A 193,271-nucleotide genomic window follows, 5' to 3' on the forward strand; every position below is an offset into this window, starting at 1 on the left:
GCAAAAAAACGTACAATGCGATTAATTTTTGATAGGCCAATAATTTTACCACGTGGAATATAAGCGACCGCAGCTTTACCATCGATGGTCACTAAATGATGCTCACAGGTACTGGTCACGGTAATATCCTTGACGCGTACCATTTCACTGACTTTCATTTTATTTTCAATGACGGTAATTTTTGGGAAGTTTTTATAATCAAGCCCAGAGAAAATTTCATCGACATACATTTTGGCAATCCGATGCGGTGTCTCTTGTAGACTGTCATCTGCTAAATCTAAACCCAGAAGAGTTAAAACTTCACGCATATGAAATTCAATTTGCGCTTTTTTCTCTTCACGGCTAATTGCATTGGGTTGCATTGGCGTTTCCTGACCGCGGCTCTCTAGTGCTGCTTTCACTAACTGGGCGGATTCGCTCAAAATTGACATTTCCCCTACCTCTTCATTACCCCTCTCGAATGGCAGACAAGAATACTCGGATTTTTGAATAATTACATCCCTATTTTATGGGCGGACATTATTGTCATGCCCTTTCTGTGTTAAAGTACCGACAAAAATAACCACCATAGGATCAACAATATGGGCTGTTGTGATGCGCCGGGCTTAATGCCGATTGAAGATGCGCTGCATTCCATGCTTTCTCGTATTACCCCAGTGAATCAAACACAGCAACTTCCGCTTGCTGAAGCTCTGGGGTTTGTCTTAGCCGAAGATATTCTCTCTCCGATTCCTGTGCCTCCTTTTGATAACTCAGCAATGGATGGCTATGCCGTCAGACGCGCTGATATCGTCCATAATCAACCCTTGCCCGTAGCAGGAAAATCGTTTGCAGGTCAACCATTTACTGGAGAGTGGCCACCACTGACCTGTATTCGGATTATGACTGGCGCACAAATTCCAATCGGTTGCGATGCGGTGATCATGCAAGAGCAAGCGCAAGTCACCGAGCACGGTATTCAATTTTCTGTGAACCATGTTCAACCCAATGCCAACATTCGTCCGATGGGCGATGATATCGGACACAATGATCTGGTCTTGCGCAAAGGTGCACGCTTAACCGTTCGTGATATCCCAATGATCGCGACTTTGGGTATCAGTCATGTGAACGTATTACGTAAACCTAAAGTCGCCTTTTTCTCTACCGGAGATGAACTAAAACCACTCGGTGAGACGCTCTCTGAAGGACAGATTTACGATAGCAATCGCTATGGTATTAAACCGTTGATTGAAAATTTTGGCTGCGAGGCTATCGATCTGGGGATCATCCCTGATTGCCCAGCGACATTAAAAGCAACCTTTAATCAAGCGCAACAGCTTGCGGATGTCGTCGTCACGTCTGGTGGAGTTAGTGTCGGCGAGGCTGATTACACCAAAGATATCCTTGCCGAACTTGGCGAAATCGGTTTTTGGAAGCTCGCGATAAAACCAGGTAAACCTTTTGCTTTTGGTCGATTAGAAAACGCTTGGTTTTGTGGTTTACCGGGCAACCCGGTTTCGGCGATGCTGACTTTGTATGTTCTGGTACAGCCTATGCTGGCCAAACTGGCCGGACACAGCGAATGGCAAGCGCCTCAGTCTATTCCTGCACGAACCAAAAGTCCCTTCAAAAAATCGCCAGGCCGCACCGACTATCAGCGTGGCATTTATCACCTTGAAAATGGACAGTTTGTCGTAGAGAGCACCGGCAATCAAAGTTCTGGCGCTTTTCGTTCAATGAGCCTTGCTAATTGTTTTGTGGTATTAGAGCAGGATCGTGGGCGAGTAGAGGCTGGTGAGATCGTGAATATTCAGTTGTTTAATGCCTGTTTATCTTAAGGAACACTATGGATATTTTATCTGACCAAGAGATGCTGCGTTATAACCGGCAAATCATCCTTAACCAGTTTGATTTTGAAGGGCAAGAGGCGCTTAAACAAAGCTCTGTATTAATTTTAGGTGCAGGAGGCTTGGGCTGTGCCTCCAGTCAATATCTGGCTACGGCAGGTGTCGGTACGATAACCTTGATCGATGATGACTGCGTCGAACTATCGAATTTACAGCGCCAAGTGTTACATAGTGATGCCGATGTCGGTCGTAAAAAGGTCGACTCTGCAGCAGAATCATTGCGCCAACTCAATCCCTATCTAATCGTCAATACGGTGGATCAACGTTTGGCTGACGAGCCGCTAAAACGCTTAATCGAACAACATACTGTAGTAGTCGATGCTTCGGATAATGTCGAGGCGCGTAATCAATTGAATCGACTCTGCTTTGCAACGAAAACGCCGTTAATATCTGGCGCGGCGATTCGTATGGAAGGCCAAGTCTGTGTATTTCGATACCAGCATCCTGATGAACCTTGCTACCAATGCTTAAGTGCTCTTTTTGGCCACCACGTACTCACTTGCGTTGAAGCGGGAGTAATGGCACCTGTCGTCGGTATTATTGGCGCAGTCCAAGCCATGGAAGCGATAAAAATCATCGCCGATTATGGACACACCAAACTGGGTAAGCTTTTAATCTTGGATGCCTTATCAATGACCTGGCGTGAGATGACTTTACCTAAACAGGCCAGTTGCCCAATTTGCCACACCTGAAGGATAACGACGTGAAAAACGCGGTATTGTTATTTAGCCGCATGCTCACTACTCCCCCTTATTATAAGGAATAAGCCGCATGTCCCCACTGATTACTCCAACTTGGCTCTATGAACATTTAAGCTTACCTCAGTTAGTCATTTTGGATTGCAGCATTGAATTTCAGATTCCGAGCGAAGGTGAAAAAGATTGGCAAAACAAAATCCCCGGCTCACGTCGATTTGATTACGACCATGAATTTTGTGATATTGATAGTGCTTTGCCACACATGATGCCTGCCCAAACGCGTTTTAATCATCTCGCGCAACAATTGGGCATCAACCAAGATTCAGTGATTGTCGTCTACGATAATAGTGGGACGTTTGCTTCTCCCCGCGCTTGGTGGATGTTCCATGCTTTCGGTCATCAGCAAGTCTATATTCTCAATGGTGGATTACCAGCATGGAAAAAGGCAGGCTATCCTTTGACTCAAGCGTACTTAACGACCGTAGAGAACGGTGATTTTACTGGTGAACTTGAGCCGCGTTACTTTGTTGATGCTAACTACGTATTGAGCAAACTCAACGATCCGGCCAGCCTTACCATCGATGCACGCTCAGCAGAGCGTTTTCTAGCTCTGATTTCTGAACCTCGCCCAGGCATACGAAGTGGTCATATCCCGCATTCATGCAATCTGCCCTTTACTCACTTGATGAATGGTGGCGAGCTAAAACCAATCGACGAATTAACCCCTATTCTCGCCGATAGTCTATCGGCTGCTGATGAGTATCTGTTTAGCTGCGGATCTGGCGTGACGGCGTGTATTGTTCTTCTCGCCGCTTATCTTTGTGGTTATCAAAACCTCGCCATTTACGACGGTTCATGGACAGAGTGGGGACAACGTAATGAGCTACCTATCGAGCCATCCTGATCGCGTCATTATCATTGACGGATGGTACTGCGTTAATCATCTACTGCACGTTGCGCATCTGCTCATCGAGGTTTAATACTGTCAGAGCATTACTGACACTCGTGGCAATAACATCTATCGCTCCAGTGCGTAATGCTCCCAGCAACGCCAGCGGCTTGCTATTTTCAGCCGCAATAGCGATCACTTCAGAGATGGGTCGAAACTCTTCAATCCCTAATCCAATCACTCGATCACTCATCACGGTATTGGCGATTTGCCCATGAATATTAAAGAAATCGTAACCAGCAAAATCGCCAACCACACCTTGCTGTAAACGAGACTGAACGACTTCATCGGGGGTAAACCAACCGAGATCAACCATATAACTGTTTTCACTCATATCGCCAATCCCTACTAAGGCAATATCGGCTTTACGAGCTAAATCTAAGGTTTGCTTAACCGTCGCATTTTGCATAAAAGCCAATTTTTGCGCGCGATTTTCCGCATAAGCCGGAGCGTATAGCGTTTCAGACGTACCACCGTATTTTTTCGCCATTTGGCGACAAATATGATCGGCATTAAACATCCCCCCACGAGGATGAATACCACCAATACTGCATACAAACTTACAATCTCGTGGCGTAATGACGCCGATATGATGGGCAACTGCCGAGACATTTCGTCCTTGTCCGATAGTCACGACCATGCCATTTTTTAACGTGCCGGATAGATAATTTGAAACTAAGCCCGCAACTTGTTGCCTTTGTTGTTCTTCATTCGGTTGATCCAAGGCGACTAGGGCACGTTTTATACCAAAACGTTCAATCAACCGCAGCTCAATTTTCGCGCTAAAAACAGGGTGGTATTTAACGGTGATTTCGACAATACCTTCATCACGCGCCTGCTTGAGCATACGTCCAACTTTCGCTCGTGAGATAGCAAATTTTTTAGATATCTCTTCTTGGGTCGCTCCATCTTGATAATAAGCGACAGAAACTTCCGTTAGTAAATCGGTACTTTCAACAGATATATCTTGATGCAAAGTCGTCATGATGATCTCTTTATTCTGCCAACCCATTGAAGTTGAGAGCCGCAGCGAATAGGTGGATGACAAAAAACATGTGCACGCTGACAATTAACGCTTCAAACAGTAAGGATCGGGCGCGCAAAAAAACGAATATTGAGCATATGCTCATCGTGCTAGGATAAGTGAAGTCCGCCTCCATTTGCAACATTTGTTCATGACAATGACATTTTCTCAGCGTAACAGGTTTCTCTCAATCAACCCTTGTCGTAACTAGCTTCGATTAGGCAAACGTTTCTTTTTCTACCTGCGAAATAAATAACATAAAATTGTTGATTCACATCACCATAAGCCACTAACTATGATTGACTTTCTAAGTGGATAAGATAAAGATGGTCACATCATTTACTCAACGAACGAGCAAATGTTCATAACATAAGTTCGGTCGCTGATCATAATTGCGTTAGCTTTTCTGCCATACATTGGCTTGGCCAAAAGAAATAGGATGAACGATATGAGCAACAAATTAGAGCAACTTCGTAAACTGACTACTGTGGTTGCGGATACTGGTGAAATCGATGCCATTAAAAAATACCAACCTGAAGACGCTACCACCAACCCTTCGCTGATCCTAAAAGCTGCCCAAATCGCAGAATACGCGCCACTGATTGATGCTGCTATCGAATACGCAAAATCGCAAAGTTCAGACAAAGCACAACAAATTCAAGATACCTGCGATATGTTAGCGGTAAATATTGGTAAAGAGATCCTGAAAACTATCCCAGGACGCATCTCAACTGAAGTCGATGCTCGTCTCTCTTACGACACCGAAGGCAGTGTCGCCAAAGCTCGCCAACTGATCAAAATGTATAACGATGCTGGGATCAAAAATGATCGCATCCTAATTAAACTGGCTTCAACGTGGGAAGGTATCCGCGCGGCGGAGATTCTTGAGAAAGAAGGCATCAACTGTAACCTAACCCTATTGTTCTCTTTCGCACAAGCTCGTGCTTGTGCTGAAGCTGGTGTATTCCTCATCTCACCATTTGTTGGCCGTATCATGGACTGGTACAAAGCAAAAGAAGGTCGTGATTTTGCACCGCAAGAAGATCCAGGCGTAGTCTCAGTATCCACAATCTACAACTATTACAAAGAGCACGGCTACAACACAGTAGTGATGGGCGCAAGCTTCCGTAATATCGGTGAAATTTTAGAGCTCGCTGGTTGTGACCGTTTAACGATTGCTCCATCACTACTGGCTGAGCTTGAAGCAGCAGAAGGTGAAGTGGTTGCAAAATTAGTCGATTCAAAAGGCAGCAAAGCTCGCCCAGCACCAATGACTCACGCTGAATTCCTATGGGAACATAATCAAGATCCAATGGCAGTTGAAAAACTGGCTGAAGGTATCCGTAACTTCGCCGTTGACCAAGGTAAACTGGAAGTCATGATTGCAGCAAAACTGTAATTCGCTCAAGAATTAAAATTTGGGGAACGATTGACGTTCCCCTTTCCTTTCTAAATCTATTATTTGTCGGTAATTATTATGGAACGTAAACAACTCGCTAACGCAATTCGTGCATTGAGCATGGATGGTGTACAACAAGCCAATTCTGGTCACCCAGGTGCACCAATGGGTATGGCGGATATCGCTGAAGTACTTTGGCGTTCACACCTCAATCACAACCCACAAAACCCACAATGGGCTGACCGTGACCGCTTTGTGCTGTCGAACGGCCATGGTTCAATGCTGATTTACTCACTGTTGCATCTAACTGGTTATGAGCTGTCGATTGACGATTTGAAAAACTTCCGTCAATTGCATTCTAAAACTCCAGGCCATCCAGAATACGGTTACGCGCCAGGTATTGAAACCACCACTGGTCCGCTAGGCCAAGGTATCACCAATGCAGTGGGCATGGCGATGGCTGAAAAAGCGCTCGCGGCTCAGTTTAACAAGCCAGGGCATGACATCGTTGACCACTTTACTTACGTATTTATGGGCGACGGCTGTTTGATGGAAGGTATCTCCCATGAAGCCTGTTCATTAGCTGGTACACTTGGCCTTGGCAAACTGATTGCGTTTTGGGATGACAACGGCATCTCGATTGACGGTCATGTTGAAGGTTGGTTCTCCGATGACACGCCAAAACGTTTTGAAGCTTACGGCTGGCATGTGATCCCAGCGGTTGACGGCCATGATGCACAAGCGATCAACGCAGCGATTGAAGCCGCCAAAGCCGATCCGCGTCCAACACTCATCTGTACTAAAACCATCATCGGTTTTGGTTCACCAAACAAATCTGGCTCTCATGATTGCCATGGTGCGCCACTAGGCCATGATGAAATCAAAGCGACGCGTGAATTCCTTGGTTGGCAACACGCTCCATTTGAAATCCCTGCTGATATTTACGCTGAGTGGGATGCTAAAGATGCAGGCCAAGCCAAAGAAGCAGCTTGGGATGAGAAGTTTGCGGCTTACGCTGCTGAGTACCCAGCAGAAGCGGCTGAGTTTAAACGCCGCGTTAATGGCGACCTTCCAGCGCAGTGGGAAGAGCAAGCCAATGCTATCATTGCTGAGTTACAAGCTAACCCTGCCAACATTGCGTCACGTAAAGCATCGCAAAATGCCCTTGAAGCGTTCGGTAAATTATTACCAGAATTTATGGGCGGCTCTGCAGACTTAGCGCCATCAAACCTGACCATGTGGTCTGGCTCAAAATCGCTCACCGCTGAAGATTTCTCTGGCAACTACATTCATTACGGTGTGCGTGAATTTGGTATGACAGCGATCATGAACGGTATCGCATTGCACGGTGGCTTTGTCCCTTACGGCGCGACCTTCTTAATGTTTATGGAATACGCCCGTAACGCACTGCGTATGGCGGCGCTGATGAAGATCCAGAACATTCAGGTTTATACTCATGATTCGATTGGTCTCGGTGAAGATGGTCCGACTCACCAACCGGTTGAGCAAGTTGCTTCTCTACGCTTAACACCAAACATGAGCACATGGCGTCCCTGTGACCAAGTGGAATCTGCAGTCGCATGGAAACTGGCCATTGAACGTAAAGATGCTCCATCAGCACTGATCTTCTCACGTCAAAACCTCGCTCAGCAGCCTCGTACGGCAGCGCAAGTGACTGATATTGCTAAAGGTGGTTATATCCTGAAAGATTGCGCTGGCAAACCAGAGCTTATCTTGATTGCAACCGGTTCTGAAGTGGAGCTCGCGGTGAATGCGGCGGCTGAACTTGAAGCGCAAGGTAAGCACGTTCGCGTGGTTTCAATGCCATCGACCGATGCCTTTGATAAGCAAGATGCCGCTTACCGTGAAGCAGTATTACCTGCAGACGTGACCAAGCGTATCGCGATTGAAGCAGGCATTGCTGATTTCTGGTACAAGTACGTTGGTTTTGGTGGCAAGATCATCGGTATGACGACCTTTGGTGAATCGGCACCAGCGGATCAGTTATTCAAGATGTTTGGCTTTACAACTGAAAATGTGGTGAAAACGGCTAACGAACTATTGGCTTAATCGTTAACCGAACTGACTTTATAAAAAATCCCGCCTTGGCGGGATTTTTATTTCAAACTGTGTGGTTAGACTCAACCGAGGATTATAAACAACCGTTTTTATTCCAACGACATACCGGAGGCTCCGCATTGGCTAAACAATCATTACTGCGACAGATCGCCGCTCCGAGTGGCCAATCGGCGTCTTTTTTTACTGGTGCATCATTGGGTACGCCTAATGCTTGCAGGTATTTGGGTAGATAAGCGACACGAAAACACGAGGTTTCCGGTTTATGGCAAGCACCGCTATTGATACAACACTGCTGCTCATCATTCGTTTGACGATGCTTAAACGCTCCCGTCAAATACCACTCAACTTGCCTACCTTGTTCGGTGGGGATTTTTCGATACTGGGCTTGTTGCTGATACTGATAGTTATAAGGATCTAAAATACCGCCTGACTGAGTCAATTTCAGCGTCTCTTGACACGCTGATAACTGCCAATTTTTTTGACGACTGCCTATACCATGTTGGCAACTTTCAGCAACGCCCAATACTTTCGCCGCCTCATCTTGCCCCAAGCCTAAAAATGAGTAGCTGTACATGGGTAACTCTTGATTCCCTACTTTGACACGACGTAATGCATCATTAGGTTCGCAATCGGGGCATGGGAAAGTAATCTGGCTGGAAGCTCCGCCCATTTCTACAATACCAAATTGCGTATTTTGCACTTCATCGTGTACCGCTAACCAAGCGTATAATCCCTCTTCATAGCCGGAAAGGGTTTTCGTCACCACGTCAACCGAATCAGGCAATTGCTGGCGTAAAGCTTGATTCAGCGCTTGCCACATTTGTTGACTTTGTTGTGGATTATTTTGCTCAGCAATACGCATGCCTGCCGTGGCATACACCATCACCGACTGCAGTTCACAGGCCGTTTGCCAGTTAAAGACTCGCCATGCTGGCTTGCCCTTATTATTGCGCGGCCCCTCTGTCTTTATCTGTTGTAATGTATCAGCCAACTGAGTGACCACTAGTGGAATATCCTGCGCGGTTTTCCCTCTATTCTGGCGAATAGGATCGGCTAAAGCCTCTATCTTAGGACCTTTATGAACTTTCCATTGGTCTGAACGCTGCTCATAGACATACATTCGCGTACCGCTACTGCCCGCATCATAAATAATATGACATGGGTTCTTGTCACTGGCGAAGGCACTCGTTGCTGACAACAACGAAATAAGTAAACTGCTGCCGACTATCATGCGCTTAGACAGTAACGTCATACCTTGTTTTCTACTTTGATACATCGTTTATTTCTCTTCAAACCTTTTCGCAAGTTGATGAAAATCATCAACTTTATGATTCATTTCAATGCTATATTCTTCAACTTTATGGGTTGCAACAAGATTTTGAGTGGCGGCAGAGGCAATCGAGTGAATATGTTGATTGACTTGATGAGTGATATCACGTTGCGACTGCGCCGCTTTCGCCATATCCGCCACCGTATCGTGCATTTCTAGTAATAAACTTTCAACTTGTTGTAAACGAGAAGCACTTTGCTCAGCAACCTCGCCACAAGCTTGGGTTTGCTGCTGACTTTGATGAATTTCTTTTTGCCATCCATCAATCGCTTGCAACATCGCATTGATACTCGCTTGGATCTGCTCGGTGGCTTTTTGCGTACGTCCCGATAATGCACGGACTTCATCAGCAACCACAGCAAAACCACGTCCTTGCTCACCGGCTCGCGCCGCTTCAATCGCCGCATTCAACGCTAACAGATTGGTTTGATCAGCAATTCCGCCGATTTCTCCCATCAATTGACTCACTCGCTGAGCTTGATCGCTCAAAGCATAAGTGGTTTGAGTCGCTCTTTCTGCTTGCTCGTTGAGCTGTAATAAATTTTTCTGAGTCAGATCAATGCTCTGTCTGCTTTGAGTACACTCCACACGAGCCTGATCAATTAACGCATAGGAGACTTGGGTATTGTCAGATACAGCATTGGCAGCGGCTTCGACCTCATCGGTAGCTTGCATTACCCGACGAATATCTTTTTCTTGCTGGGTTAAGGCTTGTGCTACTTCCGTACTGGTTTTATGTAAGGTATTGGCCATAACTTGTAATGGTTTCGCCGAATCCATCATCCGGCCTAATACCGTTCGAATCCGTGCAGACGCCATTTTTAAATGATAATCAGCAATTGAAAACTGACTATTACCTGAGTAAATCAATCGACTAACGCTGTCGTATTGTTGGCGTAGTTGAGCGAGCTGACGCGGCGTATCAATCAGTTCTTGACGAAAAAACAAGCCCAGTGAAAGAGCAGGGAAAATACTTGCCAAAAGCTGAGTGCTCTGATCACCCCACAAATAAGCTGCAATCGGAGCACTCAATGAACCAAGTAATATCGCATAACGAACGGAATCCGCGATTGTCAGTGAAAATTTACGACCAGAGCGTTCAGCTTGACGCAGCCCTTGGTAGGCTTTGTTAGCAATATCAACCCAACGGCGTTCAGGCTTGACTCGTACTGATTGATAACCAGCTATTTTTCCGTTTTCATAAATAGGCGTCACATAGGCATCCACCCAGTAATAGCCATTATCTTTGGTTTTATTTTTGACGATTCCACGCCAAGCATGGCCTTGTTTGAGGCGCTTCCACATATCAGCAAACGCCGCTTTAGGCATATCATCATGGCGTACAATGTTATGATTTTGTCCTAATAGCTCTTGTTCGGTAAATCCGGCAATACGACAAAAGGTTTCATTACAATAGGTGATCACACCTTTTAAATCGGTGGTTGAAACCAGTTGATCGTGTTGGCTAACGGGAACTTCTTTTGTTGAGGAAAACTGACGGCCTGACATAATTTCGTAACCTATGATTGGTTTTGTGGCGACTGTATACACAAAATAGAGAAATGTTTCAAAGTATTGTCTCATTTTAGTTGCACAAGCGTGAAAACTATCAATCTACGCTTAAATGAACCGTAAAAACTATTCAGTCAGTCACATTTAACCGTATTCATCATCACTTACTGACTATCCATAATCATCAGCAATTCAACACGACGATTACAAGCTCGGCCTTGAGGCGTTTGATTGGTACAAGCAGGAGTATGCTCGCCATAACCACGGGTATAAATGGCGGCTAGTGATACTTGTTGTTCAAGTAAAATATTTTTCACCATATCCGCTCGGCGCATTGAAAGACCGTCGTTAAATCGCTCGGTGCCGGTATTATCGGTGTGCCCTTCAATCACAATATCAATCTGTGGCGTATTCGCTAAATAGCGTCCGAGTTGGGCGAGCCATTGTACTGATGCACTTGGCACCACCGCCGATCCAGTTTGAAACTGCACTGCACGTTTGAGTTTGACCATCGTATGATCGCCAGGGATAAGTTCATAATCTAAGCCATTGGCGGACAGGAAGCTTTCTAAACTACTATCGGAGAGGGTTTTCATCGGTTGATGCGTAGCAGGCATAGACTCGGGTTTTGCGACCATAAGTGAAGCAGGAGCCAAACGCCAGTCAGGATAACGAACCTCGGCATCATTTTTCGGTGCGGTGTCTAATAAATTGCTTTTGAACATTTTATCAGTCGCCAGAGAGCCACACCCCGATAAAAACAGTAGCAGTGATAGTATGAAGACTTTCATCCGTTGGGTTCCCATTTTTTAGTATCACCTTGGTTATCGGCCGCCAGCGCAAAACTTTATGATGTATTGCTAACAATTTGCTCTTCTGCTGTTTGCCTCACAAACAGAACTGGTTAGACTGAGCCCTCTTTATGATTTTAATTTGGTTGATTATGAAAAAAAATTTTATTCGCTTTTGTGGGCTTATCATTAGCGTAGTGTTGATTCTTGGTTGTAGTGAGCCAACAGGCCCTAAGCAAGGTGTTCATTACCAGAAATTATCTAACCCTCTGAGCTCCCCTTCTCTTGCGCCGATCACCGAAGTGTTTGCACTCACTTGTACTCACTGCCGAACCATGGAAACATTTTTGCCTGAACTCGAACAGCTCACTGGGCAACGTTTCGGCAAACTGCATGTTACTTTTAATCAAGGCGCTCAACTGGGCGCAATGATTTATTACAGTGCAGTGATGCAGTTGGATGACATCCCTGATCACGATATGATGGATGACCTATTTGCTGCCGTACAAATGCCTGAAGGCACCACGCCAGCAGAGCGTAAAGCCGCCATTGATCATGCCTTTCATAGCCGACATATCATTAGTCCCTATGATTTTAATGAGATGCAGCAACAACAGCTAATGACAATGCTCGCTTCTGCAGAGCAAATGTCGACACAATCGCAAATTAATGCGGTCCCCACTTTTATTGTTAACGGTAAATACCTGCTGTTAACTAGCGGTCATAGTGACCTAGCCAATATGGCAGAAACGCTGACTTATTTACTTAAACAACCTTAATAAAGTATCTGTATTATGAATAAAATATTGATTGTTCTCGTTCTCTTATTAGCCGTGTTTTTTATCTATCGAAGCTGGAATAACAGTAAGATAGCGGAACAAAATCATGCGGTAGGAGAACGCTTTTTACAAGAAAACCGCCAACAAAATGACGTCATTGAAACTGAAAGTGGCTTACAGTACCAACTCTTACAAGCGGGTACTGGCGAAACTCATCCTAGCCCAACGAGTCGGGTAAAAGTGCATTATGAAGGTCGTTTTCTTGATGGCAGCGTCTTTGATAGCTCCATTAAACGTAATGAGCCCATTGTGTTTGGCTTAAATCAAGTCATTAAAGGTTGGCAAGAGGGTGTGCAATTGATGGTGGAAGGACAAAAAATGCGCTTTTTTATTCCTAGCCATTTAGCTTATGGAAAAAATGGGGCGGGTCCCATTCCTCCTGCAGCAACGTTGATTTTTGATGTTGAACTGATTGAAATCCAATAACTCAGCTTAGCCTTGGTATAACCGTCGACAAGAGTCATTGTGAATAAAACTCATCATAATGACTCTTATCTGACCGTATCTAACCGACTGATTACCCCTTTCCCATCTTAAGCGGTTACCGTTAACACTCGATTCACTGGATAAAAAACTAACCCCGCAGCGGTCACTAATACACAATCCATTCCGCCTGCATGCGCCGCTTGCATACCAAGTTCAGTATCTTCAAATACCACGCACTGTTTAGGTGTTAACTCAAGCAGCTGGCAAGCACGTAAAAATGTTTCAGGATGAGGTTTATGATGTTCCACATCCGTTGCCGTGACTAAAGCATCAAGTTTATCAAGTACCTCAACCTGAGCTAATAAGTTTTCCGCTGATCCTCTCTGACTGCCTGTGCCTATCGCGATTTTCTTTTTACCTAGCTGAGCACAAAAAATGTCATACGTCGCAGAAATCAAACCTCCCTTATCGGCCAATTGTGCAAAGGTATGCATTTTATGGTCAGCGACCTGCTGAGCATTCAGATCCAAGTCGAATCGTCGATTGATCTCACTGACAATCTTAAAACTCGGCATGCCTCCCATGCTATGTAGCCATTTTCCATCAAAGGGAAAATTAAAATGATCTGCGGTCGCTTGCCACGCTTGAAGATGCGCTGGCATCGTATCGATCAAAGTACCATCCATATCAAAAATCAGCCCATCATATTGGCTTAAGTTAAGTGTCATCTATACCTCCAAAGGATCAAGCCGTCACTGTTTACGCTACTTGATATAACCGAAGACAGCAAGTGAATGGTTAATCATCGATTGAGTCCGTCGGTGATGTTCGGATCACACTTTGTAGCAAAACCTTTTTGACTTACAACTGTACGCTGATATTCTGGTGCACAGTTGTAAGCTAAAGGGCACTTTTATATGGTTAATAAACCACCATTGATCTGGCTTAATGTCATGATTTTTTCACTCAGCTTTGGTCTGGCGGCATTCGTTGCCCCTTGGTATGGCTGGCAATTTGGCTATAGCTGGGAACATCTTTTCTGGCTAGTGGTTTGCTTTTCATTTTGTAATTTATCCATTACCGTCGGCTACCATCGTCTATGGTCACATAAAGCTTTCGAAGCCCATTGGTTAGTGCGCTTACTGTGTGCGTTAGGCGGTGCATTTGCTCTACAAAATAGTGCTCTACACTGGGCATCAGATCACCGAGTCCACCACAAGTTTGTCGACCAAAATGATAAAGATCCCTATTCCGCCAAGCGTGGATTTTGGTATTCACACATCGGCTGGATGCTTCGCCACTATAATCAAGCCACTTACGCTGATTACACGAATTGTCGTGATCTACAAAAAGATAAAATTGTCATGTGGCAACATAAATATTATGTTCCACTGGCAGTTGTCATGAATATAGGCGTGCCTTTACTGCTCGGTTGGTGGTATCAAGATATCATCGGTATGTTACTGATTATTGGCGCGGTCAGATTAGTCCTTAACCATCACACGACCTTTTTTATCAATTCACTGGCCCACATTTGGGGTAAGCAGCCCTATACCGATAAAAATACCGCACGTGATAACGGAATTTTGGCTTTCTTTACCTTTGGTGAGGGCTACCATAATTATCACCATATTTTTGAAAACGATTACCGTAATGGAATTCAGTGGTGGCACTATGACCCAACCAAATGGGTAATCAAAATATGTTCCTGGTTGGGATTAGCCAAAAAATTACGCGTCGCGCCGGCACTGAAAATTGAAACTGCACGGGCAGAAATGCGTTTAAAGTATGCGAAAAAAATCCTCAGTCAACAGTTGCAACATCAGAGGATCTTTACTCATATTCAACAAGAATTTGATGGCTTTGTTGAAACACTTCACGATTATTACGATCTGAAAAAACAGGTGTTAGAAAGCAAAGCCAATTCAGCGATACAGAGTTATGAACGCTCGATCCTCACAACACGCTATCGACAAGTAAAGATGCGTCTACAAGAGAAAAAGCAACGTTGGCAGCTATTAACCAAGCCGTATGCTTATTAAGCTATACCCAAACGACTTGGCGTTGCAGGTAGGCGGCAAGTGAGTGAATCCCCATGAGCATAGGCAAACGATGTGATTGGGGTGAACGAACGTAGCCAACACCGCTGCAGATTCAAGTAGGAAGGGTATATTCATGACCTCTTCAAACGGGTGATACTAACTGCCGAATGAACATAATGATTGAATGTTCATTCGGCGAAAACTCCCCGCATGGTCATATCACTCACCACCAAAATACGCATCAGAACAATCAGCAAACATTATTAATTTAACACGCCAATAACCAATAAAAATCAATACAATAACGTATTTATACGGATTTTTATTCTGCCAATATTTTCATTTGTTTTAGATCATACTAGTAGCAAGTTAAGCTCGTGCTATTGCCAAGTTTTCAGTAAATTCTCCAGTTACAAAAAGCCATAATTTGTTACATGGGTGAAGCCCATTTTACTGGAGAAGACTATGCTTGAACTGCTGATTGGCGCAATCGTCACCATTGCGGTCGGTTATTTTATCGTTAAGGGCTATAAACCAGCGGGGGTACTATTAACCGCCGGAATAGCCTTATTATTAATGACTGGGATATTAGGCTACGCGATTTTACCCGCATCAATTACACCAACCGGTAACTTGATTACCGATTCAATGGAATATGTGAAGTTTACCCTACAAAACCGTGGTGGCGGTTTAGGTATGCAAATCATGTTATTGTGCGGTTTTGCCGCTTATATGACCCACATCGGGGCAAATAACGTAGTGGTTAAACAGTTTTCTAAGCCACTTTCTGTTATTCGATCGCCTTATGTCTTACTGGTTGCGGCTTACATTGTCGCTTGCTTAATGTCCCTTGCGGTAAGCTCTGCAACAGGCCTAGGCGTGCTACTGATGGCAACTCTCTTCCCTATGATGACGGCGATGGGTATTTCTCGCCCTGCTGCAGTAGCGGTGTGCGCTTCTCCAGCCGCCATTATTTTATCCCCTACTTCTGGCGATGTGGTGATCGCGGCAGAAAAGTCTGGGCTAGCTTTGCATGTCTTTGCGGTAGAAACCGTTCTTCCTGTTTCCATTTGTGCGATCATCGTGATGGCAATCGCTACCTTCTTCTGGAATAAATACCTTGATAAGCGCGATAACACCCCAATGGAACGCGTAGACGTTTCTGCGATTGAAGTGAAAGCGCCAGCCTATTACGCGATTCTGCCTTTCTTACCAATTATTGGCGTTTTCCTATTTAATGGAGAAACCATCCCCGGCTTATCGTTGGATATTTACACCATTGTTGTCGTATCGATTTTTGCTGGTGCGGTGATTGATTTCATCACTAAACGCTTTGATGGTAAGAAAACACTCGAAGATCTGGAATCTTGCTATGAAGGTATGGCAGAGGCATTTAAAGGCGTGGTGATGCTGTTGGTTGCGGCAGGGGTTTTTGCTCAAGGACTGATGTCGATTGGTGCGATTGATAACCTACTTGGATTAGCCGAAACCGCTGGCGCTGGTGGTTTAGCATTGATGCTAATTTTAACCATTTTAACCATGGCTGCGGCTATCGCCACAGGCTCGGGTAATGCTCCGTTTTATGCATTTGTGGAACTTGCCCCAGCACTAGCCGCGAAAATGGGCGTTAACCCAGCGTTTTTAATTATTCCGATGTTACAAGCTTCAAATCTAGGCCGTACCGTTTCTCCGGTATCAGGGGTCGTAGTTGCCACCGCAGGTATGGCGCATATCAGTCCTTTTGAAGTCGTTAAACGTACTTCTGTTCCTGTTTTGGCAGGTCTTATCACCGTGATTATCGGTACCATGGTATTGGTACCAATGATGGCTTAGCACAGTAGCGGCATTCTGTTTACAGATTTAAAAATAAGGCGCATTACTGCGCCTTGTTTTTGAATTATGGTTTTTGAGTTATGGGTTAAAAGCTGAATCTTATTGACGCAAGACTCTTGCTTGAGCGCCAAACACCATTACTGCCGCGCACAATATCATCGCAAACACCACAGCAGGGCCAATCGGCCAATCCCAATAAAGAGAAGCTGCAAATCCAGCCATCATCGCGATATAACCTATTGCTAAGCCAGCAGCGGTTTTACGTTGCCAAGGTAAATAGCATACCGCCAACGCTGGTATAATTAACGAGGCAAACTCTAAGTACACCCCTAAGTTAATCACGAGCGGTGGGATGGCAACAGCGAATAGAAAATAAAACGCCTTACCTTGTAACCAACAGGAGCGATAACGCACAACGATTAACGTAGCGAGAGCAATAACCAATACGGGAATCACGTCTTGCCATTGAGCCCACAATAAGCGACCGTTTAGTAAACTCTCTATGCTTTCTTTACCATGCGGCTGCTGAGCAACCAATAACATCGCTGCACAAGCGGCTAACACATAGAAGAGGCCAATGAAGGCTTCCAAGTGGGTTTTGATTCGCCCCTCAAAAAAGCACAACAACCCCGCCATACTAAAAGTAACGACACTAGCAGCTAGCATTTTCCACCATAAGGAACTGCTGTATTGCGGCCACCATAACTCCATCGCTAACATACCGACCGCCGCCATTTGCGCCATCGCTAGGTCAATAAATATCACCCCTCGCTCTAGCACCTGCCTACCCAGAATCCAGTTGATCCATAAAGAGATAAAGCCAATCAACAATGGGGCTAACATCCATCCGTAAGCACTCATTATTGCTCCTTAACTAGGCTCAATAAGCGCTCAATAGAATCATCGACCAGTGCAACTAATGATGAGGTATTCGGCTGTCCACCAACACTTTGCGCCAGTTCCACCACCGGCACATTGGTACGCGATGCTAACCAATAAGCCGCATCTTTAGGCTGGTGAGAGGCATAAACAATACCGGATAAACTCGACCAATCTTGCTGCGCTAAGCGATTTAAATGACCAGCCGTTGGCGGAATACCAGGTTTTGGTTCTAAATCCGCGACTTGTTCCATGCTGAGCCAATCAAATAAATAGGCGAATGTGCTGTGATACCCCGCCACTTCCATCCCATGTAGAGGCACAGCTCGCGCTTGCCACTCTTGCATTTTTTTATGCCATTGCCAGCGAAAGCGTGCGCCATTGGCTTTAAACTTCGGAGCATCATCGGGGGCTAGTAATGCCAGACGATCACTCAATGCGCGTGACACAGCAATCATATCACCAATCGCAAACTGAACGTGGGGATTACCATGGGCATGAACATCGCCCATTGAACGATCAACGTGATCATGCTCATCCAGTAAACGCACATAATCACTGACCCAAAACAAACCAGGCTGACCATTTTGTACTTGACGATTACGGCTCTGCCGCTGCAACTCAGGCAGCCAACCAATTTCCAGTTCAGCGCCGGAGCAAACCACCAAATCGGCATTGCGCATGCGCGCAATCAGTGAAGGGCGAGCTTGTACATAATGAGGATCTTGCAATGCCGTAGTGGCTGAAAAAACTTGTGCCTGCGGCGCATGAGCATGGACTAAGTCAGCCCAATCGGGCTGACAAACAAACACATTTAAGCTCGCCATCGCCGGCATACTGACACAAGCGAATAGACTCAATAATTTAAAACGCATGAGCATGGTGCGCTCCAAAAGACATGACATATTGTAAACTGAATAAGGTTTGATCGCCCTGAGTATGATTTTCACGGGTAATTTGTCCACGTACCCGACCAAAATGAGACGCGTGCCAATCTAATGCCAGATCCCACTCTTTCAAATCATCACGACTGAATTCACCATGGAAATGATCATCATGCGCATGGACATCGCCACTCACGGTGCGCATTTCTCCATAACGTGTACTCACTGTCCAAGTCGGATTAAATTGATAAGCCACCTCCGCGTACCAACCATTGGCACTTTGTTTGGCGCCCGGAGCCGTCGCCATTTGTGTATCAAAGCGATTGTCCAAATACCAAAACTCTGTTGTCGCTCTAACGTTACGTTGACGATAATTACCTTCCGGTGCCCATTTCCAGGTGAAATCGGTACCGTACAAATTACGGCCCGTTAATGATGGTCCATGAGAATGACCCGCATGATCGTGGTCATGATCATGATCATGGTCGTGGCTGTGATCATGTGCGCCTGAAAACTGACGGCCATTACCGTTGTACAGCGAACTTATTCCCCAACGCCAGCTGTGCTCAACACCAAGATCAGCACCCAATTGAAGATTGGCCGTGTACACACCGATAGTCGCGGGTTTATCATAACCAGCATCTAATGGCTTACCAGCGAGAGCTTCAATACTGGCTTGCAGATAAAAATCGGTTGGTAGTAACCATGTCATTTGCACACCATCATCAAAATAATGGCCGCCGAGTAAGGCGCGATATACTGCCGGACGTTCAACAAACGCATCTTCATGCATGTGTTTACTATTTAAATAACCAATATTGGATAATAGGCGTCCCGCTTTAAGCTTTAAGCCAAGCGGTAAACCCATGGTTTCTATCCACGCTTCTTCTAGCTCTAACTCGGTATTAGAACCATGGCTATCTAATACCGCCACCAACTGACCTTTAAAGTTATGGTCGATGTTACTGCTTAGCATCAGTTCAGAATGACCAAGGCCAAATCCCTTGTCACGACTTCCCCAATGGCGATTTTCGCTCTGATAAGCACCATCCAAAACAACACCAATATCAACCTGTGGGGATGCTAAGCTGTGTCCGCTCAAGCCCATTACACCAAACCCAAGCATCGCTATGACTGATTTATTCACCGAGTTTCTCCTATAAATATACACAATGATTATTGATTACCTATTGATGGCAACGAATGTTATGTTATAACATATCAACAATCAACTACTACTATGGTACTTAAGGAAAAATCCATGTTATCTCTATCTCATCGTCAAGCCCCTCGGCTGGCGGCACTGTCACTCAGCGTATTATTGCTATTAGGTTGTCAAGAAGGTGAAAATAACGCTACCAGTAACGAAGACTCCGATCATCACTCAATGATTACTTCTCGGCTGCTGATTTCAGAACACAATAGCCAAACACTACACCTGTTTGATAGCCAAGCTTGGCGTCAGCGCACTCAATTTACTTTGCAACAAACACCCTCAGGGCTGAAAACCAGTCCAAAGGGGCGATATGCCCTAGCTCTGCAACGAAATTTTGATCAAGTCGAAGTGATTGATAGTGGTATTGTCGCCGAACAACATGGCGATCATTATCATTTGCACAATCATAGTCCGAGATTGTTGTCTGAACGCTATCAGGGAGTAAAGCCAACTCACTATGACGTTACACAAGATCAAGTCGCGCTGTTCTTTGATGGTGATAACGCGACTAGCGCAAACGCGCAATTTCGCGTATTAGATGAGCAATCGATAGGTCAAGTTTCTAGTGTCGCTATCCATTCCTTTGACCATGCTCAGCATGGTACTGCTCAGTTACTGAGAGATTTCGCTTTTACTGGCATTAAAGATCAAAGCACCACTAGCTTGCCGGATAAAGTGATTGCACTGAAAAGACACGGTGACCATTTTCATCGCGTCCAGAGCTTCACGGCTCAAGACTGCCCTGCTTTACATGGCAGTGCGCAAACGGCAAACTTGGTCGCTTTTGCGTGTTTAGAGCACGTGCTTGTCGTCAATGTACAGGGGGAAACGATAACTTCACAATCCATCAATAATCCAACGTTTAACAACGGTACTCGCTTTGGAACGTTATTTGGCTATCCTGCTAATGACACGCTACTTGCGGTGGCGAATAACCAGCAATTCTTTAGTTTGAAAAATGGTCATTTTCAGGAAATCGACTGGAAAACCGAGCAAACTCAACGCACCCTCGCCTATTTAACCACCGAGGAGTACTTATTCATCGTTACGCCACAAGCACGGTTGATCGCTTATCATGCGGCGGATAATTTTGCTCAGCAATTCAGTTTATCGCTCTGGGACAATGTACCAACATTAGCAGAAGGCCAACGGATCCAAATGGCCTTCGATCCGAGAAATCAACAGTTATTCATCACCAATCCGGCTGACCAAACGGTGCTGCAACTCAGTGTGACTGAGCCACGGATTGTACAGCGTCACCAATTAGGCTTTATCCCTCAGTTTATTACTTGGTTAGGCACTACTGAACACGAACATCATCACTAAACCTGTCTTTGCAGCCCATCGTTTCGCTGGGCTGCAATATAGTCATTTAGCCCACCAATCGTTCAATATTTAATCACATTCAGCGTTTTAATGTGATTAGTATCATATTTTTTTGGCTAAACCCTACGCTTCGTGCTAGAATCCGCGCCAATTAGATAGTCAGATAATTCTTACACACTGGCTATTACTAGGGATAACTTACCCACAGTACTTGAAGTGGCTCGCTATATAGCAAGTAAATGTATGCTTGATACACAAAGAGAAGCTTTGTGGTGAAAACCATGCAATACCGCTATCTTCCAGCAGCAAGGGTATATCATCATACGGATGTGACCGATTAGTTTTTACCGCGAGGTCACCCACTACCATGTCGTTTTTAAAAAATTTAGCTATCCGCAAAAAAATTGCGCTGGCGTTTAGTATTATTGCTGCCGTCAATATTATCTTTGGCGCATACCTTTACCGCTCTCTTAACTCTATTCAACACGATGTACTTAACCTGACCGACGATACCTTACCATCCATGATGATGGTCAATACCATTAAGTACAATATGTCATCGGTACGTCGAGCACAAATTGGTTTACTTTCTTCAACGGATAGCCACGAGATCGCTGAGGATATGCGCTGGATGGACGACCACTATCGGACTATTCAAGCAGATTTAACCCGCTATGAAAATAGTATTTGGAGCGATCATGAACGCTCAATTTTTATGCCAGTCAAAAACTTATGGCAAGAGTACTTGCGTGCTTTAAGTTCTTTTAATAACGATATTTTAAATAATAATATTACTGAAGCTCAGCGTGACTTACAAAATGCCTATCCAACGTTTGAGCGTCTAGAACTGGCGGTGGATGAGTTACTAAAACTGAACCTTTCCTATGTCGATAATAACCGCACTGAATTAACAGATTTAATTGATACTATTAGTCAATTCTCTATTTCCAGTATTGTTGCCCTGCTTGGCTTTATGGTCTTTATGACTTGGCTACTGGCGAATTTAATCTGCCGTCCTTTACAACAAGTGGTTACTCAAGCCAACGCGATTGCTGATGGTAACTTAGGCCATCAAATGGATCGCCAACAAATTGGCCAAGATGAGCTCGGTGAACTCGCTGACGCTTGCACCACCATGCAAAATAACTTGCGTGTGATGGTCGAAGAAATTGTCGCCGGTGCAACACAATTAACTCAAGCGGTTGATGAAGTCAGCGCCGTCTCAGAACAAACTTCACAAGGTATGCGCGAGCAGCAAGAAGAAGTGATGCAAATTGCGACCGCAATGACAGAGATGAAATCCACAGTAGCAGAAGTCGCACGTAATACCGAAGTGGCTTCAGATTCTGCGCGTGATAGCAATCAACAAGCCATCACTGGCGCACAACAAATGAATGCAGTCGCTAACTCTATTATCCAAGTGACACAAGAGATTTCTCAAGCCGAGCAACGCGTACTAGAACTGGAAGATCAAGCGCAACAAATTAATATGGTGGTGGATGTGATCAGCAATATTGCTGACCAAACCAATTTGCTTGCTCTCAATGCCGCAATTGAAGCCGCGCGAGCTGGCGAACAAGGTCGTGGCTTTGCCGTAGTTGCCGATGAAGTGCGAGCCCTTGCAGGGAAAACTCAGCAATCAACAGGTGACATTGTGGCTATTATCCAGAACTTGCAAAGTTGCGCAGCAAAAGCACGCCAAGCAACGGCACAAAGTAGCGAATTAATGGGCCAATGTGTCAACCAAAGTCATCAGACTCAAGAAGCCATCGAACAAATCAGCACCCAAAGTGCGCAAATTGCTGATATGACGATTCAAATTGCCAGCGCTTGTGGTGAGCAAGATTCCGTCAGTGAAGAGTTGAGCCGCAACATTGAACGCATCAATGAGTCAGCGAAACAAGTCGCGCAAGGTTCATCAAGTGCCGCTCAAGCCTGCGTTGAACTCAGTCAACTCGCCGCTCAATTACAAAGCACGGTCAATCGCTTTCGGGTATAAAGCGATGGTTTGATAACCTGTTTTTAATATTGAATACAGAAAATGGCGAGCTTTTATGCTCGCCATTTTTATTATAAAACAGACACAAATGCCCCCTTAACTTTATCATGAGCCAACGCTATCGCTTGGCTTAGATCAGCAATGAGATCATCAGGATGCTCAACACCGATACTTAAACGAATCAGTTTATCGGTTATCCCATACTTCTCCCTCTGCTCTTTATCTAAGCCAGAATGAGTTGTCGTCGCAGGATGACAAGCTAAACTTTCCAAATCACCCAAACTTACCGATTGTTTGAATAGCACCAGACTATCTAGGCATTTTCTTACCGCATTAAGATCGGATCTTAATTCAAAACTGACCATCGCTCCCCATACTGGCGGATTTTTATCATCACGACTTTCGGTTTCTAATCCAGGGAAATAGACTCTTGCTATCAGAGGATGCTTTGCTAAAAACTCAGCGACTTTAAATGCTCCATTTTGGTGCTGTTCCATTCTCAAAGATAGAGTCCTTAAACCTCGATGTAATAAGTAGGCTTCTTGAGGACCAAGGCATGATCCAAGCTGCTTATTGGATATTCCACGGATGAGATTTAAATAATGGTCGCTCCCTGAAATCACGCCAGCAATAATATCTCCATGACCACTTAAATACTTGGTGGCACTGTGTACAACAATATCAATACCCAATTCTATCGGCTTGAGTACAGCAGGAGATAAAAAAGTATTATCACAGACTGTAATCGCACCTATATTTCTAGCTGTACTAACAACTGAATGAATATCATTAACTCTGACGGTTGGGTTAGAGATAGATTCAAAAAATATGACTCGAGTATTGGGATTTGCTCGCAGAGTTAAATCCGATACATCAGCGTAATGAACAACTTTTATGCCCATTCGAACCAGTAAGTTATCGCATAAACTTTGTGTTCCTCCATAAATAGGATCGACAATCGCTAATTCATCGCCGGTATCTAATAAAGAGAGTAATACACTACTGATTGCTGACATACCACTCGAAACAGCTAAAGATTGTTCAGCCCCCTCCATATTCGCTAATTGAGTTTCTAACATACTAATGGTTGGATTACGCATTCGGCTATAAACATAACCATTTTCTTCGCCTGAAAAAATCTTTTTACCATTTTCAAAATTATGGTATTCAAATGCACTACTTTGATAAATGGGTATAGTTAATGAGCCAAATTGATCTTCTATTACACTACTGTGTAGTAATTGTGTTTTATTATTCATATTTATCTACTTTTTTAGTTTTTAACGATTGTTTTATAATATTTATTAGCCACTTCAGGATGAGATCTTAAACGCCCTTTTAATACATTATCTCCCACTTGATAGAATAGTGGGTTATTAGGATCTGAAGTTGGACCTAAAGCTTGATTTTTTAACCTTTCTGGTAAAAATAATTTAGGCACTCGACTCTCTAATCTAGGCCCCATGAAATACGCAATAGAGAACCGCTCCTGTCCATGATTAGGACTAACTACACGATGTTCAGTCGCCTTTAAGTAACCATCTGAAGCAAGCTCAAGTAATTCACCAATATTCACAATTAAGGTGTCTTTTTTCGGCGGAACCGCGAGCCATTTATCATTAATTAATACTTCGAGACCACTAACCTTATCTTGGAGAAGTAAAGTTAAATAACCTGGGTCTTTGTGTGCTCCTACGCCTTGACGTGAAGAGCTCTGTGCCGAATCAACATAAGGATAACGGATCAACTTTAGATGTTGATATGGATTACCCATTATCGAGTGACTAAATACATCGGGATCTTGTTCTAACGCCAAAGCAAAGGCTGATAACAACTCTTGAGCAATAAAAGACAGATCATTCATAAAGTCTAAAATAAGCTCACGCATATGAGGAATACTTTCTGGCCATTGATTAGGACCATAAATATTCATCCATAACGGTGAGTCTTCTAATTGCCTTACTGGTTCTTCATTCATGACATCAAACTGTTCACGTATATCTATGCTCCCTTTGGTTTTTTCCTCTCCAATACCAGAAAAACCTCTGAAATGTGGGGAGTTAATCATGGAAACTTTATTTTTCTCTTCTGAAGATAAAGTGAAAAAATCAGTGGCTATATGATGAATATGATTGATTTTTTCATTATTAACACCAAAATCTGATAGATAAAAAAAACCAACTTCTCTTGCAACTCGGCTAAGTGAATAAATAAATTGGTCTCTATTGGAGTAAAGTTCGGCTAAAGATAGCGTTGGTAATTCATGCATTATTATTTCCTCCGTAGTTTATATTTTATTTTAATAAAACCATTATCACGAAAACGTTATGACTAGTGAGTAAAAACGTAGGTGTTTAATAAATCATAAAATTAAGATTTAATAGGCCCTCACCATAAAAACAGTGATATTTAAATTTAGGTAAAGTTAAATATTCTATTAATAGCTAATCTAGTAGTTTTTAAGCATGGATATTGATATCTATTACTCCTCCCTAAATTTAAATCTAATTACTAATTTTAAATAAATATTATTTAAATGAATTAACATCTCGTTGGACTTGTAATTGAATATCATCAATAAGTGCTTTTACTTCCGGCCATGGTCCATGTCCTGACTCAATATTAATATGACCAACATAACCCGCATCGTAAGTCAGTAAGCCCAAATCAGAAGCTAAACAGCAAGCATGGTCATAGTTCATCCAAGGATCATTTCTACTCACGACCATGGTCCCCAAAACACCAAGGGCGCGAATTGTTAACGTTTCAACAATCGAACGTTCGTTCGGAAAATCAGCCTTATGACCATAAGAAGTGAATCGATACGGGGAAGCCGGTGCAACAAATAAGACACCACTCACTTTCGATTGTAACTGTTTTCGAGCGATAGCATCTAAAGCGGCTAAGCAACCGAAGCTATGAGCAACGATGATAATGGGTAGCGTTTGCTGGTCTAGATACTGCTGGATCTGTGCTGACCATTGACTAAGAATCGGTTTATGGTGATCAATCGCCTTTATCCTCTCCGTGTTAGGGTATTGAGTCTGAAGCCATGTTTGCCAATGCCCATTAGGGCTGCCTTTATAACCTGGAATCACCAAAATTTTATCTATCATACTCAATCCCTAATCAATATAGATGAATGTAACCTATTGATTGCACAAGTCATGCCAAATCAGTGAATTTTATAAATTAGTTAAACATCAATGTAATCAACTGAAAATTAATGGTTTTTACATCTCTATTTCGCTAAAAAATTCCATATAACTTTTTATTACTATATGGAATAAAAACTCATTTCTAAATAACAATAAACCATTTACATTTACCAGGTATTCCTCGAAAAATGAGTATGACGAAAATGATTATTGGCGAAAATAACGGTCTAAAACAAACAATGCAGCAAGTACAATTGGTTTCACTGACTGATTCTACAGCTCTTATCCTTGGGGAGACCGGATCTGGAAAAGAAGTGATTGCCCGTTATATCCATAATCACTCTCAGCGATTTCAAAACGATTTTATTCGAGTAAACTGTGGTGCGATCCCTTCGGAACTGATTGATTCAGAATTATTTGGGCATGAGAAAGGCAGCTTTACTGGTGCAATCTCTCAAAAAAAAGGATGGTTTGAACGCGCTGATGGCGGTACGTTATTTTTAGATGAAATAGGTGAATTAAGTTTAGCGGCTCAAGTGCGTTTGTTACGAGTATTACAAGAAGGCTCATTTACTCGGGTTGGAGGGGAGAGAGAAATCAGCGTTAACGTTCGTATTATTGCTGCTACACATCGAAATTTAGAACTCTCTGTCCAGCAAGGATTATTTAGAGAGGACTTGTGGTTTCGTATTAATATTTTTCCAATTCATCTGCCAGCATTGCGCCAACGTTTTGGTGATATGCAACAACTTACTGAACATTTTGCTCACAAAGCGTCCAATCGTCTAGGTTTACCTCTTTGTTTACCAAGTGATGAACAGATAGATTACTTAAAACGCTACCATTGGCCAGGTAATGTCAGGGAATTACAAGCCATCATCGAAAGAGCGGCGATTTTAGGACAGGGAAAATATCTTGCCATTGAACAATCGTTGATCTTACAACCTGACTCTTTGCAAGAGCCGACCACATCTCGACTAAGCAGTGAAAGTCATTCGGAAGTCTCATCATTCCTTAGTTTAGAGAAGGTGATATATGACCATATTTGTAATGCTTTACGTCATTGCCACGGAAGAATAGAAGGTCCTTTTGGAGCAGCGAAACTACTCGCCATTAATCCAAATACGCTACGTTCAAAAATGCGTAAATTAAATATATCTCGTCATGCTTGCCATCATTACCGTTCCTAAAATCTATACCCAAACCACTTGACCGACAAGTGAGCGCCGATGAGCATAGACAGACTATGTGATTGAGGTGAACGAACGTAGCCAACACTCCTGCTGCTTCACGTAGCAAGGGGATAAACGGTATAAAAAACCCCCTTGAGATTATCAAGGGGGTTCCGATGTTTAAGGCGCCATATCAACTTCAACTGGCAGATAATGCTTGGACTCTAAATGTAGCCATTCAGGGAGCACGGTACCGATGGAAATGGATGACCACGTGCCAGAAATAATCCCGATAAACATGGCAATAGCAAAGCCTTGTAATGGTTCGCCGCCCATTAACCAAAGAGCAGATACTGTCATTAATGAAGTCCCTGAAGTCACCATCGTGCGAGAGAAGGTTGCGATCACCGCTTGATCATTGATCTCTGCCAGCGGTGCTTTGGGTTTGGCAACCAGTAGTTCACGAATCCGATCGGAAATAATGATCGAGTCATTCAGTGAATACCCTAAGATTGCTAAGGTGGCGGCAAAAACGGTTAAGTTGAACTCCATTTGCGTCACCGCAAAAAAACCGAGCACTAAGATCACATCATGCAATAGCGCCAGTAAGGCACCACTCGCCAACCGCCACTCAAAACGAAACGAAAGGTAGCCTAATATACATAAGATACAGATCAATAATGCTAAGCCACCTTGATCGATCAATTCCTCACCAACTTGTGAGCCGACCATGCTATTACTCACCACTTCAATCTGAGATGAAATGGTGTTCAGTAACGTCTCTATTTCTGGAGCACTTTGCTGCTCTTCTACTAACGGGTAACGAATGACCCAGCGCCCTTCTTCACCAGACTGAATCACACTGGTAGAATCGCCCAGCTCCGGCTTGAGAACGTTCAACACTTGATCGTGAGTTAATGATTTATCCACTCTGACTTCAGTTACCATTCCGCCAGTGAAATCCAGTCCCATATTAAGACCACGAATCGCAAAAGCCGCTAATGCCAACAGGGTTAAAGCAATCGAAACGATATTGGTAATGTGTCGAATCTGTCGAATATGTTGTTTTAGATAAGTCACCATCGTTATATCCTCACATCTCGGCGACTATCACGTCCCCAGATCAAATTAATTAATGCCCGCGATGCAAATACACCGGTAAACATACTGGTGATCAAACCTAATCCCAGCGTTAATGCAAAGCCTTGAATCGGTCCATTACCAATCGAATACAACACAATCGCAGTAATCATCGTGGTAACGTTGGCATCCAAGATGGTGCTAAACGCACTGCTAAAGCCTTTATCAATCGCTTGGGCAAAACTACGCCCTTCATTTAACTTATCGCGAATTCGTTCAAAGATAAGTACGTTGGTATCCACCGCCATACCGACCGTCAACACCAAGCCAGCGATCCCCGGTAAGGTTAATACTGCCCCCGGTAACAGAGCAATTAAACCAAATAAACAGACCATATTGATCAGTAGAGCCGCGTTCGCCACCCAGCCTAAACGGCGATACCATAACGCCATAAAGGTTAACGTTAATGCCATGCCCAATGCCAAGGCAGCAAAACCGTTTTCAATATTTTCTGCCCCGAGTGATGCACCGATGGTTCTTTCTTCGACAATCGTCACTGGAGCCGTGAGTGAGCCGGCTCTCAATAATAGCGCTAATTGTTGAGCATCTTGATTCGAGCCTGCGCCGGTAATTCTAAACTGACTACCCAATTGCGATTGAATAGTCGCCACACTGATCACGCGTTCGCTGCGCTCCGTCTCTCCATTAGCATTGGTTTTGTACTCTCGATACACGGTCGCCATGGGTTTGCCAATATGCTTGGCCGAGAAGTCACTCATTAACTTGCCACCCGCATGGTCAAGCGAGATATTGACTTCAGAAAGACCCATTTTATCCATACCCGCACGAGCATTAACGATATGATCCCCTGTGAGTACTGGACGTTTATGTAAAATGACTAACTGACCATTATTGTCTTTCAGTTGTAAATCATCACGGCCAGCTATACCGCTGGTATTGACTTCATAAAACGCTAAGCTAGCCGTCGCACCAATGACGTTTTTCGCTTGCGCAGGGTCTTGTACCCCAGGTAGCTCAATACGAATACTATGTTCACCCTGACGCTGAACTAAAGCTTCGGTAATGCCAAGTTCTTCAATACGATCTCGCATGATTTTCAAGTTTTGCTGGATAGTCGCTGATTGAAAATCCAACTTATTTTGCTTACTGGGTTGCACTGTCAGTTGATCAGAAGACGACTTCACCTCCCAACCTTGATAATTTTCTTTAACAAACTGACTAATTTTATTGAGTGAGGCTCGTGAGTTGACGGTGACTAAAAAGCCATCATTACCTTCATGCTCAATTCTCACACCGCGAATGTGTTGATTAACGAGCATCTCTTTTATTTCATCAGTAATGCCATCTCGTTGCTCTTGAAACGCCTTATCGACATCGACATTAAGCAAAAACTGTACGCCACCGCGTAAATCCAAACCGAACTTAATTGGAGTAAATCCCATTTGTGTGAACCAAGGTGGAGCGACTGAAACGTAAGAAAAAGTTAAACTTTCTCCTTCTTGCACGAGATTATCTAAAAGTTTACGCGCTTGAGTTTGCTCTGTTTCGGTTTTAAAAACCAACGTGGTGTGGTTATTTTCCTGACGGATTTCTTGTGCATTAATTCCCTGCTTTTGCAGCAGTTGATTAACGGTTACCACATTATTTAAAGGGCTGTCTTTTTGATTAGACTCAATTTGAATTGATGGTTGTTCACCATACCAAGTGGGAATGGCACTTAAACCAAGTAAGACAACGGTTATAACCAATACCACGTATTTCCATGTCGCATAGCGATTCATAATACGCGCTGGCGTTTTAGCGGTTTTTCTCTGCATAACTCTCTCCTCGGGCATAGCCGAGTTAAAAAACTAAAATTGTGACATTGTCACGTAAAAGGGAGATTAAGCAGAAAGGAAATGGCTATTTAATGCCACGTACATCGCGTTGGTCTCTTTCCAGCCAGAAAGACGATGTGAGGCATGAAAATGCTGATAGGGAATGGAAATCCAAGTTTGGGCAGCATAGCTCTCTGCATCGATAGAACGAGGCAGAGCGTCATTTCCTTCAAGATGAGGAAAATCAAAGCCATTATCGAGAGGTAAGTTGATCTCGGTAAGCTGCAAGCGAGGCGGATTAAGAATGGCTTGGACAATACTTTTCGCCAACGTGTCGCTGGTTGGCACCGAATCGACATCGATCGGACTCTCTTGCGAATCAAACTCAAATGGATGTTGTACGCTGTGTGAAGCTGTATCTAAAACAGAATGGTTGAGAGTAATACTTGAGGTAGGGTAATTTTCCGCGCACGCCAATGCTTGCGAAGGCAATAACAACGCAAGAAAAGCTAGCCAGAAAAAATACATTATACGTTCAAGCATGATCAGTTCATTCTTAATAGGACAGCTCAGTGTAGAACTGAGTGAAGTGTGACTCAAGTAAAATTTTCGTCAAATATAACTAATGCCTCTATCGCTAATCCTAAACCGTAGATCGCGTCCTCATGATTATTGATAAAAAATCGCTCCAGTTTGTGCATTAAGATAAATTTTATTCGCTTGGTTTAAACCACCACAATAGACAAAATAAACGTCCTCAGACCGATAACGAACGGATCGCACCCATCCCCCAAGCTCTTTAAAATCACCGGGCACACAGGTTTTGTCACTCAAGAGTCGATCGGTGGTTTGAATAAACATGGTTTGAAAAATATCTAAATCATCCGAGTTCATAATATAACTCAGCACAGTTTCTCGGCGCTCTTCAGGTGTGATCACGGGTGGATCAACCACCAATCCATCCAACGGAATCCACTCTGCTACCTCAGGGCCCCCTTCTTCATAGACGTAAAAAGGCGTTAACCTCCCCCAACCCTGTTGTTTTTCATACAAAAACACCGGTTCGCCACGATAAAGTAACCGATGGACAAATCCATCTCTATCAGGTTGCTCGCGCACACCAAGCGTAGGTTCATTGACGTAATAGTCCATGATCTCTGGCATAACAAAAGCAGGATCACTTGGCTCATACTCTTCAGATATTGGTATTTCAGGCGTCAAACGTTGATTTAAAGCCTCTAATCGTTCTTGCTCTGGCTTGTAATAAAATAGGTAATAGCCAGCACCCGCACAGGCTAAACCAAAAATGAGAAGCAGCAGCATAAGTACTTTCTTCATAATCGTTAACTCCTCATTCTCTCTTTTACTAAAGGTTTTCTTGTTAGCCAATACTCAGTTTACATTGTAAATTTTCATTTTTCCTAATTACCGCATATGCACCAATGTTGAGCGAGCGCACGAACTCAACATATTGGAAGTAATCTCTCGCTTTAAAGGTCTATAATCATGGCTTAATAATCATTATAAGTTACTCATGTCATCGTCACAGGTTAAATATCTCACTCAATTTTTGATTGTATTGTGCATACTCGGGTGTGTACCTTTTCTCTATTTCGCTCACGAGCTTGCAAAGCTCGATCATCACACTGCACAACTCCCTAACGCAGAATCAACCATCGCGGTCGATACTTCGCAATTTACGGTTTTAAATCATCATGGCGATGCCGTTCTTCATTTATCATCGGCATCCACACACGACGCCAATGATCCTATTGCCGATTTACCGCAACAATCGCCAGCCCTCTGGCAATCGATTCAACAGCAAGCTCAGGGCTTATTGCTTTATCAAGGCCGTCACTATCATTTTATGCAACTACCACTGCCAGAGACGGAGATAACAGAGACAAGCTTATTGATTTTTAACAGCCATGCTATACAAACCGTCGAGCAACAACGCACCGCGAAACGTCACGATCTACTCGTGCAAGCCATCAGCGTCTTCTTGCTGCTTAGTCTGGTGGCTGGAAGCGGTGTGGTTTGGAATATCACTCACCAGAAAAATAGCCTTGAAAGTAAATTAGCTTTAGCGGCGATGAACGGTATGTCTGCGATTGTGATTACTGACAGACAAAACCGGATCATTAAAGTCAATCAAGAGTTTACCCGTTTAAGTGGCTACCGTTTAGAAGAAGTGCAAGGCAAGCAGCCGTCGATATTTGCTTCAGGCAAACACAATCAACAATTTTATGTTGATATGTGGAAATCGCTACAAGAAGACGGCTTTTGGGAGGGTGAAGTGATCAATAAGCGCAAAGATGGTTCACAGCTAACAGAAATCCTCCGAATTCAAACCATTTTGGATGATCAAGAGGTCATTCAATACTACGTTGCTTCATTTGTCGATATCACTCAACACAAAGCGTTAGAAAATAAGCTGCGTGAACAAAGTGAGAAAGATGCTTTAACGGGGATTTGGAATCGTCGTAAATTTGACCAACAAATTCGCCTTGAATGTCATCGTGTTAAACGTTATCCAGAGCACGAGCACTCTTGTCTCGCCATTTTAGATATTGATCACTTTAAACGAATTAATGATCAGTTTGGCCATAGTCATGGCGATTATGTTATTCAATCTGTCGCTGAAACGCTACGTGATGGTCTGCGTGAATCGGATTTTTTAGCACGTATTGGTGGCGAGGAATTTGCGATAATTTTACCCCATACCCCTATCGAGGAAGCGCAAGCGGTGATTGAGCGATTACGGATCAAAGTGTATCAACTTCACGCCCAAAATGTTTCGATTAGCGCTGGGATCAGTGACATCATGGGGTCGGAGCAAGAGACTTATCAACGAGCAGATAAAGCCCTGTATGAATCGAAAGCCACGGGGCGCAATCAAGTTTCCATATTACTCAGCCAAGAAATGGCAAACTAAGTATATGATCACTCAGCCTCTCACCCATTTAGTGCACATGCACGATACTGGTGCAAAAACAAGCAGCATGAACCGACGTCTTGTCGTGCTGGGGCGTTAATAATGACGTTTTTTACTCTGTGAACCGGCTCGAAAGCCATACGACGAGGACGGTAATCAACCAATTAGTGACTGTTTTTTGTCTACGAGCCATTTGCATGATCGTTGCACAACTATAGCCTAGCCTGAATAGAGCCAACGATGGTGAATGCATAGTAACGTTACTTGATGTGAACAAGAATGCCGTCACGTCAAGCGGCCAAGAGAATATGACTAGCGTTTCACTATTTTGGCCCAATATTTGTACTATTCTGTATACAATCGTCGATTGCACAATAATAGGGAGACAAAAGATGCAAGATACCTTAACCGTCGTTTTAGCTGGAGGAATGGGTTCACGCTTATCTCCCCTGACCGATGACAGAGCAAAACCCGCCGTTCCGTTTGGCGGTAAATATCGCATTATTGATTTTACTCTCACCAATTGCTTACATTCGGGTCTACGGCGTATTTTGGTACTCACGCAATATAAATCCCACTCCTTACAAAAACATTTACGCGATGGTTGGTCGATTTTTAATCCAGAATTGGGGGAATTTATTACCGTCGTCCCTCCTCAGATGCGTAAAGGTGGCAAATGGTACGAAGGCACGGCCGATGCACTGTTCCATAATATGTGGTTGTTATCGCGCAGTGATGCAAAGTATGTTGTCGTGCTTTCTGGCGATCATATTTATCGTATGGACTACGCCGCGATGCTGGAAGAACATATTGAAAATCAAGCAGAACTGACGATTGCCTGCATGGAAGTGGCTCGTCAAGATGCTTCAGCATTTGGTGTTATGGCGATTGATGAAGCGCAACGAATTTGTTCCTTTGTTGAAAAGCCGAATGACCCACCTACTCTGCTTAATAATCCCGATCGCAGTTTGGCATCAATGGGCATCTATATTTTTACTATGGAAACATTAAGACAAGCACTGTTTGAAGACGCAGAGCTTGAGCACTCAAGCCACGATTTTGGTAAAGATATTATCCCCAAACTGATTCCCTCGGGTCGCGTGTTTGCTTATCAATTTGCCAATGAAAAAGGGCGAGTTGCCAAAGACTGTTACTGGCGGGATGTCGGTACCATTGATTCGTTTTATGAAGCCAATATGGATCTGCTTGAGCCTGTCCCGCCAATGAATCTTTATCAGAAAAACTGGGCGATCCGCACTTATGAGCCTCAACTGCCTCCTGCGCGTACTGTCTCGTCAGCCACGGGTAATGAAGGTATTTTTATTAACTCGATCATTGCCAATGGTGTCATCAATTCCGGCGGTTCGGTACAACACTCTATTGTCTCATCCAGCGTCAGAATCAATGATGGGGCAACGATTGTCGATAGTATTCTCTTTGATGATGTGGAAGTCGGCGAAGGCTGCCAGTTAGTCGGATGTATTATCGATAAACACGTCAAAATTCCGCCTTATACCAAAATTGGTGTCGATCGCGCTGCTGATTTACAACGCTTTACGTTATCGGAAAAAGGCATCGTTGTCGTGCCGGAAAGTTACCAGTTTTAAAGCCTCGACTGTGAATCGTTAAGCATAGAAAAGACCGCCATGTATCGGCGGTCTTGTTACCGTTAAGGAGTCATGCTAATCCTTATGGGCAAGCCACTTCATCCCAAAACCAATTAGTTTGAGTCGGTGATTCCCAAGGTCCTGGGTTATTTTTAGCAATAAAACACTTTCCGTTATACGTCACTGTCGTGCCATTAGCGACTTGGCTAACACCGGGTTGCCATTGCACAACGTCTCCAGGGGTGCCACCACCATTGCCCGGATCTTCACCATTACCACCGCCATTACCATCAGAAAGGTCGGCCAACGGTAAGTCTGGTTGCTCAGCTTTAAAAGCGTACTCTCTGCCATTAATGTTAACGCTGTAGTTCGCTGGCCCAGAAATCGGTAAGTAATACACCATATCCAGTTCATAGCTCTCTCCCGCCGGTAATGCTTTCCATGCTGGTAATGAGAAGGCGACACGATGCATCGTCCCATCGAACCCTCCAATATTATTACTTCGCGTATGGCCTGAAGCAATAACGGCTAAGCCAGCACCAGATTGATCTTTCGCGTTATCCGGTGTAGAAACAGGGATATCAAACTGGAACTGCGTTCCTCCAGGAAGGTCAACCCCAGTATGGTTAGTAAAGGTCAAACGAGGGTTAATCGGATAGTTTTGATCGCCGACTTTGAAGCCATCGATGGTGACTCGAATATCCACCACTTGGTCAGGGATTGCGCCAGTTGCCAATCGATTACCATAAGGGGAAGCGGATTTGAACTTTTCATACATGGCTTTGGTCATGGTATTACCCATGTGGTACTCACCATTACCGCTAGCACAAGCTTGCTCTGTCCAATCAATTTGTCCACGCTGACCATTGGCATCGAGTACGTAGCAGTTATAGTCTCCGGCTAATTCCCAGAACATAATACCGCCGATTTCTTTATCAATAACGTAGTCCGCTTTAATATCAATCGATTGTTTATCTTCGGTAGAAAGGAAGACTCGTTTTTCCGCGTTCCATAACCAAGGGGCAATCGCAACACTATCAAAATGACGCTGGTATTGGCCTACCCACGGTGTACTTTCAGGATGCAATCCATAAGCGGCCAAATAGGATCCCCAAATGCCTTTTTCGAGGTTTTTGGCATGCCACATTGGGTTAGAACCTGCGCCCATTTCATTACCATTGGCATCCAAATCATGCCACATGTTATCCAAGCCGAGAGCGCCGTAGCCACAGTTATTCTTTTCTCCTTCTCCAGTACCCGCTGGACACTCATTTTGATTCGGTAACGGTGCTCGTCCCCAAAGGCCATTTTCACCTCCCGTCACCCCTTGCCATCCTCGCGTATAGTAAGGCACACCAATATTAATCCGTCCCGCTGGCATTGAGCCACGGAAATAATGGAAAGCCCAATCGGTGTTCAGATAGCCGATGCCACCATATTGTGCTGTCGTATAAACGCCCCATTGAGCAAGTTCAGAGTCTTTACCCGTGTCGTAAAGAGCCGCATTATGTCCAACATGATCATTCCAAGCACCATGTAAGTCATAAGTCATGATGTTGACATAATCGAGATACTTCGCCACTTCCATGGTTTCCATACCACGTAGTAAGTAGGCAGATGAAGGGGCGGCGATAGTCAACATATAGTGAATACCATCTTGCTCACTAGCGATATCTAATCGCTCACGCAGCACCCGCATTAATTCATGGTAAGAGCGCATGAGATAAGGACGACGTGATTCAGCGAAGGCTTTATCATCGGGATTACCGGCACCAGACATCGAGGTTGGGTATTCATAATCAATGTCTAAACCATCAAAACGGTATTGACGCATCATCTCTATTGCGGAATCAACAAAAGTAGAAATCGCCTGATGATTAATAGAACCATCAGCATTGGTCGTCATAGTGTAGAAACCACCATCGGCGATTCGCTCACCATTATCGGCAAAATGACCACCCGTTTCCGCCCATCCGCCAATCGAGATCAAGGTTTTGACATCATAACGTTCTTTATAGGTTGCTAACGCGCCAAAGTGACCTTTAAAGCCCAGTGTCGGATCAATATCAACCCCATCCCATTCTTTTCCAACCGCAGGGTTGTTGGGGTCATCAACATTACCGATGTTGACCTTGCCATCAGAGCCAATACTGACAAACGCGTAATTAATGTGGGTCAGGTTTTGCCAAGGAATATCTTTCACTAAATAGGAGGTTTGAGGATCATCTCCCGCTCGCCAACTGGTGAAATAACCAATCACACGTCTTGGTTGACCACCTGCCATAATTTCACGTCCTTGCTCGTCGTAGACAGTACAATAAGGAACATTAACGCCTTCAGTTTGATACAAACCATCAGGACGACACGTATTGGCAATAGGCGAATGGGCGACGGTTAATGTTAATATCGAAGAGCTGGATAGCGCACCTTTATCATCCGTCACTTTAGCTTGGATGGCTAAATTTCCAGAACGGATGACTTCGTAATCAAAAATATATGGCGCTTGTGATACCGTTGCAACGCGTTGGCCGGAGATAAAAAATTCTACCTTAGCCACTTGACCATCGCTATCGTCGGCGTCCGCAGAAACTCTTACTGTATCACCCAACTCAGCCGTGTTAGTTGACAGCGTTATTTCAACCGTTGGCGGCTGATTATCATCGCTACCCGTATCACCATCTTCACCTGCGTTGCCAGTATCACAGCTACCAAGTAATTGCCACGGCGCATAATCACCGGAGAATTGGGCTGGGTTATTATTTTGTGTCCAATATTTCGCTTGATAGGCCACATGATCATGTTGAACTTGAGCACCACTAGTGTATACCGCACCAGACTGCCAATCTTCCAATCCATCACAGTTCACGGCGGCATAGCTGTTTAACGCCAGTAAACAGGAGACAGAAAGTGTGCTGAGTGTAAATACCCCTTTGGGTACTTTTACTTGCTTTAAGTGCATGTCTTTTTCCTTAAGTTATTGTTTCCAAATATTAAAGCAAACAGTCCTTACTCTGCATGCTTTAAATCTTTCGTGAAATAACTGTAGAACAGCCCACTTATTTAGCACCTAATAAAGTGTCAAAGTTAAGAATCACTCGCAAATGACCGCTTAAAGCAAGCAAGGTTTACATACTTATTTTGCATCAAGAGCTAACTTATTGAAGAAAGGCTATCTTTCAAGGTTGGTGCATGATAGGCAATGACGACGATTCAATACTGCGTAGCAAATCGATAAACAATAAGCTCACAATGGCGATGATTAAATTTTCGCTAGAGCACCTCGAGGAGTGTGATTAAAATGGCGTTTATACTCTCGGCTAAATTGTGAAGGACTGCTATAGCCAACCAGCCGCGCAGCATCATTAACCCGCTTACCCTCGATTTGAATTAACTCTTTGGCTTTATTTAAACGGACTTTTTTAAGATACTGCAAGGGTGATTCCATGGTGACGCCACGAAAGGCTTGATGAAAAGCCGAGACACTCATGTTCGCTTCTTCGGCTAACGTATTAACTGTTAAAGATGTAGCATAATCACGATGCACTTTACTCAGCGCTTTCGCTATTCGGGCATAGTGTCCTTCGTGATGAGCCAGTTCAAACAGCACGTGTCCCTCTGAGCTAGTCAGAGCTCGAAAAGCCATCTCTTCAAGCAAAGATCCGCCTAATAACTCAGCCTCTAATCCATCAATTAAAGCATTCATCAGCCTTTTACAGCTATTAAGCATGGTATGATTCATCTGTACCGATTTCAGGCCACAAGGATTATTCGCATCAACTGGCGGTTTAAAACCGTTTTCCTCTAAGGCGGCAACCTGCTTGAGCAATAGTGAATGATCAATATCAATGGTTAACCCTAATAATGGTTGATTCTGTTTAGCTACCGCTTCACATTCAAGTGGCATCGGCACACCGACCACCAGATAATCATTCGGTCCGTAATCAACGGCGTTAGCGCCTAAATGAATGCGTTTCTGCCCTTGACCCAAAATGACAATCCCAGACTGATAGATAAACGGCTGACGCGAGTTACCTTGACTGCTGCGATAAAACCACACTCCAGGGATCGCAGTATCAGTGCAGCCCTCAAGGTGATGTAGCGCATATTTATCAACATAGTTTTGCATCAATTGCGCCAGATCTGGCTTTTCTTCCGTTTGATTGACCATTCTGTTCACACCATCGTTTATTGTAGAAATAGGCAATAAATTTACAGGAATCACTCTATTGCTACCACAATTATTCTACTATTATGCATCTTGCAATGTATCAACCCAACTCTTGACTCCGCCAAAAACGAAGCCCATAGCAGCGAATACTGTGTCTTTAATAAAGGCCAAACGGTGGTCATATTCCTAATAAGAGGTACGAGTAATGCAATTTACCTATGTCAATCCGACTCAGATTTATTTCGGTCAGCAGCAGATCGCAGCGATCAGCCAAGCGATCCCACGTCAGCATAAGGTTCTGGTCATCTACGGTGGTGGCTCAATTAAACACAATGGCGTTTATCAGCAAGTGGTCGATGCCCTGCAAGAACATACTTGGCTGGAATTTTCCGGTGTCGAGCCAAACCCAACCAAAGAAACCCTTGATAAAGCCGTTGCTATCGTTAAACAGCAAGCGATTGATTTTATTCTTGCCGTTGGTGGTGGTTCAGTGATTGACGGTTCAAAATACGTCGCAGCCGCCGCTAAATACTCAGGCGATGGTTGGGATATCATGTTAGGTAAACATCATGTCACCGATGCAACACCAATTGGTGCGATTCTCACCTTGCCAGCCACTGGCTCTGAATCAAATTCTGGTGCGGTGATCACCAAAGCAGCAACTCAAGATAAACTCTCGTTCTTATCACCATACGTGCAACCTAAATTTGCCGTGATGGACCCCGACGTCATGAAAACACTACCGGAGCGTCAACTCGTTAATGGTTTAGTCGATGCTTGGGTACATATTTGCGAACAGTATCTCACCTATCCAACCCAAGCGATGGTCCAAGATGGCTACGCTGAAGCCCTATTGAAAAATCTCTTGGTGTTGGGCAAAGGTTTTGCGCAAAGAGATAATGACGCTTGGCGTGCGAATTTGATGTGGACGGCAAACCAAGCACTGAATGGATTAATTGGCAGTGGTGTTCCCCAAGATTGGGCAACACACATGATTGGCCATGAACTGACTGCATTATGGCAGGTTGATCATGCTCGCTCACTGGCCATTGTCCAACCAGCACTATTGCGCAACCAATTAGCGGCTAAGAAAGCGAAGTTGGAACAAATGGGGCAACGCGTATTTAACTTAGCGCCGAGTGAAGATTTAGCCTTACGGACTATTGATGCGATTGAAGCGTTTTATCATCAGTTGAATGTCGATACTCAATTCTCTGCGCCCGATATGACCGCAGAGCAAGCTGTCGATAAGGTGATTGAACAACTGGAAGCGCATGGAATGGTGGCTTTGGGTGAACATCAAGCGATCACCCTTGAGCAATCGCGCGATATTCTTACGCAAGCCTTTATTTAATCAATTTGAGCAGCACTGCGGTGCTGCTCTTTCCCACCTTATTTTTAAGCCTAAATAATAAGATTTTTAAATTTGTGACCGCCATCATTTTTTATTGACGGTAAATTGAATCTCTTCTACTATTTGCACAGCTTTTCATCTGAATAGTAGACCATCGTGACCATTCATCGCCTTAACATACTGATATTAGTATTGTTGATGAGCTTGTTTTTTGCTCAGGCGGCAGTGTACTCACAAAATCATCCGACACTTTCATTGAGTAACGCTCATCCTACTGTTGTTCAAGATGATACAAGCGCTGCAACTCAGACGTCGAGTAACGTCAACGACAATAAAGAAGCCGTGCAACCTCATCACGCTATCCCCCATTTAAACTATTACCGATTAAATAGCGAAGATGAATACGCCTCATTGGGGCTGATCCCTATCTACTACTTACTCGCTGAAATTGTCTTATTGCCTATTGCTATTCTATCGATTGGCTATCGCCCATTGTTCAACCACAATATTGATTGGTCTTATTATACACACCGTTCATCAACCTGTATTTATGGCTGTAACAATAACAACTTACAATACAAGTTTACCCATTCTCGTCATTACTAATTTAAGACTGGTTTAGTCTTTCATAAACACCATATTGCTAAAAACTGATCTTCTTTGATAGACGGTATGTATTTCTATACCTAATCAACTAACTATCAGTAAGATAATGGTTTATCTTTCTAACCACTTAAATATTTTTAACTAATAACGAGCTATATACGATGAAACTTAAACATAAACTTATTCTTTCTTTATTAATACTCATTTTTATTATGAGTAGTTTTACTGCTTGGTCTGCACCTCATATACCTGTTATAAATAATATCATCTCAACTTATAACCCTACATGAGGAGTGTACAATGAAATTCATCCGTAATGAATGGGTATTATTTATAGGATTATTGACCGTCCTGTTTTTCAAAACGATCGGTAATGATCTTTTATTAGGTTCTAGCAGTAGCGTTTTGTATTGGTCTGCCGCTGGTTTTCTATTTATTATTGTTATGTTGTCTATCTTTGGTGTTGTAAAACACTCTGATGCATTAGCAATTAATCTTGGCGACCCGTTAGGCACTTTGATATTAACGTTATCGGTGATTTCCTTAGAAGTGATCATGATTTCATCGGTGATGCTTACTGGAGACTCGAACCCCGTATTAGCCAGAGACACCATGTTTGCTGTCATCATGTCGATACTAAACGGCTTAGTCGGTATAGCATTACTGATTGGGGGCCATAAATATCATATACAGAAATATAATATTCAAGGCATTAATTCTTATTTAGTGGCTATTGTTCCCTTAACTATTTTATGTTTAATACTACCCAATTTTACCAGTAAGAATGAGTTTGGTGAAATGTCCTTCATCCTTGCTTCGGCTTTGGTGGTTATCTCTATTATTCTTTATGGCATATTTTTGTATGTTCAAACAAAAAGCCATAGTTACTTCTTTATCGATGAAGATAACGATCATACCGATGAACATCATAGTATTCTAGGCAGCAATACTTATCACTTTTTATTATTATTTGGCTATTTGATTGTGGTTATTTTTCTTGCCAAGAGTATTGCTATACCTATTGATGCAAGTATTGGACACTTAGGAGCACCGGCTGCATTAGGTGGGCTAGTCGTGGCATTGTTAGTACTCGCTCCTGAAGGTGTGGGGGCGATAAAAGCTTCTTTGAATAATCAGTTACAAAGAGCCATGAATTTATTCTTTGGATCGATATTGGCAACAATATCACTTACCGTACCAGCGGTCATTGTTATCTCTAATATGATTGGGGAACCGATTATATTAGGTTTAGAGCCCGCACAAATGATTCTGTTGATCGCAAGTTTAATGGTCGCAAGTATTAGCTTCAGACATGGAAAAACAAATATCCTTAATGGAGTCACTCACTTATTTTTGTTCTTTATCTATATTGTACTGATTTTCGACTAACGCTTTCCTCCTCCATCATTGGCCTACGGCCGTATTGCTGGAGGAGTTGAGATCAAAGCTGAATAAAACCGGTTAAAGAGTACACATAGTAAGCGTCAGTTCGAGTTTTTATCGTAAAGTCATTGAATAAGCGTATAGTTTTGGTTATTTAACTCTGACCCTCTACCGATTAGGAAAGAAGCATAATGAAAAAAACAACGCGGATCATGGCGGCGAAAAAGCACGTCGCTTTAGTCGCTCATGATAACTACAAAGGTGAGCTACTACGTTGGGTGGTTGAAAACCAGTCTAAGCTTGAAAAACATGAACTGTACGCAACGGGCACGACTGGGCATATGCTCAATAAAGAAACCGGATTAGCGATTACCAGCATGATTAGCGGGCCAATGGGCGGCGATCAGCAATTAGGCGCTAAAATTGCCGAGGGGAAAATTGATGCCTTGATTTTCTTTTGGGATCCGCTTAACTCTGTACCGCATGATCCAGACGTTAAAGCTTTATTGCGCATTGCGAGTGTGTGGAATATTCCTGTAGCCACTAACCGCGCCACAGCAAAATTTCTTTTTAATTCCATACTCATGGAGCAAGAAGTCGAGATTGAAATCCCTGATTATCAGGCCTATCTTGCTGATAGAACGTAATGCACTTCACTCCATATCGATAAGCGACGATGGATCTTTAAATACTTTCGTGTGATCGATGAATGATGGCCGTAAGAGAAGAGGCGTGTTATCACGCCTCAATACCGACTCAGACCATCGCCTGCTGCGATAAAATCACTCTGCAACCGGCCTCTTCCATCGCTTGCCAAGCGTTATCAATATCACCTTGTGATAGATTAACGCCTCGACAAGCATCTTTAATGACCCAAGTTTTAAATCCTAATGACACAGCATCCAACGCAGTAAATTTCACGCAGTAATCTGTAGCCAGTCCGGCAATGTACACATCGCTGATCGCATGTTGCTGTAAATACTCGGCTAATCCTGTTGCATGGCGACGTTGGTTATCAAAAAAACCACTGTAGCTATCGATATCAAGATGAGTCCCTTTGTAGATAATATGTTCGATAGCATCGAGATTAAGGCCTGCGATAAACTCCGATCCGGCGGTATTTTGTACACAATGATCCGGCCATAATATCTGTTCAATGCCAGAGAGCATGATAACTTCTCCGGGTGTTTTACCTTGAGTAGAAGCAAAGCTCGCATGCCCTGCAGGATGCCAATCTTTAGTGGCAATCACATGATCAAAATGAGGCATTAATAAGTTAATCACTGGGACGACACTCTGCCCTTCAGGGACAGGCAAAGCACCATCGGACGCAAAATCATTTTGCACATCTACTAAAATCAAAGCCTTATACATACTATTCCTTTATTCATATCGATTTACTGACTGGATATCCCTCAGTGAGCAACTCTTGGATAAAACAAGAGCCATTACCGCTGTAAGTTATCCAGACTTTCTCTTTGGCTCGGGTCATGGCGACATAAAATAGACGGCGCTCTTCTGCAAATGGAAAATCCACTTTAGATTGGGTCAAGGCGCTATCTAAATGACGGGCTTTCACTCGCGCGGGAAACTGCCCTTCATTAACCGCTAAGATAATAACAAAATCGGCCTCTTTGCCTTTACTCGCATGACAGGTCATAAACTCAATTTGCAGTGAGGCATATCGCCGTTGCCATTCTGCCAGATGCTCTGGTTGATGATAATGGTTACGACCTAATAACAACACCTGTTTCGGCACTTTAGCCTGACGATTAAGTTTATCGAGTATTTTTTCAATTTGATTACTGGCACACAGGACAACCGCTCGCTGCTTCTGTGACTTAAAACTATTTAGCGTCTTGGGTAACTGATGAGGATTTTTCTGCACAAACTGATTGGCAACCAAACCAATTTGATCGTTAAAACGATAAGTCGTATCAAGATGATGAATGGTCGATTGCGGAAAACGCGCTGCAAATTCCGTGGTTAAGTGAACATCCGACCCCGCAAATTGATAAATCGACTGCCAATCATCCCCGACGGCAAATAAATTAGGATGATTAGGCCCCTGTTCACACAACGCTTGTATCAACGCCAAACGAGCAGGTGAAATGTCTTGATATTCATCAATCATGATGAATTTCCAAGGCACAGAAAATTTGCCTTTGCGTACATAATCCGTTGCTTGGCTGATCATGATATTAAAATCGATCTGCTGCTCATCTTTCAGCATTTGCTGCCATGCTTGGTAGCAAGGCCAACATAAAGCAAGCTCACTGTTCAAGCGAGGATAATCAACATGATCAATGATGTATTGCTGAATCGCTTTTTTCGTCGTGCCCAATTGGGCAAGTTGATCGAGTTGCTTTTCCAACCATGCGATCAATTTAGGGTTTTCAACGTGGCTGCCTAGCTCATCATCACCGACTAGATAAGCAATCGGCCACTGCGCCAAATGTTTCTGCCAACGCTTAAAGTTGGTAGGTGTCATCCAGTGGCGCTTTAACCAGTCCGTACACCATGCTTTTTTCAGCTTATCATCCAATGCTAACGGCGAAATCACGACGGATTGATTTTCCACTTGGTTAATGATCGACAACCCTAGTTGATGAAAGGTGTTAACACGAATCTTATCGGCGGCAAGACCAATCTTACTTTTTAAACGCTGATCCATTTCATTCGCGGCGTCTTTGCCAAAAGCCACCAACAATAGTTCATCCGCTTGCGCTAAGTGGCTCTGTAACAAATAAGCCACTCGAGCCGTGAGCACACTGGTTTTACCTGAACCCGCACCAGCAAGCACCAAGTTATGATCATCATTGATCAACACCGCTTGCTGCTGAGATACATTAAGCGGAGAGGATTCAAGTTGTGAAAAAAGAACCGTCCAATTTTGACGCTCAATGTCTAACCAAGCTTGATTGCGGGCTTGTAAGGCTTGATCGGGAGTCAGTAACCAAGGTACTAATGGCTCCATCGCATGAGGTAAATGTTTGATGGCTTCTTCTAAACTCATGTTCATCGCGGTTAGATCAGCAAAAACGTGATTGATCCATTCCTCTAGCGGCGAATGCGGTAAAAAAGCTGGCAAATGTTGTAAATGGTGCAGTTTTTGCTGCCATTGAGGTAAATGTAATCTCAATTGCTGACATTGCTGATCAAGCCATTGTTGATAGACGTTGACAATATGATGCGCAAACTGTCGAGCTTGTGGCCAAGGCAAACCTTGTACAACCCAAACGCGTTGCGTATCTTGCTCTGGATGAGCAAAAAATCGTAACTCCGCCCACAAAATCCCGCGTCGCACCTTCACTTGTCCGTTCCAAACGGTAAAAGGAATCCGCTCTTCACTGTGCAACGAAGAAAGCACCAAACGCTGATTTTCTAAGCCAACATGGTGATATTCATTAGCAATAAAAAATTGTGCAGTTTGGGTTGCACTTAGCTGCATTTTCGGCGATTCCTCTCGATTTTATCGACCTACATCATAACTCAATCATCAATAGCAATGAAAAATTAATGTCAATAATCAACAACTCACTAAGACAGAATGATACTTTTATTATTCTTGATCAGAATGTTAGCGTAAAGTTCTGCTAAACTGTGTGTTTTAAGGTTTGACATCGAATCTCACTGTGCAGCGACTTCATTTACTTCGCCTTTATTGGGCAAACAAAACCATTAATTACTGCCTACTGATCCTGATCACGCTCTTAGGTGTTGTCATTCCCGCTTGGCACTATCAAGTTAACACTTGGATAACCCCCCTGATCCTTGGGGTCATTGCCGCCGCCTTAGCAGAGCAAGACGATAAATTTACTGGCCGCTTAAAATCGATCGTCCTGACCTTTATTTGTTTTGCGATAGCCGCCTTCTCTATCGAAATTTTATTTGATACACCGTGGCTATTTGCGATTGGACTCTTTATTTCAACCTTCACTTTTATCATGCTGGGTGCCATCGGTACTCGTTACGCCAGTATTGCCTTCGGCTCTTTATTGATCGCCATTTACGCCATGCTCGGTGCCGACCAAAGTACGAACCTTTGGTTCCAACCGTTACTATTACTGACGGGCAGCGCATGGTATTACCTTCTGTCAATGCTGTGGCACGCATTTTGGCCAATGCAACCTGTCCAACAAAGTTTAGCCAACGTATTTGTTCAACTCGGCCACTATTTTGAGGCTAAAGCCGAGTTATTTTATCCTGTCTCCAATTTAGCCCCCCAGCCACATCGAATTAATGAAGCCAATTTAAATGGAGCAACCGTTAACGCGCTGAACCAATGCAAAGCGACCTTGCTTGCCCGCTCAAAACGAGGGCATGTGGATGGTGCCAGTGACCGTTTCCTTGGTCTGTACTTTGTGGCGCAAGATATCCACGAGAGAGCCAGTTCGACCCATTATCGCTACCAAGAGCTCGCAGAGTCTTTCGCACGTAGTGATGTGCTGTTTCGTTTTAAGCATTTGTTGCAAGCTCAAGCGCAAGCCTGCCACGATATCGCTCTCTCTATTCAGCTCGGCCAACGCTATCAGCACCGTAGTGATTCGATCATCGCCTTAGACGAATTACAGCTCTCTTTGACATACTTACAAGAGCAACAACAGTTAGAGTGGAAGCAATTATTAGCTCAGCTCAGCTATTTGTTTAATAATCTTGCTACGGTTGAAAAACAGCTCAGTAACGTCAGTAATCCCGATGTGCAAAAGACCGAAGATGATGTCTTACATGATACGGAAGCACACTCTATAAAGGCCATGTGGCAACGAATTCAAGCCAACTTTCATCGCGACTCATTACTGTTTCGTCATGCCGTTCGTATGTCTATCGCTCTCACCGCTGGCTATGGGATTTTACAAGGATTGGATTTAGACCGTGGATACTGGATATTATTAACCACCTTATTTGTTTGTCAGCCTAACTACGCGGCAACACGGCAAAAGCTGGTTTCCCGTATTATTGGCACCCTCGCGGGGTTATTGATTGGCGTTCCTCTCCTAACACTTTTTCCCTCACAAGAGAGCCAGTTAGCATTTATTGTGATTTCCGGCGTGATGTTTTTCGCTTTTCGTCTCAATAACTACGGTTACGCGACCGGATTTATTACCTTATTAGTGCTGTTTTGTTTCAACCAGCTCGGTGCCGGTTACGCAGTGGTACTACCACGTTTAGCTGACACCCTGATTGGCTGTGCTCTTGCTGTTGCCGCGGTGGTGTTTATTTTTCCAGACTGGCAGTCAAAACGGCTACATAAGGTCATGGCCGAAGCCGTCCAAGCCAATAAACAATATTTAGCGCAAATCATTGGTCAATATCGTATCGGTAAAAAGGACAGTCTGAGTTATCGGATTGCACGACGTGATGCCCATAATCAGGATGCTGCGCTTGCTGCCGCGGTCAGTAATATGCTCGCAGAACCGGGAAAGTATCGATCTGCAACCGATGAAAGCTTTCGTTTTTTAACCCTTAATCATGCATTACTGAGTTATATATCAGCGCTCGGCGCACACCGCACTCGAATCGATGATGAAAGCATCCATCAATTAGTGCTCGATGCCCATCGAGTTATTCATCAACATCTTGAAGTGTTGTATCAGCAATTATTTACCCATTGTGAACAGTGTGATACCAGCGATATCGACAATATTGGCTTGGAGAAACGGCTTTCTGAATGGCGAGAAGAGGATGATAGCTCTGCACGTATGGTGCTACAGCAGCTATATCTTATTTATCGAATGTTTCCAGAACTGCATTCTCTGGCGAGTAAATTTGCCGTCCGAGTGCATTGATAGTGAATAGCAACCACGACTCACCCGCGATGGGATAAAGTTGCACTCCAAGACGGACCAGAGTATGCTTAAAAAAACAGCGAGGAAGTATTATGTCTGTCTCTGCCGTCTCTTCTGGTTATCCTATTCTTCAGCAGTCATCAAAAATGGCTGGCGAAGCGGCGCATGAAATTCAACAGGCTCAAATCCACACTTCTCGCGCATCGCAAGACCCTGCTTTGCAGCGCAATTCTCTTGAAGAGAAACCCACTCCCCCAAGCAAAAAGCCTGATACGGTTAACGCATTAATGAATCTCAACCAAGCTCAACAATACAATCGTGTTGGAGCAAGCGTCATTCAACGTGAACAAGAGATGATCGGTAGCTTACTGGATGTTCGTGTATAATCCCTCGCTCAGCGATAATCAGTCATCATCAACTGATGCCATTGACTACCATAAATTGTCAGCACCGATGACTAGTTATTGAGTTTGCTGATTCGCTCAGTACAATGCTCGAAAAATTTTAATTGTGATCTCTATGCCCAAATTTACTCTGCCATCGTGCGGAGAAAGTCACGCTTTCTCTGCGCTTTCATCTGCTGATTCATTACAAGATGCCTTAGCACCGCATTTTGAGCCAGCGAGCAAGACGCTGATCGCAAGCTCAAAAATGACCCCACACCATGTAGAAAAACGTTGGCAAGCCCTTAACCAACCTGAAGCACAGGCACAATTATGGGACGACCAGACTCAGCGTGATCTCACTCATTACAGTAAAAATATTGAATATTTTATCGGCACCGTAAAAGTCCCTGTTGGTATGGCCGGTCCGCTACGAGTCAATGGACTGCATGCGAACGACGACTTTTTGATCCCTTTAGCGACGACTGAAGCTGCGTTAGTTGCTTCTTATCATCGAGGATGTAAATTGATCACCGCCGCTGGCGGAACCAGCGTGATGCTATTAAATGAAGGCGTTACGCGTACTCCAGTCTTTGCTTTTGATCATCTTGCGCAAGCCGGGCAATTTATCGCTTGGGTAACCACACAGTATGAGCATTTTAAACAGCTTGCTCAGGCAACGACCGCCCACGGTCAACTGCATGATATTAACGTCACCATGGAAGGTAACCACGTTTATCTGGTGTTTGATTACCTAACCGGCGATGCCTGCGGGCAAAATATGGTGACCATCGCCACTAACGCTGTCTTTGAATTTATCGTCCATCATTCTCCTATTAAGCCGCGACATGCTTTTTTGGATGGCAATTTATCGGGTGATAAAAAAGCCAATAGCCATGTTTTACGTCATGTACGCGGTAAAAAAGTCACCGCGGAAGTGCATCTCTCCGCGGAACTGATCAAAAAATACCTGCATACCACTCCTGAAACGATGGTGAAATTTGCCGAAATGACTACGATTGGAGGAGTACTGAGCGGTAGCGTTGGCATCAATGCACATTATGCAAATGCTCTCACCGCTTTCTCTATTGCTTGTGGTCAAGACCCGGCTTGTGTGGCGGAATCTGCCGTGGGAATAACGCGGATGGAGCTCAACTCACAAGGCGGATTGTACGCTTGTGTTACGTTACCGAACTTGATGGTCGGCACCGTCGGTGGTGGCACCTCACTGCCTAGCCAAAAAGCGTGCTTAGCACTACTTGGGCTAACGGGAAGCGGTAACGCACGAGCCTTAGCCGAAGTGGTGGCAGGTTTATGTTTAGCAGGAGAGCTATCGATTGCTGGGGCTTTCAGCGCAGGGCATTTTTCAAGAGCCCACCATAAACTTGCGCGCTGATCCATCCATAAAGGGAAGGTTACCCTTCCCTTTCCTAACGCAGCTTGAACTCAGTGTCACCTAGGGATGAGTTACCACAATATCTCGCTGGGTAACACTCACCCCTTTAATCTGGGCATAAACCTGCATACCAACGTGTAAACCTAGCTCTTGTAACGCCCATTCGGTGATGGTTGACCATAGCCAACAGTCATCGCCGATCGTTAATTGCAAAGCAACACTTTTGCGTCCTTCTCCTTGCTGGAGATGCTCGATACGTGTGATTCTGACTGGTAAAATATTGCGAATTGAGGTCGCTTGAGGAAACTGTCGCGTCACTGACACATCAGTAGCACGGATTTGCAAACGAACTCTCTGCCCCTCTACCGCATCTTCAATTTGCTGTACCCATAAACCAACATCCTGACTCAAAGAGACATAGCTCAGCCCATAATCGAGACGATGATGAGTAACCTTGCCCAATAACAAAGTACTTTGTTCACTAAACGATTGCCATGGACGCATCAACGAGGAGGACCATACCTGCTCAATCGGTCCCGATATCAGTTCTCGTCCTTGATCTAATAACACTAGGTGATCCGCTAAACGCAAAATCTCACTCATGCTGTGAGTCACATACAAGATGGGAATGTTGATCTGCTGACCAAGGCGCTCTAAAAAAGGCATGACTTCTCTCTTGCGAGGTAAATCTAACGAAGCCAGAGGCTCATCCATCAACAATAAGTCTGGTTTGGATAATAAAGCCCGCCCCATCGCGACTCGCTGTTTTTCCCCCCCCGATAAATCATGCGGATAACGTTCCAATAACGCATTTAAACCTAACAAACTCACTATCGACGTAAAATAGTCATCGTCAGCCACCGATACACCATAAGTCAGGTTACCACGCACCCGATAATGAGGAAAAAGTCTCGCCTCTTGAAAAACATAGCCAATTCGACGCCGCTCAATAGGAATATTAATCCCTTGCTCAGAATCAAATAACACTCGATTCGCTGTTTTTATATAACCGGAATCTGGTTGTTCTAACCCACTAAACAAGTTAATTAACGTCGTTTTTCCAGCACCTGAACGCCCAAAGATGGCACTGACACCACGGCTGGGTAAGTGCAAATCGACATCAACCTGCATACAACCAAGCTGCTTTTTTACTTTTAGATGGATGTCAGTCATTACTTCATCCCCAACCGACGACGCATACGCCGATTCAACCATTCAGAAAAAAACAGCGACACCAAGGCAATCACAATCGAAATAATACACAAACGCGCCGCTTCCATTTCTGAGCCAGGAGTCTCAAGAAAATTGAACATCGCTAATGGTAGGGTTTGTGTTTCTCCCGGAATGTTCGAGACAAAACTGATCGTCGCACCAAACTCACCGAGACTGCGCGCAAAAGAGAGCATAGTGCCGGTAATAATCCCAGGTAAAGTCAGCGGTAAGGTGATAGTAAAAAAAACTTTCAGCGGCGACGCCCCTAATGTGCGCGCGGCTTGCTCAAGCCGAGGATCAACCATTTCAATACTCAAACGAATCGCTCTGACCATTAAAGGTAAAGAAATCACAAAACAAGCGAGTACGGCTCCACGCCAGCTAAAGCTAAAAGACACACCGAGCCATGTCTCTAACCAGCGACCAATGACGCCTTGTTTGCCCATAGTAATTAACAATAGATAGCCCACCACAATCGGGGGTAGTACCAACGGGAGGTGAATAAGACTGTCGAGGAGACCTTTACCAATGAAAGTTTTTCTCGCCAATACCCAAGCAAGGATAATACCAATCGGTAACAACCAAATAATGGTATAAGTAGCGACTTTCAGACTGAGTTGCAGAGCAAGCCATTCATAATCACTGAGCAAACTGTTCATGCTCCATGTCTGTCGTAAAACCGTAACGAGCCAATATCGATTTTCCAACCGGTGACGTGACGTAATCAATAAAAGTTTGATTACTGGATTTATCACTCAGTCTTAGCAAAGGATAATGAATCATATCGTGTAAGCTGTCATCAAACACGGTTAAGGTCGTGACTTTATCCGTCGATTGAGCATCCGTTTGATAAACCATACCTAATGCGACCTCACCACGCTCCACGAGAGCCAGTGCTGAACGGGCATTATTGGTCGGAGCCAAATGAGGTCGAACGTCATCCCAAACATCCAGTGCGTCCAGTACCTGCTGAGCATAAATACCAATAGGTACGGCCTCCGTATTACCAACCGCCAAACGACTTTTAGCTAATCGCTGTAGCCATTGCTGCGAGTCAGCGACATCAAATGGTGCAGAGGAAGCCGTAGCAGGCTGGATCAACACCACACGGTTACCTGCAATTAAAGTTACATGCTCAGGACCGATATCTTGCTTATCGATCAGATACCGTGCCCAGTCATCGCTCGCTGCCAAAAACAGATCCGCAGGCGCACCGCGCTCAATTTGTCGGGCCAAAGAAGAAGATCCACCAAAGACCGGCACGACCCTTGTGGTATGGCTCGCCTGATAGTGCTTAATCAATTCGTTGACGGCGTTGGTCATCGATGAAGCAGCATACAAATGAAGCGTCTCTTGAGCAAACAATGATGGACTGAATGACAGTAGCAATAATGAAAACGCACGTTTTAAACCTTTGAACATAGTGATATCGCTTCCCTAAATGGCGACCAAAACGGGTTAAGCAAAGTTCGAACTTTGGTTAACCGCTCATTTTGCGCCTATTTTACCAGCAAAGTCTGAATAGAAGATTGATTAATTTACTGAAATGGCCTGTAATTCGCATACGATTATTGTATCTTTACGCTTTCTTCTTCTTAGGATGAATATTTCATGCTCACAAGACTCTCTAGCAGCCTTCTTTTATTGTTGGCAACACTGACCTCTCATGCTGCTTTCGCCAACAATTTTAACTACAACTTTTTTGAAATCAGAACGGCATTAAACCCCGAGTCATTCGGGGGAGAGTTTAATACCTATTTTACCGAAAATTCGCACCTCATTGGCCGAGTCGATTCGCGTTTTGAGGGCGATTGGGATGCCGCCGTCGGAATGGGGTTCAATGGTCCAATTAATCCTTTTGCCGATATCTATGGACAAATGCTCGTCCACAGCACACGAGGCAGTCGTGAAGAAGGCAATAAAAACGATATGATGATCGAGCTCAACGTCGGTACCCGTGTTTGGTTAACTGAAACCTTAGAAGGGCATCTGCGTATTGGCCGTAATGAAGATAACTCGATATTTATCGCGGGCATCCGCTTCCACTCAACCCAACAAATGGCATTAACGGCTGAAGTCCGCAATGCTGGTATTTGGGGACCGCAAATTGGTATGGGGGTTCGCTTCCATTTTTAATGGGTTAGCACAACAAATCTCCCCTGCATAAGATCGACTTGAGCGCTGATCGTTCCAAAACTATCAGCGCTCTGAATTAGCACGTTGTTGTTTAAAAAAGCACAGCGCTTGATAAAACATCTCTTCTTTGAGCGGCTTCACTAATACGTATTCGGCTCCGGCCTCAATGAAGGCTTGTTGTGTCTCTAGCAAGCCATCGGCCGTACAGGCATAGATCGGTAATGACAGTTTCATCTCATGCCGAATGATTCGTGCGGTATCAATGCCCCCCAAATACGGTAACTGATTGTCCATAAAAATCAGATCGTAATCTTGTTCCTTTACCCGCTCGATGGCTTGTAAACCATCACTCACCCAATCGACCTGTATTGAATATTTCTGACAAAATGCTTGTAAAATAAAAGCATTCGTACGGTTATCCTCTACCAATAATGCGCGTATAGGCTGAGTAAATAATTGATAGCGATCCGTATTAGTCTGTTCGGCGTCGCTCAATTCCTCATTCACGACAATACGAATAGGAAACAGCAAATCAAAGCGCGTACCATAACCAACCTCTGATTTTACCGTGATCTCACCATGCAATAATTCAACTAAACTGCTGACTATCGATAAGCCTAAACCACTGCCTCCGTATTCCCGAGTCGTGGTCGATTCTGCTTGTACAAAAGGGTCAAAAATACGCTGTAAATCCGTCGCCGCAATCCCGATCCCCGTATCTTCTATGCTAATCATTAACTTATCGATGCCGCCTTGTTGAATAAGCGCTAATTTAATGCAAATCGACCCCTGATGAGTAAACTTAACGGCATTACTGAGTAAATTGAATAAAATCTGATTTAAGCGTATTTGATCGCTGTGTAAGCGAATTTCCGGTTCAATCGCGCACTCAATCATCAACTCAAGTCCCTTCTCTTTGCATAAAGGGTTATAGATACGCCGAATCGCTGAAACCATAGCTACGACTGGGAAATCACTATTTTGGATCAGAAATTTTCCCTGCTCAATTTTTGAAAAATCAAGGATATCATTCAAAACAGCGAGCAGATGCTCACCGCTGCTGCACAATACATTGACTAACTCTTGCTGCTCCTGAGTGAGCGAATTTTGTTTTAATAATTGAGAAGCGCCTAAAATACCGTTTAACGGCGTCCGTAATTCATGGCTCATTTTGGCGAGAAAATCAGCCCGTAATCGAGCGGACTCTTCCGCTTGTTCACGAGCAAGGCGACTTTGCTGCTCCGCTTCCACCATCGACGTGATATCTTGTCCTTGAGTAATGATCGAAACAATCCGCTCATCCAATATGATCGGTGATAATTCCCATAGAATGGTTTTACCATCGAACTCTGTTTTGAGCGCTTTGACAATATTACCTTGTGCCGCTTGCTGAACCGCGATAATCAACTGAGGCTTAACGCGGGCAAAAAGAGAATGCTGTTGAGAATAATGGCTCAAGAAATAAGCCTCAGCCGACGGATTCATACGAATCAAACCGCCCTGGGCCGTCCACAATAGCGTCGGCGATAACGAAAAATTAAAGAGATCCTCAAACTGTTTTTCTTGTTCGGCCAGTTGATGAAAGGTGCTTTCTAACGTGCGCCCAAAGTGATCAAACTCAACAATTTGAGAACCAGGGAAATAGGCACCTTCACGTAGCTCAACCACTTGATGGGTATAAGACATTAAGCGCGTCATTTCGTTTTCAATTTTACGTTGTAGCCACCAACGAACAATAATGAAAACAAAAGCGATCGCCGCAACGACAGCAAACATCCAAAATAAGTAATTATTACGTAGAGCGAGCGCATTTTGGTTACTCTGCACAGCGTATACCGTGAGAACGGTTGGCGCTCCGGCTAAAGTTAATGGCGTGCGACTAACCACATACTTGCCATGGATGTCGTAACCTTCTTCGCCTTCTTTGACCACCTCATCCACTTGATAAGCTTCTGTCCCTGTCAATGTCGAGGCTAAAACATCACCTCCCGCAGCAAGTACCAGTTGCTGTGAGTCACTGCGCTCACGTAAGTTCTCCACTAAGGTAACATTATTGTTCAGCACCACACTGATGTATAAAAAACCTAGGGATTCACCACTCACGGTATCAATAATCGGCGTACGGCGAACCAAAAGATACACATCGCCAATTAAAGATCGCGTAGTGATTAAGTGCCAATCATGGCTAAACGCGACTTGTTCAATGATATGGATAAACGTGTTGTCAGTTAAACCATAAAACTGGGCATTACCATCATCCCAGATCGGTTGAGTAACATTAGCGATAAACCGAAAGTCCGCCATATGGCTGATATCACTGCGATCAACACTGAGAAAATACTGTTCAAGCTCATTAGTTAAGTGGCCATGTAAGGCATGAACTAAAGTGGCATTTTTCGCACTGCTGTCTTGATGAATTTTTAAAATAGTCAGACGAGAATTAAATATATTCTGGATCAAATTCGCCGTTTGATTGGTGGTCCGTATCACTTCTTGCGTAATTAATCGGCTACTAACTTGATAAGTATGAAATAAAATACCGAGCGTTAACACGCTCAATGCCATCACGATGGCTCGGCTAATCAGGGTGGCCATATGCCTTTTTTTATCAGCCACGATGGGTCTTGGCACTGCAATTATCTCCCGTCATGATTAGCGATCAGAATATCGAAACGCACGTTGTTTGAGTCGTTCAATGTGTTCAATGGTGGTATTTTGAGTCACCAGTTCAAATTCACCAGAGTAAACCAGTGGCACTGGCAAACCAGCCAGATCTCGTTTGATGGCTTCTGCCATCGCAATGCCCGTATCGTCATTCATACGCATGACGGTGACCGCTAATCGGCCATCTTGCAATGCCTCAAGCTCTGCCGAACCTCCCCCCCAGCCATTGAGATAGATATCTTCACGTTCAAGTTCTCGCAAGGCTTGTGCTGCTCCAAGCGCAATATCGGTCGAACAAGCATAGAGAAAGGTAATTTGAGGATTATTACTAACGATATCGAGCGTCGCTTGATAGCCGCTCTCCATCGTGGCGGTGGTGTAGTAAGACGAGGCTAAATGAAAACGGTGTTTGACATTATGGATAAAACTGTCTCCACGCGCTTCACTGATGTAACCTTCTGAAAAATATAACACCCCATAATCTGCGCCTTGTGGCAGCTTGCGTTGGTAAAACTCAGCCAAATGCTGAGCGCCAATTTCATGGTCAAACCCAACATACAATAAAGGCTGACGACCTTGCCAATCACGAATGGGCGTGGTGATATTTTGTAAAATGACTTTTGTCTCAGAAGTATGCAGTAGATGATCAATAAATTTTCGATGGCGCATGGTATCTAAGGTAAAAATCAGATAATCGGTTTTATTTTGCATCGCTTCCATTAAGGAGATACTTTGCTGACGGGCATCTAAGCTAGGTCGAGTAAAAACTTGGTGTAATTGATAGGTAATGCCAAGCTCATGCATACGAGCTTCAAACGCTTTAATATTACGAGACCAATAGTCCGACACTTGCTGACCGGGATAGATGACTGAAATCGTGACTGGGCGAGTTTGAGCTAGAGCTAGAGGTAGTGGTTCGGCTCGAGTCTGGACACTTTTCGCCAATAAATCGGTTAATGTCTGTTGCTCGGGATGTGCCTCTAAAAACGCTTGATAGGACCAGTAATCACTCAGCAGTTGTGAGGGATTAGCGAACACGGCCATAGGAAACCAACTCAGTAACACAATCAGCAGTCTTTTTTTCATCCCACTTGTCATTCCTTATGGTTTCATTCCGATGATTTGCAAACCTATTATCAAAAAAGATCAAATTCCCCACTCACGAGACGCTCTTTTTGCGCTTTGCTCAGGCGTTTGATCCGGCATTCTAATTGCAGAGCTTGACTTTTGCTCGGCCCAACACAATGCTGCCACGCTAAGCTGAGCGGACCTTTACCACGCAAAGCTTTAGCGCCACATCCTTGTTGATGTTGAATAAAACGCCGATCGATATCGGTTGTTATTCCACAATATAGTGCATTTTTCGATGTTCGGATCAAATAGACCCACCAATCTGAGTGTTGCAGGGGCACTGACATACTTAATGATTAGCGATCAACGCACGTAATTCAGCCACTTCATGACGTAACATCGCCACTTGTTGCTCAAGTTCATCAATACGTGATGATGGTAACTCCGTCTCTGTGCTCGCCGCGACACTGTGCGTATCGACTTCACCGCAAAACAAATGGTGATAACGCGATTCTCGTTTCCCGGGTTCGCGAGCTAACTTAACCACCAAACCGCGCTCTAATAACTGATCTAAAATACTTTCGGTTTCTTTCACATCATTAAAATGGCACAAACGGTTGGTACGAGTGCGCAATTCCCCCGGCGTTTGTGGACCACGCAACAGTAAACAGCAGATAACCGCTAATTCTTGGCTATTGAGTTTTAAATCGCCAAACTCTGTATTACAAAAACGATGCTGATATTTAGGTGTACGACGATTAAAACTACTTTCATCACTAACAAGGCGACGGGCAATCAGCACTTCAACCGTATCTTGCACCTGTGCCTCAGACAAATTCAACACGGGATCGCGATTACTTTTTTGATTACAAGCGGTCACCAAACTGTTCAGTGTTAATGGATAATATTCTGGCGTCGTGATCTCTTTTTCGATCAGACAACCAATGACTCGTGCTTCTAAAGCAGACAGTTCGCTATGCATGTTAATTTCCTTCTAGTTAGAATCTGTACCTTGTACAGTCAATTAGTGTTCAAGCATCAAACTCAATCGTATGACTCTTCCTTGCTCATCAATCACGATCACCTTCGAGCGGTTTAACTCAATCTCACTGGCTAATAACTGTTCTCTTTCATGAAGATAAGCTTGGCGAAGCTGTTGATGTGCTTTACTTTCATGGTGTGACGCAGGTGGTTTAGGAATGACAATGTCTGAAAAACTGAGTGGCAAAGTATTGTCCTGTTATACGTTAAGGCAAAGATAAGTAACTCAATAACGGAGACCAGCGAGAGCAATAGGCGTACTCTATCCCCATACGCTGAGATAATCCATGAAACCGAGCAAATACCGCTGGTTACCGCTTTAAGTAGGAAGGGTATAGCGTATTTCAAGTAAACAATACAAGCCCCAATACAATAAAATCTACGCCCTGGCCATTTATTGGTGATTTCTTAGCCAATACTGAGAGAGGTTTGATCTTAGGTCTGTTATGCGCCTTTGCAATGTGTTTTAATTTCTCTGCCCACGTTACCTCAAGAGGCAACGCATTCGTACCACGCTGAATTTAGCGTCTTGATATCGCCTGGGTAGATAGTGGCACTCATTATAGGAAAGGGATCTATGAACAGCGTATTTGAAATTGTGAGCTTGGCTCGTCGTAAGAACAAACTAAAGCGTGAACTACTCGATAACGAGAAAAAGGTTCGCGATAACCGTAAACGTGTAGATTTACTGGAAAACTTAGTCGATTACATCAAACCGGATATGACTCAAGAAGAGATCATTGAGATTGTGAAAAACATGAAGTCTGACTACGAAGATCGCGTCGATGATCATATCATTAAAAGTGCTGAAATTTCTAAAGAGCGTCGTGATATTAGCCGCCGAATCCGCGAGTTAACGGAACAAGATAAGCTCATGACTCAAGGTGGCGCTAAAAAGTAATTGATTTTATATGAGCAAGCTGAATAAACATGAGATTTATTCGCCGCGATGCAAGTCCGCTACCCAGCGGACTTTCTTTTGCCATCAATTCAATAATCAACAAAATATGTAATAACAAAACTATTATTAGCATTAATCGTTTGCGTAATCGCTAACCTTCTCCGAAGCTATTTTTGAGGGTGTTATCACACATTCACCATTGCTATAGTTTGAGTTAGTTAAATTAATCCAGCCATTATCGGTAAAGCGTTGTTCATTTTTCATCGTGAAAATCAGCGTAGCGCGACTGACCCGGCTTGGGCCAACAGCAAGAGGATCACACAAATAATGGATATGAATATGGTTGATATTATGGGCTATGCAGCCTCTATCATGGTGGCTATTTCCCTAACGATGAAAGACATCGTAAAACTTCGCGTGCTTAACTTTATTGGTTGTAGCTTATTTGTCGGCTATGGACTGATGATCGATGCTTGGCCAGTGGTCGCAACTAACGCCTTCATCGCTTGTGTTAATGTGTACTTTTTAGCTCGGATGCAACAAGCAAAAAAGAGTGAAGGCGTACAGAACGCCGCTTAAACTCTGTAACCAATTAAAAACCACGCGTCGAAACAATAATAGACTCCGAACGCGTGGTTTATCTTCACTAGTTTTAGGCTAGTTTATCCATCAACGATATCGCTTTAGTCCTCTTCGTGATGCTCAGCGGCCCATGATTGAGCGCACTTCACCGCACGTTTCCAACCTTTATAACGACGTTGACGTTTTTCTTCATCGTGGTGTGGCATAAAGGAGCGATCAATTTCTGATTTATTTTTCAGCTCATCCAAACTATCCCAGAAACCAACCGCGATACCGGCTAAATAAGCCGCACCCAACGCGGTCACCTCGGTCACTTTAGGACGATGAACTTCGGTATCTAACACATCTGATTGGAACTGCATCAAAAAGTTATTGGCGACAGCTCCGCCATCAACGCGCAGTGCCGCTAACTTAATCCCTGAATCAGCCTGCATGGCATCCAAAACATCTCGCGTCTGGTAAGCAATGCTCTCTAATGTGGCTCGAATGATATGGTTCGAGTTAACACCGCGTGTTAAACCGACAATAGTACCGCGAGCGTAAGCATCCCAATAAGGCGCACCTAGCCCAGTAAAGGCAGGAACCACATAAACGCCATTGGCAGTATCGACTTTAGTGGCAAAGTATTCTGAATCGTGAGCATCGGAAATTAATTTTAGTTCATCGCGTAACCACTGAATCGATGCGCCCCCCATGAATACCGCACCTTCGAGCGCATAACTTGGTTCACCTTTCGGCCCACAGGCTAACGTCGTCAAAAGACCATTTTTTGAAGTCACTTTTTCTTTGCCGGTATTCATCAACAAAAAGCAGCCCGTACCATAAGTGTTTTTTGCTTGCCCCGCTTCGACACACATTTGACCGTAAAGCGCCGCCTGTTGATCTCCGGCAATCCCCGCGATAGGAATACGGGTTCCACCTTTACCACCAATGTTAGTTTGGCCATACACTTCTGAAGAAGATTTCACTTCAGGCATCATGCTTAATGGAATATCAAACTCTTTGAGGATTTTTTCATCCCAGTGTAAGTTGTTGATATTAAATAGCATAGTCCGAGAAGCGTTGGTGTAATCCGTAACATGAACACGGCCTTGAGTCATCTTCCAGACTAACCACGTATCTACGGTACCGAACAGCAGTTTACCCGCTTGTGCGTCTTCACGAGCCCCTGGAACATTATCTAAAATCCATTTGACCTTGGTGCCTGAAAAGTAAGGATCAAGCAATAGGCCTGTGTTCTCACGCACATACGCTTCCAGCCCTTCACGCAATTTTAGTTGCTCACAAATTTCAGCGGTGCGGCGACATTGCCACACAATCGCATTGTAAACTGGTTTGCCCGTTTCTTTGTTCCAAACAATCGTCGTTTCACGCTGGTTAGTAATACCAATGGCAGCAATTTCATCACTACGGATACCTGATTTACCAAGCACCTCGATCAATGTCGAACTTTGTGTAGCATAAATTTCCATTGGGTCATGCTCTACCCAGCCCGCTTGTGGATAAATCTGAGTAAATTCACGCTGAGAAACACTGACGATATTGGCATCATGGTCAAGCACGACTGCCCTTGAGCTGGTTGTACCTTGATCCAATGCAACCACATATTTTTGCTCAGTCATGGTCTATTCCTTATTCACGTTCTAATAAATGGGTTAATAAATTATGCACGTTAAACATGTGCTTGTTCGTTATCTTCTACCACATCGCATTGATTAGGTATGGTACAGCCCGTTCCTTCAGTTGGCAGGTAAGCAGCGATAAATTTAGGGTAAGCCCATGCACCAAAACAAGCTCCAGCAATCGGCGCAATAATCGGCACAATAAAGTATGGGATCTCTTTCGCACCCGTTAGGGCATAATCCCAACCAGCAAAATAAGCAAATAATTTAGGTCCAAAATCACGAGCTGGGTTCATCGCAAAACCAGTCAGTGGGCCAAGCGAGCCACCAATCACCGCAATCAAAATACCAATTAATAGCGGGTTCATCGCGTTGCGATGCGCACCATTATTCTCATCACCGAGTGCGAGAATGACAAACATCAGCACGGCGGTGATCACAAATTCAACCGATATCGCTCCTAGAAAAGAAAGAGAAGGATGAGAATAGGTCGAGAAAATCCCTGCGGTGGCTAAACCAGCTTCACTGCTACGGACAAAATTGTGGGCGATTTCATAATCGACAAAAAGGTTGCTGTACAAGCCGTAAACGAGCGCCGCAGAGCAGAATGCACCGAGCAGTTGTGCGATAATGTAGGGCAACACTTTCGCTTTATCAAAACCATGAAACGCAGCTAAAGCGATGGTTACCGCTGGATTAATGTGTGCACCAGAAACACCTGCGGTACAATAAATAGCAATGGCGACCCCAAGTCCCCAGATAATACTAATTTCCCACTGACCAAATTGAGCTCCAGTCAGTACTAGCGCAGCGACACAGCCTACGCCAAAAAATATCAGCAATCCTGTGCCGATAAACTCTGCGATACACTCTCCTAAAAGAGTCTGTTGTTTTGTTCGAGCCATAAGTAAGTGTCCTTTTCCGTTTACACCGTTATTGCACACCGTCATAGGGTGATACGGGGCAAAATCTCGCACAAAAAGATCACTTCGAAAATGAAAAAACCTCACAAATGAGCGTTCGAACACAATTTTGTAATCAATAAGAGTAATTTTTGTTAATTAGAGCCATATTTTGATCTCAGAAAACCTCGCCATTATGGTTAAAAATCGTCGTTCTTAGCGACCATCGCTCACGTGGTGAGATGAATATCATAAGAACGATGAACAACATATTTACAACTAAATATCCGAAAAAATTAATATAAACGTCGGCAACATATCAAAATAAAAGCTCAAAACTGATGAATGGTAGAGCAGAGAGCGACAGTTAACATCAAGAACAATGGCACTTTTTACTCACTCGTATTCAAAAATTTGCGTTTACATTCGTTATATTGCTTTGCTTGCCTGCCGAAAACTCATGTGAACAATAAGTAAATAAAAATCATCTAATCCCATCTATTTTGTTTAGCCATTTGCTATCTATAAGCAACTTGACGATAACCACTCACCAAAAATCTTTCGTTCGAACTTTTGTGAGCAATCTATCGAACATATTCAACTTAAAATGGCACACTAATGGTAAGTTTATTGTAAATATAATTAAGGCAGAGGTCATGAGCATGACAACGAAGCAAACCATCGAAACCGATGTGGTGATCATCGGTGGCGGAGCGACGGGAACCGGGATTATGCGTGATTGCGCTTTGCGTGGTATTCGATGCATTCTGGTTGAAAAAGACGATATCGCCTCAGGTACAACCGGAAGAAACCACGGCCTACTCCATTCTGGCGCTCGTTACGCCGTCACTGACCATGAGTCTGCTAAAGAGTGTATCCAAGAGAACCTAATTTTAAAACAGATTGCTAAGCACTGTGTGGAAGCAACGGAAGGCCTGTTCATCACACTGCCCGAAGATGATATTGCGTTTCAAGAAACCTTTATTAACGCTTGCCACTCGGCGGGCATTGCCACCAAACAACTCAGCGCTAAAGAGGCGCTACGTCTTGAACCGAATGTTAACCCTGCTTTAATTGGTGCCGTACAAGTCCCCGATGGTACCTTAGACCCTTTTCGATTATGTGCCGCTAATGTACTTGATGCCAAAGAGCATGGTGCACAGATCCTTAACCGCACCATAGTTACTGGTCTTATTCGCCAAGGTGATACTGTACTCGGCGTTCACTGCCTGCAGCTCAGTACTCATCGTCAATTTAATATTGTTGCTAAGCAAGTGATCAATGCGGCTGGAATTTGGGGACAAAATATCTGTGAGTATGCTGATCTGAATATCAAGATGTTCCCAGCCAAAGGATCGCTACTCATTCTCGACTATCGCATCAATAACCTAGTGATTAATCGCTGTCGTAAACCTTCCGATGCCGATATTTTAGTCCCAGGTGATACCATTTCTTTGATTGGCACGACCTCCGAACATATTGACTACGACCAGATTGACAATCTACACGTCAGCGAGAAAGAAGTAGATATTTTGCTCTCTGAAGGGGCGAAATTGGCTCCGATCATGGCCAACACTCGGGTATTACGTGCCTACGCAGGGGTAAGACCGTTAGTGGCGGTCGATGATGATGGTAGTGGACGCAATATCAGCCGCGGGATTGTATTGTTAGACCACCAAGAACGCGATGGCCTGAAAGGGCTAACCACCATTACTGGCGGCAAATTGATGACCTATCGATTAATGGCCGAATGGGCCACCGATATGGTTGCCAAAAAATTGGGCAATACGGTGGCATGCTCTACCCATACCCGCCCTCTTCCTGGTTCAAATCAAGCCGAAAAGCCGGTCAAAAAAACCGCCAGCTTAGCAAAACCCGTCTATGAATCGGCGCTTTATCGTCACGGTGAGCGAGCTGAGCAGTTTTTATCGGCAGACAGTAAAAGCCAAGCCATCATCTGTGAATGCGAAATGGTCACCGCGGGTGAGATTGAATACGCGATTAAGCAGTTAGATGTTAATAATCTCGTCGATTTACGCCGCCGCACACGCCTGGGCATGGGGCCATGCCAAGGTGAATTATGCAGTTACCGAGCCGCCAGTTTATTTCAAGACTATGGCGGTGTCTCTGGTCAACAATCAAGCCAACTGTTGGTGGAATTTTTAGAAGAGCGCTGGAAAGGCATTAAACCGATTTTCTGGGGAGATGCACTGCGCGAGGCAGAATTTAGTTATTGGATCTATGAAGGATTATTGGGTGCCAGCGATCTTCCTCATCCTTCTATTCAATCGAGCCAGGAGGAAACGCTATGATGAAGTATGACGTGATCATTATCGGCGCTGGGATTGCAGGTTATAGTGCAGGGATCCGCTGCTTACAAGCAGGCTTAAAAACCGCACTGATCAGCCAAGGACAAAGCGCGCTGCATTTTTCATCAGGTTCGATTGATGTCTTAGGTAAACTACCCTGCGGTAGCGCCGTTGAGTTTCCTTTTCAAGCAATCCAACAGCTCGCTCAACAAGCTCCGGAACATCCTTACAGTAAGGTTGGAGCAGCGATCAGCCAGCAAGGATTACTGTGGTTTCAACATACTCTTCAGCAACATGGGATGCCATTAAGTCATCAAGCCGATCACAGTAATCATCAGCGGATCACCTCAATGGGAACGCTTAAAGCGACTTGGCTTTCGCAGCCTTATGTATATCAACATAAAAAACAGTGCGATTTTAAACGGCTTGTGTTGGTGTCCATCGAAGGTTACCGCGATTTTCAACCGCCGATGCTACAAGATAACTTACGTTATTTACCTGAATTTTCGACCATTGCCAGTACCATTGTTTCGATCTCGATTCCTGGTTTTGCTGAACTGCGCCATAATCCTCATGAACTGCGCTCAATTGATATTGCAAGGTTGCTTAAAAAACCTTCGGCATGGCAAGCGTTTTGTGATCAATTAACGCAAGTAGCCACCGGTGATGATTTGGTAATTCTCCCAGCGATCATGGGTAACGGTGACGGATTGCACCTACTCGATAAATTACACGCCACTACTGGATTGTCCTTGCATGAAGTTCCGACCATGCCACCTTCTTTGATGGGGATCCGGATTGAGGAGTCGCTCAGTCGTGCTTTCTTATCCCTTGGTGGTATACATTTAAAAGGCGATAAAGTCACCAAAGGCGAGTTTAATCACCATCGATTGAACGCGATATACACCAAAAACCTGACCGATATGGCGCTTTATGCTGATCATTTTCTCATGGCGACAGGAAGTTATTTTAGTCAGGGCTTAGCCGCTAATCATCAGGGGATCAGTGAGCCTATTTTCCAACTCGACGTTGAAAGTGCTCAAGAGCGGGCACAATGGCGTAATCATGACTTTTTTGCTAAGTGCTCTCACCCTTTTATGACATTTGGCGTCACAACGACCGCCTCATTAAACCCTAGCCGTCAAGGTGAGACTATCCATAACCTCTATTGCTGCGGCTCTATGCTCGCAGGTTATGATCCGGTGTTTGAAGGTTGTGGTGGTGGCGTCGCGATTGCAACTGCTTATCATGCTACGTCACAAATTATCGCTCAATGGCAAGCGCAAGCTTCAACTCAGGAGGCTCTGGTATGAATCATTCCTTTATTGCCAATGCACCGAAAAACACCTCATTTGATCAATGCATCAAATGTACCGTGTGTACCGTGTACTGCCCCGTTGCTAAAGCGAATCCACTGTACCCTGGGCCAAAACAATGCGGCCCAGATGGCGAGCGTTTGCGGATCAAAAGCGCGGAATACTACGATGACTTACTAAAACTGTGCACCAACTGTAAGCGCTGTGAAACCGCTTGCCCTTCTGGCGTGCGGATTGGCGACCTGATTGCCGTGGCACGAGGCAAGTATGGTAAAAAGCCATTCAATCCGAAGTTAATGCGTGATTATGTGCTCAGTCATACCGATTTATTTGGCTCCCTCGCTACGCCTTTTGCACCAGTCGTCAATTTTGCCACCTCGCTACCTCTGGTCAAAAAAATCATGCACAAAACCATCGGTGTGCATGATCACAAAGCCCTACCGAAATATTCTCATGGCACCTTTCGCGGTTGGTTCAAACAACAAAAACAGCAGCAAGCCAGCTATAACCGCCAAGTCAGTTACTTTCATGGTTGCTATGTCAATTACAATCATCCTCAGTTAGGGAAAGACTTTGTTCGGGTAATGAACGCGATGAACATCGGCGTCAGCTTGTTGGATAAAGAAAAATGCTGCGGCGTACCTTTGATTGCCAATGGCTTTCACGATAAAGCGCGCAGTAATGCTCTACTGAATGTCAAAAGCTTAGAAACGGCCGTCTTGGAGAGACAGACTAAGGTACTCTCAACCTCATCGACCTGCTCTTTTACTCTGCAACAAGAGTATCCGCATGTGTTAGGCGTTGATAATAGCCAAGTGGTGGCAAGCATTGAGTATGTCACGCGTTTTCTACTCAAAGAGTTTATGAGTGGCAATGCGCCGAAGATGAAACCCGTTAACCTCAAAGTGGTTTATCACACTCCTTGTCATTTGGAGCGCAGTGGTAATGTTATCTTTACGATTGAACTTCTGAAAATGATCCCAGGTTTAGAGCTGGTGGTTTTGGATAGTGAGTGTTGTGGTTTAGCGGGCACTTATGGCTTTAAAGCGGAAAACTACGATGTTTCAATGAAGATCGGCTCACACCTATTTGAGTCGATCAACACGGCCAAGGCAGATTTTGCGGTCACTGACTGTGAAACCTGTAAATGGCAGATAGAAGAAAACACCACCGCCGAAAGCATTCACCCGATCACACTGCTGGCAATGGCGTTAGCCTAAAACACGATAGCCAGCGTATCCATTGACGCTGGCTATCAACGATGACGCTAATCCACGGACACCGAACAGATTTGCCATTGCTGCTCAGCGGCTATTGAGATAGTGGCCGCTGCTGACAATGTTCAATCGCTTTTTCTAGCAATTGCAGTGCGCTTTGCTCACAGGATGGTAATTGTGCATCACTACTGCCCAGAGGCGTTACCCGTGAGCCCCATTTAATATGGCCAGCGCCCCAAGTTAATCCTGCACCAAACGCGGCGAGTAACACGTTATTATTGGGTTGAATCTTACCTTGTTCCAATGCTTCACACAGGGCAATCGGCACCGTTGCCGCCGACGTATTGCCGTATTTCTGAATATTAATAAACGCTTTATCTTGGCTAATACCCGATAAATCACATAACGTTTGAATGATACGGATATTCGCTTGGTGTGGGATGACCACATCCACGTCTTGCTGAGCTAAACCACTAGTGGTTAACACTTGCGCCGCCGCCGCGCCCATGCCTTTAACGGCTCTTTTAAAGATCTCTTTACCAACGAAATCAAATGCCCAATAACCATTGTCGGCAGCAAAGCGATCCATTGAGCTACCAAACTTCGGCACCGCCAAAATATCACGCCCTTGAGCATCACAACCAATTTTGGCTTCTTGTAACCCAACCGGTTGCTCTGTACGACTCAACACTACCGCACCGGCACCATCACCAAATAAAACGGCGGTATCGCGTTTGGTCCAGTCAATATAAAAAGACAGTCTTTCTGCGCCAATCACTAAAGCATGTTGGTAGCGACCTGCCTGCATCAAGCGAGTGGCAGTTTCTAAACTGTAGATAAACCCGGTACAGGCAGCATTCAGATCAAAAGCGGCTGCGCTATCTATTGCTAAGTTCTGCTGGATTTTTGAAGCGATATTAGGAATGAGAGAATCGGGCGAACAAGTGGCAACAATAATCAAGTCAATCTCTTGAGCGTCAATCCCGGCACAAGCAATCGCGTGCTGAGCCGCTACGGTAGCTAACTCTGAGGTATTCACGTGGCTAATCCGGCGAGATTCAATCCCAGTGCGAGTGCGGATCCACTCATCATTAGTCTCTAAAAAGGTGCTTAAATCATCATTTGAGAGCGTGGTCGGTGGCAAACATTTACCCCAACCGGTAATTTCAGCATAATATTGAGTCATTATAATCCTGCTTTTCGTTGTTATGCTCTTGCTACTGGTGAGATTAATCAAATAGCAAGGAGATAGGCATTCATTTATTATTGGCGATGTTAAGCGCATTCACCTAACAAAACGACTAGTATACGCTGATTTGCCTAATCACGTTAAGCGCTGATCGGCAAAGCAACAAAACTAAAAGAGGAAACCATGTCAACGTTCACCACTCGCTGCCCAGCTTGCCATGGGCTTAATCGTATCCCAACAGCCCGAGTTTCTGAAAGCCCGCGCTGTGGAAAATGCCAAGCCGCACTGCTTGATGGGGCTCCGATTGAAGGTACAGCGGATAATCTAGAAGCGCTATTAGCCAGTGAACAACCGGTCGTCATCGACTTTTGGGCTCCTTGGTGTAATCCTTGTGTCGGTTTTGCCCCCATTTTTCATGACGTAGCCGCCGAACGTCAAGGGCAAGTGAGATTTATAAAAATCGACACTGAAGCTCAACAGGCGTTGGCAGGAAAATATCAGATTCGTAGCATTCCCACCCTGATGGTCTTTAAACAAGGCAAAAGAGTCGATGTTCTCAATGGTGCGTTACCAAAAAGTCAGTTTGAACAATGGCTAAACCAAGCATTAACCAAATAAATTATCCCGTAAAATAACATTTAAAGTTGGCATTTCACCGCCGATTATGCCAACTTTACTACACTTAATCATAGCTTATGACTTGATAAATTTATTTTATCGTCATGAGCATTATTTTTCGTTTTACCTTTCTATTTTTAAGTCCCATATTCGCCGCGAAACCCAGTCCTATTCTTAATTCGAGGCGATAACTATGGACATGATTACTTCTCCCGTTCATCGTATTTCAGTACCGGTTATTGCGCTCACACTGTATGCCGTCGCTTCAGGATATTTGATGAGTGTCATCCCACTCATGCTGCCACATTATGGGTTGGAACTCTCTTTAGCCAGTTGGCTAGCCAGTGTGTTTTATGCCGGTTTATTGCTCGGCGCGCTGTTTATGGAGCAGTTAGTCAATCGCTTCGGACATCGCAATACTTTCATTGGCTGTCTATTAGTGCTGTTAACGTCTATCGTGATTTTGCCCGTTTTTGCCAATAGTCTAACTTGGCTTGGTGCACGTTTTATCGCTGGCATTGCCGTTGCGGGGGTATTCGTTGTAGTTGAGTCGTGGTTACTGCATGGTAATGAAAGTGGCCGCGCAAAACGATTAGGTATTTACATGGTATCGCTCTATGGCGGTACAGCGATGGGACAATTAGGGATTGGATACTTAGGCGTTAATGGCTTAATCCCATTTATTGCGATTGGCTCCTTATTATGCTTCGCAACGGTGATTTTAATCTTTGGTCAATCTGATCAACCGTCTACCGAAGCAGGACAAAGTCTGTCTTGGAAACAAATGACCAAATTAAGTCATGCTGCCATCATTGGCTGTTTAGTTTCAGGGCTGATATTGGGCGCTATTTATGGACTGATGCCAATAGAGTTGACACAACGTGGCATTAGTCACTCAGAAATCGGCAGCTTAATGGCATTAATTATTCTGGGCGCGATGGTCGTACAACCGATTGTTCCTTGGCTATCTAAGCATCTTGGCAGAACCTTATTAATGGCTTTCTTTTGTTTATTAGGCGCTTCTGCGGCGGTATTACCATTATTAGACAGTAGCGTTACGCTTCTCGCGATCAGTTTGTTTGTGCTCGGTATGGCAACGTTTGCTCTCTACCCGATTGCGATTAATTTAGGCTGCGATAAATTAGATGCCCATTACATTGTCTCAGCCACTCAAGTGATGCTGTTTAGCTACAGTATCGGCTCTGTATTAGGGCCCGTTATCGCTGATTGGTTTATCTACACCAATCAAAGCTTACTTGGTTATCTTTTTGTGACGTTATTGATCACTTGTTTGTACATGCTGCTGGCCAGCGTGAAAACCAAACGTCAATGGGTAGCTGGAGAATAAACAACACGCAATAAACTTGATTGAGTTCGCCCTTAAAAACCAGTATGCTGCGCGGCTTTAGGGCCACTTGGCCCTAAATTGATCGTCATCGAGCACAGAAGCATGAACCGTAAAAAGAAAATTAATCAAACACTACAAAAGCATCTTAAAAAGAAAAACGCCAAGCTACATGGCACCAATAAACCTCGTTATATTTCTAAAGCGGAGCGCGCCAAATTAGAAGCAGAACAAGCCGCTTTAGAAACCGTAACTACCGATGCTGAACAGCAGGCGGATAACGGATTACAGCAATAAAGCTTGCTCTATCGGAACAAATTGACTGGCGACATCAATTAAACTTTGTGCCGTCAGTCTTGGTACACCATAAACCTCAACCTTAACCTGAAAGCGCTGCTGAATACGTTCAACCAAGGGTTCAAAATCCCCATCACCGGACACTAAAACAACCGTATCGACTTGCTGAGCTAGCTCATAGGCATCAAGCGCAATTCCCACATCCCAATCTCCTTTCGCACTGCCATCACTACGTTGAATAAAAGGCTTTAGCATCACTTCAAAACCTACACCGCGTAAAATATGATGAAATTGCCGCTGTTGAGGCTCTTTACTGGCAATCGCATAAGCGTTCGCTTTAAATACGTGACGGCCTTGAGTCACTTGTTGCCAGAACTGGTTATAATTAAAGTGACGCCCGTATCGCTCTCGACAGGTGTAATAAACGTTTTGTACATCAACCAAAATGGCAATTTTTTCCATCTCATCCTGCTTATTTTATCAAATTCAACATAGCCCCAATGACTTGGCGTTTTCGGAAATACGAGAGCGGACTATCAACAATCGCACTTCGTCCACCGATGATGCAAACTTTACCACAGCGAACAATGTTCACTCGCATAAAATAAGCAACTATTTTAGTATTTTAAACAGCATAAAAATTTATAAATTTGACTTTAAAACAAAATTGTCGCTATTATCTGCATCGAAAAATGATTTGTACTCTAATCATTTATTTACCTTTTGACGTATTCATCACTTGTCTACACGTAGACGAGTGACGAATGCGAAGCACTTGTTGAGTCATCGTATGCAAAACGCTTTTAACAAATACAGCATTGAAACGACCGATTACCATGTCGGTAGAGACAATGTACAAAAATGGGGATTTGATGTTCATAATCCAGTCTTCGGTATTAGTGCCGGATTCATTCTACTGTTTCTTATCTCCATCATCTGGGTCGGTCCGGAGATAGCCAAATCTGCACTCGACACACTTAAAAATGGCATTATTCAACATTTTGATGCCTATTTCATGTGGATAACCAATTTCTTCCTGCTCTTTGCTATGGGATTAATGATCTCCCCTTTAGGTAAAATTCGCCTTGGTGGACGAGACGCAGCCCCTGATCATTCCAGAATATCGTGGCTATCGATGCTTTTTGCTGCAGGCATGGGCATCGGTTTATTATTTTGGAGTGTCGCTGAGCCAACCGCTTATTATACCAATTGGTGGGGAACGCCCTTTAATGTCGAGGCTTATACACCAGAAGCAAAATCTCTTGCCATGGGTGCAACGCTATTTCACTGGGGGATTCACGGATGGGCGATTTATGCGATTGTCGCCTTAGCATTAGGTTTTTTCTCTTTTAATAAAGGCCTCCCACTCTCCATTCGTTCCGTGTTTTATCCTATTTTTGGTGACCGTGCATGGGGCTGGCTCGGTCATATTATTGATATTATGGCCGTATTAGCCACTTTATTTGGTTTAGCGACTTCATTAGGCTTAGGCGCTCAACAAGCCACAAGTGGTATTAACTACGTTTTTGGTACCCAAGGTGGGATCGGGATGCAATTTGCCGTGATTGTCTTTGTGACCTTGATTGCCATCATCTCGGTGGTACGTGGTATCAACGGCGGCGTTAAAGTATTGAGTAATATCAATATGGCTTTTGCTCTCGCTTTATTGATTTTTATTATCAGTGTTAGCTTTAATACCACGCTACAATCGATTCCTGCGACCTTCATGGCTTACGTAAAAAACATTCTTCCCCTAAGTAATCCCCATAGTCGTGATGATGAAATCTGGATGCATGGCTGGACGGTCTTCTACTGGGCTTGGTGGATATCATGGTCACCTTTTGTCGGCATGTTTATTGCGCGGGTATCACGAGGCAGAACGGTACGTGAATTTATTCTTGCGGTGGTATTTATTCCAACCTTGCTGATCATCGTTTGGATGTCGGTGTTCGGTGGGATCGCTTTAGAGCAGGTCTCTAACCAAATCGGTGAGCTAGGCACACATGGATTAACCGATATTTCGTTAACATTATTCCATGTCTACGAGCAATTACCGCTCGGTAACGCCTTATCGCTGATCTCGATCGTACTGATCCTGATCTTTTTCATTACTTCAGCCGATTCTGGTTCTCTGGTCATCGATAGTATTACCGCAGGAGGAAAAGTGGATGCTCCGGTATTACAACGTATATTCTGGGCAACGGTCGGTGGTTCAATTGCTGCCGTACTACTTTGGGTTGGGGGCTCAGAGGCGCTACAAGCGCTGCAATCCGGCGTCGTCGCCACAGCTCTGCCTTTTAGCTTTGTATTGCTACTGATGTGTGTAAGCTTAATCAAAGGATTAAGAACCGAGCAAGCGCTTTACTCTTAATCCATCTGATCAAAATAAAAAAGCCAGCCACGATTAATAGGCTGGCTTTTTTCTAATTGGAATATCCGCACTCAATATCATTAAGTTATATAGAGAGATTAATATCGCGGCGATATAAATGAAAAAGTAGAAACAACGGAGACAAAAAAACCAGCATCTAGGCTGGTTACTTAAAAATATGGAGGCGCGTCCCGGAGTCGAACCGAGGTTCACGGATTTGCAATCCGCTGCATGGCCACTCTGCCAACGCGCCTTTGTATCAGTTTCTATTTTGGCTGATGGTGCCCCGGGCCGGACTTGAACCGGCACGACTCGAAAGTCGAGGGATTTTAAATCCCTTGTGTCTACCAATTTCACCACCAGGGCAACGCAAATTGCGGCATGGCAACACCATCTGCTCTTTCGGGCTTTGCCCTGAGAACGAGGCGTACTTTACCGTATTCCTCAGCAAGGTCAATAAAAAAATGTGATTTATCAATCAAGTGATCAATAAATGAACCAAGCGGTATAATAGACAACCGAACCGAACAAAGTTCAAACACCGAGTAGGCTTTATTCTCTAGATTGATGCTTTAAAATAAAAGTAAGATTTCTGCATTACTTGATGATGATGGGGCCAACCACATCATCTCACCCCATCAGCATTGCAGCCTCAATGTATTAGCCCATCAGAATTTTTTTAATTTTTAGACTACCGGACCTTATCCTTTACAACCATTAAGCATAATGAACATATTCAATAATCACTTGATTACCTTCTATTGACACATGCTGAATATCACCATCAATGATCACACGACTGGTTAAACTGATCGCTTGCTGATTATAAGCAGCCGCCGTTTTTAAACTTGGTATCACCATATGGGGTTCAATATGCAAATGTCGACAAAACTGGCTAATAAAAGTCATCGACAAAGGACTATCACCGCGCAGAAGTTGAGAAAACTCTACTTGGGTTAAGTTGAGTCGTTTCGCCATCTGCATCTGAGTTAAATGCATTTTGGCTTTTTGTGACATCCATACGTTGTATAAGGCTTGGCGGTCTTCAGCGCTAAACTCCATTATTTATCCTTTAACGAGTGCAACAGGTAATCATTGCACAGGATGACAAAAAGGATTCGTGATGATGTCAGTGGGAAGTTAAGGTCTGTTTAAATTTATTTAACTTAATTTTTAATATCACTCGACCGCTGACGATAGCTAGCTCATTAAATACATTGATCAAGCGATAAATAGGATGAGCGAGCACTAGAGATATCGATAACCTCCTTTGCATCACCATACATAGAAAAGAGACACAGCAGAGAAAAAATTTCTCTGCTGTGTCATTCATGATGAAGGGATTTTAAAACCAGCTTGCGAATAAACGTTTGATTCTATCTAAGGTTCGTTTAAACCAACCGCCTTGCTCAACGCTTTCTAAAGCCACCAAGGAAGCTTCACCGACCTTGCGATCATCGACTTGATAAATCACTTTACCAACAATATCACCTTTTTGGATCGGGGCTTGTAAATCCTTATTCATTTCGATCAAGCCACTGAGCTTAGGTAATTCACCTTTAACCACAGTTAAATAGGTTGTCTCAGCGACCCCAACAGGTAACTGATCTTTTTTGCCCATCCACACTCTCGCCTGCTCAATCGGCTCTCCAGCTTGATGAGGCGCTATGGTTTCAAAGAAACGGAAGCCATAGCTTAGCAACTGCTTACTATCGGCTTCTCGGCCTTTAGCGCTATTGGAACCCATAACGACAGAGATCAAACGCATGTTACCATTGGTCGCCGAGGTGGTTAGACTAAAACCAGCCCCGCTAGTAAACCCTGTCTTCATACCATCGACATTCATGCTCCGATCACGTAATAAACCGTTACGGTTGTATTGAGTGATGCCGTTATAAGTAAACGACGTTTCACTATAGAGCGGGTAAATTTCTGGTAGATCACGAATAATCGCTTGCGCCAGCTTAGCGATATCATAAGGCGTACTGTATAGACCTGAACTGTCTAATCCATGCGGATTGGTAAACGCCGTATTCGTTAGCCCAAGCGTTGCAGCCCAAGAATTCATTAAATCAACAAACGCATTTTCAGAACCAGCCACATGTTCTGCGATAGCCACACTCGCATCATTACCAGATTGAACAATCAAGCCGCGATACAAATCCATCATATTGACTTTCGTGCCTACCTCAATAAACATTTTTGAGGAATCGGGAAAGTTTCTCGCCCATGCTCTTTGGCTAATCACCACTTGATCATCAGGGCTAATGTTACCCCGCTTCATTTCTTGTCCGGCAACGTATGACGTCATCAGTTTCGTTAAACTCGCTGGATTCAATTTATTATGAGCATTGTGTTCAACTAAAACCGTACCCGTATGGTAATCCATCAAGACATAACCTTTCGCAGAAAGCTGCGGAGGATTGGGTACCACAATCGGTGTTGCATTACTTACTAGGGGAATAAAAGACAAGCACGTCGCAGAAACGACAATAGACTTGATATTTTTCATAACTCGCATCCCAAAATCAAAGAGAAAAATAGTATAACTAACTGACTAGATTACCCTGTTTTTCTTTACTCACTCTTACAGTAGTGTAAATGAACGTAACAAGCCTTCCCATACTTAACCACTGGAAAAGCGAAAAGTGCCAACAATTCGCCTTTATCACTGAGAATGTGTGCGTTAGTTAACAAAAAACCGAGCCTGATGACTCGGTTTGAAAGTAGATGCAGCCAAACAATTTAGGCTTTATTTTGATTGGCTGACCAAACGTACAGCAATTCCAGTGCGATGGTAGCACCGGCTAGCGCGGTCATTTCACTTTGATCGTAGGCAGGAGCGACTTCAACCACATCCATCCCGACTAAGTTGATACCTTTCAACGCGCGAATAATTTTCAAAATTTTATCGGTATTAAGTCCACCGCACACCGGTGTCCCTGTGCCCGGAGCAAACGCTGGATCGAGGCAATCGATATCAAAGGTTAAATATACCGGTTTATCAGCAATGATAGTGCGAATTTGCTGCACAATCTCTTCCACCGACATATCGTTGGCTTGCATCGCGTTGATAACATTAAAGCCATGCCCTTCTTGCTTATACTCAGTACGAATACCAATTTGCACCGAATGTTTAGGGGAAATCAATCCCTCTTTCGGCGCATGATAAAACATCGTCCCATGATCATAAGCACTGCCATTAGCATAAGTATCCGTGTGTGCATCAAAATGAATCAACGCCATTTCGCCGAACTGCTTAGCATGAGCACGCAAAATCGGTAAGGTCACAAAGTGATCGCCCCCGAGAGCCAACAAGGTTTTACCATTTTTGATGATTTCACCCGCCGCCGCTTCAAGACGATAGGTAAAATCTTCCGCATCGCCGCAATCGAACACTAAATCACCAGCGTCAATCACTTTCGTCTGGGCAAATAAGTTGAAATCCCATGGGAATTTCTTTCCTTCCCAAGCAAGATTCACTGAAGCACGACGAATCGCATCTGGCCCCATACGAGCGCCAGAACGACCTGAAGTCGCCATATCTAACGGCACACCCAGTACGACCACATCGGCATCGCTATCAATCGGGTTTCTCACATACGGACGACGGACAAAGGTCATCGCATTGGAGTAGAGTGAATAATCAGTTTTCGTAAACAAATCATTCATTTAAAAATCCTCTAAATAAGTATAACCACTCAAGCCTTGCTCTAGCTCTGCTAAAACAATCTCTTGCTCTGCGGCCGCCACACGTTGGCTGACCAATTGACGGTAATTAGCACGAATCGCATCAACATCAATATGCACATAGCGCATCATGTCTTCTACGGTATCGCCTTCATTGATCGAGGTAATTTCCGCGTCTCCGCTGTCAGTAATATTGACCACCACACTGTGGGTATCACCAAACAGATTGTGCATATCACCCAAAATCTCCTGATAAGCACCCACTAAGAAAAAGCCCATTAAATACGGTTTATCCTTTGACCAAGCCGGCACGGGAAGAGTCGTTTCAATCCCCTGCCCCTCAACGTACTGCTCAATCGCACCGTCTGAATCACAGGTGATGTCTAGCATGACGGCACGGCGATCTTCAACATTTTGTAAATCGGACAAAGGAAGCACAGGGAACACTTGATCAATACCCCATGCATCCGGTAATGATTGAAATAAAGAGAAGTTAACAAAGAATTTGTCCGCTAATCTTTCTTGCAGCTCATCAAGAATGGGGCGATGGAAACGATTCTTAGTGCTCATTTTCAAACGTAATTCATAGTAAATACGCAGTGAAAGCTGCTCAATCCATGCACGGTGTTGTAAGTTGATCACGCCCGAAGCAAACAGAGTATGCGCTTCTGATAAATCACTTTGCGTATCATTATAAATTTCAATTAATGCACGTGCATCGGTACCTTCTCGTAAGGTTTCCCAACTACGCCACATATTTTGCATCAGCACCGGCGCATCCGTTTCTGGCTCGCTGATCTGCTCAGGCATATACGCTTCTGTACCAATAACATTGGTAATCAACACCGCGTGGTGAGCGGTGATTGAGCGACCGGATTCAGAAATAATAATCGGTTTCGGTTGCTCATACAGATTACACATATCAGCAACAACATTGACAATGTTGCGTGCGTATTCTTGTAAACCATAGTTCATCGAGTTCGATGATTGGCTTCGCGTACCATCATAATCAATCGCTAAACCGCCGCCGACATCAAAATAATCGATCTGCGCACCAAGCTCTCTGAGCTCACAATAAAAACGAGCAGCTTCATTGACCCCATTACGTACGTCACGAATGTTGGCCATTTGTGAACCTAAATGGAAGTGCACCAGTTGCAAAGCTTCAAGTTGATTCTCAGCTCGCAGACGCTCGACCACCGTTAGCACTTGTGAAGCCGCTAAACCAAATTTGGATTTTTCACCGCCACTGGATTGCCATTTACCCGCCCCTTGCGACGCTAAACGAATACGGAGTCCTAGACGAGGTTTCACGCCAAGACTTTTGGCTTCTTTTAGGATCAGGTCGAGTTCTGAAAGCTTCTCCAAAACGATGAAAACTTTGTGACCTAATTTTTCACCGATTAACGCTAAACGAATGTATTCGCGATCTTTATAACCATTACAAACGATCACTGAACTGGCTTGTTGCGCCATCGCTAGCACGGCGAGCAACTCGGGTTTACTGCCTGCTTCAAGGCCCAATTGCTTAGTTTCGAGTTCAGCTTGACTGGCTAATATTTCGTCCACTACTTCTTTTTGTTGGTTAACTTTAATCGGATAAACCAACAAATATTTATTAGGGTAATCACACTCTTCAATCGCTTGATTAAAAGCGTCACAAATATTGTGCACACGTTGGTGCAGAATCTGTGGGAAACGAACCAATACCGGAAGATTAAGATTACGAGCTTCAAGTTGTTTGACTATCGAGCTCAATGCGGTCGGATGAGCATTATCCTTTCTTGGTGACACGGTCACTTCACCATGGTCATCAATGCCATAAAAACCTTGGCTCCAATAATGAACATTGTAGTCCGCACGAACACGATCTAATTTGGATGATTTTTCCACTTGATATCTCACAAAAACAGAGAGAATGTAGTGACAGCCACATCATGCCATCACACCTGACACCCTAAATGTCACGCGCTTTATCGGTGAAAAGAGAGGGTGTGTCTAATGATAATAATTTGTCGTTAAGACAAGCTTTAGTTATGGCTAGCACCAATGAGCAAAAATCATAAAAACCTCCGTATTCCATCGCTCCATAGACAGTCAATGAACGCCTTTCATCGATTAGAGAAGCCTGAGCCATTTGGTTGTTAAATCGCCAAAATTATCCAAATCGCTATCGCGGCTTTAAGTACCAAAGGACAATCTTAATTGTGGTTGATTAACGCATTGAAGTTTTTGTTACTGTACAGCGATTCAAAATCGGGCTCTTCAAGAATTAAATCGCGCATTGAAGGGCTTATCTCTATCGCCCGTTGAATATCTTCCAACGCTTGTTCATCTGCGCCTAAACGAGCATAAGCACACGCGCGCTGATACAACGCAGGCCCGTTATCGTCATCGAGTTCTAACACTCGGTTACATAAACTCATCGCCCAGTGATATTCTTGCATTTCCATAACGGCATCAGCTTTATAGGTTAACGCTTCGAGATCGCCAGGACGAATTTTGAGGATTTCGTCATACACTTCAATTCGCTGTTCTGCCGTCTGCACACTTTGCGATCTCAGCCATAAATTATGGATCTCATTAATCACTTCAATTTCACGGTTATTGTCAGTGATAATCCGGCTTTTTCGCTTTAAATCTTGCTCTAAAGCGACAAACTTACGTTCATATTCTTGAGCGATTTTATTAATGCTTTTATCGGCCATCTCCCGAGTATTATGTTTTACTTCACGCAGCGATTGCCAACCAATTAAAGCCACTAAAGAAGCCACACCAGCAATGACATAGAAAAAGTAAGTCACGGTAACATTAGAATAACTCAGTGACCGATCGGCGACGGACAATTCACGGTCGGTAATTTGAATGGTTAAGCGACGTTCTAAATCTTGTTGATCCTGACGTAATGCTCTCAATTCATCGAGGATGTAACGTTCGACTAATGGCCTATCCAAAAGTGGCGATTCTGAATATGGCGGCTCACGATCTTCCTGTGCCCAAGCGACTGACCCTATCAGCATCACCATGGCAAAGATTATTCGGTAAATGTGTCGCACGTACTACGCTCCTTACTGTTTTACTGCCACGTTTCGTTTAGCGATTGATTTAGCTTGCAGTGGTGTCGATATTAACGGCATGATTTCGACTTATCACATGATCATCAGAATCATGGAAATACACACCCTGTTCATCCACCACTCACCTTATATGACTTGGAGATGCCAATGGAAAACATTTCAATTCAAAGCATCAGCAACCAAAAAACGGGCCTATTTTTTATAATTAAGCGTTAATATTAACAAATTTAAGTCAAAAAATCATCAAAACGCTTAACAAGCAGCATAAAAATTGTTTCGAACTCTATCTATACTTTCTCTATCCTACCTCCACGAAAAGAATTCGATTGAAATTCCGTGTATTTCAGTTATTTTCACTGCCATTTAATGGATTCATCTCACATCACTTACCGTTGCAGGTAAGCGACAGATAAGAGTCGAGCATGACTCTCATCATCCCTATAAAGATAGATAAACCATACGATTGGAGAGCAACGAACCTAGCCAGCATCGCTGCGTTTCAAGTAGGAAGAGGATAACTGTATTATGCAAGTGCTTTCTTTATTACAAGATAACTACCAATGGGCACTCTCTGTGCTCATCTTACTGCTCTATCCTAAACTGGTTTTTTTGAGTTTGCGGGTATTGGATAAAACCGTTGGGCAACGGGAAGATAGTGACCGATTACAGCGGGTTAAATGGCTACTCAAAACCTCGCTTTTTGTGATGATTCTCTTAGGGATCATGATGATCTGGGGGATCGAATTACGTGGGCTATTGGTGATCGGCTCTTCGTTGTTTGCTTTGATCGGGGTGGCTTTATTCGCAAGCTGGTCTTTACTCAGTAATATTACCTCCTTCTTAGTGCTGTTTATCCAAAATCACTGCCGAATCGGATCTTGGGTAAAAATCATCGATGGGGGTAACTTTATCGAAGGACGATTGGTAGATATGACGCTATTTAATGTCGTACTCGAAACCTTAGACGGTAATCGAGTTCTCTACCCGAATAATTTATTTATTGTTCGTCCAGTTGTGGTTCTCGCCAAAGCTCCCGAAAAAAGTGCCAAAAAAACACAAAAAAAACAATTACCAAAGCTAGCACATCGAAGTATTGATTGATGTTCACCGCTACCCTGATCAAAGGCTGAATAATCAGCCTTTGATGTCCAAACCGTGTATCTCCGAACGACTACGCGTTCGCGATTTGACGATGCCCCTCTTCAAGATGAACAAAATCAACCAGATCATCCCCTGACACTTGATACGCTTGTCCAAAACCTTTCACAAACAATCCATGCTCTGGCTTTAAGCAAAATAGTGAGAAGTCTTCAAGTTGACTGAGGTTATCAATAATGTCACCAAATCGCTGTTGCATTTGTTCAATCACCTGTTGCCATAGCGGCGAGTGACGTTCAATCATGCTCGCTTGGGCATCAAACGTTAACCGCTTGCGGGCAAACAGCTGCTTAGCCGTCGATTCATCTTCAATCATCATGATCGATACTTGAGGGTTGACCGCTAAATTACGCGCATGACGCGCAATATGAGAAATCAGAATAAAGTAGCCTGCTTGATTTTGTACAAAGGGAGCATAACTTACATTTGGTTTACCTTGTGCATCAACCGTCGCGAGCTGTAATGTCGTGCGCTGTTGACGAAACTCTTTAATTTCTGGCTCTAAACGGCCTTGTAGTCTTTCTTGTTTAACTTGCTGTTCCATTGACGTTCTCCTTACCAGGCGATTATTTAAATTGTTGTTGCATCGTTTGAAAACGATCGACCTGCTGAGCGATAAGCTCTCGCTTGTCATCGCGGCCTAAATAAATCTTAAAAATAGAATCCCCCTGCTGAGTGAAAAAACCAAAATAGTGGCTCTCTCGCCCCATAAAAGGTTTACTGACCAAAGCAACGTGATCAATCAACTCTAATTTTAAGTGGCCATGAAGTTGGCCTGGTTGCCCCAACAAGTTGTAGTAACCACGCGCCATTTTACCCTTCGGTAACGGGGCTTTGATTTCAAAAATAGAGCCAAATGACTGCACGATAGTGGTCACGTTTGTCCCCCAATCAGCAATCTCCGTTAATACCATCTGCGCATGATCACCCGAGAGCAGGGTAACCATTTCGTTAGGAAAAGCAGACACGACAGCAAATTCACTCACGCTTAAACGTTCAGCAATCTGTGCTGGGAGTAATGCGGGCTCATCATTTAATAACTGCGCCACTTGGTGTGATAATTGTTCCATTTTGTTATCCAATACAATTACGTGAGTACCTCAACGCGGCTAAGAATAATTAGACACAAACGATAATGCAATTGATAATTGATATTGTTTGTATTATGAGTAATAATTTGCGCTCTTGAAACCAGAAATAGCCAATACCGCGGCAGCTTCATGTAGGCTGGGTATAACGTGGCCCATTTAGTTAATGAGCAGCATTATGAAATTGTCCATACCTTTTATTCGGCGACTTGCCAGTGTTTTATTCCTCTTGTGCGCTCATCATTTATCGGCAGCGGAGCGTGTGATCAGTGCAGGGAGCAGTGTTACTGAACTTATCTTTGCGTTAGGTGGACAAGATCAGCTCATTGCGGTTGATGTAACCAGCAATGAACCGCGCACGCGTGAATTACCTCAAGTGGGTTATCACCGACAGCTCTCGGCAGAAGGCTTGTTAGCGTTGAATCCAACCCAATTAATTGGCTCAGAGGAAATGGGACCAGAAAGTACCCTACGCCAGCTACGCTCTGCAGGTGTCAAAGTCAATATCATCAACAGTGATCCTCATCCGCAAGGTTTGCTTGAACGTATCGATCAAATCGCCCAGTTAATTGACCGCCAATCGGCAGCGAAAACATTAAAACATCAAGTGAATGGGACATTAGAGCAACTTAAAGAGGGACAGCCTGCTCAATCGCCACTCAAGGTGCTATTTTTACTGCTCCATGAAGGGCGAGCAGCCAACGTCGCGGGCTCAAATACCATTCCTGATACGCTGATCACTTTAGCTGGCGCTCGTAATCCTGCTGCCGAGATGATTTCGGCCTATAAACCCTTATCGATGGAAGCGCTGATCACCATGCAGCCAGACGTTATTTTGGTCAGCGGCCGTAGCTATGATCAGCTCGGCGGAGCAGAGGCGATTCTAGAAGCACTGCCGATGTTAAAAGTGACACCTGCGGGTATCCATCAACGCATCATTACCATTGATGGTCATGCACTCGTCGGCGGCGTCGGCCTGAAAACCATTCAAGAAGCACTGCGTTTGCAAGCGCTGCTCTATCCAAAGGGATAATAGCCGTGTTACGTCATGTGCCTATTCATCTATTACTTATTGCCTTAGCGCTAAGTTTGGGAATATTAAGTTTAGCTTCCATTACCGTTGGACCTATGTCGATCAGTTTTCGAGATAGCCTATATAGCTTACTATTTCGCTCTGATGATATTGCGACTCATATTAATCTGGTTATTCACCAAATTCGTCTCCCACGCACTCTCCTGTGTTTATTGGTTGGCGCAATATTAGCGCTCTGCGGGGTTGTTATGCAGGGCTTGTTTCGTAACCCTCTCGCTGAACCAGGGATCATTGGGGTATCTGCAGGTGCGTCATTAGGCGCAGCGCTCGCCATTGTATTACTCGCCTCTTTTGAATTGAATGCCACATGGATGAACATGTTCACGCTCCCCTTGTGTGCTTTTATCGGCGGAGTATTAACAACATTACTGGTTTATCGACTAGGCACCAGTCAATTGGGAACTTCAGTGACCATCATGCTATTGGCTGGCGTAGCGATCAGTGCACTTTCTGGGGCAGGGATTGGCTATTTAAATTTTCTGGCTGACGATCAAATGCTGCGTGATCTAACCCTATGGTCGATGGGTTCATTTGCTGGCGCTAATTGGCCACAAATCTATTTGTGTCTATTCGCACTGGGAATATTAGCTTATTGCTTTCATCGTCGAGCGATGGCACTGAATGCGCTTTTGCTGGGTGAATCGGAAGCTCGCCACCTAGGTATTGGCACTCAGCAACTCAAGCGAGCGTTGATCATACTTTGCGCCGCAGGCGTTGGTATCACGGTCAGCGTGGCTGGGATGATTGGTTTTGTCGGCTTGGTCGTGCCCCATTTAGGGCGGATGCTCGTTGGCCCTGATCATCGATATTTATTACCCGTCTCCGCTCTCCTTGGTGCATTACTGCTGACTTGCGCCGATATGTTTGCCCGAGTTGCCGTTGCACCAAGTGAATTACCGATCGGGATTGTCACAGCGCTCGTCGGTGCTCCCTTTTTTCTCTATTTACTGTTTAAACAAAAAGGGAAACTGTTTTAATGCTTACTCCAGCGATTCAAGCGCATCACTTAACGGTCTGTTTTCATTCAAAATCGATATTAAAAGATATCAATATTGAACTCCATCATGGCGAAGTCACTGCTTTACTTGGTCCTAATGGTGCGGGGAAAAGTACCTTATTGAAAGCGTTAAGTGGCGAGATTGACACCCACTCTCGCATTCGTTTCTTCGGCCAACCTCGCGAAAACTGGTCAGCAAAGACCTTAGCAAAACATGTCGGTATTTTACCGCAAAGTAGCTCATTAAACTTTCCATTTACGGCTCAAGAAGTGGTCGAACTTGGTGCGATCCCGCTTGATATTGGCCATCGACAAACTCGGCAATTAGCGCGTTATTATATGCAAAAGACCGATGTTTTACCGTTAGCTAATAGGCTCTATCCTGAACTCTCAGGAGGCGAAAAACAGCGTTTACATTTAGCAAGAGTGCTCACCCAACTGCATCAATCCGGTGAGCAAAAAGTCTTAATGCTTGATGAACCCACGTCGGCATTAGACTTGGCGCACCAACATAATACCTTGCTTATCGCTCGTCAGTTAGCTCGTGAAGAACAATGCGCCGTCGTGATTGTCTTACATGATTTGAACTTAGCGGCGCAATACGCCGATCGGATGGTGATTCTTCATCAAGGGCACATTGTCTGTGATGCTCCACCGTGGCAAGCTCTGAGCGCCGAGATGATCAAGCAGGTCTATGACCATCATTCGATGGTCGCCCCTCACCCGACGTTAGATTTCCCAATGGTCTACCCGGTTTAATCAAGCTCACTCATCGCAATGATCGATTTACCAATCAACCACTCTAATTGTTGGCGACTTTGTGGTCCCCATTTGTCGTCAACCAGTTTATAAAGCCGAGTCATCATTTGCGCTGAAAAAAACTCGGCACGCTCCGCCATGACCACATGTTGAAACAATAAACGCAGTGTTGCCATAAAAGCCGGAGTCGTGCGTAGCGCCTTCAACCAGCTTTCTGCAAATTCATTCAACCCTTGTTCTAACTCTAAATGTTCCGTGAATTGGTGAAAAATTTTGCTTTCTAACGCTAACGCAAAATCGGTTTTCTTAGGGAAGTGATGACTAATACCCGTTCTCGAAACCCCAGTCTGCTGACTTAATGTGGTGTAAGACATTTTGTCGTATCCCAACCTGAGCAGTTGATCGATAACGGCATCCATAATTCTTTGAATCGTAATTTCAGTATCTTCTTTACTACGTTTTGGCATGGCTCATGCTCTTCATCAAAGGGTGATTATTCGGCTAGATAGTTCAAAGACTGTTGATCTTGCGAGGTTAAATAGTCAGCAAACCGTCGGGATCATCTTACAAAGTCCTAGTGAAGGCAATGAAACCGGTAGCATTATGACAAAAAACTGTCACTCATTCGCACAAATTCTTGACGCATATCACAAGATATTGCCACGTACTCATCGTTCATCTACGCTTCACTGACTACTCAATCATAGTATGAATCATTGATTGATCGAGATTCCACTTCAACTGATATCAACATGAACCAATCCGATCGAAAGCGGATATTAAGTGGTAAGCGACATCATAGCAGGCTAAAATAGCCTTAGTTTTTATAAGAGGATAATGAGATGACCAATCAATGCTACGTAGAAGATGAAGTATGTGAAGCCTGTGGTGTTGCCGGAGAAATGGGATTTATCATTAAAGAAGGTGACGAAGTTGCCGAAGTCACCATTTTTGCGACCGAACAAAATTTACTTCAACAAGAGTTTGATAAATACCTACAACTCGCTCAACAAGTGTGTGCCAACGTTGAATATCAAATTCTTCCTACTCAAGACGCCAATAAACTGCATGCTCAATTCAAATTTGAAGTCAGTGCGGAAAAGTTGATTTTTGAGCTTAAGTCGCGTTCATTATTCCGCTAAAGTGCTCAGGTGGGCGATCACTCGCTCGCCTGATACCCGCAGCAATACAAAGCGACAACCATTCATTGAAAATCCGCAGCATTAGACCGATACTTTTACCGTGGTCACCAACACAAGGATGTCAGCCATGCGGCGCTGGTTACTGGGTGTATTGAGCTTACTATGCGCACTGCCTTTGCTCGCCATCCCTCTTGATTATTATAAAATACTCAACCATTTGGATAATTATGGTAACCTCAATTTACGCAATAAACCTTATACTGAATTGCCTAATGGCCTTGAAGTCAAAGGCAACCTTAATATTGCGCAAACCTCGATTAAACGTCTACCCCCTCAACTTCGCGTAGAAGGCAGTTTGGAAGCAAGCAATAGCCAACTGCAACGTATCCCTCGTGGAACCTTTATTCGTGGTTATGCGAATCTACTCGGCTCACAAATCACCCGTTGGCCTGCTGGCGTTAATGTCGGAGGGTACATCAATTTGACCGATACCCCGCTTGAGCAGCTACCGCCAAGGTTGGTCGTTAAGGGAGATCTAAGCGTCGTCAGAACCCCGCTAACCGAACTTCCAGAAGGCTTGGTCGTTCAAGGTGATCTGTATATTGGCGGCTCCCAGATCACCCGTTTTCCAGACACCATGACGGTCAATGGCAACATCTTTTTAGGAGGGAATCAGATTCAACAATGGCCGACCAATCTTACCTTAGGCGGAGCCGTCGCCCGATAAGGATTAGCTTGGCTGAAATGAATTAAGGTTGCTCACCTAAAATCAATTGACACAGTTGTTGATACTGTTCAACTTGACTGGCAAACAGGGGCTCAATGACTAGCGCTTCTTTTACCCCTGACAGACGGCGCTTTCGTGCCTCACGCACCAATAATGCCAAATGATACTCTTTACTGATCCCAAGATGGCTGTCTGGCGTCCATTGACTCAATACTTGGCTTAAACCGGTGAGTTTGAGTTTGGGTTCAAAGTTTTGTACTTCATACTTCAGCACTTGCAATAAATGAGGATACACTGGAGTTGTAGAGACAGGCTGTTGTAAGCGTTGTAAAATACTGCTGCTCAAGTCATTGTGTTTAATCGTTCCAGCCTGCGAAGGAAACGGACAGCGCAAGCGCACTGAAAAATCCACTCGTGTGATTTGAGTATTCGGAAAAAAAGTTAATGCACACAAGCAATCGATGGGAATCCATAATGCTTGGTGGGCTTCTATGGCGTATTCATGTTTGCCAAGTCGAAATAAAACTAAACCATGATTCACTTGGATTAAGCTATGCTTACTCGTTCGTTTTCGCGCCGTCACTTGCAAATAAGGAAAAGTACAAGTTTCAGATTGAATCGCGTAGTTCATGGTTGGCCTCATGCATTTTAAGGGCGCTAAGAGTAACGCTTCTTGATAAAAAAGCCAACTGAACTGAACCTTATCAGACTGATTCTGGTCTGACCTTGTAAATTATGTGCTTATGATAGCTGCGAGTCACTCAGAGTATGCGTAGAATAGGCGAGCTTTTTATTTGATGTACAATACTATGACCTCAACCAACGATCCTTATTTAGATATACGTCCTTATAATGACGATGAAATTCCTGCGGCGCTTGACCGTTTAATCAATGATGAAGAATTTATCTCGGCGATTTTGCAGCACCGTTTTGCTCACCAACCTGCTTGGCTCAGACCACTATTGAGCCCTATCGTAAAAATCTATTTGAAATTTAAGTGGGCCAAACTGACTTCGGTTGAAGCCATTCAGCTAGAGGTAAAGAAATATCTCGATCAAACCTTGGAACATACCACCAATGGCGTTACTTATAGTGGGCTTGATCAATTAGATAAAAATCGCTCTTACCTTTTTATCTCTAATCATCGCGATATCGCCATGGATCCTGCGTTAGTTAATTATGGTCTGCATAAAAGCGGTCATCGAACGGTACGCATTGCGATTGGCGATAACTTATTGAAGAAACCCTGTGCCACGGAATTAATGCGTCTGAATAAAAGCTTTATCGTGCAACGTTCTGCTAAAGGACCGCGCGAAATGATGAAGATGCTCGGTACGTTATCAGGCTACATTAAGCACTCGCTGGAGACGGGCAACTCGATCTGGATCGCCCAGAAAGAAGGACGAGCCAAAGATGGGAACGATTTTACTGATGCGGCGATTTTAAAAATGTTTCATGTCGAAGGACGTAAACAAAAAGTTGATTTTGCTGAATATATGCAATCACTTAATATTGTACCGGTATCAATTGCTTATGAAAATGACCCTTGCGACGTCGCCAAAGCACGCGAACTGTATGAAAAAGCGACTCACGGCCAATACCAAAAAGCCGAATTTGAAGATATTGAAAGCATTATTCAAGGGATTGTTGGCGAAAAAGGACGAATCCATGTTGCCTTTGGTGACGTAATTAGCGAACCTTTTGCCACTCCAGAAGCCTTAGCCGATGAAATTGACCGTCAAATTCACGCTAATTATCGTCTCTATCCAATCAACTACTTGGCGGCGAATGTCGACCACGAGGAGATACAGGATGAGCATAAAATGCAACTGGAAGCGAAGTTAGCTCAACTCCCTGTTGATGCTCAACGTTATTTGCTCGACAGTTACGCCAATCCTGTACGCAATAAAGCTTAATTGTTGTCCACTTAATCAAGCCACTCTTGACCTTTCAGGAGTGGCTTTTTCTTTTGGCCTGTCGCCGATTTATGAGCTTATTACTTCAATATCGGTTTCAGGAATACTGCAACACGCCAATACTTTACCAAGATGGCGTTCATGATCGGGCAAAGCCAATGTCTCCGGTTGTTCAACACGACCCGATTGCACCGTCACTTTACAAGCGCCACAAAAACCTGCGCGACAACTGTTGGCCACTTTTAAACCCGCTCGCTCAGCTTGCTCAAGCAACGTGGTCTGGTTATCGCCTTGAAACGCCTTTCCATCGAGTGTGATGGTGAGGGGCTGATACGCTCGATTAACCGATGGTGTCACCGTAAAGACCTCCTGATGATAAGCCGTTTCTGGAACACCCAGTTTCAGCAAAAGATTTTTCGCTTTTTGCATAAATCCATCTGGCCCACAGACAAAAACCTGCCTCTGTGTCACATTCTCTATTTTTTTGAGATGAGATAAGGATAGTCGTCCTTTTAAAGCAGGCCAATCGATAGAAGGCTGAGTCAAACTGATCCTCAGTGTTAAGCCCGAATGAGCAGAGCGTAAAGCGTCTAGCTCATCACGAGCGGGAATATCAGCTTCACTACGGCATTGGTGATAAAATACAATATCTTGCATCATTTGGTGGTCAGCTAAATAACGCAGCATCGATAACATCGGCGTAATGCCACTGCCCGCAGACAAGAATAATAGCGGCTGAGATAAATGCTCATCGCGCAAATGAAAATTTCCCTCAACAGATTGGGCGACTAAACTCTCCCCCACCTGAAGATGTTCCAATAACCAATGAGACACTTGCCCACCATCGATCGCCTTAACGGAAATCGCTAAACGCCCCGGCCGAGAAGGACTTGAAGAAAGCGTATAGCGACGATGATGCACTTTACCGTCAATAATCACTTCAATCGGTAAATGTTGGCCGGGGAAATACTCGGGGAAATCACTGCGTTGTGGCTCTAACCAAAAAGTCACAAAATTATTGGCGATGGTCTCGCGTTCGACGCAACGCATTTGATAGTGGCGCTGTCCTTGGTCAAGGTAGTGCTCTTTTTCTTTGTATTCCAAGACTTCTATCGGATCATTAACCGAGATCATCCCTTCATTTTTGGCAATCAAGTTTTGACCGAAAAACACGCCGCCGCGTTGATTGGCGCGAAATTGAGCTAAGGTTCTTAACGGTTCCGTACTGGGGCGAAACTGTCCTGTACTCATATCAACCGTAGTCAAAATACAGCGTTCACAGGGTTTGACCAGTTCAAATTCAACCTGACCAATTCTGATCCGCTTCCAGCTATCTTCGATGAAAGGCTCACCGCCAGAAACGACCAAGTTGGTTCGAAATTGCGTCATGCTATGTCGCTCTGGGCTACGGCGATTCAACTCATCCAACGACGCTTGGCTAATTAATAACAAGGGATAACCATCAGCAAAGCTGACATTGCTGCCGACTTTCTCGCGGACTCGATTGGACTGCTCACCTGTAAAGAGTAATTCAACCCGCTGACCCAACGCAGCACTGAACCAATCATCCGCTTCGTCGGTGGTGGTATAAGCGGTAAAATTATCATCCCAGACTTGAGCCTGCGCCACTTGGTGCTTAAACGTACTATAACGCAGCGTTAAGGGCTCACGACCTGGCGCGGTAAAAATCAAACCATCCGCCGTTAATGCAGAGCGAATCGCGACCATAGCTGGATATTTTCGCGCGGTCACCATACTGCCATCCGCCAAAGCGACCATGAAACGGCGATCAAACATCAATCCTTGTTTTTCAACCCAAGCGGTAGATAGCGATAACCCTGCCGTCGATTTAACCGGATAAATACTAATTTGTGAAAGCTGCACAGCCGACATGGTGATTCCTTATTGGTATTTTTATTGACGCTAAGCCTAACGGAAAACCGAGGGAAATAAAAAGCCGAAAACAAAGAAAAAGATGATATTAAACCACTTTTCCTCTATCATCCTGTCGCCTAAACGGAAGCGTTTGCGTCATAAGTACGTGAACATGGTTTAGGCTCCAATCATTCAACTTTTCCATGGTGGGAGCAATTCATGACAACCTTTACCCTGACTCGTCCCGACGACTGGCATGTTCATCTACGCGATGGTGATGTTTTACAAGATACCGTTCGAGACATTAGCCGCTATAACGGACGTGCACTGATCATGCCCAACACCGTCCCACCGGTCACCACGACTGATATGGCTCTTGCCTATCGTGAACGCATCTTAGCGGCTAAACCTCGCGCTCACTTTCAACCCTTAATGACTCTGTATCTCACCGACAATACTTCGCCTGATGAAATCCGTAAAGCCAAAGCATCCGGTGCGATTGTAGCGGCGAAACTTTACCCAGCCGGTGCGACTACCAACTCTGACTCTGGTGTCACTGACCCGAAAAAAATCTACCCAGTTCTACAAGCGATGCAGCAAGAAGGATTACTGTTATTGGTGCATGGCGAAGTAACGACACAGGATGTCGATATCTTTGATCGCGAAAAGACCTTTTTAGAGACCGTATTAGCGCCTATCGTCAACGACTTCCCAAACTTAAAAATTGTCTTAGAACACATCACGACCGCAGAAGCCGTCGCCTTTGTCAAACAAGCTGGGGAGAATGTCGCCGCGACGATCACCGCACATCATTTACTGTTCAATCGTAACCACATGTTAGTCGGCGGCATTCGTCCACATTTCTACTGTTTACCAATACTCAAACGAGCAACCCACCAAGACGCCCTAGTTGCCGCGGCCACCTCTGGCAATAAAAAATTCTTTTTAGGCACTGATTCCGCGCCCCATGCACAAGGCCAAAAAGAGTCCGCGTGTGGCTGCGCAGGATCATACACCGCGCACGCTGCCCTTGAGCTGTATGCCGAAGTGTTTGAGAAACAAGCTAAGCTTGAAAACCTTGCCGCATTTGCCAGTCATAATGGGCCTGATTTTTATGGCTTACCCCGTAATACGGATACTGTGACGTTAACTAAGCAAGCTTGGTCCGTGCCTAATACGATGCCGTTTGGCAACAACATGGTCGTTCCAATACGAGCTGGTGAATCTATTCACTGGACGGTGAAATAAACCGAGACACCAATTGCAGTACCCGCTTATAACGCTTAAGCTCATGACTTTTCTAACTCTCATTAGGGAAAGTCATGACTACTGCTTATCGTTACCCCATTGGCACACGCGGTCAACCATGGACCGAACAAGAACGTCAGGCTTGGCGTGCACAAACTAAGATTCAGCGCCCTTATCAAGCGGTGGTGGAGGCGATTAATGCTTTATCGGAGCAATTTTGTGTTGAGCAATACGGCGCACTGTCTTACGACCCTGAGCGATATCCGCTGCTGTGTGTTAAAACTCAGCCTTGGCATGCGGATAAACCAACCCTTTTAGTCACTGGCGGAGTACATGGTTATGAAACCAGTGGTGTTTTTGGTGCTCTGCAATTTTTAACCGAACAGGCTTACCGCTACACGGAACAGATGAATATTGTCGTAGTTCCTTGCGTCAGTCCTTGGGGGTACGAAACGATTCAACGCTGGAACCCCAATGCGTTAGATCCTAATCGTTGTTTTTATCCAAACAGTCCAGCAGAAGAGTCGGCTTCCCTGATGGCGCTGGTCGACAAACTACCGGCGATACTTGCCCATATTGACCTGCACGAAACCACCGACAGTGATGAAAACGAATTTCGCCCCGCATTAGCGGCGCGCGATGGTATCAATTATCAGCCGGGGCATATTCCTGATGGCTTTTATACGGTAGGAGACAGCGAGAATCCGCAGTTGGATTTTCAAGCTGCAATTATTGAGTCGGTACGCCAAGTCACTCACATCGCACCCGCCGATCAACAAGGTGAGATTATTGGCTCACCGGTTATCCAAGAAGGGGGGATTGTTTACCCAGTAAAAGAACTCGGCTTATGCGCTTCAGTCACAAATAGCCAGTACTGCTCAACCACCGAAGTGTACCCAGACAGTCCACGGGTCAATAGTGACGACTGTAATGCGGCTCAAGTGGCAGCGATCGTGGGCGCTTTAAACTATTTATACCCAAAAACTATTCATACCCAAACGACTTGAAGTTGCAGGTAAGCGGCAAGTGAGTGAATCCCCATGAGCATAGGCAAATCATGTGATTGGGGTGAACGAATGTAGCCAACACTGCTGCCACTTCAAATCGGAAGCGAGTACTGGCTTGATAAGCTTAAGACAGCAATCGGTTCTTATACTGCTCCGGCGTTTGTCCGGAGTATTTTTTAAACATACTAATAAACGGACTGGCCTGATTGTAGCCCAAGGTTAATGCTACTTCTTTGACCGATTGTCCATGACGCAATAACTCCATCGAATGCAAATAACGCACTCGCAATCGCCATTCGGTAAAACTCATGCCTAATTCTGCCTGACAATAACGGGCTAACGTTCGCTCGGTAGTATGGATACGCTGTGCCCATTGCGAAAGTGTTGTTTCATCGGTTGGATTTTCTTCAATCGCTTTGAGTATCGGCGACAAATATTTGTGATGACTAGAAGGCAGGAAATGGTGCTGCGTCTCCTGCGTGGCTAATTGATCGAGTAACACTTGTACTAAACGCTGATCTTCACGACGGGTTGCGACACTCACTGAGCGCTGACGAAAGTCATCAATGATCGCCGAAACAATCGGGGTGACTTTAATTAGACTGGTTTTTTGTGGGAAACCTTCGGTCATTTCAGTCGCAATATTTAACGAACAGTACGCTAACGGACGTCGGTTATAACTTTTATGGCGGATCCCTGCGGGTACCCAAATAGCCAGATGGGGCGGAGCCAAAAAACGTACCTCTTCTGCCTCCATCTCAAGAATACCTCCGGAAATTAACTGCACTTGCCCCCAAGCATGGCTATGCTCTCGAGTCTCCGTATTAGAAAGAAAAGCCTCAAAATTCATGAATACTGCTGATGGAGCCTGCTCAATAGACAGGGAGGGATGAAGGTTTCTGCTGCGTTGATTCAAACTTGTCTTCCTATCGCTCAAAGTGTCTTTTTAAAGATATATATAATCATAGAGACCTGTCAAACTATAGCCAACAATAACCGACTCTGAGGCAGCGATGATTTATTTTCTTCCTTTGTTTACCGTGCTGATTTGGGGTGGCAACACCATTATCAATAAGATGGCCGCCAGTACCATAGAGCCAAGCGCAATGAGCTTTTATCGCTGGTTGCTCGCGATGCTGATCTTAAGTCCTTTTTGTTTACCAACCGTTATTCGGCAGCGTCACATCATTCAACCCTATTTGCCCAAGCTCGCTGGCCTAGCATTACTGGGCATGGTGTTGAATCAATCTTTAGGCTATTACGCGGGATTAACCACCAGCGCTTCAAATATGTCACTCATCACCTCATTGGTGCCGCTATTGAGTGTGTTTATTAGCGTACCCTTGCTCAATAAACGCATTTCTGGCTTGAGTATTACTGGAGGTCTGCTGTCATTGGTCGGTCTTGCATTAATGCTCGGTCAAGGCGATGTGTTATTTTTCCTTCATCAATCGATCACTCCCGGAGACGGTTTAATGGTCTTGGCGGCGCTGGTGTATGCTTTGTATTGCGTACTGCTCAAACGCTGGAAGATGCCACTAAGTAGCTGGACGATCATCTACTTACAAGGCGTATTAGCCGTATTCATGCTGATTCCATTATGGTTGACTAGCGAACAACTTCTGCCTACCGAAGGGTCATTGCCACTCATCGCTTACGCTGGTATTGCCGCCTCACTGCTTGCGCCATGGATGTGGGTAAAATCGATTGATGCCATTGGTGCCGATTCATCGGCGATGTTTATGAATTTATTGCCCGTGGTCGCTGTGACATTAGCTGCCACCTTGTTGGGGGAATACATTCATCAGTATCACTTCATCGGCGGTTTAATGGTCATTAGCGGAGTCATTTTATCCCAAGTGCGCATTCGACGTCGTTCGACGTTAGAACCGATAGAAAAAGCCTCAACACCATAAATCACAGCCAACGGCTCGCTCAACGAACGTTGGTCGATGGAACCAATATTCATGTTCGTTTTGTGTGAAACGAAGCTTAAAACGAACCAAAAACACGAATAATTTGCTCTCGTTGATTGAATTTAGTCCATTAAACCGTACACTTAGCGCACTTCAACGTATAAGGATAGGCCTGTGAAAGCGGTTAAACGTCATCAAGAAATCATTGAACTGGTGCAAACCCAAGGGTTTGTAAGTACGGAAGAACTGGTCGAACGATTTAATGTGAGCCCGCAAACCATTCGTCGAGATCTTAATGAGTTAGCCGATGCTAACCAACTCCGTCGAAATCATGGCGGAGCCACCATCGCCACCAGTTCAGAAAACTCCTCCTATCATACTCGTCAGATAACCTCGCAAGCGGAAAAAGAAAAAATCGCCGCGGCTTTAGTCAAACATATCCCTGATGGCGCAACGCTATTTATTGATATTGGTACCACGCCAGAAGCGATTGCTCGCGCCTTGATGTTAGAGCACCACCACTTACGCGTTGTCACCAACAACATTAATGTGGCGACCATTTTGATGAGCAAGCCTGATTTCAATATTATTCTGGCAGGCGGTGAAGTGCGGAATAAAGACGGTGGTGTGACCGGAGAAGCCACTCTCGACTTTATCTCTCAATTTCGGCTCGATTTCGGTATTCTGGGGATCAGTGGTATCGACTACGATGGTTCGTTGCTCGATTTCGATTATCATGAAGTACGAGTCAAACGCGCGATCATCGAAAACAGTCGTTGCGTCTATTTAGGCGTTGATCACAGCAAGTTTGGACGTAACGCTATGGTCAAATTAGGCACACTCGCCGATATTGATCTGATCATCACCGATCAAGCGCCGCCAAAGGAAATTGAACATTTTGCCAAAGAAAACGAAGTGACTATCCAAGTTACGCTCTAAGGGGTTAAACAGTCCGGTTATCGCCAACAGCTGGGAATGGCGGATCAGTGAAAAATGAGTGAGAGTCAAAATAGGCTCTCACCATGGCGATATGCACAGATAAACGATGTCATTAGGATAATCGAATATTAACTCTACCGCAGTAACAAAGGGATAACACCATAAGGATAATTGCGGACATTATCTCTATTTAAGTATATTATCAGTTCAGTTAGCGCCTTTGTTGTCAATGGTCATTTATGCAAAAAATTCTGCGCCTGATCCAAGAAAATCCTTTTATTGATAGTTTTCAAGCTCTGCAATCTACGTTGGCTAAGATGAATCATCTCATTGAGCACGAATACTTTTTATTTGGCCTTTCTTTACAGACGACATTAACCAGTAACGACACCCTCATCGCCGATAATTACCCTCTCGCTTGGCGTCAACAGTACGACGAATCGCAATTTATGTTGATTGACCCGATTGTTCGCTACAGCATGACTAACTTTTTACCGATCCGCTGGTCGGAGATTCGCGCACATCATCAAGATAGCCAGATCATTTTTGAAGAAGCTCGCCTTAATGGCTTAAAAGAGGGATTCTCGATTCCAGTGCACGGATTAAGAGGCGAATTCGGGATGCTCAGTTTCGCGACCTCAGACACACGTCATTACGACCTTAATCTTCCGGCTATTCAGGCCTCGCAACTGCTTGTCCCCTTATTGGCACAAAACATAGACAATATTGTCCGCTGCCACCGAGAGGCAAAGCCCAGAGCAGAGTTAACCTGTCGTGAAGGACAATGTTTAAGTTGGGCAGCGGAGGGAAAAAGCGCTTGGGAAATCGCGCAAATTATTAATACCTCAGAGCGAACGGTGAAATTTCATCTCTCTAACGCTTGTAAAAAACTTGGTGCGACGAATCGCTACCAAGCGATTACTAAAGCGATTTTAGGCGGTTATATTAACCCTTATTTATAATGTTAAGCGCCGACACTCTCTCGGTACCGCTCATTCATTGGGATAGATAACGCCACAGATCGTGTTGACCCGAGTACATGCACTTGTTGATTGCCTAACCTTTCACAAGGGATCCCTAAGCGCTGAATGAGTTTTTCGACACCAACCGACGTTACGGTTACATAACGCGTAATACGCTGCTGTTGCGCATGATGATAAAGCGATTGAAACATCTTCATCGTCACGTTACTCACCCCGCCAGCCAGTGCTGAAAAATCTTTATCCACCGCAAAACGGCTCAATTCATACACCTGCGAATCTCGCGGTGCAGTCATCGCCCCAAGTAACTCTGGGAAAGTGTTTTTTAACATATAATCCGAGGTCGTCGGTAAAATTCGCCAACAGCCCACTATCTGTCCTTGTTCTCCCTTGGCATATAAGTAATGCGCTTGGGGTATATCATACTCATCGCTTTCTAAGCCCCCTGCGGTTTTTAACTGCCAATTAAGACGCTGATAAAAAACCTTATAACGTAAGCCTAGTAATGCAGCATAGTCTTGCTCAGGCAATGTCGTGAATGAATGACTGTAAATAGAAATGGTCATGAGACTTCTCCTTTGGTTAATGGAGAAATCACGCTATACAAACTTGACGCACAAGAAACCTGTTCGATCGAACAGTTACATCACTCACCTTGATGCTCTATGATCAGGTCAGCTGAATTACTAACAATCAGTTGGCAAATTGATTAGGTACATACTTCAAAAAATTTAATTCGTACCGTGTAAAAAACCCCTCTTTTAGAGGGGTTTTTTATTATACCCGAGAGATGCATCCCGTTGATCCATTGATACTCCACTGAATGGAATTGCAACCAAACGCGCATCACAACGCTCAGAGCATCAACTATTTACCTTATCTGCATAACGACAACTTCACAAAGCCAAATGACGTTAAGATACGCTTTGCTTGATCTATAGTAATCTTATCGAGATAGCGATAGTCATATTAAGGAATGTATACATGAGTTTTGGCAAACGAGAGATAACCCTACGCTTTTTAGCAGAACCTGGCGATGTTAACTTTGGCGGTAAAGTTCACGGAGGCGCGGTCATGAAATGGATCGACCTTGCCGCTTATGCGTGCGCTGCTGGCTGGAGTGGTAAATATTGTATTACCGCTTATGCCGGTGGCATTCGTTTTGTTGCCCCAATCCATGTGGGCAACTTGGTCGAAGTCAACGCTAAAGTCATCTACACAGGCAAAACCTCTATGCATGTCGCGATCGATGTGCAAGCCAGCGAGCCGACCGCACTAAACAATCGCCTCACAACACATTGCATTGTGATTATGGTCGCCGTCGACGAACAAGGTAAACCAACCCCAGTACCAGAATGGCAACCCACCTCAGCTGAAGACATCGCTTTACGTGAGTCGGCGATACGTTTAATGAACATGCGTACCGAAATTGGCGAAGAGATGGAAGCTCACGTCAAATACCTAAAGCCCAAAACCTAAGCTTCACTCTAATGGTAAAAGATAGCTAATACTTTATGCGTTGTCGTATGCCCAAGCACCTTAGTGTTGTAGGTAGATGGTGAGCATTCATCTATCAGCATCGATAATCATCTGATTGGGACGGAGGAATGCTGCCGAGTTATCGATCATTACGCGCCGCGGCAGCTTCAAATAGGGAAATAAACGTGGCTTGAACACTCGGCTCGCACTGTCTACAATAGCGCACTTTTTCGTAACTTCAGGTCACATATGATGAATGACACAACCGCAAAACCAGCCTTACCCGATCGTCTAGCCAGTAATTCTCGTAGCCCTTTCTTTGTCGCAGAATGCTTTGATCATGCGATTGGCATTCGCTTTAACGGCAAAGAACGCGGTGATGTAGAAGAATACTGTATCAGTGAAGGCTGGATTAAAATTCCTTCTCCTAAAGCGAAAGATCGTTACGGTAATCCAATGCTGATTCAACTCAAAGGTACAGTAGAAGCGTATTACGTATAATACTCCCGCTATTTATGCGTTAAGAAAGGCAACATTGATCCCGATGAATTCGAATCGGGATCAATGGGCCTGATATGCATGGATAAACCAGAGAAGAGAAGAAAATAAAGGTAATCTTATGAATCCAATTATAGCCCTCTTAAAAGAGCACGCGATCAGCGACCAACAAATCAATGACGTGTTTCAAGCACTGACACAAAACCCGCTCGCGGCAATGACCACCATCAGCCAACTGGGGTTACCTCAAGATAAATTGCAACTGTTGCTCGCTCAAGTAATGCAAAATCCAGCGTTAATTAAACAAGCCGTCGAAGAGCTTGGCTTAGATTTTTCAAAAGTCGAAGAAGCACAAACCAAGCTTCGTAACTAAGCGCTTCATCGTCTTTTTCTCGTTCAACCTTAAAGAAAAGTCCTATTGCCTCTCTATAACCCAAAACACTTGGAGTTGCAGGTAAGCGGCAAGTGAGTCAATCCCCATGAGCATAGACAAACGATGCGATTGGGGTGAACGACCCCAGCCAACACCGCTACAGCTTCAAGTACGAAGGGGATAACGACATCTCCTGTCATTGAAACGTCATCTCGCTTTGCTTTAATTGGTCTGTAGCACCGATAATACCCGCACAACTGACGCCAATCTCATGCAATCATAAAGCGGCCAAACTGGGCAGAGTCCGTGTTCTACCCCGTGGGATGAACATACTCTTATCCCCGATTGAGGTTAAATAATAACAACGAGAAAAACCATGTCCTTAACACTCGATAAAATTACGCTCAGTGAATCGACCCTACTCGATGCAAAAGCCGTTGAATATCAATGGGTTCGTTCGTTATATGTCGAAGGCTACTCTGCCGATGAGATTAACCATTACATCAAAACCTGCTTTGGCGGCGATGACACCTTTGCCGATCTGTTTCGAAAGGTGGCTCTAAAGCAAGAAAGCTTATATGTCCTTTTGCAGTACATGAGCTGCGCCCCCTCGACTCGAGAGCTGTAACCCGCGATACAAAATCTTCGATCTGCCTCGCATCCAAATGGCATTCTGCTGTTTGTTCTCTGCTTATTGTTTATCATCTTCAACCGTAGCGAACTTGGCAAACGTCAGGCATAAAAAAACCTGAGTTAAACTCAGGTTTCGGTTACAAAAACTGTTAGTCATGAAGCTAGTAAGGAATAGAGCTAACAGCCAGCTATGCGTAACGCCAGAACTCATATCGAACTCAACTGATCGGCGGCCAAACCAAAAGTGTTGAGTCGATACAAAATGGGCGACCTGATGGTCGCCCTTATTATTGTTATCCTTTCACACCGCCAGCGGTTAGGCCTCCAACGAGCCAGCGCTGTGCAATTAAAAAGACCGCAGTAATAGGTAATGCTGACAATACCGCCGCCGCAGCGAAATTACCCCACAAATAGTTTTGCGGATAAAGGTATTGTTGCATTCCAACAGCCAACGTATAAGAGTTTACATCAGATAGTAATAAAGATGCTATCGGAACTTCACCAACTACCATGATGAAAGATAAAATAAACACCACGGCTAAAATTGGCACCGACAATGGCAGTAAAACCAATCTAAACGCTTGCCAAGGTGTCGCACCATCAAGGGCCGCGGCCTCTTCTAACGAACTATCGATACTTTCAAAATACCCTTTAATCGTCCAGACATGTAACGCGATACCACCAAGATAAGCAAAGATTAAACCACCATGGGTATTTAAACCTAAAAACGGAATGTATTGACCTAATTTATCAAACAACGCGTAAATGGCGACCAAAGCCAATACCGCGGGAAACATTTGGAAAATCATCATCGCTTTTAAGATGGTTTCTTTGCCTTTAAAACGCATCCGTGCAAACGCATAAGCCGATGTTGTCGACAGAGCCACAATAAACACCGAGCTGATCACCCCAACTTTAACCGAGTTCCACAACCAAGTCAGCACTGGGAAAGGCGGCGGGATCACCGTGCCGTCGGCGTGCGTAACCGTCATACCTAATGCCAATTTCCAGTGCTCAAGTGACGGCCGATCGGGGATAAGGCTGCCCGTCGCAAAGTTACCTTCACGAAATGAGATAGCAATAACCATCAATAATGGGAAAATAATCAGTGATAAAAATGCCCATAACGCGATGTGTGAGGCCCAAACTCGATATTTGAGCGACTTTCCTTGAACCATAGCCATATTCTTCGCTCCTATTTAGTTTCTGATACTTTGGCAAAACGTAAGTTGAACAGCGCTAACGCTCCCACTAACAAGAAGATTAAGGTCGCAATCGCACTAGCCAGACCAAAGTCTTGACCGCCCGCACCTTCAAACGCGATACGATAGGTATAGCTCACCAGCAGATCGGTATAACCAGCAGGTTCCGATGTGCCAATCATGTTAGGGCCACCCTGAGTTAATAACTGAATCATCACAAAGTTATTAAAGTTGAAAGCAAAGCTCGCGATCAGTAATGGGGTTAATGGCTTAATCATCAAAGGCAAAGTAATGCGAGTAAAATTGTGTATGAAGTTTGCACCATCAATCGCCGAAGCTTCATAAAGATCATCGGGAATCGCTTTTAGTAGACCCATACATAAAATCATCATGTAAGGGAAACCCAACCAAGTGTTAACAATCAACACCATGGTTTTCGCCAAGAAAGGATCCGAGAACCAAGCTGGGCTTATGCCAAAAATGGCTTGTAGCATCATGTTTATTTCACCAAAACTTTGGTTAAATAACCCTTTAAAAATCAGGATAGAAATAAACGCAGGGACAGCATAAGGCAAGATTAACAGCACCCGATACACCGCACGACCTTTTAACGACTCCCACTGTACCAAGCTCGCCAATATCAAACCAATCACCAAAGTAAAAGCGACGGATAAAACCGAGAAGACAATCGTCCAGATAAAGATGCTGATGAATGGCTCTTTAATACCATCATCTTTCCATACTCGCTCAAAGTTATGCGTACCAATTGACACGATAAATCCGGGAGACACTGTCGGACCGACAAACTCACCTTGTTCGTCTATCACCTGATAAAAGCCGATCTCCATGTTCGGACGTAACCATTCACCGGTTCGATTATTGAATAGCGTCTTACCATCTTCTTGCACCGTGTAAAGAGGGACTACACCGGCAAATTGGCGTAAGCCACTCATCCGAATATCAATGCCTGATGGGAAGTGCAAATCAATCCCCGATAAGGTACTGCGATAGCCAACAATGGTGCGTACCGGTTCAGGCTCACCCAGTGGGCTATCAAGCGGAGCAAGATACAAATCAGCAGGGACAGAACCTGTCAGAGGGAAACTTTCAGTAATATACCACTCATCACCGTCTTGCACAGCGATACGATAGCCACCATCCGCCTTGTGCAGTGTAAAAGGATAGCTATCGCCACTTTGATAAGTACGATTTAATAACACCGTCTGCGCTCGCTCAAAGGAGAGCTGATTTTTAGCGCTGTAGTTGGTAAATGCTAAATTGACGGTATAAGCAAGAGGAAAAAGGATAAACAGGATCATCCCTGCTACCCCTGGATAAATATAACGATGAGCGTAGGTCTTCTTACTACCAAAAATATACAAAGCTAAAACAGTAAGAACCAGAGTAAGCATAGCGAATGCCAGCTCACCGCGAGAATACATTAAAATCGTTGTATAGCCATTCACGATACCTACTGCGCTTAAAACGGCCCATTTAAGGATTGAGCCTTTGCTGATTGATCGTATTTTGGCTGAAACTGATATCGCCTCTGTACCTTGAATTGACTGCATATAACAACCTGCTAGCGAAATGAAAACTGAGAAAATAAGGAGAGGTTACCCTCTCCTCAAAAAGTACTATCGAATAAAATTATCGCGTCATTTGTCTTTCTGCATCCGCCAAAGCGGCATCAACGGTTTGACGTCCATCAACGATATTGATGATAGCGCTCTTCGCCGCTCCCCAGAAAGCGTTCATCTGTGGGATGTTTGGCATCACTTCACCGTTCAGTGCGTTATCCATCGTTGCTGCGATACGAGCATCAGAATCGAGTTCACTTTGGAAAGAGTTCAACGCAACAGCACCCAATGGTTTATCGTTATCCACCATACGTAAACCTTCGTTGGTCAGCAGGTAGTTTTCCAAAAACTCCACGGCAAGATCACGGTTAGGTGAAGCGGTGCTGATCCCAGCGGTTAATACGCCAACAAATGGTTTTGAGGCTTGACCATTAAATCTTGGTAGCGTGGTCACACCATAATTGATGCCTGAACGCTCAATGTTATTCCAAGACCAAGGACCATTAATGGTCATCGCGGTATTACCTTGGTTAAAGGCCGCTTCCGACACCGAATAATCCATATCGGCAGAGATGACGCCTTTATCGACCAAACCTTTTACAAAGTTCATCGCATCTTTAACGCCTTTATTGGCAATGCCAGCGTCTTTAATATCGTAACCGCCGCCAGTGTATTTAAAGGCATAGCCACCATCAGCAGCCATCAGTGGCCAAGTGAAGTAAGGTTCTTTTAAGTTCCACATAATCGCAGATTTACCTTGCTTCTTGAGTTTTGCATCAAGCTCAGCCACTTCTTCCCAGTTTTTTGGCGGGTTAGGAACTAAATCTTTGTTATAAATCAGCGAGAGAGATTCAACCGCAATGGGGTAACCAATCAGTTTGCCATCATAGCGAACGGCATCCCATGCAAAATCAACAATACCGTCTTTAATGCGTTGTGAAGGTTTGATTTCTGCTAATAAACCCGCTTCAGCATAACCACCAAATCGGTCATGCGCCCAAAACACAATATCAGGACCATCACCCGTTGCTGCCGTTTGCGGGAAACGGTCTTGCAAACCATCAGGGTGAGCAACGGTAACTTTAATCCCCGTGTCGGCTTCGAATTTCTTACCAACTTCAGCTAGGCCGTTATAACCTTTATCACCGTTGATCCAGATTGTGAGTTGTCCTTCTTGAATAGCAGCATTTGCACCAAATGAGCCAAGCGCAACCAAAGTGCTTAGCGCGACAGTGCTTAGGGCATTTTTCATCTTCATATCCTTGTTATTTGTGTTGTAGGGCGAACACCGATTGAGGTTTTGCCGTATTTCGCCATCTATCATCAGCAAAAAACGGGGGTGACTCATCCTCCTACTCCCTACGCCCTAGCCATTATGGCCTAGTTTCGTGATCTACATCGTCACAGGTTAGCGATCATAGTCACAAAAAAAGCGTTGACTGTGATGAAGTTCAACTTCATGACAATCAATAATTTGAACTGGATCTATATGATGGTTTTATCCCCTCCTCCGCCTCATCCTTGGCTACTCCCCCTATAAAAAAAAGCAACGGGAGGATGTGAGCAACCACATCATCAAGGAAACTAAGCACATCCAAGAGTGGATGGTAAGAACCCTTTCCAGTATCTATTGCAGTGCTGGCTTGCATTGCCGAATGGGTTTGCTGTCATCACTTGAGCGTTCGTGGTAATTATTGTACGGGGGAGACGTTCGAGCATGGCGGGGGAAGCAAACTGATTCTTGGCTTTGATGGGTGATGTTTTCTACAAGTCAATGACGTTGTAGGCATCACCCTTTCTTTTCTTACTGATGAAATGAGAGGTAACGCAGCATCGCTGCAGAATCATCGGCATTCACCATGAAAAATGATTCACCTTAATGTATTCCTACTGTTATTGCCTGCAAGATAATTCATATAATGATAGGCAGTAATCATTAAAAAATCTTGATCGAGGACGAGCTACATGGCGAGTGTCACGTTAAAAAATGTATGTAAAGCTTATGGTGATGTATTGATTTCTAAAAATGTTGATTTAGAAATCCCAGAAGGCGAATTTGTCGTTTTCGTAGGTCCATCAGGTTGTGGCAAATCCACCTTATTACGCTGTATTGCTGGCCTTGAGGAGATCACCTCTGGTGACCTTTATATCGGCGATCAACGTATGAACGATGTCGAACCGTCAAAACGTGGTGTCGGCATGGTATTTCAATCGTATGCCCTTTATCCGCATCTTAATTTATACGACAACATGTCGTTTGGCCTCAAACTAGCCAAAGCCAGTAAAGCAGACATTAGCCAACGAGTAGAAAAAGTGGCTGATATCCTGCAACTAAGCCATCTATTAGACCGTCAACCTAAAGCACTTTCTGGCGGTCAACGTCAACGGGTCGCGATTGGGCGGACCCTAGTTTCTCAACCCGATGTGTTCTTACTCGATGAACCACTGTCTAACCTAGATGCAGCGTTGCGTGTACAAATGCGCTCTGAAATTACCAAGCTACAGCGCAAACTCGGTTGCACGATGATCTACGTAACCCATGACCAGGTCGAAGCGATGACCATGGCCGATAAAATCGTCGTTCTCGATGCTGGTTTTGTTTCGCAAGTCGGTAAACCGCTTGAGCTCTATCACTACCCGAAAAACCGCTTTGTCGCTGGATTCATTGGCTCGCCAAAAATGAACTTTATGAGTGTCACGATTGAAGAAGCAGAGAAAGAGCGCGTAAAAGTCAAACTGTCTAACGGTTTCTCTTTCTGGATCCCTGTTGATGGTACCACCGTCACCGCCGGTGCTCGTATGTCACTCGGTGTACGTCCTGAGCACTTACTCTTACCAGAAGATGGCGATGCGCCCATCGATGGCAAAGTGATGATTGTTGAAAAACTCGGCAATGAAACCCAAGTGTATATGAATGTGAAAGGCTCAGACTCTGACATCATCTACCGCCAGCCAGACACGCTCGATATCGAAGTCGGGGATACGCTCACCATTGGTCTGCCCGCTCATCGCTGCCATTTATTCCACAGTGACGGCCGTGCATGTCAACGCTTACATCAAGAAAAAGGCGTCGTGATTGAGCGTTAAGTCTCGTCCTTGCAGACAACGGTCTGAAACCGTTGTCTGCCGCATGCAAAATAACTTAATTTTCCAATATTAAGCCTCGCTTTCGTCCCCATAGCTTCGGCTTTTTGACGACAAAGTACACCGCTAACGCAGTTAATATAAAACCTAATATCCCCAATCCATCCAATGATTCATCAAACGCAAACCATGCCTGAATCGCCGTCGTCGGCGGAACCAAATAAAAAATAGAGGCCACATTAGATGAAGCACCATGCTCGACCATGTACAGCAAAAGTAAAACGGCAACACATGATAAAACAACGACTAACCAAACCATGGTCAACACAAACGTCGTCGTCCATTGAATACTCATACTTTCAACCTTAAGCGCAAGAGGAATAAATAGTATGGAAGCCGCCATGTATTGCACCAAGGTTCCCCCCAATAGATCACTCTGTTGACAAAATCTTTTCTGGTACAAAGTGCCAACGGTGATGCCAAACAAAGAGAGAAGACACATTCCTACTGCTGCCCATTGCTTCTCTTCTGATTGCCACTCAAGGTTACCAAGCAAAACCAAGCTGATACCGACAAATCCTATCCCCAGCCCAATCCATTGACTAACAGTAAAACGTTGTGGCGTCATGATAACCAACAGCAAAACGGTCATCACAGGTTGAGTACCGACTAACAATGAGGTTAACCCTGCCGGCATCCCCCAATAAATCGCCTGATAAGTTCCGCCCAAATACAACCCATGAATCAGTAAACCAGCAACACTTGCGTGCCATAGTGCTTTCCCTTTTGGGATAGATTGCCGTTTAAAAAGAGCCAGCAAACCTCCGAATAAAAGTACCGTTAACAGCATACGCAAGCTGAGCAATGTCATAGGTTCAGCATAAGTCAGCCCATAACGAGCACCCACGAAGCCTGAAGACCATAATATGACAAACAGAAAAGGGATCATTTTAATGAACATAGAAAATCTCTCGCCATGAGGATAACAATTACGCTACTTTAATTGGGTACAGAAAAACAAAAAGGCACAGTTTCCATTATTTCAACGGGTACAGAATGGTCAAAATTTGCAAATATAAACAAGTTGAAGCGTATTTACGCCATGCCATTGAGCAACGTTTGTTTAATTCACACGAAAAACTACCATCCATTCGTGAATTAGCCCTTGCCCTATCGGTGAGCAAAAATACCGTCATTCGAGCCTATCAGGTGTTAGAAGCTCAAGGATGGGTGTACGCTCAGCCAAGAAGTGGTTACTGTGTTTCGCCACCACCGTCATCGTTAGAAATCAGTGAGCAAACACCTCGCCAAGTCGATTTGTTGTCAATGTCGAAAGACATTCTGGCCAATCCAATCAAACACTATGAGATGTCAGCAGGTTCCGCACACCCGAATATCGACTCTAGTGCCATTCGTAGTTTGTATGCACATATCGGACGTCACAGTCGTAAACAAACGCATATTCCCAGTCACTATCAACTACCACCGGGGAATAACCAACTCGTAAAACAGCTAGCAAAACTTTCGCAAGAGAGCGGTATCTTTGCCCAGAGTCGAGACATTGCCATTACTCATGGAGCACAACAAGCCATCAGCTTAGCTTTTCGAGCGCTCACTCAAGTGGGAGACATCGTGGCCGTCGAGTCGCCTTGTTATTTTGGTACCTTATTGTTAATCGAGTCTTTAGGGTTAAGAGTGGTGGAAATACCCAGCCACACAATAACTGGGATTGATCTAGATGCACTGGTTGATGCTTTACAGCGCTGGCCAATCAAAGCGTTATTGCTTACGCCTAATTTTACTAATCCAACAGGGGCATTGATGCCACTGCTACACCGTAAAATACTGCTAGAAAAAACATCCTCACTGCCAATCATTGAAGATGATGTCTTTGGTTATTTAGGATTTAACGACCCAATCCCCAGCTTAAAAAGCTTGGATAACCACGATAGAGTTATTTATATTAATTCGCTGTCTAAAACGTTAGATTCTCGACTTCGAATTGGCTGGATAATTGCTGGACAATACATGGAAAAAATAGATAAGATTTTACTCAGTGAGAACATGGGCAGCCTAAATTTAATACAATCAGCAGTGGCTGAGTTTCTCTCTTCCGGTCAATACAAAACTCATCTTGCTAAAATGCGCCGCCTATATCAATATCGCCAGCAAAAGTTTACCACCATGTTGAACCAAGCATTCAATGGCCAACAAGGATTACAGGGACAATACCACCTCAGTCATCCAGAAGGTTCCTTTTTAAACTGGCTAACACTACCGTCTCATATCGATACTTACGAGCTCTACCAACAATGTCTACCAAAAAAAATCAGCTTCTTGCCAGGGCATCTATTTGCGACCCAACATCAATTCACTCACTGTATTCGCTTTAGCGTGGCAAATTTGAATGATGAAAAAAAATGGCAACCCAGCTTAAATCTTCTCGCGCAGATGATCACGGCTCAACTAAAATAAAGATAAACCGAAGCAAATCATCTTAGTTCGCAGAGATCCGCCCCCATTAACCACTATGATGTACAGTTAAATACAATAAAAGAATAATAAGGATTATCCATGAAACACCAGCTATCTCTTAGAGCTTTAGAGCGCGGCGACTTGCGCTTTATTCATAATTTGAATAATAACCGCAACATTATGTCTTACTGGTTTGAAGAGCCGTATGAATCGTTTGATGAACTGGAAGAGTTGTACAACAAACACATTCATGACAACGCCGAACGGCGTTTCGTGGTTGAGAATCAGCAAAAAGATCTGATTGGCTTAGTCGAGCTGATCGAAATTAACTACATCCACCGCAGTGCTGAATTTCAAATCATCATTACCCCAGAGCATCAAGGCAAAGGGTTTGCTCGCACCTTAATTCATCGTGCGCTGGATTACTCTTTCACCATTCTCAATTTACACAAAATTTATCTGCATGTATCGATTGAAAACGATAAAGCGATTCATCTATATGAAAAATGCGGGTTTATTGAAGAAGGGCATTTAGTACAAGAGTTTTTCATTAATGGTCGTTACCGAGACGTCAAACGGATGTACATTCTGCAAAGCGACTATTTAAAAAAAACCTATCCAGAATAAACGTCCAACCTGCACTTACCTTGCACCACAGTATGACTCTTGATGAGCGTAGATAGACTTAGGTAATCATTGCACGAAGCGCATCCGTCGCTTCGTGCTTATTGCTAACGAGCAATATCCAAACGGTTTTCGGTCACCCCGTTGGTTCGAAACCAACCCGCAATGCTGATCCGCTCCGCTTGGGTCGGCAGCACTTCATGAGGGAATTTCTCCGATAAAAACACCACTAAACGACCTGAGATAGGCGCAATCGTCTCAATCAGCTGATCGTTCAAATCATAAAGTTTTAGCTCTCCGCCATCGGCGGCGCACCAATTGGGGTTCATGTAAAATACGGTGGTTAACTTGCGATTTTCATTACCGCGAAACGCATCGAGATGTTTTTTATAGAAATCACCGGCTTCGTATTTCGCAAAATGCGCTTCGTATTCAAATAATCCTAAAAAGAAGTCTTGATTCACTTGCTGGCGAATCTGCTCCATCCGCTCCAAATAATCTTGTATTGGCTGCCCCATCGATTCTCTCAGCCATTGAATCTTATCACTGCGGATCTGGCTTATACGCTGGGCTTCCTCTTGCCGGCCGATACGCGCTCGCTGCCAACTTTCTGGGGCGCAAGATCGTAAACGGCTGACTTGATCGGGCGTTAAAAAATCATCCCACACATACCAGCCTTGCTCCGCTATCGCGTCCAGCAACTTCTCTAATCCCATGATGTTCACTACTTAGTTAATGAACCATGGGTTATAACCAGACTCGGTTAGCCGTACAAATCACGATGTTAATCCATAAGGATAATAATCGTTATCGTTGTCAATAATAGGCGTAACACAAGAGGATGCGAGGAATATTGAGTTGCTTCGATAATAAAAAAGCCACCGGAAAACCGGTGGCTAAGATAAAAAATCGTTAATCGCTAAAGCTTAGCGATTCAGCTTGGTAAGCGCTGCAAAGACGCTTTCGACCGCAACCGCTCCGGGGTCTTTAACACCGCTTAAACTGTCGCTGGCTAAATAAGACGAGCGCCCAGCATTGGCTTTGTTCATTAACGCGGTGGAAGCGCTGCCTTGCTCGGCGGCGCTTGCCGCTTCGGTTAGGCTTTGCCCAGCCACTAACGCTTCCAGTGCAGGCTGCAGCGCATCGATCATCGTTCTGTCACCCAACTCAGCACCGCCGTACTGTTTCATTTTATTTAGTCCTGCCACTAATGCGCTCGCCAGTGGTTGCCCTTCACTCATCTGCTGACCCGCCGCGGTAAAGAAAATTGACAGTAACACGCCACTTGAACCGCCCATCACGGTCGCAAGACGCTCGCCCACCACACCTAATAACTTATCGACTTGCGCGAATGGCAATTGATTCGCTTGACTCTCACGATAGACTTGTCGTGCACCAGCAGCAAAGGTAGAGCCGGTATCGCCATCACCAACGAGGCTATCAAGACGGTTAAGCTCACTTTCATTAGCAATCAAGGTCTGGCAAATACAGTTAACGATCATTTGATGCTCAGCATGCTCGGAGGCTTGATAGTGCAATTGATCGGCTTGCTTTTCGACAACGCGGCGTGCCACATCATTGACCGCTAATGGCGTTGGCCAACTGCTGACTTCGGTTGGGGCCAGTAATGCCGTTTCCAGTTGCGGGTTCAAATGCAATAACGAGAGAGAGAAGCCTTTCATGTCCAACGCCGTCATCAAGGGCGCTGGCCCCACTAAGTATTGGATTGAGGGCGCAAGAGAAGAATGACACAGATCGCGCGTTAACAAACTCATTTCAAGATTAGATACACCACCCAAGTTATTGAGTAGCAACGCGACTTTATCATCAGCCGTTAACGGATAAGCGCTCAGCAGCTTTTCAATCATGATGGCCAAAATCTCACGGCTATTTTGGGTTGCTAAAACCGAAACTCCGGGCTCACCGTGAATGCCCAACCCTAGCTCAGCATGACCCGGAGCGACTCGTTCGCTGTGCGTTTCACCCGGCAAATGGCAACTGGAGAGTGCCACGCCAATACTGGCGGTGCGTTGAATCGCCACTTGCGCCGCTTCGGCAACCATCACCAGCGATTGACCTTGCTCCGCCGCATAGCCCGCGACTTTATGCACAAATAAAGTACCCGCCACACCACGAGGCTGCTTATTATCGGGCAAGGCAATGTCATCACTGACCATCACCATTTCAACTTGATAACCGAGACGCTTGGCTTTTTCTGCCGCTAAACCAAAGTTTAACCGGTCGCCGGTGTAGTTTTTAACAATCAACAAACAGCCCGCGTCACCGGTGACTTGAACAATGGCATTGAACACCGCATCAACACTGGGCGAAGCAAACACATCGCCACACACCGCAGCAGTCAGCATATTCTTACCCACAAAGCCAACGTGAGCCGGTTCATGGCCTGAACCACCACCAGAAATAATCGCCACTTTGCTTTTATCCCAATCACGGCGAACCACGATGCGAATGTGTGGGTCGATGTCCAGTTGTTCTAGGTTTTGCCAAGGGCTGGTTAACACGGCCCCTTCAATCGCTTCATTTACTAATTGCTCTTTATTATTAATAAAAAATTGAGTCATCACGTTATTCCTTGGATTGAAAGTAAATCAACAGCCTTGATTGTGCGTATGAGGATGGCGAACAGCAAAAAAAATCTCACGTTGCAGAATGAAACGTCATTAATTCGACGATTGGTTCATAATGAAACGCCGCTAAGCGTCCCTCGAATTAGATTGTGAGCTTAGACAATATGCCGTGAAAAGAACCAAAGAATGGTCCCTAAACGTTGATGAATCACCAGAAAGACTGAGCTTTGTCGCTTTCACGATAACGAAAAAAGTCGCACCAATCGCTGCGTTACTGTGGGGAGTGTCAATAGAAAGGTAAAGCAGCCGATACTGGTGCTGCTTTATTACAATACAAGATCAAGAGAAGAAGGGTGAAGAAAACGAACTACGCAGTTGAGAGATGTGCAAATGCTTGGTGTAAACTGGCGATCATCACTCGGCTTGATTCAATCCCAGGGTCCAAATACCCACAGCTTTGCTCACCTAAGTAGGCCGCTCTACCGCGCTTAGCGGGCAGAGCAATCGAATCACGAGCCGCTTGTTGGCAAGCATCCTCCAATTCAATTAGGCTTTGCGCCATGGTCTGTTGATTAACCACACAACGCTCTAAGGTTTGTGTCGCGACATACCAAATGTCATATAAGGTTTTATCTTGGTACTGTACATAGCCGCGCGTTTTTATCCCTTGCTGGCCATTCAATAATGCTCGATAGAGATCATCGACACTGAGCGCGGTTTTACCTTCCACGCTGTGCGCCGCGCGCTGAAACAAGGTGTAATACAAAGGCCCACTCGCTCCTCCAACGCCGGAAAGAAACACAAACCCTAAATTTTGCAATAAATGGGCAATACTCATGTCCGCTAAACTCGGCAGCTTACTGACCAGTAACGTGCAGCCACGTTGAATATTCACACCATGATCGGCATCACCAATTTCGGCATCCAACTGATTAAGGTATTCACTGTGTTGGAGTAAATTTTGGCTGAGCAACTGTAACCAGTGATAGACCATCGCTTGGCTAAGCATGGTTTATTTCCCCCATTGCCAATAGGCAGTATCCACTGGAGCTTGCCAGCAAGATAAAGCCCGATCATCAAGGGCGAATAAAGTAACAGAAAAAGCATTAGGATGCGCGCCACGGCATACCGCTTGTGCAATCGAGTCGACGATGGTCATCTCACACTGGGCTAATTGCTGACTGACCCATTGGCAGAGGTGGCCCAACTGCTGCTGATTTTGCCCACTCAAACCATTCACTAACAATAAATACCGTGGATGGGCCACCAAGGGTGCGGTGATAAATTGCTGCTGCCAGTCATGGGTTGTACTCGACCATTGGATTTGTAATCGAGGTCGTAGTGGCGCATTCGCTAGCTGCTGCTGCAAATGTTGCAACACCTCGGAAAATGTCCCTGAGGTTAACTGCATAATCCCTTGTTCATTGTGCAGACCTACCCCAACTTTGATCTGTTCAAGCACTTGATCTGGCTCGGGAGCTTGAGCCCCTACAAAACCTACGCTGATGGTATGACATTGTGCTGTCCATTGCCGGGCCTGCTCCACCAAAACGCTCAGTTGTTGTTGACCAGACAATCCCGAACCGGCCAATTGTAAACTGTAAGCACCCAGCAGTTTTTGTAGTAAGACAATCCCCGCCAGTCCTTTGCCCCCCATCGAGCAGTGGTCTGGCAAAGGGGCACAATCATCATCAACCAGACAAAAATCGACCCAATAACCTTGCTCGGTTAACCACTCGGTAGCCATTTGAAAATTCAGCACATCACCGGTGTGATTTTTCACTAAAAACAAAATCGGTACTGACGATGAAAAATGCGCGTTCACATGGTCGGTAATTTGCAGTGCCGATGGCGCAGTAAAGTGCTCACCAATGCATGCAGCGGCCAGCATCCCTCGACCAACAAATTCACTGTGCAGAGGCTCGTGGCCTTGACCACCACCGCTAATCACCGCAACAGGGGAAGGAGAATAGCTCAAAAAGTGGCCATCAAACACATTATACACAGACATCGCTCCAGGCTATTTTTAGCCCAAAACTCTACCACGAGCGCTAAATTAAGCAATTTATCAGCCAATGGTTTCATTATGAAACTCTCAGAGCTACCCCAGCGTTTCATGATGAACCAATCGAGTTAAATTTGTGAACTGTGTCTTTCCTTGTTTAACGAGAGGCGGCGAAAAGCAATGAAATGTGAAACAAGGATTCGATTCGTCATCGGGTTAACAAAATTGATTGCTAAGTCAAGTCAAAGCTCTTACTACTAGAGCCAACCGAGCACGGCATCTCTTCTCACCGTCAGGCTCATTATAAAAATGGTTCATGCAAATAATAAGGATCAATAACGTGGAAAAAATCTTAATCTCACCCAGCAAATACATTCAAGGCAAAGGCGCTATTCATCAAGTAGCTCGTCATGTTACGGGCTTTGGTCAACGGGCTTTCGCGATCACCGACCCGATGGTTCTACCGCTGGTTGAAGATAGCCTAGCCACTCAGTTTGCTGGCCTCGACATGCATCTCACCCTATCGCCTTTTCATGGTCAATGTAGCCGCAATGAAATTGAACGCTTAGTTCAGATCGCCAAAGAGGATCAGGCGCAAGTGATTATGGGCATCGGTGGTGGCAAGGCGCTTGATACGGCGAAAAGTGTCGCTTACTACTTAGGTTTACCTGTGGTGATCATCCCGACCCTTGCCTCTACCGACGCACCGACTAGCTCACTGGCGGTGATCTACACCGAACAAGGCGAATTCAGCGAATACCTATTTTTCCCCGCTAATCCGAATATGGTGTTGGTCGATAGTGAAATTATTGCCAAAGCTCCGGTACGTTTATTGGTTGCAGGAATGGGCGACGCGCTCGCCACTTACTTTGAAGCGCGGGCAGCGATTGCTTCTGGTAAGGCTACCATGGCTGGAGGCCTCGCCACTAAAGCCGCTTTTGCGATTGCTCAAACCTGTTATCAAACACTAATGGAAGATGGCTACAGCGCGATGATGGCGGGGAAACAAGGTCTGGTGACTCCAGCGATGGAAAACATCATTGAAGCCAATACCTATTTAAGTGGCATCGGTTTTGAGAGCTGCGGGCTGGCGGCCGCACACGCGATTCATAACGGTTTAACCGTACTGGAAGAGTGTCATCACCTCTATCATGGTGAAAAAGTCGCGTTTAGTACCTTAGTTCAATTGGTATTAGAGAATGCACCTAAAGAAGAGTTTGCCGAAGTGTTGGCTTTCTGCCGTCAAGTGGGTTTACCGACCAACTTGCATGAAATGGGCGTGACCACCATCGACCTACCACAAATCATGGCGGTATCAGAAATGGCCTGCGCCGAAGGCGAAACCATTCATAACATGCCATTCCCAGTGAGTGCAGACCAAGTCTATGCGGCGATACTCACCACCCATGCCTTAACCACCGCCTAACGATACTCTTTATCCCCCATCTTGTTTGGGGGATTCGTTTTTTGGTGAGCTTCTTGTTACGATATCCCCAGCCTCCCTACCCGCAGATGTATTTATGGTTGCCGATACCTATAAACAATGGAAAATTTTTGTCGATACTGGCTGGTTACCCACTAAAGGCCAGCAAACCGAACTCTATCAACAGTGGCAGCAAGCTAGCCAATTTTGCCAAGCGAAAGCTTGGCAACCACCCAAAAACTTAAGAGGCTCAACACTGAATGAGACTCTGCAGTCACAACAAAATCTACTCTGTTTTACTCAGCGAGTCTTAGATGCGATTACCGAAAAGCTACGCGCACCCGCCTGGTTATTTTGCATAACCAATGCACAAGGGATCACCTTACACCTGCAAGGGGCGGCAACAATTAGCCAAGCGCTATCAAACCTAGGTTTATGCGTCGGAGCAGATTGGACAGATAAACGGATCGGCAATCATGCCATCGAGCGCTGTTTGGTCACTCATCAAGCGCAGTTATCAAGCGGAGCCGAACATCTGAGTAAAGCACTGCATCCTTGGTTTTTCTCGGCGGTGCCTATTTTCGATCCCATGGGCGAGTTACTGGCAAGCTTGACGTTAATTGGGGAAACCCAACAACACACCATGATGATCGATGCATTAATCGAAAGTGCCGCTCGGGAAATTGAAACGCTACTCAGCTCAGAGCAGCGCCTCACTCAAGCCAATACGCTACTGACCCAGCGTGATGTACTGTTAGAAGGAATAGAGCAAGGCGTGGTCACTTGGCAAGCGTCAGGATACGTGCAATACATTAATCACTGTGCTCGGCAGTGGTTGGGCTTAGATGAAAGTCATATTGGCCTACACATTGAAGCGTTATTTCATTTTCCGCCCGTGGTTGAGCAAGCCTTAGCAGAGAGAACCAAACTGGAAAAAGTCGAAGTCATGGTCGATTGTCAGCATCAATTGCTGAAAGTGATCCTCTCACTTAAACCACTCAGTAGCGGTGAAGTGATGGCGCTGTTTCATCCTAGCGAACCACTCACCCAGCCTCATGAACGTCACTTTATTGGCGGCGACTATTGGCAACCGGGCGAAAACCTGTGGTTATTAGAAGGCCACCCATGTCAGCAGCGGATTGAAAAAGCGGCAAAAGTCTCAGTGCCAGTATTACTGCAAGGCGAAGATGGCGTCGGTAAACTCTCGCTCGCGTTAGCCATTCACCATAAGAGCCAACAACGTCTCGCTCCACTGATGATTATTGATTGTGCGGCCTTACAACCCGAACAATTGGCGCAAGCGCTATTGGGTGATGATCAGCAAAGTCAGCCATCGAAATTTGAATTGGCCTACAATGGCACACTGATTGTAGAACATGTCGAGTATCTACCGCCTACCTTACAAGCGAGCTTATTAGCGATTTTAAAAACCGGGTTTCTCACTCGTTTACATAGTCAGCAAGTGATTCCCGTTAATGTGCGGGTGATCAGCACCAGCAGTGCTGATTTAGACAAGTTAGTCGAATCAGGGTTGTTTAGCCGTCAATTGTGTTACGCCATGCAAGGGATTGAGGTGTGTATTCCTCCGCAGCGTGAAGCGCTTGATTATACTCGTAGCCTTATCTCGCATATTGTCGACCGAGCCAACTACACGCTTGCCGCTGACGCTTTGCAAAGGCTGTTGGATTATAGCTGGCCCGGTAATCGCAGTGAGCTATTGAGTGTGATGGACAAAGTTCTGCTCAGTTCGGCTCATCGCGTTATCCGCCTTGGCGATCTGCCCGATAGAATTCGTCAACGCACCGACCAAGCGCAACCCATTCAAAGCCTCGAATTAATGGAAAAAAATGCCATTATTCATGCGTTAAAACATCATCAGGGTCATTTGCAACAAACCGCTAAAGCATTGGGCGTTGGCCGGACAACCTTATGGCGTAAGATCCGCAAATACGACATTGATGAAACCGCGATTATTGAATCTTCTTAGCTAACGATCAGATAGACCTGACATCAATCCTATCCAATCAATGTAAACTGGCACCAAATATGCTTAATAAAAATAACTCAGCGCTCACTCGTCATCATGCTGAATACCACGTTTAGAGGAAAGCATTATGGGCCATCTCTATAAAATTGAATCTTACAGCGAAGAAGCCGTGCGAACACTTGCTCAATTCATTCAAGCCAAAGGGGGCAAATGCTGCATCGCAGGGTTTGCGGTGATCACCAATCACCCTTTCAAAGAAAGAGACGCCGGGCGTTTACTGCCATTGATTGGCAAAGTCACCGATAATCTCACCGAATGGGATAAAAGTCAGTTCGAAGTGCTGGATAATCAGATCGCTTGTTAATTCATTCGTCACTGCTAATAACAAACCAAAGCGGCTTATGTCTTTTAACTGAGCAACAACCATTAAAGACATAAGCTACGGCTTTAATAAAAAGCAAAGCAGTGTAATAATCAACCAGGCGATATGCAACAGTTTCATTTTGCAACGCAGATTGCACCTAAAATGGCGCTATTTCGACTGCAAGGTCATATCGAGACCGTACTTGCTAACTATAGATAGAAAGATATGCTTCAATGACGACATAAAAAAAGGAGCTCAATCAGCTCCTTTTTAGTTGATACGGGATAAAATTACCCAAGAAAATTTACGCTTGCCAATCAAGAATCACTTTGCCGGAAGCCCCGCTGCGCATGGCATCGAAACCCTGTTGGAAATCATCGACCTTGAAATGGTGAGTGATGATTGGGGTTAAATCTAAGCCCGATTGAATAAGACTCGCCATCTTGTACCACGTTTCGAACATCTCAGGAACAAGCCTTATTTAGATTAAATTAATCAACAAGTTACATTTCAGACTTTTGTTTGTGGGGCTAAAATGGGGCTATATTAGGATACATATTTAAACGCTCATCAAATCCGGCTCAACTGGCAGATCAATATCGCACGGAAAACCCTCTTGGTCTGTCACATCAAGCAACATTCGTCGATATTCCGCAAGCACCTGTCTTTCGTCTTCTGATAACTCCATCCAGCGAAGTGGATTCATCGCAAAATTATCCAGATCTTTGAGCTTATTATCTCGCAATGAACGTATCCTTGCGGATTCCGCTTCGAGCTTTTCACGCCCTAAATCTTCTGCTGTTTTGATGTTTTTAAACGTCATTGGTATCACCCTCAAATAAAGGATCTTCAGGATCAGGTAGCCAGCGAATAGGGCAAGGAACTTCTCCTTGTTCAACCTCAAAAGTGTAATCTGCCCAGTCAGTTGATTGTACTGGCTCTGCTTTTGTCGAGTCGTAACAGTAATTAATCTTTACTAAATCACGAGTAACAATATCAATAAACGGACTACCTTCTTCCGCTTCGGCTTGACCTCCTAACGGAATTACAGACAAATCGTAATCTGTGCCATCCACTGTAATAACCAGTCCGTTTACCGATACTTTGGTTGTGTGCCACACAGGACACGGATTTAAAATTATTTTCACTTGTTGCTCCTAGTACCATCTACCAACCGCTTCAATCATCACTTTTGCGCGAGATGCGTCGTACTGAGAATCAGTACAAACTACAAATATGTAGGGGCTTCGTGTTCTAGATGGGAAGTCAGACTCTAGCCCTGAACCTGCAAGCTCTACCCGTCCTCTCCTACCTCCCGTGCTTGCATCTAAAGCTACGCTGACCTGGACTGATACTTTGTGGCTAATGAACGGAGCCGGAAACATCCAAGCGCCAATATTTACTTGAGTATTTCTAGGAAAACTGTCAGATATAATATACCAGTGGTAACACCTCTGCTCACCGTTTGCATATCTAAAAAACATTCCATTTGGAGTTTCGCCCCAATCCATCAAACCTCCAGTGAGGGCTCCTCCTGATTGAGATACCGCGCCTACTGCATTATTGGTGTGATAAAATCGCTGCCATTTTTCGTAACCGTTGATGTTACTCCAAGTTCTAAACAACACCCCACCATTAGAATTTCTCAATCCACGCCAAGCAAACATTATTGCATCATTTGCACCGTATCTTTCAACGCGTACAACGCAGGCATCACCATCAAATGGTTTATCTTCTCCGAGCGTTTGACTATTTGTTACGTAAGATGCACCATTAATTAGTTTGCTAGTGTCGTTATAATTATCCAAATACGGCAAGTTTGAATTGGGCGATGTAGCAAACCCTAACGCACCTCGAGCCATTAGAGCATCTGGAGTTTCCATATCCGTAGGAGACGTCATCACATCCCGACTAGCCGCACTGCCCAAGCTTGCAAAAATAGCAGACGCATCTGCATCCATTTGCTGCAATGTTCTTGCTGTATGCTCTTCGCCGTCTTCACCTTTAAACGTGACAGTGCCAGTTTGAGTGCCCCATGCTTCTAGCGCACTGATATTATTCGCGGTATTTTCGCGTAACAGACGAATCTCGCGCACTGCTTGATTAAAGTCTCCAGATGTCGGTATAACTTTAGCGTCTAGTGTTTCGCTAGGCGACGGCCAAGGTTCGCGCAGTACGATTTCTTGCGCATGCACTTCTGCGATTTCTATCAGCTGATTTGCTCGCAAAAGCAGCGCATCGAAAGGCTTTATTTTCGATGTTGAACCTGAAATGATGATTGCTACTCGATTGTCTTTTTCGAGCTTTATTTTCGCTCTAGTCCACATTAATTAACTCCACAATTAATAAAGTTCACCACTGTTTTTATATAGTGACGCTGTGAATTTACGATCCAATTTCGTGCTATCGTGATCATAATTGACCTTTATGTAAGATGCGGCGCTGCTGACAGGTCTGATTTGTAGGTAGTAATCTAGCTCACTCGATCCGCCGGGTATATTCAGTTCGATGCTGGGAATGGTTAGCGATAAATAGTGGGGTGCGTTATTGCCCGGACCTCCGTAGCTAGAGCTCCCCGTTCGAGAAAAGTAAATCTTAGAAGTGGACTTGTTAACCAGTCTCCACTCGTACCTAAACTGCTGAGCGGTCGTGCTAGTGTTAATGTGCCGCAAGTAGACCGACGCGCGATTTTCAAAGTCAGATATCGTCATGATTCGATCATAGTTTCTTGAGCTCGCAATACTGACACGAGCAACATCAACCCATGACCATTTGGGCACTTGGGAGCCCGAAGATCTAAACATGTAATGTTTACCAACTCTTGACACTATATCTCCAACTATCTGGTTTGCTTGTATGCGGCCAAGGACGTTGCAATCCTCCCCGATCGTTAAGTTGTTTAAATGCCCACCCCCAATCGAGTAAATGTGTCCGTTGCCTTGCAACGCAAAAACAACATCACCGCTGGGGTTTTGCACAACAATCACGTTGTGACCAGGGTTGGAGACTTTGCGAATAAAGACTCTAAACCCGCCAGCAGAGCCAATTTCAACTTTATCAATAAACGAGCCATCTTTAGCTGTCACTTTGCCCGTAAAGTCGCCCGTGCCACCAATAACGCGTGGCGCGGATATCTCTGTCCGCGCAGTAATCCGATTACCGTTCAGGCTGTCTCTAATCATCATGTCGCCGTGGATGATCGCAGCCGGAGTTGTCCAGCCGGAGCCTGTGTAACGCTTGGTCGATGATGCCTGGCCGTTTGCGCTCAAGTACGTCAAGTGATCATCTTGATTCGGTTTGCGCGCAAAATATTGCTCAAAGTCAGCCGTGGCAACGCTATCTGACGGAAAGGTTCCGGCTCGCAGAGTTAGTTGATACAAGCCAGGGGAAGAGAGTTTTTGTACCGACTCTTTAGAGTCAATCGTAAAGCCATCCCCAAGCTGCATTCGCCCTCTCATTACAAGCTCTCGACTCCAAGTATCAAGGCTCAGCAATGGATTGAATCGACCATTTATCATCGTGCCAATTCTTGTTCTGTCTGCGATCAAATCAATGGCGGATACTTTTCCGTCTTGATGATTGACAAAACCGGAGACTTTGCCATTGACGTCAGTAAGCATTGACCCCTTAGCAACTAGGTTGCCATCGCTGTCAACAAAGGCTTGACCCATCTGTGACACGCTTGCTGTACCTGAGCCTGTGCTCACTTGCAGATTTCGAATAAACTCAGCAAGTGGGCCGTCTAGCCAAGAGTGCCCGGCGGCGACACAAGCGACAGCATTGGTGTGCGATGTGATGTTGCCATTTTTATCAATGCAGTAGCCCACGGCTGCTCTAGTGTATTCGTTAGCGCGAGCAAGGGTTTGCTCATCTCCTTTTTTTATTTCTGCGCGAAGCAAAGTTGCCGTTTCCGCTAACGCGTTTTCAGTGTCAGAAATAGCACGACTGAGTTCTGAAATATGACCGCTGTTTTCTTCCGTTTTTGCAAGCAAGTCTTCCGCTATCTCAGCAAATGCAAGATCACTCTCAGATAGTGATTTTTCAACTGCTTTAATATACGATTCATTCTCTCCCACTGCCGAGTGCAGCTCTCGCTTCGCTTCTGCTAGCGCTTTATCTGTATCAGACAGCGCTCGTTCAACTGACTTGATATATGCTTCGTTATCTTCAAAATGAGCATACAGCTCAAGCAAATTCTCAGCGTAAGCATTAAGTTCATCAGCGTGCTGTTTGAGCGTTTTTTTTGCGTAGGCACTAGCAATGCTCTCTTTTTCAATCTCCACTTTTTGCCGAGTTTGTTCGAGTTCGCTCAGTAACGCTTCAAAACCTTCGTCTTGACGATCATTTAATGCTTCTGCTCGCTCAGTAGCTTGATTCACTGCGCTTTCTAGCGATTGATTGAGCTTTTCGTCAAGCGAATCGCCAATGATATCTAAGATCACACTGGCATCATTGGTCGTTTTAGCGGTGACGGTTTGATAGCGGCTTTGGCCAACGGCGTTGACAGCGCGAACCTGAAACTGGTACTCAGTGTCTGGTGAAAGCCCTTCGAGCTGCCATGCAACGCCACGGCCTCGAAGTTCGCCATCAAACCAAAACTCATACTCAGTACCCCACGCGAGGCTTTGCGACCGTGGCCGCAAAATCACGTAAGTGTTACCCGCGTCCACTTCGACCGCGAATTCCGCGCTCGGTGCGGTAATATCAGCGTCCAGCACAGACCAGCCCGATGCAGCCACGGCCCCAATCGACCGAACTGCAAACGTGTAGCGACCACTGAGCAGTACCGGTACATCGATAAAATTCAGCTTAGTGTTTTGCTGCCAAATCACTTCATCATTACCCATGATGCGCACATCGTAGGCCTCGATAAAGCCTGCTGGCGAAGACCAGCTCAGGCGACCGACGCTTTGCGTGCTTTCCGAGCGCGCAAAAGAAAGGCCGCTAGGAGCGGCCACTTGGTTTGGGTTCGGCAGTTGAGTGTTTGGGTAATCTGGCTTGGGCGGCTTAGGGTGCCACAAATAATTGCTGTCTTGGTACTCGACAAGCTTTAGCTTTACGTCGCGCTCGGTGTACTCAATTTCGCGCACAGAAAAGGGCTTTGCTTCCCACCCGCGCAGCTTTGACTCGAACGTGACGACGTCCATTTCTTCAAGCTGTTCGCCAACAAAAAAGTTTACTGACACATTCAATGTCATACCGCTTCGGCTTTGTCGCGCTAGCACCTCAGCATATTGATACGCTGATTTGTAGTTGTCGATGCCTTCGACGGTTTCTTCTTTTGTCAACGGCACGTAGTTATCTTCAGACAACCATTGATCATGTAATTCACCGCCGGGAACTGGGAACGTGACCTCATTTTTTTGATAGTTGTTTTCTTTATCTGGGTAACGAATGGTGACCGAGTTATAACGCTCATTAATGCTCACAGAGCTTGTGCTCATACCCGATGTCAGCATGTTTTCAGTGATGTGCATTGCTGCGTCTTTTTGACGATCAATTTCAACACGCAGACCATTTTGACCTTCGATTAAATAGCCGCGACAGGTTTGGAGTAGATCACGGACGTTATCAATCAATGGAGCGTCGGTATCGAGTGCAATATGACATTCAAACAAACGCTGATCGTCAACAACCGAGTTGCAGAGATTACGCATTGTCGTATTAAACTGTTCGTCCCAGTCTAGCTCACTAAAACCGCAACCATAATCATTGTTTGCAAAGTAGTCACGTAGAGCTTCAATCGGATTGCTACTTCTTGCCGTGATTGTCGCTTTAAACTCTGGCCTCCCTTGTGGGTATCGCTTGTACTCTTTATCCATGACGAGCTTAACGTAAGTTACAGCAACGCCACAAAAGCGCATGTCTTTCATGTCATCTGGCGCTTCATTTCGAAACCACGCTGGCATAACTTGGTCTTTATGACCGAGGCAGTGCTCAATGCGCTGACCATTGCCGCCACCGAACGAGCCAAACTTCGTGTAGGGCAGATCGTCAAAATGCAAATCAGCAATAGATTCAACTGGGCCAATGCCCCACACTAAAATACCGTAGTACGTTTCATTGGGGACGTCTTTTTCAACCACATCTTTGACAGCTTGATAAACTAAACAAGGAGCAACTCGACGCGTGCCATAAATCACTGTGAGCGGCTCATCGGTACCAAAGCGATTGACGCCGATACCAGCTCGACCTTGGTTTTGCTGCTTAGCCGCTTTTTTGGCCATGCGATACGAATATGCAGTACCGATTAGAGAAATAACACCGACAATAATACCGAACATCAGTTAGCCCCTGCTTTACCCGCCCAATAGATAGTTTCTGCCGCTTTTGCAGCATGTTTGAATGCATCATCATCAGGAAATCGACGATGATGAGATTTAGATGTAGTTCGCCATGCATTAATGCGCTCAAATTCAGCCCAGCGCGAGGCGGCTTTGAGCTGGATTGTTGCGTCTTTGTCGTTATCTGAGCGGCCTGTTACTGACCCCCGCCATACTGACTCTAAATGCAATATCTCGTTGCTTTCCGACAAGTAGGCGCGATGAATGCTCACGCGGCGCTTATACACGTCAGTGCCGAGGATGGTTGCTGTGATCGCAGCGTTGGACATGGCAAACGAGAACGTCACTTCGCCGACGCGCATTTCAGCATGACGACTGAGCGAGTCTAAGCCGACGAACTCGCCCGATGAGCGATAGTTTTTGCCCTGATGTTCGATATCAAAGCCAACATCAGTGAAATAAAACGGAGTATCTAGCTCAAAACTGAGCAAGTGAGCGCGCCGGATAATGCCTGATTCGAGCATATCCAGCACGGCTTTAGGATAAATTTTCATAGCAGCTCGATAAATGACAGTTCAATGGATTCAACAAAGCGAGTTCCGGCTTTCAAGCTGAACTCTTGAGGCCGCGAACCGGGTTTTAAAATCAGCGTGAATTCAGCGCCGTTGGCATTGAGCACTGTGTTATTAACCGCTCGTTTCAGTGGGCAGTTAAGTTTCACGGTAGCCATGCCTGCATTGTTAGTGTTGACGTTGTTCATCACGCGATACACTTTTGTGTGATTCGCAAACGTAATAAGATCGCCGCGCTGCAAAAAAAGCGCATTAGCTGGCGCGCTGTAGATAACCACTTCATAGCTTCCAGCGGCCGTTTCCGTGCAACTGGCAACGCCGCCAACGCCAGCTATATTGCTGATAATCGGCGGTTTCCATTTGAATGGCACCGCACCACCGCGCAACTCTTCAACCAGCATCCAAAAATCATTTAGCTCTGTGTTGCGGTCCAGCTTCACTGAGCGATAAGTCAGCTCAAACCGATGGCTCTGCATATCAACAATGTTGACATGCAAGTTTGGGGACTGATTGCTGTGAGTTGGATAGTGCGTCGCGAGCGTGGCTTCTTTGCAGTAATCAGTCCAGCCCATCAGAATTTTTCTCCCATGTCGTTTTTCACCATTTTCACAGCGTTATAGATGGTTGAGCGGTGGTTGAGGATCAACTCATCCATACCCCGCGCATCAAGTGCGCTAAACTGGAAGTGTTGATGGATGTCGCCAGAATTAGACGCCGACGAACTTCCTGAACCTTGGATTTTTTGCGCCAACTGAATGACTGCAGCGTGAAGCGCATCCGTTCTATCGGCTTCAGGTCTGGTTTGTACGCGCTGGCCTTGATCAAGCAACCACGTTCCCTCTTTGGGAATTCGACCATTTGCAAAGCCACTTGAACCGTCGTGAGACATCCCAGCAAGCGCAGTTCCTGCTGCAATGCCAACACTGGCGTACCCCATTGCGCGCACCGATTCAGCGTAGTAAGGAGTAAGGGGGAAAGCAGCTAGCGCTTTAGTGTAAGCCTCGTTAGTTGCAACGATCATCGATGGGATAGCCGCTGCCTTTTGTGCAAAAAAGAGAGTTTTATAGAGCTTGCTTGACTCTTGGCCACCATTCTTTAGCATATCTGTTGTCATTGACATTTGCTGCTGAGTGAAACCAAGCAGCTCCATGCCGACACGCTGTTGATGCTCTGCGCGCTTTTTTGCTGATTCTTTTTCGATTTCACTTAGTCGATCTTGATGGTCTTGCCAGAGCACCTCACGACCCATGAAATATTGCTCTTCAAGCTCTTGTTGCAGCACATGATTGTTTTTCGCCGCAGCGTAAGCGTCAGTAAAGTGATCGGCGAGCTTGGCCATTCTGTCTTCATAAGCAAACTCTTCGCGCAAAGTGTCAGCTTGCTCGCCAGCGGCATTAATTGCGATGCGACGTTGCCAGTCCTGTGCAAATTCCTCATTGGCTTTTTTAAAGGCGAGGACAGCTCGATCTTCTTTCTCTTCTCCGTCAATGCTTGGTAATTGCATGCCCGAGTTTTGGTTAACACTTGCCGCGTAGCCTTTCGCAAGCTGATCAAATTTGAGTTTTGCGTTTTGGTACCAGGCCTCGATACCCTCCGACGGCAATGGCTGGCTCGCAAGGGTTTTCAGCTCCCAAATGGCTTGGTTTAAATCTAACTTGGCTTGGTTTGCACTGGCAGCGTCGAAGAGTTCCGGCGCTTGAAAGCTGGTCATTTGATACAAACTGGTCGCCATCTCTGCCGCTGTATCGCTAAATCTTGCGGCTATGTTGAGCGACTCTTGCAGCGGCCAAATCACAGTTTTGACGATCATCTCGCCAAGAGAGATAACGCCATCAGTAACAGCTTGCAGACTGATCATTGCACCAATTTTAAAACCAGTCACAGCAACTTCGAGCGACTTAACGATAAGCTCTACGCCTCGCCAGCCATCGGCAAGATAGCCAACGCCCGTTACCATAATACCAAGACCATCGGTGATCATCTTGTTCATGCCGCCGTATCGAGTCGACATTGCCAAGAACTCATCAGCAAGCCCTGCCATTACTGGCGCTAGCTCAATCGCAATATTTTGCTTTAGCGCTTTAGTAAGAGAGTTGACTCTAAATAACGAGTCGTTCGCCATCTCGATTTTTGCCGCATCGATACGCGACAGCGTAACGCCGAGCCGATCAGCTTCGGCGGCCATGTCATTTAAGCCTTGGGAACCGTTCGCCAGCATGTTAACCATCGCTGCACCTTCGGTATCAAAAAGCTGAACAGAGAGTCGCAAACGATCTGACTGACTCTCAACGTTTTGCATCGCATCAGCCACGCGCTTGAGCTGCTGGTCCGGTGTAAGCTGATTTAACTCCGCAGCCGTTAGATTTAGCTCTTTGATAGCCCCCGCAGCAGCCCCCGTTCCTTGGGCAGCTTCAGACATACGGCGCGTCATACGTTGCATCGCGGTATCAAATTTCTGCTGGCCGACGCCAGTCAGTTCGCTAGCATAACGATACTGCGTGAGCGCTTCCGTACTAATACCGATGCGGTCAGCAAACTTAGCAGTTTGATCGATAAGTGATGATTGTTGTTTATAGATGAGCCCTAGCGCCGCAACGGTTGCCGTGGCTGCTCCGGCGGATGCTTTGGCAGCACTAGCAAAAGAGTTGCTAACATAACTAGACCAGTCTTTTGATTTCTTTTTCGATTTCTCTAATTCGCTGACAAATTGCGCAGAGTTTGCGTAAAGCGCAACGGTTAGTTTTGCTATATCGGACATTACATCATCATCCTTTCACACTCGGCTATTTGGGCGTCAAGATCTGACAGTTCAAGCAGTGAACTATCATCGTCTTGTCCGTATTTGATTTGCAAATAAGCGCGCCAAAGCGCCAAGGTTTCGCTATCTAACGTTTTGTAGATAACAAAAGGGTCAATGACACCGCCGATATGCTCGGCGAGCTCAAAGCAAAATAACAGGAGAGGGTCATCTTTTAATCTTTTTTTGCGTCAGCTTCCGACGTAACACCCATGAAGTTAAAGCTCATGAGTTTGTCGACCGCATCTTTCAAATCTTCGTGATCGTAAACCTTGATAATTTCGTCCGGTGAAACCGAATCACTGAGTGGTCGGCCATCTTCATCGATGATGGAATCAAGCACTAATGATGCTGACGCTTGCACAGCGGCATCGGAATCGTCTGAGGTTCGCGCTTTAACAAACGCTTGATTGTAATGCGCAAGTAAATGAGCACTCAGACGGCGGGCAAGAAATGTTTCGCGTAACAGTTGAAGCTCAACAGGAGGCTTTGGCGCTGGGGTAAGTAATTTTTGTTTGATTGACATGGGTCGTTATTCTCCACTTTCTGCAATGATTCCGCGCTTAATGCTGTTCTGTTTGCCTGCAACTGACAGCATCATCGGCTTACCTTTCTCCAACTCTTTGAGTTCCCATCCGCCAAGCGCAATGACCATTTCAGCCCAGCGCCGATTTGGAAATTCAACATAAATAATTACCGCTTCGTTTCGATCTGCTTTTTCAAGCAACCAAGCTGTATTCTCATCGGTTGAATCGTCAATCAGAACCCACTCTTTATCAGGTGCTTCGGGAGTGTCCGCCATGAACTTTGGTTCGACATCAATAAGCCGATCAACTTCAACAAAGCCGGATTTCTTGCCTGTTGTGCCAATAGCGTTCATGTCTTTAAGCAGCTTTCGTGATTCAGGAGTGTCAATTTCGGCACAATAAACCTTGGTTCCTGCAGGAAGTCTGGCGTACTTAACGGGGTCTTTAATATCAGTCATGTCGATTCCTTAATGGTAAAGGACAAAGTCTCGGTTAAATTGGTACTCATCGCCGCTTAGCCACTGATCAAAGCCGCCGCTAAAAGTAATGAGTTGGATGTAATATTCATTTTCGGTCAAGGGGTTTAACGCGCCATTGAAGTTGTCTAGACGCTTAAAAACAGCATCAGCGAGTGCTTTTCCTTTTTCTGGATCGCGGTGATAAATCGTGATGCTATAGCTATCTTCACGAATGCCCGTGCTCGCTAGATTGGCTTCAACGATGCCGGGCGAAATGCATCGATAGACGACGGCGTTATCTGCGTGATCTGGCCGCTTTAACCAATAGCATTTCAGCCCAGTTAATTCACTTAACCAGGCATTTAAGGCTTGCTCTAGATTCATTTTACTTGTTTCTTAATGGCTTTTTGAATTTCGATAGCCAGTACGGTGCGGAATGTACTGACTACACGGTGACGGTTTTCAAATAGCGCTGGGCGCATAAACGGCACAGCGGTTTGTTTTGCTGTTCCGTATTCTTGTGCGATGGCTTTTTGGCTATGTTTTTTCGACGGGCCGACACGAGTAGTCAGAGCGTTATCTTTGCCGCCATACTTGCTGTCTAGTTTTTTGGTGGTGATCTTGATGCTGTCGCGCATGTGTTCACCTTCCATCGATTCATTATCGTAACCAGCACCCATGGCCATAGCGAACTGCACCCCGCCCATGGCTTCACGACTAGCCTTGCGTAAGGTGCGCAAGCCAGCCTTTTCGCCGATGTCAGTCAGGGCTTTTTCAAGCTCTTGCAAACCAGATACATCCCAACTCTCTATCATCGTTATTCCTCCCCCTTTATCGGTGGCGGTTTTGATTTTGGATTGGCAACGGCGTCAAGGATAAGCTCTTGGCGGCGAGGATCGGAATCGTTGACGCCAGTGATTTTCATCCAGCGACCACGCCAGTGCAGCCAGTGGTCTTGCTCGATATTTTCACGCCAGCGCAACCGCCATTGATAAGTGTTCTCGGGCCGCTCTCGGTCGTTGCCAGCGTTTTGGCCGCTGGCGTTTGCGATGAGTTCTGCCCAAGGAGAGGCTGACTTAACGAGTTCAACCGTGGGTGCACCGCTTGGGCTTTTACCGGTTGCAGTGCGATACAGGGTGATTCGTTGATTGAGTTTGCCTGCTTGCATACACCCTCACAGATTAATATCTCGATCAAAATCCAACAGAAAACTAACGCCGAGAGGAAGGGTTTTAACGCTGTTTTCTGTCACTGCTTCTCGATGCGCAAACCAGTGGCCAATTAACAATAACACCGCCAGTTCTGTGTCCTCTCTGGCCACAAAAGCATTTTCTGGCACTAACTCTGGGTCTTGCGGCACTTCCTCTTGGGTCCAGTAGACGGGACGATTGAGGTAGTTCTCAACGGCTCGCTTAGCCGCCGACAAGTAGAGAGTAAGCTGCTGATCATGCTCGGTGATGTCGTCATCGATACTGCACTGGTTTTTTACCTTAACCAGATCAAGCATCGGCTTTTACCGCCGTACCATTCTCAATAAGGCGCTGCGCCTCTTTCTCTGAGCATGGATACAGATCGTTAATCGTGAAAGAACGCTGTTTTAGAGAATCCCAAAGTGGCATTTTCAGCTTTACTTGAACTTCGTCGGTTGATGCTTCAGGCGGCGTTGGTGATTCTTGGCTCTGCTGAACTTGAGACTCTGGTTCCGGATCTTTCGGTGATTTAGCGTCACCTTGCGTTTGAGTTTGTTGAACAGAAGGTTCTGACGTCGCTCCCTCTTGCGCGGTGGCGTCACTTGGAGCTTTCACTTCTGAGATTGTTGCTGAATCTTTGGTGTTCTCTTTCGCTTTTGCAGCGGGCGTTTTGGCTTTGGTGGTTGTCATGGGCTATTCCTTCTTGCATGAAAAAGCCCACCGTTTGGTGGGCTCATTCTGAGGGTGATAATTAAGCCGCAGCGTGTTCTAGCGCGGCAATAGCTGCAACGTCTTCCAACAGTACATCAAAGCGGTGGAAGCCAATGAAGCCCATCTGATCGAATTCAGCGTAACGCTCGGTCAAGCGGCGCAGGTTCATGTACGCCACACGGCGTAGCACGACCGATAACCAATCACCATAGAACACGGACTTATTGCTTGCGCCCGCTTTAGCGATGCCTTGGTCGATCACGTATTGATCGCCATCAATGGTGGCTGGTGCAACACCGGCAATCGCTGGCAACCATAGCGGACGGCCATTGGAATCATTCATCAGCTTGAAGCCTTTGAATGTGTCGTCGTTGAATGCCCAACGCGTATTTGGGCCGTTACGATAAGCTGGATCCACTTTGTGCTTGAGGTTAATCAAATCAGCGTAGGATACGCCAGAGAGTGCCGCCGCTTCATGTTTTAATTGCACCTGTTTGTTCAAGCCATTTAAGTTATTGCCAAGACCATCCCCAGTAATGATTTGGCTCGCTTCCAGACGACCTAAGCGCTGACCGATACGACGCGCCACAAACGCATCGACATCAATCATGCTGTCTTGCAATAGCTCATTCGATACCAATACGATTTTAGAGCTGCCTTTCTTTGCGCCAATCTCAACTTGACTGAATGTCGGATCCCCTTTTCCTGCTTCTTGGTTTTCTGCCAGCATTTCACCAATTTCAGTTCGACCATCGGACACAGCCCAAGGCATAGAACGACCATCTTGAGTTGTAATGACCTGACAAACGTTAGCAATGCCACCGTACACCGCCATACTTTCAACCACTCTATTTACAAAGGTTTTTGGTACGGTAAAGCCGCCAGTCGTACCAGCTGTCGTACCTAGAGCACGAAGCTGGGCCTTGTCTTCTTGCGATAGCTCAGCAAAACCATGGCGCAAATAATTGGTAAAAGCTTCGGCTTGGCGCAGCTCGGTTGGTGATTCTTCAGGGTTGTTTGGCGTATTATTGTTATCATCACGAACAAATCGCTCATCTTGTTCTCGAAGCTGGTCTTCACGTTCAATTTGTGAATCTAAGCTTTCCAGCTCTGACGTCATGTCTCGCCATTGAGTGGTTTCATCATCCGTGAACGCGCGTTTTTCATCTTTCGCCTTATCGTTTAACTCACGCATTTGACGCGCGATCGTGTCACGTTTTTTCTTCATTTCATGGTATTTCATTCAACTTTCTCCGGTTTGAGTAATGAAAGGTTTTACAGGGTTTGCAACAACCGATCGCGGTACTGCTGCTCTTGATGCTGCGCCAATTGGCGCTGTTCTTCACTGTCGTCAGTACAAGCCGCGCGCGCTTCTTCAAGGGCTCGGGTACTGGCTTCGGTGTCGTTGTAAGCTGGATAGGTCACTGGGCTGACATCCAACAGTTTTGAAACGCGAGTGATGGTGCGGACATATACCCCATCATCATCCTCATCCCATCGATATCCGTCTGAAGGTAAACGAAACGCAAACGAGCTTTGGCTGACGTCGCCACGGTCCATTGGTTCGATCACCATGTCTCGCACCGTTTGGGTGTCTGGCGGGGTGATCTCGTAACGCAAACCAACCTCATCAACGGTCAGTGTGAGCGTACCCGCTTTGGTTCGGCCTAGGACAAAATTTCGGTCATGGTTAAACAGGGCGCGAACGTCATCGTCCAAAACGTCATCAAACGCACCAGGGGCGATCACTTCGACAAAACCGCCGAGGTTGTTACTGCGAGTGTTGAACTTGGCCGCGTACCCGACGATACGTGGCCCCTCTCCGTCCTCCCGTTTTTCAACTTTGATTTCATCACTGCGGATAAAAATCTCATTGAGGTTTTTACTCATTAGGTTTGGCCTCTTTTGTTTGAAGATCGGCGCTGAGCAGATAAGTATCCAAACCATCGGCTTGGTTCATATCTTCCAGTTCTCGTACTTGGTTGCGGGTCATCCAGCCATCACGAATGGCTTTCGAATAGAATTCAGCGCGTTCTTGGGCGGTACCGCGTAATAGACCGTTTAGGTTGAACTTGACGTAATACCCAGCCCGTCGTTCTTGCTCAGTGAATAGTTTCCGGTTGAGCTCCTGCTCCCACTTCACGACCCACGGGATCATAGTGTGACGAACGAACTGAATGGCTTGCTCTGAAATGTTGGAAAAGGTGGCTTTTTCCAGGTCGTTAATCATGTGTGCCGGCACGTTGTAAATACCCGCTACTTCAGAACGACTGAATTTGCGAGTTTCTAAGAACTGTGCATCTTCTGGCGGAATGGTGATCGACTGATATGCGAGCTCAGATGGTAAGAACAACGTTTTATTGTCGTTACTTTGCATCTCTGCTTTCGACTTTCGCCAGCGGTCGAGCAATCGATCCCAGCTCGATTTCTCTAGTTGCGATTTGACAGAGACAATACCCGTTGGCTTGCCCCCGCTTCGAAAGAATTGGTTGCCATAACCTTGGGTTTCTAGGCCTAACGCAAAGGATTCCCGACACTGGGTGATTGGACTTTTCCCTACTTTGCCATCTGAACCAATCGCTTTTATGTGGATCATATCTTCAGGACTGACTGCTCGCCCACGTGCGTCGTCACCAGTAACGGCATAGGTGTAACGTCCTGAATGGGTTTTGACTAAGTTGGATTCCCAAGGTCTAATCAAACCAAGTTCGCGCACTTCCCCCGAACGAGGATGACGCACGATTTCGGTGTAATGATTACCCCAGCCGCTCACATGAACCATACCTGATTCTCGCCAGTCATAACTAGTTTGAAAGGGATTTGGCTCATCATGTAGCAGATAGTAAACAGGGTGATCCGTGGCACGAGAAACGAAGCCATTTTCATTACGGCGCATCACATGCAATGGCAACTGGCCCATAGAGCGACCAAGAACACCAATACAGGAATAGACCGCAGACAAGCCCATCGCGGATTCCACACTAACACCTGAGCCCACTCCCCAATCAGCTGGATCGAGCTCAGACAACGGGACGGATGGGTCTTCTGGATTTGAGCGGCTTTCAAACAACAAATCAAGCATGGCGACTCCCTAGTTTTCTTAATGCCAATAAGGCAAAAATCAACAGCATGGATCCGCCAAACATTAAGGTAGCCGACAACCCGAATTTGAGATAAACCCCACTCAGCAACGCGGCAAAACCTGCGAGGCCGATCAGGTTGAGTATGTATGTCACAGGTATAAATCCTCATCATCTAGATCGTCGTATGGGTCAAAGGTTTCCGTTGCCAAGTGCGCGCGATAAACCGCCATAATCAACGCCACCGCACCATCAATTTTCTGGTCTGGTTTGTCTTTGCGTGGAAAGTGGTTTTCATTGGCATCTGGCTTGCTGACAACGTTGCTCATCATCCAGGTGAGCACTGGATTTCCGTCATGGTGAACACGCCCTGCTTTTAAGGCGGCTTCAAGTTCAATCATGCCCGGTGATAGGTGTGCCGTGGTTTGCGGTACTTTGACGGCGGTAATTCCCGCCGCCGTAAGCTCTTGCGCAAGCTGGGTGGAACCCCACGGATCGTGGGGTACTTCGCGCACTTCAAACTCATCAGAAAAGTTCTGAATATCTTCCCCAATCTCGTTGAAATCCACCTCGGCCCCGTCAGTGGAGATCAGCGCACTGCCGCCACTGTTTGGCCAAGGCGTACTTACCCACTTTTGGTAAACCTTGCGATTCTTAGTGTCGGGGTCGAATACCGTATCTTCCGGCAGATAATGCTTGGAGAAGATGTAAAAATGAAGCTGTCCTTTGTCATCCTTCCGAGTAAACAGCATGATCTGGCTACATATATCAATCTTTGATGCCAAGTCTAGCGACAACCAACATGAGCTGTCTTTGAAATCCTCTATCAATAGGCTGGTATCTTCGGCAGCTTTCCAATCTTCCATATTGAAGAAAGCAAGTGATGCGGACACCCATCGATTAAGGTGTTTTGTTTTGAACGTATTGGCATAGCGCGGGTTACGAATAGCGCGCATTTGTTGACTGCGCAGCCAATCTTCATCCACGGATACGCCCAGGTTAGGGTTAGCTTTGGCCAGAACGGCGGGGTCTGTCCAATCGTCGTCTTCATCAATGGTGTAGATGATGCCAAAGATCTCGTCGTCATCGGTCGTGCCTTCTAAGATTTTTACGACATCGTCGTGCAAGTCTTTACAAGGGCCAGCTATGTTGTAGCCCGAAGTGGTGATCACAAAGATGAGCGGTTGTTCACGTGCCCCCATACCTGTTGACATGGTGTCATACAGTTCGGGACCATCATGCTCGTGATACTCATCGACGATTGCGCAATGTGGGCTTGAACCGTCGCCAGGGTCACCGATCACCGGTTCGAAAATGCTGCCGTCTGGCCGTTCCATTTTCTTGGCCATGACGTCAATCATGAACGAACGACGAAGGTTTGGCAGTGCTTCGGCCATCTTCTTCGCTGGTTTAAATACCTCCCAAGCCTGTTTCTCTGTGGTTGCGCCACAGTAAACCTCTGCGCCGTATTCGTTATCTGCCGCAAACATCCAGAGACCATTGCCCGCGGCGATGATGCTTTTTCCGTTCTTTCGTGGCACTTCGACGTAAGCCACTCTGAAGCGGCGACGCTTATCCCTCTTTCGTTCCCAACCATAGAGAACGGCATGAATGAACAATTGCCAGGGCTCTAACTTAATGCGCCGGTCTTTTAATGGCTTTTTTGCCCATTTACCTTTGGTGTGCGGTAAGAGCTGTATAAATCTACAAACGCCCTCAGCTTTGTCTTTGTTGAAGCGATACGGATACGCTTTGTCTTTGCTCTTTTCGAGGTCGTCCAAATGGCGTTGACACGCTTGGATAGCGTATTTACAAGCAATGATCCGACCGCTAACAATGTCCCGTGCGTACTTCGCTGCGGCACTTACGTTCGGATACTTAGCCATAAATCATCTCGACATAAATCACCTCGATGGTAAGAATTCAGCGAATTCGTTTTCGTCGCTCTTATCTCCACCACCCCCTCCGGCCATTCGACGCATGGACAGCGGATCTAAACCAAGCAAGCTACCAATGCGCACGAGAGCAGAAAGCGCATCTTGACGAACATTGACCACGGGATTTTTTTTAGGACCACCTAGGGCACTGTTAACGGTCATACCGGCTTCACTAATGGCTTTCTCAGCTTCAAGATATAAAGAAAAACTATTGCAATACGCCATGAGAAGCGGCAGATGGTCGACAGTTAAAATGCGTCGCTCGATTAAGACTTTGGCTTGCGTTTTCCAGATAGCCACCGCGTTATCATCTCGTAACTCATCGGGAGGCGGTGCTTTAGTCATAGCTTCGTGAGCGGGGGCTGATGGCAGCGTAGATTTGCCGCTTTTTCGGCCACCGCCTGCTGCTCTCGTCATTTTAAAACCTCATCTTTAGTGACGTGTCACAACAAGGATCTAGCTGTAAAAAAAAGATCCTTATTTATTGCACATAAAAATTTACTTGGGGCTGCGGTACCTATCGAAAAGGTCGTAGAGATTTACCCCACCCCCCATGGTCTGAGAACGGGAACAACAAGCGAACTAAAACCGCCTTGAAGCCTTTTTGATTATAGGATTGAGGTAGCATCACCTTGATACCTTTTCGTGCTGTCTGTGCGACCTTGAGAGGGTCTGGTTATGTGCCAAAGGTTCGGCAAAACAACACCAAAGTTTTTAAGTAAATTGGTACCCAAAACGCCCATTTGATCTGCAAAACGATCATTATTTGCTGTTTCGAATGGGTGTTTTCGTTCTTTCTCGTGCAGTTTTCGCTTTGTGGCATGGCCGACATAACGCCTCCAAGTTGCTATCTTCATCCGTTCCGCCATGTTCCTTGGCTATGATATGGTCCACATCACAAGCCGGAACAGCGCGACCACCACGTAAGCAGCATTGGCATAGGTACTTATCTCGTCTCAGTATTCTGGTTCGGAGCTTATCCCAATCACTGCCATAGCCACGCTGATGGCGGCTGCGTCCTGCTTGGTGCATTTCCCAACCGGTGTGACGATGCTTGTCACAGTAACCACTCTTGTCATTAGTCAGGCCACCACAATGGGGATGGCGACAAAGCTTAGGGGTTCGTGGAGACATAACAAAATATCCTTTGAATACTCACTAAATACACAAAGGATATTTAAAAAGGGTCACCGCCGTAGGCACTGCTGTTTAATGGCCGAAGCCTGGCAACGCTCGACGACGTCGCAAGTCACTAGCATTCTTTGTCTTTGGCGGTGTTAGAACTGGCTTTAAGGCAGCCAGTAGCCTTGGGTCACTTTTCTTGTAGCTAACTTATGCACTATCGGGCGCTAACCGATCCTTATCCCTTCCTATTGGACACATGCGGGATTCGTTGCGATCACATGCTGACTTAACTGATAACAAGTGCAGCCAGTAACAACACTCGGCAACTATCTGGAATTACCGGATAGTTGAAACCTAGCCAGGATTAGCTTGGTGATAGTCAATGCAGCTATTTAAGTCCTCGATATACAACTGCATATTGATTACTGACCTTTGCGGATAGTAGATACCGCCACCGTCCACTTCGTACCACTCAAGCTGTGGGGGCGTTGGCTTACAATCCACATAATCAGGTGTTGCTATCATCGGGGTTGATTGACACGCGGCCAGCACTAGGGCCGAACCGATCAGCATGACTAGCCGTTGGGTCCTCTTTAATCTCATTAAGTCGATCCTCTCGGCGTATTCGTTTTGCTTCCACGCGGCGGCGGTCTAGCTCGTTAATGAACCGTTTAACCAGGGCGGGAATTACGGTTAACCAGCCAGGTAAATTCATGTCGTTTTTGCCCGCTTAATATGTTTGGGGTCGTTCCATGCTTCATTGCCCGCCTTACCTTTGTTCGCGGCTAAGAACTCAAGAACATCGATCAACCAGTTTGGTAACTTAGCCATCCACTGTGGCGGGATAAGCTGGCGGACTTGGGACCAGACAACAAGGGCAACAGACACCCAGGCCGCTATCGTTTTACCATGCTCACCAAACAGAACAGCAAGCAACGTTACCCAATCAATCGGCGGAACTTCCGGAGAAACTCCATTAGCTAGGACTGTGGGGGCGATCAGAAAGAACGCCACCATAAACAGATATTTCATGTCGGCTTTACTCCTCTATATATAGAAAAGGCAGCCATCATGACCGCCCTGTTAATGCACCGTTCGGGTGCGCTGCTGTTCCTGCTTAACAATTCAGTACCTCAAGCGGGAAATTCTTCTTGAACTCGTCAACGGTACCCGCACCCAAATGGGTGTTGTAGTGGTCTTTCCAGTACTGGGCCAAGCCATCAATATCACCGGCTTTCGGTAACGCGGGCTTTTTTCGAAGATAGTGAACACGACACATGGCCACCGCAAACGCTAAGTTGGTGATCAATTGGGTAACATCCGGGCGCATATCTTCATCTAAGCTTGCCATACTGGACAGTTCAGTGATTTGATTCGCCAGCTTGCGTTTATATGTCAGGTAGTTGTCCCAGATATCTTTGTATGTTGCCGGCTCCATTTGGATAACACCCAGTGCCGGACCATTGCCCAGCTGCTTTAAGTATTTGGCGTGGCTTTCTTGGTAGATCGTACCAACGATAAGCTGTTCAGCTGCGCGGCTGTGCAATCCCAACTGTTTCAACGTCGGTCGCACAACTAAGGTGGTTAAGTGCTTTGCATCGATCATGACTCCTCCGCGATTAGTGGATCCGTTATATTATTTAGCTTGCTCGTCGCTATAATCCTCTTTGAACCGCTTTTCTTGCCAATACCAGTTAATCGCAGCGGTTATCACCATGCCAATAGCACCAATAATTACCGTCCACCAGTCCGGCGAAATACCAGGAACCCATGCGAATAAACCGCAGAACCACGCCCACGCATACGACAGAGAACTGGAGATTTTTTCATTCATACGCATATTCACCCCCTGCCGGAGTGCCCTTGGATTTTGTTTTGACAATAAAAAAGCCCAGCAAAAATGCTGAGCTAAACGAGAAATAGTAGGCACAAAAAACCGCCTTTAAAGCGGTTACTTAGTTAACTGTATACTTATCCATACTAGATATACATACACTAATATGACCCATTTTGTTTTTCAAGTGTTTTCTTAAAAAGAAAACGGGCGGACTTATCATAATTCATCAAGAGACTTCTCATCTCCTCAATATTTGAATGCCAAACATCCCAATGCGTCTGGTAATATCGTCTACGCTTACTTTCAAATTCCGAGTTTCTAACACTCTCGGAAGCGTTTTTGAGGTCATGCTCAACAAGCAAATGTATCAGGTAAGAACGAGTAAGCTTAGGCTGGTAACTTAGCCCCCTATCGGTATTTATAACTGAAACTCCTTGTATCTGCTCTAAAGCAAATGCACCAGCAACAACAGAGGCAAGACAAGCCATTCTCTCAAAAGTTTTTTTCTGAATAACTGTGCCTTGTTCCAAAGAGAGTACAGCCCAATCATTCATTAGTGTTTTCAGAAATCGGATTTTATTATCAGTTGAATTCCACAGGGGCGATGCATAAGCAAACAAGCACCAATCTGCTAAATGCTGCGCGGTTATTTCCATCTGATCGATTACAGCAAGAATTTTAGCTCCATCTAACTTAGCACCGATTTCTCTATCTGCAGCACCAAAGCCACCCCCACCGGAACCAGCATTGTATTTAGCTCTAATACCCTCGGTAGCTATGCTGATAGCCGCAGCCATATCCCATCGCTCAACATTAATAACCAACCCCATTGTTTTACCCACCTTAACTACAAAGCTGTATAAAAAAACAGTATAAGCTAATTCTATGTGCTTTTATATAGCACGATCCTCATCACTAAACTGTGGAATTATCTCTCACAATAGCGCCCCCAAATCCAACGCTTTCTTTATCGTCTGCTTTACATAGAACAACTGTGATCCATGTTGAGCTTCCCATTTTTTAGGATCATCATGAAAGCGGCGGTGTTCATCAATATGCAGGGGTATAGTGAATAAATCATGAGCCTTCGCTCCTGCCTTTCCCTCGCCATGTCCTATTAGATGATGAGCGACAACATCCACTGTTTTGCCTGTGATAACGCAAGGTAGTGATCGAACAAACTTAAGGTATTTTTCACAGTGCCAAGTCAATTCCTTTGGTCTAGCCATATACAGAGCTGGTGGTTCGTCATCAACGATTAGCTCGACTTTCTTTACTCTGTCACGCAGTAGATCTTTGCTATCAACATAGTAGCGATCATCACTTTCTCGTCGAATTAACTCACCAGTTGTCTTTTTTGGTTTAACACCAAAGATTTCATCAACTATGGACTGTGGTAAATACTCATACACAGCATTAACAACACTCCACCAGCAAACTTCTGCTAGCGTCAGGATATGCCCTTGCTCTAATTTAAGTTGATAGCAAATCCTCTCCATTGCCCATAGCATTACGTTTCTCTTTGCTATTTCTTGGCATCGTTCTGTTGGTATAGCTCTCTCATGATTGTCGTGGTGCCAGCAGAGACGAACGCCTCCAACGTCAAGATTAAGCGTGGTCAGGTTCTTATCACAATAACCATCATCCGAAAGCTGACAGTGAGGGATACGCTCAAGCCAGTAATTGAATCCCCCTAGTCGCTTTTGCACTTCTTGATGTATGAAAAATTCGGCAAGTCGGTGATCTTTTACTAATGACTTATCACCAGATGATAACAATGGCTTATTGAGTTTTCCGCTTGGTACGTTAACAAGCTCGTCCGGTAATGGCATAACTACCAGCCGGTTACCTTGGCTCATTTTTACTAACTCAGAAAGTAACGTTTTACCGGGCTTAAACATCACAATACCAAGATCGGCTTGCAAAAAAGGCTGTAGCACTAACATTCGTAAATGACCTCTAGCCCTATATCCATTGCGTAATCATGTTCCATATTTGCCCCTCTCGATCTCTCCCATCCTTTCAGCATATAAACAGCATCAGAAACACGTACCATCGGAAGGCAAATCTCCATATATTCATGATGCTCCAACCCATCAGGGAGAATGGCGGGATTAAGGACGGTATAGTTCTCGCACTTCAACTTAAACTCTGCTTTAAAAAATTGAGGTTTATTAAATTCAGGCAACCCAGTCATTGGCCCTGCAATATAAATTTTCTTCAACCCAATGCCTCCTCTATCATTTTGATTGCCTCCCCTCGCTTTATCATGTCTCCCGTAAATCGTAAAACTCGCCATCCCATCAATGCTGCTGTATTGTACTTTTCACAATCCGACTCATAGCCTTTTGCGCGGTTATGTCGCCCCGTTGTCCACGTACCGCCTTCAACTTCAATCGCTAATTGATAATCAGGATAAGCAAAGTCAAAACGCCATTTACGCTTGTGGTGAAACCGATACTCAGCCTCGGGCAATTGGAGTTTTACCGCTTTAATATGGGTTAAAAGTAATTGTTCTAAATGACTGATCATGACGCCACCGCTTTAAGATACTCAAACTGCGCTAACATACTCATCCCTCTATCAACCAAAATTTACTGGTATATGCTGTTTCTGCACTGTTTACATGTTTAAGCGGCGCTCCTTTAACCTGAGCTCTCTTTATCAAACTAATAAGCTCACAAACATGCATTCCTAGCGCGTCGCAAAGTTCACTAGGGCTCCACAACTTACGGCGAGCTTTCATCAACACAATAAGATCTTTTTCACTCACCATGCACTCCCCCTTGGGCCCGCTCAGCAATACGAGCAAACACTGACCCCTTACGAAACTGCTCTGGTTTAGGTACACCACAACGCTCTCTTGCTATGTCCGTAGGCATGACAACTGAACGTGGAGGAAGAGCGGGCACATCCTGTGGAATGTCTCCAGCAGAAAACCGTTTAATCCACTTATCAAAAATTCGCTTAAAGGTTTTTTCGTCATCGCCAATCGCTTTACGTTTCACATTGGCATGCACCGCATCAGTAAAAACCAGTTTTTCAAATTGATTTTGTGGTTTGTTGTTTTGCATGAATCGTTCAAAACACTGGATAAAATCATCATTACGACACCAGTTAATGAACTTACCCACACTAGGGAAAAAATCACTTTCACTCATACGAGCGTTGCGGATCCCTTTCTGAATAGCATCCATGCTAGATAAGCCATTCTCCACCAGCCCTTTCAAATACGATTGTTTAAGGGCATTCAACTCAGCGGGATTACGTTCAAAACGAGCATTCCACGCAGGACATGCGCTCAATAATTCACGAAAAATAAAATTCACATGACGAGCGGTCTCATCAGATTTCACGCCCACATTAGGATTCTTAGGCTGATTCATTGAGCGCTGAAGATTGGTAACCGTCGCAAGTTGACTAACACTTTTCATAGTGACCCCTCTGGCATGTCCATGTCATAAATCCAATCGGTGCTATCGTTGATATCAGAAAGGCTTCTGGTAACTTGGCCACCCAGCGATCCCTCCACCACGCGAACCACCACATCCGAACGCAAAACATAATCAAAACTGGCTCGCCAACCACGATCGTTCACACCAGCATAAAAATCACCAGCAGAAGCGTTAAAGGCTTGAAAGTAATCAGCAACAGAGTCAACACCTAGCGACTCCAACTCAGATACAAACTTCTTAATCGAACGCTTTCGTTTGTCGTTGAGTGTTTTACAAAATACAAACCGCTGCCCAAGGATTTCATTGTAAGAATCCATAACCACAGAATTAATATCTTGTTGGCCTTCCCCTTCAGGGGGGCTTAGGGGGATGATCTGTTTGTTAGTATCTGGTTTGGATCTGTTAATGGAATCGGTAAAATTACCACTTCCAAGGTTCTGGTAATTTTCCCGTTTGGATTCGGTAATATTTCCACTTCCATCTGGTAAAATTACCGTTTCCATTTGGGAATTGTGTTCACTTTCTTCCACTGGATTCGGTTCTGGTAATTTTCCCAAATCCATTTGGGAATCTTGCTCATTTCTGGGGAACATAAGTTCTACCAGCTTATTGCCATCTATTTGATAATGAGTAGTCGGAACTCCATTTGCTTTTTTGACTCGACTGATGATCACGCCGTCTAAACGCTTTTTAAGCTGACGAATAGCATAGCGAACTTGATCACAAGAAAGACAAAGCTCCTCACCTAACTCGTCATTAGATTTATAAAACCATTCCCCATCTGATTTAGTACCAGACCAGAAAACAAGCTGAGAAAGTACAGCGGCGTGGGTATGATTACCCTCGCAAAACTTAATATATGGTCGGGGAATGCTGATTGATGATGAGTGGCCTGAAAGCTCACGCACCACCTCAAATAACCTAGTCATGATTCGCTCCCCTGTTAATACTCAATGCCAAACACCACAAATCGGATAACAAGTCCGGCTTACGGACACCCATGGTATTTTTCGGTTTAACGTAGGGTTTTATTCCCAACGCCTGTTCAATATCCATTCCTCTTTTGTTAACGCGATGACGAAGCGTGGAAGGATTAATACCAAACTTTTCAGCAATAGCACGAAGCCCTTTAATACCTTGATAGTTATGAACTAAAGACATCACTCTGCCCCCCCTTCATTGCCTTAAGTGCATTTTCAAAATTATCAGTGCGGCTTTCTTTAGCTAACTCGTCATCCCAATTATCAGTGTCAACACCGTAGCGATCCTTGACGTGCATTTGAGCTGAGCGGTAGATGTCGTAAATGGTGGGATGATTGTCGATAAAGCCTGAATCATAAGCACCGCGTATCATGTCAACAAATTCCATTACTGCTGATGCTTTGAAATTTTTCTCCAGTTCGCTCATGCCACCACCCCAATCGACTCTAGATACTGAGTGATCATTTCAATCTCTTGGCTCACATCAACAAGCGCCTTTGCATCCATGTTGATAACTTCAAGCTGAGTTTCGTCTCTCACTTTACGCTCAAGACCGTGTTTTATTGCTTTGATAAAATTTTCAGCTTCTTCTAACTTTTCAATAAGTTCTCTGTCTTTAGCCATCATCTACCCCCGATCAACTTTGCCGTACTTAGAAAATATCCGCTCAATCTTTCCGAACTCCATGCCCGCAAAAGTTAGAACGCAGCCTTTGGTTGCTCCCTTCACCTCATTACCGTTGGCATCAAGGAAATGAACTCGCTTGTACAGCCAGCATCTTGGGAATTGATACAAGGGCTTAAACCAATCTTCCGAAGTACTTGCAAAAGTGAGTGCGACGCCACGACGAAATTTATCCGCCTCATACTGCTCAATAAACCGGTTGATCCAGTCTGAATTGCCAGGAACATAATGCTCCGTGTGGTAGCCTCTTTCTTTGCATCTTTTTTTGTTGCAAAGAAAACGTGAACGATCGGTTTTGCTTCTCACGCAAGCCTGTTCCGGCTTACCGAAAGGATGATTCATAAACACATTGCCAAACCAATCACGACTAAGCCCGTCATCTGCTTTTGTGTAATAACGCGTTGCACCAACCGTTTTATTAGCAACTTCACAAGAGGCAGGATCTAAATCAATTCCGCCCATCAATTCAGAGCAAAGCGATGTTAGCCACGACGGGGTGTACCACTCAGTACAGCCAGAGCTTTGGTTAACTAACTGATCAGCCGTAAGGGGTTTATCTAAAATCAATTCACTATTCGACATTAGATCGCTCCGCCCTCATAAACCGCTTTGACATAAAGACGCTTCGCTTCATACAGATCAGCCAGCTCATCATGAGTGATTTCGATAAATAGCCCATTCTCCACCTTAAACCAGCGGTACTGGTGGTTCTCTATCCGTGCTCTTAGTGCTATGCTTATCATTACTGCTTCTCCGAAGTGGTATGTGAAATTTCCTCGCAAGGTTTTTCACTCGGCTTTAGACCGTTGCCGCGGTTTAAAGCCAACTCTCTTTCATCATCTAAAACACGCAAATGGCGCTCACATTTCTCTTTTAATAATTGAATCTGTTCACGCTCAAACATCGTTGTGTTTTGCCCTTGATGCGCTGCAACTCGACAAGTATTTGTCGTCATCATTGCCATCTGTTTTACCGTTTCCCAAAATGTCCCTGTTCTCATGTAAGTTTCCTCAGTGTTATACCGCGCAAATACCCATGCATTTTTAATTGAGCATCACTTCCATCAATTACCGTTACCTTTTGAATACAAGGCATCCATCTTCAACATAAAAGCTTCAAAAGCCGCTTGGTATTCCCCTTTTAGCTTCGCTATCGCTTTACGTTCCTTAGCATCAAATACTCCATCTGCTTTTGCTTCTTCAATGGTTTGGTCTAACAAACCTTTCACCGCATTGAGGTGTAAATGACAATCAAACATATCCACGCTATCTAGCTCAGCAGCGCTAGGGCACTCGACAACAAGGCAATGGACACGGCGAGCAAAATACTCAGCAACGTATGGGGTATTAGTTAAATCCGCCATTTCCACCAGCTCATCAACACTGAAGAAACGTGAGCCTTTCTTTTCGTACAGGTGGTTATTGAAACTATCGACGGACATACCCAGCATCGCTGCAACTGCTTCTTTTCCTCCGGTGATGCCTGCAATGGTTCGGTTAACCATTTCTTTCTTATTCACCATTTACTCCTTATGTTGGTAGTTACTTAAAGCTCTAGGTTTTGCAACAATCAACTTATCTAGGGATGCCCAGAAGTTGTTCCTTTTTGTAGTCACCGTTTGATAGAGCTTCGATTGTCTCTGCATAATTGGTTTCACCTGTGTACTCGGTGCGAGGCAGAACGCCTTTCTCGCACCATTTATAAACAGCACGAACGCTGACGTGACACTCTTCGGAAATTTTCTGTACACCAATAGATGTAATGGCTTCTCTCAACATATGTCTCAACTCAAAAATGAACTTTAAGTACATGTTACAACAGAACTGAAAGTACAGGCAAGAGGTATTATGATTGAACCTATGGTTCATATTGATAATGTGCGATTAGAATTCTCCCGTCGGCTTGCACAGGCCTGTTCAAACGCTGGGATAGAAGAACACGGAAGAGGCGTCATACTCGCTAGAAAGCTTGGCATTACACCTAAAGCTGTTAGCAAGTGGCTAAATGCTGAGTCGATGCCTCGCCCTGATAAAATGACAGAGCTAGCTCATACCCTTGGTGTGAGCTTATCATGGCTCCAACTTGGAGAAGAAAAACTCGAAGCAAAAGGAAACGCTGAACTAATTGGAAATATGCAAGTTTGGGACAGCAAAACGCCGCTGGGCGATGATGAGGTCGCCATTCCGTTTTTATCAGATGTGCGGCTGTCAGCAGGTAATGGATTTATTTGTGATACCGAGCAAGACAAGGGTTACCGCCTACGTTTTGCTAAATCGACGCTGCGCCGATATAACGTAGACCCCGCAAATGCTAAATGTGTTTCGGTAAAAGGCGACAGCATGGAGCCCGTACTACCAGATAATTCAACTGTGGGTATTGACTGCGGTAATAAAACGCTGGTGGACGGAAAGCTTTTTGCTATCAACCACAATGGTGAGCTTTTTATCAAGAAACTGTACCGGTTACCTGGCGGTGGCCTCAGAATTTACAGCTTCAACGAGCTAGAATATCCACCAAGGGAATATACTGAAGCACAAGTATTAGAACAGCAAATCACGATTGTTGGCCGTGTGTTCTGGTATTCGGTGTTGCTATAACGCGATCTAAAGGAATAAGGAATAAAAATGGCGCATAAAACCTTTCGTTTGGGTGCTCTAAGCATTGTCATTCATCCACACTCACCCAAAAAGTACTTAACATTGTTTCGCCAAGCGGAAAAGTTGGATCGCCCCGTAAAGTTAAGGGGGGATACGTACGCAAATATATCTTTTGTTCATAAAATTGATAGGGAAAAAAAAGGAACGGGCCCAATTAGCGGGGAGTTTATCAAGTACACCGAGATAGATAAGAACTCGGAATGGTATAACATTGTTAGCAAAGAAGCTGCTAGTGAAGATGAACTAAAAAAGATAAAAGAACTCCCAGAACATTTGAAACCGAACATGTCTAGATTTTCTTTCATCTTTTATCCAGATAGCCACTCATTAATTTTTGAGCAGTCATATGACAACAAATCATTTCCTCCTAGTTTTGCACAAAAAACCCTTTCAAATTTACTAAACAATCCTGAATTATTTGATAAATATGGAAAAGTCCATATTCACATTATTCCTGCAATCAATAAAGTTGATGAGATTCTTAATAACCAAACCATTTCTTACTTTAGCATGCTAATCACTCGCCCCAACCCTGATGATGTAAAGTCGGCTGAAGCAAAATTCAAAAAACGTTTACAAAGACTGAATGCTGAGCGCCAAGAAACAACTTTGGTTCCACCAAAAGGTGAAACACTTCAATTGGATGAAGAAGAGAAAATCATTGCAAAAGTTGCGGCTAAGAATGGTTTTGTTGAAGCTAAAGTGGTGAATATCGAGAGCAACAGAGTTGAAACCCTTTCAACAAAAGCGCATCATTTCTTTGAAACAGTCGTCTATAACCCAGAAACAACCGACGCATTTAGCCAAATAAAGATTAAGGCTCCAAAAATCATTCAAAAAATTAGAGACTGGATACAAAATGAGTAATACTTCTCCATTCAAAGAGTACTGGTTAGCATACGGAGGGTGGTCAGCACTGCTTTCCAGCCGGTATTTTTGGATGGCGATATGCCTAACTTTTTTGATGTACAACTCTTGGTATCCTATTGAAAGTAAATGGTATCAACAGGTAATTTCCGTTATTCCTAGCGTTTTGGGGTTTACTCTAGGTGGTTTTGCTATGTGGGTGGCAATTGGTGATGAACGTTTTAAGAGTTTAATCGCTGGGACTGACGAGGACGATGAGATATCTCCCTACATGGAAGTTAATGCAACCTTTACCCATTTTGTACTATTACAGCTTTTATCTTTACTTCTTGCGATTTTAGCAAGCAGCTATAGTGATGTTGTAATTACTAATTTATACATGGTAATAGGAGCTAGATTTTACGCATTTTTTGCATATTTCCTTTTCATTTATGCCTTGTTAACGGCTATAGCAGCTGTCTTCGCTATTCTCAAAGTTGCAAAATGGTACGATGATTTTCAAACATCACTACGCAAACCCAAAGATTAACCATAACTAAATAACTTTATCTTATCGTCTGCCTCGCAATTAAATATATGTTTAGCTCTTTACAAAACACGACCTTACGTACAAATACATAGCTAGAGGCCATCCCAAATCGTGCTTTTCGAGACCTACATTTGCAATCACCGTTGATCTCGAATTCAATGCCAGAGCGATTTTTTGGCCCCTTTTATCAAAAAATATGCCTGTTCCCTAGTAGTGACCTCAGAATTTACCTCTTCAATGATTTAGAATGTCCACCTTGTAAATACACCGAAGTATAAGTGATAGCTCAAAATGTCACGATTATTGGTCGTGTGTTCTGGTATTCTTTAATGTTGTGATTGGATATAACCAAGAGCACTGAGCCGAAGGCAACGAATAGATAAATCAATACGATATTCAGGGAATAAAGATAATATGAAATTAAAAATAACGTCAACAATACTTGCGGTATTTGCCACCGGTTGTACTTCTGTTCAATACAATGGTTCACCGGATATCAACGTAAGAAGAGTCGACTATCCCGCTATAGGCCAAGAAATTACAGCATACATCGGAGATCATTTGGTCAGTAAAGGTACAATGGCAGAAATGGATGTATTGAAAGTAACTCAGATAATGGAAAGTCTAGCTTATGACATTCCACCAAGCACTTATGCACAAATCGGTTATGATCAAAAACAAACCTTTTATTCCCCAATTGGGGTTGTAAAATCAATATTAGCTGATCCATATAAGGCCCTATCGGTTGCCAACGGGAATACTACTGAGGTCTGTGTTGTCACTATATTTGGAGCTAAATCTTGTATTGAAGGCGAAGGAAAATTCTCAATTACAAAGCAAGCCTCCTCGTTCCAAGACAGCTTTCAGCAAACTTTGATTTACAGTGGTAAAATTGGAAATAAGGTAAATATTAGTTACCGTGAGTTTAGCAACAACTCAGCGCGGCCAGCGTTTAATAACGAAGCTGAGTATGATTTGTCTGAATCAAATGTAATTGGTTACAAAGGCGCGCTGTTAGAGGTTATCGATGCAAATAATACTAGTATCACTTATAAGCTCATTAGAAATTTTCGGGATTAAAATCATCACGTTATAACACTTCACGTAGGCTCGGTTATTAAAGGGATTTACTCAATGAATATCACACCAAAATCAAGAATTACATCCTTAGTACTAACGATACTTTTTGGTCCGTTAGGCGCGTTCTACTCCACTATCGCGGGAGGTATTGTTTTAACCCTGATAGCACTGGTAAGTGCGCCAACTTTCATTGGTCCCGTTGTATGCTGGATTCTCGCAATCGCTATTGGTGATCACTGCACCTACAAACACAATAAAAATATTGATAGCCTTAAAGAAATGCTTTCAAGCAAGGCAAACTAATAAAAATTCACGACTATGTCTTAGCCGCTTTAATAGCGGTTTTTTTATACCCCTCGCAACAAAATGTACTTTTAGTTCTTTACAACAAATGAACTTGTGGTACATTTGGTTCATCAGAACTTACCCACCAGCGAGGAAAACACATGTCCAAACCAGAAGCGGGAAACCTCAGCCTTGAGGACCGTACCACCAACTTCCCCAAACTGATGCAAGACCTTGACGGCGGAGTGATCTCCAACGTGGTTGGTTTAGCCCTATCGAACGTAGCTCGTGCTGTTTCTTACAGCGACAAACAAGGCAACGTTAAGATGGATCTAAAGCTCAAGCCAATGGGAACTAACAATGAGATGGTTGAAATTACCGTCAATATGTCAGTGAAAGAACCCAAAACTGGCTTTGGTACCAAATCTGAAGACTTTCAATACACCTCAATCGCGTACGTAGGCAAAGGCGGCAAACTTACCTACGACCGCCCTAAAGAAGATATACGCGGTCAGTTGATCATAGAAGATTCCAAACTGCGCGAAATTCGTTAATTCATTTATCAAACAAACTCAAGAGAAATAGCTATGACTATGGATAAATCAGCCATTCAACAGATCCAAGAATCCGGAAACGCAAAAGAGTTTTTGGGCCAATTACTCAAGGCTTCGTTTCCTATTGCTGCGCTGCCCGAGTCGTTCAACGTACACGACTTAGAAAAATATATGCCTACCCGCAATCAGTTTCGTGGTGTGATGGAAACCAGCAATATTGATGAATTTGTTCGTTACCATGAGGAGTACCAAATCGAAGGCAATCAATGCTTCATTAATGCAGATCGTATGGCAGCAGTAACCATTTTTGATGTGGGAACTATGGCGTTACCCGGGCATTGCAAACACCAAGCAAAACTAACACTACGTAAAACAGCCGCTTACCGAGCGTTACTAGAAATTAACGGTGACCGCTTACCTCAGAAAAAACTCGCAGAATGGATCGAAGATTACAGCGATTTTATTCAAGTGTTTGCAACTGACGGCGAGCTTATTGGTAATCCTGTGGCTTCCGCAGCAGTACGTAATATGAAATTTGAAGCGAAAGCAGGGCGAGAGTCAAATGTAGATGATTTTAGTCACCACCAATCAGAATATGAATCTATTGCTGTTCGCACTAAAGACGAGTTTCCAATGCCTGCTGTCTTTAAATTCACTTGTGAACCTTATGTGGGCTTAGATGATCGCACGTTCGAACTACGAATGAGCACCATCGGCAATGAAACCTTAGTTCTACGTATCAAAAAGCTAGAACAGCACGAAGAAGAAATGAGTGAAGAGTTTAAAGAGAAACTCTGTAAGCATTTTGTTGATGAAAGCATAGCTATCGCAACGTTTATCGGCTCGTTCTCTTCTTAATTAACCATCAGCGCCCTCTCTTCGGGGGGCGCATCTTGCGAGGAAATTATCCATGGCGGCAACCATTGATACCCAGTACGGAAAGGTCACCACTTCGGAACCCTATTACAGCCACCAGCTGAAATGCTTGGTGCGCAATCTCACTCTGGTGAAAGCAGAAAATATACAGCATGGCTGGGGGGTAAGTCGTGAATGCCCAGCCAACATCTCCTTATCTCCTGAGTTTCTCACTATGTTTGCTCGTGATGCAGATGCTGTGCTGTCATATAAGGAGTTGACATGATGAGCCAAGAACAAATCCAAAAAGCCGTGGAAGGTATTATGGCTCTGCGACCAGTTGGCACTAAACCACGAACCACCGAACCTAAACGGCCTAATCAACTAAAACGCATGAGTGATATGCAGTTCCAGCAAGAACTCGCCGCCATTATGCGCGATGAAGAGTGTGCGACCTCGGTTTATTTCTTCAATAACAGTGATGCCAGTAAAGGCGGGCGCAAAAATATAAATTTCAATCCCTACGTTGGTCAAGGGAAGAAATGACGCTATCAACCACCAAAATCAAATCTTTTTGGTGGTTACGCCCAAAGACATAACAAGCTATATAGGTCTGAACAATGAGTAGATCTCAAATTGCTATTGTCACGCTTAAAAAGGCTGCGGAAGAAATTGGCCTAAGCACAAAGACATTGAGAGAAAAGGCTCTTGACGGTCAATACCCATCCACTGTCATGAGAAAAATTCACGGCACTTGGATGGTTGATATTGAAGAGTGGAATAGATGGCACAGAATGCAATAGTAGATAACCTCCCATCCGGTATTGAAGTACGTGGTAACTCCCTACGTATTTCGTTCTACTACAATGGCAAACGCCACCGCGAATCTTTAGGGCTCCCCCCTACCAAACAGAACATCAACTTTGCGAGGCAAAAGCGTGAAGCTATCCAGTACGAGATCAAGATCGGTACATTCAATTATGCTTTTCACTTTCCAAACTCCAAACATGCCTCAGGAAAACCCAAGGCATTAGATATTAAGCATCTTTCGGAACTATTTCTTGCATCAAAAGAGCACGATATTCGAACTTCTACTTACAACCGATACAAGTGGGTGCTGAAAGACTTTGCTGAAACTTACGGTGCAAACCGAAGTTGTGACACATTATCCCCTCGTTCGCTTACTCAGTTTCGGCAAAAACTGGTAAAGGGGCGAAGTAGCAGAACAGTGAATAATAACCTAGTGACGATCAACGCCTTTTTATCCTGGTTACACAAAATGGAGTATGTCAGTAGAGATCTTTCGGATGCTCTAAAGCGAGTGAAACAAGGGGAATCGGATATTCAGCCTTTCTCAATGGAAGAAATCACCAAAGCTCTTTCTGTATGCCGCCAACTGCAACATCGTAATATGATTACCTTGCTCGTTTACTCTGGAATACGCAGTGGTGAGCTTTGCGCACTAGCTTGGGAAGATGTTGACTTTGAAAACAAGACCATTCAAATTCGCCGCTCGACCTACGATCATCGTGGGCTGAAAACGACAAAAACAGATAAAGAAAGATTTGTCGATTTACTGCCACCAGCCGTTGAAGCACTAAAAGCTCAGCGTCACCTAACTTATTTATATCCAGCCAAAGAACACAGTGTAGAACTACCGGGCAAAACATTTAGAACTGAAAAACTGCGCTTTGTATTCAACCCCAAAGCCGTAAGAGAACAGAAAAACAGTGACTATGACTACTATGGTAAGCGAGCCCTTGGAAGAGTCTGGACAGAACTGTGCAAAAAGGCTGACATTCCTCATCGTAACCAATATCAGCTACGCCATACTTACGCTAGCTGGATGATCACCCACGCCAATGTGAACATAAGTTACTTGGCTCAACAGATGGGACATGCCGACATTACAATGGTGGCAAAAGTTTACGGGAAGTGGTTAAAGGAATCGAACAAGAAAGAGTCTGATCGGGTGTGGCTTGAACTGCTAAAGCTGAAGAACAGTATTTGATATGCAAAGTTAAATGTAAACTATGTGCTTTTAAGTAAGGACAAAGCCAGATTTGGAGGAGTGATGGATGGACCATAGATCATAACTTCAGCTCCTTTCTTCTTTTCCTGAGCTGTATAGCTTAAGAAGTATTCATCAGTGCGGTAAGCAGCGTAGATTTCTTTTATTTGAGGCACATTATCATAGGACACAATCCAAGGGTGTGACACTGAACTAAGTGTCTTAGCGATTTCTACATGATCGTCATGTCTATAGAAGTTTCGATAAAGACCTTGTCCTTTCACATAATAAGGAGGGTCAAGATAAACTAGTGTTTTTTCCGGAAGCGTAGGGACAACAGTAGTAAGCAAATCTACCGCATCTTTATTGTACACATGTATTCTATCTTTAAAACGGCCGATCATTTGGATACGTTTAGTCAAGTCGTCCTTGTTAAAGCGAACATCAAGCTTCCACTTCCCACTTTGCTCTTTTCCTCCAATTACACCAGCTTTCAGTATTCCTGACCGGTTTGTTCTGTTTAAAAAGAATGTAGCAAAAGCGACTTCCAGCATGTTGTAGGCCGATGGGTTATTCAAGACTACCTTTTGTTTATGCCAATTTTCTATTGTTACTGGTGTATCATGGATTACTTTGCATAAATCATCGGTTTGCTCTGTAGCAATTTTCCAAAAAGAATAGATTGCCGGATCTAAGTCATTAATATGTATATGACTTGCAAATTCATTAAATAGTAGATCTAGTGCAACCCCTGCACCACCAGCAAACGGTTCGACATAGTGTCCATCAAGTAGCTCATTAGTTTCGAATACTTGTTTAACGAAATGGGAAAATTTGCCTTTTCCTCCGGGGTAACGGAGAGGTGTTGAAAATTTATGCGACATCGTTTCAAATTGATTGAGAGATCATACGTAAATTAGACCACATTTTGTATATGATGGCCATACCTGAATCACGACCAGATCGCCTCTAGTAAAGGCTTATACTCTTCAGCCACGTCTTTAAGTTCCGAAGCAATGGGCGAACTGGCGGCACTATGCACAAACAAGTTTAGATGATCAATCGAACCGACTTTGTCTAATGCTCCTGCTCTTTTTGAGATCGCTCTATGTTCTTGACCACCGATGCATTGTCTCTTTTCTAGATGCGCACTTACTGCAACAACTTTTTTCCACAACGGATCTTTTTCAGATAAAGGCTGTTGGTTATCTGTTTTCTTCACAGGGGTAGGCGACTTCTCATAACGCTTAGTGTAATCATCACAGCTTGTTTCCAAAAAGACTCTAAAAGTTACTGCAACTGCATTTGGTGTTTTATCAACTATCAAAGAACTTTTGAGTTCTCTATAAATTTCGTTAATACGAGAATTGCCAATTCTAAGAGTCCACGGAAACAGGTATTTTCTTGCCTTAGTCGTTCTTTGAGATATGGTTTTAGAATTACTTTGAGTACCATCTCCGCTACCTTGAGGAGCAGTATCATCTTTAGATGCAGTATCACCTTTAGATGCAGTATCGCTGTTTTCTCCGCAATTAGATTCTGATGATGGCTCCTTATTACCACTTCCATTCATTCCGTTGCTATTTTGTGCACTACCATTATGACTACTTCCTTGTCCGTTTGGAGACGAAGCGCCACTATTTTGCTCTTGTTTACTAGGCAGCAGCTCTGGTGGTATGTGGCTAATAAATTCACGACGATCTTTATTTCCTCGTATGTCATTAACGTTGTACCCTTCTTGTACAAACATTGATATCGCAAATTCTACGCTTGGGGCTATATACTTGAGAGCAACACTAGGAATAAGAAGTTTGTTTTCGATCTTTAGCTTAAAAGTGTTTTGAGCAGGAGTGGATGCAAATAAACGGGTCAGTGTAGTAACCGGTATTTTCTTTATATTTTCTACTGTTTTGGAACCAAATATCTCAGCGTTTTCAGAGACCAAAGTCCTTATCTGACGCCCAACGGACTCCACTCCAGTCGCTCTTGAACGAACTTCATCACGAATATCACTGCTCCAATTTACTCGGCCCACACCGTTGTTCTGTCCAGTGTGCTTAAGTTCTACCCAAATACTTCCATGAGCTCGACTGGGAACAACGCTGCATGCAATCTCATAGGGTAAGTTACCGCTCAGTTTTTCCTGAGCGCCTTTAAACCCACGAACAAATTTTTCTACTGGGCACAACAAAGGGTTCTGAAGCATTTTTAATGCAGTCAATCTTCTGTTTCCTTCAAGGACCACATAAGAGCCGTCTTCATCTGGGTATACTAATTGAAGCTCTGTCGGATCAAGTCCATTCTCTGCGATATGTTCGGCCAATCGAACTAACTTTTTAACATCTTCGACATCAGCCATCATTAGTTCAAGTGCTTCTCTTTGGCTCTGAGCAATATCTCCACCAAATCGCACATTCTCTTGATCAAGTTTAATTGAATTGAGAGGTATAAGTTGAATGTCTCTTTCCATACCAATTGGCTCCCGACGTATCTAAAATGAACTTGTAAAATACTATTATTTTAATTGCGTAACGTTATAACAGAAAACAATATTAATAGTTAGCGCGAGTTAACCAGATATAGATCTGTCTGTCCTAATTATCCATTTTTAAATACAAAACATCGCTCAATGTTGTTCCATAGAGACTTGGCGGAGAGATTATGGTTTGCTATGTCTGAGTACTACTAGTCACACCAGTTATATGGGACCAAATTTTAGAAATAAGTTTGATAATTGCAAAGCGATGGGACCAAAATGGGACCATTCGTGGGGCTAAAAACAGCTCGATCTTCCATTTTACTGTTTATGCTTACAGTGATAGTAAAAATGAACAGCGCCCCTTTTCGGAGCGCTTTGTTCATTATTCCCAATCAAGGATGACTTTGCCGGAAGCCCCGCTACGCATAGCATCAAAGCCTTTTTGAAAGTCATCCACTTTGAAGTGATGAGTGATAATTGGGGTTAAATCTAAGCCCGATTGAATGAGGCTTGCCATCTTGTACCAAGTTTCGAACATTTCACGACCGTAAATGCCTTTGATGACTAAGCCTTTAAAAATCACTTGATTCCAATCAATCGCCATCGATGAAGGTGGAATGCCCAGCAATGCCACACGTCCACCATGATTCATGGTTTGCAGCATTGAGCTAAACGCACTTGGCACTCCAGACATTTCAAGGCCAACATCGAAGCCTTCCGTCATGCCGAGTTCGTTCATCACATCTTCAAGCTTTTGCTCAGCCACGTTAACCGCTCGCGTTACACCCATTTTGCGCGCTAAATCTAGGCGGTATTCGTTCACATCGGTGATCACCACATGACGAGCGCCAACGTGTTTCGCCACCGCCGCCGCCATAATACCGATTGGACCCGCACCAGTAATGAGTACGTCTTCTCCCACTAAATCAAACGACAAAGCCGTGTGCACCGCATTACCAAACGGGTCAAAGATAGACGCAAGATCATCAGAAATACCATCGGGGATCTTAAACGCGTTAAACGCTGGTATCACTAAATACTCTGAGAATGAACCAGTGCGGTTCACCCCTACGCCAATGGTATTGCGGCAAAGGTGAGTACGGCCACCACGGCAATTACGGCAGTGACCACACGTAATATGCCCTTCACCAGAAACGCGATCCCCTATCTCAAAACCGCGAACTTCTTGACCAATACCAACCACTTCACCAACGTATTCATGACCCACCACCATCGGCACAGGGATGGTTTTTTGCGACCATTCATCCCAGTTGTAAATATGCACATCAGTGCCACAAATCGCAGTCTTTTTGATTTTAATCAGTAAGTCATTATGACCCAGCTCTGGCATATCCACTTCAGTCATCCAGATGCCTTGCTCGGGTTTTAGCTTTGCTAATGCTTTAATTTTCATTTGATAAGCCCCATCTCTTGGCCGACTTGAATAAAGACGTCAATCGCTCTGTCGAGCTGCTCGCGACTGTGAGCCGCTGACATTTGCGTGCGGATCCGCGCCTGACCTTTTGGTACCACCGGGAATGAAAAACCAACCACGTAAATGCCCTTCACTAATGCACGCTCAGCAAACTCAGCGGCGACTTTCGCATCACCCAGCATAATCGGGATGATCGCATGATCAGCGCCGCCCATGGTAAAACCTGCCGCTTCCATACGAGTACGAAAATGTGCTGCGTTGCTCCACAATTTATCGCGCAGCTCACCACTCTCAGCTAACAGATCCAAGACACGCAGAGAAGCGGCCACAATCGCTGGTGCGACGGAGTTTGAGAACAGATAAGGACGTGAACGCTGGCGTAGCCAATCAATCACTTCTTTCTTACCGGAAGTATAACCACCAGAAGCGCCGCCCATGGCTTTGCCTAGCGTTCCGGTAATAATATCAATTCTGTCGATAACGTTATGATATTCATGCGTACCGCGGCCATTTGCGCCCATAAAGCCCACCGCATGGGAGTCATCCACCATAACCAAAGCATGATACTTGTCCGCTAAATCACAAATCGCTGGCAAGTTCGCCACTACGCCATCCATAGAGAAAACGCCATCTGTGACAATCAGTTTATGGCGTGCGCCCGCTTGATCAGCGGCAATCAGCTGCTGCTCCAACTCTTGCATGTTGTTATTGCTATAACGAAAACGCATCGCTTTACATAAACGAACGCCATCAATGATCGAAGCGTGATTGAGCGCGTCAGAGATGATGGCGTCTTCTTTATCAAGTAACGTTTCAAATAACCCAGTATTCGCATCAAAGCACGAGGTATAAAGAATGGTGTCTTCTTTGCCAAGGAAAGCAGACAGCTTCTCTTCAAGCTGTTTATGGATATCTTGCGTTCCACAAATAAAACGTACCGAAGCCATCCCGAAACCATGGGTCGCCATGCCTTGCTGGCCCGCTTCAATCAAAGCCGGATGATTAGCCAAACCAAGATAATTATTGGCACAAAAGTTAAGTACTTCTTGACCGGTTGAGATAGAAACCGCCGCTTGTTGCTGTGAGGTGATCACGCGTTCAGATTTATAGAGGCCTTCGGTTTTAACATCATCCAGCTGTTGGCGTATTTGTTGATAAAAATCACAAGACATTGCATTTTCCTTAGTGGTTGCCGTTATCTCCAGCAGATTAGATAGTCAGTGTAATAGAAGCCTATGAATGGGATTATCTCGCTTTGCGGAAAAGCATTCATGAACTTAATTCACAAATAGACTTCATTGACTAATAACTAGCGACCAATGTACTCAACCATCGCATAAGAGCAAGCGATACCGCTCGACGAACGCCATCAGAATAAAAAAGCCTGAAGACACAAAGCATCTTCAGGCTGACTCGATGACTAAAAAACACGCAAGAGGTTAAAAGTTAAAAGTTAAAATATTGCAGTCCATTACCAGGAGCTAACAACGTTTGTGAAATATAGCGATGAGTCGCCGTGGTTGGATGGGTGACATCCCAAAATACAAATTTATCTGAACCATCACGAGCACAGGTATTGGTGATCGGGTGACGATATAAATAATCTGCTGCAGAAGAACGGGTGAGATTCAAGCAGGGTTCACTGGCATTGGTAAAACCATGCTTTTCAGGTTCAGCGACCATTGAATCAAATAATGCATGAGTATCAAAGAGATGAATCGCGTAACCTTGTACGATATATTGCGCGGTTAGCTGCTTTAAAATGGTATTCAATGCGGTAATTTTACCGCGAATTAAATCAATTTCCGCCGGTGTCGAATAGGTAAACTGCGGTGCTTTAGTCACATCTGGTAGCGTCATCATTAAAATATTTTGCGCACCCGATTGCGTTAAACGTTGTAACGCTGTCGTAAAGTCTGCCTCAACCTCAGCAACATCGCGGTTATAATTCATAAAATCATTCAAACCAAAGACCAAAGTATATAAGGTATTTTCTGGACGGTAATTTTGTGCTTTACCCATGTACTGTAAATAAGAATCTACTTGCCCAGTGACACCGGTTAAAGCCACGTACTGATTAGCCCCCGCTGCACCACCAACCGCCCAGTTATAGACCGGCATGTTTTTAGACTGAGCAAGATACTCTGTCCATACCAACCCATTAGAAAAATGCCCTAAAAACCAACTATTTGGATTCGGGAAACGCCACTGAGCGGCATTAAAAATATTGCCCGTATCCGATAAGCTATCACCGAAGGCGACAATCTTGTTGATTTGATTAGCCTGCATCACAGGATCATTCGACCAAATCGTATGGTTTAAAGATAAACGATTATCCGCCGCATAAAAGGTAATATCCGCATTATCATGGTTAATGCTTAAAGTGTGTTCGCAGCGCTGACGAATGGTATTTTGTGAGGTCTGAGTATAAAACATATTTTTTAACCCGACCGAGCTCCACCAGTAACCTTCCAAGGTAAAATAACTGCCGTCATTATTTGTCGCCCACTGCCAATCGGTTGCAGGATCATTACGACTATGACTCGTGCGATACCAGCAACGCACATAGGTATAAGTTTGTCTACCTGTAGGAGCCACTGAATAATTTGACTGCGCAGCTTCAGGAATAGAAAAAGTGGGAGTAGGAGTAACCGATGTACCAATAGGTAAAGTTACACTTAAAAGAAACGTTAATATATTCATATTTATACCCCATATGTATACGGTAGATAATTGGTACATCATTATCTGATTAGTGAATCAAAACATATTAACCTGAGTTATATGACAATAAGTAGTAACTGATAAAAATTGTGGCACTAAGGTCAAATTCGCGATTCTCCTATCGTCATTTATTTTCATACCGATATCATCCCGATAAGAAAAAACAAAATAACCACATAAATATCAGTGGGTTAGTCATAGACCATTAACTTAATTCGTTTATTTTGTGATCTTATTTCAATAAAAATACTAATTATAATTGTTTTCTTTTCTGTTTAATTATTTTGCGCTATACGTGATCAAGTCATTAGTCTTGATTATGAAATCTCGCGCAGTGACATGATTAAAATATGAAATGTTCGCGGTTGATTATACGATCTGGCCAACCGACTTGACGTTGCTGACAACTGGCAAATCCATGATTCTCCATGAGTATCAGTAACAACACGATTGGAGTGAGTGAACCAAATAGCGCAGTAGCTGCAAGTCAACTGGGTAATATCGGATGATCAACCTGCAAAAATATCGCTCAAAAAGGACAGGGCAAATGATAAAAAAAAACCAATTAAAACGTTACGTTAAACTAGGTACAATAACGATTGTCGCCGGTAGTGCGACTTCCGCGATGGCTCACCCAACGCTGGCATTTGATGAAGCGAATATTCCTACTCGTTACATTGTCAAATTTAAGCAAGATGAACAACCATTCTCGATGGCCAATAACCCATTCTGGGGCCCACGAATTGGTCAGCAAGCTCTATTATCACAGGTACAAGCCAGTGATATTGAACCTATTGGTCATGATGCTTTATACAGCGCGAAACTTGCAGAAGAGCGCGTTGAAGCCCTCCGTTCACGCCCCGATGTCGAGTATGTAGAAATCGACCCACCGCGTTTTTTAATGAGCGAAACCACACCTTGGGGTTACTTTGCCGTTAAAGCCGATCAGTTAGAGGATAGTCAAGCTGGCAATCAAACCATCTGTATCATTGATTCTGGTTACGACCTCGCCCATAACGATTTGAGCGGTAATCGAGTCACAGGGACGAACGATCGTGGAACTGGGCAATGGTACATTCCGGGTAGCAGCAATGCCCATGGCACCCATGTCGCGGGTACGATTGCCGCCATCGCCAACAACGAAGGTGTAAAAGGCTTACTACCAAATCAAAATGTTAACCTGCATATTGTCAAAGTATTCAATGAATCTGGTTGGGGCTATTCATCGACGCTCGTGCGAGCGATTCAAACCTGTGCGGATAATGGGGCAAACATTGTCAACATGAGCTTAGGGGGTAGTCAATCAAGCCGCACCGAACAAAATGCAATGAATGCATTGTATGAACAAGGCGTATTAATGATTGCCGCTGCGGGTAACTCTGGTAATACCGCACACAGTTATCCTGCCTCTTATGATTCAGTGATGTCTGTCGCTGCCGTCGACAGCAATTACGATCATGCTTCGTTCTCTCAAGCCACTAACCAAGTAGAAATCGCTGCGCCTGGAGTTGCCGTACTCTCTACCGTCAGTGTAGGTGAAGGGGTTTTATCAACAATAATCACTGAAGATCGTGATTATTTTCGCCGTGGTGTCGTGCCACATAATCGCTTAAATAATAATGGCTTTGGTTTTGAATCGGCACCGATTGCGGGGCAATACACCGCACCTTTAGCGTTATGTGATACGAGCTCTGGTCGCTATCAATGTGGCGATATGCGTGGCAAAATTTGTCTCACTGAACGAATCGCTAATGAAACGCCATCCGTTCGTCCAGAAATTAATGCTGTTGCAGCCTGTAACAATGCTGGCGCGTTAGCAGCGATTGTCTACAGTAATCAGCAACGTCCTGGCCTCCAAAACCCGTTTGTTCTCGATCAATACGACACTCATCCGTTATTGTCTGTCAGTGTTAATCGTAACGTAGGGCAAGAATTGGCGGCTTTAGTCGGACAAGACATTACCGTATCCACTCGTACCGGTGAAGATTATCAGTACTATAATGGAACTTCGATGGCAACACCGCACGTTTCAGGCGTTGCAGGCTTAGTGTGGAGTTATCATCCACAGTGCTCTGCAAAACAAATCCGCCAAGCATTAACTCAAACCGCTCTGGATTTGGATGTCCCGGGTCGAGATAATCGCACTGGCTACGGGTTAGTGAATGCACTCGCAGCGAAAAACTATTTGGATGCGGGGTGTAATGGTCCGCGAGGTTAATTCCTCTCGTTAGGCTTAAAATGTCAGGTCGTCAAACGGCGCGATCCCCTTGATTTACTGTCCATGTTGTCTTGGGGATCGTTATTTTCAAAACATAAACGATGATAAGACGACACCCTATCCAAACCTCTAAAAGTCGCAGGCAGGGTGAACAAAGAGAAACCAACACCGCTGCAGCTTTAAAGAGGCAGAGGATATTGATTAAGGAAGAGAGGCCATTATGTTAGCATCCTTACTATTGATAATAACCAGCTTATCACCACTCCCCACTGCCACTCAGACCAATTTTCTTGCGGAGGATAGCACCATCGAACAAAATCAATCTACGTCACGTTTTTATGTCAAATACCATACCGATAAAAAAGCCGTGGCGCTCGAATTACTAAAAAGTTTGGAACTGACCTTAATTGATAGCTTCGATGACCAACAGGTGCTCGTCATCGAAGGTGAATCATCGATTGTCGAATTACTCAACGATAGTCCATCGATTGAATATACGGAACCCGTTCCTATTCGCTCCCTTTTTTAATGATTAGCGGGTTATTGAGGAAGGGGATTACATCACCTTTCATATAAATAATGACTAATTAATCAATGGCATATATCCCACACTGCATTCTCCCTACAAAATCTCTGGCACAAGTCACAAAAGTAAATATTAATAATGATACATAGCGACGATTTGGTTATTAATCTGCCAAAATGATGCGCTTTTTCAAAATAACCGCATTGCACTCTGTAAAGTAAACAACCATATTGCCGATGATTTCGTCTCTGTGTTGCCACGAGAAAAAATGAACCGATCACTATTGTTAAAAGTACTGTTGTTAAAAGCGGTAAGCAAAACCAATCCTCCTTCCTAAGTTGGGAGTTGAGGTTAATATTATTAACACTTAATTAGATAAGCACAGGCACTATGCTTAACACCAAACTTATCAGTCTACTTCCTGATCTTGCGACGTTTATACTGGTCGTCAACGAAGGCAGTTTTACTGCTGCTGCTCATAAGCTTGGGGTCACTCCCTCAGCGCTCAGTAAACTGATCACTCGCTTAGAGCTGGCTCTCAATGTCAAACTGTTTGAGCGTACCACGCGAAAATTAATGATCACTCAAGCCGGGCAACGGGTTTACGACCAATGCTTAGTGATGATTAACGCGGCTCAACAAGCCGTTGACTTATCTGATGCTGATCATAGTGAGCCATCCGGTTCACTGACCGTCGCCGCCCCTGAAGCTTTTCTGCATTCGGTGCTGCAGCCTTTTGTACTGCCTTTTCTTAAGCAATATCCTTATATCCAATTAAAACTACGCGCCGCCGATGGTGAAATCGATTTATTTCGACATAATATTGACGTCGCCTTTAAGCTGACCGATAAACCCGATGAAAATTTAGTGATGCGTGAACTCTGTAAAACAAATTTGGTGCTATGCGCTAGCCCAGATTATCTTCAGCAACGTGGAGTACCCGCTCATCCCACTGAACTCATCGCGCACGACTGTCTCTATTTAGCTGAAACCGAACGCGATCATATTTGGGATTTTCTTAAAGAGGATGAATTTCATACCGTTGCTGTCACCGGTCGATACGCAGTCAATCAATCCCAAATCCGCTTAAATGCGGTAAAAAGTGGCTTAGGGATTGGTATCTTTCACGATTTTGTAGTTCAAGATGCCATCGCCGAGGGAAAAGTGGTGCAACTACTGCAAAACTGGACGATAAAAAGTAACTACCACGGAGCGATTGCCATGCAATATGCTCAGACTAAGTACATGCCAGCGCGCTTAAGAGTTTTCATCGACTTTGTCTTAGCCCATTTAAAACCCAAATTAACCATGCCGACGCCCGAATAAATCAAGCCCAAGCGATGAGCTTGGGCTTGATGACAACAAAAGGTAAAGCGTTAGCGTCTTCGATGGTATTCCATACGTAATTGATCAACCTCTCTCAAGGTGAGCTTAGCTTGAGCTAACTGACCGCTGTCGAGTTCATCTCTCAACTGATCCAACACCGCCATTAGCTTAGTGAATCCCTCTTGATAAACATCATGTCGACGAGGAGGATATTGACCTTGTTGGGCTTTATTTACTAACTCCGTTAACTTAGTGACAGGGACTTGCATTTCTTGCACGGTTTGCGCGCTCGCCGCCTGAGAAAATTCAGCTCTCATTTGACGCATCACTTGGCGTAAATCGACATCCGCTGCCCATACTTGACTACTCAACAGTAATCCGATTGTTAACCACACACTCGATTTAATGATCCTTTTTTGCATCACTGGCTTCCTTGTTATTATCGTATTAGTTATTTGCTATCCAAGACTTCTACTGCACCATTATAGTCAATGATTGAAAAAAGTGACGTCACCAAAAGTCGAAAACCACTCATGACTCCATACAACTTATCCCAACACATCATTAACGATAGTAATCCTGATATTCGCTAATTCTGGCTCTTCCTCTTAATGCTAAAAAATCCAAAAACTGTACAGGAGTGTGAGTAATCACTTTAGCGCTATCCATCGCTAAGCTGTCTAACAACTCACTGGCTAATGTCAGGTTACCAACATCATGACAAAAATGGGCGTCACTGCCCGTAGTTAACCATGCTCCGTGCTTTTTGGCTTCTTCGGCTATCTGATAGCAACGATCAACACTGCCCACTCGACTGTGGCCTTTTAGGGTACTGTTATTAATTTCTATCGCCACATGATGCTCAGCAGCACAAGCGACGACCGCCGCGAAATCAAAATCAAAATTCGGATTCCCCAAATGGCCGAGCGCATCCACTCGGCCACTTTTGATGGTATTGATTAACGCTTGGGTATGAGTTGCTTTATCTCTGGGTTTAAATACGGGCTCATGAAAGCTGGCGATCACCCAATCGAGATTTTGATCAACGGAAGGATGGAGATCGATCTCTCCTTGAAGATTAAGTATATTCGCCTCAACGCCACGTAATATCGCCACATCATGAAGAAATCGCGGCAAAATACGTTGGTTGGAAAAAAACCAGTAATGGGGAGCGCCCGGCATCGAATGGGCATGGTCGGTGGTGCAAAACATCGACAGCCCTTTCTCCTGAGCCGCTTTGGCATTTTCAATCAAGGTACTATAAGCGTGACCACTGGCGTAGGTATGGGTATGAGTATCGACGGCAAGTTTCATAATCAACTCCCTTTATTTAGTGAGCTTACAGTTTACCAGCCCCGCCCTCGGCTTACCAATCAACTGCCATACGAGTTCGCTACGAATCTATTGTTCTATCCAATTCCTACTCAATAAAGTCAGGTTAGATTCACACAATCGATCAGCCACCTTGGCAAGTCAATCGACGTGAACAATACTTACTCCATTGCATAGCTTAGGGCATCGTCATGGTGAAGCGTTATTTCTCTCTCAGCATACAAATCAGCACACTATTTATGGTGTTAGTGAGCTTGATTGGTATCACTCTTATTTCCATCAGTTATTACCATTCACGTCAACTGATGGGTAATATCGCGGATAATATCAGCCATGAAAATAGCACAAAGGTTGAAGTTGCCTTTCAACAAAGTATTACCCCTATTTTAACCACTCTCGATTTTATGGCATTAAGTCATTTTATTGAAATGGAGCAACTACCAACGGAAAATTCTCATTTTTTAGCTTCACTACGTTTAGTGTTTGAACGCAATGATAATCTTGTCGCCCTCTATTTTGGTAATCATAAAGGTGATTTCACCATGATTCGCCCACTCTTCAACCCACAAACTCGATTACGCTTTCAAGCACCTGATCAGGCTACGCTATTCATTAATCAAACTAGAACCAATGGGCAAGATACGGTTATTTTCTTAGATAACGATTTTCAGACCATTGATCGCCGTGAACATGGTAACAATATCTTTGATCCGCGTGAGCGTCCTTGGTATCAAAATGCCCATGAGGATGGTCAGATTCGTTTAACGGACCCCTATTTTTTCCACTTTCTACAAACTTTTGGAGTGACTCTTTCACGTCGTTCAAGGGATAACAGCACTGTAGTCGGCGCAGACTTCACTCTTGATAGCTTATCTCAACAATTGGCGACGATTGCTTACTCGGCTAACACTCAATTAGCCTTATTTGATCAACAGTTTCGTCTTTTAGCCGAACATAATAGTCCATTATCATTAACCGATGATGCGTTGATCACCCATCAAAAATTATCCACCAGTGTCTTTGCCGGTGTAGCACAACGTGTTACCCAACAAGCGATATTTAGCGATGTGGCTTTTAATGGGCAAACTTGGTCGGTTACCTTAATCCCTATTGCATTAAGTCCACACGTTCAATTATCGTTAGCTCAAGCAACCCCCCAAAAGGAACTTCTTGCCGCATTGCTCAGTATGCGTAATCGACAAATTGGGGCCGCTTTTATGATGCTCGGCTTAGGTTTCATTATCGTTTGGTTTGTTGCTCAGCGTCTTGCTCGTCCCCTCAGTAACTTAGTTGTCCAAACCGATAATATCTCTCGCTTTGATTTCCAAAAAACTCGCTATCCGAAAAGCATCATTAAAGAAGTAGCGGATTTAACAAAATCCATCGAATTAATGGAACATACCTTACATGATTTACTGCGCTTGCTGCGTGATACCGCCTCTAACCAAGACTTTGAGGTATTTGCAAAAACGATTACTCATCAAAGCTATTTGATCACCAAAGCTGAAACGATTTTGCTCTATACCTACAACCACGAGCAGCAGCATTTCACCACGGCGGCCAATCATGCGATCATTCCGTTTAAAATTGATATTAATTCACTGGTACAAAATACACCTTGGTTATTGGCTGAACTTCGCCAAGGACAAACGGTACATTTGAATCGCAACGACAATGTGTTGTTCCCATTGAAAGAACAGCTCTATAACAGCGACATTTATCTTTTCCCATTGCTCAATAAATCACGCCAATTGATTGGTGTGTTGAATTTAGGTTACGAACGCGCCATCACTAAAGCTCAAGCGGATAAACATGCCTTCCTGCGTGAAGTGCTCAGTTTTGCTGAAATTGCCAAAGATAATATTGATAAAATGCAGCAACAAAAGCAGATGCTGAATGCCTTTATTACCTTGATCGCCTCAGCCATTGATACTAAATCGCCCTATACCGGCGGTCACTGCCAACGAGTGCCTGAATTAACCAAAATGCTCGCCAAAGCTGCCACTAAAGATAAGCGCTATTTCCCTGATTTCACCTTATCAGCCGAGCAGTGGGAAGAATTAATGCTCGCCGCTTGGATGCACGATTGCGGTAAAGTCACCACACCAGAATTCGTGGTCGATAAAGCCACCAAACTGGAAACCATTTATGATCGAATTCATGAAGTTCGCATGCGCTTTGAACTGCTTAAAGTTCAGGCTGAAGCCGATTACTGGCAAGGGCTCGCCACCGGAGGCGACCCGGATTTACTTAAAAGCACACTCATTAAGCAACAGCAAGCCCTTGATGATGATTTTGCCTTTGTCGCACAGTGCAACATCGGCAGTGAATCAATGACGGATCAAGATATCGCCCGTCTTGAACAGATTGCTCAACGGCAATGGAAGCGTACCTTAGACGATCAGATTGGTATTTCTTGGTTAGAAGCACAGCGCCACACCAACAAGCCCAATTTACCGGTGATGGAAAACGTGCTCGCCGATAAAATCGTTCACCAGATTCCGTGGGATAGCGATCCGCTAGCCACAATAGAACAAGAAGGCTTTGTGCTTAAGCCCAAACCGCTGCGCTATAACCGAGGTGAGCTGTATAACCTCAGAGTGCGCCGCGGCACCTTAACCGAAGAAGAGCGGTTTATGATTAACGATCACATTGTACAAACCATTGTGATGCTAAAACGGCTTCCCTATCCTGAGCACCTCAAGCAAGTGCCTGACATTGCAGGTGGTCACCATGAACGTATGGACGGTAAAGGCTATCCACGAGGATTAAACGAACAGCAACTGTCGATTCCTGCGCGGATCATGGCGATTGCTGATGTGTTTGAAGCGCTGACCTCTAGCGATCGTCCCTATAAAAAAGGCAAGAGTCTGGAAGAAGCCATGCAAATCATGACGACGATGGCCACCAGTGGGCATATTGATCCTAAACTCTATCTGCTCTTTTTAGAACAACACGTGTATCTCGATTATGCACAACAGTTTCTAACCAACATTGAATTTACCAGCTTTGACCCCTCATCCTACATCACGACCGTAAAAACCTATTTACGAGATAGCGTTAATATTTAATCGATTGCGCTATCAATAGTTGATGTGTGTCAAATTGTCGTAGACAATACCCTCCTCGCTTAATCACGCTAGCCAGCGTGATTAAGCCATACCTCACGACTTGGACGTATCGCCTCAAGTGGTCAGGTATATCGGTTTTGACGATACCAACAATAGTCAAAACCTACTTTTTATTTTGGTATTGCGCTGCTAGGGTTGGCGCATGCTAAGTACCTCGTTTTTAAGGGAAAGATGATGGTAATACCTGAAAACAGTTGCATCGTAATTTTTGGTGCATCGGGCGACCTAACTTATCGAAAGTTAGTGCCTGCTCTGTATCATTTATATGCAAGTAAGCAACTACCTGAATCCTTTACTATTTTAGGTGTCAGTCGTACAGAGTACAGTGACGATTCTTATCGTGAAAAATTAAAACGCTCACTGCGTGAATTAGAGCAAACCGAGCCAGCTATTCTTGATGCCTTTTGTGAACATCTTCACTATCAAGCACTTGATACGTCCGATATGGACGATTATGCCAAACTCTCAACGCGTTTGACTGAGCTCGCCGAGCAGTATCAACAAGATCAACGCAATACCTTATTCTATCTCGCCACCCCACCGAGTTTATATGGCGTCATTCCTGCCTGTCTCGCGGCTCATGGCTTAAATGATGAACAAGACGGCTGGAAGCGCTTGATCATCGAAAAACCCTTTGGTTACGATTTGCAGTCAGCGCAAGCGCTCGATATTGAAATTCATCGTCACTTTGCCGAACACCAGATTTATCGCATTGACCACTATTTGGGTAAAGAAACGGTGCAAAACCTGCTGGTGTTTCGTTTTGCCAATGGCATGTTTGAACCCCTTTGGAACCGTAATTTTATTGATTACGTCGAAATCACTGGCGCGGAATTTTTAGGGGTTGAAGAGCGTGGCGGCTATTATGATGGCTCTGGCGCTGTGCGGGATATGTTCCAAAACCATTTGCTGCAAGTGTTGGCGATGGTCAGTATGGAACCACCTGCAGAAATCAATGCCAACTCTATCCGTAATGAAGTAAACAAGGTTTTACAAAGCTTACAACCTCTTTCAGAGGCGGATTTACGCAATAACCTCGTGCTGGGGCAATATACAGAATCTGAGATTCGTGGTCAGTTCCTGCCCAGTTATCGAGACGAGCCGGGCGTTGCCGATGATTCACGCACTGAAACTTATGTTGCGCTGAAAATGTTCATCAACAACTGGCGTTGGAATGGGGTTCCGTTTTATGTGCGCTCTGGCAAACGCCTGCCAACCCGCGTGACCGAAGTGGTTATTCACTTCAAACGTACCCCCCATCCAGTGTTTGGCCAAAATGCCCCTGACAATAAGCTGATCATCCGTATTCAGCCTGATGAAGGCATTCAAATGAGCTTTGGCTTAAAAGAACCGGGCGCTGGATTTAAAGCCAAAGAAGTGTCGATGAACTTTCATTACACCTCACTGGCCGAAACCAAAATGCTCACCGCTTATGAGCGCCTTTTACTGGATGCGCTCAATGGTGATGCGACCTTATTTGCTCGCACCGATGCGGTGGAAGCGTGCTGGAAGTTTGTGCAACCAATCCTCGATTTCAAGCAAGATCCACAAGCATTGTTTGGTTATGCCTGCGGCACCTGGGGACCGATGGAAGCCGATCAATTACTGGAGCGAGATGGCCGCGCATGGCGTTTCCCTTGTAAGAATCTCACTGACACGGATTACTGCGAACTATGATCAATCATAAAATTTTTCAAACACCACAGCAGGTGGTGGATACGCTGGCGGATGAGATGCTGCGCTATAGCCAGCAGAACCAACCGGTACATATCTCCCTTTCTGGCGGTAGCACGCCAAAAATGCTCTTTCAACGACTCGCAAGTGCGCCCTACGCTGAAGCGATTGATTGGCAAAATCTGCATTTTTGGTGGGGTGACGAACGCTGCGTTGCAGCGGATGACCCAGAAAGCAACTATGGCGAAGCCAATGCGTTACTGTTTAGCCAAGTGGCGATCCCTGCACAAAATATTCATCGTATTCGCGGTGAAGCGGATCCACACACCGAAGCTGAGCGCTTTGCCGCTGAAATGCTGCAATGCATCACCAGCGAGAACGGTACTCCCGTCTTCGATTGGATATTACTTGGCGTCGGTGCCGACGGTCATACGGCGTCACTGTTCCCTGACGTGACGGATTATCATGACCCACATTTATCGGTGGTGGCAACTCAACCTCAATCAGGTCAGTTACGAGTATCAAAAACCGCCAAAGTTTTACAAGCGGCGAAACGGATCAGCTATCTTGTGCTTGGCGCAGGCAAAGCAGATATCGTCCATGAAATTCACACTACTCCTGCGGAAGAGTTACCTTATCCAGCAGCAAAAATTCAGTCGACAACGGGTGAAACCGAGTGGTTTTTAGATTTAGACGCAGCGAAAAAGATTGCGTAAAGGAGAGAAATAAATGAAAGGTGATATTGGTGTAATCGGCCTAGCAGTAATGGGCCAAAACCTAATTCTCAACATGAACGATCACGGCTTTAACGTGGTGGCTTATAACCGTACTACCGCGAAAGTGGATGAGTTTTTACAAGGCCCAGCCAAAGGCACCAAGATTGTCGGTGCTTACTCACTACAAGACTTAGTCGATAAGCTCGCCACGCCTCGCAAAGTCATGCTGATGGTCCGTGCTGGAGATGTGGTGGATGCATTTATCGATCAATTAGTTCCTTTACTCGATAAAGGTGACATCATTATCGACGGTGGTAATACCAACTTCCCAGACACCAACCGCCGTGTGGCCGCGCTACGCGAAAAAGGCATTCACTTCATTGGTACTGGCGTATCGGGTGGTGAAGAAGGCGCGCGCTTTGGCCCATCCATTATGCCCGGTGGCGCACCAGAAGCTTGGGAAGCGGTCAAACCGATTTTCCAAGGTATTTCAGCCAAAACTGAAGCCGGTGAACCTTGTTGTGATTGGGTAGGCAACGATGGCGCTGGTCACTTCGTGAAAATGGTTCATAACGGTATCGAATACGGTGATATGCAGCTCATCACTGAAGCTTACCAGTTTATGAAAGATGGCTTGGGTATGAACCACGACGAGATGCAAAAAGTCTTCGCCGAGTGGAACAAAACTGAACTTGATAGCTATTTGGTGGAAATTACCGCCGATATTCTTGGCTATAAAGATCAAGATGGCCAACCATTAGTAGAAAAAATCCTTGATACCGCTGGTCAAAAAGGCACGGGTAAATGGACGGGGATTAATGCCTTAGACATGGGTATTCCACTGACGCTCATCACTGAGTCCGTATTCTCTCGCTGCTTATCCGCACTTAAAGATCAACGCGTTGCAGCGGAACAACTGTTTGCAAAAACCATCACGCCAGTGGAAGGTGATAAGCAAGAGTGGGTTGATGCGCTTCGTCAAGCCTTGTTGGCATCGAAGATCATCTCTTATGCGCAAGGCTTTATGTTGATGCGTGAAGCCTCTAACGAAAACGGATGGGACCTTAACTACGGTAACGTAGCATTGATGTGGCGCGGTGGCTGTATTATTCGTTCCGCTTTCCTCGGTAATATTCGTGATGCGTTTGACGCCAATCCAGACATTGCTTTCTTAGGCTCTGATGCTTATTTCAAAGGAATTTTGGATAATTGCCTTGGCGCATGGCGTAAAGTCGCGGCGAAATCAATGGAAGTCGGCATCCCGATGCCGTGCATGACCTCAGCACTCACTTTCCTCGATGGCTATACCACCGCTCGTTTACCAGCGAACTTGCTGCAAGCTCAGCGTGATTACTTTGGCGCACACACTTATGAGCGTATTGATCGCCCACGGGGTGAGTTTTTCCATACTAACTGGACTGGTACTGGTGGTGACACCGCTTCCACGACATATGATGTCTAAACGATTGGCTAGCGAAAGGGTTGACTACTGATAAATTCATCCTTAGTATCTACGCCTAAAAAATAAGCATCAAGGAGGATGTTAACTGAGTTAACATCCTCTATTTTTTAGACTCCAACATCAACATTGAGATCCAACGATGACCATTAACAAGTTCTATGTATTTGTCCCACAGGCAGTGGAAGAAGACGCACATACGGAAAGTGAAGTGCAATCAGCAATGGAAGCTCAACGTCAAGCATTGGTAAAACAAGCGCAACAACAAGGCGCACTGGCTTAATCAATAAGCGGAGCCAGCTCATTGCTCGCTCTGCTTACCTCTCTTTACTTACTCTTCACGTTTATCTATACCCAAATCACTTGGAGTTGCAGGTAGGACGGGGATATCACTATAAAACAATATCCTGCCAGTCATGACTAGAAAAGTAATCCGCTAAATGATCGATCAATGCCCTGACCGCCGGTGATAAATGTCGCCTTGACGGATACAAAGCATAAATCGACATGGTTTTTGGCTGCCAGTCAGCTAAAACCGATACCACCTCACCTTTTGCTAACGCACCACTGGTTAAATACGTTGGCTGCAACGCGATACCCATGCCATGCACGGCAGCATGCAGCAAAGTGGTCGCCTCATTGGCGGTCAAGCGGCAGCTCACTTCCACTGATTGTAATACCTCATCTTGCGTGAGATGCCAAATATGTCGCTCGAAATTTTTATATCCTAAACAAGCGTGTTGAGCGAGATCGCTCGGCTGGGTGATCGCCGGATGCGCAGCTAAATAACTGGGCGCAGCCACTAATATCGACTCACATTTTGCTATCGGGCGACCAATTAGCGAGGGATCCGGATCGGCGGCAATCCGAATCGCCAAGTCAATCCGCTCAGCAATCAGATCTGCCGTTTTATCTTGCACATCAATATCGACCTCAACTTGCGGATACTTGGCGAGGAACGGCTTTACCGCCGGAATTAACTGCGCAAAACCAAATGACATGCTGGTCGCAATCCGAATTTTTCCCGCTAAGGACTGACTATCCATCAGTTGATGTTCTAACTGCTGAGCTTGCTCTACCCAGAGTTTAATCGCCTCTAAACACTGCTCTCCAGCAGTGGTTAACGACACCTTACGTGTGGTTCGATTCAGTAATCGCGTTTGTAACCAGCTTTCCATGGTTTCAATGTGCCGAGTCACCATCGGCCGCGAAATATCCAGTCGATCGGCTGTGGCGGTGAAGCTTTGCGTAAGCGCAACGTCGAGAAATACTTGAGCCGCGGTCAGTTTATCCATCGTATTAGTTCGAATTAAGAAACAATGATGTCAATTATTAGCTATATATCCGAACAAGTCTAATTCGTATGATAGCTCCCGAACCGATAACCCACTTTCGATACTCTATTTTAGGATAAATAATCATGAAAAAACTGACTCTACTGACCGCAACTACACTGATCAGCAGCACTGCATTTGCGGCGCAGCAACCTTTAACACTGGACGTTTACAACGCCGATGGCAATAGCTTTCATGTAAACTCAACCTTAGTTTACGGCGCAACAGAAGCCATGGTGATCGATACTGGCTTTACCAAAGCCGATGCCTTACGCATTGCCGCTAAAGTCATCGATTCAGGCAAAAACCTAACCACGATTTTTATTAGCCAAGCGGATCCTGATTACTATTTTGGCGCGGAAGTATTGCATGAGCTATTCCCTGATGCCAAAGTCCTCACCACTCCGGGAGTTCGCGCGACAATTGAAGAAAAGCTGGATGGTAAATTAGCATTCTGGGCTCCGAAAATGGGCACTAACGCGCCAGTGAAGCCGGTATTGCCTACCGCTTATCATGGTAAAACACTGACGATTGATGGACAAACTATTGAGATCCACGATGCTGAAGGTGAGCTAGCCCATCGCCCTTACTTATGGATCCCAGCCAACAAAGCCATTTTGGGCAATGTGGCGGTCTACGGTAACGTTCACCTATGGATGGCCGATGCGCAAAGCGATGCGAGCCGTCAAGCGTGGGCACAGCAGCTTGAGCGCATGCAAGCCTTAAAACCAGAAGTGGTGATCCCTGGTCACATGATTGCCGGCACTCCATTAGATGCCTCAGCGATTAGCTTTGCTCAGCGCTATTTAACGGATTTTGCTAAAGCGAAACAAACCAGTAAAGATAGCCAACAATTAATCAAACGTATGCTTAAGCTTTACCCTGAAGCCGGTTTACCAATGGCATTAGAGATTGGCGCGAAAGTACATATGGGTGAAATGCAATGGTAAAGGTACACTACTTTTTTGACCCAATGTGTGGCTGGTGTTTCGGTGCTAGCCCACTACTAGAAACACTGGCTGAAATGCCGACTATCACACTTAAGTTACATCCGGGTGGGATGTTGCCACGCTCCGAATTGGCCGCCGAGTTTCGAGCGCATATATTAGAGGCAGACCAACAGATTAGTTTGGTGACTGGACAAGTTTTTGGTGAAGCGTACCGCTCACGAATTGCCAGTAAGCAGCCGCTCATCGTTGATTCTTACCTTACCGCTCAGGCGATCATCGCCGCTGAGGAATTGCAAGGCCTAGGATTGGCGATGCTGAAAAAAATTCAGCAAGCCCATTATCAACAAGGATTAACCGTTGCCGAACCTGAAGTATTGGCTCAGTTAGCAAGCCAATTAGGTATTGAGCACGATAAATGGCACAACGCCATGCAGCAAGCCAAATCTGATTTACCAGCCACGATTGCCAATAGCAAACAACTGATGGCTCAGTATCAACTACGGGGATTCCCATCGATGATGATTGAATTGGCAAATGGACAGTGGCGCTCCGTACAGCCGAGTGCCTACTATGGTAAACCTGAAGCGTGGCAAGCTTTTTGGCAGTCAATGGTAGCTTCCTCATCCTAGCCAGATTCTCTTAGCCATAGTGCTACTAAAAAAATAGCCCCCAGATTTGGGGGCTATTGACGTTTACAGATTAAATCAATCAATGATTATAATAGATCAAAACGATCGGCATTCATCACTTTGCTCCAGGCAGCAACGAAGTCATGCACAAACTTTTGTTGGTTATCTTGTTGCGCATAAATCTCAGCGTAAGCACGTAAAATCGAGTTTGAACCGAAGACTAAATCGACTCGGGTTGCCGTCCATTTAGCCTGACCCGTTTTGCGGTCACAAATCTCATACGAGTTACGCCCCGTCGGTTTCCATGTATAACGCATGTCGGTTAAATTAACGAAAAAGTCGTTACTTAATACGCCCACGTTATCGGTCAATACACCATGCTGCGTACCGCCATAGTTAGTCCCCAGTACACGCATACCGCCGATCAGTACCGTCATTTCTGGAGCGGTTAAACGCATCAACTGTGCGCGATCCAACAGCAGCTCTTCAGGCTTGACGACATAATCTTTTTTCAACCAGTTGCGGAAACCATCAGCCACCGGCTCAAGGACATCAAATGAAGCAACGTCCGTTTGATCTAGCGTTGCATCACCACGACCAGGAGCAAACGGTACGGTGATAGCCACGCCCGCCGCTTTAGCCGCCATTTCTACCCCAAGGTTACCAGCCAGCACGATAGTATCAGCGACACTGATCCCTGCTTCAGCAGCAATCTTCTCTAATACCGCTAACACTTTCGCCAAACGCTGTGGTTCGTTCCCTTGCCAATCTTTCTGTGGCGCGAGACGGATCCGCGCACCATTCGCACCACCCCGTTTATCGGAGCCTCGGAAAGTACGAGCACTGTCCCAAGCGGTGGAGACCATTTCACTAATACTTAAGCCGCTGGCGGCAATTTTCGCTTTCACCGCATCAACGTCATAATCACACCGTCCCGCTGGGATTGGATCTTGCCAAATCAACTCTTCTTTAGGGACATCAGGACCAATATAGCGAGCTTTAGGTCCCATATCACGGTGCGTCAGCTTGAACCAAGCGCGAGCAAACACCTCAGAGAAATAAGCTGGGTCTTGATAAAAACGCTCAGAAATCTTGCGATAAGCAGGGTCCATTTTCAGCGCCATATCGGCGTCAGTCATGATTGGGTTATAGCGAATACTTGGATCTTCAACATCAACTGGCTTATCTTCTTCTTTGATATTAATCGGTTCCCATTGCCAAGCGCCAGCTGGGCTCTTTTTCAATTCCCAATCATAAGTAAACAGCAAATAGAAATAGCCGTTATCCCATTGGGTTGGATGGGTTGTCCAAGCCCCTTCAATACCACTGGTCACCGTATTACGACCGATGCCACGCTTAGTATGATTCATCCAGCCTAAGCCTTGCTCATCCAGTTCCGCGCCTTCAGGGGCGGGGCCTAAATTCGCCGCATCGCCATTACCATGACATTTACCAACGGTATGACCACCGGCGGTTAACGCCACCGTCTCTTCATCGTTCATTGCCATGCGTTCAAAAGTAACACGCATATCATAAGCCGTTTTCAGTGGATCTGGCTTACCATCGACTCCTTCTGGGTTGACATAAATCAGGCCCATCATTACTGCTGCTAATGGATTTTCAAGATCTCGCTCTCCCGAATAACGGCTGTTTTTAGCGCCACTCGGTGCCAACCACTCTTTTTCTGAACCCCAATAAATGTCTTTTTCTGGATGCCAAATATCTTCGCGCCCAAAAGCAAAACCAAAGGTCTTAAGACCCATCGATTCATAGGCCATATTACCGGCAAGGATCATCAAATCCGCCCAGCTGATTTTATTGCCGTATTTTTGCTTGATTGGCCACAGTAAACGGCGAGCTTTATCTAAGTTGGCGTTATCTGGCCAAGAGTTGAGAGGAGCGAAACGCTGGTTACCCGTACCCGCACCGCCGCGGCCATCAGCAATACGATAAGTTCCGGCCGAGTGCCAAGCCATGCGGATCATTAAACCGCCATAATGACCCCAGTCGGCTGGCCACCAATCTTGGCTATTGGTCATTAACGCTTTGAGGTCGTTTTTTAAAGCGGCAACATCGAGTTTTTTTAGTTCTTCACGGTAATTAAAATCTGCACCCATTGGGTTCGTTTTCGTGTCATGTTGGTGCAAAATGTCAAGGTTGAGCGCTTTAGGCCACCAATCCATATTGGTCATTTCATTCGATGTCACGGCACCATGCATAACTGGGCACTTGCCACCTGACGAGGTGTTATTGTTTTCCATTATCTTCTCCTTGCGACACATTGCTGCGATGATTCATCGCATTCACGGGTAGATTTCTATCTAAAAATCTTATACTTTCATTGTGTTACTTTTTGCTCTACTACACTTTAGATCAAGCTGAATGTTCTGCCATCAATAAACTTGCGCACCTTCACGAGTTAGAAAAAATCTTCTCAACGTTTAGCGCTTGAGGCATAGAATAGGCAATATCGCTAGTGGCGGCTAATCGCCTCGAACGATTAATCTGATAGGTAAACGTCCAAATAACTTGAAGATTCAGCAAGGTAGGTAGATAGTAGTCGAATAGCATTCGATAACATTAACCATAATCAAACTGCATTGCATCTATCACGAGTTCTATCCCATTATGTGAAGTATGTATCGGTGCTCATACCTAAACCCGTTGACGTTGCAGGTAGGTAGTCAGAGAGTTTAGCCTATGAACATAGATGATCATGGGCGTGAAATAAGCAAAGTAAACCAACACTGCAACTTCAACTAAAAAGTTATATACCTAAACAATTTGGCGTTACAGAAAGACGGTAAGTGAGTAAGCCCCCATAGACAACGATGTGATTGGGGCGAGCGAACCTAGCCAACACCACGTAAGTTCAAGTCGCAAAGGTATAAGTCAATAAAGGAGATAAAGATGAATATTGGTATCAATGAATCTGATCGCATTAACATTGCCCAAGGACTAAAACGGTTACTGGCCGACTCGTACACCCTGTACCTACAAACCCATAATTTCCATTGGAACATTACTGGGCCACAGTTCCGTGAACTGCATTTAATGTTTGAAGAGCACTACACTGAACTCGCGGTTGCAGTGGATGACATCGCCGAGCGTATCCGCTCTTTAGACGTAGCAGCGCCGGGAACCTATAAAGAATTTGCTGAACTTAGCTCAATCAAAGAAGTGGTAGGGTTAACTGATGGCGTGGAGATGGTCAACATTCTTACTCAATCTCATGAGCAAGTAATCCGTACTTGCCGTGATGTACTGAAACTCGCTCAAGCGGCAGACGATGAGTCCACGGCTTCACTGGTCTCTGACCGAATGCGTGTCCATGAAAAAACCGCATGGATGCTACGCGCGACTTACCGATAAGCGTCATAACGCTCCTCGTTTGACTTCCTATCAAGGTTAAACGTCAAAAAAATCAATAAAGGGGTGTAATCGCGCATCCCTTTTTATTTTCCTCCTCGCAAAAAATTCCTCTTCCCTTTGTTTTTCCATAGATTTTTAACTACTTTCCGTGCATTATTTCTCATTGGTGACAGTTATAAAAATAACCAAAGCTCAGTCTGTTACTGTTAATGACGAGGAGGCGGTATCGCTATCATCATCTGATGACCAACGAATACCGTCCAGTATCAAGGGATAACATCACAAGGACCACATCGTGACTTATATTCACAACACCATTGTCAAATTACAAAAAACAAGTCCTGCACAAGCTGAATTTTATCAGGCGGTAGAAGAGATTTTAGATTCTTTACAGCCCATTCTAGAAACCAACGATAAATACAAACAGCATGCGATTATTGAACGAATTGTTGAACCTGAACGCCAAATCATGTTTCGAGTGCCTTGGGTAGACGATCAAGGACAGGTTCAGGTCAATAAAGGCTATCGTGTTGAATTTAACTCGGCATTAGGCCCATACAAAGGTGGGCTACGCTTTCATCCGAGCGTCAATGCCAGCATCATTAAATTCTTAGGCTTTGAGCAAATTTTCAAAAATGCGTTGACCGGTTTACCGATTGGCGGCGGTAAAGGCGGAGCCAATTTCGATCCTAAAGGCAAATCCGACGGCGAAATCATGCGCTTTTGCCAATCGTTTATTAATGAGTTGTATCGTCATATTGGACCGACATGCGATGTACCCGCTGGCGATATTGGTGTAGGTGCTCGTGAGATTGGTTATATGTTTGGTCAATACAAACGGTTAACTGGCCGTTACGATGGTGTCTTTACTGGAAAGAGCCTGTTGTGGGGTGGATCTTTGGTGCGTAAGGAAGCCACCGGTTATGGCTGCGTTTATTTCGCACAAAATATGTTGGAAGATAACGGCCTCTCGCTAAGCGGTAAAACGTGCTTAGTTTCCGGCGCTGGCAATGTCGCTATTTACACCATAGAAAAACTCTACGAGCTGGGCGCAAAACCGATTACCTGCTCTGACTCTAACGGGACGATTTATCATGAAACCGGGATTGATTTAGCCACGTTAAAAACATTAAAAGAAGTACGTAAAGTGCGCTTAGAAGAGTATCTCACTGAGCATCCTGACGCTTGCTATATCCCAGCCAGTGATTATCCACAAGATGGACACGCCGTCTGGCGCTTTCCAGCTCAGTTAGCCTTCCCATGCGCGACACAAAATGAACTGACGGAACAAGATGCACAGGCTCTCGTCGCCAATGGCATTATCGGTGTCTCTGAAGGGGCCAACATGCCATCCACTCAAGACGCTGTAGAAGTCTTTCTTGCGGCTAAAATTTATTACGGTCCAGGGAAAGCCGCAAACGCTGGCGGCGTAGCAACCAGCCAATTAGAAATGGCGCAAAACGCGAGCATGCAAACGTGGAGTTTTGATGAAGTCGATGAAAAACTCAAAGTCATCATGAAAAACATTTACCGCAACGCTCGTGATACGGCAGCAGAATTTGGCGAACCACATAACTTAGTGCTAGGCGCTAACATCGCGGGGTTCCGTAAAGTTGCTGATGCCATGATAGAGCAAGGCGTGGTTTAAAATCCTGTCTGTTAAGAGGGACCGTGTCCCTCTTAACAGACTGTATTATCAATGAATTATACTTAAAAACTCAATTAGTTATCACTATTCATAAGATAATTATGAATCTCTTCATTTAATTTTGAAATCATTGCTAAAAAATCGTTTAAATATAAATTAATATCACCAATTGAATCGAGAACTTCCATAATTAAGCACATGGATAATACTTTTTCAGACCCGATTATTTTTGATGCTCCTTTAAATTTATGTATAATCGATTTACAACCTGATACATCACCAACTTCTGCATATTCGATTAAACAATCAACATCTTTTTTATTTTCCAAAAAGACTTTTTCTAATAACTGAAAAATAAGATCATTATTATTATTTGTTATTTTTTTCAAACTATCTATATTAAACCATAATAAATTCGCATTGTTACCTTTTTTTAAATCACTCTTTTCATTATCAGAACTAACATCCATATCAATAAAATCATTTAGTACTTTTGATAAATCATCAATAGTTATCGGTTTAAACAAACAATCATTCATTCCAACTTTAATACATTTTTCAAAAACTTCTTCTTGTGCGTTTGCTGTATATCCAACAATATAAATAGGACTTAATTTGTTTTTTAGTTCATAATCTCTTATATTAGAACATAATTCATAACCACTCACATCAGGCATATTGCAATCAGTAATAATGAAGTCATATTGATTGACAGAATATAAATTAAATGCGTCTTTAGCATTATCTACTTCTGTAACTGAATGATTTAGATATTTTATCTGCTCAGATAACAATAGTCTATTAGGCAAATAATCATCGACTATTAATATATTTAAGCACCTAGAAATCAAAGACTTTGACTTTATATTTTTATCTCCTTCAACAATATCTTCTAAAGCAGTAAAAGGAATTAGAATGGTAATAGTCGTACCATCCCCTTCTTTACTTCTAATTGAAATTACAGCTCCCATCAAATCACAAATAGATTTTGTAATCATTAGACCTAATCCAGCCCCACCTCTTCCTGAATGATTTTTAGCCTGACTAAATGCATCAAATATTTTATCCAATTCAAGCTTTGGTATTCCAACACCTGTATCTTGAATAAAAAATTCAACCATTCTTTTATCTTTTTGTTTACTAACTAACTTAGCTTTAACAATTATACTCCCATAATCTGTATATTTAATTGCATTACCAATAATATTTACTAAAACTTGCTTTACACGGGACTCATCATATAGCATATCTTCAAAAATTAGTTCATCAATATCCAGTGCAAAATAAAGCCCTTTTTGTGAAGCCAAATTAGAATACACTCTAAATATAGATTCAAGAGTCTCACGAAGATTAAATCGTTTAGGTGTTAATGTAAACTTACCTTCTTCAATTTTTGCAATATCTAGAATATCACCAATTAAATATAATAAATCACTTGCTGACTGATTTGCAGCATCAATATAATTATAGTTTATTACACCTGTTTTTGATTGCTTTTTAATTAAATCCAATAGACCAACGATTGAATTTATTGGCGTTCTGATTTCATGACTCATAACCGCTAAGAATCTACTTTTTGCTTTACTTGCTTCGTCTGCATAATTTTTAGCTAAAACAAGATCTTCAAGTAACTTTATTCTATCATTAATATCAATCCAGCCACCAACCAAACCACAAATATTTCCTTCAATATTTTTGTAAGGTTTAAACCAGTGAAAAATATTAACTTCTCTACCATCAATAGTTATTTTCCTATCTTTACTTATAAAAACATTCTGTTCTATGGATTTTTTATATTCTAACTCTATATCATCGACTTCTGCTACTCTATGTTTACCCTCAGAAATATTTTTATACAGAATATCTTCTTTTTGGTAAGCCTTAAATATATTTTGATATTCATTATTACAAAGTATCAATACTCCATTGATATCCCTAACATAAATAGGATGAGGGATACTGTCTACTACTTGCTGCATAAAAAACAATTGATTCTCAAGCTCTCTTTGAGCCATGAGCTTATTTTTATAATACCAACGTGTAGTAAGAGACCATATAAACAATAGAATTATAAATAATGCCGAGAAGGAGCCTAATGTTAAAACTGTATATTTATAGTCCCGCCAAGTTTCTTGCCCCTGAACTAATTGACGAGTCCATCTGTCTTCAATTTTTTTAAGTTCATCGGGCTGGACAACAGAAAGAAACTTGTTAATAATATTCATTAAAACTTCATCATCTTTATTTGAAGCGAAACTAATAGAAAACGAAGAGACTGAATCTAATAACCCAGATATTTTTAAGTCACTATTAAAATACAAATCTTTATAATAATTAGCCATACCTAATGGAGCAACGGTTGCATCAACCTTTCCAGAAGAAACTAAATTCATAGATTCAGGATAAGTATTAACTTTTAAAATTTTAGCATTAGGATATTTATCTTTAATAAAAAAAGATAAACCATAACCTTTAGGTAACACAAATGATGATAAAGTTCGAATATCCTTCTTATTTTTTTCTGTCATTATGACATAAGGTGATCTAGAAACTACCTTTGAAAAATTTAATTTTCTTTCTCTTTTCACTGTAGGTGTTAATAATGCTAGATCTATCTCGCCTTTTAGTAGTTTTTTCTCTAAATTTTCCACAGTTGTTGCACGAATTATTTCAAATTTTAACTCATCATCAGTGCTATACAGCATTAAAACTTCTAATAGATCGGACGCTACACCTCGTAAATTTCCACTTTGATCAAAATAACTTATTGGCGCGCTAAAATCCAATAAGCCAATTTTTATTGGACTATTTTTTTTCAGCCACTGCTTTTCTTCCTCACTAAATTGAGGTAAAAAGCTAGAATGAATATCTGGAATTGTTACACCACCAGACCATCTTTTTTAATAGCCCAATGCTCACTTAGAGGTATATTTTTTATAGCTAAATCAAATAAAGTTCTTAACTCATTTGAATAACTAGAAAAAGCAAAGGATACACCATATGTTTCAATCGGTAAAAACTTCAAAAAATATAGATTTGATGAATAACGAGATTCAACTAAATAATCGACAGAAAAATGATCAATAATTACAGCATCCGTGTGACCAAAAACTGTTGAAGCAACGGCTTCTTGTCTAGAGTTAAACTTAACAATTTTAGCAGAAGGATATAAATTTTCTAATAGCTCATCAGGTAAATAATCATAGGCAATAGCAATACTATTTATACTATTTTCATTGATGTTTCTTTTCGATGCATACAATGAAGGATAGTCATTAATATATGGTATACTTAAACTCAATTCATAATATTTTTCAAATAAATTTGATGTGGTTAATACATCTATCTCTCCTTTTTTTATTGCATTTATAGCATCGAATCGAGAATCAAATAAAACTAAATTGACATTCAAATCTAACATACGAGATATTATGTTCAAATAATCAGCTGTCAAACCTTCATAATACCAGTTACCGCCATCAATTGTCATATCAAATGGGGGGTAATCTGGGATAGAAATACCAACGTTTAATATTCTTTTTTGCATCAGCCAAGTGATTTGCTTCTCATTTTTAATGAGCTCAATTGGCCCTATACTTGGTCGACCAAATAATGATATATCCCTTTTACTAATATCTGAAGAATAGGAAAAAGAACTATATAATAAAACTAAAATAAAATAGCGCATATAACCTCAAACAATGTTATTATCTTGTGCAACCTTTGTTAGTTCTATTAAGTTAGTAACACCTAACTTCTTAAATAATCTAACTTTATATGTACTAATTGTCTTATCGCTCAACATCATTTCACTGGCAATTTGTTTATTCGGCTTTCCTTTTACTAATTCTTTCAATACCATAATTTCTCTAGCGGATAAATTAATTTTCATAGGATTTACTTTATAGAAACTATCAATTTTCTTTTTAAAAACATCTAAACTAGGAAAATAAATATAACCCGATAAAATTGCTTTGATAGCTGAAATAACTTCTTCTAAATCTTTTTGTTTTGAAACAAACCCCGCGGCTCCTGCTCTAATACAACTATTAATTGCATACTCTGTATCATGAGATGAAAGAACTAATACCTTAGTATTAAATGAATAAGTATGAATACGATTAATCACAGCGATACCATCTAACTTTGGAATCTCTATATCAATAATCATGATGTCAGGTTCCAACTCACGCACCAACTTGATCGCATCCATCCCATTTGTAGCAGTAGCAACCACATTAAAACCATGATTTTCAATAATAATTTTCACCGCCATTAAAATAAGTGGATGGTCGTCAACAATTATAACTCTTTTGTCATTCAAAATGGAAACCTCAGAATCATCCTAGATATATAATATTGTAACACACATTTCAAAAAATTCCTCTTTAGCTAATAAATAGAATTATACTCTATTTTTAAAAGTTCTATTTTAATAGTAATTACGTTTCTCGTAATATTATTATATCATCTCATTTCAAATAAGACATATCCATACATAGAATCAGAATATTCCTACAAACGTTTATAAACTAAAATAATATAATATATTTATTAGGCATAAAAAATCTAAAACCATACATAATAGTAAACTTTTATTTTTAAGGCATCGACATAAAATGAAGATAAAAAACAACATTATAACATTATCACTAACTGGATTTTTCTCTTTAAATTCAGGTCTAGCTTACTCAGATTTATATTTAGGGGCTAAAACGGGTAAAACATGGCTAGACTTAAATGCATGCCAAAATAGTGTTATTTCCTGTAAAGACAATAGCTCCTCTTTTGGATTATTTTTAGGTAATACATTTAACCACTATTTATCTCTAGAAGCAGGCTATGATTATATAGGTAATTTTACTAGTTATAACTTCAATCATGATAATATCCAAGCTATTACATTAGCAGCAAAACTATCACAAACAATTACTAATAACACCAAGTTTTATACAAAAATAGGGGGTGCGTTTGTTGATTTTGGTTCGATTAATGATGATAGATCTTATCTTGGAGCCGTTGGATTTGAATATAGTACCAATGAAAATTGGGATATAAGATTAGAATATCAAAAGTTATTTGATATAAGTAATAACCAAACGACGACTGGATCAAATACAGTAACATTAGGTGTTTCATATAAATTTAATAAACCTGAATATTCTAAAAAATCTCTGGTTAATCAACAAGAAAATATTGAACAGAATATTATGCCAGAAGTAGAACCAATAAAGAATATTTTTGAATCTAAAGTATCAGGCACTTTATTTGAGATCGATAGTGCAGAACTAAAACCAGAGGCTTTATATATACTCGATGATATCATGTCGATAATGACAAAGTACCCTCAAGCAAAAATCATCATTATTGGCCATACTGACTCAACAGGCTCAGAAGATTATAATAAAATTCTCTCAGAGAAGCGCGCTCAAAGCGTAGCACAAGCGTTAATGCGTAAAGGGCTAGATCCAAGACGCTACTTTGCAGAAGGATTAGGAATGTCGCAACCAATAGCCTCAAACGACACTCCTGAAGGAAGGCAGTTAAATCGTCGAGTAGAAGTCGTTATCCCTTCTTTTGAATATTAATAATTTATTTCTAGAGATAGTAGATCGACCATGGTTGTCATCAGGAATGATGACCATGGAAGAAATATCACTTACCGTCAATAAATAATCTTATACATTAAATAGAAATCATTATGTTAGCCCGTTAGTCACCATATCGAAAATCAATAAATATTTCATCTTTAATATTATTATTTACATTTACATCAATAACACCATACATGATCTCATCATCATTATAAAAAGTAAGTATAACTCTATGAGTAGAGTATATAGTATTATCACTTTTATTTTCATAACATATGCTACCATCACCTGGAACTCTAACTCTTCCATCTCCTAAAATGATAACTTCCTTTTCCATTTTATAATTTTCTATTTCATCTTTATCAAAATAAAAACAAATCTCTTCTTTTTTATTAACATTAACGTCTTTCTTTATTGTTTTAATATTTTCTCCTCGACTAGCTTTTAATTTCTGTTCTAATATATTATCTTGATATGAAAATTCTTCTTTATCTCTATAATCATTTGAAAATAAAAAAATTAAAATTATAAAAATAGCCATATTCATAAAAAACCTATTATTAACTTTATAAAAACCAAGGTCGAGCTATTTGAGCTCGACCTTGGTTTTTATAAAGTTAAATAATCATATGTGTTAAATTTAGCTTTCTAAACGTGTTAATATATTTCTAAACAAAATAATTAATATTATTTAATCTTAATCTCCACCGAACGCTCTATTTCACTGTTATCAATTGAAAGCGGGTCTAAGTTCGATACTGAAAATAAAGAAATACGGTCAGAACTAATACCATGCTGTATTAAATAATTTTTTACAAATTCTGAACGCTGTTCAGAGATCTTTTTATTAACAGTAAAACTTCCTGTTTTATCTGCACGACCAATCAATTGTGCTGTAACTTCTGGGTATTCCTTCATGATCTGAACGACTTCTTGCAAATAAAATTCTGATGCAGTATTTTCCGATACGACACTTTTACCTAATGGAAAGGTTACTACATAATTAGAGCTAATAAATTTAGTTATCTCTTCAACGGTAAATACTTCTTTGTATTCTATTTCTGGTACATATTCAGTTATTAATACCGTATCTTTAGGTTGACCAAATTTATATGTTATCCCCCAATAAATTTGATGTAGATTACTATCACGTCCATTCTTCAACTCAATATCATTAAAATAATTGTAACCCAGTTTAGTCGTGAAACTATTTGATAATTTATATTCCAGACCTGCACCTACAGAGCTACCATAACTATCAGATTTATAAAGGCTTGTTGTCGAACCTGAAAAATAACCACTGAATCCTAAATTTGCGAATAATGAGAAGTTTTCTGTCAATCCTACGTTACCTTTTAACCCCAAAGTAGCTATATGTAATTTGTTATTAGATAAGGTGTCAGAGTAATCATAAGATGAGAAAATTGATAGTTTATCTGTAAACTTATAGCCAATTTCAAATTTTCCCGTTGGTCCATATTTTTTATTATATTTGAATGCATTATTGTTATCACGAATAACAATCCCACTACCCAAACCAACCCAAAATCCACTAAGACTGTTTTCCACAACGTCAATATCGTCTACTTGATTGGCAAAAGAAAATATTGGTAAAAAAGCTAACGTTATTATTATTCTTTTAAACATATGTAACTCCTTTATTTTAAAACAAAAAGATTAATATTACTTGAGCATTACAAAGTTAATTCTTATTTTTTATCGTCATGCTGACTTCAGAACCTTGATCATTGATATAGTTTATAAATAGAGATTCTATTTTATTTCCCGAATTCCAATCCACTGGAATTTTAGAGAAAGGTTCAATCATACCATCATATAAAGAGTCTTTATCTCGCTCTGTTAATGTTAAAGAGGATATTGTTATATAAAATGGTGAATTATTTATTAAAATCAAATGACCATTATCAATTTCAAATGTTACTTTTTTTGGTATATCTTCAATCATTTTAAATAAATTTTCAGGCCGTAAAATTACTTTAATTTGCGTACGAACAGTAACCATTAGCACAGAACTATCTTCATCATTCATCGATACATCAGGTAAAGGAGGCACCTCATATATATTCAACCAATATAGTGTTTCTCTATCCTTCGCTACATTATCATCTACTTTAATCAAACGAATATTTTTAGACTCATCCTCAGCTAATCTAAAGATAGCAGGTAAAGGTATGATCGGTGAATCACTTTCTACCTCCGGTGAGCTACTAACATCGCCATTATCACTCCATAATTGGACTAATACTGGATACTTATTTTTATTGTAAATATATAATGACTGCTCATTTTTATCTAAGTTGTAAACAACTCGACTTGTCTCTGGAATAACCACAGCATAAGTAATATTAGAAAAAAATAAGCAACACAAAGATAATAAAAATAATATATTATGTTTATAAAATAAAATATTCAAAAAATAATTCTCTAATAAAATATAGGCTTATGTGAACAATAAAATAAATTTATTGTATTGATACTACAACCTCTGCAATAGCAATAACTTTGCCAGGACTGACCGCAACTGCAGGACTAAATTTAGATAACTTAACATCGTACTCAGCTCGATAAATACCTATCGGATCAGAATCTGAATTCAAACGATCACCTGTAATACCATACCAGCCATCCACATTGCCATTTCCCTTCCCGCTATCTATCGTTAACCAATTCATTGGTGTTTGGCTACCTGATGAAAACAGTTCAATTCCTACTCCTTTAGCGAAGTCATCTTGAAAATATGCATCACTGAAAAGCTTTTTCACCCCATTGCCACTTGTTAACTGTCCAAAATGCTCTGCAACACTCTTGGCAAAATTATTAACTTTAAAACCAATCGCATTACTACCAGCGCCTGTACCAAATTTTGCTTCATTTTCACATTCATAAATTACTTCAATTTTTCCGCTTCGATATTCACCAGCCTCTAACTCACTAGCACTGATAGAATCAAACACAACCGACGGCGTAACTTGACTAAAAATGCACCCTTTATACGATGTAAAGCCACCGCCGCCGCTGCCTCCTAAATGAGCATGAGTATTAGATAGCGTTCCAGGCACCCACTCACGATACGGCCATGAAGAGCATTGATAAGCAGAAATTTGACCTTCCCTACAGTTAGGTATTTGATTATTATAGGCATTATCTGGATGATGCGAGACTAAAAACGTCCATCCAAACGCATCAAAATAACCAAAATCTCCGAGATTTGGGGCGATATAATTGAGCGTAGTTCCATTAGATCTAACCACAGGTGTAGGACTAGCAATCTTCACATACTCCAATTGGACTGCACTAAAATTTTTAGCCTTAACCAGCAAGCGGCCATATTTATCCCGATCAAGCCCGTCCATTTTTTTTAATTGCCACTTATTAGTAAAATATTTACCCGTATCTACATGAAGAACTCGAAAACCAATTCTTTTTACAAAAGTCGTATTGGTATGTTCTGGTACCCTTGGATCGGTAACCGTATTACCTTGATAATCAGAATCCGTAAGAATAAAACCTTCATATAAATAAGGCTCCTCATCGGGTGTACATACAAAAAGGATCTGTTCAGGATCAAACCCTGAATAATTACCAAACTGAGTTAATGGTACTGGCCCACCATTAGCAATAGTTTCACCGACCGGTTGAATAAGATCAGAAAGAAGATTCACTTTCCCCATATTCAATCCACCACCAGATTGAGCACCAATCCAAGGTTTTACAATGCCGGCATCAGTATCAACTGGTGGCCAATCCGTTGGCCAATAAACATTAGAAGTGTTTGGCGTTCGCATACATTTCGCAAACACCGATGTACTTAGTTGTAACAAAATCAATCCAAATAATGCTTTCGTTGTTTTCGTTCGCATCATTTCCCCCTATCTATTATCTATTGTAGAACATACAGCGGGTAAGCGAAGTAATCGAACATCCGTTGCATATCCTGTTAAATCGTAGTTAAATTGACAATGCTGTTTGCGCCCCTCACCCCATACTAGGCGAAGCTTTCCTGTTTGTTCTGCTAAGCGAACATAGGCTAACCCAGCTTGTCCTACGGTACCTATATTCTCATCTTGATCACCCAAAATCTCAGCGCCTAAAGGTACAATCTCACCCGTAGCTAATTTCGTTGAGAACAGTACTGGCAAACCTTTACGCGTATCGTATTTTAAGCGTACAACCGCCCCGGCAGAAGGAATAACCACTTGCTGAGATTCGAGTAATTCAACATTGTCATCTATTGAGCCACTATCTAGCACTACACGATTACTGCGATAAGGAACTAAACTGGACATCAAACCATAGCCTTTACTATTTAACTCGGAGCCCCAGTTGTTTCTAACTTTAGCGCCTTGGGCATCAGCAGCTTCAATAATTGCAAAAGTTTCTCCTACAGATTGACCCAAGATCACTCCATCCTTATGCAACACAACCGCACCATTAGCTGAAGCGCTTATTTGACGATAATTATGCCCCTGAGAGTAATTCGCTCGAAGGTTAGCGATATTCGTTCTTTTACTCGCTGATGCTGAAAAACTATTACTCTCATAGCCATCCCCCCCTTGGTAACTAGTACTAATACCATAACTAAATGTTGGATCATTTTCTAACGTACCAGATAAGCCGATGTTAAAGTTGGAGCTGCCTTTATCGGTATGAGTGTAATTACTTGAAATAACCTGATGACCACTCCCTAGTGGAAGTGATAAAGATAAACCAAACACATCATTTTTATATGATTTAGCCGCTACAGTAGTCCCATCTAATTCTTTACTAGTATACATGCGTGAATAGTTTAATCCTAAATTAACTATTCCAATCTGCTTATAATAACTTAAATTATAGCTATCATCATCACCACGACCATTGCGATACTGTCGTTTTGTTGCTGATAAAGATAAACTTCCTGCGTCACCCAATTGTTGAGTCATATTTAAACTCATTTCTGTTTTTTGCAAGTATGATGCAGAACTAAATCCATACCCATAATTATTATCGAAATAATATCTTTGCTGAAATACATCGGTTAATTCTCGATATCCTTCAGTAGAATATTTATAACCAGCTAATGTAATTGCAGTACCACTACTAAATGCTCTACTATAGTTTAATCCAGCTCTCCAACCTGTATATAATTTTTCACCATAAAATCCACCATCGATCTTAGCATGAGAGTAAACCGCCGTTCCACCTAACGCGCCATAGGGAGTATTAATCACACTACCCGCACTTAAAGCTTGATAACCATCAGCTACTCGAATACCACTATTTAACGTCAACGAGTTAGAAAGTCCGATCTCATAAACAAAGTCAGCAAAATAATCATCATTACCCGTATTACGATTTTTACCTAATGATAGAGCATATTGCGCACGACCTGATCTCATAGAACCTGGGACTGCACTAAAAGGCACAATAAATGATGAAACCTGACCATTTGCTTCATGAACCTCAACCAACAGATCCCCTTGATAGCTTGTTGGAAATAAATCATCAACAACAAACGGACCCGCAGCAACAGTGGTTGTATAGATATCTTTTCCATCCTGTTTAATAACTACTTTGGCCGTCGTTTGTGCAATACCTCGAACGACTGGTGCAAAACCACGCTGAGATATTGGTAACATTCGATTATCTGTATGTAATTGAATACCAGTAAAAGCTAGACTACCAAATCCGATACTACGGGTTGATAGTTGCCCAACTCCCAATTCAGAGTAAAATTTCGGTATAGCTCGATTTGCATAAGTCCTAAACGATGTAAAGTCACTTCCAAGATCACTATGACGAACGCTAGAGTGATTACGAACACGCCATAGACCATAGTTAAAGCCTGAGTTTAAGCCTACGTAGGCCGAATCACGAGAACCTTGGCTATTTTCTGAGTGATAATAGTTACCATAGTAATTAGTAAATAATGCAGTTTCACCTGTATTCCAAGTTTCAGGTGAAGTGTATCCACGAGGTTTTCTATTTAAATATGCTTGAGGTACGGCTATATTAAGACGTAGTTTCTGTGCATTAAAATTATAAGTTGCACCTCTAACGTGCAAGCCTAAGTCACAAAACTCTACTGGTTCTAAGTAATCAGATAATACTCCTACCTTATTCAACCATAATGTATCATTTATGCACGGTAACGTTTCTTTATCATGTTCATGAAAAAACAATATTTCTCTTGATACAAATTGATCATTAATAAATAAATCAACCTGATACTTGCCTGAAGGAATATCAACTTGAGACACTTTTTTCAATGCTAAAGAATTATATCTACTGCCTAATAACAGTGACTCATCAAAGATATACTCTTCAGCCAATACATTGTAAGAATTTAATACGAACAGTGGAGAAATTATAATTATTTTTATATTACTCCAAAAAGAACCTCTTATTTTTAACATACTCACCGGCAACCTCGTAAACTTAGAACTTGACTTCCTTTTCATTTTTAATTATCGCCCCAAGATCATTGATAATCGCAAATTCAATTATAACGTCTTCGCCTCGATTAATATTGACATCATTAATAGGAATTATAATTCTGTCAAAAGGCGGCACCATATCAGGAATGAATTTTATTTGCTCATTTCTTAACTTAATGTATAGAGAATTAAATGAAACATAATATGGACTAGTATTTTTTATTTCTAAAGCTGGTTCTTTATGTAAAAAACTAAACTCTAGCATGTTAGATATTTCACTTTTATCCACAGATAATCCATCAGGTCGATAGAATAATTTCACTCTATTTTTCAACATAACAAGAAGTTTGTTATCTTGTATATCTTTACTTACTGATGGAATTTGTAGCTCATTTAAATAAAAAACACTTTCTCTATCATTAGGTAATGAATCACCTATATAAACTAAACGTACACTTTGCCCACTATTTGCACCAATTTTAAAAACAGAAGGAAGAATTATGAAAGGAGCATCAGAGTTATCGGGAGTCGAATCTATGTTTCCTTCATCTACCCATAATTGAACCAAGCTGGGATAAGAATCATTATTTTTAAATTGAATGTTTTTTTCTTTCATATGAGCAGGATATACAACTCTACTTCCTGTCATTACAACACTAGCATTTAAGGTGCTACAAAAAAAAATTATTGTAGTCAAAATAAATATTTTAGAAATATTCACTATAGATTTCCCCTAAACTGGCCTACCCAAAAATGGATAGGCCTCTCAAGATATACGGAAAAATCCGAATAAATTATAGGTAAGTAATTGAGAACTGAACAGTACCAGTTACTGCACCTGCAGTTACATCAGCATCAGTAGCAACATACTGAACCGCATATTCAGCAGAACCTTCTGTTTCGCCTGCAATTACAGATGGACCTGCAACAGGTAGAGAATTGTTAAGATCAATCGCAGCACCTTCAGCTAGTAGTTGAAGAGCTACGTTTTCTGCTCCATCTGCCGCAATATTTTTCATATAACCATTTGTATCAACAGCATTGCCTACAAATTGAGTTTTCGCAGTCACAGCTGTTCCGTCACAGCCAGAAACACTCATAACAAACGTAGTCTCACCAGCGACATCACCCGCTGAAGCAAAGTCAGTGGTTGCAACAGTAGGTAATAATACAACTGGATTTGTATCATTACCGTTAATAGCAACTTGACAAGTCTGATCGCTCACTTCACCAATAAACGTAATATGGTTAGGACCAGCAGCAGCCATAGCTGATGAACCAAGAATAGCCGCACTTACCGCAAGAGCTAATGTATATTTTTTCATTTTTTTTCCTTAAGAATTCTTACTAATAAAAATATTTAACTAAAAAACCTAATAACATTAAATTTAACTAAAAAACCTAATAACATTAAAGGCTTAATTTTTAATATCACCGTTAAGTGACGATTGCATTCTACTAGTTAATCAGCTTCCTTCAATCAGGATTAGGACTACTCTTTTGTAGGATTTTTCTTAATAGGTAAATTGAAAGGATTATTATGAATACTTATCTAATATTATAACTAATTTAATATAGACAAATTACTTATTTTTAATTTATTAGAAACTATAAATTCAAGTGCACTCCTTTGTGATATTGGTGTACTAAAATAAAAACCTTGACACACTCTAACTCCTAAATTTCTTAATATATTTAATTGTCTTTCCGTTTCAACCCCCTCAATAACAAAATCCATATTTAATGATTCAGTCAACTTAGCCATAAATGAAATAAACATTATTTTTGATTTATTTTCAATATCATTTAAAATGAATCTATCTAATTTAATCTCGCTAAAGTCACAGCTTATTAAAGTTTCAAAATTTGCATCTTTAGTACCAAAATCATCTAGGCTAACACCATAACCCAAAGCACGTAGTATTTTTATTTTTTCAGATAATAATAATAAAGGCACTTCTTCACAGGAGTCTTCTAGCACTTCAATAATTAAAGTTCTTTTAGGAAAATTATACGTGGATAGTGATATATCAAGAATACTTATAAAATCCGGATCAGACAATAACCTTTTTGATACGTTAATAGAAATAGGAACTACCTCTTCACTTATTGAATTTTGTCTGATTAGGAACTCAATCACTTTATCTAGTAAAAATTTTAAAAGTTTCTTTTCTAACTCAGTATTTCTCATAAAAACTTTCATTAGCACATTCAACATAATATGTTTAGAGTATGGTTCTACTACTCGAGATAGTGCTTCAAAACCAAAAATACTTTGGTCAATAATATTAATTTTTGGCTGAAAAAAAACATCAACCACAGTTGATAGATCATAATTTATAATATGATCTATAATCCAACTATCTATCTCGCTAGAGTGATTTAATAAATTTACATTTCTTATAACCATTTGTGTACCAGCTAATCAATAATTACCATTGAGACTCTGATACTTTCCAAGCCCCATCACAATAGAAAGAGTCTTAAAACTATGTAAGAATAATCTTATTTATAGTAATGTTATTTTAAATTTAATATCACTTCTTATAGCATGGCATCTTAAAATTATAGAAGCCAGAAAATGAGAAAATCTCAATCGATGTAGATGAAAAATACAGTTGGGGAGTCATTGTTTAAATAGGAGAGACCTAAGAATTATAAAGTTGACCTAAAACAGATCAACTTTATACATGTTACTGATATAACTCACTTATCTTATCAATATCAGTCAACGCTAAATCTATTAGTACGATTCTACACGCACAGTTTCCCCGGTCTCGCTACTTTGTAGCGCCATCTCTATAAGCTGGATGTTTTGCAGCGCTTGCTCTGCGGGAACTGGATTATCGGTGCCAAGTCGAATCGCATCGGCCACGGCTTTAAAGTAGTGTTGATAACCACCGACTTCTGTCTCAATTAATTCTGAGCCTTGCTCGCTGTATAGTTGTCCATAGAGATATAAGTCTTCTTTTGCCTATTCAGGCAGGGCGTCCGCATGAATGGTTAGAATTTAGCCGCCAACTTAAATCCAGCTAACAAGACTTGCTCCAAGAAGCCGGGGTTCATCATGCAACGCTTCTGCTTCATTGGCACACTAATTTTGGTTGGCT

Annotated in this window: 186 protein-coding genes, 2 tRNA genes and 2 pseudogenes (1 of these 190 running past the window's edge); 76 read left to right on the forward strand and 114 right to left on the reverse strand. The window is 43.7% G+C overall.

Annotated features, from left to right (window positions below):
- Positions 1–431: the 5' portion of a GTP cyclohydrolase I FolE gene (folE, locus tag FKN88_RS03540; RefSeq protein WP_004396634.1), read on the reverse strand. Its footprint begins 223 nt before the window's first position; 431 of the gene's 654 nt are visible here — the first part of the coding sequence; the start codon lies at positions 429–431; its stop codon lies beyond the left edge, outside the window.
- 150 nt (positions 432–581) lie between these two features.
- Between folE and moeA the strand changes: the two genes are divergently transcribed.
- From moeA to FKN88_RS03555, 3 genes are all read left to right on the forward strand, one after another.
- A complete protein-coding gene (gene moeA / locus FKN88_RS03545) occupies positions 582–1,817 on the forward strand; it encodes a molybdopterin molybdotransferase MoeA (protein ID WP_154171172.1) in 1,236 nt (411 codons plus the stop codon).
- A gap of 8 nt (positions 1,818–1,825) precedes the next feature.
- Complete coding sequence (gene moeB, locus FKN88_RS03550) at positions 1,826–2,578, forward strand: molybdopterin-synthase adenylyltransferase MoeB (RefSeq protein ID WP_154171173.1); 753 nt, start codon at positions 1,826–1,828, stop codon at positions 2,576–2,578.
- A gap of 79 nt (positions 2,579–2,657) precedes the next feature.
- Positions 2,658–3,488 (forward strand): sulfurtransferase, encoded by an 831-nt coding sequence (locus FKN88_RS03555; protein WP_154171174.1) that lies wholly within the window; start codon positions 2,658–2,660, stop codon positions 3,486–3,488.
- A 40-nt stretch (positions 3,489–3,528) separates the two neighbouring features.
- Here FKN88_RS03555 and FKN88_RS03560 read toward each other — a convergent pair whose 3' ends face one another.
- A complete protein-coding gene (locus tag FKN88_RS03560; RefSeq protein WP_306687234.1) occupies positions 3,529–4,518 on the reverse strand; it encodes a sugar-binding transcriptional regulator in 990 nt (329 codons plus the stop codon).
- 487 nt (positions 4,519–5,005) lie between these two features.
- Between FKN88_RS03560 and tal the strand changes: the two genes are divergently transcribed.
- Positions 5,006–5,956: a transaldolase gene (gene tal / locus FKN88_RS03565; protein WP_306687235.1), complete on the forward strand. Its 951-nt coding sequence runs from the start codon at positions 5,006–5,008 to the stop codon at positions 5,954–5,956.
- Between the two features lie 78 nt (positions 5,957–6,034).
- Complete coding sequence (tkt, locus tag FKN88_RS03570) at positions 6,035–8,026, forward strand: transketolase (protein WP_306687236.1); 1,992 nt, start codon at positions 6,035–6,037, stop codon at positions 8,024–8,026.
- An 82-nt stretch (positions 8,027–8,108) separates the two neighbouring features.
- On the opposite strand, the gene FKN88_RS03575 is transcribed toward tkt, so the two are convergent.
- The 3 genes from FKN88_RS03575 to FKN88_RS03585 form a co-directional block, all read right to left on the reverse strand.
- Entirely contained in the window at positions 8,109–9,311 is a 1,203-nt protein-coding gene (locus FKN88_RS03575; protein WP_306687237.1) for a hypothetical protein, read from the reverse strand.
- 3 nt (positions 9,312–9,314) lie between these two features.
- Positions 9,315–10,874 (reverse strand): PAS domain-containing methyl-accepting chemotaxis protein, encoded by a 1,560-nt coding sequence (locus tag FKN88_RS03580; RefSeq protein ID WP_158145398.1) that lies wholly within the window; start codon positions 10,872–10,874, stop codon positions 9,315–9,317.
- A gap of 167 nt (positions 10,875–11,041) precedes the next feature.
- Positions 11,042–11,668 carry an OmpA family protein gene (locus FKN88_RS03585; protein WP_306687238.1) on the reverse strand — a complete coding sequence of 209 codons (627 nt, stop codon included), beginning with the start codon at positions 11,666–11,668 and terminating at the stop codon, positions 11,042–11,044.
- Between the two features lie 152 nt (positions 11,669–11,820).
- Here FKN88_RS03585 and FKN88_RS03590 point away from each other — a divergent pair, with 152 nt between their 5' ends.
- Complete coding sequence (locus FKN88_RS03590) at positions 11,821–12,447, forward strand: thiol:disulfide interchange protein DsbA/DsbL (RefSeq protein WP_154171180.1); 627 nt, start codon at positions 11,821–11,823, stop codon at positions 12,445–12,447.
- A 15-nt stretch (positions 12,448–12,462) separates the two neighbouring features.
- Positions 12,463–12,933, forward strand: a complete 471-nt coding sequence (locus tag FKN88_RS03595; RefSeq protein WP_170904454.1) for an FKBP-type peptidyl-prolyl cis-trans isomerase — start codon at positions 12,463–12,465, stop codon at positions 12,931–12,933.
- 107 nt (positions 12,934–13,040) lie between these two features.
- Here the strand turns inward: FKN88_RS03595 and FKN88_RS03600 are convergent, their stop codons facing one another.
- Positions 13,041–13,661 carry a beta-phosphoglucomutase family hydrolase gene (locus tag FKN88_RS03600; protein ID WP_158137257.1) on the reverse strand — a complete coding sequence of 207 codons (621 nt, stop codon included), beginning with the start codon at positions 13,659–13,661 and terminating at the stop codon, positions 13,041–13,043.
- Between the two features lie 189 nt (positions 13,662–13,850).
- On the opposite strand from FKN88_RS03600, the gene FKN88_RS03605 reads away from it, so the two are divergent.
- Together FKN88_RS03605 and dcuC are read left to right on the forward strand one after the other, a co-directional pair.
- On the forward strand, positions 13,851–14,975 hold the full coding sequence (locus tag FKN88_RS03605; RefSeq protein ID WP_306687239.1) for a fatty acid desaturase: 1,125 nt from the start codon (positions 13,851–13,853) through the stop codon (positions 14,973–14,975).
- Between the two features lie 465 nt (positions 14,976–15,440).
- Positions 15,441–16,808 (forward strand): anaerobic C4-dicarboxylate transporter DcuC, encoded by a 1,368-nt coding sequence (dcuC, locus tag FKN88_RS03610; protein ID WP_154171184.1) that lies wholly within the window; start codon positions 15,441–15,443, stop codon positions 16,806–16,808.
- A 99-nt stretch (positions 16,809–16,907) separates the two neighbouring features.
- Here the strand turns inward: dcuC and FKN88_RS03615 are convergent, their stop codons facing one another.
- The 3 genes from FKN88_RS03615 to FKN88_RS03625 are packed head-to-tail and all read right to left on the reverse strand — an operon-like array spanning position 16,908 to position 19,697.
- The gene (locus FKN88_RS03615; RefSeq protein ID WP_306687240.1) at positions 16,908–17,669 is read right to left on the reverse strand and encodes a zinc ABC transporter permease; all 762 of its coding nucleotides are present in this window, start codon (positions 17,667–17,669) and stop codon (positions 16,908–16,910) included.
- Positions 17,669–18,568 carry a metal ABC transporter solute-binding protein, Zn/Mn family gene (locus tag FKN88_RS03620; RefSeq protein ID WP_158137255.1) on the reverse strand — a complete coding sequence of 300 codons (900 nt, stop codon included), beginning with the start codon at positions 18,566–18,568 and terminating at the stop codon, positions 17,669–17,671. The genes FKN88_RS03615 and FKN88_RS03620 overlap by 1 nt, the downstream gene beginning before the upstream one ends.
- Complete coding sequence (locus tag FKN88_RS03625) at positions 18,552–19,697, reverse strand: TonB-dependent receptor (RefSeq protein ID WP_306687269.1); 1,146 nt, start codon at positions 19,695–19,697, stop codon at positions 18,552–18,554. The genes FKN88_RS03620 and FKN88_RS03625 overlap by 17 nt, the downstream gene beginning before the upstream one ends.
- A 135-nt stretch (positions 19,698–19,832) precedes the next feature.
- Here FKN88_RS03625 and FKN88_RS03630 point away from each other — a divergent pair, with 135 nt between their 5' ends.
- Positions 19,833–21,113, forward strand: coding sequence for a hypothetical protein (locus FKN88_RS03630; RefSeq protein ID WP_158137253.1), 1,281 nt, complete (start codon positions 19,833–19,835; stop codon positions 21,111–21,113).
- A 367-nt stretch (positions 21,114–21,480) separates the two neighbouring features.
- Positions 21,481–23,112, forward strand: coding sequence for a methyl-accepting chemotaxis protein (locus FKN88_RS03635; protein ID WP_154171189.1), 1,632 nt, complete (start codon positions 21,481–21,483; stop codon positions 23,110–23,112).
- 71 nt (positions 23,113–23,183) lie between these two features.
- On the opposite strand, the gene FKN88_RS03640 is transcribed toward FKN88_RS03635, so the two are convergent.
- The 3 genes from FKN88_RS03640 to FKN88_RS03650 all read right to left on the reverse strand — a co-directional run bounded on the left by FKN88_RS03640 (position 23,184) and on the right by FKN88_RS03650 (position 26,228).
- Complete coding sequence (locus FKN88_RS03640) at positions 23,184–24,371, reverse strand: PLP-dependent aspartate aminotransferase family protein (RefSeq protein ID WP_154171190.1); 1,188 nt, start codon at positions 24,369–24,371, stop codon at positions 23,184–23,186.
- Between the two features lie 14 nt (positions 24,372–24,385).
- On the reverse strand, positions 24,386–25,381 hold the full coding sequence (locus FKN88_RS03645) for an isopenicillin N synthase family oxygenase (RefSeq protein WP_154171191.1): 996 nt from the start codon (positions 25,379–25,381) through the stop codon (positions 24,386–24,388).
- 259 nt (positions 25,382–25,640) lie between these two features.
- Positions 25,641–26,228 (reverse strand): alpha/beta hydrolase, encoded by a 588-nt coding sequence (locus tag FKN88_RS03650; protein ID WP_154171192.1) that lies wholly within the window; start codon positions 26,226–26,228, stop codon positions 25,641–25,643.
- A gap of 236 nt (positions 26,229–26,464) precedes the next feature.
- Between FKN88_RS03650 and FKN88_RS03655 the strand changes: the two genes are divergently transcribed.
- Complete coding sequence (locus FKN88_RS03655) at positions 26,465–27,460, forward strand: sigma-54-dependent Fis family transcriptional regulator (RefSeq protein WP_154171193.1); 996 nt, start codon at positions 26,465–26,467, stop codon at positions 27,458–27,460.
- Positions 27,461–27,622: 162 nt separating this feature from the next.
- On the opposite strand, the gene secF is transcribed toward FKN88_RS03655, so the two are convergent.
- The 4 genes from secF to FKN88_RS03675 form a co-directional block, all read right to left on the reverse strand.
- Positions 27,623–28,525 carry a protein translocase subunit SecF gene (gene secF / locus FKN88_RS03660; RefSeq protein ID WP_004396657.1) on the reverse strand — a complete coding sequence of 301 codons (903 nt, stop codon included), beginning with the start codon at positions 28,523–28,525 and terminating at the stop codon, positions 27,623–27,625.
- 2 nt (positions 28,526–28,527) lie between these two features.
- The gene (gene secD, locus FKN88_RS03665) at positions 28,528–30,360 is read right to left on the reverse strand and encodes a protein translocase subunit SecD (protein WP_154171194.1); all 1,833 of its coding nucleotides are present in this window, start codon (positions 30,358–30,360) and stop codon (positions 28,528–28,530) included.
- 66 nt (positions 30,361–30,426) lie between these two features.
- Complete coding sequence (locus tag FKN88_RS03670; protein ID WP_154171195.1) at positions 30,427–30,903, reverse strand: hypothetical protein; 477 nt, start codon at positions 30,901–30,903, stop codon at positions 30,427–30,429.
- 126 nt (positions 30,904–31,029) lie between these two features.
- The gene (locus tag FKN88_RS03675; RefSeq protein WP_154171196.1) at positions 31,030–31,698 is read right to left on the reverse strand and encodes a hypothetical protein; all 669 of its coding nucleotides are present in this window, start codon (positions 31,696–31,698) and stop codon (positions 31,030–31,032) included.
- Between the two features lie 196 nt (positions 31,699–31,894).
- Here FKN88_RS03675 and FKN88_RS03680 point away from each other — a divergent pair, with 196 nt between their 5' ends.
- Both FKN88_RS03680 and glgC read left to right on the forward strand, forming a co-directional pair.
- Positions 31,895–33,295 carry a sensor domain-containing diguanylate cyclase gene (locus tag FKN88_RS03680; protein ID WP_154171197.1) on the forward strand — a complete coding sequence of 467 codons (1,401 nt, stop codon included), beginning with the start codon at positions 31,895–31,897 and terminating at the stop codon, positions 33,293–33,295.
- Between the two features lie 392 nt (positions 33,296–33,687).
- Positions 33,688–34,902, forward strand: coding sequence for a glucose-1-phosphate adenylyltransferase (gene glgC / locus FKN88_RS03685; RefSeq protein WP_161438534.1), 1,215 nt, complete (start codon positions 33,688–33,690; stop codon positions 34,900–34,902).
- Positions 34,903–34,984: 82 nt separating this feature from the next.
- On the opposite strand, the gene FKN88_RS03690 is transcribed toward glgC, so the two are convergent.
- The gene (locus FKN88_RS03690; RefSeq protein WP_154171198.1) at positions 34,985–37,861 is read right to left on the reverse strand and encodes a chitinase C-terminal domain-containing protein; all 2,877 of its coding nucleotides are present in this window, start codon (positions 37,859–37,861) and stop codon (positions 34,985–34,987) included.
- A gap of 300 nt (positions 37,862–38,161) precedes the next feature.
- The gene (locus tag FKN88_RS03695; protein WP_154171199.1) at positions 38,162–39,070 is read right to left on the reverse strand and encodes an AraC family transcriptional regulator; all 909 of its coding nucleotides are present in this window, start codon (positions 39,068–39,070) and stop codon (positions 38,162–38,164) included.
- 205 nt (positions 39,071–39,275) lie between these two features.
- On the opposite strand from FKN88_RS03695, the gene FKN88_RS03700 reads away from it, so the two are divergent.
- The 4 genes from FKN88_RS03700 (at position 39,276) to FKN88_RS03715 (ending at position 43,060) form a co-directional block, all read left to right on the forward strand.
- Positions 39,276–40,424 (forward strand): iron-containing alcohol dehydrogenase, encoded by a 1,149-nt coding sequence (locus FKN88_RS03700; protein ID WP_154171200.1) that lies wholly within the window; start codon positions 39,276–39,278, stop codon positions 40,422–40,424.
- A 198-nt stretch (positions 40,425–40,622) separates the two neighbouring features.
- Complete coding sequence (locus tag FKN88_RS03705; RefSeq protein ID WP_154171201.1) at positions 40,623–41,030, forward strand: hypothetical protein; 408 nt, start codon at positions 40,623–40,625, stop codon at positions 41,028–41,030.
- Between the two features lie 300 nt (positions 41,031–41,330).
- A complete protein-coding gene (locus FKN88_RS03710) occupies positions 41,331–42,419 on the forward strand; it encodes a calcium:proton antiporter (protein ID WP_004396665.1) in 1,089 nt (362 codons plus the stop codon).
- A 185-nt stretch (positions 42,420–42,604) separates the two neighbouring features.
- Entirely contained in the window at positions 42,605–43,060 is a 456-nt protein-coding gene (locus FKN88_RS03715) for a methylglyoxal synthase (protein WP_004396666.1), read from the forward strand.
- Positions 43,061–43,169: 109 nt separating this feature from the next.
- Here the strand turns inward: FKN88_RS03715 and pncA are convergent, their stop codons facing one another.
- Both pncA and helD read right to left on the reverse strand, forming a co-directional pair.
- Complete coding sequence (gene pncA, locus FKN88_RS03720) at positions 43,170–43,787, reverse strand: bifunctional nicotinamidase/pyrazinamidase (RefSeq protein ID WP_004396667.1); 618 nt, start codon at positions 43,785–43,787, stop codon at positions 43,170–43,172.
- 13 nt (positions 43,788–43,800) lie between these two features.
- Entirely contained in the window at positions 43,801–45,864 is a 2,064-nt protein-coding gene (gene helD / locus FKN88_RS03725) for a DNA helicase IV (protein WP_154171202.1), read from the reverse strand.
- A 184-nt stretch (positions 45,865–46,048) separates the two neighbouring features.
- Between helD and yccS the strand changes: the two genes are divergently transcribed.
- From yccS to FKN88_RS03740, 3 genes are all read left to right on the forward strand, one after another.
- Complete coding sequence (gene yccS / locus FKN88_RS03730; RefSeq protein ID WP_158137239.1) at positions 46,049–48,202, forward strand: YccS family putative transporter; 2,154 nt, start codon at positions 46,049–46,051, stop codon at positions 48,200–48,202.
- Between the two features lie 92 nt (positions 48,203–48,294).
- Positions 48,295–48,588, forward strand: coding sequence for a hypothetical protein (locus FKN88_RS03735; RefSeq protein ID WP_004396670.1), 294 nt, complete (start codon positions 48,295–48,297; stop codon positions 48,586–48,588).
- A 133-nt stretch (positions 48,589–48,721) separates the two neighbouring features.
- Positions 48,722–49,981 (forward strand): hydroxymethylglutaryl-CoA reductase, encoded by a 1,260-nt coding sequence (locus FKN88_RS03740; RefSeq protein WP_004396671.1) that lies wholly within the window; start codon positions 48,722–48,724, stop codon positions 49,979–49,981.
- A gap of 60 nt (positions 49,982–50,041) precedes the next feature.
- Here FKN88_RS03740 and modC read toward each other — a convergent pair whose 3' ends face one another.
- From modC to modA, 3 genes are read right to left on the reverse strand one after another with little or no spacing between them, the layout of a single operon-like run.
- Positions 50,042–51,154 (reverse strand): molybdenum ABC transporter ATP-binding protein ModC, encoded by a 1,113-nt coding sequence (gene modC, locus FKN88_RS03745; RefSeq protein WP_306687241.1) that lies wholly within the window; start codon positions 51,152–51,154, stop codon positions 50,042–50,044.
- Positions 51,154–51,852 carry a molybdate ABC transporter permease subunit gene (gene modB / locus FKN88_RS03750; RefSeq protein ID WP_050782752.1) on the reverse strand — a complete coding sequence of 233 codons (699 nt, stop codon included), beginning with the start codon at positions 51,850–51,852 and terminating at the stop codon, positions 51,154–51,156. The genes modC and modB overlap by 1 nt, the downstream gene beginning before the upstream one ends.
- Positions 51,833–52,615 carry a molybdate ABC transporter substrate-binding protein gene (gene modA / locus FKN88_RS03755; protein WP_154171203.1) on the reverse strand — a complete coding sequence of 261 codons (783 nt, stop codon included), beginning with the start codon at positions 52,613–52,615 and terminating at the stop codon, positions 51,833–51,835. Before modA ends, modB begins: the two co-directional genes overlap by 20 nt.
- A gap of 189 nt (positions 52,616–52,804) precedes the next feature.
- Here modA and FKN88_RS03760 point away from each other — a divergent pair, with 189 nt between their 5' ends.
- Complete coding sequence (locus FKN88_RS03760) at positions 52,805–53,329, forward strand: hypothetical protein (protein ID WP_040905104.1); 525 nt, start codon at positions 52,805–52,807, stop codon at positions 53,327–53,329.
- Positions 53,330–53,392: 63 nt separating this feature from the next.
- On the opposite strand, the gene FKN88_RS03765 is transcribed toward FKN88_RS03760, so the two are convergent.
- From FKN88_RS03765 to FKN88_RS03785, 5 genes are read right to left on the reverse strand one after another with little or no spacing between them, the layout of a single operon-like run.
- Positions 53,393–55,924: a LuxQ periplasmic sensor domain-containing protein gene (locus FKN88_RS03765; protein WP_306687270.1), complete on the reverse strand. Its 2,532-nt coding sequence runs from the start codon at positions 55,922–55,924 to the stop codon at positions 53,393–53,395.
- Between the two features lie 57 nt (positions 55,925–55,981).
- On the reverse strand, positions 55,982–57,079 hold the full coding sequence (locus FKN88_RS03770; RefSeq protein WP_154171204.1) for a substrate-binding domain-containing protein: 1,098 nt from the start codon (positions 57,077–57,079) through the stop codon (positions 55,982–55,984).
- A 50-nt stretch (positions 57,080–57,129) separates the two neighbouring features.
- Entirely contained in the window at positions 57,130–57,411 is a 282-nt protein-coding gene (locus FKN88_RS03775) for a GIY-YIG nuclease family protein (RefSeq protein ID WP_154171205.1), read from the reverse strand.
- A gap of 2 nt (positions 57,412–57,413) precedes the next feature.
- Positions 57,414–58,046 carry a YceH family protein gene (locus tag FKN88_RS03780; RefSeq protein WP_306687242.1) on the reverse strand — a complete coding sequence of 211 codons (633 nt, stop codon included), beginning with the start codon at positions 58,044–58,046 and terminating at the stop codon, positions 57,414–57,416.
- A gap of 42 nt (positions 58,047–58,088) precedes the next feature.
- A complete protein-coding gene (locus FKN88_RS03785; protein ID WP_040905109.1) occupies positions 58,089–58,292 on the reverse strand; it encodes a hypothetical protein in 204 nt (67 codons plus the stop codon).
- 390 nt (positions 58,293–58,682) lie between these two features.
- Between FKN88_RS03785 and FKN88_RS03790 the strand changes: the two genes are divergently transcribed.
- Positions 58,683–59,006: a DUF496 family protein gene (locus tag FKN88_RS03790; protein WP_072670702.1), complete on the forward strand. Its 324-nt coding sequence runs from the start codon at positions 58,683–58,685 to the stop codon at positions 59,004–59,006.
- A gap of 327 nt (positions 59,007–59,333) precedes the next feature.
- Positions 59,334–59,585, forward strand: a complete 252-nt coding sequence (locus FKN88_RS03795) for a YgjV family protein (protein ID WP_072670703.1) — start codon at positions 59,334–59,336, stop codon at positions 59,583–59,585.
- Positions 59,586–59,689: 104 nt separating this feature from the next.
- Here FKN88_RS03795 and glpK read toward each other — a convergent pair whose 3' ends face one another.
- Both glpK and FKN88_RS03805 read right to left on the reverse strand, forming a co-directional pair.
- Positions 59,690–61,210, reverse strand: a complete 1,521-nt coding sequence (glpK, locus tag FKN88_RS03800) for a glycerol kinase GlpK (RefSeq protein ID WP_154171206.1) — start codon at positions 61,208–61,210, stop codon at positions 59,690–59,692.
- Between the two features lie 50 nt (positions 61,211–61,260).
- Positions 61,261–62,115, reverse strand: coding sequence for an MIP/aquaporin family protein (locus FKN88_RS03805; RefSeq protein WP_004396682.1), 855 nt, complete (start codon positions 62,113–62,115; stop codon positions 61,261–61,263).
- Between the two features lie 659 nt (positions 62,116–62,774).
- Between FKN88_RS03805 and glpA the strand changes: the two genes are divergently transcribed.
- The 3 genes from glpA to glpC are packed head-to-tail and all read left to right on the forward strand — an operon-like array spanning position 62,775 to position 66,957.
- On the forward strand, positions 62,775–64,424 hold the full coding sequence (gene glpA / locus FKN88_RS03810; protein WP_158145509.1) for an anaerobic glycerol-3-phosphate dehydrogenase subunit A: 1,650 nt from the start codon (positions 62,775–62,777) through the stop codon (positions 64,422–64,424).
- Complete coding sequence (gene glpB / locus FKN88_RS03815) at positions 64,421–65,734, forward strand: glycerol-3-phosphate dehydrogenase subunit GlpB (protein ID WP_154171207.1); 1,314 nt, start codon at positions 64,421–64,423, stop codon at positions 65,732–65,734. Before glpA ends, glpB begins: the two co-directional genes overlap by 4 nt.
- On the forward strand, positions 65,731–66,957 hold the full coding sequence (gene glpC, locus FKN88_RS03820; RefSeq protein WP_154171208.1) for an anaerobic glycerol-3-phosphate dehydrogenase subunit GlpC: 1,227 nt from the start codon (positions 65,731–65,733) through the stop codon (positions 66,955–66,957). Before glpB ends, glpC begins: the two co-directional genes overlap by 4 nt.
- A 91-nt stretch (positions 66,958–67,048) precedes the next feature.
- On the opposite strand, the gene FKN88_RS03825 is transcribed toward glpC, so the two are convergent.
- Positions 67,049–68,140 carry a ketoacyl-ACP synthase III gene (locus tag FKN88_RS03825; RefSeq protein WP_154171209.1) on the reverse strand — a complete coding sequence of 364 codons (1,092 nt, stop codon included), beginning with the start codon at positions 68,138–68,140 and terminating at the stop codon, positions 67,049–67,051.
- Between the two features lie 186 nt (positions 68,141–68,326).
- On the opposite strand from FKN88_RS03825, the gene trxC reads away from it, so the two are divergent.
- The 3 genes from trxC to FKN88_RS03840 all read left to right on the forward strand — a co-directional run bounded on the left by trxC (position 68,327) and on the right by FKN88_RS03840 (position 70,403).
- Positions 68,327–68,761 carry a thioredoxin TrxC gene (gene trxC / locus FKN88_RS03830; RefSeq protein WP_154171210.1) on the forward strand — a complete coding sequence of 145 codons (435 nt, stop codon included), beginning with the start codon at positions 68,327–68,329 and terminating at the stop codon, positions 68,759–68,761.
- Between the two features lie 193 nt (positions 68,762–68,954).
- The gene (locus FKN88_RS03835) at positions 68,955–70,109 is read left to right on the forward strand and encodes an MFS transporter (RefSeq protein WP_115152604.1); all 1,155 of its coding nucleotides are present in this window, start codon (positions 68,955–68,957) and stop codon (positions 70,107–70,109) included.
- Between the two features lie 102 nt (positions 70,110–70,211).
- Positions 70,212–70,403, forward strand: coding sequence for a DUF2986 domain-containing protein (locus FKN88_RS03840; protein WP_004396688.1), 192 nt, complete (start codon positions 70,212–70,214; stop codon positions 70,401–70,403).
- On the opposite strand, the gene FKN88_RS03845 is transcribed toward FKN88_RS03840, so the two are convergent.
- Entirely contained in the window at positions 70,392–70,865 is a 474-nt protein-coding gene (locus FKN88_RS03845; RefSeq protein ID WP_004396689.1) for an NYN domain-containing protein, read from the reverse strand. The genes FKN88_RS03840 and FKN88_RS03845 overlap by 12 nt on opposite strands.
- 328 nt (positions 70,866–71,193) lie before the next feature.
- Here FKN88_RS03845 and FKN88_RS03850 point away from each other — a divergent pair, with 328 nt between their 5' ends.
- The gene (locus FKN88_RS03850) at positions 71,194–72,774 is read left to right on the forward strand and encodes a BCCT family transporter (protein ID WP_154171211.1); all 1,581 of its coding nucleotides are present in this window, start codon (positions 71,194–71,196) and stop codon (positions 72,772–72,774) included.
- A gap of 179 nt (positions 72,775–72,953) precedes the next feature.
- Here FKN88_RS03850 and FKN88_RS03855 read toward each other — a convergent pair.
- The 7 genes from FKN88_RS03855 to FKN88_RS03885 form a co-directional block, all read right to left on the reverse strand.
- A tRNA-Cys gene (locus FKN88_RS03855) sits at positions 72,954–73,027 on the reverse strand.
- Positions 73,028–73,053: 26 nt separating this feature from the next.
- A tRNA-Leu gene (locus FKN88_RS03860) sits at positions 73,054–73,140 on the reverse strand.
- A 351-nt stretch (positions 73,141–73,491) separates the two neighbouring features.
- Entirely contained in the window at positions 73,492–73,836 is a 345-nt protein-coding gene (locus tag FKN88_RS03865) for a helix-turn-helix transcriptional regulator (RefSeq protein ID WP_004396691.1), read from the reverse strand.
- 283 nt (positions 73,837–74,119) lie between these two features.
- Positions 74,120–75,286 (reverse strand): D-alanyl-D-alanine carboxypeptidase family protein, encoded by a 1,167-nt coding sequence (locus FKN88_RS03870; RefSeq protein ID WP_154171212.1) that lies wholly within the window; start codon positions 75,284–75,286, stop codon positions 74,120–74,122.
- Between the two features lie 233 nt (positions 75,287–75,519).
- A complete protein-coding gene (speB, locus tag FKN88_RS03875; protein WP_154170747.1) occupies positions 75,520–76,446 on the reverse strand; it encodes an agmatinase in 927 nt (308 codons plus the stop codon).
- Positions 76,447–78,357 (reverse strand): arginine decarboxylase, encoded by a 1,911-nt coding sequence (speA, locus tag FKN88_RS03880; RefSeq protein ID WP_004396694.1) that lies wholly within the window; start codon positions 78,355–78,357, stop codon positions 76,447–76,449. It lies immediately after the preceding gene.
- Positions 78,358–78,665: 308 nt separating this feature from the next.
- Complete coding sequence (locus FKN88_RS03885) at positions 78,666–79,490, reverse strand: tetratricopeptide repeat protein (protein WP_202598167.1); 825 nt, start codon at positions 79,488–79,490, stop codon at positions 78,666–78,668.
- Positions 79,491–80,066: 576 nt separating this feature from the next.
- On the opposite strand from FKN88_RS03885, the gene FKN88_RS03890 reads away from it, so the two are divergent.
- Positions 80,067–80,642 (forward strand): mechanosensitive ion channel domain-containing protein, encoded by a 576-nt coding sequence (locus FKN88_RS03890; protein ID WP_154170749.1) that lies wholly within the window; start codon positions 80,067–80,069, stop codon positions 80,640–80,642.
- A 70-nt stretch (positions 80,643–80,712) separates the two neighbouring features.
- On the opposite strand, the gene hutZ is transcribed toward FKN88_RS03890, so the two are convergent.
- Both hutZ and hutX read right to left on the reverse strand, forming a co-directional pair.
- Positions 80,713–81,243, reverse strand: coding sequence for a heme utilization protein HutZ (gene hutZ, locus FKN88_RS03895; protein ID WP_154170750.1), 531 nt, complete (start codon positions 81,241–81,243; stop codon positions 80,713–80,715).
- Between the two features lie 22 nt (positions 81,244–81,265).
- Positions 81,266–81,769, reverse strand: coding sequence for a heme utilization cystosolic carrier protein HutX (gene hutX, locus FKN88_RS03900; protein ID WP_158137226.1), 504 nt, complete (start codon positions 81,767–81,769; stop codon positions 81,266–81,268).
- 196 nt (positions 81,770–81,965) lie between these two features.
- Here hutX and FKN88_RS03905 point away from each other — a divergent pair, with 196 nt between their 5' ends.
- The 3 genes from FKN88_RS03905 to FKN88_RS03915 are packed head-to-tail and all read left to right on the forward strand — an operon-like array spanning position 81,966 to position 84,636.
- Positions 81,966–82,820: a hemin ABC transporter substrate-binding protein gene (locus tag FKN88_RS03905; protein WP_306687243.1), complete on the forward strand. Its 855-nt coding sequence runs from the start codon at positions 81,966–81,968 to the stop codon at positions 82,818–82,820.
- A gap of 5 nt (positions 82,821–82,825) precedes the next feature.
- Positions 82,826–83,857, forward strand: a complete 1,032-nt coding sequence (locus FKN88_RS03910) for an iron ABC transporter permease (RefSeq protein ID WP_115152606.1) — start codon at positions 82,826–82,828, stop codon at positions 83,855–83,857.
- Positions 83,857–84,636, forward strand: coding sequence for a heme ABC transporter ATP-binding protein (locus FKN88_RS03915; protein WP_154170751.1), 780 nt, complete (start codon positions 83,857–83,859; stop codon positions 84,634–84,636). The genes FKN88_RS03910 and FKN88_RS03915 overlap by 1 nt, the downstream gene beginning before the upstream one ends.
- Here the strand turns inward: FKN88_RS03915 and FKN88_RS03920 are convergent.
- On the reverse strand, positions 84,633–85,103 hold the full coding sequence (locus FKN88_RS03920; RefSeq protein WP_040905120.1) for a TetR family transcriptional regulator: 471 nt from the start codon (positions 85,101–85,103) through the stop codon (positions 84,633–84,635). The genes FKN88_RS03915 and FKN88_RS03920 overlap by 4 nt on opposite strands.
- Positions 85,104–85,478: 375 nt before the next feature.
- On the opposite strand from FKN88_RS03920, the gene FKN88_RS03925 reads away from it, so the two are divergent.
- Together FKN88_RS03925 and FKN88_RS03930 are read left to right on the forward strand one after the other, a co-directional pair.
- Positions 85,479–85,778 (forward strand): YfcZ/YiiS family protein, encoded by a 300-nt coding sequence (locus FKN88_RS03925; protein WP_154170752.1) that lies wholly within the window; start codon positions 85,479–85,481, stop codon positions 85,776–85,778.
- A 127-nt stretch (positions 85,779–85,905) separates the two neighbouring features.
- On the forward strand, positions 85,906–86,505 hold the full coding sequence (locus FKN88_RS03930) for a hypothetical protein (RefSeq protein WP_004396703.1): 600 nt from the start codon (positions 85,906–85,908) through the stop codon (positions 86,503–86,505).
- Between the two features lie 22 nt (positions 86,506–86,527).
- Here the strand turns inward: FKN88_RS03930 and FKN88_RS03935 are convergent, their stop codons facing one another.
- Positions 86,528–87,136, reverse strand: a complete 609-nt coding sequence (locus FKN88_RS03935; RefSeq protein ID WP_154170753.1) for an AraC family transcriptional regulator — start codon at positions 87,134–87,136, stop codon at positions 86,528–86,530.
- A gap of 178 nt (positions 87,137–87,314) precedes the next feature.
- Between FKN88_RS03935 and FKN88_RS03940 the strand changes: the two genes are divergently transcribed.
- Entirely contained in the window at positions 87,315–88,421 is a 1,107-nt protein-coding gene (locus FKN88_RS03940) for a 1-acyl-sn-glycerol-3-phosphate acyltransferase (protein ID WP_199249629.1), read from the forward strand.
- A gap of 69 nt (positions 88,422–88,490) precedes the next feature.
- Here the strand turns inward: FKN88_RS03940 and FKN88_RS03945 are convergent, their stop codons facing one another.
- Entirely contained in the window at positions 88,491–90,314 is a 1,824-nt protein-coding gene (locus FKN88_RS03945) for a hybrid-cluster NAD(P)-dependent oxidoreductase (protein WP_154170754.1), read from the reverse strand.
- 201 nt (positions 90,315–90,515) lie between these two features.
- Between FKN88_RS03945 and pyrC the strand changes: the two genes are divergently transcribed.
- Together pyrC and FKN88_RS03955 are read left to right on the forward strand one after the other, a co-directional pair.
- Positions 90,516–91,544, forward strand: coding sequence for a dihydroorotase (gene pyrC, locus FKN88_RS03950; RefSeq protein WP_004396707.1), 1,029 nt, complete (start codon positions 90,516–90,518; stop codon positions 91,542–91,544).
- 74 nt (positions 91,545–91,618) lie between these two features.
- Positions 91,619–92,551: a M14 family metallocarboxypeptidase gene (locus tag FKN88_RS03955; protein WP_306687244.1), complete on the forward strand. Its 933-nt coding sequence runs from the start codon at positions 91,619–91,621 to the stop codon at positions 92,549–92,551.
- 124 nt (positions 92,552–92,675) lie between these two features.
- Here FKN88_RS03955 and FKN88_RS03960 read toward each other — a convergent pair whose 3' ends face one another.
- A complete protein-coding gene (locus FKN88_RS03960; protein WP_004396709.1) occupies positions 92,676–93,467 on the reverse strand; it encodes a helix-turn-helix domain-containing protein in 792 nt (263 codons plus the stop codon).
- A gap of 97 nt (positions 93,468–93,564) precedes the next feature.
- Here FKN88_RS03960 and FKN88_RS03965 point away from each other — a divergent pair, with 97 nt between their 5' ends.
- From FKN88_RS03965 to FKN88_RS03975, 3 genes are all read left to right on the forward strand, one after another.
- Positions 93,565–94,467 (forward strand): DMT family transporter, encoded by a 903-nt coding sequence (locus FKN88_RS03965; protein ID WP_004396710.1) that lies wholly within the window; start codon positions 93,565–93,567, stop codon positions 94,465–94,467.
- 174 nt (positions 94,468–94,641) lie between these two features.
- A complete protein-coding gene (locus FKN88_RS03970; protein ID WP_154170756.1) occupies positions 94,642–95,406 on the forward strand; it encodes a DeoR/GlpR family transcriptional regulator in 765 nt (254 codons plus the stop codon).
- A 239-nt stretch (positions 95,407–95,645) separates the two neighbouring features.
- Positions 95,646–96,368: a LuxR family transcriptional regulator gene (locus FKN88_RS03975; protein ID WP_154170757.1), complete on the forward strand. Its 723-nt coding sequence runs from the start codon at positions 95,646–95,648 to the stop codon at positions 96,366–96,368.
- Between the two features lie 2 nt (positions 96,369–96,370).
- Here FKN88_RS03975 and FKN88_RS03980 read toward each other — a convergent pair whose 3' ends face one another.
- On the reverse strand, positions 96,371–96,952 hold the full coding sequence (locus FKN88_RS03980; RefSeq protein WP_154170758.1) for an acyl-homoserine-lactone synthase: 582 nt from the start codon (positions 96,950–96,952) through the stop codon (positions 96,371–96,373).
- Positions 96,953–97,370: 418 nt separating this feature from the next.
- Between FKN88_RS03980 and FKN88_RS03985 the strand changes: the two genes are divergently transcribed.
- The 4 genes from FKN88_RS03985 (at position 97,371) to FKN88_RS04000 (ending at position 99,364) form a co-directional block, all read left to right on the forward strand.
- A complete protein-coding gene (locus FKN88_RS03985; RefSeq protein ID WP_004396713.1) occupies positions 97,371–97,865 on the forward strand; it encodes an acyl-CoA thioesterase in 495 nt (164 codons plus the stop codon).
- 252 nt (positions 97,866–98,117) lie between these two features.
- A complete protein-coding gene (locus tag FKN88_RS03990) occupies positions 98,118–98,366 on the forward strand; it encodes a DUF3297 family protein (protein WP_040905130.1) in 249 nt (82 codons plus the stop codon).
- Between the two features lie 118 nt (positions 98,367–98,484).
- Complete coding sequence (locus FKN88_RS03995; RefSeq protein ID WP_154170759.1) at positions 98,485–98,736, forward strand: DUF2999 family protein; 252 nt, start codon at positions 98,485–98,487, stop codon at positions 98,734–98,736.
- 376 nt (positions 98,737–99,112) lie between these two features.
- Positions 99,113–99,364 (forward strand): hypothetical protein, encoded by a 252-nt coding sequence (locus tag FKN88_RS04000; RefSeq protein WP_154170760.1) that lies wholly within the window; start codon positions 99,113–99,115, stop codon positions 99,362–99,364.
- 298 nt (positions 99,365–99,662) lie between these two features.
- Here the strand turns inward: FKN88_RS04000 and malG are convergent, their stop codons facing one another.
- The 3 genes from malG to malE form a co-directional block, all read right to left on the reverse strand.
- Positions 99,663–100,553, reverse strand: a complete 891-nt coding sequence (gene malG, locus FKN88_RS04005; RefSeq protein WP_004396716.1) for a maltose ABC transporter permease MalG — start codon at positions 100,551–100,553, stop codon at positions 99,663–99,665.
- A gap of 11 nt (positions 100,554–100,564) precedes the next feature.
- Entirely contained in the window at positions 100,565–102,142 is a 1,578-nt protein-coding gene (gene malF / locus FKN88_RS04010; RefSeq protein WP_154170761.1) for a maltose ABC transporter permease MalF, read from the reverse strand.
- A 79-nt stretch (positions 102,143–102,221) separates the two neighbouring features.
- Positions 102,222–103,403 (reverse strand): maltose/maltodextrin ABC transporter substrate-binding protein MalE, encoded by a 1,182-nt coding sequence (gene malE / locus FKN88_RS04015; protein WP_004396718.1) that lies wholly within the window; start codon positions 103,401–103,403, stop codon positions 102,222–102,224.
- Positions 103,404–104,116: 713 nt separating this feature from the next.
- On the opposite strand from malE, the gene malK reads away from it, so the two are divergent.
- Positions 104,117–105,238 (forward strand): maltose/maltodextrin ABC transporter ATP-binding protein MalK, encoded by a 1,122-nt coding sequence (gene malK / locus FKN88_RS04020; protein ID WP_004396719.1) that lies wholly within the window; start codon positions 104,117–104,119, stop codon positions 105,236–105,238.
- Between the two features lie 55 nt (positions 105,239–105,293).
- Here malK and FKN88_RS04025 read toward each other — a convergent pair whose 3' ends face one another.
- Positions 105,294–106,196: a DMT family transporter gene (locus FKN88_RS04025; RefSeq protein WP_154170762.1), complete on the reverse strand. Its 903-nt coding sequence runs from the start codon at positions 106,194–106,196 to the stop codon at positions 105,294–105,296.
- A 95-nt stretch (positions 106,197–106,291) separates the two neighbouring features.
- Between FKN88_RS04025 and FKN88_RS04030 the strand changes: the two genes are divergently transcribed.
- Positions 106,292–107,710, forward strand: coding sequence for a PLP-dependent aminotransferase family protein (locus tag FKN88_RS04030; RefSeq protein WP_154170763.1), 1,419 nt, complete (start codon positions 106,292–106,294; stop codon positions 107,708–107,710).
- 99 nt (positions 107,711–107,809) lie between these two features.
- Complete coding sequence (speG, locus tag FKN88_RS04035) at positions 107,810–108,337, forward strand: spermidine N1-acetyltransferase (RefSeq protein WP_004396722.1); 528 nt, start codon at positions 107,810–107,812, stop codon at positions 108,335–108,337.
- 104 nt (positions 108,338–108,441) lie between these two features.
- On the opposite strand, the gene FKN88_RS04040 is transcribed toward speG, so the two are convergent.
- The 4 genes from FKN88_RS04040 to FKN88_RS04055 all read right to left on the reverse strand — a co-directional run bounded on the left by FKN88_RS04040 (position 108,442) and on the right by FKN88_RS04055 (position 112,933).
- Complete coding sequence (locus tag FKN88_RS04040; protein ID WP_170906331.1) at positions 108,442–109,050, reverse strand: 2OG-Fe(II) oxygenase; 609 nt, start codon at positions 109,048–109,050, stop codon at positions 108,442–108,444.
- Between the two features lie 210 nt (positions 109,051–109,260).
- Positions 109,261–110,916: a dihydroxyacetone kinase subunit DhaK gene (locus tag FKN88_RS04045; RefSeq protein ID WP_154170765.1), complete on the reverse strand. Its 1,656-nt coding sequence runs from the start codon at positions 110,914–110,916 to the stop codon at positions 109,261–109,263.
- Positions 110,917–111,289: 373 nt separating this feature from the next.
- Positions 111,290–111,931, reverse strand: coding sequence for a dihydroxyacetone kinase subunit DhaL (dhaL, locus tag FKN88_RS04050; RefSeq protein ID WP_154170766.1), 642 nt, complete (start codon positions 111,929–111,931; stop codon positions 111,290–111,292).
- A gap of 3 nt (positions 111,932–111,934) precedes the next feature.
- Positions 111,935–112,933 (reverse strand): dihydroxyacetone kinase subunit DhaK, encoded by a 999-nt coding sequence (locus FKN88_RS04055; RefSeq protein ID WP_170906332.1) that lies wholly within the window; start codon positions 112,931–112,933, stop codon positions 111,935–111,937.
- A 334-nt stretch (positions 112,934–113,267) separates the two neighbouring features.
- On the opposite strand from FKN88_RS04055, the gene FKN88_RS04060 reads away from it, so the two are divergent.
- The 3 genes from FKN88_RS04060 (at position 113,268) to FKN88_RS04070 (ending at position 116,701) form a co-directional block, all read left to right on the forward strand.
- Positions 113,268–114,353 carry a glycerol dehydrogenase gene (locus FKN88_RS04060; protein ID WP_154170769.1) on the forward strand — a complete coding sequence of 362 codons (1,086 nt, stop codon included), beginning with the start codon at positions 113,268–113,270 and terminating at the stop codon, positions 114,351–114,353.
- A 94-nt stretch (positions 114,354–114,447) separates the two neighbouring features.
- A complete protein-coding gene (locus tag FKN88_RS04065) occupies positions 114,448–116,337 on the forward strand; it encodes a sigma 54-interacting transcriptional regulator (protein ID WP_154170770.1) in 1,890 nt (629 codons plus the stop codon).
- 127 nt (positions 116,338–116,464) lie between these two features.
- Complete coding sequence (locus tag FKN88_RS04070) at positions 116,465–116,701, forward strand: hypothetical protein (RefSeq protein WP_004396755.1); 237 nt, start codon at positions 116,465–116,467, stop codon at positions 116,699–116,701.
- A gap of 304 nt (positions 116,702–117,005) precedes the next feature.
- Here the strand turns inward: FKN88_RS04070 and tdh (FKN88_RS04075) are convergent.
- The 39 genes and pseudogenes from tdh (FKN88_RS04075) to FKN88_RS04265 form a co-directional block, all read right to left on the reverse strand.
- Positions 117,006–117,167 (reverse strand): annotated as a pseudogene (gene tdh, locus FKN88_RS04075) (L-threonine 3-dehydrogenase); the annotation flags it as partial.
- Between the two features lie 93 nt (positions 117,168–117,260).
- Positions 117,261–117,524 (reverse strand): phage tail assembly chaperone, encoded by a 264-nt coding sequence (locus FKN88_RS04080; RefSeq protein WP_306687245.1) that lies wholly within the window; start codon positions 117,522–117,524, stop codon positions 117,261–117,263.
- Positions 117,514–117,849: a hypothetical protein gene (locus tag FKN88_RS04085; protein ID WP_306687246.1), complete on the reverse strand. Its 336-nt coding sequence runs from the start codon at positions 117,847–117,849 to the stop codon at positions 117,514–117,516. Before FKN88_RS04085 ends, FKN88_RS04080 begins: the two co-directional genes overlap by 11 nt.
- Positions 117,850–117,858: 9 nt before the next feature.
- On the reverse strand, positions 117,859–119,028 hold the full coding sequence (locus FKN88_RS04090) for a hypothetical protein (protein ID WP_306687247.1): 1,170 nt from the start codon (positions 119,026–119,028) through the stop codon (positions 117,859–117,861).
- 15 nt (positions 119,029–119,043) lie between these two features.
- Entirely contained in the window at positions 119,044–122,985 is a 3,942-nt protein-coding gene (locus FKN88_RS04095) for a hypothetical protein (RefSeq protein WP_306687248.1), read from the reverse strand.
- Positions 122,985–123,539, reverse strand: coding sequence for a DUF2163 domain-containing protein (locus FKN88_RS04100; RefSeq protein WP_306687249.1), 555 nt, complete (start codon positions 123,537–123,539; stop codon positions 122,985–122,987). Before FKN88_RS04100 ends, FKN88_RS04095 begins: the two co-directional genes overlap by 1 nt.
- Positions 123,536–124,129, reverse strand: a complete 594-nt coding sequence (locus FKN88_RS04105; protein ID WP_306687250.1) for a hypothetical protein — start codon at positions 124,127–124,129, stop codon at positions 123,536–123,538. Before FKN88_RS04105 ends, FKN88_RS04100 begins: the two co-directional genes overlap by 4 nt.
- Positions 124,129–126,315 carry a hypothetical protein gene (locus FKN88_RS04110; RefSeq protein ID WP_170887295.1) on the reverse strand — a complete coding sequence of 729 codons (2,187 nt, stop codon included), beginning with the start codon at positions 126,313–126,315 and terminating at the stop codon, positions 124,129–124,131. Before FKN88_RS04110 ends, FKN88_RS04105 begins: the two co-directional genes overlap by 1 nt.
- 214 nt (positions 126,316–126,529) lie before the next feature.
- On the reverse strand, positions 126,530–126,880 hold the full coding sequence (locus FKN88_RS04115; RefSeq protein WP_170887296.1) for a hypothetical protein: 351 nt from the start codon (positions 126,878–126,880) through the stop codon (positions 126,530–126,532).
- A 6-nt stretch (positions 126,881–126,886) separates the two neighbouring features.
- Positions 126,887–127,339 (reverse strand): hypothetical protein, encoded by a 453-nt coding sequence (locus FKN88_RS04120; RefSeq protein ID WP_306687251.1) that lies wholly within the window; start codon positions 127,337–127,339, stop codon positions 126,887–126,889.
- Positions 127,340–127,348: 9 nt separating this feature from the next.
- Positions 127,349–127,723 (reverse strand): hypothetical protein, encoded by a 375-nt coding sequence (locus tag FKN88_RS04125; RefSeq protein ID WP_170887298.1) that lies wholly within the window; start codon positions 127,721–127,723, stop codon positions 127,349–127,351.
- Complete coding sequence (locus FKN88_RS04130; RefSeq protein WP_212752263.1) at positions 127,720–128,154, reverse strand: HK97-gp10 family putative phage morphogenesis protein; 435 nt, start codon at positions 128,152–128,154, stop codon at positions 127,720–127,722. Before FKN88_RS04130 ends, FKN88_RS04125 begins: the two co-directional genes overlap by 4 nt.
- A gap of 2 nt (positions 128,155–128,156) precedes the next feature.
- A complete protein-coding gene (locus FKN88_RS04135) occupies positions 128,157–128,507 on the reverse strand; it encodes a phage head closure protein (protein ID WP_170887299.1) in 351 nt (116 codons plus the stop codon).
- 6 nt (positions 128,508–128,513) lie between these two features.
- Positions 128,514–128,846: a head-tail connector protein gene (locus FKN88_RS04140; RefSeq protein WP_170887300.1), complete on the reverse strand. Its 333-nt coding sequence runs from the start codon at positions 128,844–128,846 to the stop codon at positions 128,514–128,516.
- Positions 128,839–129,219, reverse strand: a complete 381-nt coding sequence (locus FKN88_RS04145; protein WP_170887301.1) for a hypothetical protein — start codon at positions 129,217–129,219, stop codon at positions 128,839–128,841. Before FKN88_RS04145 ends, FKN88_RS04140 begins: the two co-directional genes overlap by 8 nt.
- 61 nt (positions 129,220–129,280) lie before the next feature.
- Positions 129,281–130,483, reverse strand: a complete 1,203-nt coding sequence (locus tag FKN88_RS04150; protein ID WP_170887302.1) for a phage major capsid protein — start codon at positions 130,481–130,483, stop codon at positions 129,281–129,283.
- Between the two features lie 32 nt (positions 130,484–130,515).
- The gene (locus FKN88_RS04155) at positions 130,516–131,130 is read right to left on the reverse strand and encodes an HK97 family phage prohead protease (protein WP_140154865.1); all 615 of its coding nucleotides are present in this window, start codon (positions 131,128–131,130) and stop codon (positions 130,516–130,518) included.
- The gene (locus FKN88_RS04160) at positions 131,123–132,322 is read right to left on the reverse strand and encodes a phage portal protein (protein WP_170887303.1); all 1,200 of its coding nucleotides are present in this window, start codon (positions 132,320–132,322) and stop codon (positions 131,123–131,125) included. Before FKN88_RS04160 ends, FKN88_RS04155 begins: the two co-directional genes overlap by 8 nt.
- Positions 132,315–132,476, reverse strand: coding sequence for a hypothetical protein (locus FKN88_RS04165; RefSeq protein WP_170887304.1), 162 nt, complete (start codon positions 132,474–132,476; stop codon positions 132,315–132,317). Before FKN88_RS04165 ends, FKN88_RS04160 begins: the two co-directional genes overlap by 8 nt.
- Entirely contained in the window at positions 132,473–134,206 is a 1,734-nt protein-coding gene (locus FKN88_RS04170; RefSeq protein ID WP_170887305.1) for a terminase large subunit, read from the reverse strand. Before FKN88_RS04170 ends, FKN88_RS04165 begins: the two co-directional genes overlap by 4 nt.
- A gap of 18 nt (positions 134,207–134,224) precedes the next feature.
- Positions 134,225–134,674, reverse strand: coding sequence for a phage terminase small subunit P27 family (locus FKN88_RS04175; protein WP_170887306.1), 450 nt, complete (start codon positions 134,672–134,674; stop codon positions 134,225–134,227).
- Between the two features lie 345 nt (positions 134,675–135,019).
- Positions 135,020–135,289, reverse strand: coding sequence for an HNH endonuclease (locus FKN88_RS04180; protein WP_373567169.1), 270 nt, complete (start codon positions 135,287–135,289; stop codon positions 135,020–135,022).
- Positions 135,290–135,736: 447 nt separating this feature from the next.
- The gene (locus FKN88_RS04185; protein ID WP_170887308.1) at positions 135,737–135,985 is read right to left on the reverse strand and encodes a hypothetical protein; all 249 of its coding nucleotides are present in this window, start codon (positions 135,983–135,985) and stop codon (positions 135,737–135,739) included.
- 108 nt (positions 135,986–136,093) lie between these two features.
- Positions 136,094–136,414, reverse strand: coding sequence for a hypothetical protein (locus tag FKN88_RS04190; protein WP_170887309.1), 321 nt, complete (start codon positions 136,412–136,414; stop codon positions 136,094–136,096).
- 85 nt (positions 136,415–136,499) lie between these two features.
- Positions 136,500–136,988, reverse strand: coding sequence for a hypothetical protein (locus tag FKN88_RS04195; protein WP_212752265.1), 489 nt, complete (start codon positions 136,986–136,988; stop codon positions 136,500–136,502).
- Between the two features lie 30 nt (positions 136,989–137,018).
- On the reverse strand, positions 137,019–137,312 hold the full coding sequence (locus tag FKN88_RS04200; RefSeq protein WP_238105100.1) for an HP1 family phage holin: 294 nt from the start codon (positions 137,310–137,312) through the stop codon (positions 137,019–137,021).
- Between the two features lie 65 nt (positions 137,313–137,377).
- Positions 137,378–138,049: a hypothetical protein gene (locus tag FKN88_RS04205; protein ID WP_170887310.1), complete on the reverse strand. Its 672-nt coding sequence runs from the start codon at positions 138,047–138,049 to the stop codon at positions 137,378–137,380.
- A gap of 105 nt (positions 138,050–138,154) precedes the next feature.
- On the reverse strand, positions 138,155–139,165 hold the full coding sequence (locus FKN88_RS04210) for a DUF968 domain-containing protein (protein WP_170887311.1): 1,011 nt from the start codon (positions 139,163–139,165) through the stop codon (positions 138,155–138,157).
- On the reverse strand, positions 139,159–139,443 hold the full coding sequence (locus FKN88_RS04215) for a DUF4406 domain-containing protein (protein WP_249339297.1): 285 nt from the start codon (positions 139,441–139,443) through the stop codon (positions 139,159–139,161). The genes FKN88_RS04210 and FKN88_RS04215 overlap by 7 nt, the downstream gene beginning before the upstream one ends.
- Positions 139,440–139,751: a hypothetical protein gene (locus FKN88_RS04220; protein ID WP_212752266.1), complete on the reverse strand. Its 312-nt coding sequence runs from the start codon at positions 139,749–139,751 to the stop codon at positions 139,440–139,442. The genes FKN88_RS04215 and FKN88_RS04220 overlap by 4 nt, the downstream gene beginning before the upstream one ends.
- 233 nt (positions 139,752–139,984) lie before the next feature.
- Positions 139,985–140,653 (reverse strand): replication protein P, encoded by a 669-nt coding sequence (locus FKN88_RS04225; RefSeq protein ID WP_170887313.1) that lies wholly within the window; start codon positions 140,651–140,653, stop codon positions 139,985–139,987.
- The gene (locus FKN88_RS04230; protein ID WP_249339298.1) at positions 140,650–141,603 is read right to left on the reverse strand and encodes a hypothetical protein; all 954 of its coding nucleotides are present in this window, start codon (positions 141,601–141,603) and stop codon (positions 140,650–140,652) included. The genes FKN88_RS04225 and FKN88_RS04230 overlap by 4 nt, the downstream gene beginning before the upstream one ends.
- Positions 141,596–141,835, reverse strand: a complete 240-nt coding sequence (locus tag FKN88_RS04235) for a hypothetical protein (RefSeq protein ID WP_306687255.1) — start codon at positions 141,833–141,835, stop codon at positions 141,596–141,598. Before FKN88_RS04235 ends, FKN88_RS04230 begins: the two co-directional genes overlap by 8 nt.
- Positions 141,819–142,082 carry a hypothetical protein gene (locus FKN88_RS04240; RefSeq protein ID WP_306687256.1) on the reverse strand — a complete coding sequence of 88 codons (264 nt, stop codon included), beginning with the start codon at positions 142,080–142,082 and terminating at the stop codon, positions 141,819–141,821. The genes FKN88_RS04235 and FKN88_RS04240 overlap by 17 nt, the downstream gene beginning before the upstream one ends.
- On the reverse strand, positions 142,079–142,282 hold the full coding sequence (locus FKN88_RS04245) for a hypothetical protein (RefSeq protein ID WP_170887314.1): 204 nt from the start codon (positions 142,280–142,282) through the stop codon (positions 142,079–142,081). The genes FKN88_RS04240 and FKN88_RS04245 overlap by 4 nt, the downstream gene beginning before the upstream one ends.
- Complete coding sequence (locus tag FKN88_RS04250; RefSeq protein WP_170887315.1) at positions 142,283–142,921, reverse strand: DNA N-6-adenine-methyltransferase; 639 nt, start codon at positions 142,919–142,921, stop codon at positions 142,283–142,285.
- Positions 142,921–143,082: a hypothetical protein gene (locus FKN88_RS04255; protein WP_170887316.1), complete on the reverse strand. Its 162-nt coding sequence runs from the start codon at positions 143,080–143,082 to the stop codon at positions 142,921–142,923. The genes FKN88_RS04250 and FKN88_RS04255 overlap by 1 nt, the downstream gene beginning before the upstream one ends.
- Positions 143,082–143,339: a hypothetical protein gene (locus FKN88_RS04260; protein WP_170887317.1), complete on the reverse strand. Its 258-nt coding sequence runs from the start codon at positions 143,337–143,339 to the stop codon at positions 143,082–143,084. Before FKN88_RS04260 ends, FKN88_RS04255 begins: the two co-directional genes overlap by 1 nt.
- Positions 143,340–143,402: 63 nt before the next feature.
- Entirely contained in the window at positions 143,403–143,861 is a 459-nt protein-coding gene (locus FKN88_RS04265) for a YmfL family putative regulatory protein (RefSeq protein WP_170887318.1), read from the reverse strand.
- A gap of 325 nt (positions 143,862–144,186) precedes the next feature.
- Here FKN88_RS04265 and FKN88_RS04270 point away from each other — a divergent pair, with 325 nt between their 5' ends.
- The 10 genes from FKN88_RS04270 (at position 144,187) to FKN88_RS04315 (ending at position 151,177) form a co-directional block, all read left to right on the forward strand.
- Positions 144,187–144,936 carry a helix-turn-helix transcriptional regulator gene (locus FKN88_RS04270; RefSeq protein ID WP_170887319.1) on the forward strand — a complete coding sequence of 250 codons (750 nt, stop codon included), beginning with the start codon at positions 144,187–144,189 and terminating at the stop codon, positions 144,934–144,936.
- A gap of 27 nt (positions 144,937–144,963) precedes the next feature.
- Positions 144,964–145,863: a DUF4747 family protein gene (locus tag FKN88_RS04275; RefSeq protein ID WP_306687257.1), complete on the forward strand. Its 900-nt coding sequence runs from the start codon at positions 144,964–144,966 to the stop codon at positions 145,861–145,863.
- Complete coding sequence (locus FKN88_RS04280; protein ID WP_306687258.1) at positions 145,856–146,392, forward strand: hypothetical protein; 537 nt, start codon at positions 145,856–145,858, stop codon at positions 146,390–146,392. The genes FKN88_RS04275 and FKN88_RS04280 overlap by 8 nt, the downstream gene beginning before the upstream one ends.
- Before the next feature lie 414 nt (positions 146,393–146,806).
- Positions 146,807–147,472, forward strand: coding sequence for a hypothetical protein (locus tag FKN88_RS04285; RefSeq protein ID WP_306687259.1), 666 nt, complete (start codon positions 146,807–146,809; stop codon positions 147,470–147,472).
- A gap of 54 nt (positions 147,473–147,526) precedes the next feature.
- The gene (locus FKN88_RS04290; protein ID WP_170887322.1) at positions 147,527–147,775 is read left to right on the forward strand and encodes a hypothetical protein; all 249 of its coding nucleotides are present in this window, start codon (positions 147,527–147,529) and stop codon (positions 147,773–147,775) included.
- A gap of 143 nt (positions 147,776–147,918) precedes the next feature.
- The gene (locus tag FKN88_RS04295) at positions 147,919–148,311 is read left to right on the forward strand and encodes a hypothetical protein (protein WP_170887323.1); all 393 of its coding nucleotides are present in this window, start codon (positions 147,919–147,921) and stop codon (positions 148,309–148,311) included.
- Positions 148,312–148,344: 33 nt separating this feature from the next.
- Positions 148,345–149,169: a DUF2303 family protein gene (locus FKN88_RS04300; protein WP_306687260.1), complete on the forward strand. Its 825-nt coding sequence runs from the start codon at positions 148,345–148,347 to the stop codon at positions 149,167–149,169.
- 52 nt (positions 149,170–149,221) lie between these two features.
- Complete coding sequence (locus tag FKN88_RS04305) at positions 149,222–149,452, forward strand: hypothetical protein (RefSeq protein ID WP_170887324.1); 231 nt, start codon at positions 149,222–149,224, stop codon at positions 149,450–149,452.
- Positions 149,449–149,712 (forward strand): hypothetical protein, encoded by a 264-nt coding sequence (locus tag FKN88_RS04310; protein ID WP_170887325.1) that lies wholly within the window; start codon positions 149,449–149,451, stop codon positions 149,710–149,712. The genes FKN88_RS04305 and FKN88_RS04310 overlap by 4 nt, the downstream gene beginning before the upstream one ends.
- A gap of 238 nt (positions 149,713–149,950) precedes the next feature.
- Complete coding sequence (locus FKN88_RS04315) at positions 149,951–151,177, forward strand: site-specific integrase (protein WP_306687261.1); 1,227 nt, start codon at positions 149,951–149,953, stop codon at positions 151,175–151,177.
- A gap of 20 nt (positions 151,178–151,197) precedes the next feature.
- Here the strand turns inward: FKN88_RS04315 and FKN88_RS04320 are convergent, their stop codons facing one another.
- From FKN88_RS04320 to FKN88_RS04340, 5 genes are all read right to left on the reverse strand, one after another.
- Entirely contained in the window at positions 151,198–152,061 is an 864-nt protein-coding gene (locus FKN88_RS04320; protein WP_170887328.1) for a DNA adenine methylase, read from the reverse strand.
- Between the two features lie 68 nt (positions 152,062–152,129).
- Entirely contained in the window at positions 152,130–153,647 is a 1,518-nt protein-coding gene (locus FKN88_RS04325) for a ParB/Srx family N-terminal domain-containing protein (RefSeq protein WP_170887329.1), read from the reverse strand.
- Between the two features lie 391 nt (positions 153,648–154,038).
- Positions 154,039–155,070: an L-threonine 3-dehydrogenase gene (gene tdh, locus FKN88_RS04330; RefSeq protein WP_306687262.1), complete on the reverse strand. Its 1,032-nt coding sequence runs from the start codon at positions 155,068–155,070 to the stop codon at positions 154,039–154,041.
- Positions 155,067–156,263 (reverse strand): glycine C-acetyltransferase, encoded by a 1,197-nt coding sequence (locus FKN88_RS04335; RefSeq protein ID WP_154170771.1) that lies wholly within the window; start codon positions 156,261–156,263, stop codon positions 155,067–155,069. The genes tdh (FKN88_RS04330) and FKN88_RS04335 overlap by 4 nt, the downstream gene beginning before the upstream one ends.
- 274 nt (positions 156,264–156,537) lie before the next feature.
- Positions 156,538–157,794: an SGNH/GDSL hydrolase family protein gene (locus FKN88_RS04340; protein ID WP_154170772.1), complete on the reverse strand. Its 1,257-nt coding sequence runs from the start codon at positions 157,792–157,794 to the stop codon at positions 156,538–156,540.
- A gap of 568 nt (positions 157,795–158,362) precedes the next feature.
- Here FKN88_RS04340 and FKN88_RS04345 point away from each other — a divergent pair.
- The 3 genes from FKN88_RS04345 to FKN88_RS04355 all read left to right on the forward strand — a co-directional run bounded on the left by FKN88_RS04345 (position 158,363) and on the right by FKN88_RS04355 (position 161,885).
- Positions 158,363–160,033 carry a S8 family serine peptidase gene (locus tag FKN88_RS04345; protein ID WP_306687264.1) on the forward strand — a complete coding sequence of 557 codons (1,671 nt, stop codon included), beginning with the start codon at positions 158,363–158,365 and terminating at the stop codon, positions 160,031–160,033.
- Between the two features lie 220 nt (positions 160,034–160,253).
- Complete coding sequence (locus tag FKN88_RS04350; protein ID WP_154170773.1) at positions 160,254–160,562, forward strand: hypothetical protein; 309 nt, start codon at positions 160,254–160,256, stop codon at positions 160,560–160,562.
- A gap of 387 nt (positions 160,563–160,949) precedes the next feature.
- The gene (locus FKN88_RS04355) at positions 160,950–161,885 is read left to right on the forward strand and encodes a LysR family transcriptional regulator (protein WP_154170774.1); all 936 of its coding nucleotides are present in this window, start codon (positions 160,950–160,952) and stop codon (positions 161,883–161,885) included.
- Positions 161,886–161,935: 50 nt separating this feature from the next.
- Here FKN88_RS04355 and FKN88_RS04360 read toward each other — a convergent pair whose 3' ends face one another.
- Complete coding sequence (locus FKN88_RS04360) at positions 161,936–162,307, reverse strand: cytochrome b562 (protein WP_306687265.1); 372 nt, start codon at positions 162,305–162,307, stop codon at positions 161,936–161,938.
- A gap of 142 nt (positions 162,308–162,449) precedes the next feature.
- Positions 162,450–163,199 (reverse strand): phosphatase, encoded by a 750-nt coding sequence (locus FKN88_RS04365; RefSeq protein ID WP_154170775.1) that lies wholly within the window; start codon positions 163,197–163,199, stop codon positions 162,450–162,452.
- A gap of 209 nt (positions 163,200–163,408) precedes the next feature.
- Here FKN88_RS04365 and FKN88_RS04370 point away from each other — a divergent pair, with 209 nt between their 5' ends.
- The 5 genes from FKN88_RS04370 (at position 163,409) to FKN88_RS04390 (ending at position 170,480) form a co-directional block, all read left to right on the forward strand.
- On the forward strand, positions 163,409–166,288 hold the full coding sequence (locus FKN88_RS04370; protein ID WP_306687266.1) for an HD domain-containing phosphohydrolase: 2,880 nt from the start codon (positions 163,409–163,411) through the stop codon (positions 166,286–166,288).
- 234 nt (positions 166,289–166,522) lie between these two features.
- Entirely contained in the window at positions 166,523–168,025 is a 1,503-nt protein-coding gene (zwf, locus tag FKN88_RS04375; RefSeq protein WP_187025696.1) for a glucose-6-phosphate dehydrogenase, read from the forward strand.
- Entirely contained in the window at positions 168,022–168,738 is a 717-nt protein-coding gene (pgl, locus tag FKN88_RS04380) for a 6-phosphogluconolactonase (RefSeq protein ID WP_154170777.1), read from the forward strand. The genes zwf and pgl overlap by 4 nt, the downstream gene beginning before the upstream one ends.
- Before the next feature lie 13 nt (positions 168,739–168,751).
- Positions 168,752–170,200 carry a decarboxylating NADP(+)-dependent phosphogluconate dehydrogenase gene (gene gnd / locus FKN88_RS04385; RefSeq protein ID WP_154170778.1) on the forward strand — a complete coding sequence of 483 codons (1,449 nt, stop codon included), beginning with the start codon at positions 168,752–168,754 and terminating at the stop codon, positions 170,198–170,200.
- A gap of 139 nt (positions 170,201–170,339) precedes the next feature.
- Positions 170,340–170,480, forward strand: coding sequence for a hypothetical protein (locus FKN88_RS04390; RefSeq protein WP_004396768.1), 141 nt, complete (start codon positions 170,340–170,342; stop codon positions 170,478–170,480).
- Positions 170,481–170,589: 109 nt separating this feature from the next.
- On the opposite strand, the gene FKN88_RS04395 is transcribed toward FKN88_RS04390, so the two are convergent.
- The gene (locus FKN88_RS04395) at positions 170,590–171,492 is read right to left on the reverse strand and encodes a LysR family transcriptional regulator (protein WP_154170779.1); all 903 of its coding nucleotides are present in this window, start codon (positions 171,490–171,492) and stop codon (positions 170,590–170,592) included.
- A gap of 125 nt (positions 171,493–171,617) precedes the next feature.
- On the opposite strand from FKN88_RS04395, the gene FKN88_RS04400 reads away from it, so the two are divergent.
- Positions 171,618–172,481: an MBL fold metallo-hydrolase gene (locus tag FKN88_RS04400; RefSeq protein WP_154170780.1), complete on the forward strand. Its 864-nt coding sequence runs from the start codon at positions 171,618–171,620 to the stop codon at positions 172,479–172,481.
- Complete coding sequence (locus tag FKN88_RS04405; protein ID WP_154170781.1) at positions 172,475–173,110, forward strand: DsbA family protein; 636 nt, start codon at positions 172,475–172,477, stop codon at positions 173,108–173,110. Before FKN88_RS04400 ends, FKN88_RS04405 begins: the two co-directional genes overlap by 7 nt.
- An 86-nt stretch (positions 173,111–173,196) precedes the next feature.
- Here FKN88_RS04405 and katG read toward each other — a convergent pair whose 3' ends face one another.
- A complete protein-coding gene (gene katG / locus FKN88_RS04410) occupies positions 173,197–175,371 on the reverse strand; it encodes a catalase/peroxidase HPI (protein ID WP_154170782.1) in 2,175 nt (724 codons plus the stop codon).
- A 649-nt stretch (positions 175,372–176,020) separates the two neighbouring features.
- Here katG and FKN88_RS04415 point away from each other — a divergent pair.
- Positions 176,021–176,482, forward strand: a complete 462-nt coding sequence (locus FKN88_RS04415) for a Dps family protein (RefSeq protein ID WP_004396773.1) — start codon at positions 176,021–176,023, stop codon at positions 176,480–176,482.
- A gap of 295 nt (positions 176,483–176,777) precedes the next feature.
- Complete coding sequence (gene gdhA, locus FKN88_RS04420) at positions 176,778–178,130, forward strand: NADP-specific glutamate dehydrogenase (protein ID WP_154170783.1); 1,353 nt, start codon at positions 176,778–176,780, stop codon at positions 178,128–178,130.
- A gap of 74 nt (positions 178,131–178,204) precedes the next feature.
- Here gdhA and FKN88_RS04425 read toward each other — a convergent pair whose 3' ends face one another.
- The 3 genes from FKN88_RS04425 to FKN88_RS04435 all read right to left on the reverse strand — a co-directional run bounded on the left by FKN88_RS04425 (position 178,205) and on the right by FKN88_RS04435 (position 182,454).
- A complete protein-coding gene (locus FKN88_RS04425; RefSeq protein WP_373567167.1) occupies positions 178,205–180,835 on the reverse strand; it encodes an ATP-binding protein in 2,631 nt (876 codons plus the stop codon).
- Positions 180,836–181,008: 173 nt separating this feature from the next.
- Positions 181,009–181,818: a transporter substrate-binding domain-containing protein gene (locus FKN88_RS04430; RefSeq protein WP_306687267.1), complete on the reverse strand. Its 810-nt coding sequence runs from the start codon at positions 181,816–181,818 to the stop codon at positions 181,009–181,011.
- Between the two features lie 6 nt (positions 181,819–181,824).
- The gene (locus FKN88_RS04435; protein WP_199249674.1) at positions 181,825–182,454 is read right to left on the reverse strand and encodes a response regulator transcription factor; all 630 of its coding nucleotides are present in this window, start codon (positions 182,452–182,454) and stop codon (positions 181,825–181,827) included.
- Positions 182,455–182,749: 295 nt separating this feature from the next.
- Between FKN88_RS04435 and FKN88_RS04440 the strand changes: the two genes are divergently transcribed.
- On the forward strand, positions 182,750–183,718 hold the full coding sequence (locus FKN88_RS04440; RefSeq protein ID WP_154170785.1) for an OmpA family protein: 969 nt from the start codon (positions 182,750–182,752) through the stop codon (positions 183,716–183,718).
- Between the two features lie 124 nt (positions 183,719–183,842).
- Here the strand turns inward: FKN88_RS04440 and FKN88_RS04445 are convergent, their stop codons facing one another.
- From FKN88_RS04445 to FKN88_RS04485, 9 genes and pseudogenes are all read right to left on the reverse strand, one after another.
- Entirely contained in the window at positions 183,843–184,271 is a 429-nt protein-coding gene (locus FKN88_RS04445; RefSeq protein WP_154170786.1) for a hypothetical protein, read from the reverse strand.
- Positions 184,272–184,411: 140 nt separating this feature from the next.
- Entirely contained in the window at positions 184,412–185,371 is a 960-nt protein-coding gene (locus tag FKN88_RS04450; protein ID WP_154170787.1) for an OmpA family protein, read from the reverse strand.
- Positions 185,372–185,426: 55 nt separating this feature from the next.
- On the reverse strand, positions 185,427–186,158 hold the full coding sequence (locus FKN88_RS04455) for a molecular chaperone (RefSeq protein ID WP_199249671.1): 732 nt from the start codon (positions 186,156–186,158) through the stop codon (positions 185,427–185,429).
- Positions 186,159–186,207: 49 nt separating this feature from the next.
- Positions 186,208–187,608, reverse strand: a complete 1,401-nt coding sequence (locus FKN88_RS04460) for a fimbrial protein (RefSeq protein WP_154170788.1) — start codon at positions 187,606–187,608, stop codon at positions 186,208–186,210.
- A gap of 6 nt (positions 187,609–187,614) precedes the next feature.
- On the reverse strand, positions 187,615–190,140 hold the full coding sequence (locus tag FKN88_RS04465; RefSeq protein WP_154171218.1) for a fimbria/pilus outer membrane usher protein: 2,526 nt from the start codon (positions 190,138–190,140) through the stop codon (positions 187,615–187,617).
- Between the two features lie 22 nt (positions 190,141–190,162).
- On the reverse strand, positions 190,163–190,882 hold the full coding sequence (locus FKN88_RS04470) for a molecular chaperone (RefSeq protein ID WP_154170789.1): 720 nt from the start codon (positions 190,880–190,882) through the stop codon (positions 190,163–190,165).
- A gap of 73 nt (positions 190,883–190,955) precedes the next feature.
- Positions 190,956–191,486, reverse strand: a complete 531-nt coding sequence (locus FKN88_RS04475) for a fimbrial protein (protein WP_154170790.1) — start codon at positions 191,484–191,486, stop codon at positions 190,956–190,958.
- 239 nt (positions 191,487–191,725) lie between these two features.
- Positions 191,726–192,571, reverse strand: a complete 846-nt coding sequence (locus FKN88_RS04480; protein ID WP_154170791.1) for an EAL domain-containing protein — start codon at positions 192,569–192,571, stop codon at positions 191,726–191,728.
- Between the two features lie 333 nt (positions 192,572–192,904).
- Positions 192,905–193,135 (reverse strand): annotated as a pseudogene (locus tag FKN88_RS04485) (Gfo/Idh/MocA family oxidoreductase); the annotation flags it as partial.
- Between the last annotated feature and the right edge of the window lie 136 nt (positions 193,136–193,271).

Origin of the sequence: Vibrio sp. 2017_1457_13 (assembly GCF_030851525.1) — a bacterium.
GTDB classification, from domain to species: Bacteria; Pseudomonadota; Gammaproteobacteria; order Enterobacterales; family Vibrionaceae; genus Vibrio; species Vibrio metschnikovii.

What these genes read in the sequence shown, in the direction of transcription:
- glpC (WP_154171208.1), top strand. Translation starts at nt 65,731, where the DNA reads ATGAATCATTCCTTTATTGCCAATGCACCGAAAAACACCTCATTTGAT.
- FKN88_RS03990 (WP_040905130.1), top strand. Translation starts at nt 98,118, where the DNA reads ATGAATGACACAACCGCAAAACCAGCCTTACCCGATCGTCTAGCCAGT.
- FKN88_RS03905 (WP_306687243.1), top strand. Translation starts at nt 81,966, where the DNA reads ATGAAATTGTCCATACCTTTTATTCGGCGACTTGCCAGTGTTTTATTC.
- FKN88_RS04100 (WP_306687249.1), bottom strand. Translation starts at nt 123,539, where the DNA reads ATGAAAATTTATCCTAAAGCCGTGCTGGATATGCTCGAATCAGGCATT.
- dhaL (WP_154170766.1), bottom strand. Translation starts at nt 111,931, where the DNA reads ATGCTTAGCCAAGCGATGGTCTATCACTGGTTACAGTTGCTCAGCCAA.
- FKN88_RS04105 (WP_306687250.1), bottom strand. Translation starts at nt 124,129, where the DNA reads ATGGGCTGGACTGATTACTGCAAAGAAGCCACGCTCGCGACGCACTAT.
- secD (WP_154171194.1), bottom strand. Translation starts at nt 30,360, where the DNA reads ATGCAGAGAAAAACCGCTAAAACGCCAGCGCGTATTATGAATCGCTAT.
- FKN88_RS04355 (WP_154170774.1), top strand. Translation starts at nt 160,950, where the DNA reads ATGCTTAACACCAAACTTATCAGTCTACTTCCTGATCTTGCGACGTTT.
- FKN88_RS04280 (WP_306687258.1), top strand. Translation starts at nt 145,856, where the DNA reads ATGAGTAATACTTCTCCATTCAAAGAGTACTGGTTAGCATACGGAGGG.
- moeA (WP_154171172.1), top strand. Translation starts at nt 582, where the DNA reads ATGGGCTGTTGTGATGCGCCGGGCTTAATGCCGATTGAAGATGCGCTG.
- FKN88_RS04465 (WP_154171218.1), bottom strand. Translation starts at nt 190,140, where the DNA reads ATGTTAAAAATAAGAGGTTCTTTTTGGAGTAATATAAAAATAATTATA.
- FKN88_RS04135 (WP_170887299.1), bottom strand. Translation starts at nt 128,507, where the DNA reads ATGCAAGCAGGCAAACTCAATCAACGAATCACCCTGTATCGCACTGCA.
- FKN88_RS03700 (WP_154171200.1), top strand. Translation starts at nt 39,276, where the DNA reads ATGCAATTTACCTATGTCAATCCGACTCAGATTTATTTCGGTCAGCAG.
- FKN88_RS03595 (WP_170904454.1), top strand. Translation starts at nt 12,463, where the DNA reads ATGAATAAAATATTGATTGTTCTCGTTCTCTTATTAGCCGTGTTTTTT.
- FKN88_RS03650 (WP_154171192.1), bottom strand. Translation starts at nt 26,228, where the DNA reads ATGATAGATAAAATTTTGGTGATTCCAGGTTATAAAGGCAGCCCTAAT.
- FKN88_RS03825 (WP_154171209.1), bottom strand. Translation starts at nt 68,140, where the DNA reads ATGACTCAATATTATGCTGAAATTACCGGTTGGGGTAAATGTTTGCCA.
- FKN88_RS04340 (WP_154170772.1), bottom strand. Translation starts at nt 157,794, where the DNA reads ATGAATATATTAACGTTTCTTTTAAGTGTAACTTTACCTATTGGTACA.
- FKN88_RS04000 (WP_154170760.1), top strand. Translation starts at nt 99,113, where the DNA reads ATGTCCTTAACACTCGATAAAATTACGCTCAGTGAATCGACCCTACTC.
- FKN88_RS04045 (WP_154170765.1), bottom strand. Translation starts at nt 110,916, where the DNA reads ATGACTCAATTTTTTATTAATAATAAAGAGCAATTAGTAAATGAAGCG.
- zwf (WP_187025696.1), top strand. Translation starts at nt 166,523, where the DNA reads ATGGTAATACCTGAAAACAGTTGCATCGTAATTTTTGGTGCATCGGGC.
- FKN88_RS04265 (WP_170887318.1), bottom strand. Translation starts at nt 143,861, where the DNA reads ATGGTGAATAAGAAAGAAATGGTTAACCGAACCATTGCAGGCATCACC.
- FKN88_RS04180 (WP_373567169.1), bottom strand. Translation starts at nt 135,289, where the DNA reads ATGCACCAAGCAGGACGCAGCCGCCATCAGCGTGGCTATGGCAGTGAT.
- FKN88_RS04285 (WP_306687259.1), top strand. Translation starts at nt 146,807, where the DNA reads ATGAAATTAAAAATAACGTCAACAATACTTGCGGTATTTGCCACCGGT.
- speB (WP_154170747.1), bottom strand. Translation starts at nt 76,446, where the DNA reads ATGAATGATTTGTTTACGAAAACTGATTATTCACTCTACTCCAATGCG.
- FKN88_RS04335 (WP_154170771.1), bottom strand. Translation starts at nt 156,263, where the DNA reads ATGTCTTGTGATTTTTATCAACAAATACGCCAACAGCTGGATGATGTT.
- FKN88_RS04350 (WP_154170773.1), top strand. Translation starts at nt 160,254, where the DNA reads ATGTTAGCATCCTTACTATTGATAATAACCAGCTTATCACCACTCCCC.
- FKN88_RS04275 (WP_306687257.1), top strand. Translation starts at nt 144,964, where the DNA reads ATGGCGCATAAAACCTTTCGTTTGGGTGCTCTAAGCATTGTCATTCAT.
- FKN88_RS04325 (WP_170887329.1), bottom strand. Translation starts at nt 153,647, where the DNA reads ATGGAAAGAGACATTCAACTTATACCTCTCAATTCAATTAAACTTGAT.
- FKN88_RS04185 (WP_170887308.1), bottom strand. Translation starts at nt 135,985, where the DNA reads ATGAGATTAAAGAGGACCCAACGGCTAGTCATGCTGATCGGTTCGGCC.
- FKN88_RS04170 (WP_170887305.1), bottom strand. Translation starts at nt 134,206, where the DNA reads ATGGCTAAGTATCCGAACGTAAGTGCCGCAGCGAAGTACGCACGGGAC.
- tal (WP_306687235.1), top strand. Translation starts at nt 5,006, where the DNA reads ATGAGCAACAAATTAGAGCAACTTCGTAAACTGACTACTGTGGTTGCG.
- modA (WP_154171203.1), bottom strand. Translation starts at nt 52,615, where the DNA reads ATGTTCAAAGGTTTAAAACGTGCGTTTTCATTATTGCTACTGTCATTC.
- FKN88_RS04290 (WP_170887322.1), top strand. Translation starts at nt 147,527, where the DNA reads ATGAATATCACACCAAAATCAAGAATTACATCCTTAGTACTAACGATA.
- FKN88_RS03620 (WP_158137255.1), bottom strand. Translation starts at nt 18,568, where the DNA reads ATGCTCATGCGTTTTAAATTATTGAGTCTATTCGCTTGTGTCAGTATG.
- FKN88_RS03955 (WP_306687244.1), top strand. Translation starts at nt 91,619, where the DNA reads ATGACTACTGCTTATCGTTACCCCATTGGCACACGCGGTCAACCATGG.
- helD (WP_154171202.1), bottom strand. Translation starts at nt 45,864, where the DNA reads ATGCAGCTAAGTGCAACCCAAACTGCACAATTTTTTATTGCTAATGAA.
- FKN88_RS04415 (WP_004396773.1), top strand. Translation starts at nt 176,021, where the DNA reads ATGAATATTGGTATCAATGAATCTGATCGCATTAACATTGCCCAAGGA.
- FKN88_RS04225 (WP_170887313.1), bottom strand. Translation starts at nt 140,653, where the DNA reads ATGAAAAGTGTTAGTCAACTTGCGACGGTTACCAATCTTCAGCGCTCA.
- FKN88_RS04360 (WP_306687265.1), bottom strand. Translation starts at nt 162,307, where the DNA reads ATGCAAAAAAGGATCATTAAATCGAGTGTGTGGTTAACAATCGGATTA.
- FKN88_RS03865 (WP_004396691.1), bottom strand. Translation starts at nt 73,836, where the DNA reads ATGGAGTTTAGCGCTGAAGACCGCCAAGCCTTATACAACGTATGGATG.
- FKN88_RS04255 (WP_170887316.1), bottom strand. Translation starts at nt 143,082, where the DNA reads ATGATAAGCATAGCACTAAGAGCACGGATAGAGAACCACCAGTACCGC.
- FKN88_RS03630 (WP_158137253.1), top strand. Translation starts at nt 19,833, where the DNA reads ATGTTATCTCTATCTCATCGTCAAGCCCCTCGGCTGGCGGCACTGTCA.
- FKN88_RS04475 (WP_154170790.1), bottom strand. Translation starts at nt 191,486, where the DNA reads ATGAAAAAATATACATTAGCTCTTGCGGTAAGTGCGGCTATTCTTGGT.
- glpK (WP_154171206.1), bottom strand. Translation starts at nt 61,210, where the DNA reads ATGACTGAGCAAAAATATGTGGTTGCATTGGATCAAGGTACAACCAGC.
- FKN88_RS03640 (WP_154171190.1), bottom strand. Translation starts at nt 24,371, where the DNA reads ATGAATAATAAAACACAATTACTACACAGTAGTGTAATAGAAGATCAA.
- FKN88_RS03710 (WP_004396665.1), top strand. Translation starts at nt 41,331, where the DNA reads ATGAAATTCATCCGTAATGAATGGGTATTATTTATAGGATTATTGACC.
- FKN88_RS03915 (WP_154170751.1), top strand. Translation starts at nt 83,857, where the DNA reads ATGCTTACTCCAGCGATTCAAGCGCATCACTTAACGGTCTGTTTTCAT.
- pgl (WP_154170777.1), top strand. Translation starts at nt 168,022, where the DNA reads ATGATCAATCATAAAATTTTTCAAACACCACAGCAGGTGGTGGATACG.
- glpB (WP_154171207.1), top strand. Translation starts at nt 64,421, where the DNA reads ATGATGAAGTATGACGTGATCATTATCGGCGCTGGGATTGCAGGTTAT.
- FKN88_RS04315 (WP_306687261.1), top strand. Translation starts at nt 149,951, where the DNA reads ATGGCACAGAATGCAATAGTAGATAACCTCCCATCCGGTATTGAAGTA.
- FKN88_RS04090 (WP_306687247.1), bottom strand. Translation starts at nt 119,028, where the DNA reads ATGTGGACTAGAGCGAAAATAAAGCTCGAAAAAGACAATCGAGTAGCA.
- hutZ (WP_154170750.1), bottom strand. Translation starts at nt 81,243, where the DNA reads ATGGAACAGCAAGTTAAACAAGAAAGACTACAAGGCCGTTTAGAGCCA.
- FKN88_RS04480 (WP_154170791.1), bottom strand. Translation starts at nt 192,571, where the DNA reads ATGGTTATAAGAAATGTAAATTTATTAAATCACTCTAGCGAGATAGAT.
- FKN88_RS03780 (WP_306687242.1), bottom strand. Translation starts at nt 58,046, where the DNA reads ATGCATAGCGAACTGTCTGCTTTAGAAGCACGAGTCATTGGTTGTCTG.
- FKN88_RS03790 (WP_072670702.1), top strand. Translation starts at nt 58,683, where the DNA reads ATGAACAGCGTATTTGAAATTGTGAGCTTGGCTCGTCGTAAGAACAAA.
- FKN88_RS04305 (WP_170887324.1), top strand. Translation starts at nt 149,222, where the DNA reads ATGGCGGCAACCATTGATACCCAGTACGGAAAGGTCACCACTTCGGAA.
- FKN88_RS04175 (WP_170887306.1), bottom strand. Translation starts at nt 134,674, where the DNA reads ATGACGAGAGCAGCAGGCGGTGGCCGAAAAAGCGGCAAATCTACGCTG.
- FKN88_RS03925 (WP_154170752.1), top strand. Translation starts at nt 85,479, where the DNA reads ATGACCAATCAATGCTACGTAGAAGATGAAGTATGTGAAGCCTGTGGT.
- katG (WP_154170782.1), bottom strand. Translation starts at nt 175,371, where the DNA reads ATGGAAAACAATAACACCTCGTCAGGTGGCAAGTGCCCAGTTATGCAT.
- FKN88_RS03760 (WP_040905104.1), top strand. Translation starts at nt 52,805, where the DNA reads ATGCTCACAAGACTCTCTAGCAGCCTTCTTTTATTGTTGGCAACACTG.
- FKN88_RS04450 (WP_154170787.1), bottom strand. Translation starts at nt 185,371, where the DNA reads ATGTTTAAAAGAATAATAATAACGTTAGCTTTTTTACCAATATTTTCT.
- FKN88_RS04095 (WP_306687248.1), bottom strand. Translation starts at nt 122,985, where the DNA reads ATGTTCGGTATTATTGTCGGTGTTATTTCTCTAATCGGTACTGCATAT.
- FKN88_RS04440 (WP_154170785.1), top strand. Translation starts at nt 182,750, where the DNA reads ATGAAGATAAAAAACAACATTATAACATTATCACTAACTGGATTTTTC.
- FKN88_RS03590 (WP_154171180.1), top strand. Translation starts at nt 11,821, where the DNA reads ATGAAAAAAAATTTTATTCGCTTTTGTGGGCTTATCATTAGCGTAGTG.
- pyrC (WP_004396707.1), top strand. Translation starts at nt 90,516, where the DNA reads ATGACAACCTTTACCCTGACTCGTCCCGACGACTGGCATGTTCATCTA.
- FKN88_RS04370 (WP_306687266.1), top strand. Translation starts at nt 163,409, where the DNA reads ATGGTGAAGCGTTATTTCTCTCTCAGCATACAAATCAGCACACTATTT.
- FKN88_RS04130 (WP_212752263.1), bottom strand. Translation starts at nt 128,154, where the DNA reads ATGATAGAGAGTTGGGATGTATCTGGTTTGCAAGAGCTTGAAAAAGCC.
- moeB (WP_154171173.1), top strand. Translation starts at nt 1,826, where the DNA reads ATGGATATTTTATCTGACCAAGAGATGCTGCGTTATAACCGGCAAATC.
- speG (WP_004396722.1), top strand. Translation starts at nt 107,810, where the DNA reads ATGAAACACCAGCTATCTCTTAGAGCTTTAGAGCGCGGCGACTTGCGC.
- hutX (WP_158137226.1), bottom strand. Translation starts at nt 81,769, where the DNA reads ATGGAACAATTATCACACCAAGTGGCGCAGTTATTAAATGATGAGCCC.
- FKN88_RS03645 (WP_154171191.1), bottom strand. Translation starts at nt 25,381, where the DNA reads ATGCATGAATTACCAACGCTATCTTTAGCCGAACTTTACTCCAATAGA.
- FKN88_RS04250 (WP_170887315.1), bottom strand. Translation starts at nt 142,921, where the DNA reads ATGTCGAATAGTGAATTGATTTTAGATAAACCCCTTACGGCTGATCAG.
- FKN88_RS04365 (WP_154170775.1), bottom strand. Translation starts at nt 163,199, where the DNA reads ATGAAACTTGCCGTCGATACTCATACCCATACCTACGCCAGTGGTCAC.
- FKN88_RS04310 (WP_170887325.1), top strand. Translation starts at nt 149,449, where the DNA reads ATGATGAGCCAAGAACAAATCCAAAAAGCCGTGGAAGGTATTATGGCT.
- FKN88_RS04235 (WP_306687255.1), bottom strand. Translation starts at nt 141,835, where the DNA reads ATGTCTTTAGTTCATAACTATCAAGGTATTAAAGGGCTTCGTGCTATT.
- malK (WP_004396719.1), top strand. Translation starts at nt 104,117, where the DNA reads ATGGCGAGTGTCACGTTAAAAAATGTATGTAAAGCTTATGGTGATGTA.
- FKN88_RS03975 (WP_154170757.1), top strand. Translation starts at nt 95,646, where the DNA reads ATGCAAAAAATTCTGCGCCTGATCCAAGAAAATCCTTTTATTGATAGT.
- FKN88_RS04320 (WP_170887328.1), bottom strand. Translation starts at nt 152,061, where the DNA reads ATGTCGCATAAATTTTCAACACCTCTCCGTTACCCCGGAGGAAAAGGC.
- FKN88_RS03850 (WP_154171211.1), top strand. Translation starts at nt 71,194, where the DNA reads ATGCAAAACGCTTTTAACAAATACAGCATTGAAACGACCGATTACCAT.
- FKN88_RS04245 (WP_170887314.1), bottom strand. Translation starts at nt 142,282, where the DNA reads ATGATGGCTAAAGACAGAGAACTTATTGAAAAGTTAGAAGAAGCTGAA.
- FKN88_RS03885 (WP_202598167.1), bottom strand. Translation starts at nt 79,490, where the DNA reads ATGGTGATGCTGATAGGGTCAGTCGCTTGGGCACAGGAAGATCGTGAG.
- FKN88_RS04025 (WP_154170762.1), bottom strand. Translation starts at nt 106,196, where the DNA reads ATGTTCATTAAAATGATCCCTTTTCTGTTTGTCATATTATGGTCTTCA.
- FKN88_RS03940 (WP_199249629.1), top strand. Translation starts at nt 87,315, where the DNA reads ATGACCTCAACCAACGATCCTTATTTAGATATACGTCCTTATAATGAC.
- FKN88_RS04295 (WP_170887323.1), top strand. Translation starts at nt 147,919, where the DNA reads ATGTCCAAACCAGAAGCGGGAAACCTCAGCCTTGAGGACCGTACCACC.
- FKN88_RS04400 (WP_154170780.1), top strand. Translation starts at nt 171,618, where the DNA reads ATGAAAAAACTGACTCTACTGACCGCAACTACACTGATCAGCAGCACT.
- FKN88_RS03605 (WP_306687239.1), top strand. Translation starts at nt 13,851, where the DNA reads ATGGTTAATAAACCACCATTGATCTGGCTTAATGTCATGATTTTTTCA.
- FKN88_RS03585 (WP_306687238.1), bottom strand. Translation starts at nt 11,668, where the DNA reads ATGAAAGTCTTCATACTATCACTGCTACTGTTTTTATCGGGGTGTGGC.
- FKN88_RS03600 (WP_158137257.1), bottom strand. Translation starts at nt 13,661, where the DNA reads ATGACACTTAACTTAAGCCAATATGATGGGCTGATTTTTGATATGGAT.
- FKN88_RS03965 (WP_004396710.1), top strand. Translation starts at nt 93,565, where the DNA reads ATGATTTATTTTCTTCCTTTGTTTACCGTGCTGATTTGGGGTGGCAAC.
- dcuC (WP_154171184.1), top strand. Translation starts at nt 15,441, where the DNA reads ATGCTTGAACTGCTGATTGGCGCAATCGTCACCATTGCGGTCGGTTAT.
- FKN88_RS04150 (WP_170887302.1), bottom strand. Translation starts at nt 130,483, where the DNA reads ATGAAATACCATGAAATGAAGAAAAAACGTGACACGATCGCGCGTCAA.
- FKN88_RS04160 (WP_170887303.1), bottom strand. Translation starts at nt 132,322, where the DNA reads ATGCTTGATTTGTTGTTTGAAAGCCGCTCAAATCCAGAAGACCCATCC.
- FKN88_RS03690 (WP_154171198.1), bottom strand. Translation starts at nt 37,861, where the DNA reads ATGCACTTAAAGCAAGTAAAAGTACCCAAAGGGGTATTTACACTCAGC.
- FKN88_RS04300 (WP_306687260.1), top strand. Translation starts at nt 148,345, where the DNA reads ATGACTATGGATAAATCAGCCATTCAACAGATCCAAGAATCCGGAAAC.
- FKN88_RS03625 (WP_306687269.1), bottom strand. Translation starts at nt 19,697, where the DNA reads ATGCTTGGGTTTGGTGTAATGGGCTTGAGCGGACACAGCTTAGCATCC.
- FKN88_RS04115 (WP_170887296.1), bottom strand. Translation starts at nt 126,880, where the DNA reads ATGTCAATCAAACAAAAATTACTTACCCCAGCGCCAAAGCCTCCTGTT.
- FKN88_RS03675 (WP_154171196.1), bottom strand. Translation starts at nt 31,698, where the DNA reads ATGAAGAAAGTACTTATGCTGCTGCTTCTCATTTTTGGTTTAGCCTGT.
- tkt (WP_306687236.1), top strand. Translation starts at nt 6,035, where the DNA reads ATGGAACGTAAACAACTCGCTAACGCAATTCGTGCATTGAGCATGGAT.
- FKN88_RS03740 (WP_004396671.1), top strand. Translation starts at nt 48,722, where the DNA reads ATGCCCAAATTTACTCTGCCATCGTGCGGAGAAAGTCACGCTTTCTCT.
- FKN88_RS03845 (WP_004396689.1), bottom strand. Translation starts at nt 70,865, where the DNA reads ATGGAAAAAATTGCCATTTTGGTTGATGTACAAAACGTTTATTACACC.
- FKN88_RS04390 (WP_004396768.1), top strand. Translation starts at nt 170,340, where the DNA reads ATGACCATTAACAAGTTCTATGTATTTGTCCCACAGGCAGTGGAAGAA.
- FKN88_RS04445 (WP_154170786.1), bottom strand. Translation starts at nt 184,271, where the DNA reads ATGAATATGGCTATTTTTATAATTTTAATTTTTTTATTTTCAAATGAT.
- FKN88_RS03805 (WP_004396682.1), bottom strand. Translation starts at nt 62,115, where the DNA reads ATGGCTCGAACAAAACAACAGACTCTTTTAGGAGAGTGTATCGCAGAG.
- FKN88_RS03680 (WP_154171197.1), top strand. Translation starts at nt 31,895, where the DNA reads ATGTCATCGTCACAGGTTAAATATCTCACTCAATTTTTGATTGTATTG.
- trxC (WP_154171210.1), top strand. Translation starts at nt 68,327, where the DNA reads ATGTCAACGTTCACCACTCGCTGCCCAGCTTGCCATGGGCTTAATCGT.
- FKN88_RS03775 (WP_154171205.1), bottom strand. Translation starts at nt 57,411, where the DNA reads ATGTCAGTGCCCCTGCAACACTCAGATTGGTGGGTCTATTTGATCCGA.
- FKN88_RS03560 (WP_306687234.1), bottom strand. Translation starts at nt 4,518, where the DNA reads ATGACGACTTTGCATCAAGATATATCTGTTGAAAGTACCGATTTACTA.
- FKN88_RS03670 (WP_154171195.1), bottom strand. Translation starts at nt 30,903, where the DNA reads ATGCTTGAACGTATAATGTATTTTTTCTGGCTAGCTTTTCTTGCGTTG.
- FKN88_RS04155 (WP_140154865.1), bottom strand. Translation starts at nt 131,130, where the DNA reads ATGAGTAAAAACCTCAATGAGATTTTTATCCGCAGTGATGAAATCAAA.
- FKN88_RS04460 (WP_154170788.1), bottom strand. Translation starts at nt 187,608, where the DNA reads ATGATGCGAACGAAAACAACGAAAGCATTATTTGGATTGATTTTGTTA.
- FKN88_RS03945 (WP_154170754.1), bottom strand. Translation starts at nt 90,314, where the DNA reads ATGTCGGCTGTGCAGCTTTCACAAATTAGTATTTATCCGGTTAAATCG.
- FKN88_RS04430 (WP_306687267.1), bottom strand. Translation starts at nt 181,818, where the DNA reads ATGCGCTATTTTATTTTAGTTTTATTATATAGTTCTTTTTCCTATTCT.
- FKN88_RS04240 (WP_306687256.1), bottom strand. Translation starts at nt 142,082, where the DNA reads ATGAGCGAACTGGAGAAAAATTTCAAAGCATCAGCAGTAATGGAATTT.
- FKN88_RS04140 (WP_170887300.1), bottom strand. Translation starts at nt 128,846, where the DNA reads ATGCTTGATCTGGTTAAGGTAAAAAACCAGTGCAGTATCGATGACGAC.
- FKN88_RS04345 (WP_306687264.1), top strand. Translation starts at nt 158,363, where the DNA reads ATGATAAAAAAAAACCAATTAAAACGTTACGTTAAACTAGGTACAATA.
- FKN88_RS03995 (WP_154170759.1), top strand. Translation starts at nt 98,485, where the DNA reads ATGAATCCAATTATAGCCCTCTTAAAAGAGCACGCGATCAGCGACCAA.
- gnd (WP_154170778.1), top strand. Translation starts at nt 168,752, where the DNA reads ATGAAAGGTGATATTGGTGTAATCGGCCTAGCAGTAATGGGCCAAAAC.
- FKN88_RS03795 (WP_072670703.1), top strand. Translation starts at nt 59,334, where the DNA reads ATGGATATGAATATGGTTGATATTATGGGCTATGCAGCCTCTATCATG.
- FKN88_RS03890 (WP_154170749.1), top strand. Translation starts at nt 80,067, where the DNA reads ATGCAAGTGCTTTCTTTATTACAAGATAACTACCAATGGGCACTCTCT.
- FKN88_RS04260 (WP_170887317.1), bottom strand. Translation starts at nt 143,339, where the DNA reads ATGAGAACAGGGACATTTTGGGAAACGGTAAAACAGATGGCAATGATG.
- FKN88_RS04205 (WP_170887310.1), bottom strand. Translation starts at nt 138,049, where the DNA reads ATGGGGTTGGTTATTAATGTTGAGCGATGGGATATGGCTGCGGCTATC.
- FKN88_RS04405 (WP_154170781.1), top strand. Translation starts at nt 172,475, where the DNA reads ATGGTAAAGGTACACTACTTTTTTGACCCAATGTGTGGCTGGTGTTTC.
- FKN88_RS03835 (WP_115152604.1), top strand. Translation starts at nt 68,955, where the DNA reads ATGGACATGATTACTTCTCCCGTTCATCGTATTTCAGTACCGGTTATT.
- modB (WP_050782752.1), bottom strand. Translation starts at nt 51,852, where the DNA reads ATGAACAGTTTGCTCAGTGATTATGAATGGCTTGCTCTGCAACTCAGT.
- FKN88_RS03635 (WP_154171189.1), top strand. Translation starts at nt 21,481, where the DNA reads ATGTCGTTTTTAAAAAATTTAGCTATCCGCAAAAAAATTGCGCTGGCG.
- FKN88_RS03655 (WP_154171193.1), top strand. Translation starts at nt 26,465, where the DNA reads ATGACGAAAATGATTATTGGCGAAAATAACGGTCTAAAACAAACAATG.
- FKN88_RS03770 (WP_154171204.1), bottom strand. Translation starts at nt 57,079, where the DNA reads ATGAAAAAAAGACTGCTGATTGTGTTACTGAGTTGGTTTCCTATGGCC.
- FKN88_RS03840 (WP_004396688.1), top strand. Translation starts at nt 70,212, where the DNA reads ATGAACCGTAAAAAGAAAATTAATCAAACACTACAAAAGCATCTTAAA.
- FKN88_RS04030 (WP_154170763.1), top strand. Translation starts at nt 106,292, where the DNA reads ATGGTCAAAATTTGCAAATATAAACAAGTTGAAGCGTATTTACGCCAT.
- secF (WP_004396657.1), bottom strand. Translation starts at nt 28,525, where the DNA reads ATGGTGACTTATCTAAAACAACATATTCGACAGATTCGACACATTACC.
- FKN88_RS03715 (WP_004396666.1), top strand. Translation starts at nt 42,605, where the DNA reads ATGAAAAAAACAACGCGGATCATGGCGGCGAAAAAGCACGTCGCTTTA.
- FKN88_RS04395 (WP_154170779.1), bottom strand. Translation starts at nt 171,492, where the DNA reads ATGGATAAACTGACCGCGGCTCAAGTATTTCTCGACGTTGCGCTTACG.
- tdh (WP_306687262.1), bottom strand. Translation starts at nt 155,070, where the DNA reads ATGAAAATTAAAGCATTAGCAAAGCTAAAACCCGAGCAAGGCATCTGG.
- FKN88_RS03575 (WP_306687237.1), bottom strand. Translation starts at nt 9,311, where the DNA reads ATGTATCAAAGTAGAAAACAAGGTATGACGTTACTGTCTAAGCGCATG.
- FKN88_RS04110 (WP_170887295.1), bottom strand. Translation starts at nt 126,315, where the DNA reads ATGTCCGATATAGCAAAACTAACCGTTGCGCTTTACGCAAACTCTGCG.
- FKN88_RS04070 (WP_004396755.1), top strand. Translation starts at nt 116,465, where the DNA reads ATGGGCCATCTCTATAAAATTGAATCTTACAGCGAAGAAGCCGTGCGA.
- malG (WP_004396716.1), bottom strand. Translation starts at nt 100,553, where the DNA reads ATGGCTATGGTTCAAGGAAAGTCGCTCAAATATCGAGTTTGGGCCTCA.
- FKN88_RS04120 (WP_306687251.1), bottom strand. Translation starts at nt 127,339, where the DNA reads ATGACTGATATTAAAGACCCCGTTAAGTACGCCAGACTTCCTGCAGGA.
- FKN88_RS04055 (WP_170906332.1), bottom strand. Translation starts at nt 112,933, where the DNA reads ATGTCTGTGTATAATGTGTTTGATGGCCACTTTTTGAGCTATTCTCCT.
- FKN88_RS03870 (WP_154171212.1), bottom strand. Translation starts at nt 75,286, where the DNA reads ATGAAAAATATCAAGTCTATTGTCGTTTCTGCGACGTGCTTGTCTTTT.
- modC (WP_306687241.1), bottom strand. Translation starts at nt 51,154, where the DNA reads ATGACTGACATCCATCTAAAAGTAAAAAAGCAGCTTGGTTGTATGCAG.
- FKN88_RS03615 (WP_306687240.1), bottom strand. Translation starts at nt 17,669, where the DNA reads ATGAGTGCTTACGGATGGATGTTAGCCCCATTGTTGATTGGCTTTATC.
- FKN88_RS04210 (WP_170887311.1), bottom strand. Translation starts at nt 139,165, where the DNA reads ATGTTAGTGCTACAGCCTTTTTTGCAAGCCGATCTTGGTATTGTGATG.
- FKN88_RS04230 (WP_249339298.1), bottom strand. Translation starts at nt 141,603, where the DNA reads ATGACTAGGTTATTTGAGGTGGTGCGTGAGCTTTCAGGCCACTCATCA.
- malE (WP_004396718.1), bottom strand. Translation starts at nt 103,403, where the DNA reads ATGAAAAATGCCCTAAGCACTGTCGCGCTAAGCACTTTGGTTGCGCTT.
- FKN88_RS03705 (WP_154171201.1), top strand. Translation starts at nt 40,623, where the DNA reads ATGAGCTTGTTTTTTGCTCAGGCGGCAGTGTACTCACAAAATCATCCG.
- FKN88_RS04425 (WP_373567167.1), bottom strand. Translation starts at nt 180,835, where the DNA reads ATGCTGTATAGCACTGATGATGAGTTAAAATTTGAAATAATTCGTGCA.
- FKN88_RS04125 (WP_170887298.1), bottom strand. Translation starts at nt 127,723, where the DNA reads ATGAATCTAGAGCAAGCCTTAAATGCCTGGTTAAGTGAATTAACTGGG.
- FKN88_RS03930 (WP_004396703.1), top strand. Translation starts at nt 85,906, where the DNA reads ATGCGGCGCTGGTTACTGGGTGTATTGAGCTTACTATGCGCACTGCCT.
- FKN88_RS04145 (WP_170887301.1), bottom strand. Translation starts at nt 129,219, where the DNA reads ATGACAACCACCAAAGCCAAAACGCCCGCTGCAAAAGCGAAAGAGAAC.
- FKN88_RS04190 (WP_170887309.1), bottom strand. Translation starts at nt 136,414, where the DNA reads ATGAAATATCTGTTTATGGTGGCGTTCTTTCTGATCGCCCCCACAGTC.
- FKN88_RS03580 (WP_158145398.1), bottom strand. Translation starts at nt 10,874, where the DNA reads ATGTCAGGCCGTCAGTTTTCCTCAACAAAAGAAGTTCCCGTTAGCCAA.
- glpA (WP_158145509.1), top strand. Translation starts at nt 62,775, where the DNA reads ATGACAACGAAGCAAACCATCGAAACCGATGTGGTGATCATCGGTGGC.
- FKN88_RS03935 (WP_154170753.1), bottom strand. Translation starts at nt 87,136, where the DNA reads ATGAACTACGCGATTCAATCTGAAACTTGTACTTTTCCTTATTTGCAA.
- FKN88_RS03985 (WP_004396713.1), top strand. Translation starts at nt 97,371, where the DNA reads ATGAGTTTTGGCAAACGAGAGATAACCCTACGCTTTTTAGCAGAACCT.
- FKN88_RS03920 (WP_040905120.1), bottom strand. Translation starts at nt 85,103, where the DNA reads ATGCCAAAACGTAGTAAAGAAGATACTGAAATTACGATTCAAAGAATT.
- FKN88_RS04040 (WP_170906331.1), bottom strand. Translation starts at nt 109,050, where the DNA reads ATGGGATTAGAGAAGTTGCTGGACGCGATAGCGGAGCAAGGCTGGTAT.
- pncA (WP_004396667.1), bottom strand. Translation starts at nt 43,787, where the DNA reads ATGTATAAGGCTTTGATTTTAGTAGATGTGCAAAATGATTTTGCGTCC.
- FKN88_RS04080 (WP_306687245.1), bottom strand. Translation starts at nt 117,524, where the DNA reads ATGACGTTTAAAAACATCAAAACAGCAGAAGATTTAGGGCGTGAAAAG.
- FKN88_RS04195 (WP_212752265.1), bottom strand. Translation starts at nt 136,988, where the DNA reads ATGATCGATGCAAAGCACTTAACCACCTTAGTTGTGCGACCGACGTTG.
- FKN88_RS04220 (WP_212752266.1), bottom strand. Translation starts at nt 139,751, where the DNA reads ATGATCAGTCATTTAGAACAATTACTTTTAACCCATATTAAAGCGGTA.
- FKN88_RS03980 (WP_154170758.1), bottom strand. Translation starts at nt 96,952, where the DNA reads ATGACCATTTCTATTTACAGTCATTCATTCACGACATTGCCTGAGCAA.
- FKN88_RS03735 (WP_004396670.1), top strand. Translation starts at nt 48,295, where the DNA reads ATGTCTGTCTCTGCCGTCTCTTCTGGTTATCCTATTCTTCAGCAGTCA.
- FKN88_RS03555 (WP_154171174.1), top strand. Translation starts at nt 2,658, where the DNA reads ATGTCCCCACTGATTACTCCAACTTGGCTCTATGAACATTTAAGCTTA.
- FKN88_RS03765 (WP_306687270.1), bottom strand. Translation starts at nt 55,924, where the DNA reads ATGGCCACCCTGATTAGCCGAGCCATCGTGATGGCATTGAGCGTGTTA.
- FKN88_RS04065 (WP_154170770.1), top strand. Translation starts at nt 114,448, where the DNA reads ATGGTTGCCGATACCTATAAACAATGGAAAATTTTTGTCGATACTGGC.
- glgC (WP_161438534.1), top strand. Translation starts at nt 33,688, where the DNA reads ATGCAAGATACCTTAACCGTCGTTTTAGCTGGAGGAATGGGTTCACGC.
- FKN88_RS04270 (WP_170887319.1), top strand. Translation starts at nt 144,187, where the DNA reads ATGATTGAACCTATGGTTCATATTGATAATGTGCGATTAGAATTCTCC.
- FKN88_RS03695 (WP_154171199.1), bottom strand. Translation starts at nt 39,070, where the DNA reads ATGGTCAATCAAACGGAAGAAAAGCCAGATCTGGCGCAATTGATGCAA.
- malF (WP_154170761.1), bottom strand. Translation starts at nt 102,142, where the DNA reads ATGCAGTCAATTCAAGGTACAGAGGCGATATCAGTTTCAGCCAAAATA.